The sequence below is a fragment of the Kosakonia radicincitans DSM 16656 genome, from assembly GCF_000280495.2.
Classification (GTDB): domain Bacteria; phylum Pseudomonadota; class Gammaproteobacteria; order Enterobacterales; family Enterobacteriaceae; genus Kosakonia; species Kosakonia radicincitans.
Genome location: NZ_CP018016.1, coordinates 1,778,835 through 2,009,520, shown reverse-complemented (window position 1 = coordinate 2,009,520; position 230,686 = coordinate 1,778,835). Strand labels below are relative to the sequence as shown.

General features: G+C 53.7%; 208 protein-coding genes, 2 tRNA genes, 3 pseudogenes, 2 riboswitches and 1 other annotated feature (2 of these 216 only partly in view). Of the genes and pseudogenes, 70 read left to right on the top strand and 143 right to left on the bottom strand.

Annotated elements, in window-relative coordinates; genetic code table 11:
* The 4 genes in view from Y71_RS09760 to Y71_RS09745 are tightly spaced (at most 58 nt apart) and all read left to right on the top strand, a layout consistent with a single transcriptional unit that may run on beyond the window.
* Nucleotides 1-962 carry the 3' portion of an acetyl-CoA carboxylase biotin carboxylase subunit gene (locus Y71_RS09760; protein WP_007371385.1) on the top strand. The gene continues 439 nt to the left of window position 1, outside the view, so the window shows 962 of its 1,401 coding nt (coding positions 440-1,401); its start codon lies off the left edge, out of view; it ends in the stop codon at nt 960-962.
* On the top strand, nt 952-1,842 hold the full coding sequence (locus tag Y71_RS09755) for a 5-oxoprolinase subunit B family protein (RefSeq protein WP_007371384.1): 891 nt from the start codon (nt 952-954) through the stop codon (nt 1,840-1,842). The genes Y71_RS09760 and Y71_RS09755 overlap by 11 nt, the downstream gene beginning before the upstream one ends.
* Nucleotides 1,823-2,803 (top strand): 5-oxoprolinase subunit C family protein, encoded by a 981-nt coding sequence (locus Y71_RS09750; RefSeq protein ID WP_007371383.1) that lies wholly within the window; start codon nt 1,823-1,825, stop codon nt 2,801-2,803. The genes Y71_RS09755 and Y71_RS09750 overlap by 20 nt, the downstream gene beginning before the upstream one ends.
* A 58-nt stretch (nt 2,804-2,861) precedes the next feature.
* A complete protein-coding gene (locus Y71_RS09745; protein ID WP_007371382.1) occupies nt 2,862-4,205 on the top strand; it encodes a purine-cytosine permease family protein in 1,344 nt (447 codons plus the stop codon).
* A gap of 249 nt (nt 4,206-4,454) precedes the next feature.
* On the opposite strand, the gene Y71_RS09740 is transcribed toward Y71_RS09745, so the two are convergent.
* The gene (locus Y71_RS09740) at nt 4,455-5,675 is read right to left on the bottom strand and encodes a glycosyltransferase family protein (RefSeq protein WP_007371381.1); all 1,221 of its coding nucleotides are present in this window, start codon (nt 5,673-5,675) and stop codon (nt 4,455-4,457) included.
* A complete protein-coding gene (locus tag Y71_RS09735) occupies nt 5,672-6,496 on the bottom strand; it encodes a mannosyl-3-phosphoglycerate phosphatase-related protein (RefSeq protein WP_007371380.1) in 825 nt (274 codons plus the stop codon). Before Y71_RS09735 ends, Y71_RS09740 begins: the two co-directional genes overlap by 4 nt.
* A gap of 1,286 nt (nt 6,497-7,782) precedes the next feature.
* On the opposite strand from Y71_RS09735, the gene Y71_RS09730 reads away from it, so the two are divergent.
* The 5 genes and pseudogenes from Y71_RS09730 to Y71_RS09710 all read left to right on the top strand — a co-directional run bounded on the left by Y71_RS09730 (nt 7,783) and on the right by Y71_RS09710 (nt 13,191).
* Nucleotides 7,783-7,971 carry a YjfB family protein gene (locus Y71_RS09730; protein ID WP_007371378.1) on the top strand — a complete coding sequence of 63 codons (189 nt, stop codon included), beginning with the start codon at nt 7,783-7,785 and terminating at the stop codon, nt 7,969-7,971.
* A gap of 158 nt (nt 7,972-8,129) precedes the next feature.
* A pseudogene (gene acuR / locus Y71_RS09725) lies at nt 8,130-8,806 on the top strand (acrylate utilization transcriptional regulator AcuR).
* A gap of 30 nt (nt 8,807-8,836) precedes the next feature.
* Nucleotides 8,837-9,814, top strand: a complete 978-nt coding sequence (acuI, locus tag Y71_RS09720) for an acrylyl-CoA reductase (NADPH) (protein ID WP_007371376.1) — start codon at nt 8,837-8,839, stop codon at nt 9,812-9,814.
* Between the two features lie 130 nt (nt 9,815-9,944).
* Nucleotides 9,945-11,399 (top strand): AMP nucleosidase, encoded by a 1,455-nt coding sequence (locus tag Y71_RS09715; protein WP_035890079.1) that lies wholly within the window; start codon nt 9,945-9,947, stop codon nt 11,397-11,399.
* A gap of 16 nt (nt 11,400-11,415) precedes the next feature.
* Nucleotides 11,416-13,191 carry an aminopeptidase P family protein gene (locus Y71_RS09710; RefSeq protein ID WP_007371374.1) on the top strand — a complete coding sequence of 592 codons (1,776 nt, stop codon included), beginning with the start codon at nt 11,416-11,418 and terminating at the stop codon, nt 13,189-13,191.
* Nucleotides 13,192-13,345: 154 nt separating this feature from the next.
* Here Y71_RS09710 and Y71_RS09705 read toward each other — a convergent pair whose 3' ends face one another.
* Nucleotides 13,346-13,969: a TetR/AcrR family transcriptional regulator gene (locus tag Y71_RS09705; protein WP_007371373.1), complete on the bottom strand. Its 624-nt coding sequence runs from the start codon at nt 13,967-13,969 to the stop codon at nt 13,346-13,348.
* Between the two features lie 131 nt (nt 13,970-14,100).
* On the opposite strand from Y71_RS09705, the gene Y71_RS09700 reads away from it, so the two are divergent.
* From Y71_RS09700 to Y71_RS09680, 5 genes and pseudogenes are all read left to right on the top strand, one after another.
* Nucleotides 14,101-15,936 (top strand): FUSC family protein, encoded by a 1,836-nt coding sequence (locus tag Y71_RS09700; RefSeq protein WP_071531990.1) that lies wholly within the window; start codon nt 14,101-14,103, stop codon nt 15,934-15,936.
* Nucleotides 15,933-17,405 carry an aldehyde dehydrogenase family protein gene (locus Y71_RS09695; RefSeq protein WP_035942197.1) on the top strand — a complete coding sequence of 491 codons (1,473 nt, stop codon included), beginning with the start codon at nt 15,933-15,935 and terminating at the stop codon, nt 17,403-17,405. The genes Y71_RS09700 and Y71_RS09695 overlap by 4 nt, the downstream gene beginning before the upstream one ends.
* Before the next feature lie 119 nt (nt 17,406-17,524).
* Nucleotides 17,525-18,979: a carotenoid oxygenase family protein gene (locus Y71_RS09690; RefSeq protein ID WP_035942194.1), complete on the top strand. Its 1,455-nt coding sequence runs from the start codon at nt 17,525-17,527 to the stop codon at nt 18,977-18,979.
* A gap of 215 nt (nt 18,980-19,194) precedes the next feature.
* A pseudogene (locus Y71_RS29955) lies at nt 19,195-19,375 on the top strand (integrase core domain-containing protein); the annotation flags it as partial.
* Between the two features lie 442 nt (nt 19,376-19,817).
* Complete coding sequence (locus tag Y71_RS09680) at nt 19,818-21,788, top strand: TonB-dependent receptor domain-containing protein (RefSeq protein WP_081120731.1); 1,971 nt, start codon at nt 19,818-19,820, stop codon at nt 21,786-21,788.
* A 41-nt stretch (nt 21,789-21,829) separates the two neighbouring features.
* On the opposite strand, the gene Y71_RS09675 is transcribed toward Y71_RS09680, so the two are convergent.
* On the bottom strand, nt 21,830-22,645 hold the full coding sequence (locus Y71_RS09675) for an AraC family transcriptional regulator (protein ID WP_007371364.1): 816 nt from the start codon (nt 22,643-22,645) through the stop codon (nt 21,830-21,832).
* A 371-nt stretch (nt 22,646-23,016) separates the two neighbouring features.
* Between Y71_RS09675 and Y71_RS09670 the strand changes: the two genes are divergently transcribed.
* Nucleotides 23,017-23,913: a helix-turn-helix domain-containing protein gene (locus tag Y71_RS09670; RefSeq protein WP_007371363.1), complete on the top strand. Its 897-nt coding sequence runs from the start codon at nt 23,017-23,019 to the stop codon at nt 23,911-23,913.
* Nucleotides 23,914-24,007: 94 nt separating this feature from the next.
* Here the strand turns inward: Y71_RS09670 and Y71_RS30990 are convergent, their stop codons facing one another.
* From Y71_RS30990 to Y71_RS30985, 5 genes are all read right to left on the bottom strand, one after another.
* Nucleotides 24,008-24,196, bottom strand: coding sequence for a hypothetical protein (locus Y71_RS30990; RefSeq protein ID WP_354000864.1), 189 nt, complete (start codon nt 24,194-24,196; stop codon nt 24,008-24,010).
* Between the two features lie 119 nt (nt 24,197-24,315).
* Nucleotides 24,316-24,741, bottom strand: a complete 426-nt coding sequence (locus Y71_RS09660; protein ID WP_051644088.1) for a hypothetical protein — start codon at nt 24,739-24,741, stop codon at nt 24,316-24,318.
* 306 nt (nt 24,742-25,047) lie between these two features.
* A tRNA-Asn gene (locus Y71_RS09655) sits at nt 25,048-25,123 on the bottom strand.
* An 81-nt stretch (nt 25,124-25,204) separates the two neighbouring features.
* A complete protein-coding gene (locus tag Y71_RS09650; protein WP_236946465.1) occupies nt 25,205-26,656 on the bottom strand; it encodes an EmmdR/YeeO family multidrug/toxin efflux MATE transporter in 1,452 nt (483 codons plus the stop codon).
* A gap of 90 nt (nt 26,657-26,746) precedes the next feature.
* Complete coding sequence (locus Y71_RS30985) at nt 26,747-26,839, bottom strand: DUF5951 family protein (RefSeq protein WP_222104920.1); 93 nt, start codon at nt 26,837-26,839, stop codon at nt 26,747-26,749.
* A 5-nt stretch (nt 26,840-26,844) separates the two neighbouring features.
* Between Y71_RS30985 and Y71_RS09645 the strand changes: the two genes are divergently transcribed.
* Nucleotides 26,845-26,920: transfer RNA gene (locus tag Y71_RS09645), tRNA-Asn, on the top strand.
* 149 nt (nt 26,921-27,069) lie between these two features.
* Nucleotides 27,070-27,402: a gamma-glutamylcyclotransferase family protein gene (locus Y71_RS09640; protein ID WP_007371360.1), complete on the top strand. Its 333-nt coding sequence runs from the start codon at nt 27,070-27,072 to the stop codon at nt 27,400-27,402.
* Nucleotides 27,403-27,620: 218 nt separating this feature from the next.
* On the opposite strand, the gene Y71_RS09635 is transcribed toward Y71_RS09640, so the two are convergent.
* Nucleotides 27,621-28,400 (bottom strand): alpha/beta fold hydrolase, encoded by a 780-nt coding sequence (locus Y71_RS09635; protein ID WP_007371359.1) that lies wholly within the window; start codon nt 28,398-28,400, stop codon nt 27,621-27,623.
* 109 nt (nt 28,401-28,509) lie between these two features.
* Between Y71_RS09635 and Y71_RS09630 the strand changes: the two genes are divergently transcribed.
* Entirely contained in the window at nt 28,510-29,418 is a 909-nt protein-coding gene (locus tag Y71_RS09630) for a LysR family transcriptional regulator (RefSeq protein WP_007371358.1), read from the top strand.
* An 86-nt stretch (nt 29,419-29,504) separates the two neighbouring features.
* Entirely contained in the window at nt 29,505-30,623 is a 1,119-nt protein-coding gene (locus Y71_RS09625; RefSeq protein WP_007371357.1) for a lysozyme inhibitor LprI family protein, read from the top strand.
* A 78-nt stretch (nt 30,624-30,701) separates the two neighbouring features.
* On the opposite strand, the gene Y71_RS09620 is transcribed toward Y71_RS09625, so the two are convergent.
* From Y71_RS09620 to Y71_RS09585, 8 genes are all read right to left on the bottom strand, one after another.
* On the bottom strand, nt 30,702-31,310 hold the full coding sequence (locus Y71_RS09620; protein ID WP_007371356.1) for an ANTAR domain-containing response regulator: 609 nt from the start codon (nt 31,308-31,310) through the stop codon (nt 30,702-30,704).
* Nucleotides 31,307-32,464: a transporter substrate-binding domain-containing protein gene (locus tag Y71_RS09615; protein WP_007371355.1), complete on the bottom strand. Its 1,158-nt coding sequence runs from the start codon at nt 32,462-32,464 to the stop codon at nt 31,307-31,309. Before Y71_RS09615 ends, Y71_RS09620 begins: the two co-directional genes overlap by 4 nt.
* A gap of 43 nt (nt 32,465-32,507) precedes the next feature.
* Nucleotides 32,508-34,214 carry a nitrilase-related carbon-nitrogen hydrolase gene (locus tag Y71_RS09610; protein ID WP_007371354.1) on the bottom strand — a complete coding sequence of 569 codons (1,707 nt, stop codon included), beginning with the start codon at nt 34,212-34,214 and terminating at the stop codon, nt 32,508-32,510.
* Nucleotides 34,214-35,707, bottom strand: a complete 1,494-nt coding sequence (locus Y71_RS09605; RefSeq protein ID WP_007371353.1) for a purine-cytosine permease family protein — start codon at nt 35,705-35,707, stop codon at nt 34,214-34,216. Before Y71_RS09605 ends, Y71_RS09610 begins: the two co-directional genes overlap by 1 nt.
* A gap of 335 nt (nt 35,708-36,042) precedes the next feature.
* The gene (locus tag Y71_RS09600; protein WP_007371351.1) at nt 36,043-36,441 is read right to left on the bottom strand and encodes a helix-turn-helix domain-containing protein; all 399 of its coding nucleotides are present in this window, start codon (nt 36,439-36,441) and stop codon (nt 36,043-36,045) included.
* Nucleotides 36,442-36,481: 40 nt separating this feature from the next.
* Nucleotides 36,482-37,345 carry an efflux RND transporter periplasmic adaptor subunit gene (locus Y71_RS09595; protein WP_007371350.1) on the bottom strand — a complete coding sequence of 288 codons (864 nt, stop codon included), beginning with the start codon at nt 37,343-37,345 and terminating at the stop codon, nt 36,482-36,484.
* Nucleotides 37,342-37,560 (bottom strand): DUF1656 domain-containing protein, encoded by a 219-nt coding sequence (locus Y71_RS09590; RefSeq protein ID WP_007371349.1) that lies wholly within the window; start codon nt 37,558-37,560, stop codon nt 37,342-37,344. The genes Y71_RS09595 and Y71_RS09590 overlap by 4 nt, the downstream gene beginning before the upstream one ends.
* Complete coding sequence (locus tag Y71_RS09585; RefSeq protein ID WP_035942190.1) at nt 37,550-39,613, bottom strand: FUSC family protein; 2,064 nt, start codon at nt 39,611-39,613, stop codon at nt 37,550-37,552. Before Y71_RS09585 ends, Y71_RS09590 begins: the two co-directional genes overlap by 11 nt.
* 76 nt (nt 39,614-39,689) lie before the next feature.
* On the opposite strand from Y71_RS09585, the gene Y71_RS09580 reads away from it, so the two are divergent.
* Complete coding sequence (locus tag Y71_RS09580) at nt 39,690-40,484, top strand: AraC family transcriptional regulator (RefSeq protein ID WP_007371347.1); 795 nt, start codon at nt 39,690-39,692, stop codon at nt 40,482-40,484.
* Nucleotides 40,485-40,556: 72 nt separating this feature from the next.
* On the opposite strand, the gene Y71_RS09575 is transcribed toward Y71_RS09580, so the two are convergent.
* Both Y71_RS09575 and Y71_RS09570 read right to left on the bottom strand, forming a co-directional pair.
* On the bottom strand, nt 40,557-40,859 hold the full coding sequence (locus Y71_RS09575; protein WP_007371346.1) for a putative quinol monooxygenase: 303 nt from the start codon (nt 40,857-40,859) through the stop codon (nt 40,557-40,559).
* A gap of 58 nt (nt 40,860-40,917) precedes the next feature.
* Nucleotides 40,918-41,934, bottom strand: coding sequence for an NADP-dependent oxidoreductase (locus Y71_RS09570; RefSeq protein ID WP_007371345.1), 1,017 nt, complete (start codon nt 41,932-41,934; stop codon nt 40,918-40,920).
* A 90-nt stretch (nt 41,935-42,024) separates the two neighbouring features.
* On the opposite strand from Y71_RS09570, the gene Y71_RS09565 reads away from it, so the two are divergent.
* Complete coding sequence (locus tag Y71_RS09565; RefSeq protein WP_035942189.1) at nt 42,025-42,927, top strand: LysR family transcriptional regulator; 903 nt, start codon at nt 42,025-42,027, stop codon at nt 42,925-42,927.
* A gap of 232 nt (nt 42,928-43,159) precedes the next feature.
* Here the strand turns inward: Y71_RS09565 and Y71_RS09560 are convergent, their stop codons facing one another.
* From Y71_RS09560 to fusA, 5 genes are all read right to left on the bottom strand, one after another.
* Complete coding sequence (locus Y71_RS09560; RefSeq protein ID WP_007371342.1) at nt 43,160-44,782, bottom strand: carbohydrate porin; 1,623 nt, start codon at nt 44,780-44,782, stop codon at nt 43,160-43,162.
* A 518-nt stretch (nt 44,783-45,300) separates the two neighbouring features.
* Nucleotides 45,301-46,326, bottom strand: coding sequence for an LLM class flavin-dependent oxidoreductase (locus tag Y71_RS09555; RefSeq protein ID WP_007371339.1), 1,026 nt, complete (start codon nt 46,324-46,326; stop codon nt 45,301-45,303).
* Nucleotides 46,327-46,477: 151 nt separating this feature from the next.
* Nucleotides 46,478-47,923 carry an efflux transporter outer membrane subunit gene (locus tag Y71_RS09550; RefSeq protein WP_007371338.1) on the bottom strand — a complete coding sequence of 482 codons (1,446 nt, stop codon included), beginning with the start codon at nt 47,921-47,923 and terminating at the stop codon, nt 46,478-46,480.
* A gap of 210 nt (nt 47,924-48,133) precedes the next feature.
* Nucleotides 48,134-49,078 carry a L,D-transpeptidase gene (gene ldtA, locus Y71_RS09545; RefSeq protein ID WP_007371337.1) on the bottom strand — a complete coding sequence of 315 codons (945 nt, stop codon included), beginning with the start codon at nt 49,076-49,078 and terminating at the stop codon, nt 48,134-48,136.
* A 183-nt stretch (nt 49,079-49,261) separates the two neighbouring features.
* Complete coding sequence (gene fusA, locus Y71_RS09540) at nt 49,262-51,364, bottom strand: elongation factor G (protein ID WP_007371336.1); 2,103 nt, start codon at nt 51,362-51,364, stop codon at nt 49,262-49,264.
* Nucleotides 51,365-51,585: 221 nt separating this feature from the next.
* Between fusA and Y71_RS09535 the strand changes: the two genes are divergently transcribed.
* Nucleotides 51,586-51,897, top strand: a complete 312-nt coding sequence (locus Y71_RS09535) for an ArsR/SmtB family transcription factor (RefSeq protein WP_007371335.1) — start codon at nt 51,586-51,588, stop codon at nt 51,895-51,897.
* A gap of 91 nt (nt 51,898-51,988) precedes the next feature.
* On the opposite strand, the gene cobT is transcribed toward Y71_RS09535, so the two are convergent.
* The 21 genes from cobT to Y71_RS30655 form a co-directional block, all read right to left on the bottom strand.
* Nucleotides 51,989-53,047 carry a nicotinate-nucleotide--dimethylbenzimidazole phosphoribosyltransferase gene (gene cobT / locus Y71_RS09530; protein ID WP_007371334.1) on the bottom strand — a complete coding sequence of 353 codons (1,059 nt, stop codon included), beginning with the start codon at nt 53,045-53,047 and terminating at the stop codon, nt 51,989-51,991.
* Nucleotides 53,048-53,074: 27 nt separating this feature from the next.
* Nucleotides 53,075-53,812, bottom strand: a complete 738-nt coding sequence (gene cobS / locus Y71_RS09525; RefSeq protein WP_007371333.1) for an adenosylcobinamide-GDP ribazoletransferase — start codon at nt 53,810-53,812, stop codon at nt 53,075-53,077.
* A complete protein-coding gene (cobU, locus tag Y71_RS09520) occupies nt 53,809-54,354 on the bottom strand; it encodes a bifunctional adenosylcobinamide kinase/adenosylcobinamide-phosphate guanylyltransferase (protein ID WP_007371332.1) in 546 nt (181 codons plus the stop codon). The genes cobS and cobU overlap by 4 nt, the downstream gene beginning before the upstream one ends.
* Entirely contained in the window at nt 54,348-55,871 is a 1,524-nt protein-coding gene (locus Y71_RS09515) for a cobyric acid synthase (RefSeq protein WP_007371331.1), read from the bottom strand. The genes cobU and Y71_RS09515 overlap by 7 nt, the downstream gene beginning before the upstream one ends.
* On the bottom strand, nt 55,868-56,683 hold the full coding sequence (locus Y71_RS09510) for an energy-coupling factor ABC transporter ATP-binding protein (RefSeq protein WP_007371330.1): 816 nt from the start codon (nt 56,681-56,683) through the stop codon (nt 55,868-55,870). The genes Y71_RS09515 and Y71_RS09510 overlap by 4 nt, the downstream gene beginning before the upstream one ends.
* A gap of 9 nt (nt 56,684-56,692) precedes the next feature.
* Complete coding sequence (locus Y71_RS09505; RefSeq protein WP_035942415.1) at nt 56,693-57,373, bottom strand: energy-coupling factor ABC transporter transmembrane protein; 681 nt, start codon at nt 57,371-57,373, stop codon at nt 56,693-56,695.
* Nucleotides 57,357-57,638, bottom strand: coding sequence for an energy-coupling factor ABC transporter substrate-binding protein (locus Y71_RS09500; protein WP_007371328.1), 282 nt, complete (start codon nt 57,636-57,638; stop codon nt 57,357-57,359). Before Y71_RS09500 ends, Y71_RS09505 begins: the two co-directional genes overlap by 17 nt.
* Before the next feature lies 1 nt (nt 57,639).
* Nucleotides 57,640-58,374: a cobalt ECF transporter S component CbiM gene (gene cbiM / locus Y71_RS09495; RefSeq protein ID WP_035942186.1), complete on the bottom strand. Its 735-nt coding sequence runs from the start codon at nt 58,372-58,374 to the stop codon at nt 57,640-57,642.
* The gene (locus Y71_RS09490) at nt 58,371-59,081 is read right to left on the bottom strand and encodes a cobalt-factor II C(20)-methyltransferase (RefSeq protein ID WP_007371326.1); all 711 of its coding nucleotides are present in this window, start codon (nt 59,079-59,081) and stop codon (nt 58,371-58,373) included. Before Y71_RS09490 ends, cbiM begins: the two co-directional genes overlap by 4 nt.
* On the bottom strand, nt 59,078-59,872 hold the full coding sequence (cbiK, locus tag Y71_RS09485; RefSeq protein ID WP_007371325.1) for a sirohydrochlorin cobaltochelatase: 795 nt from the start codon (nt 59,870-59,872) through the stop codon (nt 59,078-59,080). Before cbiK ends, Y71_RS09490 begins: the two co-directional genes overlap by 4 nt.
* Before the next feature lie 10 nt (nt 59,873-59,882).
* The gene (locus tag Y71_RS09480) at nt 59,883-60,665 is read right to left on the bottom strand and encodes a cobalt-precorrin-6A reductase (RefSeq protein WP_035942183.1); all 783 of its coding nucleotides are present in this window, start codon (nt 60,663-60,665) and stop codon (nt 59,883-59,885) included.
* Nucleotides 60,665-61,390 (bottom strand): precorrin-3B C(17)-methyltransferase, encoded by a 726-nt coding sequence (locus tag Y71_RS09475; RefSeq protein ID WP_007371323.1) that lies wholly within the window; start codon nt 61,388-61,390, stop codon nt 60,665-60,667. Before Y71_RS09475 ends, Y71_RS09480 begins: the two co-directional genes overlap by 1 nt.
* Nucleotides 61,390-62,445: a cobalt-precorrin 5A hydrolase gene (gene cbiG / locus Y71_RS09470; protein ID WP_007371322.1), complete on the bottom strand. Its 1,056-nt coding sequence runs from the start codon at nt 62,443-62,445 to the stop codon at nt 61,390-61,392. The genes Y71_RS09475 and cbiG overlap by 1 nt, the downstream gene beginning before the upstream one ends.
* Nucleotides 62,426-63,199, bottom strand: coding sequence for a cobalt-precorrin-4 methyltransferase (locus tag Y71_RS09465; RefSeq protein WP_007371321.1), 774 nt, complete (start codon nt 63,197-63,199; stop codon nt 62,426-62,428). Before Y71_RS09465 ends, cbiG begins: the two co-directional genes overlap by 20 nt.
* Nucleotides 63,192-63,761, bottom strand: coding sequence for a decarboxylating cobalt-precorrin-6B (C(15))-methyltransferase (locus Y71_RS09460; RefSeq protein WP_007371320.1), 570 nt, complete (start codon nt 63,759-63,761; stop codon nt 63,192-63,194). The genes Y71_RS09465 and Y71_RS09460 overlap by 8 nt, the downstream gene beginning before the upstream one ends.
* Nucleotides 63,751-64,356, bottom strand: coding sequence for a cobalt-precorrin-7 (C(5))-methyltransferase (locus Y71_RS09455; protein ID WP_007371319.1), 606 nt, complete (start codon nt 64,354-64,356; stop codon nt 63,751-63,753). Before Y71_RS09455 ends, Y71_RS09460 begins: the two co-directional genes overlap by 11 nt.
* Nucleotides 64,350-65,486, bottom strand: coding sequence for a cobalt-precorrin-5B (C(1))-methyltransferase CbiD (gene cbiD, locus Y71_RS09450; RefSeq protein WP_007371318.1), 1,137 nt, complete (start codon nt 65,484-65,486; stop codon nt 64,350-64,352). Before cbiD ends, Y71_RS09455 begins: the two co-directional genes overlap by 7 nt.
* Complete coding sequence (locus Y71_RS09445) at nt 65,483-66,115, bottom strand: cobalt-precorrin-8 methylmutase (RefSeq protein WP_007371317.1); 633 nt, start codon at nt 66,113-66,115, stop codon at nt 65,483-65,485. The genes cbiD and Y71_RS09445 overlap by 4 nt, the downstream gene beginning before the upstream one ends.
* An 11-nt stretch (nt 66,116-66,126) precedes the next feature.
* Nucleotides 66,127-67,083 (bottom strand): adenosylcobinamide-phosphate synthase CbiB, encoded by a 957-nt coding sequence (gene cbiB / locus Y71_RS09440; RefSeq protein WP_007371316.1) that lies wholly within the window; start codon nt 67,081-67,083, stop codon nt 66,127-66,129.
* The gene (locus tag Y71_RS09435; RefSeq protein WP_007371315.1) at nt 67,080-68,459 is read right to left on the bottom strand and encodes a cobyrinic acid a,c-diamide synthase CobB; all 1,380 of its coding nucleotides are present in this window, start codon (nt 68,457-68,459) and stop codon (nt 67,080-67,082) included. The genes cbiB and Y71_RS09435 overlap by 4 nt, the downstream gene beginning before the upstream one ends.
* 100 nt (nt 68,460-68,559) lie before the next feature.
* A riboswitch (cobalamin riboswitch) is annotated at nt 68,560-68,741 on the bottom strand.
* Nucleotides 68,742-68,945: 204 nt separating this feature from the next.
* The gene (locus Y71_RS30655; RefSeq protein WP_390883941.1) at nt 68,946-69,065 is read right to left on the bottom strand and encodes a helix-turn-helix transcriptional regulator; all 120 of its coding nucleotides are present in this window, start codon (nt 69,063-69,065) and stop codon (nt 68,946-68,948) included.
* Between the two features lie 61 nt (nt 69,066-69,126).
* Here Y71_RS30655 and Y71_RS09430 point away from each other — a divergent pair, with 61 nt between their 5' ends.
* Nucleotides 69,127-69,993, top strand: a complete 867-nt coding sequence (locus Y71_RS09430; protein WP_035942179.1) for a GHMP family kinase ATP-binding protein — start codon at nt 69,127-69,129, stop codon at nt 69,991-69,993.
* Between the two features lie 31 nt (nt 69,994-70,024).
* On the opposite strand, the gene Y71_RS09425 is transcribed toward Y71_RS09430, so the two are convergent.
* From Y71_RS09425 to dacD, 4 genes are all read right to left on the bottom strand, one after another.
* On the bottom strand, nt 70,025-70,360 hold the full coding sequence (locus Y71_RS09425; protein WP_007371313.1) for a DUF496 family protein: 336 nt from the start codon (nt 70,358-70,360) through the stop codon (nt 70,025-70,027).
* A gap of 166 nt (nt 70,361-70,526) precedes the next feature.
* On the bottom strand, nt 70,527-71,585 hold the full coding sequence (locus tag Y71_RS09420; protein ID WP_007371312.1) for an FUSC family protein: 1,059 nt from the start codon (nt 71,583-71,585) through the stop codon (nt 70,527-70,529).
* A 125-nt stretch (nt 71,586-71,710) separates the two neighbouring features.
* Nucleotides 71,711-72,184 carry a DNA gyrase inhibitor SbmC gene (sbmC, locus tag Y71_RS09415; RefSeq protein ID WP_007371311.1) on the bottom strand — a complete coding sequence of 158 codons (474 nt, stop codon included), beginning with the start codon at nt 72,182-72,184 and terminating at the stop codon, nt 71,711-71,713.
* A 121-nt stretch (nt 72,185-72,305) separates the two neighbouring features.
* A complete protein-coding gene (gene dacD, locus Y71_RS09410; RefSeq protein ID WP_007371310.1) occupies nt 72,306-73,466 on the bottom strand; it encodes a serine-type D-Ala-D-Ala carboxypeptidase DacD in 1,161 nt (386 codons plus the stop codon).
* Between the two features lie 210 nt (nt 73,467-73,676).
* Here dacD and sbcB point away from each other — a divergent pair, with 210 nt between their 5' ends.
* Nucleotides 73,677-75,101, top strand: coding sequence for an exodeoxyribonuclease I (gene sbcB / locus Y71_RS09405; protein WP_007371308.1), 1,425 nt, complete (start codon nt 73,677-73,679; stop codon nt 75,099-75,101).
* 77 nt (nt 75,102-75,178) lie between these two features.
* On the opposite strand, the gene Y71_RS09400 is transcribed toward sbcB, so the two are convergent.
* The 3 genes from Y71_RS09400 to Y71_RS09395 all read right to left on the bottom strand — a co-directional run bounded on the left by Y71_RS09400 (nt 75,179) and on the right by Y71_RS09395 (nt 77,699).
* Entirely contained in the window at nt 75,179-76,537 is a 1,359-nt protein-coding gene (locus Y71_RS09400; protein WP_007371307.1) for an APC family permease, read from the bottom strand.
* Nucleotides 76,527-76,589: a membrane protein YoeI gene (gene yoeI, locus Y71_RS31165; protein ID WP_488197362.1), complete on the bottom strand. Its 63-nt coding sequence runs from the start codon at nt 76,587-76,589 to the stop codon at nt 76,527-76,529. Before yoeI ends, Y71_RS09400 begins: the two co-directional genes overlap by 11 nt.
* Before the next feature lie 285 nt (nt 76,590-76,874).
* A complete protein-coding gene (locus Y71_RS09395) occupies nt 76,875-77,699 on the bottom strand; it encodes an SDR family oxidoreductase (RefSeq protein ID WP_007371306.1) in 825 nt (274 codons plus the stop codon).
* 177 nt (nt 77,700-77,876) lie between these two features.
* Between Y71_RS09395 and hisL the strand changes: the two genes are divergently transcribed.
* From hisL to hisIE, 9 genes are all read left to right on the top strand, one after another.
* Entirely contained in the window at nt 77,877-77,927 is a 51-nt protein-coding gene (gene hisL, locus Y71_RS29945; protein WP_001364200.1) for a his operon leader peptide, read from the top strand.
* Nucleotides 77,903-78,025: a sequence feature (His leader region), on the top strand. Its footprint overlaps the gene before it by 25 nt.
* A 34-nt stretch (nt 78,026-78,059) precedes the next feature.
* Nucleotides 78,060-78,959, top strand: coding sequence for an ATP phosphoribosyltransferase (hisG, locus tag Y71_RS09390; RefSeq protein WP_007371305.1), 900 nt, complete (start codon nt 78,060-78,062; stop codon nt 78,957-78,959).
* A 4-nt stretch (nt 78,960-78,963) separates the two neighbouring features.
* A complete protein-coding gene (gene hisD, locus Y71_RS09385; RefSeq protein ID WP_007371304.1) occupies nt 78,964-80,268 on the top strand; it encodes a histidinol dehydrogenase in 1,305 nt (434 codons plus the stop codon).
* The gene (gene hisC, locus Y71_RS09380) at nt 80,265-81,326 is read left to right on the top strand and encodes a histidinol-phosphate transaminase (protein ID WP_007371303.1); all 1,062 of its coding nucleotides are present in this window, start codon (nt 80,265-80,267) and stop codon (nt 81,324-81,326) included. The genes hisD and hisC overlap by 4 nt, the downstream gene beginning before the upstream one ends.
* Nucleotides 81,323-82,390 carry a bifunctional histidinol-phosphatase/imidazoleglycerol-phosphate dehydratase HisB gene (hisB, locus tag Y71_RS09375; protein WP_007371302.1) on the top strand — a complete coding sequence of 356 codons (1,068 nt, stop codon included), beginning with the start codon at nt 81,323-81,325 and terminating at the stop codon, nt 82,388-82,390. The genes hisC and hisB overlap by 4 nt, the downstream gene beginning before the upstream one ends.
* The gene (hisH, locus tag Y71_RS09370) at nt 82,390-82,980 is read left to right on the top strand and encodes an imidazole glycerol phosphate synthase subunit HisH (RefSeq protein ID WP_007371301.1); all 591 of its coding nucleotides are present in this window, start codon (nt 82,390-82,392) and stop codon (nt 82,978-82,980) included. Before hisB ends, hisH begins: the two co-directional genes overlap by 1 nt.
* The gene (gene hisA / locus Y71_RS09365; protein WP_007371300.1) at nt 82,980-83,717 is read left to right on the top strand and encodes a 1-(5-phosphoribosyl)-5-[(5-phosphoribosylamino)methylideneamino]imidazole-4-carboxamide isomerase; all 738 of its coding nucleotides are present in this window, start codon (nt 82,980-82,982) and stop codon (nt 83,715-83,717) included. Before hisH ends, hisA begins: the two co-directional genes overlap by 1 nt.
* Nucleotides 83,699-84,475 (top strand): imidazole glycerol phosphate synthase subunit HisF, encoded by a 777-nt coding sequence (gene hisF / locus Y71_RS09360; RefSeq protein WP_007371299.1) that lies wholly within the window; start codon nt 83,699-83,701, stop codon nt 84,473-84,475. The genes hisA and hisF overlap by 19 nt, the downstream gene beginning before the upstream one ends.
* Nucleotides 84,469-85,080, top strand: coding sequence for a bifunctional phosphoribosyl-AMP cyclohydrolase/phosphoribosyl-ATP diphosphatase HisIE (gene hisIE / locus Y71_RS09355; protein ID WP_007371298.1), 612 nt, complete (start codon nt 84,469-84,471; stop codon nt 85,078-85,080). Before hisF ends, hisIE begins: the two co-directional genes overlap by 7 nt.
* 35 nt (nt 85,081-85,115) lie before the next feature.
* On the opposite strand, the gene wzzB is transcribed toward hisIE, so the two are convergent.
* The gene (gene wzzB / locus Y71_RS09350) at nt 85,116-86,099 is read right to left on the bottom strand and encodes an LPS O-antigen chain length determinant protein WzzB (RefSeq protein WP_007371297.1); all 984 of its coding nucleotides are present in this window, start codon (nt 86,097-86,099) and stop codon (nt 85,116-85,118) included.
* Between the two features lie 202 nt (nt 86,100-86,301).
* Between wzzB and Y71_RS09345 the strand changes: the two genes are divergently transcribed.
* Nucleotides 86,302-87,306, top strand: coding sequence for an NAD-dependent epimerase (locus Y71_RS09345; RefSeq protein ID WP_007371296.1), 1,005 nt, complete (start codon nt 86,302-86,304; stop codon nt 87,304-87,306).
* A gap of 37 nt (nt 87,307-87,343) precedes the next feature.
* Here Y71_RS09345 and ugd read toward each other — a convergent pair whose 3' ends face one another.
* The 42 genes from ugd to Y71_RS09135 all read right to left on the bottom strand — a co-directional run bounded on the left by ugd (nt 87,344) and on the right by Y71_RS09135 (nt 134,789).
* Nucleotides 87,344-88,510 carry a UDP-glucose 6-dehydrogenase gene (gene ugd / locus Y71_RS09340; RefSeq protein WP_007371295.1) on the bottom strand — a complete coding sequence of 389 codons (1,167 nt, stop codon included), beginning with the start codon at nt 88,508-88,510 and terminating at the stop codon, nt 87,344-87,346.
* A 265-nt stretch (nt 88,511-88,775) separates the two neighbouring features.
* The gene (gene gnd, locus Y71_RS09335) at nt 88,776-90,182 is read right to left on the bottom strand and encodes an NADP-dependent phosphogluconate dehydrogenase (protein WP_007371293.1); all 1,407 of its coding nucleotides are present in this window, start codon (nt 90,180-90,182) and stop codon (nt 88,776-88,778) included.
* Nucleotides 90,183-90,316: 134 nt separating this feature from the next.
* Nucleotides 90,317-91,753, bottom strand: a complete 1,437-nt coding sequence (locus Y71_RS09330; protein WP_035888715.1) for an undecaprenyl-phosphate galactose phosphotransferase — start codon at nt 91,751-91,753, stop codon at nt 90,317-90,319.
* 47 nt (nt 91,754-91,800) lie between these two features.
* Nucleotides 91,801-93,228 carry a phosphomannomutase gene (locus tag Y71_RS09325; protein WP_007371291.1) on the bottom strand — a complete coding sequence of 476 codons (1,428 nt, stop codon included), beginning with the start codon at nt 93,226-93,228 and terminating at the stop codon, nt 91,801-91,803.
* Between the two features lies 1 nt (nt 93,229).
* Nucleotides 93,230-94,654 (bottom strand): mannose-1-phosphate guanylyltransferase/mannose-6-phosphate isomerase, encoded by a 1,425-nt coding sequence (locus Y71_RS09320; RefSeq protein ID WP_035888717.1) that lies wholly within the window; start codon nt 94,652-94,654, stop codon nt 93,230-93,232.
* Between the two features lie 13 nt (nt 94,655-94,667).
* A complete protein-coding gene (locus tag Y71_RS09315) occupies nt 94,668-95,825 on the bottom strand; it encodes a glycosyltransferase family 4 protein (RefSeq protein ID WP_007371289.1) in 1,158 nt (385 codons plus the stop codon).
* Nucleotide 95,826: 1 nt separating this feature from the next.
* The gene (locus Y71_RS09310; protein WP_007371288.1) at nt 95,827-96,816 is read right to left on the bottom strand and encodes a glycosyltransferase family 4 protein; all 990 of its coding nucleotides are present in this window, start codon (nt 96,814-96,816) and stop codon (nt 95,827-95,829) included.
* Complete coding sequence (locus tag Y71_RS09305) at nt 96,794-97,972, bottom strand: O-antigen ligase family protein (protein WP_236946455.1); 1,179 nt, start codon at nt 97,970-97,972, stop codon at nt 96,794-96,796. Before Y71_RS09305 ends, Y71_RS09310 begins: the two co-directional genes overlap by 23 nt.
* Nucleotides 97,973-98,105: 133 nt before the next feature.
* Entirely contained in the window at nt 98,106-99,143 is a 1,038-nt protein-coding gene (locus Y71_RS09300) for a glycosyltransferase family 2 protein (RefSeq protein WP_007371285.1), read from the bottom strand.
* 8 nt (nt 99,144-99,151) lie between these two features.
* Nucleotides 99,152-99,748 (bottom strand): acyltransferase, encoded by a 597-nt coding sequence (locus Y71_RS09295; protein WP_007371284.1) that lies wholly within the window; start codon nt 99,746-99,748, stop codon nt 99,152-99,154.
* A 57-nt stretch (nt 99,749-99,805) separates the two neighbouring features.
* Complete coding sequence (locus tag Y71_RS09290) at nt 99,806-100,762, bottom strand: glycosyltransferase family 2 protein (protein WP_007371283.1); 957 nt, start codon at nt 100,760-100,762, stop codon at nt 99,806-99,808.
* Nucleotides 100,719-102,104, bottom strand: a complete 1,386-nt coding sequence (locus Y71_RS09285) for an MATE family efflux transporter (RefSeq protein ID WP_007371282.1) — start codon at nt 102,102-102,104, stop codon at nt 100,719-100,721. The genes Y71_RS09290 and Y71_RS09285 overlap by 44 nt, the downstream gene beginning before the upstream one ends.
* Nucleotides 102,101-102,979: an NAD-dependent epimerase/dehydratase family protein gene (locus tag Y71_RS09280; RefSeq protein ID WP_007371281.1), complete on the bottom strand. Its 879-nt coding sequence runs from the start codon at nt 102,977-102,979 to the stop codon at nt 102,101-102,103. Before Y71_RS09280 ends, Y71_RS09285 begins: the two co-directional genes overlap by 4 nt.
* A gap of 21 nt (nt 102,980-103,000) precedes the next feature.
* Nucleotides 103,001-104,314, bottom strand: a complete 1,314-nt coding sequence (gene rfbH, locus Y71_RS09275) for a lipopolysaccharide biosynthesis protein RfbH (protein WP_007371280.1) — start codon at nt 104,312-104,314, stop codon at nt 103,001-103,003.
* A 21-nt stretch (nt 104,315-104,335) separates the two neighbouring features.
* Entirely contained in the window at nt 104,336-105,415 is a 1,080-nt protein-coding gene (gene rfbG / locus Y71_RS09270) for a CDP-glucose 4,6-dehydratase (protein ID WP_007371279.1), read from the bottom strand.
* A 3-nt stretch (nt 105,416-105,418) separates the two neighbouring features.
* Nucleotides 105,419-106,192: a glucose-1-phosphate cytidylyltransferase gene (gene rfbF, locus Y71_RS09265; protein WP_007371278.1), complete on the bottom strand. Its 774-nt coding sequence runs from the start codon at nt 106,190-106,192 to the stop codon at nt 105,419-105,421.
* 16 nt (nt 106,193-106,208) lie between these two features.
* Nucleotides 106,209-107,183, bottom strand: coding sequence for an FAD-binding oxidoreductase (locus tag Y71_RS09260; protein ID WP_007371277.1), 975 nt, complete (start codon nt 107,181-107,183; stop codon nt 106,209-106,211).
* 6 nt (nt 107,184-107,189) lie between these two features.
* Entirely contained in the window at nt 107,190-107,738 is a 549-nt protein-coding gene (rfbC, locus tag Y71_RS09255) for a dTDP-4-dehydrorhamnose 3,5-epimerase (protein ID WP_007371276.1), read from the bottom strand.
* A gap of 2 nt (nt 107,739-107,740) precedes the next feature.
* A complete protein-coding gene (gene rfbA / locus Y71_RS09250; protein WP_007371275.1) occupies nt 107,741-108,619 on the bottom strand; it encodes a glucose-1-phosphate thymidylyltransferase RfbA in 879 nt (292 codons plus the stop codon).
* Nucleotides 108,620-108,667: 48 nt separating this feature from the next.
* Nucleotides 108,668-109,567 carry a dTDP-4-dehydrorhamnose reductase gene (gene rfbD / locus Y71_RS09245; RefSeq protein WP_007371274.1) on the bottom strand — a complete coding sequence of 300 codons (900 nt, stop codon included), beginning with the start codon at nt 109,565-109,567 and terminating at the stop codon, nt 108,668-108,670.
* A gap of 2 nt (nt 109,568-109,569) precedes the next feature.
* Nucleotides 109,570-110,652 (bottom strand): dTDP-glucose 4,6-dehydratase, encoded by a 1,083-nt coding sequence (gene rfbB / locus Y71_RS09240; RefSeq protein ID WP_007371273.1) that lies wholly within the window; start codon nt 110,650-110,652, stop codon nt 109,570-109,572.
* Nucleotides 110,653-111,051: 399 nt separating this feature from the next.
* Nucleotides 111,052-111,945, bottom strand: coding sequence for a GalU regulator GalF (galF, locus tag Y71_RS09235; RefSeq protein WP_007371272.1), 894 nt, complete (start codon nt 111,943-111,945; stop codon nt 111,052-111,054).
* A gap of 186 nt (nt 111,946-112,131) precedes the next feature.
* Nucleotides 112,132-113,547, bottom strand: a complete 1,416-nt coding sequence (gene wcaM / locus Y71_RS09230; RefSeq protein WP_007371271.1) for a colanic acid biosynthesis protein WcaM — start codon at nt 113,545-113,547, stop codon at nt 112,132-112,134.
* Between the two features lie 11 nt (nt 113,548-113,558).
* Nucleotides 113,559-114,779 (bottom strand): colanic acid biosynthesis glycosyltransferase WcaL, encoded by a 1,221-nt coding sequence (gene wcaL, locus Y71_RS09225; protein WP_007371270.1) that lies wholly within the window; start codon nt 114,777-114,779, stop codon nt 113,559-113,561.
* Nucleotides 114,776-116,056 (bottom strand): colanic acid biosynthesis pyruvyl transferase WcaK, encoded by a 1,281-nt coding sequence (gene wcaK, locus Y71_RS09220; protein WP_007371269.1) that lies wholly within the window; start codon nt 116,054-116,056, stop codon nt 114,776-114,778. Before wcaK ends, wcaL begins: the two co-directional genes overlap by 4 nt.
* Nucleotides 116,057-116,088: 32 nt before the next feature.
* A complete protein-coding gene (gene wzxC / locus Y71_RS09215) occupies nt 116,089-117,567 on the bottom strand; it encodes a colanic acid undecaprenyl disphosphate flippase WzxC (protein WP_007371268.1) in 1,479 nt (492 codons plus the stop codon).
* A 10-nt stretch (nt 117,568-117,577) separates the two neighbouring features.
* Nucleotides 117,578-118,972, bottom strand: coding sequence for an undecaprenyl-phosphate glucose phosphotransferase (gene wcaJ, locus Y71_RS09210; protein WP_007371267.1), 1,395 nt, complete (start codon nt 118,970-118,972; stop codon nt 117,578-117,580).
* 58 nt (nt 118,973-119,030) lie between these two features.
* Entirely contained in the window at nt 119,031-120,401 is a 1,371-nt protein-coding gene (gene cpsG, locus Y71_RS09205; protein WP_007371266.1) for a colanic acid biosynthesis phosphomannomutase CpsG, read from the bottom strand.
* 109 nt (nt 120,402-120,510) lie between these two features.
* On the bottom strand, nt 120,511-121,947 hold the full coding sequence (cpsB, locus tag Y71_RS09200; protein WP_007371265.1) for a mannose-1-phosphate guanyltransferase: 1,437 nt from the start codon (nt 121,945-121,947) through the stop codon (nt 120,511-120,513).
* Nucleotides 121,944-123,251: a colanic acid biosynthesis fucosyltransferase WcaI gene (gene wcaI / locus Y71_RS09195; RefSeq protein WP_007371264.1), complete on the bottom strand. Its 1,308-nt coding sequence runs from the start codon at nt 123,249-123,251 to the stop codon at nt 121,944-121,946. Before wcaI ends, cpsB begins: the two co-directional genes overlap by 4 nt.
* Entirely contained in the window at nt 123,248-123,721 is a 474-nt protein-coding gene (locus Y71_RS09190) for a GDP-mannose mannosyl hydrolase (RefSeq protein ID WP_007371263.1), read from the bottom strand. Before Y71_RS09190 ends, wcaI begins: the two co-directional genes overlap by 4 nt.
* 2 nt (nt 123,722-123,723) lie before the next feature.
* A complete protein-coding gene (gene fcl, locus Y71_RS09185) occupies nt 123,724-124,689 on the bottom strand; it encodes a GDP-L-fucose synthase (RefSeq protein WP_007371262.1) in 966 nt (321 codons plus the stop codon).
* A gap of 2 nt (nt 124,690-124,691) precedes the next feature.
* Nucleotides 124,692-125,813, bottom strand: coding sequence for a GDP-mannose 4,6-dehydratase (gene gmd / locus Y71_RS09180; protein ID WP_007371261.1), 1,122 nt, complete (start codon nt 125,811-125,813; stop codon nt 124,692-124,694).
* A gap of 25 nt (nt 125,814-125,838) precedes the next feature.
* Complete coding sequence (gene wcaF / locus Y71_RS09175; RefSeq protein WP_007371260.1) at nt 125,839-126,393, bottom strand: colanic acid biosynthesis acetyltransferase WcaF; 555 nt, start codon at nt 126,391-126,393, stop codon at nt 125,839-125,841.
* A 22-nt stretch (nt 126,394-126,415) separates the two neighbouring features.
* Nucleotides 126,416-127,162, bottom strand: a complete 747-nt coding sequence (gene wcaE / locus Y71_RS09170; RefSeq protein WP_007371259.1) for a colanic acid biosynthesis glycosyltransferase WcaE — start codon at nt 127,160-127,162, stop codon at nt 126,416-126,418.
* A 13-nt stretch (nt 127,163-127,175) separates the two neighbouring features.
* A complete protein-coding gene (gene wcaD, locus Y71_RS09165; RefSeq protein ID WP_007371258.1) occupies nt 127,176-128,396 on the bottom strand; it encodes a colanic acid polymerase WcaD in 1,221 nt (406 codons plus the stop codon).
* The gene (gene wcaC / locus Y71_RS09160; RefSeq protein WP_007371257.1) at nt 128,371-129,588 is read right to left on the bottom strand and encodes a colanic acid biosynthesis glycosyltransferase WcaC; all 1,218 of its coding nucleotides are present in this window, start codon (nt 129,586-129,588) and stop codon (nt 128,371-128,373) included. The genes wcaD and wcaC overlap by 26 nt, the downstream gene beginning before the upstream one ends.
* Nucleotides 129,585-130,076 (bottom strand): colanic acid biosynthesis acetyltransferase WcaB, encoded by a 492-nt coding sequence (gene wcaB / locus Y71_RS09155; protein WP_007371256.1) that lies wholly within the window; start codon nt 130,074-130,076, stop codon nt 129,585-129,587. The genes wcaC and wcaB overlap by 4 nt, the downstream gene beginning before the upstream one ends.
* Nucleotides 130,076-130,921, bottom strand: a complete 846-nt coding sequence (gene wcaA, locus Y71_RS09150) for a colanic acid biosynthesis glycosyltransferase WcaA (protein ID WP_007371255.1) — start codon at nt 130,919-130,921, stop codon at nt 130,076-130,078. The genes wcaB and wcaA overlap by 1 nt, the downstream gene beginning before the upstream one ends.
* 105 nt (nt 130,922-131,026) lie before the next feature.
* Nucleotides 131,027-133,195, bottom strand: a complete 2,169-nt coding sequence (wzc, locus tag Y71_RS09145) for a tyrosine-protein kinase Wzc (RefSeq protein ID WP_007371254.1) — start codon at nt 133,193-133,195, stop codon at nt 131,027-131,029.
* A gap of 2 nt (nt 133,196-133,197) precedes the next feature.
* Nucleotides 133,198-133,641 carry a low molecular weight protein-tyrosine-phosphatase Wzb gene (gene wzb / locus Y71_RS09140; protein WP_007371253.1) on the bottom strand — a complete coding sequence of 148 codons (444 nt, stop codon included), beginning with the start codon at nt 133,639-133,641 and terminating at the stop codon, nt 133,198-133,200.
* 2 nt (nt 133,642-133,643) lie between these two features.
* A complete protein-coding gene (locus tag Y71_RS09135; protein ID WP_035888731.1) occupies nt 133,644-134,789 on the bottom strand; it encodes a polysaccharide export protein in 1,146 nt (381 codons plus the stop codon).
* A 689-nt stretch (nt 134,790-135,478) separates the two neighbouring features.
* On the opposite strand from Y71_RS09135, the gene Y71_RS09130 reads away from it, so the two are divergent.
* On the top strand, nt 135,479-137,062 hold the full coding sequence (locus Y71_RS09130; RefSeq protein WP_007371250.1) for a TerC family protein: 1,584 nt from the start codon (nt 135,479-135,481) through the stop codon (nt 137,060-137,062).
* 4 nt (nt 137,063-137,066) lie between these two features.
* Here Y71_RS09130 and Y71_RS09125 read toward each other — a convergent pair whose 3' ends face one another.
* A complete protein-coding gene (locus Y71_RS09125; protein ID WP_007371249.1) occupies nt 137,067-137,822 on the bottom strand; it encodes a DeoR/GlpR family DNA-binding transcription regulator in 756 nt (251 codons plus the stop codon).
* 84 nt (nt 137,823-137,906) lie between these two features.
* On the opposite strand from Y71_RS09125, the gene Y71_RS09120 reads away from it, so the two are divergent.
* Nucleotides 137,907-138,491, top strand: a complete 585-nt coding sequence (locus Y71_RS09120; RefSeq protein ID WP_007371248.1) for an NUDIX domain-containing protein — start codon at nt 137,907-137,909, stop codon at nt 138,489-138,491.
* A 42-nt stretch (nt 138,492-138,533) separates the two neighbouring features.
* On the opposite strand, the gene asmA is transcribed toward Y71_RS09120, so the two are convergent.
* The 3 genes from asmA to udk all read right to left on the bottom strand — a co-directional run bounded on the left by asmA (nt 138,534) and on the right by udk (nt 141,709).
* A complete protein-coding gene (gene asmA / locus Y71_RS09115; RefSeq protein WP_007371247.1) occupies nt 138,534-140,381 on the bottom strand; it encodes an outer membrane assembly protein AsmA in 1,848 nt (615 codons plus the stop codon).
* 21 nt (nt 140,382-140,402) lie between these two features.
* Nucleotides 140,403-140,984: a dCTP deaminase gene (dcd, locus tag Y71_RS09110; RefSeq protein WP_007371246.1), complete on the bottom strand. Its 582-nt coding sequence runs from the start codon at nt 140,982-140,984 to the stop codon at nt 140,403-140,405.
* An 83-nt stretch (nt 140,985-141,067) separates the two neighbouring features.
* On the bottom strand, nt 141,068-141,709 hold the full coding sequence (gene udk, locus Y71_RS09105; protein WP_007371245.1) for a uridine kinase: 642 nt from the start codon (nt 141,707-141,709) through the stop codon (nt 141,068-141,070).
* A gap of 353 nt (nt 141,710-142,062) precedes the next feature.
* Between udk and Y71_RS09100 the strand changes: the two genes are divergently transcribed.
* Nucleotides 142,063-145,392: a diguanylate cyclase gene (locus Y71_RS09100; RefSeq protein ID WP_007371243.1), complete on the top strand. Its 3,330-nt coding sequence runs from the start codon at nt 142,063-142,065 to the stop codon at nt 145,390-145,392.
* 52 nt (nt 145,393-145,444) lie between these two features.
* Here the strand turns inward: Y71_RS09100 and alkA are convergent, their stop codons facing one another.
* A complete protein-coding gene (alkA, locus tag Y71_RS09095) occupies nt 145,445-146,287 on the bottom strand; it encodes a DNA-3-methyladenine glycosylase 2 (protein WP_007371242.1) in 843 nt (280 codons plus the stop codon).
* Nucleotides 146,288-146,418: 131 nt separating this feature from the next.
* Here alkA and yegD point away from each other — a divergent pair, with 131 nt between their 5' ends.
* The 7 genes from yegD (at nt 146,419) to baeR (ending at nt 159,092) form a co-directional block, all read left to right on the top strand.
* Nucleotides 146,419-147,771: a molecular chaperone gene (gene yegD / locus Y71_RS09085; RefSeq protein WP_007371241.1), complete on the top strand. Its 1,353-nt coding sequence runs from the start codon at nt 146,419-146,421 to the stop codon at nt 147,769-147,771.
* A gap of 183 nt (nt 147,772-147,954) precedes the next feature.
* A complete protein-coding gene (locus Y71_RS09080) occupies nt 147,955-149,187 on the top strand; it encodes an MdtA/MuxA family multidrug efflux RND transporter periplasmic adaptor subunit (RefSeq protein WP_035888742.1) in 1,233 nt (410 codons plus the stop codon).
* On the top strand, nt 149,187-152,309 hold the full coding sequence (locus Y71_RS09075; protein ID WP_007371238.1) for an MdtB/MuxB family multidrug efflux RND transporter permease subunit: 3,123 nt from the start codon (nt 149,187-149,189) through the stop codon (nt 152,307-152,309). The genes Y71_RS09080 and Y71_RS09075 overlap by 1 nt, the downstream gene beginning before the upstream one ends.
* On the top strand, nt 152,310-155,387 hold the full coding sequence (mdtC, locus tag Y71_RS09070; RefSeq protein WP_007371237.1) for a multidrug efflux RND transporter permease subunit MdtC: 3,078 nt from the start codon (nt 152,310-152,312) through the stop codon (nt 155,385-155,387).
* A complete protein-coding gene (locus tag Y71_RS09065; protein WP_007371236.1) occupies nt 155,384-156,799 on the top strand; it encodes an MFS transporter in 1,416 nt (471 codons plus the stop codon). The genes mdtC and Y71_RS09065 overlap by 4 nt, the downstream gene beginning before the upstream one ends.
* Nucleotides 156,796-158,373: an envelope stress sensor histidine kinase BaeS gene (gene baeS, locus Y71_RS09060; protein WP_007371235.1), complete on the top strand. Its 1,578-nt coding sequence runs from the start codon at nt 156,796-156,798 to the stop codon at nt 158,371-158,373. The genes Y71_RS09065 and baeS overlap by 4 nt, the downstream gene beginning before the upstream one ends.
* Nucleotides 158,370-159,092 (top strand): envelope stress response regulator BaeR, encoded by a 723-nt coding sequence (gene baeR, locus Y71_RS09055; RefSeq protein WP_007371234.1) that lies wholly within the window; start codon nt 158,370-158,372, stop codon nt 159,090-159,092. Before baeS ends, baeR begins: the two co-directional genes overlap by 4 nt.
* 29 nt (nt 159,093-159,121) lie before the next feature.
* On the opposite strand, the gene Y71_RS09050 is transcribed toward baeR, so the two are convergent.
* The gene (locus tag Y71_RS09050) at nt 159,122-159,583 is read right to left on the bottom strand and encodes a helix-turn-helix domain-containing protein (protein ID WP_007371233.1); all 462 of its coding nucleotides are present in this window, start codon (nt 159,581-159,583) and stop codon (nt 159,122-159,124) included.
* A gap of 206 nt (nt 159,584-159,789) precedes the next feature.
* Here Y71_RS09050 and Y71_RS09040 point away from each other — a divergent pair, with 206 nt between their 5' ends.
* The 3 genes from Y71_RS09040 to yegS all read left to right on the top strand — a co-directional run bounded on the left by Y71_RS09040 (nt 159,790) and on the right by yegS (nt 163,149).
* Nucleotides 159,790-160,521, top strand: coding sequence for a tetratricopeptide repeat protein (locus Y71_RS09040; RefSeq protein WP_007371232.1), 732 nt, complete (start codon nt 159,790-159,792; stop codon nt 160,519-160,521).
* A 116-nt stretch (nt 160,522-160,637) separates the two neighbouring features.
* Nucleotides 160,638-161,999, top strand: coding sequence for a prephenate-dependent tRNA uridine(34) hydroxylase TrhP (gene trhP / locus Y71_RS09035; protein ID WP_007371231.1), 1,362 nt, complete (start codon nt 160,638-160,640; stop codon nt 161,997-161,999).
* A 250-nt stretch (nt 162,000-162,249) separates the two neighbouring features.
* Nucleotides 162,250-163,149, top strand: coding sequence for a lipid kinase YegS (yegS, locus tag Y71_RS09030; protein ID WP_007371230.1), 900 nt, complete (start codon nt 162,250-162,252; stop codon nt 163,147-163,149).
* A 112-nt stretch (nt 163,150-163,261) separates the two neighbouring features.
* Here yegS and fbaB read toward each other — a convergent pair whose 3' ends face one another.
* From fbaB to thiM, 3 genes are all read right to left on the bottom strand, one after another.
* Nucleotides 163,262-164,314 (bottom strand): class I fructose-bisphosphate aldolase, encoded by a 1,053-nt coding sequence (gene fbaB / locus Y71_RS09025; protein WP_007371229.1) that lies wholly within the window; start codon nt 164,312-164,314, stop codon nt 163,262-163,264.
* A 150-nt stretch (nt 164,315-164,464) separates the two neighbouring features.
* Nucleotides 164,465-165,265, bottom strand: a complete 801-nt coding sequence (thiD, locus tag Y71_RS09020) for a bifunctional hydroxymethylpyrimidine kinase/phosphomethylpyrimidine kinase (RefSeq protein WP_007371228.1) — start codon at nt 165,263-165,265, stop codon at nt 164,465-164,467.
* Nucleotides 165,262-166,050, bottom strand: a complete 789-nt coding sequence (gene thiM, locus Y71_RS09015) for a hydroxyethylthiazole kinase (RefSeq protein ID WP_007371227.1) — start codon at nt 166,048-166,050, stop codon at nt 165,262-165,264. The genes thiD and thiM overlap by 4 nt, the downstream gene beginning before the upstream one ends.
* Nucleotides 166,051-166,087: 37 nt before the next feature.
* Nucleotides 166,088-166,184: riboswitch (TPP riboswitch) on the bottom strand.
* 282 nt (nt 166,185-166,466) lie between these two features.
* On the opposite strand from thiM, the gene Y71_RS09010 reads away from it, so the two are divergent.
* Together Y71_RS09010 and Y71_RS09005 are read left to right on the top strand one after the other, a co-directional pair.
* Nucleotides 166,467-166,844 (top strand): DUF2778 domain-containing protein, encoded by a 378-nt coding sequence (locus Y71_RS09010; protein WP_236946454.1) that lies wholly within the window; start codon nt 166,467-166,469, stop codon nt 166,842-166,844.
* Nucleotides 166,845-166,883: 39 nt separating this feature from the next.
* The gene (locus Y71_RS09005) at nt 166,884-167,144 is read left to right on the top strand and encodes a hypothetical protein (RefSeq protein WP_007371226.1); all 261 of its coding nucleotides are present in this window, start codon (nt 166,884-166,886) and stop codon (nt 167,142-167,144) included.
* Between the two features lie 81 nt (nt 167,145-167,225).
* On the opposite strand, the pseudogene Y71_RS29940 reads toward Y71_RS09005, so the two are convergent.
* Nucleotides 167,226-167,315, bottom strand: a pseudogene (locus Y71_RS29940) (IS200/IS605 family transposase); the annotation flags it as partial.
* A gap of 508 nt (nt 167,316-167,823) precedes the next feature.
* On the bottom strand, nt 167,824-169,362 hold the full coding sequence (locus Y71_RS09000; protein WP_007371225.1) for a methyl-accepting chemotaxis protein: 1,539 nt from the start codon (nt 169,360-169,362) through the stop codon (nt 167,824-167,826).
* Nucleotides 169,363-169,931: 569 nt separating this feature from the next.
* Between Y71_RS09000 and Y71_RS08995 the strand changes: the two genes are divergently transcribed.
* A complete protein-coding gene (locus tag Y71_RS08995) occupies nt 169,932-170,915 on the top strand; it encodes a radical SAM/SPASM domain-containing protein (RefSeq protein ID WP_007371224.1) in 984 nt (327 codons plus the stop codon).
* Between the two features lie 34 nt (nt 170,916-170,949).
* Nucleotides 170,950-171,783, top strand: a complete 834-nt coding sequence (locus Y71_RS08990) for a class I SAM-dependent methyltransferase (protein WP_107146741.1) — start codon at nt 170,950-170,952, stop codon at nt 171,781-171,783.
* A 54-nt stretch (nt 171,784-171,837) separates the two neighbouring features.
* Here Y71_RS08990 and Y71_RS08985 read toward each other — a convergent pair whose 3' ends face one another.
* Complete coding sequence (locus Y71_RS08985; protein WP_007371222.1) at nt 171,838-172,911, bottom strand: LacI family DNA-binding transcriptional regulator; 1,074 nt, start codon at nt 172,909-172,911, stop codon at nt 171,838-171,840.
* Between the two features lie 268 nt (nt 172,912-173,179).
* Between Y71_RS08985 and Y71_RS08980 the strand changes: the two genes are divergently transcribed.
* A complete protein-coding gene (locus Y71_RS08980; RefSeq protein WP_007371221.1) occupies nt 173,180-174,445 on the top strand; it encodes a maltoporin in 1,266 nt (421 codons plus the stop codon).
* A gap of 234 nt (nt 174,446-174,679) precedes the next feature.
* Here Y71_RS08980 and Y71_RS08975 read toward each other — a convergent pair whose 3' ends face one another.
* The 6 genes from Y71_RS08975 to Y71_RS08950 all read right to left on the bottom strand — a co-directional run bounded on the left by Y71_RS08975 (nt 174,680) and on the right by Y71_RS08950 (nt 181,818).
* Nucleotides 174,680-175,000 (bottom strand): PTS sugar transporter subunit IIB, encoded by a 321-nt coding sequence (locus Y71_RS08975; protein ID WP_007371220.1) that lies wholly within the window; start codon nt 174,998-175,000, stop codon nt 174,680-174,682.
* 66 nt (nt 175,001-175,066) lie between these two features.
* Entirely contained in the window at nt 175,067-177,124 is a 2,058-nt protein-coding gene (locus tag Y71_RS08970; protein WP_007371219.1) for a beta-galactosidase, read from the bottom strand.
* Nucleotides 177,125-177,155: 31 nt separating this feature from the next.
* Nucleotides 177,156-178,355: a glycoside hydrolase family 53 protein gene (locus tag Y71_RS08965; protein ID WP_007371218.1), complete on the bottom strand. Its 1,200-nt coding sequence runs from the start codon at nt 178,353-178,355 to the stop codon at nt 177,156-177,158.
* Nucleotides 178,356-178,359: 4 nt separating this feature from the next.
* The gene (locus Y71_RS08960; RefSeq protein WP_007371217.1) at nt 178,360-179,211 is read right to left on the bottom strand and encodes a sugar ABC transporter permease; all 852 of its coding nucleotides are present in this window, start codon (nt 179,209-179,211) and stop codon (nt 178,360-178,362) included.
* A gap of 10 nt (nt 179,212-179,221) precedes the next feature.
* On the bottom strand, nt 179,222-180,526 hold the full coding sequence (locus Y71_RS08955; protein WP_007371216.1) for a carbohydrate ABC transporter permease: 1,305 nt from the start codon (nt 180,524-180,526) through the stop codon (nt 179,222-179,224).
* A gap of 56 nt (nt 180,527-180,582) precedes the next feature.
* Complete coding sequence (locus tag Y71_RS08950) at nt 180,583-181,818, bottom strand: extracellular solute-binding protein (protein ID WP_007371215.1); 1,236 nt, start codon at nt 181,816-181,818, stop codon at nt 180,583-180,585.
* A gap of 353 nt (nt 181,819-182,171) precedes the next feature.
* Here Y71_RS08950 and Y71_RS08945 point away from each other — a divergent pair, with 353 nt between their 5' ends.
* From Y71_RS08945 to Y71_RS08930, 4 genes are all read left to right on the top strand, one after another.
* Nucleotides 182,172-183,281, top strand: coding sequence for an ABC transporter ATP-binding protein (locus Y71_RS08945; protein ID WP_007371213.1), 1,110 nt, complete (start codon nt 182,172-182,174; stop codon nt 183,279-183,281).
* 250 nt (nt 183,282-183,531) lie between these two features.
* Nucleotides 183,532-184,545 (top strand): zinc-binding alcohol dehydrogenase family protein, encoded by a 1,014-nt coding sequence (locus Y71_RS08940; RefSeq protein WP_007371212.1) that lies wholly within the window; start codon nt 183,532-183,534, stop codon nt 184,543-184,545.
* 200 nt (nt 184,546-184,745) lie between these two features.
* Entirely contained in the window at nt 184,746-185,081 is a 336-nt protein-coding gene (locus tag Y71_RS08935; protein ID WP_007371211.1) for an RcnB family protein, read from the top strand.
* A gap of 10 nt (nt 185,082-185,091) precedes the next feature.
* Nucleotides 185,092-185,517: a GNAT family N-acetyltransferase gene (locus Y71_RS08930; protein ID WP_007371210.1), complete on the top strand. Its 426-nt coding sequence runs from the start codon at nt 185,092-185,094 to the stop codon at nt 185,515-185,517.
* Between the two features lie 115 nt (nt 185,518-185,632).
* Here the strand turns inward: Y71_RS08930 and apbC are convergent, their stop codons facing one another.
* Nucleotides 185,633-186,742: an iron-sulfur cluster carrier protein ApbC gene (gene apbC / locus Y71_RS08925; RefSeq protein ID WP_007371209.1), complete on the bottom strand. Its 1,110-nt coding sequence runs from the start codon at nt 186,740-186,742 to the stop codon at nt 185,633-185,635.
* Between the two features lie 272 nt (nt 186,743-187,014).
* Here apbC and metG point away from each other — a divergent pair, with 272 nt between their 5' ends.
* Both metG and Y71_RS08915 read left to right on the top strand, forming a co-directional pair.
* Nucleotides 187,015-189,048 (top strand): methionine--tRNA ligase, encoded by a 2,034-nt coding sequence (metG, locus tag Y71_RS08920; protein ID WP_007371208.1) that lies wholly within the window; start codon nt 187,015-187,017, stop codon nt 189,046-189,048.
* A 69-nt stretch (nt 189,049-189,117) separates the two neighbouring features.
* Entirely contained in the window at nt 189,118-189,573 is a 456-nt protein-coding gene (locus tag Y71_RS08915; RefSeq protein WP_007371207.1) for a YehR family lipoprotein, read from the top strand.
* A gap of 127 nt (nt 189,574-189,700) precedes the next feature.
* On the opposite strand, the gene Y71_RS08910 is transcribed toward Y71_RS08915, so the two are convergent.
* The 3 genes from Y71_RS08910 to Y71_RS08900 are packed head-to-tail and all read right to left on the bottom strand — an operon-like array spanning nt 189,701 to nt 192,631.
* Nucleotides 189,701-190,177, bottom strand: coding sequence for a YehS family protein (locus tag Y71_RS08910; protein ID WP_007371206.1), 477 nt, complete (start codon nt 190,175-190,177; stop codon nt 189,701-189,703).
* 52 nt (nt 190,178-190,229) lie between these two features.
* On the bottom strand, nt 190,230-190,949 hold the full coding sequence (gene btsR / locus Y71_RS08905; RefSeq protein WP_007371205.1) for a two-component system response regulator BtsR: 720 nt from the start codon (nt 190,947-190,949) through the stop codon (nt 190,230-190,232).
* Nucleotides 190,943-192,631 carry a sensor histidine kinase gene (locus Y71_RS08900; protein ID WP_007371204.1) on the bottom strand — a complete coding sequence of 563 codons (1,689 nt, stop codon included), beginning with the start codon at nt 192,629-192,631 and terminating at the stop codon, nt 190,943-190,945. Before Y71_RS08900 ends, btsR begins: the two co-directional genes overlap by 7 nt.
* Nucleotides 192,632-192,851: 220 nt before the next feature.
* On the opposite strand from Y71_RS08900, the gene mlrA reads away from it, so the two are divergent.
* Together mlrA and Y71_RS08890 are read left to right on the top strand one after the other, a co-directional pair.
* Nucleotides 192,852-193,583 (top strand): HTH-type transcriptional regulator MlrA, encoded by a 732-nt coding sequence (gene mlrA, locus Y71_RS08895; protein WP_007371203.1) that lies wholly within the window; start codon nt 192,852-192,854, stop codon nt 193,581-193,583.
* Nucleotides 193,584-193,641: 58 nt separating this feature from the next.
* The gene (locus tag Y71_RS08890) at nt 193,642-193,755 is read left to right on the top strand and encodes a protein YohO (RefSeq protein ID WP_007371202.1); all 114 of its coding nucleotides are present in this window, start codon (nt 193,642-193,644) and stop codon (nt 193,753-193,755) included.
* Here Y71_RS08890 and Y71_RS08885 read toward each other — a convergent pair.
* The 5 genes from Y71_RS08885 to bglX form a co-directional block, all read right to left on the bottom strand.
* Nucleotides 193,730-194,467 carry an ABC transporter permease gene (locus Y71_RS08885; RefSeq protein ID WP_007371201.1) on the bottom strand — a complete coding sequence of 246 codons (738 nt, stop codon included), beginning with the start codon at nt 194,465-194,467 and terminating at the stop codon, nt 193,730-193,732. The two genes, Y71_RS08890 and Y71_RS08885, sit on opposite strands and share 26 nt — an antisense overlap.
* The gene (locus tag Y71_RS08880) at nt 194,451-195,398 is read right to left on the bottom strand and encodes an ABC transporter ATP-binding protein (protein ID WP_007371200.1); all 948 of its coding nucleotides are present in this window, start codon (nt 195,396-195,398) and stop codon (nt 194,451-194,453) included. Before Y71_RS08880 ends, Y71_RS08885 begins: the two co-directional genes overlap by 17 nt.
* Nucleotides 195,391-196,545, bottom strand: coding sequence for an ABC transporter permease (locus Y71_RS08875; RefSeq protein ID WP_035942170.1), 1,155 nt, complete (start codon nt 196,543-196,545; stop codon nt 195,391-195,393). The genes Y71_RS08880 and Y71_RS08875 overlap by 8 nt, the downstream gene beginning before the upstream one ends.
* An 8-nt stretch (nt 196,546-196,553) precedes the next feature.
* Nucleotides 196,554-197,471 carry a glycine betaine ABC transporter substrate-binding protein OsmF gene (osmF, locus tag Y71_RS08870; protein WP_007371198.1) on the bottom strand — a complete coding sequence of 306 codons (918 nt, stop codon included), beginning with the start codon at nt 197,469-197,471 and terminating at the stop codon, nt 196,554-196,556.
* Nucleotides 197,472-197,620: 149 nt separating this feature from the next.
* Nucleotides 197,621-199,918: a beta-glucosidase BglX gene (gene bglX, locus Y71_RS08865; RefSeq protein WP_035942411.1), complete on the bottom strand. Its 2,298-nt coding sequence runs from the start codon at nt 199,916-199,918 to the stop codon at nt 197,621-197,623.
* A 188-nt stretch (nt 199,919-200,106) separates the two neighbouring features.
* Between bglX and dld the strand changes: the two genes are divergently transcribed.
* Both dld and Y71_RS08855 read left to right on the top strand, forming a co-directional pair.
* The gene (gene dld, locus Y71_RS08860) at nt 200,107-201,855 is read left to right on the top strand and encodes a D-lactate dehydrogenase (protein ID WP_007371196.1); all 1,749 of its coding nucleotides are present in this window, start codon (nt 200,107-200,109) and stop codon (nt 201,853-201,855) included.
* Nucleotides 201,856-201,957: 102 nt separating this feature from the next.
* Nucleotides 201,958-202,512, top strand: coding sequence for a GNAT family N-acetyltransferase (locus tag Y71_RS08855; protein WP_007371195.1), 555 nt, complete (start codon nt 201,958-201,960; stop codon nt 202,510-202,512).
* Here the strand turns inward: Y71_RS08855 and pbpG are convergent, their stop codons facing one another.
* Nucleotides 202,513-203,460, bottom strand: a complete 948-nt coding sequence (gene pbpG, locus Y71_RS08850) for a D-alanyl-D-alanine endopeptidase (RefSeq protein WP_007371194.1) — start codon at nt 203,458-203,460, stop codon at nt 202,513-202,515.
* Nucleotides 203,461-203,629: 169 nt separating this feature from the next.
* Nucleotides 203,630-204,217: a Yip1 family protein gene (locus Y71_RS08845; RefSeq protein ID WP_007371193.1), complete on the bottom strand. Its 588-nt coding sequence runs from the start codon at nt 204,215-204,217 to the stop codon at nt 203,630-203,632.
* 169 nt (nt 204,218-204,386) lie between these two features.
* Between Y71_RS08845 and Y71_RS08840 the strand changes: the two genes are divergently transcribed.
* Nucleotides 204,387-204,971, top strand: a complete 585-nt coding sequence (locus tag Y71_RS08840; protein WP_007371192.1) for a DedA family protein — start codon at nt 204,387-204,389, stop codon at nt 204,969-204,971.
* Here the strand turns inward: Y71_RS08840 and Y71_RS08835 are convergent.
* Entirely contained in the window at nt 204,968-205,738 is a 771-nt protein-coding gene (locus Y71_RS08835; protein ID WP_007371191.1) for an SDR family oxidoreductase, read from the bottom strand. The two genes, Y71_RS08840 and Y71_RS08835, sit on opposite strands and share 4 nt — an antisense overlap.
* A 106-nt stretch (nt 205,739-205,844) precedes the next feature.
* On the opposite strand from Y71_RS08835, the gene yohP reads away from it, so the two are divergent.
* Nucleotides 205,845-205,928, top strand: a complete 84-nt coding sequence (gene yohP / locus Y71_RS31160) for a small membrane protein YohP (RefSeq protein WP_015572324.1) — start codon at nt 205,845-205,847, stop codon at nt 205,926-205,928.
* A 58-nt stretch (nt 205,929-205,986) separates the two neighbouring features.
* Here the strand turns inward: yohP and Y71_RS08830 are convergent, their stop codons facing one another.
* Nucleotides 205,987-206,943 (bottom strand): MBL fold metallo-hydrolase, encoded by a 957-nt coding sequence (locus tag Y71_RS08830; RefSeq protein ID WP_007371190.1) that lies wholly within the window; start codon nt 206,941-206,943, stop codon nt 205,987-205,989.
* 74 nt (nt 206,944-207,017) lie between these two features.
* On the opposite strand from Y71_RS08830, the gene Y71_RS08825 reads away from it, so the two are divergent.
* Nucleotides 207,018-207,932: a LysR family transcriptional regulator gene (locus Y71_RS08825; RefSeq protein WP_081120728.1), complete on the top strand. Its 915-nt coding sequence runs from the start codon at nt 207,018-207,020 to the stop codon at nt 207,930-207,932.
* A 31-nt stretch (nt 207,933-207,963) separates the two neighbouring features.
* Here Y71_RS08825 and Y71_RS08820 read toward each other — a convergent pair whose 3' ends face one another.
* The 6 genes from Y71_RS08820 to dusC form a co-directional block, all read right to left on the bottom strand.
* Nucleotides 207,964-209,355 carry a glycoside hydrolase family 1 protein gene (locus tag Y71_RS08820; protein ID WP_007371188.1) on the bottom strand — a complete coding sequence of 464 codons (1,392 nt, stop codon included), beginning with the start codon at nt 209,353-209,355 and terminating at the stop codon, nt 207,964-207,966.
* A 15-nt stretch (nt 209,356-209,370) separates the two neighbouring features.
* Nucleotides 209,371-211,227, bottom strand: a complete 1,857-nt coding sequence (gene bglF, locus Y71_RS08815; protein ID WP_007371187.1) for a PTS beta-glucoside transporter subunit IIABC — start codon at nt 211,225-211,227, stop codon at nt 209,371-209,373.
* 127 nt (nt 211,228-211,354) lie between these two features.
* Nucleotides 211,355-212,188 carry a transcriptional antiterminator BglG gene (gene bglG, locus Y71_RS08810; RefSeq protein WP_007371186.1) on the bottom strand — a complete coding sequence of 278 codons (834 nt, stop codon included), beginning with the start codon at nt 212,186-212,188 and terminating at the stop codon, nt 211,355-211,357.
* Nucleotides 212,189-212,346: 158 nt separating this feature from the next.
* Entirely contained in the window at nt 212,347-213,219 is an 873-nt protein-coding gene (gene surE, locus Y71_RS08805; protein WP_007371185.1) for a 5'/3'-nucleotidase SurE, read from the bottom strand.
* Between the two features lie 14 nt (nt 213,220-213,233).
* Nucleotides 213,234-214,535, bottom strand: coding sequence for an OprD family porin (locus tag Y71_RS08800; protein ID WP_007371184.1), 1,302 nt, complete (start codon nt 214,533-214,535; stop codon nt 213,234-213,236).
* Between the two features lie 320 nt (nt 214,536-214,855).
* On the bottom strand, nt 214,856-215,803 hold the full coding sequence (gene dusC, locus Y71_RS08795) for a tRNA dihydrouridine(16) synthase DusC (RefSeq protein WP_007371183.1): 948 nt from the start codon (nt 215,801-215,803) through the stop codon (nt 214,856-214,858).
* A 230-nt stretch (nt 215,804-216,033) separates the two neighbouring features.
* Here dusC and Y71_RS08790 point away from each other — a divergent pair, with 230 nt between their 5' ends.
* The 4 genes from Y71_RS08790 (at nt 216,034) to sanA (ending at nt 218,984) form a co-directional block, all read left to right on the top strand.
* Complete coding sequence (locus tag Y71_RS08790; RefSeq protein WP_007371182.1) at nt 216,034-216,432, top strand: CidA/LrgA family protein; 399 nt, start codon at nt 216,034-216,036, stop codon at nt 216,430-216,432.
* Nucleotides 216,429-217,124 (top strand): CidB/LrgB family autolysis modulator, encoded by a 696-nt coding sequence (locus Y71_RS08785; RefSeq protein ID WP_007371181.1) that lies wholly within the window; start codon nt 216,429-216,431, stop codon nt 217,122-217,124. The genes Y71_RS08790 and Y71_RS08785 overlap by 4 nt, the downstream gene beginning before the upstream one ends.
* A 130-nt stretch (nt 217,125-217,254) precedes the next feature.
* Entirely contained in the window at nt 217,255-218,139 is an 885-nt protein-coding gene (gene cdd, locus Y71_RS08780) for a cytidine deaminase (RefSeq protein WP_007371180.1), read from the top strand.
* A 125-nt stretch (nt 218,140-218,264) separates the two neighbouring features.
* The gene (gene sanA / locus Y71_RS08775) at nt 218,265-218,984 is read left to right on the top strand and encodes an outer membrane permeability protein SanA (protein WP_007371179.1); all 720 of its coding nucleotides are present in this window, start codon (nt 218,265-218,267) and stop codon (nt 218,982-218,984) included.
* 6 nt (nt 218,985-218,990) lie between these two features.
* Here the strand turns inward: sanA and Y71_RS08770 are convergent, their stop codons facing one another.
* The 9 genes from Y71_RS08770 to Y71_RS08730 form a co-directional block, all read right to left on the bottom strand.
* Nucleotides 218,991-219,416, bottom strand: a complete 426-nt coding sequence (locus Y71_RS08770) for a hypothetical protein (protein ID WP_007371178.1) — start codon at nt 219,414-219,416, stop codon at nt 218,991-218,993.
* Nucleotides 219,417-219,613: 197 nt separating this feature from the next.
* Complete coding sequence (locus Y71_RS08765; protein WP_007371177.1) at nt 219,614-219,841, bottom strand: hypothetical protein; 228 nt, start codon at nt 219,839-219,841, stop codon at nt 219,614-219,616.
* Nucleotides 219,842-220,029: 188 nt separating this feature from the next.
* Nucleotides 220,030-221,040 (bottom strand): galactose/methyl galactoside ABC transporter permease MglC, encoded by a 1,011-nt coding sequence (gene mglC / locus Y71_RS08760; protein WP_007371175.1) that lies wholly within the window; start codon nt 221,038-221,040, stop codon nt 220,030-220,032.
* A gap of 15 nt (nt 221,041-221,055) precedes the next feature.
* Nucleotides 221,056-222,576, bottom strand: coding sequence for a galactose/methyl galactoside ABC transporter ATP-binding protein MglA (gene mglA, locus Y71_RS08755; protein ID WP_007371174.1), 1,521 nt, complete (start codon nt 222,574-222,576; stop codon nt 221,056-221,058).
* Between the two features lie 84 nt (nt 222,577-222,660).
* Entirely contained in the window at nt 222,661-223,659 is a 999-nt protein-coding gene (gene mglB, locus Y71_RS08750; protein WP_007371173.1) for a galactose/glucose ABC transporter substrate-binding protein MglB, read from the bottom strand.
* Nucleotides 223,660-223,955: 296 nt separating this feature from the next.
* Nucleotides 223,956-224,981: an HTH-type transcriptional regulator GalS gene (gene galS, locus Y71_RS08745; RefSeq protein WP_007371172.1), complete on the bottom strand. Its 1,026-nt coding sequence runs from the start codon at nt 224,979-224,981 to the stop codon at nt 223,956-223,958.
* 155 nt (nt 224,982-225,136) lie between these two features.
* Nucleotides 225,137-226,297: a DUF418 domain-containing protein YeiB gene (gene yeiB / locus Y71_RS08740; protein WP_007371171.1), complete on the bottom strand. Its 1,161-nt coding sequence runs from the start codon at nt 226,295-226,297 to the stop codon at nt 225,137-225,139.
* 17 nt (nt 226,298-226,314) lie between these two features.
* Complete coding sequence (folE, locus tag Y71_RS08735) at nt 226,315-226,983, bottom strand: GTP cyclohydrolase I FolE (protein WP_007371170.1); 669 nt, start codon at nt 226,981-226,983, stop codon at nt 226,315-226,317.
* 125 nt (nt 226,984-227,108) lie between these two features.
* On the bottom strand, nt 227,109-228,236 hold the full coding sequence (locus tag Y71_RS08730) for a YbfB/YjiJ family MFS transporter (protein ID WP_007371169.1): 1,128 nt from the start codon (nt 228,234-228,236) through the stop codon (nt 227,109-227,111).
* 146 nt (nt 228,237-228,382) lie between these two features.
* Between Y71_RS08730 and fghA the strand changes: the two genes are divergently transcribed.
* Nucleotides 228,383-229,219, top strand: a complete 837-nt coding sequence (fghA, locus tag Y71_RS08725; RefSeq protein WP_007371168.1) for an S-formylglutathione hydrolase — start codon at nt 228,383-228,385, stop codon at nt 229,217-229,219.
* A 200-nt stretch (nt 229,220-229,419) separates the two neighbouring features.
* Here fghA and Y71_RS08720 read toward each other — a convergent pair whose 3' ends face one another.
* Nucleotides 229,420-230,686, bottom strand: partial view of an amino acid permease gene (locus Y71_RS08720; RefSeq protein WP_007371167.1) — the 3' portion only. 203 nt of this gene lie beyond the right edge of the window; the window shows 1,267 of its 1,470 coding nt (coding positions 204-1,470); the start codon falls outside the window, past its right edge; the stop codon is at nt 229,420-229,422.

Here is a 230,686-nt window from a genome sequence, read left to right as displayed (position 1 = left end):
AAGTTCGCGCCAGCCAGATCGGTTATCCCTGCCTGATTAAAGCCGCAGCCGGTGGCGGTGGTCGTGGTATTCGCGTGGTAGAAAATGATGAGGCGCTGGCGCGGGAATTCCCCGTTGCCCAGAGCGAATCGAAAGCCGCTTTTGGCTCAAGCGCAGTCTATCTCGAGCGTTTTATCGCCCGCGCCCGTCATGTTGAAGTGCAGATCCTCGGCGATGGCGAGCGGGTGATCCACCTGTTCGACCGCGAGTGCTCGTTACAGCGCCGTCGGCAGAAAATCTTTGAGGAAGCGCCCTCGCCTGCCCTGAGTCCTGCCCAGCGGGCCGCGCTCTGCGACAGCGCTGTGCAACTGGCGCGGCACCTACGCTACCGCGGAGCAGGCACGCTGGAATACCTGTTTGATGAAACGCGCGGCGAGTTCTGGTTCATTGAAATGAATACCCGTATCCAGGTGGAACACCCAGTAACCGAGATGGTAACGGGCATCGATCTGGTGCAGTGGATGTTACGCATTGCCAACGGTGAACCGCTAACGTTGGCGCAGTCGGATGTGCACCTGAGCGGCTGCGCTTGCGAAATGCGCATTAACGCCGAAGACCCCGACAAGAACTTCTTCCCTTGCCCTGGCCGGATAGACGCAGTGGTGTGGCCGGGTGGCGAAGGGATCCGTATCGACAGCCATGTCTTCAGCGGTTACAGCGTTCCCCCGTGGTATGACTCCTTGCTGGCGAAGGTAATTGCCTGGGGCCCCGATCGCGCCGACGCGCTGGCCCGCGCCCGCCAGGCACTCGGCGGGCTTGAACTGCGTGGCATCAAAACCACCGCCCCGCTGCATCAATGGCTGCTGCAACACCCGCAATTGCAGGCGGGAGAATTTACCACCACCACCCTTGAGCAGTGGCTGGCGGAGCGCGACAGTGCAGCCACGCCGCCGCTACAGGAGAGCCGTCGCTATGGCCAATAATCCGATTCGCTACTCGTTTGGCGGAGATGAGCATCTTTTTGCCGAAATTGACCAGTCAATGTCGTTAAATGCTTTTTTTCACGGCCTGACGCTGACGCGGGCACTGGAGGCATGCCAGCTCCCCGGAGTGCTGGATATTTGCCTGGCGAACGCCTCTTTCCAGGTACGCTTTAACCCGGACGTGCTGGCACCGCAAACGCTGCTCGACAAGCTGCAGGCGCTGGAAGCCGATAACGAAGGCGACACAACACTGGCGACACGCATTATTGAGGTGCCGGTGCTGTACAACGATCCGTGGACACACGAGACGTTAATGCGTTTTCGCGATCGCCATCAGGCACCGGAAGGCAGCGACCTCGACTATGCCGCACACATCAATGGTTATGCGGATAAAGACGACTTTATTGCCGCGCACAGCGGTACGCCGTGGTTCGTGTCGATGGTGGGTTTTGTCGCCGGATTGCCGTTTATGTACCAGATGGTCGGGCATGACAAACAGCTCCAGGTACCAAAATACCTGCGCCCGCGTACCGATACGCCCGGGTTATCCCTCGGTCATGGCGGCTGCTTCGGCTGTATCTACTCGGTGCGTGGCGCTGGCGGTTATCAGCTGTTTGGTATCACGCCAATGCCGATCTATGACCCGGCGCAACGTCTGCCGTATCTGCAAAGCGAAATGGTGTTCTTCAAAGCGGGCGACATTGTGCAGTTCCGCGCCATCGATCATCAGACTTATGACGACATCAGCGAACAGGTGAAAAAAGGCCTATTTTCCCCGCGCATTCGCGATGTGACATTTGTGCTTGCAGACTTTGTCGCCGATCCGCAGGGCTATCCTCAGTTGTTGAAAAGGGGGTTGTATGACCATCAATGTGATTAAGCCAGGCCTTGCCACCACGGTACAGGATGCAGGGCGTGAAGGCTATTACCACCTGGGCATTCCCCCCTCCGGCGCATTGGATCCGTATTCAATGCAGATGGCGAACCTGCTGGTGGGTAACGCAGCCGATGATGCGGTGCTGGAGATGACGCTGCTCGGCCCGGAGTTACATTTTTCCACCGATGCGCTGATCGCGGTGTGCGGCGCGGCGATGACGCCGATCGTTGACAATCAACCTGCTGCTACGCACAGCGCGCTGTATATCCGCGCCGGGCAACATCTGCGCTTTGCCCCGGCCCGCCAGGGATGCCGTGGCTATCTGGCGATTGCTGGCGGCCTTGATGTGCCGCGCGTCCTGGGAAGCCGCTCGACCTATACGCTGGGGGCGCTGGGGGGCTTTCAGGGGCGGCGACTGGCAGCGAGTGATGTGTTGAACGTGCATCCAGTGAACGCAGATCGCTTCCGCCGCGAAGGGAACACTGTTCCTGAGGCATTACTGCCGGTGCTGGAGAAATCCGTCACTTTGCGCCTGGTGCCGGGCCTCTATATCCACCGACTGACGGAAGCCGCGGTCGATACCTTCTTTGCCGACGACTGGTATGTCAGTACCGAAGCCGACCGCACGGGCTACCGTCTGAAAGGCGGGCAGCCGCTGGCGTTTAACCCACGGACACCACCGTTTGGCGCAGGCTCCGATCCCTCCAATATTGTCGATGCCTGCTACCCCATTGGTTCCGTTCAGGTACCAGGTGGGCTTGAGCCAATTGTCCTGCTGCGCGATGCAGTATCGGGCGGCGGCTATATGACGCTGGGGACCGTTATCAGCCCCGATCTGGCCATTCTTGGTCAGTTACAACCTAATCAACACGTCCGCTTTATGCCTGTGACGCTGGAAGAGGCGCTGGTTGCCCGCCGCCAGTCTCAACAGCGAATGGTGCAACTGGCGAACGTGTTGCGTTAACCCTGCCCGGGGCTTCGCCCCATGGCATCAATTTGATTGCGTGTTTCAGGAGGTTGCTATGGCTTCAGCTCCACAATCCCGCTCGGCGGAAAATGTTGGTCAGTCAGCGCTGCCGGAGCCGGCGCGCATGGGGAAATTCTCCCTCACCATGGCGTGGTGGGCGGTGTGCAGCGCCGTATTTTACATTGTGGTTGGCGCGTCTTTGGCACTGGCCTACGGGGCGATTAACGCCATTATCGGTATGGCGTTATCCGTTATTTCCTATGGTTTGATTAATGGCGTGATCAGTCGTTTTGCAATTCGCAGCGGCTTGTCTGTCGCCCAGTTCTCACGCCGCCTGTTCGGGCGGATGGGCGCATCGCTGGCGACGCTGATCTTCTTCTCTACGGCGATCTATTACGCCGTGTTCGAAGGCTCGGTGATCGCCTTCGCCCTCAACCACCTGTTCCCGGGTATGGTCTACTGGGCAGCGGCGGCACTGGTGGTGATATACAGCGTGCCGCTTATTTTCGGTAGCGTTCAGCACTGGCTGGATAAATTCAACGGTGTACTGCTGCCGTTTTACCTGGTGGGGTTGCTGGCGACGATCGTTGTTTCCGTGATGCATTACGGCTACCAGGCAAACTGGCTTGAGTATGGCCCGGCCAACCCTTCACGGTGGGGTTGGTGGAACTGCTTCACCTATTACATGGGCGTATGGGTATTGATGATGTACACCTTCGACTACGCCCGCTTTGGCCGTGAGGAAGACAGCCAGTATCACGCACGCTTTAACTTTGGTATGCCATTTTATCTGGTCACCTTTTTCCTGAATGGCGTAGCGGGAATTTACCTCGCCAGCAGTCTGCACGACGGTGGGGCGCTCAGCGAAACCGCCGTTGTAGTGGCGATATTAAATCTACTGGGCATTGCCGGGCTGGGGTTTGTCTGGGTGACACAGACACGGATCAACACTGCCAACTATTACCTGGCTACCGTCAATATGCAGGTCTTCTTCCACAGCTTGTTTAACCTCAAATTACCGAAGCTGGTCTGGGCCTGTGTGGTCGGTGTGGTGGTGTACATTCTGATGCTGGCGGATGTGTTCGCCTGGCTATTGCAGGCGCTGGCTTATCAGGGGGTATTTGTCGTGGCATGGGTAGGCGTGGCGCTGGCCGGGATTGCCCACAATGTACCGCACGACCATGAGCATGAGGCAATTAATCCGGTAGGCGTGGGCGCGTGGTTTATCAGCGTGGCGCTGGGGATTGTGCTGATGCAAGGGCCTGCGTCACTGGCCTCGTTCTCGGCGGTGGTAACCTTTGTCTCAGCCTGCGGTTTGTACACGCTGTTCAGCCAGTGGGCGCGGATAAGTGAAAATAAACTGCTCAAGCCCCGGCGCTCAGCCAGCGTCCGCCGCTGACAAGCACCGGAAAGCAGAAAAGCAAAAAGCTCGCTAAAAAGCGGGCTTTTTGCTTTTCTGCATTTATCAGTAATATCTCAGAACAGCCTTCCGGTCTGGCCAGCACTTCATCACGACAGCCTCAGGTCTATATTCCAGACGCTTGCCATATCAATAGCCCCACAAATAACGCCAGTTTTTTGTTCTTGCACCATCCAGCGAAACAGCAAAACCTGCTGCACTGGGATGGGCTATCGCTCATGTGGAAGATTAGACATTCCCTCTATTATCCTCTTCCACTGCCTGACTGATACGTTGCAGGATATCCGGAAAAGCGGACTGAACACGGCTCCAGCTGGGTATGAAGGGTTTCTCGTTCGGCCGTTTAATAAATGCCTCCCCTGCATCAAGGATTGCCTGGGTGAACATTTCCACCGCTGCCTCTTCAACATGCCGGTCAAAACTGAGGCCATTCATTATGGCTTCGTGGTTGTAGATCTCCATCATATCCAGCGCGTTGCGATAGTAGGTCGCTTTCAGCACGCGAAATGAATCACCGGTAAGGGGTACTCCCATGGTTGCCAGCTTGCGCAGCAGCGACTGCACAATGTCATTACTCATGCGTTTTAGCCCGCCGGTGCCATCTTCCTCCGCCAACGGCTGATGTTTGTGATCGTAATTATCGGTGATTTCGACCTGACAAGTCTGACGCGTGGTGTAGTTCCTGTAGATCTCTGATAACACGCCAATCTCTAATCCCCAGTCGCCGGGGATCCTGATGCCATTCAGCACGCGTGTGCGCATGGCGAACTCACCTGACAGCGGATAACGGAAACTGGTGAGATAGTCCAGGTATTCAGAATGGCCATACACTTTTTGCAGTGAACGCAAAAGTGGACCAACGAGCAAACGACCGACGCGCCCATTCAGTTTGCCGCCCTCAGCCCGGGCATAAAACCCCTTGCAAAACTCATACTGAAACGCCGGGTTGGCCAGCGGATACAGCAGGCGCGCCAGCATTCCGCGCTCGTAGGTGGTGATGTCGCAATCATGCAATGCTACACAGTGGGTGCGATCGGAAGCCAGCGTATAACCCGCACAGAACCAGACGTTGCGCCCTTTGCCTGGCTGTTCTGGCGCCAGGCCTTCTTTGCCCAGTTCGTCAGCCAGGCTCTTAAGGCGGGGACCGTCATTCCACAGAATGCGATGCCGCTGCGGTAGCCGGGAGAAAAACTCGCGCGCAAAGAGGAACTGCTGGCGATCGGCGCGATCAAGGCCAACCACAATTTCTTCCAGCCAGGGGACTTTCGCCAGCTCACTGACGATATTATCCATAGCCGGACCCTCCAGCTCTGAGAATAACGCAGGCAGAATCAACCCCATTTTTCGTTTTTGGGCAAAGCGAACCATCTCCTCTTCGAGGGATTCGACACTCCGGCGGGTAAGATTGTGAAAGTTAGTCAGTACACCATTCTGGTAAAAATCACTCATTGTTTATCCTCCGGTCTGGCACCCATTGCAGGGTTTAATAAAAAATAATCCAGCCCCTCACGCCAGCCTTCCGGGCCAGCAAGGGTGGTGTAATAAACGTGTTCTTCGTCAGCACGCGGCAAAACCACAGATTTTGTGCCTGTTCCCTTAATCACTACCGCATAATCGACGCGCGTCAGCATGGGGATATCGTTCGGGCCATCGCCTAACCCCATCGTAATCCGTGGTTTGCCCTCCTGCCGTTCAAGCTGTTGCTGCAACCAGACCAGCGCATGGCCTTTGTCACAACCTTCAGGCATAACATGCCAGAAACGTCCACCGCGGGTTAAGGCAAGCCCATACCCTGCCAGCGCAATACGGAAATCCTCGAGCCGTTGTTCATCATCTCGCCATAGCAGCACTTCCGATGCATCGCGCAGACGGCTCAGATGTGCCTCCGCCAGCGTCAGGCCCGTAGCGTCAGCGACATCCGCATCGCTTAGCTCATGAAAACCGGTAAAACAGAACCGGTGCCTGAGCGCTTCCAGATTCCGGCATAGCACACGGTACTCCTCGCCAGGGGTATCGGCTCCTGTCGCCTCCCCCGTCATCACGATACGGGCACCGTTTTCAGCAATAAACGGCGAACCCGCAATACCGAGCTGTTCCTGTAGCGGAACGATTTCTGCTGCGGTTTTGCTGGAACAGATGATTACCGGGATGCGAAATTGTTTCAGGCGTGCAAGCCACTGGCGGGCAGCATTCCAGTTGTAGTCATGATGATCCAGTAATGAGCCATCAAGGTCGCTTACAATCAGCAAGGAAGAATCAAGAGAGAGCATCATTACTCCTTCTGGCATACCCAGAGAAAACGAGTTAACGGTGCAATAAAAATCACCAATAAATGAGTTTTAAATCTTAGACCGATTATTATCATCGAATCATGAAAATAAATATTCAGTTACAATCGCTGCCATCGTTTTCCGACACAATTTAGTCCGCGACGCTCTCTTATGACTGTGTGGTCTTCTTATATTCCGGTGAGCTGACTCCCGGCAATGCTGGTCGGTTTTACAATACGGGCGGGAGGATAATGTGAATATCAACAACGACAAGCTCAATAATTACATCCCCGATAGGTATTGCGGAATAATATTTCATCCAGCAAGCAAATCCAGCGTGATTTATCCTGTAAAGTGCACGCTGCATACAATGTAAAATCACGCTGCCACTTAGGATAAGTCCTATTATTAAGCTTGCTCTGAAATCTTATGGAACTTTTTTATTTAACTCTCAGATGATAAGATTTTGCCGTTGCTATGGTATGGCATTAATTAATATAACTCATTTTATACGAAGGCGGTTCTTTATTAAACGAAAGTATAGTATGCGTATTAGCTGAAACACTATTTTTAATATAATAAAAACTTTTCCGCCTGCACCAGGGCGACCTGTCAGGGTGTAGATTTGTTGTCATGGATAACGCATATACGCGGTAGTTACGCCACCGTGAGAGTTTTTTATTTGTATCATGGTCTACATCGAAAAATGTGATTCTAATAAAGAATTTTAGAATATTTAATTTCTTAGCTACTTACTGGTAAAACCGCTCCCAGCCAGTGAAGCCAAATTGCAGCGATGTTTTCCTTTACCACCAGCTTCTGTTTCCTGGTAAATACTCTACCGCTATCAGATGGGGTGGGAATTGGAGACATAACAGTGATTCCTCGTTTTTTGTGCAAAGAAAATGGCGCGCTGAATATTCGCCTTATGGCCAGCAGCACCTTCTGCACAGCCGGAAAGATGCTGTGCCGTAGCGGAACAGATCACAGCGAGCGATGAAGGCGAAACGTTCGGCCAGTTGTCTCTGTTTCATTACGATCTGCCCGAAAAAATAACCATCCGGATTTCCTGCCTCAACGAAAAACCCCGTATTCAGACGACCCACGTCTGTTTATAAAAATGCTTCTTTTCACTGTTTCCCCAATTGTTTACGGAGAAAAAGGGGGGTTTGGCCTGCGTTATCCGCGCTCCGCCTAAAGATTCACCACCTGCTGCCGATAAATTCTGTGCAGTTATATTCACAACTGTTCTTTGGTTGTTTTTTCCACAACACAGGATGATCAACATGGACCCGATACAAATTGCCTCTCTGGCCAGCAGCCTGGACTCCTATCAGCTTGATAGCCAGGTCAGTACGCTGGTACTCAAAAAGGCGCTGGATGCTCAGCAGTCAATGGCTTCCGATATCATTCAGCAGATCCCGCAGTTACCATCCAACCCGGCAATTGGTCGTAATATCAATACCACGGCCTAATCCGGTCTACCCGCAGGCGCGAAAGGGAAGCCACTGCGCCAGTCGGTAAAATACCTCTGCAAGGCCCGTCATTGTGCGGGCCTTTTTCCTGCTCTTCGCTTGCTTAGCCTTCACAAACGGCGTAGCCTACAGCGAATTAAAACCAATCGGTCTAAATTATGAGTAGCGAAACGGCAGCGCGGGCAAAACCCCGTCGCGGACGGCCGCCAAAGGTAGAACGCGACTTCACGGATACCCGCCAGGAGCTGATTCGTTCTGGCCTCGAAGTGATCACCGAAACCGGCTATTTGTCGGCCGGCATTGATGCGGTGATCAAAAACATCGCCGTGCCAAAGGGCTCGTTCTACCACTGCTTTAAGAGCAAGCAGGAATTCGGTATGGCGGTGATCGACGCCTATGGCCGCTTTTTCGCACATAAACTCGACAAATTTTTACTCGATACGCAACTCGCCCCGCTGCAACGGATAGAGGCCTTCGTGCTGCATGCCGGTCAGGGGATGGCGAAATACGATTTCCGTCGCGGCTGCCTGGTCGGCAACCTGCTACAGGAAACACCGCTTTTACCGGAAGCCTTCCCCGAACGCCTGCAGGCGATCCTCCAGGAATGGGAAAGCCGCGTCGCACGCTGCCTGGACGAGGCAAAACTGCGCGACGAGCTGGCGACAGATGCACCGCCCAGCGAACTGGCGCGTCAGTTCTGGTCCGGCTGGGAAGGCGCAGTAATGCGCGCCAAACTGTTCCGCTCTGTGGAGCCCCTCAACCAGTTCTGGACGTTCTTCCGGCACAGTATTACAGCTAAATAACACCTGCACAGGACGGCAAAACTGCCGAATAATCAACGTTATCCGACGAGGAAAACGCAGTCATGAAAGCATTAGTTCTGGAACAGCTTGAGAATAAAACCCTAGCGGAAGTCAAAGACGTGGCGCTGCCTGCGCTGGCCGAGGGCGATGTCCGGGTCGATATTGACTGGTCCAGTCTCAACTACAAAGACGCGCTGGCCATCACCGGTAAAGGCAAAATCATTCGCCAGTTCCCGATGGTGCCAGGCATCGATTTTTCCGGCCGCGTCAGCGAAAGCCGCGACCCGCGTTTTGTACCGGGCCAGGCGGTCATTCTCACCGGCTGGGGCGTGGGTGAAAACCACTGGGGCGGCCTTGCGGCGCAGGCCTGCGTGAAAGGCGACTGGCTGGTGCCTCTGCCGGAAAGTTTAAGCGCGCGTCAGGCGATGATCATCGGTACCGCTGGTTTTACCGCCATGCTGTGCGTCATGGCATTGCAGGAAGCCGGGGTGAAACCGCAGGATGGTACGGTGCTCGTCACCGGCGCGAGCGGCGGCGTGGGCAGCACCGCCGTGGTACTGCTGAAAGCGCTGGGTTACACCGTGGCCGCCGTTACTGGCCGCGAATCGACCCACGATTTCCTGCGCCAGTTGGGTGCTGACGAGATCCTGCCACGCAGCGATTTCGAACAGACGCGTCCGCTGGAGAAACAACTGTGGGCCGGTGCGATCGATACCGTCGGCAGCCATGTGCTGGCAAAAGTGCTGGCGCAGACCAACTATGGCGGTTGCGTGGCGGCCTGCGGCCTGGCGGGCGGTTTCGATCTACCGACGACCGTGATGCCGTTTATCCTGCGCAACGTGCGTCTGCAAGGCGTGGATTCAGTCATGGTGCCGACGGCGCAACGTCCGGCAGTATGGGAAAATCTCGCCCGCATCCTGCCGCAGAGCTACTACCAGCAGGCGGCGACTGAAATCGCGCTGGAACAAGCCCCGGCAACCGCCGCCGATTTCCTGCAAAACAAAATCCAGGGCCGCACGCTGGTGAAAATCAGCGGCTAACCCCTTTCCCGGCGCGCACTGTTGCGCCGGGCGCTTCCCCCGTTTCCTCTGAATCCCTGTCCGCACGGCTTTTGTTTCACATTCCTGTGACATACTATCGGGAACCGCCGCAGAAGCAGACAAGGAGATAATGATGAATAAAGGTGCACACCTGACACCTGAGCAGGCGCTGGATCAACTGGAGGCGCTGTACGACCGCTCGGTCAACGCACTGCGCCACGCCATTGGCCGCTATATTGAAAACGGTGAACTCCCGGCGGCTGAAGCCCGCGCACAAGGGTTGTTCGTCTACCCATCGCTGTCGGTAAGCTGGAATGGCAGCGCAACAAAACCGCCAAAAACCCGCGCTTATGCCCGCTTCACCCACTCCGGCTGCTACACCACCACCGTCACCCGCCCTGCACTGTTTCGCGCCTATTTACTCGAACAATTAACATTACTGTGCCAGGACTACGGCGCGCAGATCGAAGTGGGTCTTTCAGCCCATGAGATCCCCTACCCGTATGTGATTGATGGTTCCGAGCTGACGCTGGATCGCTCGATGAGCGCCGGTCTGACGCGCCACTTCCCGACCACCGAGCTGGCGCAGATTGGCGATGAAACTGCTGATGGCCTGTTCCACCCGACCGAGCTGTATCCGCTGTCGCATTTTGATGCCCGCCGCGTGGATTTTTCGCTGGCGCGCCTGCGCCACTACACCGGCACGCCGGTCGAGCATTTCCAGCCGTTTGTGCTGTTCACCAACTACACCCGCTATGTGGATGAGTTTGTGCGCTGGGGCTGCAACCAAATCCTCGATCCAGAAAGCCCCTATGTTGCGCTCTCCTGCGCGGGCGGGCACTGGATCACCGCCGATACCGAAGCGCCGGAGCAGGCGATTTCCGATCTGGCATGGAAAAAACATCAGATGCCAGCCTGGCACCTGGTGACCGCAGACGGCCAGGGGATCACGCTGGTGAATATTGGCGTCGGGCCGTCAAACGCCAAAACCATCTGCGATCACCTCGCCGTGCTGCGCCCGGATGTCTGGCTGATGATTGGCCACTGTGGCGGATTGCGTGAAAGCCAGGAGATTGGCGATTACGTGCTGGCGCACGCTTATCTGCGCGACGACCATGTGTTGGATGCGGTACTGCCGCCGGATATCCCGATCCCGAGCATCGCCGAAGTACAGCGCGCATTGTACGACGCCACCAAAGCAGTGAGCGATATGCCAGGCGAAGAGGTCAAACAACGCCTGCGTACCGGTACTGTAGTGACCACCGACGATCGTAACTGGGAGCTGCGCTATTCCGCCTCGGCGCTGCGTTTTAACCTGAGCCGCGCCGTGGCGATTGATATGGAAAGCGCCACCATTGCCGCACAGGGTTACCGCTTCCGTGTGCCTTATGGCACGCTGCTGTGCGTGTCGGATAAACCGCTGCACGGCGAGATCAAACTGCCCGGCCAGGCAAACCGTTTTTATGAAGGGGCAATTTCCGAGCACCTGCAAATTGGTATTCGCGCGATTGACCTGCTGCGGGCGGAGGGCGATCGCCTGCACTCCCGTAAGCTGCGCACCTTCAACGAACCGCCGTTCAGATAAGAAAAAAGGACTCACTATGCAAACCCCAACACCGTTACAGGCGTTACGCGACCAGCTTGTCGCGCTGGAGCTTGACGGTATCATTGTGCCGCGCGCCGATGCGCATCAAAGCGAAGACTGCGCCCCGCACGATAATAAATTACAGTGGCTCACCGGTTTTACCGGCTCGGCCGGGCTGGCGCTGGTACTGCGCGATCGCGCGTTAATGTTTGTCGATGGTCGCTACCAGGTACAGGTACGCAGCGAAGTGGATCTGCATGCCTTTGAAATCCATCACCTGCACAACGAGCCGCTCGATCAGGTTCTTGCTTCGTTTCCTGCAGGAAGTCGCATCGGTTTCGAACCGCTGCTGATGGTCAACAGCCAGTTCACCGCTCTTGACGCCACGCATTGTGAACTGGTGGCGCTGACGCACGATCCGTTCGCTGCCATCTGGCGCGATCGCCCGGCAGCACCCTGCGGCGTGATCCGTGAAATGCCCGTCGCCATCAGTGGAGAAAGCAGTGCCGATAAACGCGCGCGTATTGCGCAAGTGCTGGCGGCGAAAGGGGCGGATTATCTCGCCATCACCCTGCCGGATAATATTGCCTGGCTGCTGAATATCCGCGGCTCCGACATTGCGATGAACCCGGTGGCGCACTCTTTTGCTCTGCTGAGCCGTGATGGCACGGTGGAGTGGTTTGTCGATCCGCGCAAAACAGCGGCTCTGTCTGCTGAACTGAAGGCCACGCTGACGCTGAACGATTTCGATGCCTTTCTGCCGCGCTGCCAGCAGATTGCGCCGGGCAAACGCATCCTGCTCGACGGTGATTTTGCCCCCGTCGCTCTGCGTTTTGCTATCGAACAACAGGGTGGTGAAGTGCTGTGGAGCGCGGATCCGATCACCTTTATCAAAGCGCATAAAAATCCGGTGGAGCTGGCGGGCTACCGTGAAAGCCACCAGCAGGATGGCGCGGCGTGGGTGAATTTTCTGGCGTGGCTGGCGCAGGAAGTTCCGGCGCGTGAAGCTGCGGGTAACCCGGTCACCGAACTGGAAGCTCAGCAGAAGCAACTGGAATTTCGCCAGCAGCAGGTCGGGTTTATCGAGCAGAGTTTCAGTACCATTTCGGCCTCTGCCAGCAACGCCGCCATGTGCCACTATCACAGCAGCGAAAAAACCAACAAAGCCATCACCCGCGCGAATTTTTACCTGAACGACTCCGGCGGTCAGTACCAGAACGGCACCACTGACGCCACGCGTACCCTGTCGTTTGGCCCGTTGGACGCGCAGCAGCGCCTGCACTACACCGCCGTGCTGAAAGGCTTTTTGTCGATGTTTACTCTGCAATTCCCTGCCGGAACGCACGGCCATCAGCTTGATGCCTTTGCCCGCCGCGCGCTCTGGGATCTGGGGCTGGATTTCGATCACGGCACCGGACACGGCGTCGGTCACCAGTTGCTGATCCACGAACAGCCGCAGCGCATTGCCAAAAAGGTCAACCCGTGGCCGCTCAGTGCCGGTAATATTATGACCATCGAACCGGGTTACTATCTGGCGGATCGCTACGGTATTCGTATCGAAAATCAGGTGGAAGTGGTGGAAAGCCAGCCCGGTTTCTGCCGCTTCGCGTCCCTGACGCTGATCCCCATCGATTTAAGCCAGGTGGAGTGGAGCCTGCTGAGCGAACAGGAGAAACAGTGGCTGGATGATTATCACCAGCAGGTGCGTGAAATACTGTTGCCGCGGGTCAACAGCAACGCCCGCGAGTGGCTGATTGCCGCCACCGCGCCGCTGCGCGTGCAGGCAAGTTAACTCATGGCGCCGGGGCAACCCGGTGCTGATGGTTGCTGAACGCTGAAAAGCAAAAAGCCTGCGCGTAAACAGGCTTTTTAAATTACCGCACGACAGCAGCTCGGGCAGTTGATCGCCGCGGCGTGTCATGGGAGATCGGGCTTTCCGTCTGGCCCTACCCCTTATGGCGGTGTGTCTGTGTCGCATCATACGCAGGCAGGAACGCCTCGATTGCGGCGTCAACCGCTTCCCGGCGGGTTTCTTCGGCAGGCTGCTGATCCAATCCCCACAACTGGCGTTCGACCAGGCCTGCCTCGCACAATGCCTTGAAATACAGTCCGGTTCGACGCAACTCGGCCTGGCGTAACAACCCGCGTTGCATCAGGTTGTCGAGCACGTTGCAGATCGAGATCAGTGTCTGGCGTGGGCCATTCTCGTAGAAAATGCGGCTCAACTGCGGGTAACGTCCAGCCTCACCGATGACTAAGCGGTTCAGGTTGATGACTTCTGGCCGAGTGACAAGGTTCAGATAGGCCATGCCCAGGCGCTGCAAGGTCGCTTGTAGTCCAGCCTCCTCCCTGGATGTTTCCAACGTTTCGATAACACCTTTCCCTGCCTCCGCAGCGAAAGCTCCGAACAATTCATCCTTGTTCGGGAAGTAGCTGTAAAGCGTGACTTTGGACGCGCCAGCCTCGGCGGCAATCGCTTCCATCGTTACTGTACCGAACCCATGTTCGATGAACAGTTTGCCCGCCGCCTGCACGAAGCTCAGGCGGCGGGCCTCAGTTTTCCTACGCATTTGCAGATCCTGTCTCAGTGGATTTTTAGGCAATGGTAGCCCAAAAATGAACGACATCGTACAAATATATTGACCGCACGACGCCTTGTGCTTAAATTGAACGAAGTCGTTCATTTATAGGTGTTACGATCGTGGTCAAACCCGCCCTCCATCTCCCCTCACCTCAAGAAAAGGCTCCCATCGCTTTGCTTGAGCCTCCTGTTGAAAAAAGGATCAATGGAGAGGAGCGTCCAGGGGAGAAGCCAGCACTCTTCTCGTTGCGAACCACCCTTGCCGCGCTGCTGGCACTGACCGTCGCCAACGCTCTGGGGATAGATCATCCCTGGTGGGCTGCGATGACGGTCTGGCTGGTCGCCCAGCCGACACGCGGCCTTCTGCTCGAACGGGCCTTTGCACGTATGGTCGGCTCTGCTGTCGGGGCAGCAACCGGCGCTGTGATCTTGCTTGAGCTGGGCGGGCAGCCCATCCCTTCGTTGTTCGCGCTCGCGCTCTGGCTGATGCTGTGTGCGGGACCTGGCAGCTTGTTTCGCCACTTCCGCAACTATGGCTTCGTGCTGGCTGGCTACACCGCCGCGATCGTTGTGCTGTTCGGCCTGGGCGATGGCATACACGATGGGCATATGGCGAGGGATCGCGTCATATGCACGATGCTTGGCATCGTTTGCTCTGCACTGGCGTCGATCTATGGCGTCCCGAAAGGGCGCAGCGAATATGTAGCCGAATGTGTGGATGGATTGATGCAGCGGTGCCTGGATCGGGTGGAACAGTACCTGCGGTATGGCAGCTCTTTCCCTTCGGCACAGACTCTCATTGCCAACATCGCGGCCCTGGAGCGCAGCGTGGACAACGACGCCGCAGGATCGCTGCGCGGACGCTGGAAGGCGTCTGAAGTACGGCAAATCTCTGGCCTGTTGCTGGAATTGATCGCGCTGACGCCCGAAGACGGGAACACACGGAACATTCCGGCATCCGGCAATGCATCCGTCCAAGAACGGGTCACTCATCTTTCCAGGTTTTGCCAACTTCTGACTGGCTCGCAGCTATCGGCTACACAGTCAAGTGTTGTGCCTCTGGCATCGGTGCTCGATGAACTGTCGGAGGTCTTGCACCAGCCCGGTACAGGATGGTCGCAGGCGGCATTTCGCGGTTTCGATCTGCGCTCAGCGTTACGGTCCGCCGCACGCCCCGTCATAGCGTTGATGCTTACCGCTGCGTTCTGGCGGTTCTCCGGCTGGCAGGCTGGTGCCATGATGGTAATGACGGCGACCCTCTTTGCATCGCTGTTTTCGGCGCATGAGCGAGGGAATGAAGCTCTGGTTCATGTCCTGATCGGTTCAACGATCGGTGCGCCTGTCGGCACCCTGGTCCATTTGTTCCTGTTGCCACAGGTTGAGGATTTCCGGGGCGTCCTGATCTGCTTAGCGCCTTTCCTGGCGCTGGGTGCCTGGCTGATGCGTCGTCCGTCCACAGCCAGGATGGCGATCGACATGAATATGACGTTCCTGCTGACTGCCCAGCCGGGGAGCCATTACCTGGGTGTCGCCGAAGCACTGAACCAGTTGGCCGCCATCGTCCTTGGCGTGCTGGCAGCCGCAGCTACATATTGGTTGTTCTTACCCTCCACGCCGGAGGTACATCGTCGCAAGCTCGCCCAGCGCATCGCGGCATTGGCCGAAGTGGCGAGCCGGGCACCGACCGCATCGGCGTTGATAAAAACTCATCGTGCTCAGCGCGTTGCGCTTACGCGATTGCTCTACTTCTGCAATCCGTCGGAAAGGATGTTTACCCTGGCCCAGGAGTGCCTGGTCAAGTCGCGCCTCTTGCTCGTCCAGCGCACGCGCGGCACCGATGCAAATTCGTCCATTGTTTCCCCAACCGTGACCGCAGGTGAAGCCCTTCGCCATGCGAGCGCCGAGTTGAACGCATGTGTTGCCTTCCCATCAACCGCAGACAGGAACTCCCTATGAATCAGACCCTCACCCCTACCGCATTCACCGGCCAATACATTGCGGGCCAATGGCGCTCTGGCAGTGCCGGGACTGTCCTGCAAGATCGCAATCCCTACGACCAGTCGATCCTGACCGAGATCGTCCTGGCGACGCGGGCGGACCTGGACAGTGCCTATGTCGCTGCCGCGAATATGCAATATGAATGGGCAAGGACACTGCCCTCAGAGCGTGCCGCCGTGTTTTACCGGGCCGTCGAAATCATCGACGCACGTCACGCCGAGATCGTCGATTGGCTGATCGCCGAGTCGGGCAGTACCCGGTTGAAGGCGGAAATGGAGTGGAGCTCGGTTCGGGCCGCGACCCTGGCCGCAGCTGCCATGCCCTATCGGATAGCAGGCAGCATTCTTCCTGTGGATGTGCCAGGCAAGGAGAGCCGGGTGTACCGCCGTCCGCTGGGTGTTGTCGGCGTGATTAGCCCCTGGAACTGGCCGTTGCACCTGTCCAATCGCTCGGTGGCGCCAGCGCTGGCCCTGGGCAACAGCGTCGTGCTCAAACCTGCGGAGGATACCCCGATCACCGGCGGTCTGCTGCTGGCAAGCATCTACGAGGAGGCGGGTCTGCCGCCGGGGGTGCTCAATGTTGTCATTGGTGAAATCAGCGAGATAGGCGACGCCTTCACTCTCCATCCAATCCCGAAATTCATCTCCTTTACCGGCTCGACCCGCGTGGGCCGTCGCATCGGGGAGTTGGCTGTTACAGGCCCAACGCTCAAGCGCGTCGGTCTGGAACTGGGTGGTAATGCGCCGTTCGTGGTGCTCGATGACGCGAATCTGGAACGTGCGGTGGACGCTGCAATCGTTGGCCGTTTCCTGCACCAGGGCCAAATCTGCATGAGCAGCAATCGCATCATCGTTGAAGCTGGAATCTACCCGCGATTCGTGGACGCCTTCGTTGAGCGAGCCCGCAACTTGAAGGTCGGCGATCCGAGGCAGGCTGATACGGTGATCGGCCCCTTGATTAACCAAAAGCAGCTCGATGGCGCCCTTGCGCGCCTGAAAGCAGCAAAAGACGCTGGCATCCGTCAGCTGCTGGGTGCGCCCCATGAAGGGTTGTTACTACCGCCTCAGGTCTTCGCCGACGTACCCAACGATTCGGATCTGGCGCAGACCGAACAGTTCGCGCCCATCGCGCCGCTGATCCGTGCCGTGCACGAGGAGGACGCGCTGCGTATTGCCAATGCCACCGAGTTCGGGCTTTCGAGCGCGGTGTTCACCAGCAACGAAGCCCGTGGCGTGCGCTTCGCGCAGGGGATCGACGCTGGCATGACCCACATTAACGACATTACCCCCAATGACGAGGCCAACGTGATGTTCGGCGGAGAAAAGAACAGCGGAATCGGCCGCTTCAACAGCGACTGGATCATCGCAGAACTCACCACCGACCACTGGGTCAGCGTGCAGCAAGAACCACGTACCTATCCGTTCTGAATGGTTCCATGGCGCAGTTGTCTTCCTCTGCACCATGGATAGCACCGAGGAAGACAACCCATCAATGTGGCGCTTGCGAGCGCAGTTTTGTAGGCAAGAAAACAACAGAGGTATTTGTCATGTGGACTAAAAAGAACCCTTTCCTGCGAGGTCCGTACGAGCCGCTCTACACCGAGTATAAGGTCAACGAACTGCATGTCGAGGGAAGTATCCCCAGGGAACTAAAAGGCACGTTGTACCGGGTTGCCAGCAACCAACAATTCGAGCCTCTCAATCCCGACAAATTCCATTGGTTCGATGGCGACGGCATGGTTCATGCGTTCCGGTTGGAGGATGGTAAAGCCAGCTACAGCAACCGGTTTGTCGAAACTGAAGGCCTCAAGGTCGAGCGCGGGGCGGGCAAGGCGCTCTACAACGGGATCATGGGTTATAGCAATACACCACAGCCACCGCTGCCAGAAGGTGCTCCCAGGATCAAAGCCACGGCAAATATCAACGTGATTCGGCTGGGCGATAAACTTCTCGCCATGCACGAGGTCGAGCATCACTATTGGGAATTAGACCCGGTGACGCTCGAAACGCTTGGCACGTTCAATTTCAATGGACAAGTCGAAGGCATGCTCACCGCCCATCCGCATTTCGATTTGGTGACGAAGGAATGGATCTTCTATGCCCTGGATAACGAAAATCACTTTGTAGAGTGCTTCTCGACCGACGTGGATGGCACTATCACGGCCAGACACCGTGTCCCCTTGTCGTTCACGCCGTGGAATCACGACGTCATTTTCACCAGGCAGCACTACATCTTCTTCTTCGGTCTGATCAGTTGGCGGCCATGGTCGGACGAGCTGATCCAGAAGGGGAAGAGCTCGTGGTTCGTCGCCCCTGACCAGGATCGCAATGCACGTATCCTGTTCGTCGATCGCAAGACTGGCGAAGCAATCTGGCTGCATCCGGAAAACTCGGAATACATGATCGGCCACTTCCTCAATGCTTATCAGGATGAGGAAGATACGATTATCGACGCCAGCACCACGCCGGTATCTAACGCGATTCTGCAGTTCAATCCTTCGGACTACTATCCGTTCCCTCTGGTAGACGGTCCATCGGCATTCGAGCAACCGCAGCTGTGGCGCTTTGTGATCAACCTCAGGCAGGGCACGGTAAGGCACCACCGGATCGGTGATTTCTCTGCCGAATTCGTACGCCCTAACGAGACCATCCTGGGCTCCCCCCACCGCTACGGTTATATGGCTGGCGTCCATGACCCGAAGCCTGAATCGCGCGGGTTCAACTGTCTGATCAAGCACGACTATCAGACCGGGACGACCGAGTTCCAGCACGTCACCCGCGAGCTCGACCTGGTTGTAGGAGAACCGATCTTCGTGCCGCATCCGGAGGCGAAGGAGGAAGACCACGGATGGATTCTCGCCGTGTGGTATCACCCGCTCAGGAATGCCAGCGAGTTGGTCATCCTCGATGCGACGGACTTTTCCGGTAAACCGGTGGCCCGCATCAAGCTGGACCACCATGTCCCGCTGGGATTCCACGGAAACTGGATCGCCGACCGATAACTGGCTGGCAACGAAGGGGCAGCAAAATCGCTGTCCCTTTGTGCTTCGTGAGAATCATGCTTCATCAAACTCAGGGCCATCAGATGAAAAGGAGCGTGCCCATGATTGCATACCTGGCTTCACTCGCAATCGGCCTGCGGGTCGGTGACCGGCTCCCCGTTGACTTGAAGAGGAAAACGCCCGCCTCAGAAGCTGCTCGCCGAAGCCATGCTGGATATCACCGCCGCTTTCACGATGAAAGCCTGAATGAGCATTGGTTCAGCGATATTGTTCACGCCAGGAATATCATTAATGACTCGCCCACATTCAGCACTGAATTATCAGACGCCGTCAGAGTTTGCGGTACAGTGGCGAAACGGGAAATTAGGCAGTAATAGAGCAGATATTACTAATTGATCGTTGTATCTGATACTGGGATCTGGTCATGGGATGAGTAAAAAAATAACCAATAAATTCCATGATATTTCTCGTCATAGCCTCACCATCAATGTTTATTAACAAATAATTATCATTGGTTTTTACATATGGAACGTAGTTTGTTTCAGTCATGATAGTTTTCCATTCAGCCATAATGGCGTGCAGAAATGAGCGCTCACATCCGGCCTTCCCACATAACATCATGATAAATATATAAATTTATTAATTAATCTCAAGTGAAGATAAAACTTCACCCTCTGCATGGCTGGAATAACGAATAATATGGCTGAAATTAATAATGCGGACGGTCTTCTGGCCCTTTAAATTACTATCTCTTAAATGCTTATGATTATCATTATCACATGTAGTGATTTTTCAAGGGCTCTTGGGTTTGAAAAAATAAAAAAATTGGGGAGATAGTATGAGGAAATACAGAATTTCACCTATTAGTATAAGTTTTATATTTCTGGTTACACCGCTTTCTTTTTTCGTTAACGCTACAGATAATGATAATACAATTATTGTCTCAGCAAATGCCAATGGACAAGCCAGTAGTACAGAACAAGCACCGGCATCAGTTACCTCAATTTCCCAAAATCAATTAGAAAAGAAACCGTATCGTGATATTGCGGATATGCTCCAGGGGATTCCAGGTGTTACGACAACCGTCGGTGGAGACCATAAAGAAATAAATATACGTGGTATGGGTTCTGCATATACGCTCTATCTGATCGACGGAATGAGAATTGACTCCAGAGATAGCAGTCGATTATTTGATGGTTCTGGTCAGATGAATGCCTGGATTCCTCCTGTTTCTGCTATTGATCATATAGAGGTTATTAGAGGGCCGATGTCATCGCTTTATGGTTCTGATGCCATTGGTGGCGTAATTAATATTATTACAAAGAAAAATGCAAAAAAATGGCAGGGTAGCATCGGAAGTAATTTGACTGTGCAGGAACATAGTGATTCCGGTGATATTTTTCAGAATGATTTTTTTGTTACAGGACCATTGGTAGATAATATCCTTTCAATGCAAGCCTATGGTAGTTATTCAAAGCGTGATGAAGACGAAATTTATAATGGATATCGCGGCAGCAAAAGAGAAAACGTGACAGGGAAAGTTACCTATACTCCTACCGATGAACAAGAGATTTCGCTCACTGCTAACCATACACAGCAGGATATTAGTCAGATGGTTGGAAAATCCATCAGTCCGGAGTGTACATATTACTCTGGCTGCCCTTCTGATTTTCGTAAAAAAGCAGAGGTAAATCGGTTCTCTGTCAATCATGTGGGCTACTGGGCTATTGGTAAGACTGACTCTTACATTCAGAGTGAAGATTACTCTATTAACTCACAAGATATTGATTTGAAGAATATTAATATGCGTTCTTCACTCTCCTCAAATATAGGGAGTCATATTCTTACGCTTGGTGGTGAGCTAAGCATTAAGAAATTACATGACGGTTATTCAAACCAGATTTCTGATTTAACGAATCTAAAACGGACAGAAAAATCTCTCTTTCTCGAAGATTCATGGATGACAACCGAAGACTTTACTCTGACAACCGGGGTAAGACTGGATCACGATAATCAATTTGGTGATCACTGGAGCCCACGTATGTATGGCGTGTGGAATGTAGCTTCGGACTGGACAGTAAAAGGAGGGGTAAGCAGTGGTTTTAAAGCCCCAGGAATCACTGAAACAGATCCACATTTTGGTTCAGTTTCCTATGCAGGTGATGTTTATGGTAATCCTAACCTTAAACCTGAAAAATCAATCACGCAGGAACTTGGTCTCTTATACAACAACGATGAGGGATTATCTGGTGGTGTGACATTATTTAATAATCAATTTAAAGATAAAATAACAACAACTGCGTGCCCGTCTACCCAATGCGATCCTGTTCCCAACCCATATGGGGCATATCCGCTAACATATGATAATGTAGGGAAAGCGGTTACGAGAGGGGTTGAGGCTGATCTTAATTTCCCTGTAAATGATAAAGTAACCGTTGAAAATAATTATACATATACATATTCACAACAAAAATCAGGTGAGTATAAAGGAAAACCGCTGACAAAACTTCCCAAACATCAGTTTACCAGCACGATAAATTATGTGTTAAATGAGTCGCTTAAAACCTGGCTGACAGTTAACTTCCGCGGAAAAGATAGTGATAATGTGGGTGGAACTGAGCAGGCAATATTACCAATCAGAGCCCCATCTTTTGCATTATTCGATTTTGGTACAGATTATAGTATGAATAAAAATATAGATGTCAAAGCTGGCATCTCGAACCTGTTGGATAAGAAAATCAGATATGATAATTACGGATATACTGAGGATGGAAGACGCTTCTGGGTTGCAGTAAACTACACCTTCTGATGGTGAAAATGGTGAAAGAGGGTTAATAACCCTCTTTTAAATTAAATTCTGAAAGAATTATTATTTCTAATGTTAGCATCCTGGAATTCCTTATAGTAGCTTAATGGTGGTTTGCCCAAAACTTTTTTGAACATAGTTACAAAACCACTGGTATTTTCATATCCTAAATCAAGAGCAATTGTGGTTATACTATCGCCCTGTGAAATCCTTTGGAGCGCAATGACAATGTGGAGTTGCTGTTTCCATCTGCCAAAGCTCATTCCCAGTTCCTGATGGACAAGTCGGGTAAAACTTCTTTCGCTCATATTAATTTTATTTGCCCAATCTTTGAGTTTTAAGTTATCCCCTGGATTTTTTATTAACATATTGGCTAAAGAATAGAGGCGAGATTCAGAAGGCATAGGAAGGCTCACATCCATTTTTGATGATATTTTTATCTGATCAACCAAAATATCAATAATTTTTTGCTCTGACGGTTTTATTAGTTCGTGATTAAACCCGGACGCATATATTATTAACTCACGTAAGAGTGGAGAGACAGATAACGTGCTACATTCGGAAGGTAATCCCTTAATTAAGCTGGTATCTATAAAAATACAATAACAATCTGTATTACCACTCCCTCTTGTCGAATGGAGGACATTAGTAGGTATCCATATTGCACATTGAGGCGGGATCAATCTGATACAGTTTTTCACTTCGCAAATCATCGTACCTTTGACTGAAAAAAGAAGCTGTGCTTCGGGATGTTTGTGTGGTTTCAATTCCCAGTCATCAGAGATACTCTCTGATTTCATTGAGAAGACAGGTAATAAAGGATTTATGAATTCTGAGGGTGTATGGTCTAACGTTCTCACTGGAATTGTCTCCACCAATGGGCACTGTCTGGAATACAGACATTATGCCATTTGTTTTAATATCGGGCCAGTACAAAAGGTGTTTTTATATTTTAAATCTTAACTAAATGAGATAGTACTTAATCACTGGAAAGTCTCTTGTTATTCATGTCAGATGCATCAGTATCATTTTGTATTTTTATTATGGAGATGATTTTTAAAATCTGTGCACGCTGTGCATTCTTACCTATATTTGGCCGAGAAAGATAAAGACCTGGCTTGATTATAAAGTTATTATTACTACCTCTAATATATGATGTGTGATTTTTTAGTCGTTATGTAACTCAAGCGTTAGTCTTGTCGGTATACATTTCTTTTTATGGTGAATATTTATGACTGATTTCTTCTATGATCTGCTTACCTGGATTGAAAATAATCTACACACCAATCTTAAAATAGAAAACATTTCAATTAAATCAGGTTACAGTAAATGGCATCTCCAGAGAATGTTTCATAAATATTTTGGAATAAGTCTTGGAAGATACATTCGAAACAGGAAAATTACGAATGCAGCCCTCCTTATAAAAATGAGTCAGCTCCCGATGGTAGAAATTTGTGTTGAAAGTGGTTTTAGTTCCCAGCAAACATTCGCTCGTTTTTTTAAGAAGTACTATGGCGTAACCCCTGGTTACTACCGTAAGACTCGATTTATATCCAGCTCTTTTTTTCAGAGAAACCTCGCCATGTCCTGGAACTTAACAGTTAAACATGAGAATATTATATTTGAGCATAATATTGTTTCTTCTATTCATGATAGAAGAAATGATTATAAAGAAGAAAAGCAAGAGTTTGTCCTTTCACAAAGAAATGAAAGCATTGAGTCTCTTTTCTATAAAAGACTAACTCGTTTCATTTTAGATTTATACGAAAAAAAATTCGTAATTTCTTCCTGCAGTGCATCCAACCATTTGACTATAACTGCTGAGTTCAAGAAAACGTTGTCAATAAAAGACCCTGTGATTTTTTTTACTGCCAGAGATGCTACGATCTCTTCGGTTGTTACATATAATGAATTTATAAGGTTTTATTATGAGGGGTACATATCTGATTTAGAAAAATTTATAAATTATGTATATTTTAATTATATGATAGAGAACAAAATAAAAAGAAGAGACTCTGATCCTGATCTTTTTTCTGGTTGTTTTTTTGAGAAAGAGAATAAAGGCAGTTTAAAAGGATATTATTACATCCCTTTACCAGATACGTGTCATTCAGATGATGATAAATAAATATTATTCTTTTCTTCTAAGACTTGCTCGTTTTTATATGAAAGTGATAATGATTGTAACCTACAAAGGCAGGCCAGAAGTAAGCCAAATATTTTCATTTCATCGTGTCAATTAATCTATATGTTAGACGTCCATTATATTCATTCCAGCGTCGTTCAAGAATTCCTGCAGTATAGAGATCTCTTGTGACTCGATAAATTACACTCAGCGCAATTTTATGACTTTCTTTCATGAGGGAATATATTTCGGTAACCTGGAGAAATTTATTCTTGTTATTTTCCATGACATTAATAACATATTGCCTTGGTACTGTTTGCCGCATGCGTTTTCTGGTTAACATCATTAATTTTCCTGTTCTTGTTCTTTCACATAAGGGGCGAATTTAGCTAAGGTGAAAATGCATTAATCTTGTTGTTTTATATTGTTAAGTAAATTATTGGCTTTGACTATTGCATTTTCCTTATCAGAAACGATTAGCATAGGATATCCCCAAAACTTTGAAAATGCTTTCGCAAAGCCTTTTAATATAATGCTTTGTTTGTTTTCTGGTACTATTTGAATTTGCGCGATTATATATTTTTTCACATTGGCTTTGTTTTTCTTAAGCCATAATGCCAATTTCATTTTTTCTTCTTTCGAATGTTCGTGTTGTTCTTCATCCTCAAATTCTGTCGCACTTATTATGACAAAAGGTATTTTCTTGCCTAAAATTTTTTCTAGCTGAATAAAACTGTTATCGTAAGCTTCGCTTTGAGAACTGCGATTCTCCATTTGGTCGACTTGTATCAGCCATACGAGAGGGAACTCCGATTCATCAATACGTAACATTTTTCTTGCCCTTTAGAAGTAAACCTAATGAGATAGATTATCATTTCCTTTATTTGTAATATTATAAATTCCAGCCATCATGTTACATGATCCGGCCTTATCAATTGAAAAAGACAGTACACGTTCTTGTGGGTACTGCACTGATTTCATTATGAGTATTTAGTGATTACTGATACAGACCGTGTGAATCAGAGGCTTTAAAAGGCTTACGAGATGGTTTGAAATTGCGGAGCAACTGTCTGCACGCGCGGCGCGCGGTAAACGCCAAAAAGCAAAAAGCCTGCTCGAAAGCAGGCTTCTTAAATATGGCTCCTCTGACTGGACTCGAACCAGTGACATACGGATTAACAGTCCGCCGTTCTACCGACTGAACTACAGAGGAATCGTGTGAACGGGGCGAATATTAACGACGCCCCTGACCCTTGTCAAAGCCTGATTTGCCTTTTTCGGCGCGTTTGCCGAATTATTCTCCAGGTTGTGCAGAAATGGCTCTTTTCTGCGGCTTTGGATACTTCCACAACCACCTGCCGCTCGCCATGCGCCAGTAGAAGAAAACGCCGCGTACCGCCCAGTCGAGGAACATCCCTAGCCAGACGCCAATCACGCCCATACCGAGCATGACCCCCAGCGTATACCCTGCCACCACCCGGCAACCCCACATTCCAAGCATGGAAACCCACATGGCGAAACGGGCGTCGCGCGCGCCTTTCAGGCCCGCAGGCAGCACCCATGATGCCGCCCAAATCGGCATAAACGCCGCATTAAGCCACAGAAGTACCTTAACCACCTCTTTTACGTCCTCTTCCCGGGTATAAAAGGAGGCAAACAGCCCGGCAAAAGGCGCAGTACCCCAGGCAATTGCTGTCAGCAACAGCGTCGAAAGCCAGAAGACATGGCGTAACTGGCGTTCTGCCTGGCCGATCTGACCTTTACCGAGGCGCTTACCGGTAATAATGGTAGACGCAGAGCCCAGCGCGTTCCCCGGCAGGTTAATCAGTGCAGCCACGGAGAAGGCAATAAAATTACCGGCGATGACGTTGGTACCCATACCCGCGACAAACATTTGCGTTAACAGCTTGCCGCCGTTAAACAGCACCGACTCGATACTGGCCGGAATGCCGATCCCCATCACTTCCCAGATAATAGAGAAGTTGAGTTTTTCGAAGTAGCTTTTCAGCGAGATCCGCAGCGCCGGATTAAAACCAATCATCAGCACCCAGATAATCGCCACCGCGCCAATATAGCGGGAAATAGTCAACCCCAGCCCTGCACCGGCAAACCCCATGCCTTTCCAGCCCCAAAGGCCATAAATCAGGATGCTGCTGATAATGATGTTGAGGATATTCATCCCGCCATTAATCAACAGCGGGATTTTGGTATTGCCCGCACCACGCAGCGCACCGCTGCCAATCAGGGCAATGGCCGCCGCCGGGTAGCTGATGACGGTGAGTTCAAGGTAGGTCAGCGCCAGCGCTTTAACTTCCGCCGTCGCCGCACCGGCGATAAAGTCGATGATTTGCGTGCCAAAGTAGTGGATCACCGCCGCCAGTACAATGGCAAACAACGTCATGATCACCAGCGACTGCCGCGTTGCCGCCCTCGCCCGCTCACCATCCAGTTTGCCGAGGCTGAAGGCCACGACCACCGTCGTCCCTAAATCAATGGCGGCAAAAAAAGACATCACCACCATATTGAAGCTGTCCGCCAGGCCGACGCCCGCCATCGCTTCTTTACCCAGCCAGCTCACCAGAAACGTGCTGAGCACACCCATCATCAAAACACAGGTGTTTTCCAGGAAGATCGGTACGGCAAGGGGGGTAATTTCTCGCCAGAATAATACACGGTAACTTTTACGTTTTCTGTACCAGGGCGTACGCATGACGGCCTGGCGTAAGGGAGTGACGAGGTTCAAAATGGTCCTTAGCCGCGAAAGGTGAAATCACATTTCAAATGATGAGGGAGAAACCCTGATCCTGCAAAGTATTTACACCGAAATCGGTGTTTATTAGATCAAATTGTCGATGGATTCAGCAGTCAGGTTGCCATCGCTAAAATGAGGTTTGACAAAAGATTTTTCGCCGCTAAGATAAGCCTCCACACGATTCCTCTGTAGTTCAGTCGGTAGAACGGCGGACTGTTAATCCGTATGTCACTGGTTCGAGTCCAGTCAGAGGAGCCATATTTAAGAAGCCTGCTTTCGAGCAGGCTTTTTGCTTTTTGGCGTTTACCGCGCACCGCGCGTGCAGACAGTTGCGAACCTCATCACAAAACCGTATTTTGAATACTCTTCGCCCGCTGGGTATTTATCGCCTTGATTGTTGAGGGAAAATGGAATCGTTATTTGTCTACGGCACGCTGCGTCCCGGCTGTTCTAATGCGCATATCCTGGAAAACATCGGCGGTGAATGGCTGCCGGGCCACGTCACCGGTACGTTTTACGCGCGTGGCTGGGGAGCCGCTGCCGATTTTCCAGGCATCGTACTGGATGAAAACGGCGCACAGGTGCACGGTTACCTGTTTCTGTCCGACAACCTTGCTGCGCACTGGCCGATGCTGGATGAATTTGAAGAGGGCTACGACCGCGTTTTAGTCGAGGTCACTACCGCTGAGGGCAAACGCGTCAGCGCGTGGATTTACCAGCTACTGCCACGAGCCGAATAGCCTGGTACCCGCACAGAGCCGTATCAGCGGCTCTGAACTATCCGGCGGGCTGAAAGACATCTCCCATTTTTACACCGCTATGCAGGAATGGGCAGCCGGATTTGACGCGCCGCCAGAGTGCCGTCAAATATACGCAACTCTACGGCGCGTTTGCGGGCAAAGAGATAACCGAAAACGCCGCTCAGGGGAAAGATATCTCGCCTGCCTGCGTTAAGGCTTCAGAGTGCATGCGTTATAAAATGCGCGATCCTCTCTGTAAGCGCTTGCGGCGCTTCGAGCGGCAGCAGATGCCCGGCGTCAGGGATGATATGCAACGTCGCCTGCGGGATGCGCGGCAAAAGCTCGGCTTCCAGCACCGGGCGGCGTTCCACCTTATCCCGCTCGCCCAAAATAACCATCGCGGGCACCTTAATTGCAGCGACATCTGCCGTAATATCTTCCGCCATCATCACGTCCGGCCAGGCTTTTTTCGCCTGCGGGCTGCCTTTCAGGCTGTCTTCAATCACCTGCTCCCGCTGTGCGGCGCTCAGTTCTTTCGCTGTCAGTACATTATCAATCACGTATCCGACCGATTCACGGGACGAATAAGCGCTGGTTAAAAGCGTGCGTTCTTGCGGTGAAAGGCGCATCGGCGAAGGGGGAGACGGCGCGACCAGGATCATCCCTGCAAGACCAGTCGGTTGGTGCGAGGCGATAAGCTGCGCAACCTTTCCGCCCATCGAATGCCCCACCAGAATATAGCGTTGCAGGTTAAGCGCATCGATGACCGCCTGCGCATCCGCCGCCAGTGTCGCCAGCTCATAGCCGCTTTCCGGTTTTGCCGATTCGCCCCAGCCGCGATGGTCGATGGCCATCGTCCGGTAGCGATCCGACAGTGCCCCGGCAACCGCATCCCAGGTTCGCGACGAACCGCCGTAATAGTGCAAAAAGACCAGCGCCAGCTCCCCGTTCCCTTGCTGCGTGACCTGAATGTGTGTGCCATTAACGTCAAGTTTCATTGCATAGCTCCTCTGTTTAACGAGTCAGCAGCGTAAACTCCATCACAGTATTTGATAATTCCCTGTAAAGTAGCGAGAGTCGATAATCTGAGTATTGAATGGTAAAGAAATGGATCGGTTAACCAGCCTTGCTGTTTTTGTTGCTGCCGTTGAAGAAGGCAGTTTTGCTGCCGCTGCGAGACGTTTTGGCGTGTCTCCGGCTATGGCGGGCAAACACGTCAGCGCGCTCGAAACCGAAGTGAATGCCCGGCTTCTGCAACGTTCAACACGGCGATTAAGTTTGACCGATGCCGGTCAAATCTATTACGAGCGCGGCAAACAGATCCTCGAAGCGTTTGAGGAGGCAAACCGCGAAGCGGGCGATACCCAGGCCACCGCACGTGGCACCTTGCGCGTTACCGTCCCGGTCACTTTCGGTGAGCTTCATGTCGCAAGCGTAGTGGCTCGCTATCTGGAAGATCACCCTGAGGTGAATGTGGAGGTGCTGCTGGAAGATCGTTATGTCGATCTGCTGGATGCGCGGGTGGATGTTGCCATCCGCATTGGCAGACTGAAATCGACACAGCTTGTCACGCGGCAACTGGCGCCCTGTCGCATGGTTATCTGCGCTTCACCTGGCTGGCTTTTGCGACACGGCACTCCGCAAACGCCGGAGGATTTGCGTAATGCTTCACGGCTGGCTTTTAGTAAAGCCGTCTCAGAAGGAAACTGGACGCTGTTTGATAAGCAAAAACACGCGCACGTGATTGATGGGCCATGCAGGCTGACGGCAAATAATCTGCAGTTACTGGTGGCGTCTGCGCTGGCCGGAACGGGGATTGTCTATGGGCCAACCTTTATGTTTGGCGATTATATCCGCCGCAAGGCCTTGATCCCGTTGCTGCCGGATTACACTGCCAGTGATTTAGTTATTCAGGCGGTTTATCCGAGCGCGCTGCGCATTCCAGTGAAAGTCCGCCATTTTGTCGATTACCTGGCGCAGGCTTTTGGCGACAATCCCCCCTGGGATCGCGCCTGATCCCCCTATTAACAGCAGGTATATTTCCCCTAAAGCTTTTGTCTTTCAGCCCGATAGAGATATTCAAACTTAACAAGGGCGAGATTATGAAGAAAACCATTCTGGCGGGCCTACTGTGCTGCATTTCGCAAATGGGCCACAGTGCTTCGTTTAATTGTGAGAAAGCCGCAGGTTTTGTCGAACTTACCATTTGCTCCACGCCCGCGCTCTCCGGGATGGACAGCCAGCTTAACGCGCTCTATAACCAGCTACTTCAGCAACAGCCGGAAAATAAAGCCCTGCTGCGCAAATCACAGTTGTCATGGCTGAAAGATATTCGCAATAAGGCGACGACCATTGAGTCTCTGCAAACTGCGTATCAGTCGCGCATTCAGGATCTGCAAACGCTGCTGGGTAACAAAACTGAACCCGTTCAGGCGAAACCCGATCCTGCGCCAGTTACCCCGCAGCCCGCACCGGTTGCCGCCAAATCAGAACTTGAATTGAAAGCTGAAGCGGGCGATATCGCTGCACAGGCCGAGTGGGGAATCGCGCTCAGCAAAGGCACTGCGCAGCAAAAAAGCGAAGCCATTCACTGGCTGGAATCCGCAGCGGCGCAAAAAAATCCGGCGGCCATGCAGCGGTTGGGTTTTCTCTATACCTACGGGAAAAGCGTTGCCCGGGATGTTGATAAAGGCGTGGCGTTAACCCGCGCAGCAGCCGAAGCCAATGATGCGAATGCGCAAATTGATTTGGGTTACAACTATGCCAACGGGATTGGCGTCGAAAAGGATTATCAGCAAGCGCTGGCGTGGTATGAAAAGGCAAAAGCCAATGGCAGCCCTTTAGCGGAGAGAAATATCGCGGCGATAAAATCCAATATGGAAGAAGAGGCCAAATACCGCAATGGCTATACCGCAATCGTGACGTGCGGCCCGGTTACCTCGCCGGGATACGTTGATAACTGCTTTAACGACAGCGACCTGAAAATCACCAAAGACAATATCACCACGCTTTATAACATGAGCAGCGGAAACTACCCCAGCGCTGCCGGCGAGGCATTTTCTGACGGATTACATATCAAACTGCCGGAAAACTTTAGCGTATTTGCGCAAAACAGCATGGATAACGATGTGTTAATGGTGAAGATTGTCAAAAATGACAGCGGTAAAGTGGTGTTTCAGGATCAAGCGTCAAAATACGGCGTGATTAACGTCAGAAATTAAGCGGAATAGTGAAAACCCGACACTCCGGCCTCTTCTTGAGGCCGTTTTTTTGCACAGCATCCTGCAAAACAGAGCACACTATTCCGCCAGCAGTGATTTCAACCGGTTGAGCCAGGACTCCGTGTCATTCAGCAACTCACAGCTGAGGTTTTCAATGGTCATGTGTTGCGCCATCGAGGCGCGGCGCAGCAAGCTGTAAGCATCGTCTTCCTCCAGCCGTAGCGCGTGCATAACCCGCAGTTGCGCGGAAAACAAAAACTTACGCGCTCGCAGCCGCTCCTCCTGCCGCCTGAGTTGCGCTTCGAGCTGGTTGATGTGCGCGGCATGATTAAGCGCCAGCGTAAAGGCGGTCATCACACCATCAAAACGTACCGGTTTACGCATATAGCTGTCGATCTTCTGCTCGGCAATCCACTGTAAACGCGATGGCGTTTCAATGGCGGTAAGCGCAATCTTTGGCAGCGCGGGCCAGGGGAGCAGGTTCGTGGGATGAAACAGGGTCGAGTTATCGCCGTCGAACACCAGCAACTGTTGCTCAGCCAGTTGGCTCTCATCAGGAAACGCCGCACAGAACAGGCCCTCTATCCCTATGCGGCTAAACTGTTGCGCCAGATGGTGGTTATCACGATCGGAACAGCCGATCACACACACTTTTAATCCGCGCATCTGCACGTTTTTTCGGCTCATGCGCTGCCTCCGCGATGCGTGAGGCTCGCGAGATCCACCCAGGCCAGCCAGGGATCGGGTTTCACCGCGGCATCAGCCTGCCAGAAACTCTCCAGCCTGCCGTTGTGACAGCGCGCCAGATGCGGGGTCAACCAGCAGTGATTATTGTCGGCGTCGAGGCGAATTCGCCCGGCTGGCGAATCCATTTCATCCTGCAATACCGCATTGCGCACGCCTTCAACGTCGGCATTGCCGTGGCGCGCAATGGCTCTTGCCAGTAAATGTCCGGCCAGCCAGGCACTTTCACTGTCCACTGACGGCGAAACATGCTCACCAAAGCGCTGGCGGTAGCTGCTCAGAAAACGCCGGTTGGCGGCGCTGTCAATCGACTGAAACCAGCTTGCAGAGACCAGATACCCCTCTAATGCCTCTGCGCCTATTAACTGCACTTCCGGCTCACACAGCGTCAGGCTCAGCTTCAGCACCTCGTTTAACCACGGGTGCTGCTGACAGGCCTGGTGCCAGGCGCGGTAAAAACTGTAGGCGCTTTTGCCGACCATGGTATTCAGGAGCACTTTCGGGCGGCAGGCGATAATATCAGCGATTAACGCATCCACATTTTCGTCGCCCAGCGGCAGTAATTTACTCTGCACCACGCAGCCGCCCGCAGGGATCACGGCCTCACGGGTGATGCGATCCATCTCCCAGGACCAGACATAGTTAGAGCCGATGTGATAGATCTCCGCCGCCTGCTGCTGTAACAGCCAGCTCAGCATCGGCAAGATATGCTGATTGGGCGTGGCGCCAAGATAAATCACGCTGTTGCTGCTCTCAAACCCTTCATAGCGCGCGGAGTGCCACAGCAGCGCATTTGCACCTTCGATCAACGGCAGAATGGTTTTACGCGCCGCGGACGTGTAGCAGCCGATCACATGACGCACGCCGTGGCGATAGAGCAAGTCGTGGCAATAGTCGTAGTAGAGATCCAGCGAACCCTGCGGATCGCGGATTATGGGAGCAAGGGTAAATTCATGGGCGGGATTGGCATTTATCTCCTCAATCGCCAGCAGAATGCCGTTGAGCATCTCGCGCCCGATAACCGCATAATCGCCTGAAACAGAATAGAGAATACCGACCGGAATAACGCGTTTAGGCAGCGGCTGGGTGGCAGACATAATGGCTCCTGAATCAACGCGGCCCGCAGGCCGCGTCTGTGGTTCATCGCGGTGGTTGAGCAACCAGCGCAGTGTAGTAATGCGGCTGACGCATCAGCACCAGGTCTTTACGTCTTACCACATGATCGGGGTAGGTGGTACCGGCTGAACCCGTGGAAATATCCAGCACCGCCAGCCCTTTCGCTCCTGTGGCTTTCGCTTCTTTACGCGGAAAGGCAAACGTATCCGGGCCGAATACTCCGCTCAGGCCAATGCTTTCTCCTTCAGCGGCTGGCCAGTTGGCAAAAGCCAGCCAGACATTATTCTCACCCGCGCGAACGCGCGGCAGCAGCCAGTGGTAAGGATCGGCACCGCGCGGAATCGGCCAGACATGGGGGATCGCCGTGCCCACGTGCGCCATTGGCGCAGGTGTATGAAGCTGCGCCGGGCACGCAATGATGTCGCAGCCTTCCAGCGCCAGAATCCGTGCGGCTTCCGGCACCAGCAGATCTTCGCCCAGCAAAATACCAACCCGCCCGCAGGGCAAATCGCAGGTCACCCACTGATTACCTGCGCAGGCCCATTGCCGATCCTGTTCGCTTACATGAATCTGCCGATAATGCGCACTCAACCCGCCACTGCTCACCAGCACCGCGCTGTTATAGCACTGCTCCCCTTCCCGCTCGGCGAACCCCGCAAGCAGCGCGATATCCAGTTCCATCGCCAGCGCGATCAGCGCCTGTACTGGCGCATCATCCAGCGTCAGCGCGTAGCGGCTACCGTCACCGCCAGTCAGCGCGCGTTCCGGCAATACCAGCAGTTCTGCGCCGCCCGATTTCGCCTGTTCGGCCCAGTGGCGAATCTGCGACAGATTGGCATCAACATCGTTTTGCGGACGAAACTGCGCCACCGCAATACGTGAATCTTTGCCGTCGGGCAGTGGATTACGCCCATATAAGCCAAAAAAGTCCTTTGGATTCCACTGGAAAGTGTTGGTCATCAAACGCTGATACAGCTCAGGCCGACGCTTATTCAGTTGTGGATTCTCCTCAGACAGGGGTAATTCAGCGCTGAGTACCCGATCGCCGCTGTCACAACTGGCCAGCAGATTCCCGTGGCTATCCACAATGCAGCTGCCGCCGCTGAACTGCACGCCCCGCTCCCAGCCCCAGCGGTTACTTTCGATCAGCGCGCAGCCGTTCTCCCAACCGCGCGTAAGCCAGTAAGGCGCAGGTGTGCGTTCAGCCAGCCAGTTGCTGATGTGGCAGATAATTTGCGCGCCGCCCAGCGCAACCAGCCGGGCGGTTTCAATAAAGTGAATATCCATACAGATCAACAGCGCGATATTGCCGATCTCCGTGTGAAAGACCTGATGTCCGCCATCGCCGTTAGCCGCCCATTTCGGCTCCGAGATATAAGGGTGCGTTTTACGGTGGACGCCAATCACCCCCTGCGGCCCGACCAGAACGGCGCTGTTATAGTAAAGGTCGGTCACCGGATCCCGCTCCGGCATGCCAAAGACCAAAAAGCAGTTAAACTCGCGCGCAACGGCAGCAAATGCCTGGCTGGTGGCTCCGTCCGCCGTTTCTACATAAGGGGCGACTTCCGCGCGATCCAGCCAACAATAGCCGGTGGTCGCCATTTCCGGCATAACGATTAAGCGCGCGCCATCACGCGCGGCCTGAGTTGCTAATGCCAGCAGACGCGTGACGTTCTCCTCTTTTCTGAACTGCGTTGGTTCAAACTGGATGGTTGCAACGTTGATGCGCATTATTCTGCCTCCTTGCTCAGTAACGGATTAAATACCGGTTTCGGCCCCTGATAAGCATCAGAAGGTTTCCAGTTGGTTTGCATGTCCTCAGGGAAGGTTTTGAAGTAATAGCTGCCGCGAGTGGCAACGCTGATAGCAACGTGCAGCACCGGGCCAACCAGCATGGCGATAAACGAGGCATACACCATCGGATACAGGCCCAGCACGCCAGCCGCGCCTATGGCAACCGCAACGCACAGCGCAATCACGCCGGACGGGTTCCACATACGCAGATACTCTTTGCGGAACTCCACAAAATCGGATGGCGCAAGGTGCAGCACTTTGCGGCAGATAAAGTAATCCGCAAGGATAATAAACACCCAGGTGTTGGTGAGAATGCCAGTAATGGAGAGGAAAGTGCCGGTATATTGCAAGATATTGCAGATGTAGAACACTACGCCAAGCAACCAGACCAGCAACATCCACCACTGACGTCCCGGACGATAGTTAAACGCCATATCCATAGTATTCGACAGTGCAATCGAACCCGAGTAGAGATTGAGCACGTTAATGCGGATCTGGGTAATCACCGCAAATAACACGCCGGTCAGACCAATAATCAGCGGGAAGACAAAGCCCGGATCGAGCGCCAGCGACCAGACATCTTCGCCCTGAATATGCGGCATCAGGGTGTAGGCCATAAACGCGCCAAACAGCATGACCACCACAATCGGGATCAGCATCCCCAGCATGATGGTGGCAGTGCCTTTATGGCTGATACCCGGACGGGCAAAACGACCGTAATCAGTAGCCATCAATCCCTGAAAGACAATTTGCCCGTTGGCCATATTCATCACCAGCCACAGCGCGTTACTGTCGATCTCCCCTTTTGGCTGCCAGCCGCTGAAGCTGACCGCCGGATAGTGGTGGGTTAATTGCCAGATACAAAAGCCAAACAGCACAATGAAAATGGGAACGCCCCAGGTTTGCAGAAACTGCATGGATGACATGCCTTTCCAGACAAACCAGATGGCGGCCAGCCCCATCAGCGCAAAGATGGCGATGCCGGTAAACGAGTTGACCGGCACGCCCGCATAGTTGGCGATAGCGTGAGACACGATGGTGCCTTCGAACAGGAAATAGAAGATGAAATTCACGGCGTAAATCAGCGATGTGAAGGCCGACCCCATATAGCCGAATCCCAGCCCGCGCGTCATCAGATTGAGTGAAAGTCCCTCTTTACTCGCCATCTTCATAATGCAGGAGCCAATTAAGGTGGCGAACACCACCATATAACCAATCGGCAGCAGCAACATGGGCCAGCCGACCTGATAGCTCATGTCCGCGCCAAGGCTGAACCAGAACATGGCGGTAGAGTTGCCGAGCAGTACCAGAATAATGGCCGGAATAGGCCAGCGATAGTGCGACGGCACGCGGCCGACTGCGTAATCCTCAACGGCTTCTGCTTCAGTGATATCTTGTGGACCCTGAAACCATGCTTTTAACTTGCTCATAGATTTACTCCAAAAAAAAGCCCCGCCGACAGCATTGCCGGCAGGGCTTCTTCGCCTGAAATCGATGTACTGGAGTGGCTAATCGCCACAAGCCGCTTGCCAGGCTACGGTGCCTGTTCCTGCCATGCAGGATGCGGTATCGTTAAGAAAGCAATTGATGTGCCAGCTTTTAAAAACCGCAGAAGGTGCAGGTAAACCGGCAGAATAGCGAGGCGAACACGCATTGTGTCAGTGCAGCGCGCACCATTCTGGTACAAAGGCGCGTCATTCCGGCAAGGCGTCCCGCTTTTTAAATAGATGTCCCCTAATCGCCAGCCGGAACGGCAACAGACGACTCACCTCGACGATGACGCGGGTGATGATTTCCGTGGTTTTACGTCGGTATGAAAATCATCGAAATGCTGACGAAAAAATGTCTTTCGGTATTTATGCGGCGGCAGTTGATATTTTTTGTGAAATGCCCGGGTTAATGATTGCTGAGAATCAAAGCCGTATTTCATGGCCAGACTGATTAATGATTCATTGGATGTAATCAGTTGTTCGGCAATTAAACTTAGCTTTCGATCGCGGATAAACTGGCCCAGATTCTGGCCCGTTTCCGCAAAAAACAGTCGCTGTAAGTGCCATTTTGAATAGCCGGACTTGGCTGCGACATCATCAATTTTCATTGGCGACTGAATATTGCGATTGATCCACGCAATTAAGTTGATGATAAGTTCTTTTCTGTGATTCATAGCGTTAAACCCAACGTGTGCACAATAGTGACCAGAAACGTTATGGCGTAATCAACACGCTCGCGGACAAACCAGCCACCAGATCAATTCCCGCCGGTAAGGTGTCGATATGAATGCGCACCGGAATACGCTGCGCGAGCCGCACCCAGCTAAATGTCGGTTCCACCTCCGGCAGACCAAGCCCGCCCGTCTCGTCATTACTGTCACCGATCCCGTGCCCGATACTTTCAACATGGCCGGTAATGGCAGGCTCAAACCCCATCAACGCTATCTGCGCACTGTTTCCCACACGAATATGGCGCAGTTTGGTCTCCTCGAAATAACCCACAACCCAGAAACTGTTCGCATCGACGATGGCCACTTTTGTTTCGCCAGCGGCAGCGTAGTCGCCAGCGCGAAGCCGCAGATGCGTAACATAGCCCGCAACCGGCGAGCGCACGGTGGCATGGGATAAATTAAGCTGAGCCAGTTCCAGCGCGGCCAGCGCGCCATGGTAGTTCGCCACCGCGACGCTCGCCGCACTGTCGGTTTGCTGCAAATCCTCGCTGGCGATCACGCCCTTGAGGCGGGAACGCCTTGTCGCCGCATCCTGGCGCATTAACATCTCATGGCGTTTAGCCTCGACGTCAGCCTGCGCGCTGGCCACCGCCAGCTTTAACCAGCGCGGATCGATCGTATAGAGCACATCGCCACGATTAACCCACTGATTATCTTTGACTTGCACACTGCTCACCGGCCCGGAAACCTCCGGCGCAATCTGCACCACATCCGCACGCACCCGGCCATCGCGGGTCCAGGGTATCTGCGCATAATGTTTCCACATCATAAAAGCCAGAAGTGTTGCCACCGCCACTGCGCTTAATGTCAGCGCATAGCGTCCAAACAGAGAGAGAAACGATTTCATGCGAATAACCACCCCAGCGCATTCAGCCCCTGGATAAGCAGGGAAAAGGTAACGATATAGATTGAGAAACCCATCAGCGGGCGATAAGGCAAACGCCGGTAAAGCCTGCTGAAAGAGAAAAGCGGCACACACAGCAAAGTAAAGACCAGGGCCAGAATCGCGACGATCAACAGGCCGGGGAAAAAGACACCGCCAATATTCATGTCATTGATCATCGGCCTGCTCCCTGTTCTGCTCCTGCAATGCGCAGTACAAATCAACCAGCCTGCCAACGAATTGCTGAGATTGTTGCTGCCCGGCAGGCAAACAGCGGCCAATCATTGCGGCAATACGCTGGCGCAAAATAGCGGCATCTGTCGCGTTGCCAGGCAGGTAAAACAGCTCATTGAGCGCTTTACCCGTATCGCCTCCCGCTGGCGAATAACCACGCCGCAAATGCATCACGCCGAGGCCAATCCGCAGATAGTGCAGCATCTGGTTAAGCGTCTGCGCGGGCGATTGCCTGCTACGCTGCAAGCGCGGAAGTAACAAGGCAGTCCTGTCGATCATTAAATTGGTCCAGTGTGTCTCGTCGGATTTAAACGCCCCTTTCACGCTGCGTCGTATATCGCGACGGCAACGCTTCAGCAGACGGTTTATCGCCGCATCTGCCTGCACGGTTTGCAGCAAGCTCATACCGATCACGGCAAAACCGGTCGCGGCAAATAAGGCGATGGCGGTGTTAACAGCCACGGCGAAGTCGCCGCTGTAGCGGGGACCCAACTCGCACAAAACAGGCAGTGTGAGGGTGATCCCCATGGCCATAAACGTGGTGGGCGGCCGTGCCTGGAGCGATCCGGCCAGCAGATAGGCTGGTGCAAACACCGCGACCAGCACACTGAATTCAGTGACGTGTGGAAGAAGGGCAAAGCTGTAGATCAGGCTTATCAATACGCCCCAGAAGGAGCCAATAATGTATTTCACAATATGCGGAGCCGGCGCGTCGAAACTGCCAAACAACGTGCAGCAGACGCCAAGGATAGACACTGCCGTGCCGCCATCAGGCCAGGCCGAGAAAATCCATACCAGGCAGCCGCTCATGATTATCACAAACGCCCCCAGCGCAGTGCGTGCAGCGGCAAGATGATCGCGATGAAAAACATAACCTTTCACCGGCTGGTCTTGCGCCAGCCCTGGCGCGGGTTTCGCGTGATGGATGGCCCCGGCAAGACGCTCGCATTGCTGTATGAGGAGGATCGCTTCTGTCAGATGACGGGCAAAGCTCGCTTGCACGGCATCCTGCAATGTCAGAGCGAGCTGATCCTGCTGCGCCGTTAACTGCTCGCTGCGTATTCTTAGCGCTTCTGCCGTAATTTTTCGTTCCCGCTCATCCTGACAGGCAAGCCAGTGCTGAACATCGCCCAGCAGTTTGTGCAGATCCTCCGGCATCGCCTCAATCATCTGCAGGCGATCGCGTAATTCGCAGATCACGATTAACAATCGGGCCAGCTTGTCATGCAGGGCATTTCTGGCGTGCCGGATCGGTACGGAGAGGGCAAAGTCATAGGGAATGTGGTGGCTGACGCCCTGAAGATACTGCAACGCCAGCGCCAAATGCAGGCTATTTGCAGCCTTATCGGATTTGCCTGCTAACGCGTCGGCAAGGGTCTGTCGCGCCGAGCGCAGCGTTTCCGATAATTTGCTGTTGAACAGCCCGGATATCCGTTTTGGCAGAAGATAGCGGTGAAGAAGCGCCGCGCAGAGGATGCCAATCATGATCTCCTGCACCCGAACGATGGCGGTGTCAAAAATCGCGCCGGGTTGCATTACCGCAGGAAAACCAATCAGGCTCGCGGTGTAACCGGCTAAAACAAAAGCGTAAGCGCGGGGTGTGCGTTCAAGCAGCGATAAGTAAAGGCAGAAGGTGATCCAGCCGGTAAGCACCACGCTGCACACGATCGGCATATTCACAAACGTGGGCACAATCAACACGGTCGCTGCGGCACCGATGACTGTTCCGGCCAGGCGATAAAGCGATCGGCTGAGTGAAGCGCCAACCGAGGTCTGCGAAACAATATAAACGGTAATGATTGCCCAGGAAGGCCTTTCAAGACCGATCGATAAGGCGATGTAATAAGCGAGCATGGCTGCTGCAAAGCTCTTGATGGCATACAGCAACGCATTGGCGTCATTTTGCAGCGTCAATGAAGCCATTACGACACCTGCACGGTGGAACACGTTGGAGATAGCCCGCCAAAAGCGGCAGTGACAGAAGTTTATTTTGTTCATGCCGGGATTATTACCGACTTGCACACTCGCTTAAATACTCTATTCTGTCAAAAAATCCCTAAATGTTGCCAATGCTATGAAGACCAGTGATGCCACGCAAGTGTTTGATCCTGACGCCACACCGTGCCCGGCCGTTGCGCGTCATCTCGAGTTCGTTGATTACGCCGCCGAAGTGCCCGTGCATACGCACCGCAAGGGGCAACTGATTATTGCGCTGTATGGTGCTGTTATCTGTCGCGCGGAAAATGATATCTGGATCGTGCCGCCGCACTGCGCTGTCTGGATCCCGGGCGGGGTCCCGCACAGTGCCAAAGCGACCTGGAACGCACATCTTAATTATTTGTTCATTGAACCCGGAGCCGTAGCACTCCCGGAGAAGTGTTGCACGCTGGCGATTTCGCAGTTGATTAAAGAATTAGTTGACCGTTTAACCCACGAGGGCGTTGATTACCCGGCAGATAGCCACGTTGCCAGGCTCACCCGGGTGACGCTCGACGAATTAGCCACCATGCCGCAGCAGAAACTGAGCCTGCCTGTCTCTTCGAATCCCAAAATACGTACCATGGCCGATACGCTGGTAAGCCAGCCGGAAGATCGCAGCACATTTAAAGAGTGGGCGAAACGGCTGGCGATAAGCGAACGTTCGCTGGCGCGCTTGATGCTGCGCGAGACGGGGCTGACCTTTGGGCGATGGCGCCAGCAACTCCATTTGATTATTGCGCTACAGGAGTTAGCCAGCGGCGTATCCGTGCAAAACGTGGCGGCTAAATTGGGGTACGAGTCCGTGAATGCGTTCATCACTATGTTCAGGAAAACGATGGGCAGCACGCCTGCCCACTATTTTGCCGAACGGAAACTAAGCTCACGCTAATGCAGATTTCGTGCGCGAAGCTGCCGGTAAAAACGGTGGCTGACGCGCCGATCATAATAAACGCAACCGGTATTACACATCCAACAGCCCCCTTTCATTAAAGGCGTCATATTTCAAAACCGCACCCGTCATTCGCCCTTCCCATTTGGTGATAAATGCCCGGGTGTGGGTTGCCGCAAGATGCGCCGTGAGCGCCTCCTGGTCTTGCCAGCGTTCAGATATCAGCACGCTGCCGGTCACAGGGTCATCTACTGCAGCATCATACGAGAGGTTGCCTTCACCTTTTCGCACGCGTTGAGCCAGTAATTTTATATCGGCCATAAAGTGCTGTAAGCACGCGGGCTCAATATGGATATGGCCGGAGACGATGAGCATAACGCTTTCCTTTTTCTGTCTTCCCCCGATCGCCATGCAGAACAAATCGGGGAAGTGATTAAGCGTTTGTCAGCACAATTTTGCCCTGAATACTTCCCTTCGCAGCACGCTGATGAGCAGCCGATGCCATGGCTAACGGCCAGGTACTATCAATGACCACCCGGATCACGCCTTCTTCCAGCAGACGGCCTGCTTCTGATAATTGCGCGCCACTGGAGCGGACTTGTGTTGATGACACCGTAATATCTTTTTTGGCGGCCTCACTCCATGCGGAAAAACCCAGAGGGTTTACCAGAAATAACGCACCGCCTGGCTTTATACAGCGCAGAAAGCGCTCCATATTTGCACCGCCAACCGCATCAAGCACCAGATCAACATTGCTTACTACGCTCTCTGGTGCTGTTTTGGTGTAATCGATAAACTCATCCGCCCCCAGATCGCGTAACAGCGCCTCATTGCGGGAAGAGGCCACAGCAATAACACGCGCTCCTTTCCAGTGGGCAATCTGCACCGCAAGGTGTCCCACGCCTCCCCCTGCACCATTGACCAGCACGGTCCGGTCTTTTAATGGAACGGCTTTATGAGGAAAAGCCTGGAAAGGATTCGGTGCGTCATGCCCCGTTTCGACAAGAAACTGCCAGGCCGTGAGGAGTGACATCGGCGCTCCCGCCGCCTGAATATGGTCAATTCCCCGTGGTTTTAATGCCAGTTCGGATGAAGGAACGCTGACATATTGCGCATAGCCGCCACTGCCTTCCATTAACTTTTGCGGAAAGCGCACCATTGAATAGACCTCATCACCCGTGCTGAACCCGGTCACATTTTTACCGACCGCAGCAACGACGCCTGATACGTCAGTCCCCAAAATGAGCGGAAATTCGGGCTCCGGCCACCATTCAGGCGGAAGCGCGCGATAACCGTCACGCAGATACCAGTCTGGCGGGTTAAGGCTGGCCGCCTGCACATGCACAAGAACCTCATCGCTGCCCACTAGCGGCCTGGGGGTCTCTTCATACAGCAGGTTTTCCGGCCCGCCAAACGCATGGAGTTGTACTGCTTTCATCATTTCAGTCATCACAATCTCGCTCTAAAAGTGCTCAGGTGTCAGAGCATATGACGAATATCAGGGATTGATAATGAGGCTGAATTTCGCTTTACTTATGCCATGAAGGAACAAATGGCTTTTGAAAGACTCACCGGTCTTATTGCATTCGCTCGTGCTGGCGCGCTGGGCAGCTATACTGCGGCTGCCAGGTCGCTTTCTGTTTCGCCTTCCGCCATCAGTAAGAGTATTCAGCGGCTGGAGAAACACCTTGGCATCACGCTGTTCACCCGAACGACGCGTTCGCTGGTTTTGACTGCCGAAGGCCGCGAACTGCACGAACGGGCGTTGCGGTTGTTACGGGATGCGGAGGAGATCGAACAGATAGCCAAACGCACGCGCGCAGAACCCGCTGGTACATTGCGCATCGCGGCGTCGTTACCCATTGGTATTCATTTAATTGCCCCTGTTCTTCCACAATTTTGCGCGCTTTACCCCAAAGTGAAGATTGACCTGCGCTTAAGCGACCACATGGTAAACCTTGTTGATGAGCATATTGATATTGCCATTCGAATGGGTGAGCTTGCGGATTCCAGCCTCCTGTCGCGTCACCTCCCGACCTATCAGATGGGTTGTTATGCCTCGCCTGAATATTTAGCCCGTTGCGCTCCTCCGGAACATCCCAATGGCTTAATCGGGCATCAAACGATTAATCTGCGTTACCAGAATACGGGGCAACTTTTTCGCTGGCCGTTCCGTATCGGAGAGCGGGAAATTGAGATGGTGCCTTCGTCAGCGGTCATTGTTGATGCGAGCGAAGCCGTCATTGCCGCAATTGCCGCCGGGGCTGGAATAGGCATGGCCGCGAACTTTATGGTGGCTTCCCTGGTGAGGGATAAAAAGTTAGTGCCCGTACTGGCAGATTTTGCGGTAGAGCGAGGCAATATTTCGGCTGTCTGGCATGAAAGCCGTCGTTCTAATCCTGCGGTACGCGCCTTTCTCGATCATATGCTTAAACATGTTTAAATGACCGCAAGCCGGTTATTGCTGATTATAGCTGGCGCATCTTCAGGGCCATGCTTTAAGCCAGCAAACAGACCAGGCGGAATAGTCTGGCTCCCGTTCGCTCCGGGAAATACCGAAACGTATTTCTGCACGCCGTAAAAGATGAGCTGGAATGCCATACCCGCCGAGCCCATATATCGCGCGGCCGATAATAAAAGAGCCTGCTGTACGCAGGCTCTGAATTTTTAAGTTATTACCACCACACTTCCGCCTGGACGCCGACGGTGAACTGATCGCTTTTCGCATCGGCAAATTCAAACTGGCTGATGCCATTATCGTTCACCTTCAGATACGTCCCATAGAAACGAATTTCCGGGCGTGAGGTCAACAGGCTGGTATCCACTTTCAGCGCATGATAGAGCGTAGTTTTATAACCGGATTCATGATACTCATTGCCGCCGGTTTTATTTTTCTGATCGAACCAGGCAAGTTCCACGCCAGTTTGATTAAAGTTATCCCAGATATACGCCGGGCGAACCACCGCACGAACGGAATTAAAATCAGTATGCGCACCGGTGTTGTAGTCGTAAATATCATTACCGTGCGCATAGACCAGCGCATGCGCCATAATCACATCCGGACGTAAATAATTCTCGCCCTGAGAAATCATGCGGAAGGCTTTGCCGTAACTATGCTCGCCATAATACTGATCGTTATAACCGTACGTTGGGTTAGAATCCGAAATTAACGCAAAGCCGCTGGCGATGGAATTATCCGCTCCCTGGAGCGTTAATTCGTTAAACCCGCCGTCGTTAAACTTATGCCGCAGAATTAAACCGCCATGCCAGGCATCTTTGACGCTGTAATAGCTGCCGTTATCTTCATTTTTATGGTTGCTGTCGGTTTCATTCGGCATCGCATAACGCGCAAATACTTCCAGCGTGGCTTTCTCCCACAGCGGAATATCTTTATAGCGCACCTCTGCGCTGTTGGCGTTAACCTGCTGCGTATTGCCCGAGGTCGCATAATCGACCGCGTGGGCATTAACATCTTCGCGTGTGACGGCCACATTCAGCTTGCCGGGGCCAAGCTGCCAGTTCTCGATGCCGAGACCAGAACCGGCGTTCGTGCGATGGCTTTTCCAGTCCAGCATCTGAATTTCATACACCGGCAGGTTATGTTTACCGACCCAAAAATCCGCTTCCGGCGCAAACGGCAGGAACCCTTTGGTCGTCAGATAGATATCCGAGAATTGCAGGAGATTTTCCGAGGTACTGTCAAACCAGCCCGCGCTATATTGCTGGCCAACGTTGCCATCCAGCATGACCACGGCTTTCGCCACCTTGCCGCTGGCATCGTAGACTTTCTGCGACAATTGCAGGTCAAACCAGGCGCTGTTTTCCTGGCCGAACCGCCCCAGGGAACCAATGGCGTAAGACTTCGGCGCGCCGCGCGTTCCGGTCGACCAGCCGGAGCGGAAGTAGCCGGTATAACTGAAGCCGAGATCGTTTTTCACATATTTACTGATGTCCGCCAGCGTCACCTCTTGTGCCGGTGTCGCGCCGGTAACCGCTGCAGAATGCACTGGCGTAGCGTCACCAGGCGCAGATGTTGCCGCATGCGTTTTATCGGCGGGTTTATTACTGGCGACAGCGTTCGTTCCACGGGCAGGATCCGGCTGCCTGTCGAACCGGGTTTTATATTGCCGCAGCTCTTGCTTCGTGGCCTGTAATTCCTGTTGGTTTTCCGCCAGTGCTTTTTCCAGTAATTCCAGACGCTGTTCAACAGAGAGTTTTGCAGCGTCGGCGCTGGCGGAAACCAGCGCAGAGGATATTAATAGAGCAATCCATTTCAGTTGATGCTTTTTATTTATCATCTTTTTGTTCCTGTTATCCCTGGTAATAAATGGGTTGATTAACATGAGCTGGGTAGATATTCAGGCAATACAACTCCGCCTGATGAACTGAATCGACATCAGGTAATTAATTATCTGTACCAGTAAAATGAACGACTGGTTATTTGCCGCAAATAGTGTATGGCTGGAATCATTCATTGCGGAAACAAGAGCCGCCCATGAAATATCCCGCAACGACTATCAGGGTATTTCATGCTTCACCTGAACTGACAGGCCATTGGTATTTTTACGTGTTCATCCCTCCTGAGGAAAATCCGATATCATTTCAAAACTCCAAAAAAAAACCTGAATCATTTTTCCAGGCAGTCAATGCTCAGAAAAACGATTCAGGTTTTGCCCGTATTGGTCAGAGAATAATACGGTAGCAATCCAGTTTGTCCTGCGACAGGATACTGGCTTTTAATTCACTGACAAGCGACGAATCACTCCGTCGCGTTATTTTGTGAACTCACGCAATATTTCACGCCTGTTTTTTCATATTAATCGCGCCAGCCCATAGCCGGGGCCACATGTTTAAGAATTGATTCGATAACATGCGCGTTGTAATCAACGCCCAACTGATTCGGCACGGTCAACAATAGGGTATCGGCTTCGGCAATCGCCTCGTCCTGTTTCAGCATTTCAACCAGTTTTTCCGGCTCTGCCGCGTAGCTACGGCCAAAGATCGCGCGGGTTTTCTCATCAAGGAAACCCACCTGGTCCTGATCGTTGCGGCTGCTGCCGAAATAAGCGCGGTCGCGATCGTCCATCAACGCAAAAATGCTGCGGCTAACGGAAACGCGCGGCGTACGCTGGTGCCCCGCTTCCGCCCAGGCCGCACGATACGCGCGGATCTGCTGCGCCTGCTGAATGTGGAACGGCTCGCCGGTTTCATCATTTTTCAGCGTCGAGCTTTGCAAATTCATCCCCAGTTTTGCAGCCCAGGCAGCGGTTGCATTTGAACCTGCCCCCCACCAGATACGCTCGCGCAAGCCTGCAGAATAGGGTTCCAGACGTAAAAGCCCCGGCGGATTCGGAAACATCGGCTGCGGATTTGGCGTAGCGAACTCTTCTCCCTTCAGGATCTCCAGCAGCGTTTCGGTGCGATGACGCGCCATGTCGGCCTCGCTTTCGCCTTCGGCAGGTTGATAACCGAAATAGCGCCAGCCATCAATCACCTGCTCCGGTGAACCCCGGCTGATCCCCAGTTGCAGGCGACCGCCGGAAATGAGATCCGCCGCGCCTGCGTCTTCGGCCATATAGAGCGGGTTTTCATAGCGCATATCAATGACACCGGTGCCGATCTCGATATTGCGGGTTTTGGCACCGATGGCTGCCAGCAGCGGGAAAGGAGAACTGAGCTGACGGGCGAAATGGTGGACACGGAAATAGGCGCCGTCCGCACCCAGCTCTTCAGCGGCAACCGCCAGATCAATGGATTGCAACAGCGCATCAGCGGCTGAGCGAGTGGCGGATTGTGCTGAAGGCGTCCAGTGACCAAAGGTCAAAAATCCGATCTTTTTCATGGCTTCGGGGGTCCTTTTAGGAAAAACGCGGCAGGCGGAATATATTTAGGTCGCATACCGATATATACCCCGCTTATCCTGCCTTTGACTCCCCTACTCTACGCACTATCCGATACAAATAAATATCATTTATTTAACATTAAGCATCAAATTAATTGATGGCCTTTGCGGGCTGGGTAATTAACCCACCGCCAAGCTGTTCAATCAGTAAAATATTCTGGTCCATCATGTCGGCTTGCAACTGTGCAACGCTGCGATCTGACGCCAGCAGTTGATCCTGTAATGAGAGGACGTCCAGCCACGGACGCAATCCGGCTTTAAATTGGGCGGAAACGTCATCCCACGCACTGTGCGCGAGTTTATCGGCATCTTCCGTTTGTACAATCTGCTGCTCCAACGATTTCAGATTCACAATAGAAGTGCTGATATCGCCCAGTGATGAAATCAGCAGGCTGTTATAGTGAGCGACCGCCAGATCCCACTCTGCGTTGCTGCCCGCCAAATCCGCCCGCCGTTTCCCGCCGTCGAAAATCGGCAGCGAAAGCGTCGGCCCGACATTGAAAAACCGACTCGGCGCGCCGACAAACGCATCGCCGAGAAGATTGCGCGTCCCGGCTTCGGCAACGAGGTTGATATTGGGGTAGAACTCGGTTTTCGTGGCTTTTATCTGTTTTTCCGCCGCTTCAACGCGCCAGCGCGCGGCAACCACATCCGGCCTGCGCCCGACTAACTCAGCCGGAATCGTCGACGGCAGCGTCGTTTGCATTGCCGGATTGCTCTCTGACGGTTTCAGATGGTGCCAATAATCCGGTCCCTTACCGACCAGCGTGGATAACTTAATTCCCGCTGCGGTGACATTTTCCTGCGCCTGTAATAATGCGGTCTGCGCATCTTTATCGTTAGCCATTGCCTGTTTATATTGATATTCCGGTGAAATACCACCGTGATAAAACTGACGCTGGATATCGCTTATTTTTGCCAGACGTTCGGCATTAGCGGCCGCTATTTTTTCTAATTTCCAGTCGACATTTAAATTATTCCATGCGCGGGCAATATTGGCCGATAAACTGAGCGCGGCAGCTTGTTTATCCAGCTCCGCCGCTTTGGCATTGCCTAACGCCGCCTGCCAGGCCGCTTTCTTACCGCCCCATAAATCCAGCGTGTAGCTGGTGCTGAGCGAGGCGGTGCGCAGCGTGCTGTAAGTTTTACCCACCAGCAAAGGATCATCAACGCGCGCGACGCGGGAACGGGTAATGCTGGTATCCATATTAATATCAGGTAGTTGCTCTGCTCTGGCGCTGACTACCGTGGCATTGGCCTGATCCGCACGGGCGTTCGCTTCCTGCAAGCTGGGGCTGGACGCGAGTCCGTCGCGGATCAGCACATCAAGTTGCGGATCGTTAAAACGCTGCCACCAGTTGCCTTTGGGCCAGTTTGCCGGGCTTAACGTGACCTGCGACAGGGTATTTTTCGCCGCCAGCGAATCCGGGTTTAACATTTTGTTGTGAGTGTGAAGCCCCTCAGATGTGGCGCAACTGGTTAATACCAGAGAAGCCAGTAAGGTCATGGCTTGTTTATTTACTGCCGGAATTCTCATTACTTTATTGCCTTGGGCCGGAACACGAATACAGGACAGGAAGGAGTATCCTACCGTCCGGCCGCAGCGTTTTATATTGACATTCCGTGCGTTGAAATAAAACGAAATAACAAAATCATTATTCAACAAAAATAAAAACATAAATAACCCACAATTACTTCACTTTGTGGATTTTATTTTTCAGGATATTTCAATACTAAAATCGCGCCGCTACAGGCGCTGTTTATCAATCTGCCCGGTCTGAATACTGATATTCACCGGCATCCCTGAACGGCGTTCAAGCTCGGCTGATGCCCGGCTGGCATTAACCTCATCGCCTTTCATCAGCGCATGCAGTACCGGCGTGGCCGGGAGCGGAACTTTATTGCTGGATTCAAATTCCGTGCGATTGCGCGAGAGCGGTTCGTGAACCTCCAGCCAGCGGCTGCCGTCTGGCTCGGTGGTCATTTTCACCGGTTGATCGATAACCTGCACGCGCGTCCCGACCGGAACGTTATCAAACAGATATTTGATATCTGCATTACGCAGGCGAATACAGCCCTGGCTGACGCGTAAACCAATACCGAAGTTGGCATTAGTACCGTGAATGGCATACAGCTTGCCGATATAGATGGCATACAGCCCCATCGGGTTATCCGGCCCGGCGGGCACAAAAGCGGGCAAGGTTTTCCCCTCTGCAGCATAGGCTTTACGGGTGTTTGGCGTCGGCGTCCAGGTCGGCCCTTCTTGTTTACGTTCCACTGCGGTAACCCAGTTGCGCGGCGTTTCGCGCCCCGCCTGACCAATGCCAATCGGCATGATCTCCACCGTGTTGCTCTCTTTCGGGTAATAGTAGAGGCGCATCTCCGCGACGTTGACAACAATGCCTTCACGTACCGTATCGGGCAAGATGATCTGCTGCGGAATAATCAGCTGCGAACCCGCTTTCGGCAAGAACGGATCAGCATCGGGGTTCGCTTCCAGCAAATTGCTCAACCCTTGCCCGTATTTCGCGGCAAAGGCTTCCAGCGGCAACGTATTGCCCTGCTCGATAGTGATGGTTTGCGGGCTTCCCACCAGCCGGCTGCCCTCGGGCGGCAAAGGGTAGCTGACCGCCAGCGCAGCGCGGGTGGAGATCAGGGCAAGCAGGCAGCAAAGCAGTTTTACACGGCGCATGGCAGCATTCCTTAAAAACGGCGAAGACAGGATAAGCATAGCCCGCTTTGTGCATTTTCTGCTTTTTTACAGCACGTTATGACGCAGCGATAAAACGAGCGCGACCGGTTTATCGTGCGTAGCGAATACTGTACGGGCAATAAAAAACCCCGCCGCAGCGGGGTTTGGGGTCAGAATATCATGTCAGGCTTTGGCGCGGCTGGCGATGATCTCATCCGCCACATTGCGCGGCGCTTCCGCGTAGTGGTGGAACTCCATGCTGTAGGTTGCACGCCCCTGCGACATGGATCGCAGCGTGGTGGAGTAACCGAACATCTCGGCCAGCGGCACGTCAGCGCGGATAATCTGGCTGCCGAAGCGCTCTTCCATGCCCTGCACCATACCGCGACGGGAAGAGAGATCGCCCATAATGTTACCGGCGTACTCTTCCGGCGTTTCCACTTCCACATGCATCACCGGCTCCAGAATAGCCGGATCCGCTTTGCGCGCGCCCTCTTTGAAACCAAAGATGGCCGCCATGCGGAACGCCATTTCCGACGAGTCGACATCGTGGTAGGAACCGAAGGTCAGCGTCGCTTTCACATCCACCACCGGATAACCGGCCAGCACACCGCTGTTCATGGCTTCGCGCAGCCCTTTCTCCACGGATGGAATATACTCGCGCGGCACCACGCCGCCTTTGGTGGCGTCTTCAAAGACAAAGCCGCTACCCGGCTCCAGCGGTTCGAGCGTCAGCACCACGTGGCCATACTGCCCTTTACCACCGGACTGGCGAACAAACTTGCCTTCAATGTCTTTCACCGTTTTACGCAGCGTTTCACGGTAAGTCACCTGCGGGCGACCGATGTTCGCTTCCACGCCGAATTCGCGTTTCATACGGTCGACGATAATCTCCAGATGCAGTTCGCCCATACCGGAAATGATCGTCTGGCCGGACTCTTCATCCGTGTGCAGACGGAATGACGGGTCTTCAGAGGCCAGCCGTTGCAGCGCGATACCCATTTTTTCCTGGTCCGCTTTGGTTTTCGGCTCGATAGCCAGCGAAATCACCGGCTCCGGGAATTCCATACGTTCCAACGTGATCACCGCATCCGGGTCACTTAAGGTATCGCCAGTGGTGACATCTTTCAGCCCGACACAGGCTGCGATATCGCCCGCGCGCAGTTCATCCACTTCATGACGATCGTTGGCATGCATCTGCACGATACGCCCGATACGCTCTTTCTTACCCTTAACCGGGTTGTAGACCGCATCGCCTTTTTTCAGCACGCCGGAATAGACGCGGATAAAAGTGAGCTGGCCGACATACGGGTCAGTCATCAGTTTAAACGCCAGCGCCGAGAACGGTTCGTCATCGCTCGGGTGACGTTCCGCCGGTTGGCCTTTTTCATCCACGCCCTGAATGGCAGGAATATCCAGCGGCGACGGCATCAGTTCGACAACCGCATCAAGCATGCGCTGCACTCCTTTGTTTTTAAAGGCGCTGCCGCACAGCATCGGCTGGATCTCACCGGCGATCGTACGTTTGCGCAGACCGGCAATAATGTCGGCTTCGTCCAGCGAACCGGTTTCCAGATATTTATCCATCAGCTCTTCGCTGGCTTCCGCCGCCGCAGAGACCATTTTTTCACGCCACTCCAGCGCGGTTGCCTGTAATTCTTCCGGCACTGGCGCGTAGCTGAAAACCATACCCTGCGTGGCGTCATCCCAGATGATTTCACGCATTTTGATCAAATCCACTACGCCGGTGAAATGCTCTTCAGCGCCAATCGGGATGACGATCGGCACCGGATTGGCTTTCAGACGATCGATCATCATCTGCACCACGCGGAAGAAATCCGCACCGGGGCGGTCCATCTTGTTGACGAAAGCCAGACGCGGCACGTGATATTTGTTGGCCTGGCGCCAGACGGTTTCCGATTGCGGCTGCACACCGCCTACCGAGTCATACACCATCACTGCGCCGTCGAGCACGCGCATGGAACGTTCCACTTCAATGGTGAAATCCACGTGCCCGGGGGTGTCGATAATGTTGATGCGGTGCGGCTCATAACTTCTGTCCATTCCGGGCCAGAAGCAGCTCACTGCAGCGGAAGTAATGGTGATCCCGCGCTCCTGCTCCTGCGCCATCCAGTCGGTTGTTGCCGCGCCATCGTGTACTTCCCCCAGCTTGTGGCTCATCCCGGTGTAAAACAGGATGCGCTCGGTGGTAGTGGTTTTACCGGCATCGATATGCGCGGAGATACCGATGTTGCGATAACGTTCGAGGGGGATGGGTCGGGGCATGATGCGTCCTTAGTCATTTGACTATCAGTTCACGGCCGGAATTGGCCGCAGTTCATTGGCATGTATCATAGTACAACTGTACGAGTATATTCGAACTATTTTTGCTATTATTACGATTGGTTGGGCCACGATTGAGGTCGTGGCTTTAAAAATCGAGTTTGCGTATAGTACCGGCCCGGCCGCGACGTTCTTACACCAGGCCATCGCCACACAGGAATATTATGATCGCTAACCACCCAGAACGTGAGCAATTCCGCCTGGAAAATGTGCTCTTCGCCCTCGGCAACCCGCTGCGCCTGGCGATGATCAAACGGCTCGCCGATGGGGCTGAACTGAGCTGTAATACGTTGCGGCCGCAGGATGTGGCGAAATCGACCATGACGCATCACTGGCGCGTACTGCGCGACAGCGGCGTGGTCTGGCAGCGCCCGCAGGGGCGGGAAAATATGATTTCGCTGCGCCGGGAAGATCTGGACGCCTGCTTCCCGGGGCTGCTGGATACGCTGTTGCAGGTGATGCAACAGGAAGGGTGAGTTGCCGGATAGCGGCTTCGCCTTATCCGGCCTACGGTAAGCGAACCCGCTTCACAGGACGGATAAGCGCTTCGCGCCATCCGGCAAAATTCTATTTCGTTTCCGGTAATACGATATTGCTCGCCGCCAGCGTGCCCATCTTGTTGTAAATCGCGCAGGCAGCATCCACCAGTTGCATCGCCAGCGCCGCACCACTGCCTTCCCCCAGTCGCATGCCCATATTGAAATAGGGCTCCAGGCCTAAATGTTCGAGCGCAATGCGCGCACCTTTTTCGGCTGAGAGATGCGACGGGATCAGATACGGCTTCACCTGCGGCGCGATACGGCAGGCGGCCAGCGCCGAGGCGTAAGAGAGGAAACCATCGAGCACCACCGGCAAACCGCAGGTTGCCGCGCCGAGGATCACCCCGGTCATGCCAAGCAGATCATAACCGCCCACTTTCGCCAGCACATCAAGGCCATCGGCAACATCCGGCTGGTTCACTGCAATGGCTCTGCGCACCACCTGCGCTTTATGCCCGAGCAGCGTTTCCGGCAGATTGGCGCCAATACCCACCACCGATTCCGGCTCTTCACCGGTCAGCACGCTGACAATCGCTGCGGCTGGCGTGGTGTTGGCCATCCCCAGTTCGCCGACGCCAAACAGCGTCACGCCCTGCGCTGCCAGCTCGCGGGTATAGCGCATCGTTTCCAGCAGCAGTTCCTGCGCCTGACTGCGGCTCATCGCCGGGCCGCTGGCGATATTCCCGCTGCCGCGCGCTACCTTCATATTGACGAGGCCCGGGATCGGATCGGCATCAATACCGACGTCCAGTACGTGCACTTTTGCTCCAGCTTGCGCCGCCAGCACACAAACACCCGTGGTGCCTTGCGTCATGTTCGCCGCCTGAATTGCGGTCACCACCTGCGGTGAAATCGCCACGCCTTCATGCCAGACACCGTGATCGGCGCACATCACCACAATCGCTTTTTCAGCGATCTGCGGCGTACCATTCAGCCCCGGCATACCGGCCAGTTGTACCGCTAATACTTCCAGTCGCCCCAGGCTGCCTGGCGGCTTCAGTAAACCATCCAGATGAACCCGGGCCTGCGCCATCGCCACGTCATCGGGTACCGGAATGCTTGCCAGTAATGTCGTTAATGTCTGCATGCTGTTTCTCATTATGTTGTGGGCTGTTTATAACAGCGCCAGAAGAAAAATCAGTTCGCCAAGCTCAATGGCGGCGCCGAGCGTATCGCCGGTCTGCCCGCCAAGCGTGCGCTTCAACATCTGCCCGAGCAGAAATACCGCCGCCAGAGTCACCAGCAGCGCCACGATCCCTTTCGCGCCCAGCAGCCCAAGCGTGACCAGCGCGGTAATGATGAGCGTGACTGACGTATCGCGCCCCGACACTTTGCCGATAAACAGATTGCCGAGCCCCTCTTCGCGGGCGTAGCGATGACCGAACATCAGTAGCACCGCGCAGCCGCGCCCGGCGGCACAGGCCGCCGCCAGCGCCGCGATCATCGGCGCGTCACGCAGTTGCAGTTCGCTAAGAGTGAGGATTTTCGCTGCCAGCACAAACACCAGCGCCAGACCGCCATGCGTGCCGAGACGGCTGTCGCGCATGATCTCCAGCATCCGCTCACGCCGCCGGGCGGAAAAAACGCCGTCGCAGGTATCGGCAAGGCCATCAAGATGAAACCCGCCGGTCAGCAACGCCAGCGCCAGCACGCAGAACAGCGCCGCCAGCGGTGCGCCGCACCACGGCTGCAATATCACCAGTACGCCGCCGCTAATAGCGCCCAGCAGTACGCCGACGAGGGGAAAAGTGACAATCCCGCGCACATAATCGGCGACATCCAGCCCCTGCACCCAGCGCTCCGGCATCGGCAGACGGCTGATAAATGACAGCGTGGCGAAGAACAGTTTCATTTGATTTTGACTCCTATCCCGGACACCACCAGCCAGACGTGATCCGCCGCCTGCGCCAGCCGCTGATTGACACGCCCGGCAATATCGCGGAAATGCCGCGCGAGGCGGTTTTCCGGCACAATCCCCATCCCCACTTCATTGGTGACCAGCACCACCGGCGACGGGCAGGCCGCGCAGGCGGCTATCAGCGCCTCAATTTCCTGCTGCACCTGCGTTTCCAGCGCGGCGTAATCCCACTGTTCCGGGTCACTCTCGCCGCCAAAGGCAAACAGCAGATTGGTCGTCAGCGTAGTGATGCACTCCAGCAGCACGGCTTCGCGGCTATCGTTGTCGGGAGTAATGATTTCTGCCAGCTGCTGCCAGCGCTCTTCGGTACGCCAGTGGGCCGGACGGCTCGCCCGGTGGTGCGCAATACGTGCCGCCATCTCCTGATCAAAGATCTGCGAAGTGGCGATATAGAGTACGCGGCTGGCGTCTGCAACCAGCGACTCGGCGTGGCGGCTCTTGCCGCTGCGCGCCCCGCCGGTAACAAGGGTTAACATGTTTGCTCCTGATGTTGCTGCATAATCTGGTAGATACGATCGATATCGACATGCTTGCGCATGGCGTCGGCGAGGATATCAAACTGCTGCGCTTTATAATCGGCATAATTTACGGCGATATCGAGCGGCCCCAATCCTTTACGCTCGCGCAGGCCATTCAGCAACGTGCGGGTAAACGCATCGCTGTCAAACAGGCCGTGCAGATAAGTGCCAAACACCAGACCGTCATCGCTGACCGCACCATCCGCCACGCGCTGACCGTTTTTCTCTAACCACAGCGCCGGACGACAACCGCTTTGCAACGTTGTTTCGCCCATATGAATCTCATATCCGCGCAGCGCCAGCCCGGCGCAGTTCGCCAGCCAGCCGGGCAGCGTCTCCTGCAAACGGGCCTCAACAAGCGTGGTGGTTTTATCCTGTGCGAAATGGGTCACGGTATTGAGCAACCCCAGCCCCGGCTGCGTACCCAGCCCGGATTCCACCTCATCGACGATCGTCTCGCCGAGCATCTGATAACCACCGCAAACGCCGATCGTCGGAACGCCCGCGCGATGCCTGGCAAGCACCGATTTCGCCAGCCCGCTTTCGCGCAGCCAGTTCAGATCGCCAAGGGTGTTTTTACTGCCCGGTAAAATCACCAGATCCGCGTCCTGCAAGGCATCGGGCGAGCGCACGTAGTGCACGCGCACATCCGGCTGCGCGGCCAGCGCGTTAAAATCGGTGAAGTTGGAAATATGCGGAAACTGCACCACCGCAATATCCAACGCCCGCTCGGCGGTGTTCAGGTATTTGCCACGTTGCAGCGCCACGCCATCTTCATCTTCGAGATCGACCTCCAGCCACGGCATCACACCGATAACCGGAACGCCCGTCAGTTCTTCAATCTGTTTTATGCCCGGCGTCAGTAGCACGACGTCACCGCGAAATTTATTGATGATCACCCCTTTTACTCGCCAGCGTTCATGCGGCTGGAGCAGCGCCAGCGTGCCGTAAATGGCCGCAAAAACGCCGCCGCGATCGATATCCGCCACCAGGATAACCGGGCAGGCTGCCATCTCCGCCATGCCCATATTGACGATATCCCGATCGCGCAGGTTGATCTCCGCCGGGCTGCCTGCCCCTTCCAGCACCAGCGCCTCGTATTCCTGCGCCAGGCTTTGCCAGACGCGCATAATTTGAGCACGCAGATGGGGTTTGTAGTCGTGATAGCTGACGGCATCCATGTCGGTCGCCACCTTGCCCATCAACACCACCTGCGCTTTACGGTCGCTGGTGGGTTTAAGCAACACCGGGTTCATACGCACATCCGGCACGATACCCGCCGCTTCCGCCTGGAATATTTGCGCGCGCCCCATCTCCTGGCCATCCGGCGTGATACCGGAATTGAGCGCCATATTCTGCGATTTAAAGGGGGCGGTTTTCAGCCCATCCTGATAAAAAATGCGGCACAGCCCGGCCACCAGCACGCTTTTACCTACATCTGAGGCGGTGCCCTGCAACATAATTGCCAGCGTCATGACGCCTCCTTAACCCGCATCGCCCGCATGCGGGCATAAAATTCATCTTCACTTTTACACAGCGGCAAACCCAGCTCGCTGTGCAGTTTTACCAGCCACGGCTGCGTCAGACCGGCTTTCTCAACCAGCGCGCGGCGGGCAAACACCTCGCCGGGCGTTCCCTGCGTCAGGCATTCGCCGTGATGCAGCACATAGACTGCATCACAAATTTCATAAATCAAATCAATATCGTGGCTGGAGATCACCACATGATTCCCCTGCGCGACAATACGGCGGATGATCGCGATCATCTGCGCGCGCCCGGCGGGATCAAGACCCGCTGTGGGCTCATCCAGCAGCAGATATTTTGCCTGCATCACCAGCGCGCCAGCGATAGCGACACGCTTTTTCTGCCCGTGACTCAGGCACTGGATTGGCTGCTGACGGAAGGAGTGCGCATCCACAAGCGTCAGGGCGTCATCGACGCGGCGCGCGATCTCCGCTTCCTCCACGCCAATGTTGCGCAGGCTAAAGACGATGTCGCTGTCGATATCGGTATAGAAGATCTGCTGATCGGGATCCTGAAATACAGTAGTCACCTGCTGGCGCAGCGCCAGCAGCCCGCGCTTGCTGTAATCGAGCGGTTTTCCCTGCCACAGCACCGCCCCTTTTTGCGGGCGCAGGATACCACTCAGGTTCATAAACAGCGTCGATTTACCGCAGCCGTTCGCGCCGATCAGCCCGGTCACCGGCTGGCGGGAAAAATCGAGCGTCAGCCCTTGCAGCGTCGGCGCATCCTGGTAGCTGAACCACAGATTTTCACATGCCAGCATGCCTTGTCCCTACAGGTGAAAATCACCCTGATAAAGTTTGATATCCAGCGTGGTCACCAGCGCTTTGTAGCGCAACAGCACGCGGGTAAATAACAGGCTCACCAGCATCGCCAACGAACGGTAGCTCAGCGGCAAGGTACGATAACCAAAGCGCAGTGTTTGCGCACGATGAAGCGCCGCCGCCTCTTCGAGCAGAATAAAAATAAAGCGCCAGGTGAGCAGGATCTGTTCGGTCAGCAATCGCGGCACGCGCCCGCGTTTGAGCAAGACAATCAGTTGCGGAAAGGTCAGATTGAGCACCAGCCAGAAGGTTGCCGCCAGCGCGGCGAGACTGCGCCATAACGTGCTGTTGGCTGATGCCAGCCCCTGCGGCGTTACGCCGATCCAGACGCTGCCCAGATGCACGCCATACAATAACGGCTGCGGCTCACGCGTCACGCTGAACAGAATTGTCACCACACCAACCAGCAAAAAGCCCATCGGCAGAGCCATCCAGCGCAGCCAGCGCCAGAGCGAGACGCGCAGCAGCCAGCAGGTGAACATCGCCAGCGCTACCAGCAACACTCCCTGCCCGAACGGCGGCAGAGAAAAGGCCAGCACCATCATCAATAACCAGAACAGGAATTTACGCTCCGGCGCCACGTGAAACCAGCGGCTCTGGTAGCTCAGCCGATCAAGACCGTTTGCGATCACGCTGCCTGCCTTTCATATAACCGAGGATATAGAAAATGACCGCTGTGCCAATCGAGCCTTGCAGGGTAAAAAGCAGGCTTTCAATTTCGCCGCTTGCTGGCGCATACAGCGGCTGGAACCACGGCTGGTAATGGGGCGCAATCGCCAGGATCTGGCTTTCCGCCTGGTTGTCGGAACCATTATATTCACCGCCGTGATTGATAAAGAACGGCAGCACCATCAGGGCGATCACCATCGCCAGCAGAATCAGGGTCTTTTTCATCTTAATGCCCCCTTACGGAGATCAACTGTCGTTTGGTGAGCTGATCGTAAATCATCACCGTCAACAACCCTTCCGCGATGGCAATCGGAATTTGCGTCAGGCAAAAGATGCCCATAAATTTCACGATCGAGCCAGTTGCCCCAGTTTGTGGATCCGGGAATGCCACGCCCAGTTGCAGCGAGGTAATGAAGTAGGTCGCCAGATCTGCCAGCATGGCGCAGAGAAACACCGCCACATCGCGGCGGAAACCCGCCCGGTAGGCCAGTTTCCACACCACATAGCCGACAACAGGGCCAATGACCGCCATCGACATGCCGTTGGCGCCAAGCGTGGTCAGCCCGCCGTGCGCCAGCAACAGCGCCTGAAACAGCAGCACAATCGCGCCAAGAATCGCCACCACGCCGGGGCCAAACAAAATTACCGCCAGCCCGACGCCGGTCGGGTGCGAGCAGCTGCCGGTCACCGACGGGATCTTCAGCGCCGACAGGACAAAAATAAACGCACCGCACAGCGCCAGCAGTACCTTCTGGTTGGTATCGTCTGCCACAATGCGGCGCAGACACACCAGCCCGTACCACAGGCACGGCAGGAACAGCACCCACCACGCCAGCGCCCACATCGGCGGCAGAAACCCCTCCATAATGTGCATGGCGAAGGCCTCCTGCGGCACCACCATCAGCAGCAGCGCCGCGGCAAGCCCGCTGCAGGACAACTGTTTCAGTTGTTGCGTTTTCATCTTCTCTCCCACTGTTTATTCACCAGAATGGTCGAAAAATAGGGCAGCGGCTGGTCATCGCGAACCTCGCTAAGCTGCCGCCAGCACTGCTCGCCGGGCAGGGTGGCTTCCGCCATCATCAGGGCGTGCTCCAGCAGCTCCGCTTGCGCCAGCAACGCTTTGATACGGGCAAAACGGCCATAGACTTTCATCAGTACCAGGCTGTCGTATTGCTGTAACGCCTGGCGGATTTCATCTTCCGGCGCGGTGCAGGACACCACGCCCAGCGACTGTTGCTCCATCGCCAGTGGCACCTGCGCACGCGCGGCAATGGCGGCAAACGACGTGACGCCTGGTACAATCTCCAGCCACTGCGGCTGGCCAAGCCGTTGCAGCAGGAATACCCAGGTGCTGAACAGCATCGCATCGCCGAGGGTAATAAACCCCACCTGTTTACCGGCCCGCACTTCCGCTGCCAGCGCGGCGGCGACCTCGTCCCACACCGCTTCTTTTTCTGCGCTGTCAGCGCTCATTGGAAAGTGGCAGCAGCGTACTTCGGTCTGCGCGCCGAGGTACTCGCGCACAATGGAAAGCGCCAGGCTGTCGCCGCCTTTGCGCCCGGCCGGGGCATACAGCACATCGAGCTTTCCAAGAATGCGCGCGCCGCGCACGGTGATCAGATCGGTAGCACCTGGACCGGTGCTCAGCGCGTAAAGTTTACCGCTCATGCTGCGGCCTCCATCACTTGCGCCAGCGCCTGATGCAGATGCTGGACAAACATCGCACGCACATCGGCATTCTCGCCTAAGCCCTGTAACCACGGCGTCGCGGCAATACCGACGCGCTCAAACTGCGTCTTCCACGAATCATCGTCATCGGACGCCATGTCGTTGATCGCATGGTCGCCCGCCACCAGCATCAGCGGCATCAGGTGCACCGCTTTCACCCCTTCATGACGCAGGCCGTCGATCAGCAGATCGATTTCCGGGTAACTCTCCACCGCGCCAACACGCGCCGGAAAACGGTACGCCGCCATCATATGGTCGAGGCAGGCGTAAGCGGCAAAAGCGTGATGGCTGGCGCCGTGACCCATAAACACCACGCGCTCATCGGCCGCGACCTGCGGCATCTGCCGGGAGAGCGCCTGCATCAGATGCAGATAATCGTCGTGGCTGTTGAGCAGCGGCGCGCCAATCACCAGCCGTTTGAACAGCGAGCGCAGTGTCTGGACTTCACGAACGATTTTTTCGTATTCGTCGCCGTTGATAATGTGCAGCGACTGGATCGCCACGTCCTGATACCCCTGCTCCGCCAGCTTTTGCAGCGCCTCCAGCGGCGTGTCGATATGCAGGTTGTCGCGCTGTTTGAGCTTGCGAATGATCATCCCGGAGGTAAAAGCGCGAAACAGCGCACGATCCGGGCAGCTTGCCGCCAGATCGCGCTCGCAGGCGACGATGTTCTTTTCACAGGTGTCGCGATAGCTGGTGCCAAAGCTCACCACCAGAAGGGCTTTCTTCATTCTGTTCTCCTCACTGTGCCGCCAGCCAGCGTTGCAAGCGTCCGGCAAAGTCATCCTGACTGTTGAGTAACTCATCGCCCACGACCAGCGGTTGCGGCCGGGCAATCACAATGCACGGGATGCCAGCATCCAGCGCAGGCTGTACTTTTTCCAGATAACCGCCTTCCGCGCCGGAGGCTTTGGTGATCATCACTTCAACGCGGTACTGGCGATAAAACGCGGCGTTAAATTCAGCGTTAAACGGGCCGCACAGCGCGAAGACCTCCCCCACGCCAAAACCCAGTTCTGCGCACTGCGCCAGCACATCCGCCACGGGCAGCACCCGTGCCAGCAGCGTTTTCCCCGGCAATCCGTCGCGCCAGCGCGCCAGATCTTTGCTGCCGGTGGTCAGCAAGATACGCTCACCCAGATTACGGGCTTTGTCGCAGGCTTCCTCCAGTGTGGCGACGTTGAACAGCAGCGGATGTTGCAGCTCCGGCAGTTGCTCCGGGCGCTGATAACGGCTCAGCAACACCTGCGCCGCGTTGCAGGCGTAGGCAATATTGCGGCTGACCACGTCGGCGTAGGGGTGCGAAGCATCGATCACCCAGCGCGTATCGTTCTGTTTGAGCCAGCTAACCATCTCGCCCAGCTCCAGCCGTCCGCAGCGCACCTGACCGCGAATGTTGCCCGCCAGCTGCGCGCCGGTCGGCGTGGCGACCGACAGCGTGTAACGCACTCCGGCTTCATCCAGTTGCTGGCAAATCAGCCGCGCATCGCTGGTACCGCCAATCACCAGCACCTCGCCTGCCATCACAGGGTGTAGCCTCGCGGAGTGATCATCAGACCGTTTTGCACATAGGTGGCGCGGTTACCGACAATCACCAGGCTGGTCATATCAACGGGTGCAAAATCCATCTCGCCGAGCGTGGTCAGCCATTTTTCCTCTTTTTTGCGCCCGGCAGATTTCACCACGCCCACCGGCGTGTTGGCGCTTTTGCTGGCCGCCAGCAGTTCGAATGCCCGCGCCAGATGCCCTTCGCGGCCCCGGCTTCGCGGGTTGTAGAAGCAGATAACGAAATCCGCCTCGCCGGCTGCGATAATGCGTTTTTCGATAACCGGCCACGGCGTCATCAGGTCGCTCAGGCTGATATGGCAGAAGTCGTGCATCAACGGCGCGCCCAGCAGTGCAGCGGCGGCGATACTGGCGGTCATCCCCGGCACCAGCCGCACTTCCACATCCAGCTGTTGCTTGTTGACCAGTTCGAGTACCAGCCCGGCCATGCCATAGATCCCGGCGTCACCGCTGCTGACCAGCGCCACGTTATGCCCGGCCTGCGCCAGCTCAATCGCCGCCTGGCAGCGCTCAATCTCTTTGCACATACCGGTTTTGATCACCTGCTTATCGCCGGTGAAGGCTTTAACAAGGTGCGTGTAGGTTTTGTAGCCCACCACAATTTCCGCTGCCTGTAGCGCTTCGATGGCCTCCATGGTCATCATTGCCTGTGAGCCGGGGCCAATCCCGATTACCGTTAACATCAGTGCGAAACTCCCAAAGTAATTGTCACGCCCTGCTCCCGCAGGGTCTCACCGACCAGTTGCCCCTGGCTCATCAGCCAGGCTGCCGGCCCGGAAACACTCCCCACGCCCGCGGTCTGCCGGACAAAGTCCGAGGCCGGAAAGCGATGCTCGTGCTCACGCAGCGCCTGCGCGGTAAAAATTTCAAACGGCACCCGCAGGCTCTCCGCCAGTTGCAGTAACCCTTTCTCATCCTGCTTTAAGCTGATGCTGCCAATCGCCCGCAGCGCCAGCGGATCGAAGGCCTGCGCCTGCAACTGGCGTTGCAGTAACGCCGACAGCAAGGCAAAAGGCGTATCGCGCCGACAGCCAATGCCCGCGACCACGCGCTTTGGCACCAGCTTGAACACCGGCACGGGCAGCGCAGGCAGTTGCGCCCGGAGGGAGACGCAGACCAGCCCGTCCAGTTCCGGCAGAGCGTCAAGGCACGTGACGGGGATAAAACCTCGCGTATCACAGCTTGCCACTTCCTCACGCAGCGCCTCTTCACACCACAGGCCGATGCGTTTACCGCTGACCAGCATGTGGTTGATGGTCTTTACCGCCGCGCGAAAATCGTCCATCCGCGCATCAAGCTGACAGGCCAGCGTGTCCAGCGCCGCCAGTTCGTTTACATCGGTCGCCGTGGTAATCACCGGATCGGCATCCAGTACGCCCGCCAGATAACGCGTCAGCGCGTTTCCGCCGCCGTAGTGGCCGGAAAGCAGACTGATCGCATGCTGGCCGCGTTCATCAATGACGATCACCGCCGGATCGAGAAATTTGTCGTTGACCAGCGGAGCAATCGCCCGAACGGCAATGCCCGTTGCGCCAATAAACACCACTGCCGGGTAGTGGCAAAAGGCCTCGCGCAAGGTCTGCGCAAAGCTGCCTGCAAAAGGCTGAAAGCCGTCGGTGAGCAGCTTCTCGCTGGTAAAACAGGTCATCGGCAGCACCGCTTTCAGACGGTTCGCCAGTGCCACGCCACCCGGCGTCAGGCAGAACAGCGCAATCGATTCAGGCTTTACGGTATTCATGGCTGAAATCCGCCGCATACAGCCGCGAGTAGTGGTACTCCTCGCCAAGAAATGCGCCAACGAGGATCAGCGCGGTTTTACGGATGCCAGCTTCACGCACTTTGTCGCCGATATCCGCCAGCGTGCCGCGTACCGTCTGGCTCTGTGGCCATGTGGCTTTGTAGATCACCGCCACCGGCGTGGTCTGCGGATAGCCGCCTTCGATTAAGCGCTCCGCCACGCGATGGATGCGCTGCACGGAAAGGTAGATAGCCATCGACGTCTGATGGCTGGCGAAGGATTCAAGCTGCTCGCGCTCCGGCACCGGCGTACGCCCTTCCAGGCGGGTAATGATCAGACTCTGCGACACTTCCGGTACGGTGTACTCAACGCCCAATTCTGCCGCCGCGCCGAGAAACGCGCTGACGCCCGGCACGACCTGCCAGCGGATGCCGCGCCGGGTCAGTTCTTCACCCTGCTCGCGCACCGAGCCGTAAAGCGAAACATCGCCGGTTTGCAGACGCACCACGACTTTCCCGGCTTTCACTCCGGCTTCCATCAGGTCGATAATTTGCTCAAGATGCAGTTCGGCGCTGTCATGACATGCCGCGCCAGCCGGGCAATATTCCAACAGCTCGGTGTTGATGAGCGATCCGGCGTAAATCACCACCTGAGCCTGTTGCAACAGCCGGTAGCCTTTCAGGGTGATCAGTTCACGATCGCCCGGCCCGGCGCCGACAAACCAGACCGTTTGTGCATCAGCGTTATCAGGCATGCTGCTTCTCCTTTTCGCAGGAAATCAAAAAGACAGGGTTATTCGCTTTGAAGTAATGACCGCTGCCCAGCCCGGTGAGCAGGGAGACCTGGATTTGCTGGCAATCCAGCCCGGCAACCCGGCGGGTGCGCAGGTGTGAGAGCGCGCTGTTAAGGTTCTCCTGCAAAATAAAGGTCATCACCAGCCGTCCTCCGGGGTGAAGCTGCGCCAGCGACCAGTCAATCAGTTGCGCCAGGTTGCCGCCGCTGCCGCCGATAAACACCGCATCGGCAAGCCGCTCGACAAACAGCGGCGCTGCGCCGGTGACGATGGCAATGTTGCGACAGCCAAAGTGCAGGCAGTTATCTTCCAGCAGGCCCAGCGCCGCCGGGTTACGCTCGATGGCGGTGACCTGCAAGCCCGGGTGCGCCAGCGCCGCTTCAATGCTGACGCTGCCGGTACCCGCGCCGATATCGATCAGGTGCTGCGCGCGATGCAACTCCAGCTTCGACAGCGCCAGCGCACGCACCGCCTCTTTGGTCATCGGCACCTTTTCACTACGGATAAACAGCTCATCTTTCATTGAGGATCACCACCACATTCATTGCATATTCGGCCTGTACTTCCGCCGGACGCAGCCGGTGGATGCGCTCATCGTCCAGCCCTAAGTTTTCCCCGATCACCAGCCAGCACTTTTCTGCGCCGCGCGCCAGCAATGCCTCTGCAATCGCTTTTGGTCCGCACTTTGCGTCAGTGACCATCGCCACTTTGTGGGCGCGGGCTAACGCGTCGAAATCCACTGCCCGCCCGTGGCTGCTGGTGAGCCAGATGTCATTCATATCGATACCCGTGCGCGCGCAGAGATATTGCACGGCGCTGATGCCGGGAATAATGCGCAACTGCCCGATACCGAAATGCGCCACCAGCCGGGTGCCGATGCCGTAAAACAGCGGATCGCCGGAAGCCAGCACCACCACGCGCCGCTGCTGTTGCTGCTCAAGCCACGTCAGCAGGCCGGGGATGTCAGCATCCAGTACGCGAACTTCACCGCGAAAATCGGCAAACTGCGCCAGGTGGCGTTTGCCGCCGACCAGCACGTCGGCCTGCGCCACGGCCTCCAGCGCCTGCGGCGTCATCAGCGCGAGGTTACCCGGCCCCATGCCGGCAATGGTCAACATTTCAGATCTCCGGCAATCTCTTCAACCGGGCGATTCGCGCCCAGCACTTTGTTATCAAAAGAGAACAGCACCGCATCACACTGCGGCGGGTTTTGCGTGAAACGCAGCATCTGCGCGATGCGCAGGCAGATCCGCTGCGCCAGATGCGTGTAAAGATGGCTGAACCCGGCAGCATCGATGTACTCCATTGCCGCTTCGGTGGTGTCGCAGTCGCTGACCTTCAGCAGCAGATCATGTGGCGCGCCGAGCAGCGCCAGGTGTGCGACCAGCGTCTCCATCCGCGCATCCGCGATATGGCTATGGGTATGAAAAATACCGGCGGCGATTTTCACCAGCTTGCCGGGATGGCCGACCAGCACGATCTGCCGGTAGCCCAGACGCACCGCCTCTTCAATCATGTAGCCAACGAAGTTGCTCATCGTCACGACCAGCTCGCCGGAGACGCCAAGCTGCTCACGCACGAAGCGTTCGCCGTGGTTGCCCGGGACGAGGATCACCCGTTCCATTCCGCCCGCGCGTTTTAGCTCCAGCTCCAGCGACAGCGAGCGTTTCCAGCTCTCTTCCGACATTGGCGTCACGATACCGGTGGTACCGATAATCGAAATACCGCCAAGAATGCCGAGCCTGCCGTTGTAGGTTTTCTTCGCCCGCTCTTCGCCTTCCGGGGCGAAAATTTCCACCTGCGCGCCGCGCGTGGGGCCAATCACTTCGCGGACAGCGGCTTCGATGGTCTGGCGCGGCGTGCGGTTGATCGCCGCTTCCCCCACAGCGAGGCCAATACCTTTGCGGGTGACGGTGCCCACGCCTTCACCGCCGCGCAGAACAATCTGGTCATCCTCGGTGAGCGTGACGCGGGCAAAGATCAGCATGCCGTGGGTGGCATCCACATCGTCGCCGCCGTCTTTGCGAATGGCGGCAATCGCCTGCTGACCTTCAATATGCGGCGATTCCACATTCAGATGCAGGGTGACGCCGGAGGGGGTGACAATCGAGACCTGGTGAATAATGTGCTGGCGCAGCACCATCAACGCCGCGACTTTTGCCGCTGCGGTGGCGCAGGAACCGGTGGTATAGCCTTTGCGCAGGGCTTTACCGTTGTGCCACACCGGGTCGTCGAAGGCCTGGCTCATTGCGCCGCCTGCAAGTGATAGAGCAGCGCATTAATAATCGCCGCCGCCACATTGCTGCCGCCCTTGCGACCCTGCGCGGCAATGGCGGGCAAACCGCTCTCTACCAGCGCCTCTTTCGATTCCGCAGCGCCAACAAAACCGACTGGCACACCGACCACGCCGCTGACCGGCACCTTGTGTTCCAGCAGGCGGAACAACGCCGTGGGCGCATTGCCGAAAACAAAGATTTTCTCTTCTGCTTCCGTCAGCGCCAGATCGACCGCCGCCATCGAACGGGTGATCCCCTCCTCTTTGGCTTTACGCACCACGCGCGGATCGGAGATGTAGCAACGCACTTCGCCGCCGAACTCCGCCAGCAGCCGCTTATTAATGCCGGAAAGCGCCATTGTGGTGTCGGTATAAAGGGTGCAGCCTTGCGTTATCGCCCCGCACAGACGTTGCAGCGCATCACTGGAAAACCACAGAATATCGAGCCAGTCGAAATCAGCGGTGGTGTGGATGACCCGTTTGATTACCGCTTCATGCAGCGGGCTGGCAAAACGAAAATCGGGGCGGGTTTGCTGGATAATCTCGCCGATAATGACAAAACTTTTGGCTTCAATAGCCTGCGGTTGCTGCAAATAATCCATCGTCTTCATCCTTATGCGCCCACGAGGGCAAGGTGTATCAGCGCAAACAGTGCCAGCGCCAGCGTGGCGGCAAGCCACATCATGCGAATGGTACGGGGAATGTCATCCGGCGTGATGGCGCGGAGCTCATCGCCAATCCACGGTTTTTCGACTCGCTGGCCGAAATAGTCATTTGGCCCGCCAAGCCGCACGCCAAGCGCCCCGGCCACGGTACCTTCCGGCCAGGCGCAGTTGGGGCTGCTGTGGTTGCGCCGATCGCGAAAACCGATACGCAGCGCATTGCCCGCATCATTACCTGCGAGCCATGCCGCCATACTGAGTAACGGCCAACTCAGACGCGCCGGGATAAAGTTGGCGACATCATCCAGCCGCGCGCTGACCATGCCGATCGCGCGGTATTTTTCATGCTTGTAGCCCACCATCGAATCCAGGGTATTGACCGCTTTGTAGGCCATTGCCAGCGGCGCGCCACCGAGCAGTAAAAAGAACAGCGGCGCGATAACACCATCGACAGTGTTTTCCGCGACGGTTTCCACTACCGCGCGGGTGATTTGCGGCGGCTGGAGCTGCGCGGTATCACGACCGACAATCCACGACAGCTTTTCGCGGCTTTCGGCAAGCGAACAGAAGCGCAGCGCCTGCTCCACTTCCCGCGCCATATCCGCAAGACAACGCGTGGCAAGCAGGGTGTAAATCATCCACACCTCCACGCACCAGCCGAACCACGGATGGATTGCCTGCGCTAGCGCGAGCACGCCCCAGGCAACGCTCCAGGTGATGCCCACTACCAACAGCCACATCACCCCGCCGCCGATGCGCAGCGCGGTATCGCTGCGGCACACTCGGCGGACGGCGCTTTGTACCAGGTTAATCAACGCGCCGATCCAGCGTACCGGATGCGGCCAGTGCGGCGGGTCGCCAAGTAAGCGATCGAGCAGAAATGCGACACACCAGGCCAGCAACGTCATGACGCGCTCCTTGCGGCAGCAAACCAGTGTTCCAGTATCGTTGGACGCTGGGCGAAATGCAGATGTAAATAGCTGGCAAAGGTGTTGCCCACCTGCCAGCCGCCCTGCCAGCGCTTCAGCACTTCGCCATCGCGCGTTTTATGGCACGCCAGCACGGCATCGCCGCGCGGGGTGAAATCGGAATAGTGAAACTCGTGGCCGCGCAGGGTTTCCCCTTCGGCAGCAAGTAAGGTCTGCTGCGTTGCGCGGGCTTCGCAGTAACCAAAGCGGGTGAGCTTACTGCCCATCCGGCTGTAACCGGGGATGGCACCGACCATCGGCCACTCATCACCTGCGGCATCCAGCAACGTATCGCCGAGATACATCAGGCCGCCGCACTCGGCATAGATCGCCACACCACGCCGGTGCGCAGCGAGAATGGCATCCCGCATCGGCTGGTTTGCCGACAGCACGCGCGCGTGTAGCTCCGGGTAGCCGCCGCCCAGCCACAGCATCTGGCATGCGGGCAACTCATGGTCATGCAGCGGGCTAAAACGCACGATGCGTACGCCGGTGTGTTCAAGCAGTTGCAGATTATCGGCGTAGTAAAAGTTGAAGGCTTCGTCGTCGGCCAGCGCCAGCGTCAGCCCTGCGCCCGCCTCTGGCGCGGGCATGGCAGGAAGCTCACCCTGCGGCAGCGTGGTGGTCTTGCTCAGAGCAAGTAAGCGGTCAATATCAAGGGTCTGTTCCAGGCGTGCGGCAAACTCCTGCCATGGCTGCGCGTCGACGACCGACTCACGGGAAGTGACCAGACCAAGATGACGTTCCGGCAGCGCCACGCCGGGATCAACAGGAACATATCCCAGCACCGGCAAGTCACAGTAATGCTCAATGGCGTGTTTCAACAGTTGAAAATGGCTGTCGCTGTTTACCCGATTGACGATCGCTCCGGCAATGCGCAACTGCGGGTCAAAGTGCTGAAAACCCATCACCGTGGCGGCAATGGAGGTGGATACGGCTTTGCCATCAACCAGCAGGATCACCGGAAGCGCAAGCTGTTTTGCCAGCGCCGCACTGCTGCAATAGTTAGGGTCGGTGCCGTAGCCATCGTAAAGCCCCATTACGCCCTCAATGACGGCGACATCGGCAGCGGTGAAATGTTGGCGAAACAGCGCATTTAACGCAGACGGCGGCAGCATAAAGCTGTCGAGATTGCGGGAAGCCACGCCGGTAACGGCGCTATGCCAGGCGGTGTCGAGGTAGTCCGGCCCCACTTTGAAGGGTTGCACGAGTAAACCACGACGTTGCAGCACGGTGAGCAGCCCGAGCGTGACGGTGGTTTTCCCACAGCCGCTGCCGGTTCCGGCAAGAATAAAGGCGCTGCGTCTGTCTGACATTCCTGTAACCCCGTAGCGGGCAGGAAGAACGGAGCCAGGACGCGTGTTGACCCGGTCTTTCGACCGCACGCTACTGAGCAACCCACTTCCCACCGAAGTTGTTGATAATGTCCATCAGGCCGGTCTTCTGGCTTAGCGTCATCCTCACCCGCCCTTCCCGATCTTACGATCAGTGGCGATTACGGGGTCGTCAGCATTACAGCAGCGGGGGCTGCGGGGGATTTACACCCCCTTCCCAGCCGCAAAATACAGTTGCGGCAAACCTGATAGATTTTTAATCACGGTACGTCATTATTACCCTGATTTTTCCCTGTACGAACTATATCGCAGCAGGGAAATAAAAACGGATTCAGTTTATCTTTGAGCAAATAATAATTTGTTGCGCTATGACAATTTATTGCTCACCCTTTTCATCCCCCCCGGCATATTAAGGCTTCAGAAAGTTCTCAAGCACATACGGAATAACAAAATATTGCTAACGGAAATTTAATCGCCCTTATAATTTGCATTATTTCGCAGACGAAATGCCTGCGGAGTCAGTTGACAGATCTGGCGAAAAACTTTGCAGAAATAGCGGGTCTGCGAGAAATCTACATTGCGCGAAATTCTGGCGTTCGCCGGGTCGAAGTGACACTATCCTGGCTTTGATTGTGAAGGGAGTTACAGCGTGGCGTTGGCACACTTTCCCGCATCGTGCGGTGAAATAATCCAGGGCTGGATCCTGGGAGGTGAAAAACTGGTCTCCTGTCCGGTGGACTGGTACAGCAGTGTCGAAGTCACATACGGCAAACCTCGGTTGGATGAACGACCACTGATGCGTCGTATGGTTAACCAACTCCTGGCGCACTGGCAGCTACCAGCCACACTGACGCATGCATTACGCATCGAGTGCTGCTCTACCATTCCACTGGCCAAAGGCATGGCCAGCAGCACCGCGGATATTGCCGCCGCCGCCGTGGCAACGGCCCGTCATCTTGAGCAACCGCTGGATGAGAAAACACTGGCGCAACTGTGCGTGGCGCTGGAACCGACCGACAGCACGATCTTTTCGCGCCTGACGCTGTTCGATCACAATACCGCTGCAACGCAGATTACCTGCGGCGGTTTGCCGGAGTGCGACGTGCTGCTGCTTGAAAGTCCGCTAACCCTGACCACTGCCGCTTATCATCGTCTGCCACGCCAGCAGGCACTGCTGGAAAATGCCCATACTCTGGATAATGCATGGCGCCTGTTGCAGCAAGCCTGCGAGGAAAATGATGCCGCGCGGCTGGGAGAAGCGGCGACGTTAAGCGCAATTGCCAGCCAGACGCTGCTGCCAAAACCGGCGTTTCCCGCCCTGCTCGATCTGGTGGAACGTTGCGATCTGTATGGACTGAATGTTGCCCACAGCGGAAGTGTGGTCGGGCTGCTGCTTGATAGTCAGCGCCATGATGTGGAAAGCGTTCGTCGGGAGTTGAAAGAGACCGGGTTGACGGCGCACTGGCCGCAAAACTATCTGCTGAAAATGGTGGCAGGAGGCGTGCTGGAAGGGTGAGAGGCGCACCTCTCACCGCTCGCTGGAGGCGTTATTCCGCTTTTGGCTCAATCGGCTTCAGTTCGCCCATAGTTTTGAGTTTTTTGGAGATTTCGCGGCGCTCTTTCGACAGTTCAGCATTTTTGATGATGTAATCGTCCACGCGATCTTCGTAGTCAGTCTTCATGCTGGCGATAATGCCCTGAATCGCTTCTACGCTCATACCCGGTTTAATGTAGTCGCTCAGGTTGTCCAGCAGCAGCACGCGCTTCTGGTTATCACGGATCTTCTTCTCCACGTCCTGGATTTCACGCTGCAATTTATTTTTGCGGCGGAACAGACGCACAAACTCCAGAACATCCTGGAATGAAGGCTTACTAGTTTCCATTTTTACACCCCTGATAATGTGAGATTCGGATTCGTTAAAGCAACCACCTTAGAGGCAAACCTACCCAATGTGGTCGCATAAGACAATGGTTTTTCCTGTCGGCTATCATAACCGCAAATGTAGCTGAATCGAAACAACCCATCAGCGGTATGTGGTTACCTGACTGTTATTTGCGCAACGCCCGACAGATCAAATGTGACAGTAGCTCCAGTTGACGGGCCAGCTCCATGCTCAGCCAGACGTAACCGTGAATCGAGGTTTCAGCCAGTGCATCGCCTTTATGTTCGCCGCTCAACTGGCGCAACTCCGCCACAATTTCACTGAGTTTTTCCGTGTTGGCCAGAATCGGCTGCGGGTTGCCTTCATACAGCGCATGCGCAATGGTCAGCAGTGTTTGCTGAGTCATCTGCTGAGTATCCCGCAGCGTATGCGCATTGATCATCACAAAATGACTGGTACGTGAGCTCCAGTGAGCATTGATTTGCAGCTCCAGCATGCAGACCATATTGCGGCTGACGGTCTGGATGGCTTCGAAAATCGCCTTTTGCAGATGTGTCTCTTTGCAGGCTGGCGCGATCAGACCGCGCATCTTCACCACATCGTTGAGGATTTTTTGCAGATGTTTTTCCAGCCGCGGCCGTTCGACCAGGTTACGGGAGAAACCCGCCTGATAAACGCGATTGAAGGCAGTGACGTAGTTGGCCATCTGAATACGCCAGTGCAAAAATGCCCGCTGCGGCCAGATCCCGGTAAACAGCATCGCCAGCAGCGAACCGATAATCACATCGCCGCTGCGCCACAGCGCGGTATGCATATCACCTGGCGGCGCGCCAACCACCACAGATAGCGTAATACCAATGAGCAGCGCCTGGTAAGGCTTTTTGCCCAGCGCCAGCCAGCCACAGAGAAACATCGCCACCGCGCACCACAGCAGCATCACGGGCAGCGAGAGCAGCTCCAGTTTTAATGCCACCAGACCCAGCGCCGCACCCAAAATTGTGCCGCCAATGCGTTCAAATGCGCGCGGAACCACGTTTCCCCAAAAGGAGATCGGCCCCATCAGAACCACCAGCGTGATCAGTGGCCAGGTTCCCTCCGGCACCTCCAGCAGACGGATCAGCAAAAAGGTCAGAATAAAAGCCAGCGCAATACGCACACCGTGTACGACACGATAATGGCGGTAAAGACGAATCTCGAAAGGACTGAGTGATTTGTCGCGACGCACAGTCGCTTCTCCCGATTGAACCGACAAAGGCGCAATTGTAGGATTTTTCGGACTCAGATAGCACCCTCTGCGATAAAAAAAGAGGCGACAGCGCTTCCTGTTACCTCTTCCGGTTAATTTATCGCTTACAGATTTTTCGGCTCAACCGGGATATGCATGTCGATTTCCCAGTAACCATCCTGCTGTGCATCGTTCAGGTAGACTTCAAAGCAGGGACCCGCAGCAATTTGCACAGATTGGTCGCTAAGCAGTTCATCAAAAAAGAGATCCCAGCACGCTTCGAACTCTTCGTTGTACACCCTCGCCTGCGCCACGGCATACTGGCCGCCGGGAATGTCGGTGAGGATCACCCCTTCGCTATTTGCCGGGATTTGAAAATCAGGATCGACGGTGATGGCAACGTCAGCGCGCAGCTTTTCCGGCGGCACTTCGTCAGGGTTATCGTAATAAGCGCACACCCACTCCAGCGGTGCGATCTTATTGCTGTCGACCCACATCATTAGCTGTTTAAAACCCTGCTTCACCGTCACATTCCAGGGCCCGACCAGATGGAACCCGGCGATACGACGTTTTTCCAGTTGCCTCACGTTGTAGCTCATGTTGACTCCCTTACCGTTACTGTTTGTTTATACAGTATAGCGTTCCGACGATCGCCTGGCATGTCGGAGTCATCAATTATGCGAGCAGACTCGCATCACCGCCACTCTGCCCGCACGCGCGTTACCCTTTGTGATGCAACCAGTCGCTCAGACGCGAGAACAAGCCGCCTTTGCCGACACTTTCCAGCGTGACCAGCGGCCAGTGAGCGATCAGTTGGTCGCGATCGTAGAGTTGAATCTCCCCTACTTGCTGATGCGCAGCCAGCGGCGCATCCAGCTCTTTACTGCTCAGCACATACTTCGCTTTGACGTTCTGCACTTCTGCTTTTGGCAGCACCAGCCAGTGATCCTGATCCGTACCAACCGCAATCTGCTCTTTATCGCCATACCACACGCGCTCGCTGCCGACTTTTTTGCCGTTACGCAAAATTTCGACGGTATCGAAGTTTTGTTGTCCCCAGTGCAGTAATTTGCGCGCCTGATCTTCACGGCCTTTCGGACTGTCCGCACCCATAACCACCGCAATCAGTCGGCGCTGACCATCGACGCTGGAGGCGATCAGGTTAAAACCCGCACCTGAAGTGTGACCGGTTTTCAGCCCGTCGACGTTGAGGGTTTTGTCCCACAATAGCCCGTTACGGTTTTGCTGGGTGATGCCGTTCCACGTCAGGCTTTTTTCGCTATACATGTGGTAGAAATCCGGCTCGCCGTGAATGATGGCGCGGGACAGCACCGCCAGATCGTAGGCCGAACTGTGCTGCCCTGGCGCATCCAGCCCGTGGACAGTTTCGAAGTGGGTGTCGCGCAGATTCAGCTTCTGCACATAATCATTCATCATGGTGACAAACTGCGGCTGGCCGCCCGCAACATGATCGGCCAGCGCCACGCAGGCATCGTTACCCGAATCGACAATCAGACCACGGCTCAGATCGCGCACGGTCAGACGGTCGCCTGGTTTCAGGAACATCAGCGATGAACCGTCAAAAACCGGGTTTCCTTTCGCCCACGCATCCTTCCCCACCGTCACCACATCATCCGCGCTGATACGATGGCTGTCGATCGCCCGATCCACTACATAGCCGGTCATCAGTTTGGTCAAACTCGCCGGATTACGCTGCTGATGCTCGTTGCCCGCAGTTAAGATTTGCCCGGTGGTGTAATCCATCAATACCCAGGAGCCAGCCTGAATAGCTGGCGGCTGTGGGGCAAAAGGTAAGTCGTCGGCCTGGGCGTTATGTACGCAAATCGCCAGCAAAGAAGCAGCAAACAAACGGCGTTTCAATGAAATATCCTCAATAGCAGCTAAAATCGCTGTCCTTTTTACGGAACTTCGCGTGTCGTTACCTGGTTAAATTGCAAAAAAATGTGACACAGATCAGTTTTAACGCGCTGTTTTTGCGAGGTTCTGCGGAACAGTGACGGGTTTTCCTTCGGTACACAGGGTGGGATGGTTTACCATAAGCAACATATTTACTGACAGGATGAGCAACTGGTGTCTGATTCCGCCGCAACGCCCACTTTTCTCTTTCACGATTATGAGACTTTCGGTACCAGCCCGGCGTTGGATCGCCCGGCGCAGTTCGCCGCGCTGCGTACTGATGCCGATTTTAATGTCATCGGCGAGCCGGAAGTTTTCTACTGTAAACCGGCAGATGATTACCTGCCGCAGCCCGAAGCAGTGCTGATCACCGGTATCACGCCGCAGATTGCGCGCGCCAAAGGCGAGAACGAGGCCGCGTTCGCCCGGCGTATTCACGATCTCTTTACCGTACCGAAAACCTGCGTACTCGGTTACAACAATGTGCGTTTTGACGACGAAGTCACGCGCAATATCTTTTATCGCAACTTTTACGATCCGTACGCCTGGAGCTGGCAGAACAACAACTCGCGCTGGGATCTGCTGGATGTGATGCGCGCCTGCTACGCCCTGCGCCCGGACGGTATCAACTGGCCGGAGAACGACGACGGCCTGCCGAGTTTTCGCCTTGAACATCTGACGAAAGCCAACGGTATCGAACACAGTAATGCCCACGATGCGATGGCCGATGTGTACGCCACCATTGCAATGGCGCAACTGGTTAAAGCAAAACAGCCAAAGCTGTTTGACTATCTCTATAGCCATCGCAACAAGCAGAAACTGGCGGCGCTGATCGATGTTCCGCAAATGAAGCCGCTGGTGCACGTTTCCGGCATGTTCGGCGCGTGGCGTGGCAATACCAGTTGGGTTGCGCCGCTGGCCTGGCACCCGGAGAACCGCAACGCGGTGATTATGGTGGATCTCGCGGGTGATATGTCGCCACTGCTGGAACTGGATGCCGATGCCCTGCGCGAGCGTCTGTATACGCCAAAAGCGGATCTCGGTGAGAGCGCGGCGGTGCCGGTGAAGCTGGTACATCTGAATAAATGCCCGGTGCTGGCGCAGGCCAATACGCTGCGCCAGCAGGATGCAGAGCGGCTGGGCATTAACCGCCAGCAGTGTCTTGATAACCTGCAGATTCTGCGTGACAACCCGCAGGTGCGGGAAAAAGTGCTGGCCATTTTTGCCGAGGCAGAACCCTTCGTGCCGTCAGAGAATGTTGATGCGCAGATCTACAACGGCTTTTTCAGCGATGCCGATCGCGCAGCGATGAAAATCCTGCTCGAAACCGAGCCGCGTAACCTGCCCGCTCTCGATATTACCTTTGCCGACGGGCGCATTGAAAAGCTGCTGTTTAACTACCGGGCGCGCAACTTCCCCGGCACGCTGGATGAAAACGAGCAACAACGCTGGTTGCAGCATCGCCGTAACGTCTTTACGCCGGAGTATTTGCAACAGTACGCCGAACAGATCCAGGCGCTGTTCCAGCAACACGACGGTAATAGTGAAAAGCAGGCTCTACTGAAGGCGCTGTGGCAGTACGCGGAAGAGATTGTCTGAGCACGAGTAGCCTGACCTTGAAGCATAAAAAAACCGGAGGCCTTGACCTCCGGTTTTTTGTCTCTGCGTAAAGCGATTTACGCGATGTCTTCGTACTGCGGCACCGGGTTGCGGAAGCTGCGGGTAACACAGGCCAGATAAACCAAGCCGATTGCGCCCCAGATGAGACCCAGAATCATTGAGCTCTGCTCAAGGTTGATCCACAGCGCCCCCACCGTCAGCGCACCGCATACCGGCAGAACCAGGTAGTTGAAGTGATCTTTCAGCGTTTTATTGCGTTTTTCACGGATCCAGAACTGCGAGATCACCGACAGATTCACAAAAGTGAATGCCACCAGCGCACCAAAGTTAATCAGCGCCGTTGCCGTGACCAGATCGAATTTAATCGCCAGCAGTGCAATCGCGCCGACCAGCAGAACGTTCCACGCTGGGGTACGCCATTTCGGATGTACATAGCCGAAGAAACGGGACGGGAACACGCCGTCGCGGCCCATTACGTACATCAGACGGGACACGCCCGCATGCGCGGCCATACCGGAAGCCAGAACGGTAACGCTGGAGAAGATCAGCACGCCCCACTGGAAGGTCTTACCGGCAACGTACAGCATGATTTCCGGCTGTGAAGCATCCGGATCTTTAAAGCGGGAGATATCCGGGAAGTAGAGTTGCAGGAAGTAAGATGCCGCAATAAACACTACGCCGCCAATCAGCGCGGTGAGGAAGATAGCACGCGGGATCACGCGTTCAGCATCTTTGGTCTCTTCAGACAGCGAGGAGATACCGTCAAAACCAAGGAACGAGAAACACAGGATGGTTGCGCCAGTGATCATCGGCACAACGTGCGCACCTTCAGACCAGAATGGACGGGAACTGACCAGCGTGCCCGCGCCTTCACCATGTGAAACGCCGTAAATGATCAGACCGACGATGACCGCGACGATGCCCATTTGCAGGATCACGATCAGGGTGTTGAAGTTCGCCACGGTCTTGATGCTGCGCAGGTTAGAGATGGTCATAAAAGCCACCAGAGCGACCACGAAGAGCCACGACGGTACGGACGGCACCAGCGCTTCGAAGTAAATTTTCGCCAGCAGGATGTTGATCATCGGCATGAACAGATAGTCCAGCAGCGATGACCAGCCGACCATAAAGCCGACAGCCGGAGAAATAGATTTCTGTGCGTAAGTGTACGCAGAGCCTGCGGACGGGAAGCGGCGCACCAGCTTACCGTAGCTCAACGCAGTAAAGAGGATGGCGACCAGCGCAAACGCATAAGCGGTTGCGACGTGACCATCGGTCAGGCCGGAGACGATACCGAATGTATCGAACAGCGTCATCGGCTGCATATAGGCAAGGCCCATCATTACAACCGGAATTAACGTAAGCGTCTTACGTAATTCCACGCGAGAGGTTTTTGGAGTAACGTTATGCGACATGGCTATCCCCCAGAACGGTGTATACCGCCGCAAAAGCAAAAAATTGCCCCATTTGTGTTCTTTCCTCAGCGACAACGACTGTCGGTTTTTAAATGTGTATCTATCCGGTACGAAGCCCGGCCTCTTTTATTGAATGACGTTTTTGCCCGCAAAAAAAATAACCGACGGATTAAGGTCGGTTACTCTCTATTTTTGCAGCGGCACATTTTGCACCAGATTGAGGCGCGATGACAATACAGTGCAAGCCAACTCACTGCATTGGTGCAATCAAACGACTGATTTTCAAGCGTTTGGCGAACTATTAATCATACGAATAGCATTTTTTGCACAAAAATCGTCACGACAACGGCATATTAAACGGATCGGGGTAGAGATATTCGAAGCCCAGCTCATTACAAATCCGGCTGCCATCAATCACTTTGCCCTTATCCTGAGACGTTGATTCGAGGAAATGCGGCGGCGCCAGTCCAAGCTGACGTGCCATCTGCGGATAAAAGCTTTCCCGAGAGGGATGAGACGGCGCGCAGAGATTGTAGATGTGCCCACCTTTGGGTGCCTGTAACAGCAGCGTAATAGCCGCAATAACATCTTCCAGATGCACCAGATTAACGCCATGCTGGCCGTCAGGCGCGGTTTTTCCGGCGAGGAATCGCCCCGGGTGACGCGCAGGCCCGACAAGCCCCGCCAGGCGCAGAATATCAACGGAAGTCCCCGGCAAATTGTGCAGCCAGTCTTCCAGTTCTTTCAGTACCCGCCCGCTGGGCGTCACCGGCTCGCGCGGCGTGCTCTCTTTCACGATGCCCGTTGCATCGCCATAGACAGATGTCGAACTGGTAAAGATGATGCGAGGAATACGATACGCCAGCGCGCTGTCGACGATTTCCTGCGTCGCCTGCAAATAGAACTCTTCGCCAGGCCCACTGCGCCGCGCGGGAAGCGTGATCACCAGTGCATCGACATTCATCAGCGCGTCGAGATCGTCCGTATCACATACCAGTTCCGGTTCGAGATTCAGCAAATAACTTTCGATACCGCACATGCGCGCGGCTTCCACGCCATCGGGGCGGGTTTTGCTGCCGGTCACCTGCCAGCCCCGCGCCATTAACGATAATGCCAGCGGCATGCCCAGCCATCCTAACCCGACAATTGCGACCTTTTTCATGCTTCCTCCCCTTCCTTTCCGGCACCTGACTCTTCAAGGCTACGCCAGCCAGCGACAACTGACAATTCATACAATGTATATGAAATGAATGAATGATTAAAAAAAGCCCTTGCGTTTGTCAGCTAAAGTGGTTTAGGTTAATCAACATTATGTGAATAAGCATTCATTGAGAATTTTATGACCCGCGTTCAATTTAAACACCACCATCATCACCATCATCCTGACTAGTCTTTCAGGCGATGTGTGCTGGAAGACGTTTGGATCTTCCAGTGGTGCATGAACGCAGAGAAAGCCCCCGGAAGATCTTCTTCCGGGGGCTTTTTTTTGAACCAAATTCAGCAGGATAAAGAGGACAACAGAATGTTAGATAATACGCGTTTACGCATAGCTATTCAGAAATCCGGCCGCCTGAGCGATGACTCTCGCGAACTTCTGGCCCGTTGCGGCATTAAGATCAACCTGCACACGCAGCGTCTGATCGCACTGGCGGAAAATATGCCGATCGATATTCTGCGCGTACGCGATGACGACATTCCGGGGCTTATCATGGACGGCGTCGTCGACCTGGGCATCATTGGCGAGAACGTGCTGGAAGAAGAGTTGCTGACTCGCCGCGCGCAGGGCGAAGATCCGCGTTACTTCACCCTGCGCCGTCTCGATTTCGGCGGTTGCCGCCTGTCGCTGGCCACGCCGGTGGATGAGTCCTGGGATGGCCCGGCAGCGCTGGATGGTAAACGCATCGCCACCTCTTACCCGCACCTGCTGAAACGCTATCTGGATCAGAAAGGCGTCTCTTTCAAATCCTGTCTGCTGAACGGTTCTGTTGAAGTTGCACCGCGCGCCGGTCTGGCCGACGCGATTTGCGACCTGGTATCAACCGGCGCCACGCTGGAAGCTAACGGTCTGCGCGAAGTTGAAGTGATTTACCGCTCGAAGGCGTGCCTTATCCAGCGCGACGGCGAGATGAGCGACGCCAAACAGCAACTGATCGATAAATTGCTGACCCGTATTCAGGGCGTTATTCAGGCCCGCGAATCGAAATACATCATGATGCACGCGCCAAGCGAGCGTCTGGAAGAAGTTGTCGCTCTGCTGCCGGGCGCTGAACGCCCGACCATTCTGCCGCTGGCGGGTGACCAGCAGCGCGTGGCGATGCACATGGTGAGCAGCGAAACCCTGTTCTGGGAAACGATGGAAAAACTGAAAGCGCTGGGCGCCAGCTCCATCCTGGTTCTGCCGATTGAGAAGATGATGGAGTAAGGCCATGAGTTTCAATACCGTAATTGACTGGAACAGTTGTAGCGAACAACAGCAACGCGACCTGCTGATGCGCCCGGCTATCTCAGCCTCGGAGAGCATTACCCGCACGGTAGTGGAAATCCTTGATAATGTCCGCGCGCGCGGCGATAACGCGCTGCGCGAATACAGTGCCAAATTCGACAAAACGCAGGTTGATGCGCTGAAGGTCACCGCTGACGAAATCCGCGAGGCCAGCGCCCGACTGAGTGACGAACTCAAGCAAGCGATGGCCGTGGCGGTGAAAAATATCGACACCTTCCACAATGCACAAAAATTGTCGACCGTGGATGTGGAAACGCTGCCTGGGGTGCGCTGCCAGCAGGTGACCCGCCCTATCGCCTCCGTCGGCCTCTATATTCCCGGCGGTTCGGCTCCGCTGTTCTCCACGGTGCTGATGCTGGCGACGCCAGCACGTATCGCCGGATGCCAGAAAGTGGTGCTCTGCTCGCCGCCGCCGATTGCCGATGAAATTCTCTATGCCGCGCAGCTGTGCGGCGTGCAGGAGATCTTTAAAGTCGGCGGCGCGCAGGCCATTGCGGCGCTGGCTTTCGGTACGGAATCCGTACCGAAAGTTGACAAGATCTTCGGGCCGGGCAACGCCTTTGTTACCGAAGCCAAACGCCAGGTGAGCCAGCGTCTCGATGGCGCGGCCATTGATATGCCGGCAGGCCCTTCCGAAGTGCTGGTGATTGCCGACAGCGGCGCAACGCCGGATTTCGTGGCCTCCGATCTGCTGTCTCAGGCGGAACACGGCCCCGACTCTCAGGTGATCCTGCTGACGCCGGACAGCAGCATGGCTTCCCGCGTTGCCGACGCCGTTGCGCGTCAACTGGCGGATCTGCCGCGCGCGGAAACCGCTCGCCAGGCGCTCTCTGCCAGCCGCCTGATTGTGGCGCGCGATCTGGCGCAGTGCGTGGCGATTTCCAATCTCTACGGCCCGGAGCACCTGATTATTCAGACCCGTGACGCCCGTTCGCTTGTCGATGGCATCACCAGCGCCGGTTCGGTGTTCCTCGGCGACTGGTCGCCAGAATCGGCTGGCGATTATGCTTCCGGCACCAACCACGTTCTGCCGACCTATGGCTATACCGCAACCTGCTCCAGCCTGGGGCTGGCAGATTTCCAGAAACGCATGACAGTGCAGGAACTTTCGCGCGACGGTTTTGCGCGGCTTGCCAGCACCATCGAAACGCTGGCGGCGGCTGAACGTCTGACCGCCCACAAAAACGCCGTCACCCTGCGCGTCAAGGCGCTGAAGGAGCAAGCATGAGCATTGAAGAACTGGCGCGTAAAAACGTACGCGAACTGACGCCTTACCAGTCTGCCCGCCGCCTGGGCGGCAAAGGGGATGTCTGGCTGAACGCCAACGAGTTCCCGACAGCGGTGCAATATGAACTTACGCAACAGACGCTGAACCGCTATCCGGAGTGCCAGCCGAAAGCGGTTATCGAAAATTATGCGCAGTATGCCGGGGTGAAACCGGAGCAGGTGCTGGTCAGCCGTGGCGCAGATGAAGGCATCGAACTGCTGATCCGCGCCTTCTGCGAACCAGGCCAGGATGCGGTTCTGTTCTGCCCGCCGACTTACGGCATGTACAGCGTCAGCGCCGAAACGCTGGGTGTCGAGTACCGAACCGTGCAGGCGCTGGCAGACTGGCAGCTCGATTTACCGGCTATCGCCGACAAACTGGACGGCGTGAAAGTGGTCTATGTTTGCAGCCCGAACAACCCGACCGGACAGATTATTAAGCCGCAAGATATGCGCGTCTTGCTGGAAATGACGCGCGGTAAAGCCCTTGTGGTAGCCGATGAAGCCTATATTGAATTCTGCCCGCAGGCGACGCTGGCCGGTTGGCTAGCAGAATATCCGCATCTGGTGGTGCTGCGCACGCTGTCGAAAGCCTTTGCGCTGGCGGGTCTGCGCTGTGGTTTCACGCTTGCCAATGAAGAGGTGATTGCCCTGCTGCTGAAAGTGATCGCCCCTTACCCGCTCTCCACGCCGGTGGCCGACATCGCCGCGCAGGCGCTCAGCCCGCTAGGCATTGTGGCCATGCGTGAACGTGTGGCACAGATCCTCGCGGAACGCCAGTATCTGGTTAGCGCATTAAAGAATATTCCGTGCGTTGAGCAGGTGTTCGACTCGGAAACGAACTATATTCTCGTGCGCCTGACAGCCTCCAGTGCGGTGTTTAAATCTTTGTGGGATCAGGGCATTATCCTGAGAGACCAGAACAAACAACCTTCTTTAAGCGGCTGCCTGCGTATCACCATCGGCACCCGCGCAGAGAGCCAGCGCGTCATCGACGCCTTACGTGCGGAGCAAGTATGAGCCAGAAGTACCTGTTTATTGACCGTGACGGAACATTGATTTCCGAGCCGCCAAGTGACTTTCAGGTCGACAGATTCGACAAACTGGCCTTTGAGCCAGAGGTGATCCCGGTGCTACTGAAGCTGCAAAAAGCGGGCTACCAGCTGGTGATGATCACCAATCAGGATGGTCTGGGCACCAGCAGCTTCCCACAGGCCGATTTCGATGGTCCGCATAACCTGATGATGCAGATCTTCACCTCGCAAGGGGTGAATTTTGAAGAGGTGCTGATCTGCCCGCATTTCCCTGACGATGGCTGTGACTGCCGCAAACCGAAGGTGAAAATGGTGGAGCGCTGGCTGGCAGAACAGGCGCTGGATCGCGCCAACAGCTATGTGATTGGCGACCGCGCAACCGATATCGAACTGGCGGACAACATGGGGATCGGCGGTCTGCGCTATCACCGCGAGACGCTGAACTGGGCGATGATCGGTGAGCAACTGACGCGCCGCGATCGTTATGCTCACGTCGAACGCACCACTAAAGAGACGCAGATTGATGTCAAAGTGTGGCTGGATCGCGAAGGCGGCAGCAAAATTCACACTGGCGTCGGTTTCTTCGATCACATGCTGGATCAGATCGCCACCCACGGCGGTTTCCGCATGGAGATCACCGTTAAAGGCGATCTCTATATTGACGATCACCACACGGTGGAAGATACCGGCCTGGCGCTGGGCGAAGCGCTGAAACTGGCGCTGGGCGACAAGCGCGGCATCAACCGTTTTGGCTTTGTACTGCCAATGGATGAGTGTCTGGCACGCTGCGCCATGGATATCTCTGGCCGTCCGCACCTGGAATATAAAGCCGAGTTCACCTATCAGCGCGTGGGTGATTTGAGCACCGAAATGGTCGAGCACTTCTTCCGTTCGCTCTCCTACACCATGGCGCTGACTCTGCATCTGAAGACCAAAGGCAAAAACGACCATCACCGTGTGGAAAGCCTGTTTAAAGCCTTCGGCCGCACGTTGCGTCAGGCAATTCGCGTGGAAGGCGATACCCTTCCCTCCTCAAAAGGAGTGCTGTAATGAATGTGGTGATCCTTGATACCGGCTGCGCCAACCTGAATTCGGTGAAATCCGCCATCGCCCGTCACGGTTATGAACCGCTGGTGAGCCGCGACCCGGATGTGGTGCTGCGCGCCGACAAACTGTTTCTTCCCGGCGTTGGTACCGCGCAGGCGGCGATGGACCAATTGCGCGAACGCGAACTTATCGATCTGGTGAAAGCCTGTACCCAACCGGTGCTCGGCATCTGTCTTGGCATGCAGTTGCTGGGCCGTTTTAGCGAGGAGAATAAGGGCGTCGATTTATTGGGTATCATCGACCAGGATGTGCCGAAAATGAAAGATGTCGGCCTGCCGCTGCCGCATATGGGCTGGAACCAGGTCTATCCGAAAGCGGGCAACCGCCTGTTCCAGGGCATTGACGATGGCGCGTACTTCTACTTTGTTCACAGCTATGCGATGCCGGTCAATGAGAACACCATTGCCCAGTGCCAGTACGGTGAAGCGTTCACCGCCGCCGTGCAAAAAGATAACTTTTATGGCGTGCAGTTTCACCCGGAACGCTCGGGGCGCGCGGGTGCGCAACTGTTGAAAAACTTCCTGGAGATGTGATGATTATTCCCGCTTTAGATTTAATCGACGGCACGGTGGTGCGTCTCCATCAGGGCGATTATGCGCAGCAGCGTGACTACGGCAACGATCCGCTACCGCGTTTGCAGGATTATGCTGCACAAGGTGCCGAAGTTCTGCACCTGGTGGATTTAACCGGGGCGAAAGATCCGGCTAAGCGCCAGATCCCGCTGCTGAAAACGCTGGTCGCCGGAGTGAATGTTCCGGTGCAGGTCGGCGGCGGTGTGCGCAGCGAAGAAGATGTTGCGGCCCTGCTTGACGCGGGCATGGCGCGGGTGGTGATTGGTTCTACCGCCGTCAAATCCCCGGAAGTAGTAAAAGGCTGGTTCACCCGGTTTGGTGCGGACCGACTGGTGCTGGCGCTGGATGTGCGTATTGATAAACAGGGTACGAAACAGGTGGCCATCAGCGGCTGGCAGGAGAACTCCGGCGTTACGCTGGAGACGCTGGTGGAAACCTACCTCGCTGTGGGCCTGAAACATGTGCTGTGCACGGATATTTCCCGCGACGGTACGCTGGCCGGTTCCAATGTTTCGCTGTACGAAGAGATTTGCGCGCGCTGGCCGCAGGTGGCGTTCCAGTCTTCAGGCGGTATTGGCGATATAAATGATATTGCCGCCCTGCGCGGTACCGGTGTACGCGGCGTGATTGTCGGACGTGCGCTGCTGGAAGGTAAATTCACTGTGAAGGAGGCCATTCAATGCTGGCAAAACGGATAATCCCTTGTCTCGACGTGCGTGATGGTCAGGTGGTGAAAGGCGTGCAGTTTCGCAATCACGAAATTATTGGCGATATTGTTCCGCTGGCGAAACGCTATGCCGAAGAAGGTGCAGACGAGCTGGTGTTTTATGACATCACCGCCTCCAGCGATGGTCGTGTTGTGGATAAAAGTTGGGTTGCGCGCGTCGCGGAAGTGATTGATATCCCCTTCTGCGTGGCAGGCGGTATTAAATCTGCCGATGATGCCGCAAAAATTCTCTCATTCGGTGCGGATAAAATCTCCATCAACTCTCCGGCGCTGGCCGCTCCTGAGTTGATCACCCGACTGGCTGACCGCTTTGGCGTGCAGTGTATTGTGGTAGGTATTGATACCTGGTTTGATGCCGCTACCGGTAAATACCACGTAAACCAGTATACCGGCGATGAAAGCCGTACCCGTGTGACAAAATGGGAAACGCTGGACTGGGTGCAGGAAGTGCAGAAGCGTGGCGCCGGGGAAATCGTGCTGAATATGATGAACCAGGATGGCGTGCGCAACGGTTACGATCTTGAGCAGTTGAAAAAAGTGCGTGCGGTGTGCCATGTTCCGCTGATTGCTTCCGGCGGTGCAGGCACCATGGAACACTTTCTGGAAGCGTTCCGCGATGCGGATGTTGACGGTGCGCTGGCCGCTTCTGTCTTCCACAAACAGATTATTAATATTGGTGAATTAAAAACGTACCTGGCAGGCCAGGGCGTGGAGATTAGGGTATGTTAACAGAGCAACAACTGGCCCAACTGGACTGGGAAAAAACCGACGGACTGCTGCCCGCCGTGGTGCAACATGCGGTTTCCGGCGAAGTGCTGATGCTGGGTTATATGAATAAAGAGGCGCTGGCGAAGACGCTGGAAAGCGGTAAAGTGACCTTTTTCTCCCGCACCAAAGGGCGTTTGTGGACCAAAGGGGAAACCTCTGGCCACTTCCTTAATCTGGTTAATATTGCCCCGGACTGTGACAACGATACCCTGCTGGTGCTGGTGAACCCGATCGGGCCAACCTGCCACACCGGCACCTCAAGCTGCTTTGGCGATAATAGCCATCAGTGGTTGTTCCTGTATCAACTTGAAGAGCTGCTGGCATCGCGTAAAACCGCCGATCCGGCAAGTTCCTATACAGCCAGACTGTATGCCAGCGGCACCAAGCGTATCGCGCAAAAAGTCGGGGAAGAAGGTGTGGAAACAGCGCTGGCCGCGACCGTACACGACCGCGAAGAGCTGACGAATGAAGCCTCTGACCTGATGTATCACCTGCTGGTGCTGTTGCAGGATCAGCAACTGGATCTGACCACCGTGATTGAGAACCTGCGCAAGCGGCATCAGTAAGGCGTAAAAAAACCGGGCAACGCCCGGTTTTTTATTTACGCGTTTGACTGATGATTCCTGAAGGCGTTACGCACCAGTACGTAGCCTGAACCAATAATAACTCCCAGTAAAACCGCCAGTATCAGTGTCAAGGCGCGCTTAGGGCTGTCACGATGGATCGATAGCGTGGGTTTCATAACATAGCGATAACCGTGAACACTTTCCGGTTTCACCTTAATTGTCTGAATATTCAAAAGGTTTTGACGAACCTTGTAATAATCATCGGAGAATAGCAAAGGGCGGGATGATTCATTTTTGATCATTGATTCCAGCGCTGAGCTCCCAAGCAAGAACAACGTATCCTGCGACACGTTTTGCGCCTGCCGCACCTGCGGAGACTGCACTTCTGCCTCTTTTGCAACAGAAAGCGCCTGCGCAATCTGTTTAATGCGCAGATCTTTTTGTTCCTGCGCCACTTTTTCCTGCGCTGCGAGTGTTTCAACCAAATCGGCTGAACGGGATTTGATGCTGGTGTTTAAATCATCGATCAGCTCTTTGGCGATCTGTTGATCTACTTTTTCAATATATTGCGCCAGTTTTTGCTGAGCTTCTCTGGCCGTCGGGCCCTGATAGGTAAGTTTGAGAGGTAGCGGTTGCCCCTGCACCGCAGGGTCAATGGTCAGTTTCTCGGGTTTTTCCTGGTTATACAGTGTTTCAGCTAAAGCAGAAAAAGCAGAATTAAAACGCCCAATTACAAGCTGCTGAATGTCAGCAATCTCGTACTTGCCATCATTGTTCAGCACACTCATTGCGTTTGTATAGCTGGCAATCTGCCCGGCATCAGGCGAACTGATAACAGCGACGGAAGTCCATTTCTCCTTGGCAACGCTTAAATAAGCGACAGCAATAACCAGACACAACAGAACAAATAATCCAACGAGCCATTTTCCACGCCAGATTTGCAAGAAAAGGTCAATTAAATCAACATTTTCCTGATTATTGCCTCGGCTGGCTGGGAAGCCATTTTTTTCGTACGTCATAGCAACCTTAAATGAGAAGCGCATAAGAGAAATAGTATAGAGCGCGAGTTTAACCATTCATGCTTTTTTTTCTATAGGATTACATGTAAATGTGTTTTGCTGTTTATTATTTCACCTTATTCTGATGTCTATAACTTATAGCGATTAGCCTGTCAGCATCATACAATATGCGAATTGTATTAGATGTCATAAAGGATGAGAGATGAAATTTCTGGTTACCGGCGCGGCCGGCTTTATCGGCTTCCACGTCAGCGAGCGCCTTTTGCAGGCAGGCCACCAGGTTGTAGGGATTGATAATCTCAATGATTATTACGATGTGAGTCTGAAACAGGCGCGCCTGGATCTGCTGGCCTCGCCCGGCTTCAGCTTCCACAAGATTGACCTCGCCGACCGTGAGAATATGGCGCAGTTGTTTGCGACGGAGAAATTCGACCGGGTGATCCATCTGGCGGCGCAGGCTGGCGTACGCTATTCGCTGGAAAATCCGCATGTTTATGCCGAATCAAATCTCATTGGGCATCTGAACGTACTGGAAGGTTGCCGCCACAATAAAGTACAGCACTTGCTCTATGCCTCCTCCAGTTCTGTTTATGGCCTGAACCGTAAAATGCCGTTCTCCACAGATGATTCCGTTGATCATCCGGTTTCGCTGTATGCGGCAACCAAAAAAGCTAACGAGTTGATGTCCCACACCTACTCTCACCTGTACGGATTACCGACTACCGGTTTGCGTTTCTTCACCGTTTATGGCCCGTGGGGCCGCCCGGACATGGCGCTGTTTAAATTCACCAAAGCGATGCTGGAAGGCAAAAGCATCGACGTTTATAACTACGGCAAGATGAAGCGCGACTTCACCTATATCGACGATATCGTTGAAGCGATTGTCCGTATGCAGGAGGTCATTCCGCAGGCCAATCCGGCCTGGACGGTTGAAACCGGCACGCCAGCCAGCAGCTCTGCGCCTTACCACGTCTATAACATCGGCAATAGCTCACCGGTGGAGTTGATGGATTACATTACGGCGCTGGAAGAGGCGCTGGGCATTGAAGCACAGAAAAACATGCTGCCGATTCAACCGGGCGATGTGCTGGAGACCAGCGCAGATACTCAACCACTGTACGAAACGATCGGTTTCAAACCGCAAACCTCGGTTAAAGAAGGGGTGAAACGCTTTGTTGAGTGGTACAGAGACTTTTATAAGGTATAAAAAAACGGCCCTTATGGGCCGTTTTCATTTTTCGTCTTTAGTCGTTACCGAATAAATCACGGGTATAGACTTTATCCGCAACATCAGACAGTTCTTCCGCCATACGGTTGGAGATAATCACGTCAGCTTCCTGCTTAAACGCCTCCAGGTCGCGCACTACGCGGGAATGGAAGAATTCATCCTCCTGCATCACCGGTTCATAAATGATAACCTGCACGCCCTTCGCTTTAATGCGTTTCATGATGCCCTGAATGGACGACGCGCGGAAGTTATCGGAACCGCTCTTCATGATCAGGCGGTAAACGCCGACCACTTTCGGTTTACGCGAAAGAATGGAATCGGCGATAAAGTCTTTACGCGTGCGGTTAGCATCAACGATGGCCGAAATAATGTTGTTCGGCACTGACTGGTAATTTGCCAGCAGCTGTTTGGTGTCTTTCGGCAGACAGTAGCCGCCGTAACCAAATGACGGGTTGTTGTAGTGGTTGCCGATGCGCGGATCGAGACAAACGCCTTCAATAATCTGGCGGCTGTTCAGCCCCAGGCTTTCCGCGTAGCTGTCCAGCTCGTTGAAGTAAGCAACACGCATCGCCAGATAGGTGTTGGCGAACAGTTTGATCGCTTCGGCTTCCGTAGAGTCGGTAAACAGCACGCGAATATCTTTTTTAATCGCCCCTTCCTGCAACAGCGCGGCAAAACGCTCAGCACGTTCAGAACGCTCGCCGATGACGATACGTGACGGATGCAGGTTATCGTACAGCGCTTTCCCTTCACGCAGGAATTCTGGTGAGAAAATGATGTTATCCACGCCGAATTTTTCGCGGATCGACTGGGTAAAGCCCACCGGAATGGTGGATTTGATAATCATCACCGCCTGCGGGTTAATTTCCAGCACATCGCGGATCACCGATTCCACGCTGCTGGTATTGAAGTAGTTGGTTTTCGGGTCGTAATCCGTTGGGGTGGCGATAATCACAAAGTCGGCGCCGCGATAGGCTTCCTGCTTGTCCGTGGTGGCACGGAAATTCAGTGGCTTATTCTGCAAATACTCCTGGATTTCCTTATCAACGATGGGAGAAATCTTCTGGTTAAGCATATCAACTTTGGATTGCACGATATCCAGCGCGACGACCTCATGGTTCTGCGCGATCAGAATCCCGTTTGATAGCCCAACGTAACCTGTTCCGGAGATTGTTATTTTCATTCGATAAGCAACTTTTGTGAGTGTATGAAACCGGAGATGACGAGCCTGTCGCCACCCACTTAATATCAATAACTGTTGGGGTTTTTACCTCTTCTGTTGAGGGGCTGTCAAGGCGACAACCAACCTGTAACAGCGGCGTTGATGCGAAGTTTAATGTCGAAATGTCAACAAATTAAAGACGAGTGCCCTGAAAAGCCGCACTACGGCCGAAAAAAAACCCGGTTACACTAACCGGGCTTACATTCATCAAACGAATGATTTCAGATTAATCCAGCCACTCGGTGTGGAAGACGCCATCTTTGTCAGTACGTTTATAGGTATGCGCACCAAAGTAGTCGCGCTGGGCCTGGATCAGGTTCGCTGGCAGCACGGCAGAACGGTAGCTGTCGTAATAGGCCACTGCGGCAGAGAAAGTAGGTACCGGAATACCGTTCTGCACAGCGTAAGCCACGACATCACGCAGCGCCTGCTGGTAATCATCAGCAATTTTCTTGAAATACGGTGCCAGCAACAGGTTGGCGATTGCCGGTGTTTCTGCGTAAGCGTCAGTGATTTTCTGCAGGAACTGCGCACGAATGATGCAGCCCGCGCGGAAAATCTTCGCGATTTCACCGTAGTTCAGATCCCAGTTGTGCTCGTCAGAAGCGGCACGCAGCTGCGAGAAGCCCTGAGCGTAAGAGACGATTTTACCCAGATAGAGCGCGCGGCGCACTTTCTCGATAAATTCCGCTTTATCGCCAGCCGGTTTGGCTTGCGGGCCGGAAAGCACTTTAGACGCCGCAACACGTTGCTCTTTCAGCGAGGAGATGTAGCGCGCGAAAACGGATTCGGTGATCAGCGACAGCGGCTCGCCGAGATCCAGGGAGCTCTGGCTGGTCCATTTACCGGTACCTTTGTTTGCCGCTTCATCCAGGATCACATCGACCAGGTATTTACCCTCTTCATCTTTCTTGGTGAAGATATCTTTGGTGATGTCGATCAGGTAGCTGCTCAGCTCGCCGGCATTCCACTCGCTGAAGGTTTTCGCCAGCTCTTCGTTAGAGAGGTTCAGACCACCTTTCAGCAGCGCGTAAGCTTCCGCGATCAACTGCATGTCACCGTATTCGATGCCGTTGTGCACCATTTTCACGTAGTGACCCGCACCATCCGGACCGATGTAAGTAACGCACGGCTCGCCATCTTCAGCCACAGCAGCGATTTTCGTCAGGATCGGCGCAACCAGTTCATACGCTTCTTTCTGACCGCCAGGCATGATTGACGGGCCTTTCAACGCGCCCTCTTCACCGCCGGAAACACCGGTACCGATGAAGTTAAAACCTTCGGCAGAAAGTTCGCGGTTACGACGGATGGTGTCCTGGAAGAAGGTGTTACCGCCATCAATGATGATGTCGCCTTTATCCAGGTACGGTTTCAGGGATTCAATCGCCTTGTCAGTACCCTCGCCGGCTTTCACCATCAGCAGGATGCGGCGCGGGGTTTCCAGGGATTCGACAAATTCTTGCACGGTGTAGTAAGGAACCAGCTTTTTGCCCGGGTTTTCGGCAATCACTTCTTCGGTTTTTTCGCGGGAGCGGTTGAACACGGAAACGGTGTAGCCACGGCTCTCAATGTTGAGCGCAAGGTTGCGCCCCATCACTGCCATACCCACAACGCCGATTTGTTGCTTGGACATTACATACTCCTGTCAGGTTAGAGCACCCGGCCGGTCTGTCTTCGACCGGGATAAGTAAAAACAATGTTAACTCAGGAACTCATCGAGCTGGTAGCAATAGATGCCACCACAAACATTTGGATGGTCTGAAAGCGCTAATAAGCACCATCCCGACGAAGAACGACCTTTACTGTCTTAAAAAGAATGGCGATATCATTCCACAAGGACCAGTTTTTTACATACCATGAATCAAAATAAACACGTGTTTCGTAATCAACGTCGTTACGACCGCTGACTTGCCATAAACCGGTCATTCCAGGTTTTGCCATCAGATAGTAGTCAACGTCCAGTTCGTAACGTTCTAATTCCTCAGTTACAATCGGCCGCGGTCCGACCAGGCTCATTTCTCCTTTCAGGACATTAAAGAGCTGTGGTAGCTCATCAAGGCTGGTTTTACGGATAAAATGACCAACACGGGTGATTCGCGGATCGTTTTTAAGTTTAAAATCTTTTTCCCATTCCTCACGCGCTTGCGGGTCCGAATCCAGCAAATTCTGTAAGACTTCTTGTGAATTCATTACCATAGAGCGGAATTTATAGCATGGGAATAACTTACCGTGACGCCCAACACGCTGGTGCCCATAGATTGCAGGCCCCCCATCACGCGTAACTTTGTACCACAGATATAAAAGGAGCGGCGATGCGACAATAAGGATGATCAATGTACAGACAATGTCAAAAGTACGTTTCAGGAAACGCGATGTACGTTTTGCAAGGTTATTATTGATACGCAGCAACATCACTTCGTGGCTGAAAATAAAAGACATATCCGTATTGTAAAGCGGTAGCCCTCTCAGTGAAGGAATAACAGTAACAGAGCGACATTGGTGTTTGGATAGTTCCCTTAACCAACCCAGTGTTTTGTCGATTTCATCCACATCAAAAGCAATAATAAAATGAATATGCTTAATATCGGCGCTCTGCCAGATATCATTCGCATCTTTTATTATTGGGCAATCCAAAAGATGAGTTTCGGAGCTTTCCTCGTCAAAAAAAGCGCACACCTCAAAGCCCAACATTTCCTCACTCTGCAGAGCGTAATAGGCTTCACGGGCATTTTTGCCGCTGCCCAAAATGATGGTTTTCTTTCTCCAGATGCCAAATTTATTGAGCAGAAATTTTGTAGAAAAGCGGAAAAACGGGACAAGAAAAAGCGCCAGACTCCAGCAAAAAACCCAAACAAAACGAGAGAATTGCCATTTCGTAAACGCGATTAATGCCAGATCAAAAATGGCGAATATCACGATAGTGCGCAATATTTCTTTTAATTCATACCAGAAAGGCTTCCGGTAAGAGTAATGTCGGAGCCTGATCAAAAACCAGGCAACGCAGGTTAACGATAAAATAAAGTGCGAAACAATACGGAACTGAAATTGCTCCTTTGGAATAAAGCGCTGTAGGTCATCAAAAAGAAAATAAACCAGAGCGAGAGAAAAAACTAATGAAAGATTGAAAAATATAAAGTCTGACAGCGCAAGAAAAAACTGGCACAAGAAAGGCTTGTAATTATTCCGCACATCCTTAAGCTCCATGTTTTCTCACCATGCTCTTTGAATGAAAAATTGGTATATATTCATCATCAGAACTTTTCCTTAATTGCAGTAAGTGTCATTCTGACCAATTCATCAGCTTTATCTGAAGTTGTGGACTCAGCATAGCAGCGAAGCTCTGGTGCGTTGCCGGACGGACGCAGATGAATAATATCAAGATTATCCAGTCGCAATCTCACACCGTCCGTCATATCCATTCCTGCCACGCTCATGTTATGGAACCCGAAATCTTTAATAACGGAATTCGCATCTGCAACTACTTTTGCCAGCAGAGCTGTGCTGCGGCTTGCAGCAAACTCCTGAAGCCGGTCTGAAGAAGTGTAACGTGCAGGCAGTGCTTGTACTTGTGCACTGATTTTTTTCTGCTGGCTGGAAACCAGCAGCGTCACCGCTGGTAGTAAGGCATCACGCGTAGGTAGTGCTTTGAGCGTACGCCCATACTTATGAATATTACTGGCCAGCATATAACCGCCATTCGCTTCGAAACCAGCGACATTTTCGAATTTATTAAGCAACGATTCCAACGCAGCAATAACATACGGCGAACCAATTTTCGTTAGAACTACCTCAGGAATTAATCCACTTGCCGCGATAATGCTATTACAGCTTACTGGTACAGCTGCAGCAGTGACACCAAGGTGAGCAGAACATAGCAGCCCAAGGATATCGCCTCGCAGCCATTGTCCGTTTTCGTCACTTAGCAAAGGACGATCCCCATCTCCATCCGTTGAAAAGACAGCGTCAAGATCAAACTCACGCAACCATTCCTTTGCGCGCTGCCGATCTTCCGCCGAAACCGCTTCTGTATCGATAGGAACAAACGAATCACTGCGTCCTAAACTGACAACATCGGCTCCAAGTGTAGAGAAAATCTGGGGATAAATATCTCTGCCAGCACTTGAGTGCTCATAGATGCCAATTCGCAAACCGGTTAATGCATTTTTTGGGAAAAAGGAAGTATAGCGTTCGACATATTTTTCGCTGGCGACCGGGCAAACATTCAATGCCGGAAGCATTACGGGCATGCTGAATGGTATCTCTTCCGCCAGTATCGCCACTTCGTCAGCTTTAGTGATTTCGCCGTTTGGATGATAGAATTTTAAACCATTCCGATCGAAAGGAATGTGACTCCCCGTGATCATTATTGCCGGAATTTTCTCTTCAAGGGCATAGTAAGCCAAGCCTGGTGTGGGTATGACCCCACAATACAACGGCTTAAATCCCATAAATGCAATAACCGCTGCACACGCCCTTGCCATATCATAGCTACTGGGGCGATTGTCAATTCCGATGGCAACAGTGTTGAAAGAGTAATTAGCAGCACTAACCTTCAGAAAATTAGCAGTAAAAGCACCACAAACTTCTGGACAGAAATCTGTTACCAAACCTCTGGCACCACTGGTACCAAAATTGATATTTGAATTTTTAATTACGACATTGCTTAAATAATCTGACATTCTATTTCTTCTCTGAAACAAAATTTCCAACACGAATAATATCGTCTTCGCTTAAATTCTTTCCTGACTGAATTTCTATTATTTCCAGGGGAATTAAGCCAGGATTTGCCAGTACATGGGTTACACCTGCTGGAATAAATGTTGACTGATTTTCTTCAACATAATATTCGCGATCGTTAAGGATGACTTTTGCCCGTCCGGAAACGACAGTCCAGTGCTCAGCCCTGTGATGGTGGATCTGCGCGGTCAGCTGTTTCTCAGGACGAACTACGACTTTGCGGACCAAATATTCCTGTCCCTGTACAAGAGTACGGACGCTTCCCCATGGACGAAAGATTTCACGATGATCGCGATGCTCCGTACGACGCGCCGATTTCAAATGCTCTACGACTTTTTTGACGTTCTGTACGTGGTTTTTATCAGCAATCAAGATGGCATCGCAGGTCTGTACTACCACAGTATTTTGTAAACCGAGGGTAGCGACTAAAGCATCTTCGGCATGCACATAGGTGTCACGACAATCAAACTGAACGACATCACCGCGTTGAACGTTTCCATCCTCATCTTTTTGCGAGATATCCCAGAGTGATGACCACGAACCGACATCTGACCAACCTGCATCCATTGGAACGACGATAGCGTGTTCAGTATGCTCCATGACAGCATAGTCAATCGATTCAGCAGGGCATTGCGAAAAGGCTTGCTCATCGATACGAACAAAATCCAGGTCGCGATCGGTATGCTTCACGGCAGCTTCACAGCATGCATAAATATCTGGTCTATATCGTTTTAACTCATCAAGATAGCTTTTTGCTTTAAACATAAACATGCCGCTATTCCAGTAATACTCACCGCTGGAAATATAGTTGCAAGCGACATCATAGTCAGGTTTTTCCACAAACTCGGCCACAACAAAAGCATCATTACCCTGAGCCTGACCACGGCGAATATAGCCATAGCCCGTTTCAGGATGAGAAGGAACAATACCAAATGTCACTAATTTATCTTGCTCAGCGTGAGGGACCGCGTGCATCACTGAAGAGACAAAAGCGCCCTCATTCTGGATAATATGATCAGCGGCAAGCACAAGCATTATCGGCTCAACATCTTTATCAATATTTTTTAAAATAGTGAATGCAGCTAATGCTATCGCAGGTGCGGTATTCCGACCTACTGGTTCCAGAATAATATTGTCTGCAAGTTTATCAATAGTGCGTAACTGCTCTGCGACCAAAAACCTGTGTTCATTATTGCATATGACAACCGGCGAATAAGTCTTTAATTCTTTCAGCCGTTGCACAGTATGCTGCAACATGGTCATGTTGCCCTCAACTTCCAGGAATTGTTTTGGATACATTTCTCGTGAAAGCGGCCATAAACGACTACCACTGCCACCAGCCATGATCACAGGCATTATCTTGTTCATATCATTACCAATATTAACGAATTATCTGTCGAGAATTGCAAAACTCGGTCCATTTTGAGTCGACATAAATATTAAATTCACGCTCGAATCTTTCTTGCGAAAATCGTTCAGCGTTCTTTCGGCACGATTCAGGGGTGAACAGGCCTATGTTATTTTCGAAGACTTGAATGGCATCAATAATAGATTTCGAAGTTTGTTGCGAAAAAAATACGCCTGTTGGCTCGTTGCAACCCATGGGAATCACCGTCTCCAGCGCACCACCTTTACCGAAAGCAATAACAGGAGTTCCACATGCCTGCGCTTCTACCGGAATGATGCCGAAATCTTCTTCTGCTGCGAAAACGAAGGCTTTGGCTTTTTCCATATGTTGCTTAAGAACGTCGAAGGGTTGATATCCCATAATTGTCACATTCGAAGCTGCACTTTTTTTAATTTTTTCAAACTCAGGACCATCACCAATAACAATAAGCTTTTTATCAGGCATTGCATTGAAAGCTTCAACAATCAGGCCAATACGCTTATACGGCACCATCCGTGAAGCAGTTAAGTAAAAATCTGACTTTTCAGTTCCGACTTTAAATTTTTCAACCGCGACAGGTGGATATATGACATCTGCGTCTCGCCCATACACCTTTTTAATTCTGCGGGCAATGTACTGAGAGTTTGCCACAAAATGATCGACACCATTTGCAGTACGGCAATCCCAGATACGCATTTTGTGCAAAACCCATTTTGCCAGCCACCCCTTCAGCCCATTATTCAATCCTGATTCACGTAGATATTGATGCTGTAAATCCCAGGCATAGCGTATCGGTGAATGGACATAACTTATATGTAACTGATCCGGACCTGTAATCACGCCTTTCGCTACCGCATGCGCACTTGAAATAACGATATCAGCAGCGGAAACATCGAGTTGCTCAATAGCCAAGGGCATCAATGGCAAGTATTTTTGATAAAGCCTTTTAGCTTTCGGCAGCTTTTGAATAAATGTGGTTGTTGCTATTTTCCCATGGAAAAAAGAGCGCTGTTCATCGGTTAAAAAATCAACCACAGAGAATAGCTCAGCATCTGGATAAACGTTAAGAATCGCGGCAGAAACTTGTTCTGAACCAGCGTATGAAAGTAGCCACTCATGAACAAGTGAAATCTTCGTTTCCGTAATATTCATCTTATATCTCTTCAAAGACTTTAGAAATTTTTCTGGCCACTTCTTCCCAACTGAACAATTTAGCCTGCGCAAAACCTTTATCAATCATCATGGCTCGAGTTTCTGTGTTATTCACGATTTCATTTATTGCAGCCGTAATTTGTTCGACGGATTCAGGATCCACTAACAGTGCTGCATCACCTGCAACTTCAGGTAAAGAGGTAACAGTTGATGTTACAACAGGCACACCGCAAGCCATCGCCTCAATCACTGGCAAGCCAAACCCCTCATACAGCGATGGGAAAATAAGCGCAAGTGAACCGCGGTATAAACCAGGCAAGTCATCTTCCAATATAAAACCTGTAAAAATAACCCGTTCCTTACATCCGACTTCGTCAATAAGTGCTAAAAGTTCGTTAGTGGGTTTACCGGTTAGAACTAATTTAATTGTCGGATCGATATCAGACCGGGCAAACGAATGAATAATTCTTTTTTCATTTTTATGTGTTTTACGGTTACTAACGCACAACAAATATTCATAACCCGGTTTATAGGGAGTGACACTGGCGTTAAAATTTTTGGAAACCCCGTTCCCAACATTAATTATTTTATCTTTAGCAACACCAGACCATTCAGCGATACGATTGCGGGAGAAATCAGAAACGGTAAATATGTATTCAGCGCGACGACAGCCATGTTTTATGACATATTCATAAAAAAAATCTTTTGTTCGCGATGCATTATCATCAATGTCAATATGATTTAAATCATGAATGGTAAAAATATAGTTACAGGCACAAAACAAGGGTGGAATATATCCGGGAAAGAAAATCACATCTTTTTTATTTACTGATAATGATTTAAATGCCGTAACAATTGTTGCTAATGGCGATGCACAATTTTTATAGAACTCCCGGCTATCTATTTTTTTTAAATAGTGTGTCAACTCAAAGGTAAAACGGCCAATCCCCCCTTTACCCAGCCAACTACTATCCATTATGATTTTTTTCATAATATCCTTTATGTAATTTTAACCCAGGCAATAAAGCCAGAACACACCAAAAGAACAGCGAGAACGTGGATGAAGATGGCGCCGAACTCAGTGCTGAAGCAATAAAATACGCCATTGCCATAACCATATAAGGACGCAGCGGATGGATTTTTTCACTAACCAATTGCCGGGAGAATCCATAAATAAATTGAGTGCTAATATATATCAGGTTTAGTATCAATCCCAGGATACCCGTCTCTAAGGCCATCCAAAAAAAATAATTGTCCGTATTAATACGCTTATCATCCTGCGCGATCAAATTACCTGATCCTTGAGTACCCAGACCAACCCCCATCGGATTATCTGCCAGATATGCCATCGATTTTGCTGCCATATCAAAACGCCCCTGAGTAGATCCTTTCGACGTAGCAGATGAATCCGTAAACCTGCCGACAAGGAGATCAGTATATTTATCCAGATAATCAGTTTGGAGGGCAATAACCGGAATCATTAAGATACACAGCATAAAAGCCGTTTTTATCAATGTGCGATTTGTTACGAAATAGGCGAAATAGATCAAAAATACAATAAGTATTGCCCCCCTCGTTAACGTCATGCACACGGCAACTGACATTATGATGCTCAAAATCAGCATTCGCTTGCGCATGATTCTTTGGGCGTAACACTCCATACACAGAAAAATACCTATTGCCAGCGTATAGCCAAAATTTAAGGCATCACTAAATCCTCCGGTCGCTCGGATTGTATCATCGTAACTATCTATGAGTCTGAATTGTTCTCCCGCATAGTGAGAGTCATATCCTAACAGCTTAATGAATTCACCATGCATGAATACATCGATGATGGCTATCAGAGCACAGATTGTCAGCGTATATACACTAAACCGGCTAAGTTTATAGACATTGACATCACTTTTCTCTCTTCGCGTCAGCATCGCTACACAGATAAATATTGAAGGGAATAGAATATAGCTTCGAGCCCCCATTATTGCTTGTATTTTGTCTGGTGAATAAACAATTAAAACTAAGACCAGCGCAGCAAGTGAAAGCCAGGTAAATAAGAGAAAAACCTTGAACATATCCAGTTTTTCCCTTACCAAAAAAACGCGACTCAATATTATTGCTATCAACACAAAGCTAATAATATCCCTTAACATAGCCCCTGGAGGGAAAGGTAAAATATTATTAAACCAGGAACTCAGGTATGGCGATATCAGGTTAACTGCAAGCAGTAACGATATGAGATTTGTGTACATAATCTACCAAAAGTTGTCTATTCCCATCATAAAATCAAATGCCAAGCCTTGGCGTTCCGCCGTTTCGCTTCCTAATGAATTTGATCATGGCATCATATCCATCACGTTTCAAAACATATCCCAGCAGAGAATGAGCATAAAAAAGAGGCTCATTATTGAAGCCAATACTTCGGAATTTATTAATCATCTTCAAATAAGATGAGAAAGGAAGTGACAATTGGTCGCGGATATAGGGATAAAAATAATTCGCAATGTCATGTTTGATAGCATTGTATACGCCCGAAATTTTGCTGACTTCTTCAATATGTCTGGCAATCAATAAAAGCCCCTCGACCATATGAATTCGCCCTTCCGGTTTGTAACCGCCAGGTACAAATACTCCCTTTTCGGTCCCTGCGTTACCAAAATCTGGTGCTTCGGTATCACGGGAAAGTGTCATAATATCGCTAAAATAATAACCTTTTCCCTGCGTCAACAACATGCCAGCCAAATACATCTGATAGTACAAACGGCCATCAAATTTATCACAAGCGACAGATCTGGCTTTGGCAGCATCAACCACAAAACCAGAAATTACACCTACTCTACGGAAGAAGAATTTAATTGCATCTAATCCTGGTTCAAATAATTGGTCGTGCCCCAGATGCTTAACAACATCGCATAACTCATTAGGATCTTCCTTAAACCAGCCATAAGCGCGAGTTGCAAGAACAACATCAGGGTTAGCTTTTAACGTCGTAACAATTTTTTCCAGGGCATTAACGTTGAGGAGATCATCGTTGCCCATGATCAGACAATACTTGCCGGTAGTCACTTCAAAGCAATGTCTTAAGTTGCGATCATACCCTAGATTTTCTTCATTCAATACAACTTTGAGGTTTGTCAGGTTATGCTTATCGCGATATGCAACTGCGATTGCATTAATTTCCTCACGTTGTGGCGACACATCCTCACATATAATCACCTCAAAATCATCGTGGTCTTTGACATAACTCTGATTATAGATGCTATCTAATAACGGTTCTAAAAATTCAGCGCGATTATAAGAGGGAATACATATACTAATAAACATATTATCCTTCATAAGGTTTTGATAATTTTTGCAGGAATACCACCAATTAGAGATGGCTGTGTTACTTTGAGGTTTCTCACAACAGAGTTTGCCGCAATAATACAGCCCTCGCCAATCTCGCTCCCCCCCAGAATTACTGCATTATCACCGATCCAGCAATTATCACTTATTATAATCTCACCGAAATCACCAAGGGGTCGGTTTGCTGGCGCGTCATTCTGATAGCTTTTCCCTTTATATTCACCGTGACTATGATCACCAATATAAACCTTACTGCCAATCAGCACGCCTTTGCCTATTTTAATTTTATATGCGCAAGAAATATGCACAAAATCACTCATTGCAACATTTTCACCAATAAGCAAAACGGGGCTAAAATCGTTATTACCATAACGATATACTGTTTCCACCCAACAATTATCCCCCACACGGATATTATTAATTTTTTTGATCGTGGGAACGCCATACGGTTTAATATATAACTTAAAATTTTTACCTATAGAAGAAAATGAATGACCATAGATCAGAGTAAAAATTAACGCTTTGATTTTTTTTCTGACTCTTTGCTGTTTAAGAAAACAACTAACGATTATACTTCGCAACATGATCTATCTACTCACTTTATAAATTTCCACACCGGAAAGTCAGTATGATATTACTACTTAATGAAGAGTCTTTTTTAAAGATTTTCTAAAGTTAATAACCCAGAATGAAAATCCCGGATTGCGGTACAAAAATCGCAAAACAACCTTATATATCGTCAGATCATAGAAGGCTGCATCCGCATCTGCCAGGTAATTTGAAACTGTAAACGCGCTAGTTTTTTTATCATTATGAAGGAAGTTAAGCAAAAACTTGGCTGCTGACTTTCTCAAACTCTGGCTAATTAAGTGCTTTCGGGGATAAAACAAATCGACAATCGATGCCAGATTTTTGCCAAAAACAGTAAAGAGCCCGTATCCGCCAGAATTATCAGACGTAGATTGGATTAAATTATTATTAATATAACCAAAACATTTCCCTGATTTTACCAGAGGAAGCTGCCAGAACAAATGCAACAAATAGGTACCAGAAACAAAGGAAACACGACTTTGTTCAGCAAGTCTGGAGTAATTATGTTTATTGCAAATCATTCCTGAAATAAAAGTAAACATTACACCAACGCGATTGATAAACTCAGCGCCATTGTTATATTCATCAAAACTGATGACATCTTGTTTATCACTGATTATCTCATCACTTGAATTAACATAAATCAGATCGTAACTATTTTCTTTTCCCAATATTGTTAAGACTACGCTTAATGCGTTTGGTCGTAACACATCGTCATCACCAATCATCCAAAAATATCGGCCATTAGCAAGGCTAAAGCATTTTTCAAAGTTACCATCCATGCCAATATTCTCGTCATTTCTAACATACCGAATATCGTTATTGATGGCTAAATATTTATTGCATATTTCTTCAGTATTATCAGTAGAGTGATTATCACAAATAACAATCTCAATGCTATTTGAAAACTCACCTGCCTGTAATAGAAGGCTTGATAGCAACTTATCAAGATAGGTGGCCCGATTATAAGTTGGAATTGCTATTGTCAGCAATGAACTGTTTTTCATAGTTTTCTTTAAACTTTATATAAATATAGAATGACTGTGGCACAAAATATACCCAGATGAGGATGCAATAACTTATTATATAGAAACTTTCCAACTTAAAATAAGCTATGATCAACATACCTGTCGTCGTTAATATAGCCATTACTACCGAGGCCCATGTCATTTTTTCAGTTTTATGCACACGAATATATGTTGCCATACATGCGACGATATGATTGCCAATTATAGCTAAAGCAAGAAAACAGAATTGTGATGGTTCAAAAAAGCGTTGTGTAAATTTCAGTCCTAAGTGACCGAAAATAATTAAACAGATCAGAGCACCGATTAAACATATACCAATGAATAATGTTGACTGGATGAGCGATGTTTTATATGAGTGATTTAATTCATTTCTTTTACCACCGGCAATATATCCGCCCCATCGCGCATATTTTGTTGATATCCATGCCAGACCGGTTGCCATAATCATGTTACACAGCGTCAATGACATCCCTAATTTTCCGGCATAGACTGCTCCAAGAAATTTAAACGAGATAGGTGTCATTGTAAAAAAAATAAAGTATCCAGCCATCCAACTTAACGCTATACGCCATTGCATCGGCAAAATCTCTTTTACCCAAGAGATCCTGTGCACATTATTATTTTTATCACGTCCAGATAACAATGCATCTTTAATGATGTTTTTGAAATATTTCCTGCTGAATGCAAAAAACACAATACAGCCTGAAAGAGCGGATGCTGCTGTCGCGTATAATCCAATGCCTGAAACAATAAACACAACAGCAAAAGTAGCAGTAATGAGGGACTGAATTGCACGCATCTTATTGACATGTGCAACCAGACCACTTCCTTCAGCAATAGAGGTAATAGATATAAAAAGAAGGTTTAAAGCAGTGGCTATAACAAGGACGGCCCATGCCGATATCCAGTCAACGCCTTGATTAGCTTCTGACAAGAAAAATTTGAGCCCTAGTGGTCCAATAAGACAAACAATGAGTAAAGAAACTGCGCAGTACCACTTTATTGATAATCTGACCAGGGATAAATACCGCTGTCTGTTCTTTTCTTCACCGGAAAGAGAATGACTACCTATATCATACTTCAAACCTACCATTTCATGGCTGGCAAATTGAGTAATGACAGTTGACAACCCCAACTCAAATATAATTTGCAAAGCAACCACAGAACTAAAAGTATAGTAATAGCCCTGGACTTGTTCACTCATGAAATAAGGTATAAGCAATATTATTGCTAAACCGGAAAGAATTGATGAAACCTTACCAAGTAACACATAGAAAATTGCGTCATCAATACCAATTTTTTGAAGAATTTTTTTTATCATCGCTTAATACTGCCCAGCATCTTTTCGACGCCACGTCTCAAATCGTATGTTGCTGTCCAACCAATATCCATCAACGCGCTTATATTAGCCTTCGAATCCATTATTTCATCATGTCGAAGCGGGATCGCACCGTAGTCAATACTGGTATTACTGGGTAGCTGTCTTTTTATTTCTTCGATAATTTCTTTTAACGGGCTTGACACCCCAGTCCCAACCTCAAATTCAGTATATTTTCTTTTTGCTTCACATTTAATTACAGCAATATAGGCATCAACGACATCATCAATATAAACAAAATCTCTTTTCTGCAACCCAGTTGTACACTTAATTGCATGATCATTCTGTTGCAGTGACCTTATAATGAAAGGAATGAATTTATTTTCACCATCCCCTTCACCATAGACATGCTCAAGTCGCATATTGAAAAAAGAAAGTTCATTTTCCGCACAGAATATTTCAGCCAATTCATTTAATTGTCGCTTAGAAATAATATACGACTTCATATAGTTATATGTTTTTTCATACTTACCAAAAAATGAATCTGTTGAAATAAATTTTTTAATACCGACAACTGCGGCTAACTCCATTAACTGAAGAGGAAGTAAAACATTACAAGCCAGCACAGGAGATAGCCCATCCTGAACATTTCGACCATATTCAGTGGCAAGATGAATAATTGCATCAACAGTATCTAACTCTGCTGATCTCATTTTTAATTCATCATATGTTAGCCATGTGACCTTGCCACATGTTGTTCTGTCGCTATTCGGGCGTTTTATTGCAAAAACCTCATAACCAATGGCCAGTAAACGCTCTAAAAGTTTTGCACCAATGAAACCACTGGCACCGGTTAATATGATCTTTCTATTTTGCATAAAACGCCCGTAACTTAACGATTAGAAATTCAGACCAAAGAACTCTTCAAATTTGGAAACGACATAATCCAAATGTTCTTTTGTCAGGCCTGGATAAATACCGATCCAGAAAGTCTGATTCATAATGCGGTCAGTATTGGTTAACTCACCAACAACACGATATTTCACATTTGCAAAATATGGCTGGCGGGTAAGGTTACCGGCAAACAATAAGCGGGTACCGATTTTTGCGTCATCAAGGAATTTCACCAGGTCAACGCGCGTAACGCCGCTGGTTTCTTTGAGTGTAATCGGGAAACCAAACCATGATGGATCCGATTTTTCAGTAGCTTCCGGTAATTCCAGGAACTCAGCACAAGACTGAAGACCTTGCTTGAGATATGCAAAGTTCTCTTTACGCAGACGAACGAATTCATCAATACGCTCCAACTGCGCCAGGCCACACGCTGCCTGCATATCGGTAATTTTGAGGTTATAACCCAGATGAGAATAGGTATATTTGTGATCGTAGCCGAACGGCAGCGAACCCAACTGATGACCGAAACGCTTGCCGCAGGTGTTATCACAGCCCGGTGCACAGTAGCAATCACGGCCCCAGTCACGGAAAGACTCAATCAGCTTTTTCAGTTCAGCAGATTTGGTGAACACCGCGCCACCCTCACCCATCGTAATATGGTGAGCAGGATAGAAACTTACGGTGCCGATATCACCAAAAGTACCGACCATTTTGCCGTCATAAGTCGTACCAAGAGCATCGCAGCAGTCTTCAATCAGCCACAGATTATATTTATCGGCAATACGGCGAACTTCCGTCAGATCGAAGGCATTACCCAGCGTATGGGCAATCATAATAGCTTTGGTTTTATCTGATACTGCAGCTTCAATCAGTTTCGAATCGACGTTATAAGTCGGAATATCAACATCGATAAATACCGGAATTAAACCATTCTGGATCGTCGGGTTAACGGTAGTCGGGAACCCCGCAGCAACTGTAATCACTTCATCACCCGGTTTGAGGGCGCGGTCACCCAGTTTTGGCGACGTCAATGCAGTTAATGCCAGCAGGTTTGCTGAAGAGCCTGAAGTGGTGGTCAGAACATGCGGGACACCAATAAACTCACCCAGTTTTTTTTCAAAAGCATCGTTAAAACGGCCCGTAGTTAACCAGCCATCCAGCGATGCTTCTACCATCAATTGAAGCTCTTTTGCGCCAATCACTTTGCCAGAAGGCGGTACGACACTGCTGCCAGCAACAAACGGCTTTGGACTTAACGCTTCGTCAGCATATTGGGCAACTAGTTGAGAGATTTGCTCACGCAGGTTATTTGCGCTCATTGCTTTTTTCCTGTTAGTCAATTATTTCAAAGAGGTGTTCATGTATTCGCTGATTTCATTCCGTGAACGAGCAAGCATATCTTCACCAGCAATCCATGCTTTATGCCATTTCACAATACGCTCCAGCGTTTCAACTAAATTCCAGCGCGGCTGCCACCCCAGACGCATACGCGCTTTGGAGCAATCGAGTTTCAAATAGTGAGCTTCGTGTGGATGCTCATTACCGTCTAACAGCCACGCTGCATCGTCTCCCCAAATTTTCACCATGGTTTCGACGATAAACTGCACGGGCATTGCATCATCTTCGCGTGGTCCAAAGTTCCAGCCCTCAGCGAAAGCAGGGCCTTCCTCATACAATCGCTGAGCGATAGCGATGTAACCAGAGAGAGGTTCAAGCACATGCTGCCACGGGCGAATAGCGTGTGGGTTGCGGATAATAACAGTTTGGTTGTTCTCAAAGGAACGCAGGATATCCGGAATCAAACGATCTTTCGCCCAGTCACCACCGCCAATCACGTTACCTGCACGCACGGAAGCGAGAGCTACTCCGTGTTTTGCATAGTCTTTTTCATTAAAAAATGAGTTTCTGTAGGCAGAGGCTACTAGCTCAGCGCATCCTTTACTGTTTGAGTAAGGATCGTAACCCCCCATTGCCTCATGCTCACGATATCCCCAGACCCATTCGCGGTTTTCGTAGCATTTGTCACTGGTAATGTTGACGATCGCCTTTACGCCACCCACGCGTTTAACCGCTTCCAGTAAATGGACTGTGCCCATTACATTGGTCGAATAGGTCTCGATAGGCTCATCGTAGGAGAGTCTGACCAGCGGCTGCGCGGCCATATGAAAGACGATTTCAGGCCTGAACGCGCTGATTGCCGCATGTAACTGATCGAAGTTACGAATATCGCCAATCGTGGAATCAATCAGATCGTCGACAGCCGCGCTTTCATATAAAGAAGGCTCGGTAGGAGGATTCAGCGAATACCCCTTCAGCACCGCACCCATCGATTGCAGCCAGAGCGTCAACCATGAGCCTTTAAAACCTGTATGACCGGTGATAAAGACTCGTTTACCTTTCCAGAATGATGCGTCAATCATCTTTTACTCCCACGTTTTCCAGGGAGCATTCCCTTTTTCCCAAAGGCCTTCCAGATAAGTTTTATCACGAAGGGTATCCATCGGCTGCCAGAAACCAGGATGCTCAAACGCCATTAACTCGCCCTGTTCAGCCAAACGCATCAGCGGTTCCTGTTCCCACGTCGTCGCATCGTTTTCGATCAGATCGATAACTGACGGGTGCAGGACAAAGAACCCACCATTGATCATCGCACCATCGCCTTTCGGTTTTTCTTTGAACGAGCGAACCTGGCGATTCTGAATATCCAGCGCACCAAAACGGCCTGGCGGAAAAGTAGCGGTCAGCGTGGCTTTTTTGCCATGTTTACGATGGAAATCGATCGTCGCGCTAATATCCAAATCAGATACGCCATCACCGTAAGTAAACAGAAAAGCCTCGTCATCTTTCACATACTCACGTACGCGTTTCAGGCGTCCGCCAGTCATTGAGGCTTCGCCCGTATCAACGAGTGTAACGTTCCAGGGTTCTACACGCTTCTGATGAACTTCCATACGATTTTCAGCCATATGAAAAGTCACATCAGACATATGCAGAAAATAGTTGGCGAAATACTCTTTAATGACATATCCCTTGTACCCGCAGCAAATAACAAAATCACGGATACCGTGAGCGGAATACATTTTCATGATATGCCATAAAATCGGTTTACCACCGATTTCAACCATGGGTTTTGGTTTTAATACGGTCTCTTCACTTAAACGTGTACCCAACCCACCGGCTAAAATAACGGCTTTCATCTCTTTATCCTCTGTCTTATTTTGATACGGTAAACGCGTCCGCATAAAAGTGTTTAGCCGGTAATCCCAATGTCATCAGATCTTTTCGGCTCGCGTCGATCATCACAGGTGAACCACAAGCATAAACATCGAAATCCGCTAAGTTTTCGAAGTCTTCCACGACCGCATTGTGAACAAAACCCTTACGTCCTTGCCAGTTGCTTTCTTCACCTGAGACCACAGGAATAAAATGGATATCAGGATTCGCATCAGCCCATTGCTGAGGTAAAGACGAATAGAAATGCGTTGAATGCTGCATTCCCCAATAGATATAGATCTTCCGTTGCGTATTTTCGGCAATCAGCGATTCAACCATCGCTTTTACCGGAGCGAACCCCGTCCCTCCGGCGATAAATATTACCGGGCGCTCATTGTTACGGATGAAGAATGTTCCGCACGGTCCTTCAATTCGCATCAATGTATTTGCCGCAAGCCCGCCGAAAATTAACTGGCTCATTTGTCCATCAGGCACATTGCGAATATGCAATTCAATGCCTTCTTTTTCATTGGCATTAGCAATTGAGTAACTGCGCGTTACACCTTGATACTGCAAATTAATATACTGACCCGGTAAGTAGTTAATCTGCGCCGTCGGCGGGAAACGCAGCAGCAACTTGATTACGTCCGCAGAAACATTTTCAGCGCTAACCACTTTACATGGGGTGATTTTTTTAACCTGCCCGGCAAGCTCAGGATAATACGTTGCCTGTAGCGATATATCACCCTGGGGACGGCAACTACATGTCAGGATATTATTTCCTGCAGTAATAACCTGGCCCTCGGCATCGATCACTTCCCCGGCCATCAGTCCGGCTTCGCAAATACCACAACTGCCGTTTTTACAGCTGTGTTCAAGGTGGATACCTGAATCAAGGGCAGAATCAAGCAGCGTTTTCCCGCTGTCGCCTTCAAAGGCAATATCAGCAGGGAATATTTTAATTACATGTGACACGGACAGTTACTCGAAAAATTTCGCTGAGGTAAATGAAGGCGCCACCGCATCTTTGCCGGAGAGCTCAGGCTCTACGGCTAGCGGCCACGCGATATTCAATTCCGGATCGTTCCAGATGATACTACTTTCCGACTGCGGGCAGTAATAATTGGTGGCTTTATAAACAAATTCAGCGCTATCGCTTAACACGACAAATCCATGTGCAAAACCTTCAGGGATCCACAACTGACGCTTATTTTCCGCGGATAAATGTACGCCGACCCACTGCCCAAATGTCGGTGAGCTTTTGCGAACATCTACCGCAACATCAAAAACTTCCCCTGCTACAGCACGCACCAGTTTTCCCTGAGCATGGGGATCTAACTGATAATGCAGACCACGTAAAACCCCTTTTTTGGATTTGGAGTGATTGTCCTGCACGAATTGTACTTTACGCCCAACCGCCTCTTCAAACTGACGCTGGCTGAAGCTTTCAAAGAAAAAGCCGCGATCATCGCCAAAAACCTTTGGCTCAAAAATTAATACATCAGGGATCGCAGTCTCAACGATTTTCATTTTTAGTGACCTTTAACCATTCTTAGCAGATATTGACCGTAAGCATTTTTTTTCAGCGGCTCAGCCAATTTTTTAACCTGCTCTGCATCAATGAAATTCTTGCGGTAAGCAATCTCTTCAGGACAAGAAACTTTAAGCCCCTGCCGTGCTTCAATGGTCTGAATAAAATTACTGGCTTCAATCAAACTCTGGTGGGTACCGGTATCCAGCCACGCATAACCACGCCCCATCATCGCTACGGACAAACGGCCCTGCTCCATGTAAAGGCGATTGATATCGGTAATCTCTAATTCACCGCGAGCCGAAGGCTTCAGACTTTTCGCCAGCGCAACCACATCATTATCGTAAAAATAGAGACCGGTCACCGCATAATTACTTTTCGGTTCCAGCGGCTTCTCTTCCAGGCTGACAGCAGTACCTTCGCTATCAAACTCGACGACACCGTAGCGTTCAGGATCGGTAACATGATAGGCAAAAACAGTCGCGCCGCTTTCCTGGTTGACCGCTGTATCCATCAGTTTCGGCAAATCATGGCCATAGAAAATATTGTCGCCCAGCACCAGTGCGCAAGGATCGTTACCAATAAATTCTTCACCGAGGATAAATGCCTGCGCCAACCCGTCCGGGCTTGGCTGAACTTTATAATGCAGGGTTAATCCCCACTGGCTTCCATCACCAAGCAACTGTTCAAAACGGGGGAGATCCTGCGGCGTGCTGATGATCAGAATATCGCGAATCCCGGCCAGCATCAGTGTGGACAGGGGATAATAAATCATTGGCTTATCGTAAATCGGCAACAGTTGTTTGCTCACTGCCATTGTTACCGGATACAAGCGGGTTCCCGAACCGCCCGCCAGTATGATTCCTTTACGTGTTTTCATTTCGTATTCCCGCGCAAAAAATACCTGCCCAGAGGCATTTTCAAGAAGTTAATTTGACGTTGCAGCAAAGAGCTCAGCAAGCATACGTTTTACGCCGTTCTCCCATGGAGGCAGAACAAGACCGAATTCACGCTGGAATTTTTCTGTGTTGAGGCGCGAATTACCAGGGCGCTTCGCTGGAGTCGGATAAGCTTCTGTAGCAATCGGGTTAGCTTTATTAAGCGCCAGTGTTAAACCCGCTTTCCTCGCCTCGTCAAACACCATTTGCGCAAAGGCGTACCAGGTTGTGGTTCCCGCAGCAACCAGATGGTAAAGCCCGGCGACCTCCGGTTTACTCATTGCAGTACGAATCGCATGCGCCGTACAGTCGGCCAGTAATTCAGCACCGGTTGGTGCACCATACTGATCATCGATAATGGAGAGCTCTTCGCGGTCTTTCGCCAGTTTAAGCATTGTTTTGGCAAAGTTATTTCCTTTGCTGGCGTAGACCCAACTGGTACGGAAAATAAGATGATGAGGGCAATGTTGCTGGACGGCCTTTTCCCCTGCCAGCTTAGTCTCACCATAGACATTCAGCGGCGCGGGAGCATCCGTTTCACACCAGGGTTTGTCACCGGTGCCAGGAAAAACATAATCCGTCGAATAGTGCACCAGCCAGCCGCCAATCGCGCCAACTTCACGCGCAATGGCCTCGACACTGGTTGCATTCAGCAGTTGCGCAAACTCACGCTCTGATTCAGCTTTATCCACGGCAGTGTGCGCAGCGGCATTCACCACCACATCAGGGCGAATACGGCGAACGGTTTCAGCCACCTCGTTCGGTTTACTGAAATCACCACAATACTCAGCAGAGTGAACGTCAACAGCAACCACCTTGCCAAGGGGCGCCAGCGCACGTTGCAGCTCCCAACCTACCTGCCCCGTTTTACCGAATAACAAAATATTCATGATTAACGCTTCTCGTAGTTCTGTTCGATCCAGCTTTTGTACGCGCCGCTTTTAACGTTCTCAACCCAATTCTGATTATCGAGGTACCACTGCACTGTCTTACGGATGCCCGACTCAAAGGTTTCCTGCGGTTTCCAGCCCAGTTCGCGACTGATTTTCTCAGCGTCGATGGCGTACCGCCTGTCGTGGCCAGGACGATCGGTAACATAGGTGATTTGATCGCGGTAAGAACCGGTTTTCGGCACGATCTCATCAAGCAAATCACAGATTGTATAGACAACATCGAGGTTCTGTTTTTCGTTATGGCCGCCAATGTTGTAAGTTTCACCGCCAACACCCTGAGTAACCACGGTATAGAGGGCACGGGCGTGATCTTCAACGTACAACCAGTCGCGGATTTGATCGCCTTTGCCATAGATTGGCAACGGTTTGCCTTCAAGCGCATTGAGAATAACCAGCGGGATCAATTTTTCCGGGAAGTGGTAAGGACCGTAGTTATTGGAACAGTTGGTGACAATGGTAGGCATACCATAGGTACGTAACCAGGCGCGAACCAGATGATCGCTGGAGGCTTTTGACGCGGAGTAAGGGCTGCTCGGCGCATAGGCCGTTTTTTCAGTAAACAGCGGTAACGGCTGACCTTGCGGCTGCTCATCAGGATGTGGCAAATCACCGTAAACTTCATCTGTCGAGATATGATGAAAACGGAATGCTTTTTTTGCCGCATCTGCCAGCGAGGACCAATACGCACGAACAGCTTCCAGCAATACGTAGGTGCCTACAATATTGGTTTCAATGAAGGCCGCAGGCCCGGTGATAGAACGGTCAACATGGCTTTCCGCAGCCAGGTGCATTACCGCATCCGGCTTGTGCTCATCCAGGATACGCGCCATTTCTGCTGCATTGCAAATATCCGCATGCTCAAAAAAATAACGCTCGCTATCCGAGACGTCTGTAAGTGATTGAAGATTTCCTGCATAGGTCAATTTATCGACATTAACCACAGAATCTTGCGTGTTATTAATGATATGACGAACCACTGCAGAGCCAATAAAGCCTGCGCCACCGGTAACCAATATTTTCACGAGAATTATCCGTACTTGCTATGCAATATTTTGAACTATATGAACGGGCGAAAGAGAGAAGCCAAATAATTTCAGGCACGCTACCGCCCCAGGCTCTTCAGCTACCTGTTAACTGATTGAAACTATCTTCTATTTCTGTCGTTAACATGTTTCGTTAACGTAATTTCTGTTTTGCCATCAGGCACAAAATGCTAAGCGGCTATTCTCTACCGAAACAGGCACTGAAACAAGGGAAAATCTTAGTTCTGGTCGTACAATAATCCCGCAAAAACACGCTTTTACTTATTGATTTAATAGTAAAATAAATAAAGGCAGTAAGAATAACCTGAGAATGAAACACCTCATAGCGACTCTTTACTGCCTTATAAACTAGCGTTGCAACTGCAACGTTTTAATTGCTTATTGTGTAAGTAATTTCTTAATACTATCGCGGAACTTCTGACCTTCTTTCAGGTTGCGTAAGCCATACTGCACAAAAGCCTGCATATAGCCCATTTTCTTACCGCAGTCGTAGCTCTCGCCGGTCATCAGCATTGCATCAACAGACTGTTTTTCCGCCAGTTTGGCAATCGCATCGGTCAACTGGATACGGCCCCAGGCGCCCGGTTCGGTTTTCTCCAGCTCAGGCCAGATATCCGCAGAAAGCACATAGCGCCCTACGGCCATCAGGTCAGAATCCAGCGTTTGCGGCTGATCCGGTTTTTCGATGAACTGAACGATACGGCTAATCTTGCCTTCAGTATCCAGCGGCTCTTTAGTCTGAATCACGGAGTATTCAGAGAGATCGCCTTTCATGCGTTTTGCCAGTACCTGGCTGCGACCCGTTTCCGTGAAACGCGCCACCATGGCGGCAAGGTTGTAGCGCAGCGGATCCGCAGTGGCGTTGTCCAGAACGATATCCGGCAGGACCACCACGAACGGGTTGTCGCCAATAATCGGATGCGCACAGAGGATAGAGTGACCCAGACCCAGCGGCTGCGCCTGACGCACGTTCATGATCGTTACGCCCGGCGGACAAATAGACTGTACTTCCGCCAGCAGCTGGCGCTTAACACGCTGCTCCAGCAGCGCTTCCAGCTCATATGAGGTGTCGAAGTGGTTCTCCACTGCGTTTTTAGACGAGTGAGTAACCAGAACGATTTCTTTGATCCCTGCAGCAACAACTTCATCGACGATATACTGAATCATCGGCTTGTCGACAATCGGCAGCATCTCTTTTGGAATGGCCTTCGTGGCAGGAAGCATATGCATTCCCAGCCCTGCTACCGGAATAACTGCTTTCAAATTAACCATTATTTCTATCCACCTATAATAATTGGACGAAGTATAAACCTTTAACCTGGTTTCGCCAGCAAGTTAGCGATGAGGATCGGTAAAAAGTCTTATGTTGTGTTATGACTGTCCAGATCAGGCCAACGATGTAATCCTAACCCCCCGGTTAAATCACCAGGATTTATCGCAAAAGCCCGTAATAACGGGTTATAACCGCTTCGCCGGTAGTCGGAAGTTCAAATTATCAACATTCACCACATGCTGATCGACCCTGTCGATATCCACCGAGCTTTGCCCGTTTTCGTTAACTGCGTGAATATTCGCCAGGGACAACAGCGTGTCCTGCCTGGCCATAAAGCGTCCGCGCACATCTTTGCGCATGTCAAAATTGAGTTTCAACGCCGGGCCATTAGCTGCATCTTGCATTACATTGATATTGCGTAAGAAAAGATGTTGCGGCTTGTTATGCAACTCGAGTGTCGCATGCTGCATTTTTAGATTAGTGATCGCCACAAACGACGTGGCATTACCGGACGATATCTGGATACCACGCAGTTTATATTTGCTACCGCTGTTATCCTGCTGAATATCGTTCAGTTTAAAGTTCTGCGGAATGGATAAATAATTCCCCTTGATCACGCCATAACCAATCAACATTCCGGCACTATTGACCATACTGACATTATCAATAACAAAATTATCGCAGCCGTAAATAGCGATCGTGGCATTATCCAGGCCCGCCTTTTTGCTGAAATCGGGAGTGATATTTTCGGCTTTAACGTTGCGGATAATGAAATGTTTGCCGTTCTCGACGTGTACCAGTTGGCGGCAATTACTGCCGGTAATATTGGCCACGACGAAATTTTTAACCGCCTGATCTTCCGGGTAATTATTGTCGTAGGTACTGCCCGCCAGCCCGATACCGATTCCCCAGTTAATCTGGCCGTTGGTGCAATCGATATTTTTGATGACATGGTCGGAAATCAGGATATTGCGATCGTTAATTGCCACGTTCCATTCGATGGCATCGCCCTGCAAATCGCTGAAACGGCTATTCGTGATGCGCGCGCCATCCAGTTGATTATGGTAACCCTGGCGCAGGATACCGTAGTTAGCCTTGCTGACAGTGATGTTATCTATCAGTAAGTTACGCATCGTGCCGGTATTTTTGCCACCAATATAAATCTGCATGATCGGGCCGTAGCCACTCATGCTGACGCCCTGGATGACACAGTTGGAACCGCGCACATCCAGCGTAATGTTATACAAGCTTCCGCCTTTCTCGCCGATAACGCGGCTACCATCCTGCAACACAAATCGTCCGCGCCCACTGCTCTTTAGCGTACCGCGTATCAAAAGCGTTTTACCCGGCGGGATAAAGATCCCGGTATTGATATTTTCACACACCAGGCCGGCGGGAATTTCTACCGTTTGCCCCTCGTTAAAGGCTTTATTTAACGCAGCGGGCCAGTCGTTGTGATCATAATCACTGATATTGACGGAACCCTTGCCCCCCAGCGCACGCGCGGCTGGCGAATGCAGTAACGGAAGCGCTGCCAGTGCAGAGCTGGCAGCGAGAAAAGTGCGGCGTGAGAGCGGTGTTGATGCTTTTTTTGCGGTCATAAAACCTCGATTCAAAGCGCCTGCAACAGGCTGGCAAGCTGCTGATTGATGATCTTTTGATTAAAGTCGGCTTCGACTTTTTCCCGCGCACGCGTCACCACCGGCGCTAAATCCTGGCCCTGCATCGAGCCAAACGCGGCAAGCCGCTGCGCCAGCGCCTGAGCATCGTTTTCCGGCACCAGCCAGCCAGATTTCCCGGCTTCAATCAGCTCCGGAATGCCGCTGTGCACCGTCGAAACCACCGGAATGCCCACGGCCATCGCTTCCATCAGGGCAACGGGTATCCCTTCCATATCGCCATCCGCGCCCGTCACCGAAGGTAACAGGAAAACATCCGCTTCATCGAGCATGGCCTTGACTTCATGGCTCGGTTTGAAGCCCGGCATCTCGATCACATCTTCCAGTTGGAACTGTTCGATCAACGTACGCAAACGGCGTTCCCACGGACCGATACCCAGAATGCGATATTTGAAATCGACGCCGCGTTCCTTCAGCAGGCGGCAGGCTTCAATCGCCACATGCAGCCCTTTTTTCTCGGTAAGACGCGCCACTGAGATAATTTGCAGCGGAGTGCCCGGCGTTCTAACCGGGCGCAGGCTAAAGCGCGCCATATCGACGCCCATACGCGAAACCGCGATTTTTTTCTCCGGGCATCCCATCTTTTTCAGTCTTCCCGCCCACAGTTCGCTGATCGGCAGCATCAAATCCCCGCGCTGGAACAGTTGCTGATACTCCGGCGTGTAGTGGTTCAGCACATCGCGATGGGAAATATCGATGCCATGGAAAACCGTGGCAATTTTGCCCTTCAGCACCCCAAGTTCACGCAGTTTTGCCGCCGTAACGCCTGCCGGGCCAAAGTGAGCAATAAAAATATCCGCCTTGAAGGTACGTGGCGCGAGGGCGCAAATCGCCGGCAGGATCAGGTTACGCGCCTCGTTACCATAGCGGCTGATATTCAGCGCTTTCCAGGTTGCTGATTTCCACATCCCGCGCGCCATTGCCTGCGCACGGTAACCCAGCTTCGCCATACGTCCTTCCGGTTCCGACAGCAACCAGCGGGTTTTCTCCGCCAGTCGGTATTCAGTGTACGCCGCATGGGTATTGTTCATATCGCCCTTTTGCAGAGCGATGATTTCCACCTCAAACCCCATATTGATAAACGCAACAATCTGGTTGAGGACAAAGGTTTCGGAAGATAATGGAAACTTCAGCAAAAAGAAGCTGACTTTCATTTCACCTCCTGTACGCGATCAAGCACCGATTTCACCATCTTCATGCCCTGTTCGCGTTCAGCCGCAACCGCTGTTGCCAGACGCTGGTTAATTGCAGGTAACTGACCCAGCGAATCGGCGACCATCGCCGCCAGCGAACCGTCCAGCAAGTGACGAATATCGACCGCCATTTCCGGCATGCCCAGTTGCTGCATGATGCCCGCCGATTTGTGTTCGTAGTTGATGGCAATCGCCGGGGTACCAAAGTTCATTGAGATGATCGCCGAGTGCAGACGCGTGCCGACAGTCAAATCGCAGGCGGCCAGCAATTTTCCCATCTCCAGATCGTTGAGTTCATCCATCACCACATGGTATTGCGACGGATCGTTAACGTACTGGCCCAGGTTGAGCGCCACCATGCGGTCATCTTTGTTGTAGCTGTCGATACCGGTACAGGTGGAAAGCGCAATCACCTGGTAGCCCGCATCGATAATGCGGTTGACCACTCCGGCAAATGCCTGTTCGTAGGCCTGCTGCGTGGTATTCAATCGCTTGTCGAACGGTGCCAGTTCGCGCAGGGTAATGGCGACGGTTTTCTGTTTTGCTGCCAGGTTCAGCCAGTGCTGCACCGCATAGCTGGCAACAAAATCGTGCTGATGGTGATCCACCAGCCAGGCGGTATCCACGCCCTGCTCCACTTTCGCTGTAGTGATATTGCTCTGCTTCATCAGATTCAGGCTGACGGTTTCACGTAAGATCAGCGCATCACAGTGACCGAAAACATAATTCGCCAGTTGGTTGAAAGCTTCATTCTGGAACGGGCCAACGCTGTGACCAATCATATAAAGCGGCTTTTTCGCCATGAAGGTGCAGAGCGCATGTTCAAATTGCGGCACGCCATAGAGATCGACAAAGAACGAACCGCCGACCTGAATAATCGCGTCATAATCGTTAAGCCTGCGGACAAAATCGGTAAAGCCCTGGGCGATGGCGATATTGCGCAGCTTGCCGGTGTCCGTCACGCGTGAAAGCAGAACCTGGTGCTGATAGCGACGGCGTAGCACTTTCTTCACCCGCCCCATCAGACCGGCGGCGTTATTGTGCTCTTTCATCTGGCTGTAGAGCGGATCGCCCATCACCGGACGGTTTAATAACCATGATGAACTCACCGGATAGCGACTCATCACGTCAACGTCTGCATCAGGATTAATCAGGGCAATCGCATCCAGCAATCCGCGTAAAATTGCGCTGTCACCACGGTTTCCGCAGGTATGATTGCCAAGGATCAATAATTTCATAACGACCTCATGAAGGGGTTCAATAACGTTTCTTATCCTGCGCGAAGCAGCGTTTTAAGTTTCTCGTTGCGGCAAAACTGGCGCTTCATCTCCACCACCAGCGCGTTGCGCGAGACAATCAGCATCACCGCGAAAGCCAGTACGCCTGCCGCGACCTGTACTGCCAGCATGGCGGCCAGCGGCATATGCCCGTTCAGCGCCAGCCCAAGGCCATAGCTCACGACCAGCGTCGGCAGCGATAAGTAGAACGGCAACCACAGGCTGAGGATGTACTGACGATAGCTGGAACCGAGCACCGGTTTGATCATCACGAAGTAGCTCAACACGGTGTTGATGATTTGCACCAGCAGGAAACCCAGCGTTACGCCCAGCGCACCGGCCAGATGGCCGCCGATAATAATGGCGGGAATAAAGAGAAACGTTTTGAAAACATTGAATTTAAAACTGATATCCACCCGCGCTTTCGCCATCAGCAGCGAACCGATAGGGTTACCGACCGCGCGCAGCAGGCCAACAATACAGAGCAATTGCAGGATCGGGATAATGCTGTTCCACTTGTCGCCAAAGACCAGCGGCACAAAATTGTTCGACACCACCATCAGCCCCAGCAGGATGGGGAAGTTGATGATCCCCACCACCGACAGCAGCTTGTAGAAGTTAACACGCAGCTTCTCCGTGTCGTCCTGAATTTTGGCGAACGCCGGGAACAGTACGCGGGTAATAATCGGGTTGAGCTTCATCGGCGGCACCACCGCCACGTTGTACGCCAGGTTGTATCCCCCGGCGACGCTGGCGCCGAGGATACGCGCCAGCACTAACGTGGAGAGGTTGGTGTTGACATAGTTAATGATGCTGTCAGCCGTCAGCCATGCGCCAAAGCGCAGATTTGAACTGACCGACGCAAGGGAGAAATGCAAGCCAGGGCGATAGATCTTGCGGCCAAAATAGCCGAACAGCAGCGTACGAACGGCGCTGTTGACCAGATAACCGAGGATGGCTGTCATCGCCAGCGGCCAGTAAAAGGCGCTGATCACCGTAAAGCAGAAGCCCGCCAGTACCGACACGGTTTCAATCGCGCCAATCTTATTGAACTCCAGCTCTTTCTGCATCAGCGCGCGGAACTGCTGACCGTGCGGGATCACCACAAAGGCGAACGACAGGGTTTTGATCAGCGGCGCCAGATCCGGGTTGTGCAAGACGCTGGCAATGACGTTGCTCAGCGAGAAAACCAGCAGACAAACCACAATCCCCAGCCCAACGTTCAGCCAGTACAGGGTGGTGAGTTCCAGATGGCTTATCTCTTTGCGCTGAATAATGGAGTTAGCAATACCAAAATCCGACAGCGTATCCGCCAGCGCGATAATCACCAGTGAGACGGTCAACAGACCGAACTGGTGATTATCGATAATGCGCGCCAGCACCGTCATCTGCACCAGCCCCAGGCCGATGATGGTTAAAGTGGCCATCGCTGACCACTTTGCACCGCTGATGGTTTTTTCTCTCAGGCTCATGACCTTTCCTTTAATACGCCGCTTTATTAATAAAGCCTTTAAAGATGGTCAGAAAAACGATTTTGATATCGAACCACAGACTCCACTCGCGGATGTACTCCAGGTCGAACTCAACGCGTTTTTCCATTTTTTCCAGCGTGTCGGTTTCGCCGCGCCAGCCGTTAATCTGCGCCCAGCCGGTAATGCCTGGTTTCACTTTATGACGCAGCATGTAACCCTCAATCAGCGAACGGTACTGCTCGTTGTGCGCCACCGCATGCGGGCGTGGGCCAACGATAGACATGCCGCCGAGCAGCACATTAATGAACTGCGGCAGTTCGTCGAGCGAGGTACGGCGCAGGAAGCTCCCCACTTTGGTTACACGCGGATCGTTCTGCGTTGCCTGGGTCACCACTTTGTCGTTTTCCATCACCCTCATGGAACGGAATTTCCAGACTTTGATTGGCTTACCGTCCATGCCATAACGGGTCTGACGGAAGATAATCGGGCCGGGAGAGCTGAGTTTTACCGCCACCGCAATCGCCAGCAGAACCGGAGAGATCAGCAGTAAAATCATTGACGAGAGTACAATGTCTTCAAGGCGTTTCAGAATGCGGTTCACGCCGGAAAGCGGTGTTTCGTACAGCGGAACTACCGGCACACCATTCATCTCTTCAATCCGCGAATGCAGAATATTGAAGGTGAAGACATCCGGGATCAGGATCACTGAACAGGTGGTGTCTGCCAACTGACGCACCAGCTTTTTGATGCTGGCCGCATCATTCATCGACATCGCGATATAGACGTTGTGAATTTTCCCCGCTTTCGCATCGTCAACCAGCTGGTCGAGATTACCCGCCCAGCCGGTGGTGATGCCGCCCGGTTGCGGATCGTGGTACACCCCCACCACATCGAATCCCAACCAGGGTTCATTGCGAAAACCTTCCAGCAACGCCTGGCCCATCGGCATATCCCCCGCCACCGCAACGCGGCGCGTGTTATAGCCCAGGTTCCGCAGCCAGCCTGCGCCAAAGCGGATCACCGCGCGGCTCAGCATCAGCCCCATACTGGTTAACAAATACCAGGGGAGATAAATCATGAAGGTGTTATCGAAATCGTTGTTGAACGAGAGCAGCCCCGCGCTGAAAATCAGGCTGAGCGTCCAGTTCTGCAACAGTAGGGTCAGTTCAGTCGTAATTTTTACCCCTCGCCAGGAGCGATAAAAATCGGTCATTCCGCCAATCATCTGGAAGACAACCAGGGAGAGCAGAGCCATCAGCAGATGCATGTAGAAAAAGGGCAACGCATTCAATTTGCACACCAGCCACAGCCCACCGAACATAATGGTGATGTCAGAGAATCGCTGCACGATTGAGATTAACGATGCATTCGTTTTGGCCCGGTCGCGCTTTTTTAGATGAGTCATCGTTTTACCTGCCTGTATGTTGACTCTCCCCACGTCCGGGGGAGAGCAACGCCGAGATTTACTGATTCAACAGCGCCAGAATTTCCTGCGTTCGTGCCTCCATCAGTGACACATCGCGACGCGACTCAACGTTCAGTCGCACTACCGGCTCGGTATTGGATGAACGGAGGTTAAAGCGCCACTCAGGGAAGGCGATGCTGATGCCGTCGGTGCGATCGATCTCCAGCGCGCCGGGCGTAAAATGCTGCTCAACACGCTGGATAGCCGTGACCGGATCGGCAAGCTTGCTGTTGATTTCACCACTCGCCGGGAACGCCAGCATTCGATCGCTGACCAGCTCGGCGAGGGTTTTACCTTTCAGGCACAGCAGCTCAGTGACCAGCAGCCACGGGATCATGCCGCTGTCGCAATAGGCGAAATCGCGGAAGTAGTGGTGCGCGCTCATCTCGCCGCCATAGATGGCATCTTCGTTACGCATACGTTCTTTAATAAATGCGTGCCCGGTTTTTGACATCACCGGCGTGCCGCCCGCGCGCGTCACCACATCCACCGTATTCCAGGAGAGACGCGGGTCGTGGATGATTTTGGCGCCAGGGTGTTTTTCGAGGAACGCTTCCGCCAGCAAACCAACGATGTAGTAGCCTTCAATAAAGCGCCCTTCACCATCGAACAAGAAGCAGCGGTCGAAATCGCCGTCAAAGGCGATCCCCATGTCGGCGTGATGTTCCAGCACCGCATTGCGGGTATCCGCGCGACACTCCGGCAGTAGCGGGTTAGGAATACCGTGCGGGAAAGTGCCGTCCGGTTCGTTATGCACTTTGATAAAGGTCACCGGCACGTTCAGCGCTTTGAAGCGGGCTTCAATGGCATCCACTACCGGACCTGCCGCGCCGTTACCGGAGTTGATCACCAGTTTCAATGGCTTAAGGTTAGCCGGATTGATATAGCCCAGCAGATGATCGATATAGGCATCGCGCAGGTTAATCTGCTCATAGCTGCCGCGTTTTTCCGCATCCACCGGCGGAAAGTCGTTGGCTTCCGCCAGACGCTGCACATCGCGCAGCCCGGTATCGCCGCTGATCGGACGTGCGCCTTTGCGCACCAGCTTCATACCGTTATAGTCCATCGGGTTGTGGCTGGCAGTCACTTCGATGCCGCCATCCACGCCGAGATGGAACGTGGCAAAATAGATCTCTTCGGTACCGGAAAGACCGATATCCAGCACGTTGACGCCCGCATCCTGCAGCCCTTTCGCCAGCGCCAGTTTCAACGATTCGCTGGTCTGACGCACATCGCCGCCCAGCACAATCGTTTGCGGCTTCAGGTATTCACCGTAGGCGCGGCCGATACGCCATGCGATATCTTCATTCAGTTCTTCGCCCAGCTTTCCACGGATATCGTAAGCTTTAAAACAGGTTAATTTTTCCATCATTACCTCTTCTTAAGGCAACAGTCAGCCTTGACCGTAAAATGGCCATTTGTTATTGATTCGTTTGTTTTTTCTGCCGGACGGGCAACACCGCGTCCGGCACTGGCTTTTAAACTCGCCCGTAGCGATCCGCAAAGCGCACGATGTCGTCTTCTTCCAGGTACGAACCCGAACGAACTTCAATCAGATCGAGCGGAATTTTCCCCGGGTTTTCCAGACAGTGATGCGCGCCAAGCGGGATATAGATCGATTCATTCTCACCGAGTAATTTCACTTCATCATTGATGGTCACTTTCGCCGTTCCCGCCACCACTACCCAGTGCTCCGCACGGTGATGATGCATCTGTACGGAGAGCCCCTCGCCCGGCTTCACGGTAATGCGTTTCACTTGATAGCGATCGCCGGTATCGATGGAGTCATATTTGCCCCATGGGCGGTAAACTTCACGGTGGATATGATGCTCGTGACGCCCGTCGGCTTTGATTTTCTCCACCACTTTTTTCACATCCTGTACCTGATTGCGATCGGCAATCAGCACCGCATCTTTGGTCTGAACCACCACCAGATCTTTCACGCCGACGGTCGTGACCAGCCCGGACTCCGCATACACGTAGCTGTTTTGGGTGTTATGGCTGATGACGTCGCCGTGATGGACGTTTCCCTCCGGTGTGTGCTGGCTGATTTCCCACAGCGAAGACCAGGAACCGACATCGCTCCAGCCTGCATCCATCGGCACGACCACCGCATCCGCCGTGCGTTCCATTACCGCATAGTCAATCGACTCTTCCGGGCAGGCGAGGAACGCCTCTTCATCAACGCGGACAAAATCCATATCCGGATCAGCGGCCTGCATCGCCTGTTCGCAGGCGCGCAAAATGTCCGGACGATATTTATTCAGCTCTTCAAGGAAACGACCGGCACGGAACAGGAACATACCGCTGTTCCAGTAATATTCGCCGCTGGCAACGTAACCCTGTGCCGTTTCCAGGTTCGGTTTTTCAACGAACTGCGCCACCTCAAAGGCAACGGAATCGGCCTGCCCGGCACTGACACCGCCGCGGCGGATATAGCCATAGCCCGTTTCCGGCAGATCCGGCACGATGCCGAAGGTCACCAGTTTGCCACTCTGCGCATAAGGAATAGCGTCGCGAACCGAGGCGCGAAACGCCTCTTCGTTCTGAATGACATGGTCGGCCGCCAGCACCAGCATCAGCGGATCGCTGTCCGGGTTGTGGCGTTTTATCGCCAGCGCCGCCAGCGCAATCGCCGGAGCGGTATTACGGCCAGCCGGTTCGAGAATGATGTTCTCGGTCAGCTTGTGCAGTTGACGCAGTTGCTCGGCGACAATAAAGCGATGTTGTTCATTACAAATCACCACCGGGCTTTCACACTCGACACCATTCAGGCGACAGACGGTGGTCTGCAACATGGTGAGATCGCCCTTCAGGCAGAGAAACTGTTTAGGGTAAAGCACGCGGGACAACGGCCACAGACGGCTTCCGGAGCCTCCGGCCATCACTACCGGATAGAGTTGTGTTTGACTCATGATTTATCCCCATTCCCGTCAAAATTCAGGCGGCCTTCGTGCTGCGCGCTTTCGCGGGCGCGTACGGGCTTCACGGAACTTTCCGGGCTGATATCAGCAATAAACTGGTTTAATACGCTCTCTTTTTCGAGCGTGCGTTCGGCATATTCACGTGCCACCGTGTTGTTTTTGGGCAGCGCCAGCGCGCGCTCAATGCCCCAGGTCAGCGCCTCGACCGATTCCGGCTCCACGCAGACCGCAATGCCTGGCTCTGCCAGACAGAGTTGCCCGAGCTCAGTGCTCTCTTCAGCAGTGATTACCGCATTACCGCCCACCGCCAGAATGTTGGTCAGCTTGGACGGCAATACCGCATCGGCCGCACCACGTTTCTGAATAACCAGATGGCAATCGCCCATTTTCAGCAGCGCCGGCAGCGCATCGTACGGCTGCAACGGGAAGAAGATGACGTTGTTCAGGCCGCGTTCACTAACCTGTTTTTCCAGCCGCGCCTTCCCCCCGCCCTGACCGACAATGACAAACAGCCATGGATGGGTGTGTAACTGCGCAGCGGCTTCAATGACGTTTTCCAGCCCCTGCTTCTCGCCGATGTTGCCGGAGTAAAGAATGATTTTTTTGTCATCCGGCAGACCGAGATTGCGGCGCAGTTCCGTGACATCGGCATCGCTGACATCGCGAAACCGCGCCACTTCCGACCAGTTCGGGAAGAAGATGATTTTGTCGGCCTCCACCCCTTTCTCGCGCGCTTTGTTCATCATTGAGCGAGAGATGGTGGAGACGTTATCGACGTTATGCAGATTGCTGCGTTCAAACGCGGTCGCCAGCTTCGCCACGCGGCCGCTTTTACCTTTACCCGCCATTCCCAGACCGAGCATGGCGTCCACTTCATAATCCTGAATATGCAGCACGGTTTTTGCGCCGCTCAGTTTGGCCAGCAGGCGCATCCCCGGCGTGCAAAACAACGTTGGCACCACGCCGATAATGCGGTCCGGTTTCCAGCTACGCTGCGCCATCAGCGGGAAAAAGCTGCTGAGGGCAAAGCTGCCCAGATGCAGTAAACGCTTCAGGGTCGATGGCTGTTTTGGCACATACAGCGGGCAGCGCCACACCGTGGCGGCACCCTGCTCTTTACGCCAGCGCCAGGCGCTGTAGTGCTCGCCGACTTTCCATTCCGGATAGTAAGGCGGCGCTGTGATCACGCGCACTTCATGGCCCTGACGGGCCATCCATTCCACCATTTCGCCGGTGTACTTACCGATCCCGGTAAGCTCCGGCGAATAGTTGATGCCATAGACCAGGATCTTCATAAGCCCGGTACTCCCTGTGCGTCGAGGAAATAGGCGCGGCTGTTGTCATGCACCAGCGGGTCGGCAATCAGCGACTCCGGCGTCCCCCAGCGATAGTCATTGTGCTGATCCGGCGGCAGTGCGAGCGTTTGCTCGTCCACGCGCAGGCGGAAACCCAGCACAATGTAGTGGGTGGAAAAATCGCTACCGGAGAAATTATCGTCATAGAAGTGCTGCCAGACGCCGTAAAACTCGCCTGCAGACATCGGCAGGCGCAGCCCCAGTTCCGCCAGGGTCAGCCGCTCGAAAGCGGCCGCCAGCGGTTCGTCCTTTTGCACGCGTCCGCCCGGCACAAACCAGTATCCCTGGGCCGGACGGTTAGTGCGCTTGCCGAGCAAAAACTCGCCGCGTGAGTTTTCCACGATCAAATCGATGGAAATCAGCGGAGTGGAGCGCACCACCGTGGCAAAATCTTCCTGACTCAAAAACATGCCTACCCCCGGAACCGGTGCTGGTTTTCAAGGAACCACTGGTAGGTGCTTGCAAGCCCTGCTTCCAGTGAGATCTCGTGATACCAGCCAAGCTGATGCAGACGCGTCACATCCAGCAATTTACGCGGCGTACCGTCCGGCTTGGTGGCGTCAAACACCACGCGGCCTTTGTAGCCGACAACGCTGGCAACTGTCTGCGCCAGTTCGCGAATCGTGCAATCCACACCAGTACCAACGTTGATATGCGACAGCATCGGTTCGGTGTTCTCTTGCCACACTTCGCGCGCCAGCTCCTGAACATGGATGCTGGCTGCCGCCATATCGTCCACGTGCAGGAATTCACGCATCGGCGTGCCGCTTCCCCACACCACCACGTCCGGCGTGTTCTCCTGCGTCGCCTCGTGGAAGCGGCGCAGCAGCGCCGGGATCACGTGCGAATTGCTCGGGTGGAAGTTATCGTGCGGACCATACAGGTTCGTCGGCATTACCGAGCGGTAGTCGCGGTCATACTGGCGATTGTAGGACTCGCACAGTTTGATACCGGCGATCTTGGCAATCGCGTACGGCTCGTTGGTCGGCTCCAGCGTCCCCTGCAACAGCTCACTTTCCGCGATCGGTTGGTGTGCCAGTTTCGGGTAGATACAGGACGAACCGAGGAACAACAGCTTGTTCACGTCATGCTTATGCGCTGAGTGAATGATGTTGCTCTCAATCATCATGTTTTCGTAGATGAAGTCCGCCGGGTAGGTATTGTTCGCCACAATACCGCCCACTTTTGCCGCCGCCAGGTAAACCTGGTCGATACGGTTGCTGGCGAAAAAAGCATCGACAGCAGCGGAATCCAGCAGGTTCAGCTCTTCACGGGAGCGCAGTACCAGTTCAACATCCGCACGTTGTTCGAGCTGGCGAACAATGGCTGATCCCACCATCCCGCGATGGCCAGCCACGAAAATACGTTGTTTGGTCATGCTTAAGACTCCAGCGCGATGGCAACCTCGTAACCGTGGGCTTTAAGCAGTGAGTGTTTTTTCGCTGCTTCCAGATCTTTCGCCACCATCTCGGAGACCATCTCCTGCAGCGTGGTTTCCGGTTTCCAGCCCAGTTTTTCGTGTGCTTTGGTCGGATCGCCCAGCAGGGTTTCCACTTCCGCAGGACGGAAGTAGCGCGGGTCAACGGCGACGATTACATCACCCGGTTTCACGCCCGGTGCATCATGGCCGGTCACGGAAACCACAATACCCTTCTCTTCTACGCCCGTGCCTTCAAAGCGCAGTTTGATACCCAGTTGCGCTGCTGCCATTTCGACGAACTGACGCACGGAGTACTGCACGCCGGTGGCGATAACGAAGTCTTCCGGTTTTTCCTGTTGCAGCATCATCCACTGCATTCTCACGTAGTCTTTCGCATGGCCCCAGTCACGCAGGGAATCCATGTTGCCGAGGTACAGGCAGGATTCCAGACCCTGAGCAATGTTGGCGATCGCACGGGTGATTTTACGGGTTACGAAGGTTTCGCCGCGACGCGGAGATTCGTGGTTGAACAGAATGCCGTTGCAGGCATACATGCCATAAGATTCACGGTAGTTCACGGTGATCCAGTAGGCGTAAAGTTTGGCAACGGCATACGGAGAACGCGGGTAGAACGGCGTGGTCTCTTTCTGCGGAATTTCCTGCACCAGACCATACAGTTCAGAGGTTGATGCCTGGTAGAAACGGGTTTTCTTCTCAAGGCCGAGGAAGCGAATCGCTTCCAGCAGACGCAGCGTACCCATCGCATCCACGTCGGCGGTGTATTCCGGGGATTCAAACGAAACGGCCACATGGCTCATTGCGCCCAGGTTGTAGACTTCATCCGGTTGAACTTCCTGCAGGATACGGGTCAGGTTGGACGTATCCGTCAGGTCGCCGTAGTGCAGATGGAACTTCGGATTGCAGGTGTGCGGATCCTGATAGATGTGATCCACACGCTCGGTATTGAATGAGGAAGCACGGCGTTTAATACCATGAACTTCATAGCCTTTTTCCAGAAGCAGTTCTGCCAGATAAGAGCCATCTTGCCCGGTTACGCCGGTGATGAGAGCGACTTTAGACATAATTTATTTTCCTCAATAGTCCCTGTTAGGGAGTTACCTTTTCAACGCGTTCGCGCGTCACCACTGCGGGATTGCCACGGCAAATTGCATTTGCCGGAAGCGATTTAAAAACACTGCTGCGCGCACCGACTACCGTCCCGTCGCCGATGGAGACGCCTGGCGCGACAAAGACATCCGTCGCCAGCCAGCACTTCTCACCAATCACGATTGGCGTCGCGTTAATATCGAAATGCGCGCTCTGATAATCGTGACTGCCGGTGCACAAATAACATTTCTGTGAAACCACGGAATTTGCGCCGATGGTGATATCGCCAAGGGTGTACAACACCGCGTCATCACCAACCCAACTGTAATCGCCTAATGTTAATTTCCACGGGTAGGTAATCTTTACCGATGGGCGAATAACCACGCCCTTACCAACCTTTGCGCCAAATAAACGCAAGAGGAATGCACGCCAGCGATACAGCACCTGTGGAGACCAGGCAAATAATGTCGCCTGTACCGCCCACCACAGTTGAACCTTAATAGCATTGCCGCCCCGAAAGCCTTTCGGCACGGAGAATCCTTGTAAATCCTGCATCTTTTTTCCCTATATTTGAGCGTTATGCTTTGTTATATAAGGCCTTTGCTTTGCCAGTCGTCCGCAGGCGCAATATATATGACAATTGCGCCCAAAAACCCGGGACTCGTAATATCGTACGCTGAACTTTGCGGGCATCCTGGCACAATTCAACGTTATTAGAGGTAGATACGCCGCCCATTGAAAATTCAGATACCAGCCCTTTCAAACGTTTGAAAGGAAAACCGGCTTTAAACATTCTGGCCGCTAATGCGTAATCGGAAGAGACTTTAAATTGCAGATCGTAGGGGTATGTTTTCAGACCATTTACCGGGAAAAATATAGCCTGATGGCTGGCCGGTAAGCTGTGGTAAATATACCAGCCATGTTTGGCGCTACGGCGTAATTTGTTGCCGTCGCCAAAATCCAGCAGCGCATCGCCAATATACATGGCGTTCTCGTTTTCTTCATCTAACTGGCGAACAACATCCACAATTTCCTCATGGAAAATATCGCCGGAATTCAAAAACAATGCATAGCGTCCCGTCGCCATGTCAATGCCTTTATTCATGGCATCATAGATGCCTTTGTCACGCTCGCTGATAAAACGTAAATTGTATTGTCCGTTGAGATTTTTCAGAAATTCCGCAGTACCATCCTGCGAGCCGCCGTCAACGACAATCCATTCGAATTCGATATTCTGCGCTTTCGCCAGGTGAGCCAGAGACTGCCAGGTCTTCATCACACCTTCATAATTGCGAAACGCGACAGTAATAACACTTAGCAGCATATGACCCACCTTTTCATGAATTCACGATATTCAGCGCTTTACGCAGAATAAACGGACAAACAATTAAAAACGCATATTCCGGGCTAAAAATTGACCCCGTAAAAAACAACGATATAGGCGTAAACAGGTAAAGCTGTACGCGAAAATTCTGATTATTGCCAAAGGCATTTACCATCATTTTCCCGACTTTGAACAAATACCAGCCTGTCAACAACACTGCGAACCACGAGAAATAAATGATCAGCAGATACAACCCATTGTCTATTGTTTTCCCGACATCTGCACCGTTAAAGATTCCGAATGATGCGACATATTCATAAAGTGAGCCAAATCTTACTACCCCATCAATATTGGTCAGTGAATATCCCACCATCACCAGCGGACCGATAATACGATAATAAGAAGAAGAACCTTCCGTACCTAAATCGCCGAGTCGTTCTGCAATATAGGGGAAAGCGAAAACCACACCGACAATAAACACTGCAAGAGAAATAATTGCCAGTGGTAACTTTTTACGAATCGCCTCTTTGTTCAGATACTGGAATGCCCACTCCAGCAAATAAAACAGGATAAAAGTCATTACCCCAGAGAACGATCCCGAAAGTACTATCCCTGCCAAAATCATAGCATCGGTCTTCGGCGTTTTGATACCAAACTGTTTGATACTGAGCCAAATTGAGATTAATGCCAGAGCGAAGAATGCCGGTTCGAAATATAACGCGGTAGTACGCTTACCGCCGAACTTGATAAAATTCAGCACGTAACTGTTGCTGTAGATGAGGTATTTAGAAATACCCTCCATCAAACTACTCCCACCGGTGAGAATAATCTGAGCCATCTCCATCGCCGCAAGCATCACCACCATTGCCACAACCACATAGAAGAATCGCAAAATCTTGCGGTAATTATGCGGTGATATGGTTTTAAAGCGGATGCTCCACACCATGCCAACAATGATCACAATGTAAACAAACAGCATGGTTGAAGTGACATATTTGCTGGCATCCAGCGATTTACCAAAAATAAAGTTAAACAGCGTTAACCCGGCTCCGGCCCCCAGTGCAATCATCAACTTTTTCAGATTGATTTTGTCGAGATAGAGCAGCAACAGTAGCGGCAAAAACGTCACGATCGTGATCGGGAAACTTTCACCGAGCTGCATGATTTTCACGTTAACCAGCAGGTAAATCACCGGCAGCAGCAGGTAACTACAGACTCTGATAGAACGAGACATATTCCTCCAGCATCTGTTGTCCACTGTAGGCCTGGCGGCTGCGCGCGCGAAATGCGTCGAGGCTTTCGCCAAACACCGCCTGGGCAATTTCTGCTTTACGGCACTGCACCAGCGGCAGCACCTCCTGTTCGGCAAAAGTTTTACCGCCGGATTTCTGCAACACTTCCCGCGCCGCATCGCTGTGCGTGGCGATCACCGGCACGCCAATGGAGAGCGCTTCGCAGAGGATCAGCGGGTAGTTATCCACCCTGGAAGAGAAGACCAGTGCATCCATCTGATTGAGTTCGCTCATCAATTGGCGCTTATCTGTAAGAAAGCCGTGGTTGACAACGTTTTGCCCCTCAAACGGAGAAAACTTGCCAAAGGTGTGCAACTCCACGCGGTCACCCAGCGCCATGATGTCGCGCACCAGTTGCTGATTGGTTTTACCGTCGTAGCGCAGGTCATGGGCAACCACGGCGATTTTCGGTTTTCCTTCGGTGGCTTTTACCGGCGCAAGTTCAGCCAGAATCGCCTCGGTCGCAACATCAATACCGTTATTAATAATGTTGCAGCGCCCTGCGCCATAGAGGCTGTTAAAAGCGTCCGCCACATGCTGGCTGGGGGAGATAAACTGGCAGCCCAGCGCCAGCATATTGTTAAACAACTGGCGCTTGCGGTTGACCAGTTGATGCGCACGATCCACCTTCACCGGCGGATAGTTGCTCAGTGTCGGGCATTTGCGGCAATTCTCTTTCCAGCCTTCGCAGCCATCGGTAAAGGCGCAGCGCCCGGTTACGCTCCAGTGATCATGCAGCGTCCAGACCAGCGTGACGTCAGGTTTGTGCGCTTTCACTTTCTGGCAGAACGCCACCAAATCATCAAGGTTCAGCCAGTAGCTGTGCATTACATGAAAGTGCAGCACCACCGGCCCTTGCGTGCGGGTGACGGTGCGATAAAGGTTATTCAAATTGCCAAAAACGTCGCGGTTAAACAGGCGGAACAGCGCGAGATTAGCAACGGAAGTCAGACGCGGCGTCTGCTTGTAAACCTGCGGATAGTTATCGTGACTGACACTTTTTTTCCCGCCTTTGCCGTAGCCATAAATAAAACGTGATTGCATACCCTTTTGCAGCGCGCGCTGGTGTAAATCCAGCGCCACGCCCGCAGCGCCGCCTTCGGCAAGGCGGACATTGAACTGTAAAATATTCATTTGATCACCTTCACGCGCGCTTTCTCGCCCACCACCAGCGCGTTATCGGGGATGCTGTCGAGTACGACGCTTCCCGCGCCGATAGTGACATTGTTGCCAATCGTAATGTCGCCAATGATCACCACATTCGCGCCCAGCTCGACATTGTTGCCAATCACCGGGCAGGCCAGATTATCGGCACCGCGATTACCGATGGTAACGGCGTGGCGAATCGTGAAATCATCACCCGCGACCACATTTTTATTGATCACCACCGCATAACCGTGATGGATAGTAAAACGGCGCCCGATGGTCGCAGCAGCCTGGATTTCGTAGCCAAACAGACACTCGGTGACAAAGCGATAGAGCAGGATCGCGGGCGCAGCCCACAGGTTATTGATGACGTGTTTTTTGCGCCACACGGAGCAAAAGTGGGCAATACGGTAAGCCGCAACCATGCAGCAAGGGCGCAAGCTCCAGTGGTTTGCGCGAAAATCTTCCAGTCGCATTATTTCCCCCGCAGCCCGTCAGCCAGTCGTTTACCGTTACGCAGCGAGAATAACGTCAGCAGCGTGCGCCAGGTCATGCGCTTATTGCGGATCTGATACAACGTAAATAACTGATATTTTTTACTGGCGCGATCGAACTTGTTTTTATGCTTCCGATAAAAGTGGAAGTAGCCAGAGAATTTCTTCGGCGACGAGGTGATTTGCATTTCGCCGTGATTAACGTGCAGAATCTGCGTGGCTTCTTCAATCTTCCACGGTTCGCCATACTCATCCACCATGCGCAGGAAAATATCGTAATCCTGAGCCGCTTTCAGTTGCGTATCGAACAAGCTCTCTTTGAAGCGCCAGGCCCAGGTAAAGACCTGGTTGCCGACGATGTTGCGCTTCCAGAACAGCTTGCGCGAGAACGGCGATTTCGGATACAGCGGCAGACTGGTGGGCTGCGCATAAACCTCGCCCTGGCAGAGATAATCATTGGCATAGAGAAACGCGCGGGTGTTGAGCAGATGTTTGTGCGCCAGAAAAACTGACAGTCGGTTCGGCGTCCATTCATCGTCGTCATCAATCCCGGTAATGTACTGCCCCTGCGCCTGTAAAATCGCCTGGTTACGTACCGCGCAGGCACCCGAGTTATAGGGGTTGCGCGTATAACTCACGCGTGAATCACCCAGCTCCTCAACAAACTGTTGCAGTTGTTCATACGCGTCGGAACAGTCGTCCACAACGATCATTTCCCAGTGCGGGTAATCCTGGCGCAGCACCGATTTAATGGCGCGGATCGCCAGCTGTTGCCGGTTCCAGGTTGGCATATAGATAGAAATTAATGGGTTTGCTGTTGTGCTCATGATGCGATCCCTAATGCGTTCAACATGCCACGTTCGCCCCCACGTCTGCTCTCCCCCCGGGCGGAGGGAGAGCAGTTCGTGCTAAAGATTGAAGTGAGGGACTGGTTATTTCGAATCGGACTTGTATTCGTATTCGTAGTAGCCGTAATCCTGATAGCCCGTCGCGCGGCGGAAAATCGAGTTCAGGATCACGCCTTTAACCTCAATACCGTTCTGTTCGAAGCGGCTCAGGCTGGTCTGGATCTCTTTCAGCGTATTCACGGCGTAGCGAGCCACCATCAGCGTAGTGCCGGCATGACGACCGACAATCGCCGCATCTGTAACCGCCAGAATTGGCGGGGTGTCGATCAGCACCAGGTCATAGTGACTGCTGGCCCATTTCACCAGTTGCGTAAAACGTTCGCTCATCAACAGTTCGGACGGATTCGGCGGCACCTGCCCGCGCGGAACCAGATCGAAATTGCTGATGGAGGTTGGTTTGGCGCAATTCTCAACCGAACCTTTTCCGGCCAGCACATCGGACAAACCGTTAATGTTGTCGGTGCCCAGCAGTTCGTGGGTGTAGCCTTTGCGCATGTCACAGTCGATGAGCAGCACACGTTTGTTCGTCTGGCTGATCACCGCTGCGAGGTTGGCGCAGACAAAGGTTTTACCGATGGAGGGGCTGACCCCGGTCATCATCAACACATTATTAGTGGACTGCATCATGGCGAAGTGCAGGCTGGTACGCAGACTGCGCACGGCTTCAATCGCCAGATCCGTCGGGTTACCCACCGCCAGCAACTGGCTCTGCTTGTAGCGCTTCACGCCCTTAACGGTTTTGACGCTATCACGCGCTTTCTGCCATTCGGAAAGCGGGATGCTGGCATACACGCTGATGCCGTGCTCTTCAAGGATCTGCGGGCTTTCCACACCGCGATTGAACAACGAGCGCAGCAGAACGCCAACCACAGAGACAATCAGGCCAAGAATAATGCTGCCGAGAATGATCAACGCTTTCTTCGGCTTCAGCACGCCAGGCTGAGTGATCGCCGGGTCAACAATACGCACATCGCCCACGGTACTGGCCTGGGTAATACGCAGTTCCTGCTGTTTATTCAGCAGTTGCATATAGACCTGCTGGCCGGATTCCACATCACGCGTCAGGCGAACAATTTCCTGTTGCGTTTGCGGCATCGCGGTAATGCGGTTGTTCAGCTTCGCTTTTTCATCTTCCAACGCTTTACGTTTTTCCAGCAGCGTGCGGTATGCCGGGTGAACTTTGGTATACAACTTGGAGATTTCCGCTTCACGGAAAGTCAGTTCGTTCAACTGCGAGTCGATGTTGACCATCGAATCGAGCACAGATTTGGCTTCCAGCGGCAGATCGACAGAGTCTTTGGTCTGGCGATAGGTGTTGAGCTTATCTTCTGCGATATCCAGATTGTGGCGCACTTCCGGCAGCTGTTTATCGAGGAATACCAGGCTCTTCGCTGCTTCCTCGGATTTACGCTCGATATTTTGCTCAAGGTAATTACGGGTAATGCTGTTCAAAATAGCGCGGATCTGATCGCGATCTTCACCGGTATACGTCAGGCTGAGCACACCGGTATCTTTACCGTTTTCCACTACCGTCAGGTTATTTTGCAGGTTGTTAATCATCCCCAGCGTGGAGAATTTAGTGACGGTAAACTCGGAGTCATTCGAGGCAAGAATGTCGCTCACCATCATGGTCACGCCCTGCTTGCTCAACAACTTGCCAACTTCGCCACGCGCCTCAAAACCGCCATCGCTGGTTAACTGATACTGTTTTGGGCTCAGCACTTTCAGCGTAAAGGTTTGCTGATTCATCCCGGCAGGCAACGTAAAGGTGGTGACTTTCACCGTCTCGTTCTGCCTCCCCATCAGCCGCTCCCAGCCGGTACCGAACAGCGGAAAGGTGTTTTTCACTACGGAGATGTCGAGATCCAGATCCTCAACGGTTTTGCCCAGCACCATACGCGACTGGATAAGCTGGATTTCCGCATCTGACGCCGGTGGCTTATTCGCCAGGGCGCTGCTGATATCCTGCACCAGTGAACTGCCGGTGTTTTGTTCGATTTGCACCAGTGAATCGGCGCTGTAAATGGGTGTCGCAAACAGGCAGTAGACAACCGCGATCAGTGCAAACACCGAGGTGATGCCCAGTACCCACCAGCGAGCTTCAATGATAGTGCCGAGCAAACGGCCAATATCGATTTCGTCATTGCCCACCACCGGGGCAGCAGAATGCGAATGGTGTGTTTTCTCTGTCATTATTATCCCTGCTGAGCTTGCAATGCCTGCGCCCACTGGCGGGCAGACTGGTCAAGTAAGGTGTAAACGGCTTCAAAAGCTTCACGACTTTTACGATACGGGTCGGGAATTTCTCGTTCGTTATCCCAGTGGCCAAATAACATGACCTTGCCGCGCATCTCCGGGGCAATCTCACACAGGCTGGCGATGTGGCGTTTTTCCATGACCAGAATCAGGTCATATTCACGACACATGGCACCGGAAACCTGCCGCGCGCGATGTCCCTCCAGAGAAAGTTGATTGTCTGCCGCTACGCTCACCGCGTTAGCATCCGCGCCACGTCCGACCAGCGCGCCCAGCCCTGCCGATGCCACTGTTAATCCGGGCTGGTATTTTTTCAGCAGTCGTTCTGCTGTTGGGGAACGACAAATGTTCCCCACACAAACCACCAGAATTTTGTTGAACATAGTCATTGCAAGTTTTGGATATCGTTGGCCGTGTTGGTCATGTAGCGAACGCCACTGATTGTCGGCAGCAACTGGTTGATAAGACGATTCCAGCGCGCCACCGGCGCAGTCGTGACGTACACCACGTCATACGGCTGGAGTCGGAAATTCGTCGCCATCACCAGAGAGGTGGCGTCCGACATATCAAGCTGGTAGATATTGGCAATCTTGCCGCTGCGATCGCTCTCGCCGCCTTTCAACGGACGGATAACGAAGATGCCGCTGGCGTTGGAGGTCGTCAGGTCGATACCTTCGGCCTGGCCAAGCGCTTCCGTCAGCGTCATGCCGCTGAAGTCCATTTTGAGCGTGCTCTGTTTTTTCACTTCGCCCATCACGAACACTTTCAGATCGTCATTACGCGGTACAAAGAGGATATCGCCTGGATAAAGCAGGCGGTTCTGGCTGAGGTCGCCATTCTGCATCAGCGCCTGGAGCGAAATGCGCTGCTCTTTTCCCTGATGTGTCAGCACTACGTTGCGCCAGTCGGCGTTGTCGGTCAGCCCGCCCGCCGCGTTGATAGCGTCCAGCACGGTAAGCGGCACGTTGGTGATCGCCTGCTGGCCGGACTTGGCGACCTGGCCGGAGATGTAGGCTTTTTGTGAGCGGAATGCGGCGATATTAACGTCCACCTGCGGGTCAGCAATGTACGTCGCTAAACGGCTGGTAATATCACTGCGGATCTCGGCGAGGGTTTTCCCCACCACCTGTACTTTCCCGACATAGGGATAAAACATGGTGCCATCAGGCTGTACCCAGTTGCCTGTGTCGCTGGAACTACGATATTGGCCCGCTGGCGTGGTTAATTCCGGGTGATCCCAGACGGTGACATTCAATACATCCCCTGGCCCTACACGATACTGGTAAGCCGCAATTTCGTTGTCGAGCGACATATTTGGTTGAGCGACATTAACGCGCGGGCGCAATTGTTCAATCAGACGTGGTGTTAAAGGATAAACATTCACCATGCGGTCTAAATCAAAGTCTGCATCCTGCTGTTTAATCACATCCTTTCCCATCGTAGTCATATTGCTACCGGGGAAAACAGTGCAGCCACTCATCATGCTTATGGACACCAATAATGGCATCAATTTCATTTTAGATTTCATCATTGATTAATTATCACTTTGGCAGAGTAATTATCCTGTGCGATTTATATAAGCGCTCAAGTTGTACACAGAATCAGAATGCAGTTAATTACGAAAGAATATAACTGGCATCAATCCTAAAAAGCGTTTATTCAACCACATGCGGTTACAGAATAATCCAGGCTGATTGACATACCCACAGGCACGCTACCGCCCCTGGCTTTCAGTTACCAATTCACTGAACATCTCTAACTCATTGATAGTTATCCCTTACAGGCCTTAAGGTTGCAATGTACCGCAGACCAGAAAAAATACGGCAGGAATCGAATTTGTAACGAATAACGATGACGAAAATAACATCGTTAGTATATTTGAGTGATGCAGGAAGAATTGTTGCAGCTAAGCGAATAGCAGGCAAGGCACCAGCCCTGATAAACATATTTTTAAGAATAAGTTTAAGAACAAACTTTTCGAATTTTAAGACTAACCGTATATTGACAAACTTTGTATATGGAATTACTTATGCGAAATATCCTAATTTGCTAATTTTTCCCTTATAATTAATCACAGTAACAATAAGGAAATTGAATTTATACGTATTGCTCATAACCAATAAATTAAGAATAATCGCAGGCTGGCATTGCAATTTCATCCAGCTTTATCCATGATCGCACTGTGACAATTGTCATATCACAGAAGGTGTTACGTTTACGATGGAATGGATTGCCGATCCATCAATCTGGGCCGGGTTGGTCACGCTGGTCGTGATCGAGCTGGTACTCGGTATTGATAACCTGGTTTTTATTGCGATTCTTGCGGAAAAATTGCCGGCGGCGCAGCGCGATCGCGCCCGTATTACCGGGCTGCTGCTGGCGATGTTGATGCGATTGCTTTTACTGGCCTCAATCTCCTGGCTGGTGACACTCACTAATCCTCTGTTTACGGTGCGCGGCTTAAGCTTCAGCGCGCGCGATCTGATTATGCTGCTCGGCGGCCTGTTCCTGCTGTTTAAAGCGACGGTGGAACTTAATGAGCGCCTTGAAGGCAAAGACAGCGACAATCCAACGCAGCGACGTGGCGCGAAATTCTGGGCTGTGGTCACCCAGATCGTGGTGCTGGATGCGGTCTTCTCGCTCGACTCGGTGATCACTGCCGTCGGCATGGTTGACCACCTGGCCGTCATGATGGCCGCCGTGGTGATTGCCATTTCCCTGATGCTGCTGGCCAGTAAATCGCTGACGCGCTTCGTCAACAGCCACCCGACAATTGTTATTCTCTGTCTCAGTTTCCTGCTGATGATCGGTTTTAGCCTGGTGGCGGATGGTTTTGGTTTCCATATTCCGAAAGGTTATCTGTACGCCGCAATTGGCTTCTCGGTGATGATTGAAGCGCTGAACCAGTTGGCTATCTTTAATCGCCGCCGTTTTCTGTTCGCCAACCAGACGCTACGCCAGCGCACGACAGAAACGGTGATGCGCCTGCTCAGCGGGCGGAAAGAGGATGCTGAACTGGATGCCGATACCGCCTCGATGCTGCACGACAGTGACGACAACCAGATCTTTAATCCGCAGGAGCGGCGCATGATTGAGCGGGTGCTGAACCTCAATCAGCGCTCGGTCAGCAGCATCATGACGTCGCGCCACGATATTGAGCATATCGATCTCAGCGCGCCGGAAGCAGAGATCCGCGCCCTGCTGGATAAAAACCAGCATACGCGCGTGGTGGTTACGGGCGGCGATACTGAAGAGGATTTGCTTGGCGTTGTTCATGTGCTCGATCTGCTGCAACAATCTCTGCGCGGCGAACCGCTGGATCTCAAGGCGCTAATCCGTCAGCCGCTGGTGTTCCCGGAAGCGCTGCCGCTGTTGCAGGCGCTGGAGCAGTTCCGCAATGCCCGCACCCACTTCGCTTTCGTGGTCGATGAGTTTGGTTCCGTGGAAGGCATTGTCACTCTCAGCGATGTGATGGAAACCATCGCCGGGAATCTGCCAAACGAAGTGGAAGAGATCGATGCCCGCCATGATATTCAGAAAAACAGCGATGGCAGCTGGACGGCCAATGGTCATATGCCGCTGGAGGATCTGGTGCAGTACATCGCAATACCGCTGGATGAGAAGCGTGACTACCACACCATTGCCGGCCTGCTGATGGAGTACCTGCAGCGGATCCCCAAACCCGGTGAAGAGGTGCAGGTAGGCGATGTTCTGCTGAAAACCCTGGAAGTTGAGAGCCACCGCGTGCAGAAAGTGCAAATTATTCCGCTGACGCGTGACGAAGATCCGGACTACGAAGTGTAAAGGGCTACGCTTTAACCACCGTCACCCCACGGTGGTTAAACGGGGCCAGCAGGCGATCGTCCGTCTGCGCGTCCACCACCAGCGTGTTGATAAGCGAGATATCGCCAATCACCCATGGCGATGCGCTGTTCAGTTTCTCCGGCGAGGCCAGAACTACAGTCTCTGCCGCCCTGTCGGCCAGCGCGCGCTTGATACGCGACTCCTCAAAATCCCCGGTGCTGAGACCGGCGTCCACATGTACGCCGGTCACGCCCATAAAAAAGAGGTCGGCGCGTATCCGGCTGATAGATTCCAGCGCGCCTGCGCCAACGTTGACGATCGAATGTTTGTAGAGATGGCCACCGATCATCACCACTTCAATCAGCGGATGCTGTGCCAGCCCAACGGCGATACTGGGGCTGTGTGTTACCACGGTAATGCGTAAATCCTGTGGGAAATGCGTAATCAGTTCAGAGGTCGTCGTACCGCCATCAATCATAACAACCTGCCCTGCTGAGACGAGCTGCGCGCCTTTCTGCGCGATACGCCGCTTGGCGTCAGACTGCAAATGTTGCCGCTCGGCAAATGTCACCGTAGCGGCGGAAGATGGCAGTGCGCCGCCGTGCACACGCTGTAACAAACCCTCAGCCGCCAGCTCACGCAGATCCCGCCGCACGGTATCTTCCGAGACGCCAAATCGTTCGCTGAGTTCCTTCGACAGCACCTGCCCTTCTTCAGCAAGCTGGTTGAGGATCAATTGCTTACGTTGTGGGGTTAGCATCGCGTTGCTCCTGCTTGCACGAAAAACCTTGATAATGCACGAATGTGCACGTTATGCTGCTATCTTACCTGCACAGGAGCTGATATGTCATCTGAAAATGCACAAATACGCATTATTGCGTCGATGCCTCTCGCTGAAGATTGGGGAAAACTGACCAAATACACCTTTGATTATCGCCGTCATGACGGTGAATGGCAGCGCCAGACCCGCGAGGTGTATGACCGGGGCAACGGCGCGGTGATCCTGCTGTATAACCGCCGCAAGCGGAGCGTGATCCTCACCCGACAGTTTCGTTTACCGCTTTTCGTCAACCAGCATCACGGTTTTTTGCTGGAAGCGGCTGCTGGCCTGCTGGATGAGCTTGAGCCTGAGGAGCGCATTCGTCACGAAGCGGAAGAAGAGACCGGCTACCGGCTGGAACAGGTACAGAAAGTGTTTGTGGCGTGGATGAGCCCCGGCTCCGTCAGCGAAAAACTGCACTTTTTTATTGCTGAATACGATGACAGCAAACGCACCGGAAGCGGTGGCGGCGTAATCGAAGAGGGAGAGGATATTGAAGTGGTGGAGATGGATTTTGCCACCGCGCTGGCGGCAATCCGTACGGGCGATATTGCCGACGGCAAAACCATTATGCTACTGCAACATCTGGCGCTGGAAGGCATTTTATAGCCCTGCAGCGCCGTTGCTTATCCGGCCGAACTGGCCGGATAGTTACATCTTATCAAGCAGCTTTTTCAGGTCTTTGCTGTTTTGCGAATCTTTATTACGCTCAGCCCAGTCGTTGAGACGACGTTTGGCTTCATCCTGCAAATGTTTACGCAACACCTGGTCCACTTGCAGGCTATAGTTGAGCGCCTGCCATTTACCGTAAACGCGCAGTGGGATCGGCGTCGCTTTCAGGAAGTCGATCAGCGCGCTATCACCTTCCCATCCTTCCAGAACCCGGACATTGAAGCGCGTATCGGTCTGCTCCTGCACCAGATCCATCTTGCCTTCCCCGGTGAGCGCCAGCAGCGCGGAGCTACCCTGCATATCGCTGAAGGTCATCTGCCCGTTATCCAGCGACAACTCTGCGCTGAAATTATCCAGCCGGGTGGCACTGTCGAAATTATCTTTCGCATGCACATCGCTGCTGCGAGCCACCGCCTGTTGTACCAGTTGCTGGAAGTTAAGCCCTTCCATGCGGCTGTTTTTCAGATCGACGTGTGCACTCCCCTGCCAGTCGCGGCGGAAAGATTCTGCATCGATATCCGGGCCGCTGAAATCGCCCGCCATGGTCAGGCTGCCGGTCAGCGCAATCGGGTAGTTAAACGCTTTCAGGATATTACCAATCTCAATGCTCTCCAGCCGTGGCTGGAACTCGGCGCGAGGTTGCTTGCCGCGCACGTCCAGCGTGCCGGGCAATGAGATTTGCCCGTTCCCCATTTTGCCCTGCAACGTCGGGATAGCCAGCAAACCGGCATTATTGTTGAGCTGACCGCTGACATCGGCAAACTGCATACCGCGCCAGCGTACGTTTTTCGCAGTGATGCCGATTTGCGCCGTAAAATCGCGCAGTTCGTTGTACTGCGGCGTATCCGCCCCGCTGGAAATCACCGGGCGCGGCAGGCGATTTTGTTCCTGTCCCTGTGGCATCACGCCGTCGCCGTTCAGCGTCCCTTCCGGCGGCAGCAAGTTATCCAGATTGAGATTGTCGAACTGCACATCGACTGCCCAGACTGGCTGCGTACCAAACGTTACGCTCCCCTTACCGGTAAAGGCGCTGTCATTCGCGCTCAGGGTGACATCATTCAGCGTCAGTCGCTGTGCCGCGCTTTGCCACTGCGCTTGCAATGTGCCCGCCCCGCTGATGCCCTTCGGCGGCGTATCGCCCCCCTGAAGTTGCCACTGCAATTTATCAATAGCGGCGCTGACATTACGCGGATAATCGCGTGCATCTATTTTCGCGCTGAATGAAAGCGTCAGGTCGCGCTGATTGCGGTTAACCCGCCCGGAGAAATCCAGCGTCGCCTGATATTGCGCATCCTGCTCCATTTGCAGACGAATATCGCGTACCGTCACCGGTTCATCGTTGGCGCGCTGGAAAACCAGCAGGCTATCCGCAACCTGTAAGCGGGCAATATCCCATGACCAGCCGCGATCCGATTCCACCTGCGGCAGTGAGTTGCCATGAGGCGCCACTGGCGCATTTTTTTCCGGTGCCGCTTCACTTTGCGGAGTGAGCTGAATCACCGCGCCCTTCAGCATCACTTGTTTCACCTGTAACTGGTGCGACAGCAACGGCAACAGGTTGACATCAAGACGCATATTATCGGCTTTCACCACCGGCATTTCCGCGCCGGGGGCCGTCAACGTGACGCGGCCAGAGAGGATGCTAAGCTGCGGCCAGACGTGCCAGCGCAGCGGGCCATCAAGCTGTAGCTGATAGCCGCTTCGCGCCTCGACCTGACGCACCATGTAAGCGCGGAAATCGTTCGGATTGACCAGTAACACTAATGCCGAAAGGCCGGCAACCAGCACGACCAGCAAAATCATCAGTGTTGTTAACGCTCTTCTCATCACATCCTCAATGGAGATCAGTCAGTCTTTATCAATGCGGCTGGCGACCGCGCCTTGCTGATCGCGATACTTCGCATCTTCACGTCGGTTATAAGGACGATCGGCCGGCCCGGAGAGCGGCTCAAAGCTCAGGGCGCCAATCAGCATGCCCGGTCGCAGCGCCAGCGGCAGCTTGCCTGAATTATAGAACTCCAGCACGATACAGCCCGACCAGCCGGGATCGATGCGGTGCGCGGTTACGTGCACCATCAAACCCAGACGCGCAAGTGAAGAGCGCCCGTCCAGCCAGCCGACCAGATCGGCAGGCAAGGTAACGGATTCATAAGTCACCGCCAGCGCCAGTTCACCCGGATGCAGGAAAAACGCCTCGCCTTCATCAAGCACAATCTCGTCGCTCATTACCCGGTCAAGCGCCGCGCTGACTTCATGCTTCGGGCCGCTGAGATCGATAAATGCCGCCGTATGTCCGCTGAAAGTGCGGAATTTATTGCCGAGGCGGACATCCACCGTCGCCCCGTTAATCCGTTCTACCGGCGGACGCGGGTTAATAGCAAGCCGACCGTCATTCAGCCAGGCTTCAATATCGCGGTCACAAAGACGCATGGCGCATTCTCCTTAATAGTGCGACACGCCCCTGAGAAGATCAGGGGCCGGACTTAACACTCAGTGCTATAGCCTAACATGTATTATTCAAAAAACTGGCTGATTTTGGCTTTCAGGATATCGATGGCGATGCGGTTTTTACCGCCGCGCGGCACGATGATGTCGGCGTATTGCTTGGAGGGTTCAATAAATTGCAGGAACATCGGACGCACGGTTTTCTGATATTGCGCCATGACCGAGTCCATTGAACGGCCACGCTCGTTAACGTCGCGCTTGATGCGGCGCATCAGGCAGATATCCAGCGGCGTATCAACAAAAATGGAGAAATTCATCTCATCGCGCAGGCGTGAATCAGTCAGTAACAGGATCCCTTCCAGGATGATCACTTTTTTCGCTTCAATGCGGATAGTTTCTTTGGTGCGAGTATGTTCCACATAGCTGTACACCGGTAACTCAATAGCTTCGCCGCGCTTGAGAGACTGCAAATGCTGGAATAACAGACTATGATCCATTGCACTGGGGTGGTCATAGTTGGTTTTTACACGCTCTTCCATCGATAGATGGCTTTGATCTTTGTAGTAGCTATCTTCTGGAATAACGCCAATGTGTTCATCACCCACCTGCTCGCGCAGTTCACGATACAGCGTGCTGGCGATAAGACTTTTACCTGAAGCAGATGCGCCGGCGATGCCGATGATGACGCACTGATGAGACTGATCAGTCATAAATTTAGCGACCTGATTAACCTGGATGTAAAGGAAGGACGACGCCGAAGCGTCAAACGCGGCAATTATAGGGATTTCACCGTCGTGATACCAGCCGAATCCTTAGCGGAAACAGGGACGGTAAAAAGCCGCTCGCTTTTGCCCGTCTGGCTGACCAGCCATAAATTAAAACGCTCAAAATTAACCCGGCAGATGTGTTTTTATTACTGACTAAGTAATTAATAACATTATGGTGTCAAATTATGAGCGCCCGGCATAGGAATTGTAAATTGTTTGTACTAGCATAATCCAAAATTCAAATTTCACTCTCCGGACGCGGTTCCGGACGTCACAGGGTTGCGGATAAAGCGGTAATGAAGAAACAACACCAGCGCGTTTTGGTTACCACCCCACATCCTGGGTTGCGGCTTGTCAGTTTAGGGCTGCTCTCTTTCATCTTTACGCTCTTCTCGCTGGAGCTTATCCGTTTTGGCACTGTTATCGCACCGCTGTGGTTTCCCACCGCCATCATTATGGTGGGATTTTACCGCCACGCAGGGCGGATGTGGCCGGGCATCGCGCTGGTCTGCGTGCTGGGCAATGTCGCTGCGACAATCATGCTCTTATCGGCCAACGCAGTCGATCTACGCTATACCGCCGTCAATGTTATTGAGGCCGCGATAGGCGCGGTGCTACTGCGCAAACTGTTGCCCTGGTATAACCCGCTGCAAAACCTCGGCGACTGGCTGCGTCTGGCGGTCGGCAGCGCGATTATCCCGCCGCTGGTCGGCGGCGTGCTGGTTTGTTTGCTGGTGCCCGGCGACAATATTCTGCGTACTTTTCTGGTCTGGGTGCTGTCGGAATCCATCGGCGCGCTGGCGTTGGTGCCGCTCGGCCTGCTGTTTAAACCGCATTACCTGCTGCGTCACCGTAGACCTCAGTTGCTGCTGGAAACACTCGTTACGCTCGCTGTCACGCTCGGGCTAAGCTGGCTGGCGCTGCACTACCTGCCGTGGCCGTTTACTGCGGTCATTGTACTGCTGATGTGGAGCGCCGTGCGTCTGCCGCGGGTTGAAGCCTTTCTCGTCTTTCTGATTACCATCATGATGGTCTCGCTGATGATTGCAGATGATCCCTCTCTCATCACCATGCCGAAAAACAACGTGATGATGAACGCACCGTGGCTGCCGTTTCTGATGATCCTGCTGCCGGTGAACGTCATGACGATGGTGATGTACGCCTTTCGCGCCGAGCGCAAACACATCATCGAAAGCGAAGAGCGCTTTCGAAATGCGATGGAGTATTCCGCCATCGGGATGGCGCTGGTGAGCACCGAAGGACAGTGGTTACAGGCCAACAAAGCGTTATGTCAGTTTCTGGGCTACAGCCAGGAGGAACTGCAGCAGATGACCTTCCAGCAGCTCACCTGCCCGGAAGATTTAAACAGCGATCTGGAACAGCTTGAGCAATTGGTGCGCGGCGACATCTCCACTTACTCCATGGAAAAGCGCTATTACACGCGCAGCGGCGAACTGGTGTGGGCGCTGATGGCAGTTTCCGTTGTGCGCCATACGGATGGCACCCCGCTCTACTTTATCGCCCAGGTCGAAGACATTAACGATCTGAAGCAGACCGAGTGGGTTAACAAGCGCCTGATGGAGCGTATCACGCTGGCGAACGAAGCGGGCGGGATTGGCATCTGGGAGTGGGAGCTTGAGCCGGACATTATCAGTTGGGATAAGCGCATGTTCGAGATGTACGAAGTGCCGCCCCACACGAAACCGACATGGCAATTGTGGTACGAGCGCGTGCTGCCGGAAGACAGGCCGGAAACCGAACGCATTATCCGCGACGGGCTGGCGGCGCGCATGGCCTTCAAACTGGAGTTCCGCATTAGCGTCAAAGGCGGTATTCGCCATATTCGCGCGCTGGCAAACCGCGTGCTGAACAAGCATGGCGAAGTCGAACGCCTGCTCGGCGTCAATATGGATATGACGGAAGTTAAGCAGTTGAATGACGCGCTGTTCCAGGAAAAAGAGCGCCTGCACATTACGCTGGATTCCATCGGCGAAGCGGTGCTTTGTACCGATGTGGATATGAACGTCACTTTTATGAATCCGGTGGCGGAAAAAATGAGCGGCTGGGCGCAGGAACAGGCTATCGGCCAGCCGTTGCTGACAGTGCTGCGCATTACGTTTGGTGATAATGGTCCGGTGATGGAAAACATCCACAGTGGTGATATGTCACGTTCGGCCATTGAACAGGATGTGGTACTGCACTGCCGCACCGGCGGCAGCTTCGACATTCACTACAGCGTAACGCCGCTCAGCACGCTGGATGGGCAACATATCGGCTCTGTGCTGGTGATCCAGGACGTAACGGAATCCCGCAAAATGCTGCGGCAACTGAGCTACAGCGCTTCCCACGATGCGCTGACCCATCTGGCGAACCGGGTCAGTTTTGAAAACCATCTCAAACGCCTGCTGCTGACAGTACAGGAATTCCACCAGCGTCATGCGCTGGTGTTTATCGATCTTGACCGCTTTAAAGCCGTCAACGATACAGCCGGGCACGCGGCGGGGGATGCCCTGCTGCGCGAGATCGCGTCGCTGATGCTCAGCATGTTGCGTTCGACCGATATTCTTGCCCGCCTTGGCGGCGATGAATTCGGTTTACTGCTGCCGGACTGTAATGTCGAGAGCGCGCGGTATATTTCCGGGCGTATTGTTGAAGCCATCAATGACTACCACTTTATGTGGGAAGGCCGTTTGCACCGCATCGGCGCCAGCGCCGGAATTTCGCTGATTGATGAAACTAACTATCAGGCTTCAGAAGTGATGTCGCAGGCGGATATCGCCTGTTATGCCTCCAAAAATAATGGGCGCGGGATCGTGACCGTGTACGAACCGCAGCAAGGCCAGATGCAGCATGATCGCAGCATCATGTCGCTGGATGAACAGTGGCATATGATCAAAGACAATCATCTGCTGCTGATTGCCCGCGGCGTAGCGTCGCCGCGCGTACCGGAGGCCTGCAACTTCTGGCTACTCTCCCTGCGCTTGTGGACCAGCGAAGGCGAAGTGATGGAGGAGCACGCTTTCCGTTCCGGCCTTAGCGAACCAGAGCTGATCCGCGCGCTCGACCGCCGCGTATTCCATGAGTTTTTCCGTAACCACGCTACTGCCGTTGCGGGTAAAGGGCTCGGCGTTGCCCTGCCGCTTTCCGTGGCCGGGCTCTCCAGCACAACGCTGGTGAATGAACTGCTCGAACTGCTGGAAAGCGGCCCGCTATCCGCCCGGCTGTTGCATCTGGTGGTACATGCCGATGCGCTGATGCGTGAAGATAACACCCTGCTCGACAATCTGAAGCGGCTGCGCCAGGCGGGTTGCCGCATTATTCTCAGCCGTATCGGGCACGATCTGGATATTTTTAACCGCCTGAGTCCGAATATGGTCGATTACCTGATGCTCGATCCGGAACTGGTTACCAACGTTCACGGTAATCTGATGGACGAGATGATGGTGACCATTATTCAGGGCCACGCCCAGCGCCTTGGCATGAAGAGCATTGCCGGGCCGACCAATCAGCCGCTGATGATGGATACCCTTTCCGGCGTCGGCATCGATATGATTTATGGCGATATTATTTCGCAGGCTCAGCCGCTGGATTTGATGCTGAATACCAGTTATTTCGCTATCAACTGACAAACAGGGTGGCGCCTTATCCGGACGGAAAATGCATTAAAACCACAAGGCATCACACTTCAGGCCCCCACCCCGCCGTATACCAGATATGCAACAGTGCATAGGAGCGCCACGGCTGCCAGCGTTCGGCGTAGCGCCTCGTCTGCGCGGGCGTCATCCCGGCAAAACGCTGCTTGATCAGATAATCGTCGGGTAGAAAAATATCTTTCGCCTGCCAGCCGCGCAGGGCAAAGTAGCTGGCGGTCCAGCGGCCGATGCCGGGGAAAGTTTGCAAGGCTTTCACCCCCTGCTCCACATCCACCGGTGCCGTCAGCGGCAGCAAACCGTCGCAGGCTGCCTGTGCCAGATATATCAGCGATTCAGCGCGTTTGCGCGGCATGCCGAGCGTTTGTAAATCCCCGACTTGCGCCGCAGAGAGCTGCTGCGGAGTGGGAAAACAGATAAAACCGCGCTCATCCAGCACATCGCCATAACGCTGCGCAACCTTTGCCGTCAGCTTTGCCGCCATCGCCACGCTGACTAACTGGCCTAAAATCGCCCGCACGCCCTGCTCAAATGGATCAACACATCCCGGCAGGCGCAACCCCGGTCGCGCAGCGCCCAACGTCCCCAGCGCCGCGGTCACCTCCTGCGGATTGCAGTCAAGATCAAACAGACAGCGAATCCGTTGCAGGCACAGTTCCGCAATCGGCTGCAAACCTTCACTGAGCGTGACCCTCAGTGTCGCGCTCGCCTCATCCGGTTCGGCAATAATCAACCCGCGATGCTCGCCAGCGGCAAAGGAGCGCACATAGCGTGTCGCATCAATCTCTTCAACACCCGCCACGGCGCGATCGCCTAAAAATCCCAACATCCAGGCCCAGTCATAGGGCGGCTGCCAGCGCAGTTCGTACATAGTTGCTCCTCTTTTCTGCTAACAGCATAAACGGCATCGGAATTTTCCGCCTTGCTTTCATATTCCGGTTGTCGCCCGCGCCGCATTCGGCTAAAGTCGCCCCCCTTCTTCACTGGCATGGGGATAAACACGTGTTTGTAGGCTTTGACTACGGGACAGCAAACTGCTCGATTGCAGTAATGCGCGATGGCGCGCCACACCTGCTGACCATGGAAAATAACAGTACGCTGCTGCCATCTATGCTCTGCGCGCCAACGCGCGAAGCCGTCAGCGAATGGCTCTATCGTCACCATCAGGTTCCGGCTACGGGGAGCGAAACCCAGGCGCTACTGCGCCGGGCAGTGAGCTTTAACCGTGAGGAAGATATTGAGGTCAACGCCGCCAGCGTACAATTTGGCCTCGCCTCGCTGCGTCAGTATGTGAGCGATCCGGAAGAGGTTTACTTCGTTAAATCGCCGAAATCCTTCCTCGGCGCCAGCGGCCTGAAACCGCAGCAGATCGCCCTGTTTGAGGATCTGGTCTGCGCCATGATGCTGCACATTCGCCAGCAGGCCGAAACGCAACTGCCGGAAAGCATCAACCAGGCGGTCATTGGCCGACCGATCAACTTCCAGGGGCTCGGCGGCGATGATGCTAACGCCCAGGCACAGGGGATCCTTGAGCGCGCGGCGAAACGCGCCGGTTTCCGTGATGTGGTGTTCCAGTATGAACCGGTAGCAGCAGGGCTCGATTTTGAAGCCACACTAAGCGAAGAGAAACGCGTGCTGGTGGTGGATATTGGCGGCGGAACAACAGACTGCTCCATTCTGCTGATGGGCCCACAGTGGCGCGCCAGACAGGATCGTGCAGCCAGCCTACTCGGCCACAGCGGTTGCCGCGTTGGCGGTAACGATCTGGATATCGCACTGGCGTTTAAAAGCCTGATGCCTCTGCTTGGTATGGGCGGCCAGACGGAAAAAGGCATCGCCCTGCCAATTCTGCCGTGGTGGAACGCGGTGGCGATCAACGATGTGCCGGCGCAAGCCGAATTTTACAGCGCCGCCAATGGCCGTCTGCTCAACGATCTGCTGCGCGACGCCCGCGACGCGGAAAAAGTGGCCCTGCTGCTGAAAGTGTGGCGGCAGCGTCTGAGCTACCGGCTGGTGCGCAGCGCCGAAGAGAGCAAAATAGCGCTCTCGGAAGAAGCGCATGTCACCGCGCCGCTGCCGTTTATCAGCGACGATCTTGCCACTGCCATCACCCAGGAGGGTCTGGAAGCGGCGCTCAATCAGCCGTTACAGCGCATTATTGAGCAGGTGCAGTTGGCGCTGGAAAACAGCAACGAAACGCCGGAAGTAATCTACCTGACCGGCGGGAGCGCCCGCTCGCCCATCATCAAGAAAGCGCTGGCGGAAACGCTGCCGGGGATTCCGATTGCGGGCGGCGATGATTTTGGCTCTGTCACCGCCGGGCTTGCCCGCTGGGCGCAGGTTCTGTTTCGCTAATATTTTGCCGGATGATCGCCATCCGGCATGATTTTCTTCTCCATATTACCCCTAACGCAAATTTCCATCCCCGCTCGACGTTTCTAAACAGTGTTTCATATTTCCTCCATTTTTCTGCGTTAAGGCCTCACTAAACTAGTATTATTTTGGTCATGGTTTTTTCAGGACGAGATACATATAACGATGAAACGCAGTTTCACTTTTCGCCGCACGCTTGTTGCGGTCGTGGTTATCGCAGCGGCAGGTGCCGCGTGGTACCACTTTAGCCATCAAGAGGCTACTTCTTCTTCCGCCACCGGGCACACGCAACGTCAGGCTGGCAGCGGTCGCCACGGCATGCGCGGCGGCGCGTTACCGCCGGTACAGGCTGCCACAGCGACCCGCGAATCCGTTCCACGTTATCTCTCAGGTCTCGGTACGATTACGGCAACCAATACCGTGACCGTCCGCAGCCGTGTTTCCGGCCAACTGATGGCGCTCCACTTCCAGGAAGGGCAACAGGTTAAGGCCGGCGATCTGCTGGCTGAAATCGACCCCAGCGAATTTAAAGTGGCACTGGCGCAGGCACAGGGGCAACTGGCAAAAGATAAAGCCACGCTGGCGAATGCGCGCCGCGATCTGGCCCGCTATCAGCAACTGGCGAAAACCAGTCTCGTCTCCCGTCAGGATCTCGATACCCAGCAGGCGCTGGTAACGGAATCTGAAGGCACCGTCAAAGCCGATGAAGCTTCGGTCGCCAGCGCCCAGTTGCAGCTGGACTGGAGCCGCATCACGGCACCCATCTCCGGGCGCGTTGGCTTAAAGCAGGTGGATATTGGTAACCAAATCAGCAGCAGCGACACCACCGGTATTGTGGTGCTGACGCAAACCCACCCGATTGACCTCGTTTTTACCCTGCCGGAAAGCGAAATCGCCACCGTGGTGCAGGCGCAAAAAGCAGGCCAACCGCTGGTAGTGGAAGCCTGGGATCGCACGAACAAACAGAAACTGAGCAGCGGTTCGCTGCTCAGTCTTGATAACCAGATCGATGCCACCACCGGCACCATCAAACTGAAAGCACGCTTTAATAACCAGGACGACGCGCTGTTCCCCAACCAGTTCGTCAATGCGCGCATGCTGGTCGCCACGCAACAAGATGCCGTTGTGATCCCTGCCGCTGCGCTGCAAATGGGTAATGAAGGCAACTTTGTCTGGGTGGTGAATGAGAATAACCAGGTCAGCAAACATATCGTTACGCCGGGTATTCAGGACAGCCAGAAAGTGGTGATTGCCGCCGGGCTGTCGGCGGGCGATCGCGTAGTGACGGACGGTATCGACCGTCTGACCGAAGGGGCCAAAGTGGAAGTGGTGGATGCGCAAAGCGCCCAGCAGATGCCCACAAAACGTGAGCATCCGGCGAAAGGAGCGCACTCCTGATGCAGTTGCTACCGCCAGGCCGGACGGGAGGTCCTTCCCGTCTGTTTATCTTACGCCCGGTCGCCACCACCTTATTGATGGTGGCGATTCTGCTTGCCGGGGTCATCGGCTACCGTTTTCTTCCCGTCTCTGCGCTGCCGGAAGTGGATTACCCCACCATTCAAGTAGTCACCCTTTACCCCGGAGCCAGCCCGGATGTGGTGACGTCGGCGATAACCGCGCCGCTCGAACGGCAATTTGGCCAGATGTCGGGCTTAAAACAGATGTCGTCGCAAAGCTCCGGCGGCGCATCGGTGGTGACGTTGCAGTTCCAGCTCACGCTGCCGTTGGATGTTGCCGAGCAGGAAGTGCAGGCGGCAATGAACGCGGCCAACAGCTTGCTCCCTTCCGATCTGCCTAACCCGCCGGTTTACAGCAAAGTTAACCCGGCCGATCCGCCGATCATGACGCTGGCAGTCACCTCTTCCGCCATGCCGATGACGCAGGTGGAAGATATGGTCGAAACGCGCGTCGCGCAGAAAATTTCGCAGGTTTCCGGCGTTGGTCTGGTCACGCTTTCCGGCGGCCAGCGCCCGGCAGTGCGCGTCAAACTTAACGCACAGGCCATCGCCGCGCTGGGGTTGACCAGCGAAACCATTCGTACCGCCATCGACAATGCCAACGTTAACTCGGCAAAAGGGAGCCTCGATGGCCCAACGCGCGCCGTCACGCTCTCGGCCAACGATCAGATGCAGTCCGCCGAAGAGTACCGCCAGTTGATTGTCGCTTACCAGAACGGTGCGCCCATTCGCCTGGGCGATGTGGCAACCGTGGAACAGGGCGCAGAAAATAGCTGGCTTGGCGCATGGGCGAATAAGCAACAGGCTATTGTGATGAACGTCCAGCGTCAGCCGGGCGCCAACATTATTGATACCGCCGACAGCATTCGTACTCTGCTGCCGCAGTTAACGGAGAGCCTGCCGAAATCGGTCACGGTGAAAGTGCTCTCCGATCGCACCAACAACATCCGCGCCTCGGTCAGCGACACCCAGTTCGAACTGATGCTGGCTATCGCGCTGGTGGTGATGATTATCTATCTGTTTCTGCGCAATATTCCGGCCACTATCATCCCTGGCGTGGCCGTGCCGCTGTCGCTTATCGGCACCTTTGCGGTGATGGTGTTTCTCGATTTCTCTATCAATAACCTGACGCTGATGGCGCTGACCATCGCCACCGGCTTTGTGGTGGATGACGCGATTGTGGTGATTGAGAACATCTCGCGCTATATCGAAAAAGGGGAAAAACCGCTGGCGGCGGCGCTGAAAGGCGCAGGCGAGATCGGCTTTACCATTATCTCCCTCACCTTCTCGCTGATTGCCGTGCTGATCCCGCTGCTGTTTATGGGCGATATTGTCGGGCGCCTGTTCCGCGAGTTCGCCGTCACGCTGGCGGTGGCCATTCTTATCTCGGCTATCGTTTCACTGACACTGACGCCGATGATGTGCGCGCGCATGCTGAGCGCTGAATCCCTGCGCAAGCAGAACCGTTTTTCCCGCGCCTCGGAGCGTTTTTTTGAGCGCGTGATTGCCGGGTATGGCCACCTGCTGGCGAAAGTGCTCAACCACCCGTGGCTGACGCTCAGCGTGGCGATAGGCACGCTGTTGCTGTCGGTGGCGCTGTGGGTTTTCATCCCGAAAGGCTTCTTCCCGGTACAGGACAACGGCATCATTCAGGGCACGCTCCAGGCGCCGCAGTCGGCGTCGTTTGCCAGCATGGCGCAGCGCCAGCGGCAGGTTGCCGACGTTATCCTGCAGGATCCGGCGGTTGAAAGCCTGACCTCGTTTGTTGGCGTCGATGGTACCAACCCGTCGCTGAACAGCGCGCGTCTGCAAATCAACCTTAAGCCGCTGGATGAGCGCGACGACCGCGTACAGACAGTGATTGCGCGCCTGCAACAGGCGGCGGCAAAAGTGCCCGGCGTGGCGCTCTATCTGCAACCGACGCAGGATCTGACCATCGACACCACGGTCAGCCGCACCCAGTACCAGTTTACCTTGCAGGCAAACTCGCTGGAGGCGCTGAGCACCTGGGTGCCGCAACTGATCGCTAAACTGGAAGCGCTGCCGCAACTTGCTGATGTCAGCAGCGACTGGCAGGACAAAGGGCTGGTGGCCAGGATCAACGTTGACCGCAACACCGCCAGCCGTCTTGGTATCACCATGTCGGATGTTGATAACGCGCTGTATAACGCCTTCGGCCAGCGGCTGATCTCCACCATCTATACCCAGTCAAACCAGTATCGTGTGGTGCTGGAACACGACACCACGCAAACGCCGGGGCTGGCAGCGCTGGAGAATATCCGCCTGGCCAGCAGCGGCGGCGGCGTAGTGCCGTTATCCTCGATTGCCAAAGTGGAACAACGCTTTGCGCCGCTGAGTATTAACCACCTCGATCAATTCCCCTCCACCACCATCTCTTTTAACGTGGCGAGCGGCTATTCGCTGGGCGATGCGGTTCAGGCGATCACCGACAGCGAAAAAACCCTCAATTTCCCGACGGATATCCGCACCCAGTTCCAGGGCAGCACGCTGGCGTTCCAGTCTGCACTTGGCAGCACGGTCTGGCTGATCGTCGCAGCAGTGGTGGCAATGTATATCGTGCTCGGCGTGCTATATGAGAGTTTTATTCACCCGGTCACTATTCTCTCGACGTTGCCGACCGCGGGCGTTGGCGCGCTGCTGGCGCTGATGATTTCCGGCAGTGAGCTGGATGTGATTGCCATTATCGGCATCATTCTGCTGATTGGTATCGTCAAGAAAAATGCCATCATGATGATCGACTTCGCTCTCGCCGCCGAACGCGAAGAGGGGATGGCGCCGCGCGACGCGATTTTCCAGGCCTGCCTGCTGCGTTTTCGCCCGATCCTGATGACCACGCTGGCGGCCCTGCTCGGTGCGCTGCCGCTGATGCTCAGCACTGGCGTGGGCGCAGAGCTGCGCCGCCCGCTGGGTATCGGCATGGTGGGAGGCTTGCTGGTCAGCCAGGTGCTGACGCTGTTTACCACACCGGTGATTTATCTGCTGTTCGACCGCCTGTCGCTGGCCGTAAAACAGCGCTTCCCGCGCCGTGAAGAGGAGGCGTAAGTGAAGTTTTTCGCCCTCTTCATTTACCGCCCGGTGGCGACGATTTTGATTTCGCTGGCGATAACGCTGTGCGGCATCCTCGGCTTCCGGCTGTTGCCGGTGGCCCCGCTGCCGCAGGTCGATTTTCCGGTGATCATGGTCAGCGCCTCGCTACCTGGCGCCTCGCCGGAGACGATGGCGTCGTCGGTCGCTACGCCGCTGGAACGCTCGCTGGGGCGGATTGCCGGGGTCAGCGAGATGACCTCTTCCAGCTCGCTGGGCAGTACGCGCATCATTTTAGAGTTTAATTTTGACCGCAATATCAACGGTGCCGCGCGCGATGTGCAGGCGGCGATCAACGCGGCGCAAAGCCTGCTGCCAAGCGGTATGCCGAGCCGTCCGACCTACCGCAAAGCGAACCCGTCGGACGCGCCGATCATGATCCTGACGCTGACCTCGGATACCTATTCGCAGGGCCAGTTATACGATTTTGCCTCGACGCAGCTGGCACAAACCATCTCACAGATCGACGGCGTCGGCGATGTGGATGTCGGCGGAAGTTCGCTGCCCGCGGTGCGCGTCGATCTCAATCCGCAGGCGCTGTTTAATCAGGGCGTGTCACTCGATGCCGTGCGTACCGCCATCAGCAGCGCCAACGTCCGTCGTCCGCAGGGCGCTGTGGATGACGGAGCTCAACGCTGGCAAATACAAACGAATGATGAGCTGAAAACGGCGGCCGAATACCAGCCGTTGATCATTCATTACAACAACGGCGCGGCAGTACGTTTAAGCGATGTCGCCACGGTCAGCGACTCGGTGCAGGATGTGCGCAACGCCGGGATGACCAACGCAAAGCCGGCGATTTTGCTGATGATCCGCAAACTACCGGAAGCCAATATTATTCAGACGGTGGACAGCATCCGCGCCCGCCTGCCGGAATTACAGAAAACCATTCCTGCCGCTATCGATCTGCAAATCGCCCAGGATCGTTCGCCAACCATTCGCGCCTCGCTGGCGGAAGTGGAGCAGACACTGGTGATCTCGGTGGCGCTGGTGATCCTGGTGGTGTTCCTGTTTTTGCGTTCCGGCCGCGCGACGCTTATTCCGGCTGTCGCCGTACCGGTTTCGCTGATTGGCACCTTTGCCGCTATGTACCTGTGCGGTTTCAGCCTGAATAACCTGTCGCTGATGGCGCTGACCATCGCCACCGGCTTTGTCGTTGACGATGCCATTGTGGTGCTGGAAAACATCTCCCGCCATCTTGAAGCGGGCGTAAAACCGTTACAGGCGGCATTGCAGGGGACGCGGGAAGTCGGTTTTACCGTGCTGTCGATGAGCCTGTCGCTGGTAGCGGTGTTCCTGCCGCTGCTGCTGATGGCCGGCCTGCCGGGCAGGCTATTGCGCGAGTTTGCCGTCACGTTGTCGGTGGCGATTGGCATCTCGCTGGTCATTTCACTGACGCTGACGCCGATGATGTGCGGCTGGCTGCTGAAGCGCCATAAACCGCGCGAACGCACGCGGGAAAGAGGCGTTGGCCGTTTGCTGATTGCGCTCCAGCAGCAGTACGCCCGTTCGTTGAAATGGGTGCTGAATCACGCCCGGCTGGTGGGTCTGGTGCTGCTTGGCACCATCGCATTGAATGTCTGGCTCTATATCTCCATTCCGAAAACCTTCTTCCCGGAGCAGGACACCGGCGTGCTGATGGGCGGCATTCAGGCGGATCAGAGCATCTCCTTCCAGGCGATGCGCGGTAAGTTGCAGGATTTTATGAAAATCATCCGTGACGACCCGGCGGTGGATAATGTCACCGGTTTTACCGGCGGCTCGCGCGTGAACAGCGGCATGATGTTTATCACCCTCAAATCCCGACATATTCGTAATGAAACGGCGCAGCAGGTGATTGACCGGTTACGCGTTAAACTGGCGAAAGAGCCTGGTGCAAGCCTGTTTTTGATGGCCGTACAGGATATTCGCGTCGGCGGGCGGCAGGCCAATGCCAGCTACCAGTTCGCCCTGCTGTCGGACGATCTCAGCGCCCTGCGCGAATGGGAGCCGAAGATCCGTAAAGCGCTGGCGGCGCTGCCGCAACTGGCGGACGTCAACTCAGACCAGCAGGACAACGGCGCGGAGATGAACCTGGTTTACGATCGCGAAACGATGTCGCGGCTGGGCATCAGTGTTGAAGCGGCCAACAGCCTGCTGAATAACGCCTTTGGTCAGCGGCAGATCTCCACTATTTATCAACCGCTTAACCAGTACAAAGTGGTGATGGAAGTTGATCCCCGCTATACCCAGGACGTGAGCGCGCTGGACAAGATGTATGTGATCAACAGCGAAGGCCAGTCGATTCCGCTCTCTTACTTTGCCCACTGGCAACCGGCGAATGCGCCGCTGTCGGTGAACCATCAGGGGCTGTCGGCGGCGTCGACCATCGCCTTTAACCTGCCGACAGGCACGTCGCTGTCGGAAGCCAGCGACGCCATCGATCGTGCGATGACGCAACTTGGCGTCCCTTCGAGCGTGCGCGGCAGCTTCGCCGGTACAGCACAAGTATTCCAGGAGACGATGAATTCACAGGTGATCCTGATCCTGGCAGCGATTGCCACGGTCTATATCGTGCTGGGGATCCTCTACGAGAGCTACGTCCACCCGCTGACCATTCTCTCCACGCTGCCCTCGGCGGGCGTCGGCGCACTGCTGGCGCTGGAACTGTTTGGCGCGCCCTTTAGCCTGATCGCACTGATTGGCATCATGTTGCTGATCGGGATAGTGAAGAAGAATGCCATAATGATGGTCGACTTCGCCCTAGAAGCCCAGCGCAAGGGCAGCCTGAGCGCAGAAGAGGCCATCTTCCAGGCCTGTTTGCTGCGTTTTCGTCCGATCATGATGACCACCCTGGCGGCGCTGTTTGGCGCGCTGCCGCTGGTCATTTCCGGCGGCGATGGCTCCGAACTGCGCCAGCCGCTGGGGATCACTATCGTCGGCGGCCTGGTGATGAGCCAGCTTCTTACCCTGTATACAACGCCGGTGGTCTATCTCTTCTTTGACCGCCTGCGTATGCGTTTTAGCCAGAAAGAGAGAGAGCCTGTTAGTGAATGAATGAACTCCCCAAAAACATCCGCTGGCAACTATGGATTGTCGCCTTTGGCTTTTTTATGCAGTCGCTGGATACCACTATTGTGAATACCGCCCTCCCCTCGATGGCGCGAAGCCTGGGGGAGAGCCCGCTGCATATGCACATGGTGGTGGTCTCCTATGTATTGACCGTGGCGGTGATGCTGCCAGCCAGCGGCTGGCTGGCGGATCGGGTCGGCGTGCGCAATATCTTTTTCATCGCCATTGTGCTGTTCACCACCGGTTCGCTATTTTGCGCGCAGGCCTCAACCCTTGACCAACTGGTGATGGCGCGGGTTTTACAGGGTGTCGGCGGGGCAATGATGGTGCCGGTAGGCAGGCTGACGGTGATGAAAATTGTCCCGCGTGACCAATATATGGCGGCGATGACCTTCGTCACTCTGCCGGGGCAAATCGGCCCGCTGCTCGGCCCGGCGCTCGGCGGGGTTCTGGTGGAATATGCGTCGTGGCACTGGATCTTCCTGATTAACCTGCCGGTCGGCATTATCGGCGCGATCGCCACACTGAGCCTGATGCCGAACTATAAACTGCAAACCCGTCGTTTTGACATGGCGGGTTTTGCGTTGCTGGCCTGCGGTATGGCGACGCTGACGCTGGCGCTCGACGGTAGCCGCGGGCTGGGGCTTTCGACCGTCCAGCTTGGCGCGCTGGTGACGGTGGGCGCAGCGGCGACGCTATTTTATCTGCTGCACGCCAGAGGCAACGACAGCGCGTTGTTCAACCTGCGGCTGTTCCGCACGCCTTCGTTTTCATTGGGGCTGGCCGGGAGCTTCGCCGGGCGTATCGGCAGTGGCATGCTTCCGTTTATGACGCCGGTGTTTTTGCAGATTGGCCTTGGCTTTTCACCGTTCCACGCCGGGCTGATGATGATCCCGATGGTGCTGGGCAGTATGGGCATGAAGCGGATTGTCGTGCAGCTGGTTAACCGTTTTGGTTATCGCCGCGCGCTGGTCTGTTCCACCCTTGGCCTGGCGCTGGTAAGCCTGCTGTTTATGACCACCGCCCTGCTCGGCTGGTACTATCTGCTGCCGGTGGTGCTGTTCTGTCAGGGAATGATTAACTCGATGCGCTTCTCTTCAATGAACACCCTGACGCTGAAAGATCTGCCCGATGAACTGGCCAGCGGAGGCAACAGCCTGCTGTCGATGATCATGCAGTTGTCGATGAGTATCGGCGTTACCGTCGCCGGTTTGCTGCTTGGCCTGTTCGGCCAGCAACATCTTTCAGCAGATAGCGGCGTGGCGCACCATGTTTTCCTTTACGCTTATCTCAGTATGGCGGTGATTATTTCATTACCGGCGTTGATCTTCGCCCGCGTCCCGCATGACGCCAGCCAGAACGTCGTGATTGCCCGTCGCAACAGGAGAGAATCATGAAATTCTGGCGGCCGGGTATTACGGCCAAACTTTTTCTGGCCATTTTGACCACCTGCATCGTACTGCTGATCATCATGCACTGGGCGGTGCGAATCAGCTTTGAGCGCGGGTTTATCGACTATATTAAGCGCGGCAACGAGCAGCGCCTGCAACTGTTGAGCGACACGCTGGCCGAGCAGTACGCCCAGCACGGCGACTGGCAATTTCTGCGCAATAACGACCGGATGATTTTCCAGATCCTGCGATCTTTCGAACGCGATAACGACCATGAAGATGATCACGCTGGTATGCCGGAACGCGGCATGCAGCGGGATCGCGCAATGAGCAACAATGGTAGCGCAGATCGTGGAATGGCAGCGGACAACCAGGGAGCGGCTCGGGGCATGGGGCCAGACAATAACGCCGAATCCGATCGCGGGATGGAAAACGATGATCCACCTCCTGGCCCACCTGGTCCGCCGCCACCGCGCGGCTGGCGCACGGTGTTCTGGGTTGTCGATCAGAACAACAATGTGCTGGTCGGCCCGCGCGGCACGGTGCCGGACGAAGGCAACCGCCGGGCGATTGTAGTGAACCAGAAAACGGTGGGCTGGGTGATTGCCTCCCCGGTTGAACGGTTAACGCGCAATACCGACATCAATTTTGACCGTCAACAGCGCCGTACCAGTTGGTTGATTGTCTGCCTTGCTACGCTGCTGGCGGCGCTGGCCACCTTCCCGCTGGCGCGCGGCCTGCTGGCACCGGTGAAACGGCTGGTCGAGGGGACGCACAAACTGGCCTCCGGGGATTTCTCGACGCGCGTCACGACGGACAGCCAGGATGAACTGGGCAGGCTGGCACGCGACTTTAACCTGCTGGCCAGTACGCTGGAGAAAAACCAGCAAATGCGTCGCGATTTTATGGCTGATATCTCCCACGAACTGCGCACGCCGCTGGCGGTACTGCGCGGCGAGCTGGAGGCGATTCAGGACGGCGTACGCAAATTTACGCCGGAGTCGGTACTGTCGCTACAGGCAGAGGTCGGCACGCTCACCAAGCTGGTGAACGATTTACATCAGTTGTCGATGTCCGACGAGGGCGCGCTGGCCTACCAGCGCACGCCGGTGGATGTGGTGACGTTGCTGGAGATTGCGGCTGGCGCGTTTCATGAACGTTTTATCAGCCGAAACCTGAACTTGTCGCTGGATTTGCAGTCCACCAGTGGCAGAGTATTTGGCGATCCCGATCGCCTGATGCAGCTGTTTAATAATCTGCTGGAAAACAGCCTGCGCTATACGGATGGCGGCGGACAAACGCAAATTCAGTCCACCACCCGCGACGGCAAACTGATCCTGCGCTTTGCCGACAGCGCGCCGGGCGTTACCGACGAGCAGCTTACGCGCCTGTTTGAGCGTTTCTACCGCACGGAAGGATCGCGCAACCGCGCCAGCGGCGGCTCCGGCCTGGGGCTGGCAATCTGTTTGAATATTGTGGAGGCCCACGGTGGCGCTATCCACGCCGGGCACTCGCCATTTGGCGGGGTTACCATTACAGTTGAATTACCGCTTGAAGGCGAACAATCGAGAGAAGTATGACTGAGCTACCCATTGATGAAAACACGCCGCGTATTCTGATCGTGGAAGATGAGCCGAAGCTGGGACAGTTGCTGATCGATTATCTGCGGGCGGCCAGCTACGCGCCGACGCTGATTAACCACGGCGATCAGGTGCTGGGATATGTCCGCCAGACGCCGCCGGATTTGATCCTGCTCGATCTGATGCTGCCCGGCACCGATGGTCTGACCCTGTGCCGGGAGATCCGTCGCTTCTCCAATGTGCCGGTGATTATGGTGACGGCAAAAATTGAGGAGATCGATCGTCTGCTGGGGCTGGAAATTGGCGCCGACGACTACATCTGCAAACCCTACAGCCCGCGCGAAGTGGTGGCGCGAGTCAAAACCATTCTGCGCCGCTGCAAGCCGCAACGCGAATTGCAGGCGCTGGATGCGGAAAGCCCGCTGATTGTTGATGAAGGGCGTTTCCAGGCAAGCTGGCACAACAAACTGCTGGATCTCACCCCGGCTGAGTTCCGCCTGCTGAAAACCCTCTCCAGCGAGCCGGGTAAGGTCTTCTCCCGCGAACAACTGCTCAACCATCTTTATGATGACTACCGCGTGGTGACCGACCGCACTATCGATAGCCATATCAAAAACCTGCGCCGTAAACTGGAAGCGCTGGATGAGGAACAATCCTTTATCCGCGCAGTTTATGGCGTCGGCTACCGCTGGGAAGCCGACGCCTGCAAACTGGCGTAACGCTGTCGGGCTTCACGCCCGACGGTGTTTTATTTACGCAACAGCCGCTGTAAACGCTGTTTGCGCCAGCGGGCGATCGGCTCAGCGAAGACAAAGAGCCGCAATCCCCGCACCAGCAGCAATCCGCCCCAAATCGCTACCACCCACAGTGACCACAGCGGTTCTGGCGCGGTACTGCGATTAAGGAAATAGAGCAGCGCGCAGACAATGACGGCGGTGATAAGCGATCGCCAGAAGCGGCTTTCGGCATCGAGCTTTTCCCGCGCAGCAGTAATGCGCTGATCCAGCGCCTCTTCCCCCGCTTCCGCCTGCCCGGATAACTCAGTGACACTGACGCCAAACACCGCCGCTAACGCACTCAGCGTCTCCAGCGAAGGTTGATCGCCACTTTCAATTCGCTGCACCGTTCTGACGCTCAACGCGGCCATCTCTGCAAGCTGCTCCTGCGACCAGGCGCGGGCCAGACGGAACGCTTTCACTTTATTGCTCATGATATTTCTCCACAGGAAACCGGCTTGCAGTGTCGCTGAACCACGCGGACAGCAACACGATCGTTACCCGACAGCAACACGACACCGCCCCGACAGCGCCCTGACAAGGCCCAGCGCCGAGTATAAACCGGTCGTGAACAATGCTGTAATCCTCTGTATCATGGCGGGCGGCTTCAGACGTATCAAAACAATAATAAAGGAGAAGGATGGTGAGGAAATATGACTATGGCGTACTAATGCTGCTGTTGGCTGCGTTCAGTTGCCAGGCGGAAATAACCGACGAAGAAATGGCCGCCGACTGCGCGAAGATCCCTGGTTATGCAAAACAGGGCGAGCTGTTTTACAAAGCGAAAAACTATCCCAAAGCCCGGGAAGCGTTCGAACAACAAGTGGCATGGCAGGAGCAGTGCGACGCCAACGTTCAGCAGTTTGATGAAGACAAGCTGGCGACTGCGTATAACAACGTGGCGCTCACCTGGATTCGCGAAGGTGAATATCGTAAAGCGCAGGCCTGGCTGGCTATCTATCCGGACAATAAAAAATCGGCCTATAACCTATCGCTGATTAAGGACAAACTCGACGCGCTGCCAAAACCCACCTCTCCCTCCGGTGAATACTGGCAGTACGCCGGGCGAGGCAACTTTCAAACCTTTATTCTCAAGCCGCGGGGCGGCGATAGCTGGCAGGCGGACTGGGAAGGCGCTTATTTTGGGTTGATGGCGATGTACTCGGGCCCCAATTTAGGCGAGTTCTCAGAAAAAGTAACGCTGAAAGAGGGCAAAGGCGCGGTGGTGATTAAAGATTTTGGCATGCAATGCACTATCTCCCTGGCGCTTTCACCGGATGGTCTGAAGCTCGATGCCCGCACCGACAATGCTGAAAACTGCGGTTTCGGCCATAACGTCAGCGCCGACGGCACTTATCTGCGCGTGAACTAACGCGCAGGTTTACTCCCCTGGCGCGCGGCGCTACAATTCCCGCCCTAAATTTAGGGGAACTCCCCCGCCGCCTCACCTGGTGAGGCGATCTGACCTGTCATCAGAACGAGAAAATCATGTTTAAACCGGAACTCCTGTCCCCGGCGGGAACGCTGAAAAATATGCGTTACGCCTTCGCTTACGGCGCGGACGCCGTTTACGCTGGCCAGCCGCGCTACTCGCTGCGAGTACGCAATAACGAATTCAACCACGAAAACCTGCAAATCGGCATCAATGAAGCCCACGCGCAGGGCAAAAAATTCTACGTAGTGGTGAATATCGCGCCGCATAACGCCAAGCTGAAAACGTTCATCCGCGATCTGAAACCGGTGGTGGAGATGGGGCCGGATGCGCTGATTATGTCCGATCCGGGGCTTATCATGATGGTGCGCGAAAACTTCCCGCAGATGCCGATTCACCTCTCCGTGCAGGCGAACGCGGTCAACTGGGCAACGGTGAAATTCTGGCAGCAGATGGGGCTGACGCGTGTGATCCTCTCCCGCGAGCTGTCGCTGGAAGAGATCGCCGAAATTCGCAGCCAGGTGCCGGAAATGGAGATCGAAATCTTCGTGCACGGCGCACTGTGCATGGCTTATTCCGGCCGTTGCCTGCTTTCAGGCTATATCAACAAGCGCGATCCGAACCAGGGCACCTGCACTAACGCCTGCCGCTGGGAATATAACGTGCAGGAAGGCAAAGAAGACGCTATCGGCAATATCGTACATGTTCACGAACCGATTCCGGTGCAGAACATCGAACCCACGCTGGGCGTCGGCGCGCCGACCGATAAAGTCTTTATGATTGAGGAAGCGCAGCGTCCAGGCGAGTACATGACCGCCTTCGAGGATGAGCACGGCACCTACATCATGAACTCGAAAGATCTGCGCGCAATTGCCCACGTTGAGCGCCTGACGCAGATGGGCGTGCACTCGCTGAAAATTGAAGGCCGTACCAAATCGTTCTACTACTGCGCCCGTACCGCGCAGGTTTACCGCAAAGCGATCGACGATGCCGCCGCGGGTAAACCGTTCGACACTTCGCTGCTGGAAACGCTGGAAGGGCTGGCGCATCGCGGTTACACCGAAGGTTTCCTGCGCCGCCACACGCACGATGATTACCAGAACTATGACTATGGCTACTCAGTTTCCGAGCGCCAGCAGTTTGTCGGCGAATTCACCGGCGAGCGTAAAGGCAATCTGGCAGCCGTCGCGGTGAAAAATAAGTTTTCGGTCGGCGACAGCCTGGAGCTGATGACGCCGCAGGGCAACGTCAACTTTACGCTTGAGCAGATGGAAAACGCCAAAGGCGAAGCGATGCCGGTAGCACCAGGCGATGGTTATACTGTCTGGTTGCCGGTTCCGCAGGATATGGCGCTGGAATATGCGCTTCTGATGCGCAATTTCACCGGACAGTCGACGCGTAATCCTCACGCGAAGTAATTTAGCAGGGTTATTTTTACGGCTGGAAAAATCTTAGAATCGGATCACATACCTCCCCGGTCGTTATGGGTATTATCCATCTCGCTGAAAAACATAACCCATAAATGCTAGCTGTACCAGGAACCACCTCCTTAGCCTGCGTAATCTCCCTTACGCAGGCTGATTTTTTTAACTCTTTTTTCCGCTTTTTTTACCCCCTCCCCGCTCGTGAGATACACTTTCCTCATTGCATGCAATAAGGACGAGAAATATGGGCAAAATTCCTGGAAGCTTATTGATCCTCAACGGTAAAAGCGCTGGCGACGAAACGCTGCGCACAGCTATCGCGTTGCTGCGTGACGAAGGCATGGATATTCAGGTGCGCGTCACCTGGGAAAAAGGCGATGCCGGGCGCTACGTTAAGGAAGCGCAGCAGCTTGGCGTGGATACGGTGATCGCTGGCGGTGGCGATGGCACCATCAACGAAGTGGCAACAGCGCTGGTGAACTGCACGGGTGATAATATTCCGGCGCTCGGTATTTTGCCGCTCGGCACCGCCAATGATTTTGCCACCAGCGCGGGGATCCCCGAGACGCTGGAGAAAGCGTTACAGCTGGCCATCGTGGGTAAAGCGGTGGCTATCGATATCGCCCGCGTCAACGATAAAACCTGTTTTATCAATATGGCAACTGGTGGTTTTGGTACCCGCATCACCACGGAAACACCGGAAAAACTAAAGGCCGCGCTGGGCGGGGTTTCTTATCTGATCCACGGGCTGCTGCGGCTGGATAAGCTGAAAGCCGACCGCTGCGAAATTCGCGGTGAGGATTTCCAGTGGCAGGGTGATGCGCTGGTGATTGGCATTGGTAACGGCCGCCAGGCGGGCGGCGGACAACAGCTTTGCCCGCAGGCGCTGATTAACGATGGCCTATTGCATCTGCGTATTTTTACCGGCGAAGAGCTGTTACCGGCGCTGTTAACCACCCTGACGCAGCCGGACGATAATCCGCATATTATTGACGGAAAATCGGCGTGGTTTGAGATCAGCGCTCCGCATGAAATTACCTTTAACCTCGACGGTGAACCGCTGAGCGGCGAGCATTTCCGCATTGAAGTGCTGCCCAACGCGTTGCAGTGCCGGTTACCGCCGGATTGCCCGTTATTGCGCTGACCCACTTAAAAATGCCTTTCCCTGCCCTCGTCAGCGGGAGGGTTTAATCGAAATAATTGACTGATTCATAAGAAAATCTCCTCCCCGAAATGGAGAGGAGATAACGGAAAAGTTATGCGATGGTCACTTTCTGATCAAGATAGACATCCTGCACGGCGTTAATCAGTTTCACGCCGTCAGCCATGGTTTTCTTGAACGCTTTACGGCCAAGGATCAACCCCATGCCACCCGCGCGTTTATTGATAACCGCCGTACGGACAGCATCGGCCAGATCGGTGTCCCCACCAGCAGCGCCACCGGAGTTAATAAGCCCCGCGCGCCCCATGTAGCAGTTCGCCAGTTGGTAACGCACCAGATCGATCGGGTTATCGCTGGTCAGTTTGCTGTAGACGCGTTCATCGGTATAACCGAAGTTAACCGCCTTATAGCCGCCGTTATTTTCCGCCATTTTCTGCTTCACGATGTCCGCGCCGATAGTGGCGGCAATGTGATTCGCCTGGCCGGTCAAATCCGCCGAAACATGGTAATCCACGCCATCTTTCTTGAAAGCAGAGTTGCGCAGGTAGGCCCACAGCACGGTCACCAGCCCCAGCTCATGCGCGCGTTCAAAGGCGGCAGAGATCTCTTCAATCTGGCGACGGGATTCCAGCGATCCAAAATAGATGGTCGCGCCAACGGCCACTGCGCCCATATTGAATGCCTGCTCAACGCTGGCATACAGCGTCTGGTCATATTCCGTCGGGTAGCTGAGGGTTTCATTGTGGTTGAGTTTGACGAGGAAGGGAATGCGGTGCGCGTAGCGGCGGGAAACAGAGGCCAGCACACCGTAGGTAGAGGCAACACAGTTACACCCGGCTTCAATCGCCAGCTCCACGATATTCTTCGGATCAAAATAGAGCGGATTCGCTGCAAAGGATGCGCCCGCCGAGTGCTCAATCCCCTGGTCAACCGGCAGAATGGACAGATACCCGGTTCCCGCCAGCCGCCCGTGGTTATACAGCGTCTGCATGTTACGCAGTACCGCAGGCGGACGGTTGTTATCGACCATCACGCGATCCACATAATCGCCGCCCGGCAAATAGAGTTGGTCAGCGGGGATGGTCATACAGCGGTGTTGCAGAAGGCTGTCGGCGTCTTTGCCGAGTAACTGCACAATATCAGTCATAGCTATGCTCCCGTAAGCTTCGCGCAAAGCGAATTGGATTATCCCGACCTGCCTTACGGCAGGCAGAAATAAGCCTGGTACTCATGGGCGAGATTTTCCACCGCTGCCTTTTTTTTCAGCATTATCTGCTGGCACGTTTCGGATCCTGGTTTACCACCACTGATAGAAATGGTGAACCGGCCCGTTTCCGCTACCGACTTCCAGCGAATCCGCCTGCATCAGCGCGGCCGTCAGCCACTGTTTGGCTTCCGCGACCGTCGACACCCAGTCGTTGTGGCGCGGGCGCAGCGCAGCCAGCGCGGCGGAGAGCGTGCAGCCTGTGCCGTGGGTATTTTTCGTCGCCACTCGCGGTGCGGTAAAGCGTAGCGCGCCATCACGAGTGAAGAGCCAGTCCGGGCTTTCGGCGTCATCCAGATGACCGCCTTTCATCAGCACCGCCTCGCAGCCGAGTGCCAGCAGCGCTTCTCCCTGCGCATGCATCTCCTGCTCGGTGCGGGCATGTGGCGCGTCAAGCAGCGCCGCGGCCTCAGGCAGATTGGGCGTAATAAGTGAAACCTGCGGCAGTAAATGCTGACGCAGCGCCGACACGGCGGAGGGTGACAGCAGCGGATCGCCGCTCTTGGCGAGCATTACCGTATCCAGCACCACATTGCGCACCTGATAGCGGCGCAGGCGCTCCGCCACCGCTTCAACAATATCGGTTTCCGCCAGCATGCCGATTTTGGTGGTGTCGATACGCACATCGCTGAGTACCGAGTCGAGTTGCGCGGCGACAAAATCCGGTTCGATACGGTACACCGACTGCACGCCGCGGGTGTTTTGCGCCACCAGCGCGGTGATCACCGAGCAGCCGTAAGCGCCAAGCGCCGAGAAGGTTTTTAAATCTGCCTGAATTCCCGCGCCACCGCTGGGATCGGTACCGGCGATGGTCAATGCATTGATTCGCCTCATAACGAACCCTCCCCGCCGAGCGCGTAGAGCGCGTCGAGAAACGCGGGCGTAAAGCTGCCCGGCCCGTTGCTGTTCGCGACCGCCAGGCTACCCGCCAGCCCGAACCAGGCGCAGGCGGTGGCCACATTCACCAGGCGATCGCCTTGCAGCGCACAACTGGCGGCCACCACGGCGGATAACGCGCAACCTGTGCCGACAACCCGCGTCATCAGCACATCGCCCCCGGTGACCATCAGTGTACGACGGCCATCAGTGACATAGTCCACTTCGCCGGTAACGGCCACCACAGCGCCGGTTTGCCGCGCCAGCGCCTGCGCTGCGGGCAACGCATTGCTGGTGGTATCGGTGGTATCCACGCCGCGCCCGCCTGCGCTCACTCCCGCGAGTGCCAGAATTTCGGAGGCATTGCCGCGGATCGCCGCCGGATGCAGGGCAAGCAGTTGCTGGCAAAATTGCGTACGGAAAGTGAGCGCGCCGACGGCCACAGGATCGAGCGTCCAGGGTTTACCTGCCGCATTTGCGCTTTCGGCAGCCGCCAGCATCGCATCGGCCCGCTCGCGGGTTAAGGTACCAACGTTAATCAACAGCGCATCGGCAATCGCACTGAATTGCTGCGCCTCGTCACGATCAATCACCATGGCCGGTGACGCACCAAGCGCCAGTAGCACATTGGCGGTAAAGGTTTGTACAACATCGTTGGTCATACAGTGAACAAGCGGGGAATGGCGGCGGAATTGCTGTAAGGCATGTGCGGTTTGCGCACGATCGAGCAGGTCAGGTTGCATGGTTTCGCTCCTGCCAGGCCGTGGAAGAAGTGATAGCCCGACAGGCATCTGACTTCCCTACGCTGGCATTATCCAGATCAGGTATTACGGGTATTTCTCAGCCTTCACAAAGAAGGGCACCCCGAGTCATTTAAAACAAATTCAACTACTTGCGATTAATGCTCTCATTAATCCCTGTTCAGGATCATGCCAGCGGGAAGACAAAGACACAACCCTTAAAAATGCGCTGTGTCCCAACTTGTGTCCCCAAATGTGTCCCAAATTCAGAGGGTAAGGCTGGCTGGTTGGTTAAATCGGCGGTAACATAACCCGCAAATCTACAGGGAGTTTTATGTTATGCAGATTTGCAGGATGGACTACAACGACGTATCGGGAGACGGCTTAAACTTCATGTTTACGGTGTCGGAACGTTTCCAGTGTTTTCGGGGATAGCACCAGTAACCAACATCGCAGAGTGTGCATTTATACGAAATGCGGCTTTGCCTGTAGGCACTTACTGGATCGTTGATGCCCCGTCCGGGAGTATTGCCAACCAGGTAGAGCGATTTGTTAAGGATTTCAGGAATGGAACAAATCACGAGGAGTGGTTTGGATTGTTCAATGCCTCCATAATGAGTGATCACGTTTTCGTTAATGGCGTTGACAGAGGATCTTTCCGGCTTCACCCGTTGCGCCCAAATGGCGAGGGGGAGTCGTGGGGATGTATAACTTTCTATAACATTCCTGATTTCCAGTTAGTCAGAACCTCGTTACTTGCACGTAAAAAAGTTCGAGTGCCGGGGGAAAAGGATTAATGGCATATGGACGTATAGACGTAACAGGGCGGACTGATTATGCGTCATGCAAATTTAATAATTAACACACTGATCGGTCTTCTCTGCCTTGTGGCTTCATTCTTTATCGTGCTGTTCCCTCTGGGCGGGTTGGTCGAGTATTTGTCTCAAATCAGTAATAATTTTCTGAACCGCACCGGGTTGGGATTTGCTGATGGCGAAGCTGATCCATCGTTTCTATGGGTGCTGTTCCTACTCATGCTCGTTGTTACTGCACTGTTGATGTTCATTATTCAGAAAGTACGGCGAAAATATCAGTAGCCAAACATAAGTAAAAGACCACCTTCTTAGAAGGTGGCTTTTGAGAATGCCCCCTGTAAGGGGGCTATTGTCACTTTCCGCTTATTGCTCTAGCAATTCCATTTGCTGTTCATGTATTTGTTCCGTTTTCTCCTGATGCCTCACATATCGTCTGATAATTTCCTCGTTCACACGCAGGCCGCTACTTTTTAACGTACAGCCTACGGTAAATTTAAGCGCGCCAGACTGGCCCCGAACCTAAAAAGGCGGGGCTTTTTTCATTTTTGAACATTATTCGGGTACACAACGGCGGAAAATCCCGTCGTTACTGACGTGGGTATCTTACAGATCGGGTAATACAGGTATTTCTCAGCCTTCACAAGGAAGGGCACCCCGAATCAGTTGAATCTGATTCAACTGATTGCGATTAGCAGCCGTTAATCGCCACTCAGCGATAATGCCAGCGGAGATCAAAGACACAACCCCCGGACGAATTCCCCAGGGCCAATCCCGGGCGTCACGTTAATCAATGCCGGTTTCGGGCAGCGAATACGGCCATGTGGACCGAGAAAGTTTAAAGCATATAACAAGCCTGCAAGTACAAATCCGGATTGTTTGATCGTTATCCGGCCGGTTGCTGAAGAAATCACCCTGCCACAAAAAGAGAGGCAGGCCGAAGCCTGCCTGTCACCGTTTGTCATCAGTTAAGTTTGAAGACAGCCACAGCCTGTTTAAGTAATTGCGACTGCTCTTTCAGCGAATGTGCCGCGGCAGAGGCTTCCTCAACAAGTGCGGCGTTCTGCTGGGTAACGGAATCCATTTGCGCGACAGCAATATTGATCTGCTCAATACCGCGGCTTTGCTCATTGGTGGAGAGATCAATCTCCGACATCAGTTCGGACACCTGTTTAACGGAAGCGATAATGCGCTTCATGCTTTCGCCCGCTCGCTCCACCCTTTCGCTGCCAAGCTGAACCTGAGTGCCGGACTGCTCAATCAACTCCTTAATCTCTTTCGCAGCAACCGACGAGCGTTGTGCCAGATTACGGACTTCGCTGGCGACAACGGCAAAACCGCGTCCCTGCTCTCCGGCGCGGGCTGCCTCAACGGCCGCGTTAAGCGCCAGGATATTAGTCTGGAAAGCAATGTCTTCAATCAGGCCGATAATTGTATCGATTTTGCCTGAGCTGCTTTCGATTTCCTTCATTGAAAGCACCGCTTCTTCAACGATGGTGTTGCCCTCTTGCGCAGAGTTGCGCATGTTGCTGGCAAGTTGGTTAGCCTGGTGCGTGTTTTCTGAGGTGTGTTTCACCGTGGAAGTCAGTTGTTCCATACTGGCAGCCGTTTCGCCAAGGGAAGCGGCCTGCGACTCTGTTCGCGCCGAGAGATCCGTATTTCCTGCGGCAATTTCTTCGGCGGCATGAGCCACGCTTTCGCTTGAATGACGAACCTGCGCAATGATGTCCACCAGCGAAAGACGCATCTGCTCCAGCGAGCTGAGCAACGTCCCGATTTCATCTTTCGAGCGCGAGATCACCGGGCTATGCAGTTCTCCGGCAGCCATCTGCTGACAGTGAAGCCGCGCAGCGTCAAGAGGAGAAAGAACGCGCCGCCGTATCAGGATAAACATGGCGATGATAATCAGCGTAAACAGCAGAGCGAAGATAACGATAGTGACCACACTGTTGGTAAAGCGGCTCTGCGCATCATTGTTAAGGCGCTGCGCGTTTTTCTCGCGAAACGCCAGCAAATTATCCAGCGTGATTTCGAACTGACGATCGAGTACCGGAATTGTATCGCTGACCAGTTGATTAAAGCGCGCGCTGTCATTACGGTTCGCGGCATCCATCAACGGTTTCAGACCATCATTGACATAAACATGCCAGGCATTGTTATAGGGAACGGAAAACTGTTCTTCACCGGCAATATGTGAAGCCGCCTGATAGGCGTCAAAAGCAGCAGAAGCTTTCTGCATCACTTCTTGCGCTTTCTCAAGTGATGCCCGGGCTTTCTCGCTATCGCCAAGGCTGGAGTTAATCATCGCTTCCATCAGCCTGACCCGCAATGTACGGCTGTGGTTGATCGGATCGATCACGGATAACACCACGCGAATTTCTTTGTTCACGCTATCCAGTGACTGGTTGCTGCGCGTAAGTGACCAAAGGTTAGAGGTAGAACTGATGAGGAAGATACAGAGTAAGAGACTGAAAATAAGAAAAGAAAACCGTCGTAATGACATATTTTTACCCTTGTATAAGATAACGACACAACCATCGGCCCCACAAAAAGCGGTGCGGCCTGCGACAATTATCGGCACAAGAGCGTGAATATTTAGGTTAAGGCTAAGAAGATAATTACGAATAACGCTGACGCAAAACTATTGTCGTGAGCGAGGAGAAGAGATCTCTTAAGTAACGCCTTGCTGGTATTCAAAAAAGAGGCCTCACGCCAAAACCGCTCAACCTGAAGCCCGCCGGTTCTATTCCTGACTTCCCTGATTTAACGGGCGTCGCCCCTTGTCACTAAGCGCAGAAAAGGCTTATGAACACACGTTTGTTACATCCTTAGCCTCTGCAGCCCCAACGCTAAACTGTCTGCAGCCTAATACAAGCGAATCACGCCCACGCGTCCCTTAAAGGAAATTAATTATCAGGCTGCGGGCTCAGGTTTTCAGTCAGCTGGCCGATATCATTACACGGCGTCTGGTAGCTCATCGGCATGATGCGGCAATAGATCCATGAATATCAATGCATTACAAAACTCAAAGCACGGGTTCTACCCACATGCGGTTGCGGCAGGAGAATGTACATGAATTATTTTGAGCAGATCAGCTTTGCATCAGATGAGAGCATCAAGAACCTGCTGGACAGCCGACGCAGCGCGACGCTGACCGCGGAGCAGAAACAGATCATGTTTAAGCGCCACGTGGAAATCATCAATCTGGAGCTGTCGTATAACTGCAACCGTAAGTGCGATTACTGCCCGGTGAGCTTCTCTAACCGCCAGGCGCTTCAGCGTTATATGGATACGACTACACTGGAGAAGATCTGCGCCGAACTGGCATCGATCCGCTACGAAAACCGCATCTCTCTGAACCTTTATAACGAACCGCTGCTGGATTTAGATCTGGAGCGCAAAATCACCCTCATCAAAGAGGCGCTGCCCTATAGCCACATCGCCTTTAACAGCAACGGTGATTTCCTCGATATCGAGCGTCTGAGTACGCTCTCTGACAGCGGGTTAAACAATATCTGCGTCACGCTGCATCCCTCTTCCAATGTGACACAAACCCCTGCAGCGATCCGCCGCCGGGTAACCAAACTGCTGGATAAGCTGGAGTGCGGCGATAAGTACCCGGATTTCAGCATCGACGACGTAGTTAATTCGACGTCGATTTTATTCCGTCATCGCGGCGTGCAAATCAAGATCCAGTGGCCGGACTGGCGCAAATATGGCACCAACCGCGCGGGCGTGCTGACCGAGCATGCCGCGTCGGCAACCATTCGCACCAGCCCCTGCGTCAAACCGTTTCGCGAATTCACCATCTTTTACGATGGTACAGTGCAGCCGTGCTGTGAGAGCTTTTTAGATGACAAGACCAACCTCGCACCGGCGGGCAACGTGGCGACATCATCCATCTTTGATATTTACGCGTCAAAAACCCTCAGCGGTTTCCGCCGCGGGCTGTTTGATTTTGGGCTGAAGCAAGGTATTTGCGCCTCCTGCGCGGTTGCGGATTACACGCCCCAGCAAGACGACGCCGAGCGTAAACGTATTTTGCAGTCATTGTGAATAAGCGCCTAACCGCACTCAGGTGATAATGAAAATGAACAACGTAGAACAATTTATTTTAGCGGAAGCAGATTATTTCCATCCGATGCTGGAACGCGCACAGCAGTCCACGCTGGAGCAGAGAGAAAACTGGCGTCGCGAAACCATTCGTGAGCGTCAGGAACGTATGTCATTAGAGGTCTTCGACCTGTTGCAGGGCACCGTGAAATACGGCCCGTTCAAAGGATTACATCTCGATCGCGACACCTGGTGGGGAAAACTCGATCTCGGCTCCCAGTGCCTGGGGCTGTACGAAAAAGAGATCCTGAATCTGATCGAGGCAACAGAAGCTGGCCGCTTCTCAACTTTTATCGACATTGGTGCTGCGGATGGCTACTACGCCATCGGTATGCTGGTTTCCGGCAAGATTGGCAAGACCATCTGCTTTGAGCAAACGGAAAAAGGCCGCGCCGTCATTGCGGAAAACTGGAAAAAGAACCACTCGGTCGGCGAGCTGACCATCCTCGGTGAAGCCAATGCTGCCAGTTTTGCCAGCCTGCGCGCGCAAGATCTGGATAACGCGCTGGTGCTGATCGACATCGAAGGCTTCGAGTTTGAACTGCTGACCGATGAGGTATTAAACCTGCTGAAATCCTGCACGGTGATCATCGAGATTCACCACTGGATGGACGATTTCCTTGCCAAATACAATGCTTTTCTGCGCAACGCCGCGCACTATTTCGACATTGAAACCGTGCAACGCGTTGAACGCGAAACCAGCAATCTGCCTGAACTGCGCGACTTTACCGATGACAACCGCCTGTTGCTCACTTCTGAACGCCGCCCTGGCATGATGCGTTTTCTGAAACTGACGCCAAAAGCGCAGTAATCGCTGTAAACCGAAGCGCTACCGGCACAATGCCGATGGCGCTTCGTATATCTCTTACTTCCACAGCTTATGCGCAATAGCCTGCAACTGCTGGGAGATCTCCTGCAAATTGGTCCCCTGCTCCTGCAACGCGCCGGTTGAATGGCGCACGATAAGTTTTGCAGGCAGCACCGACGAGCTGCGCGCCGCATCGCCATGACCGCTGTCGAGCAGACGACGCACCGCTTCTTTGCCCTGCAAATCGAGATCCAGCGAAACGGTGGTCAGCGACGGATGGAAAAACGAACTTTCATAAGTGCCGTCGTAACCCACCACCGATTTCTCGCCGGGAATGGCAATCTGATGTTGATGGAAGGCGCTCAATACGCCCAGCGCCATCTGATCGTTGCCTACCAGCACGGCGGTGAAATTCGGCGTTTCGCGCAGCATCTGTAATGCGCCAGCGTAACCGCTCTGTGCATCCCAGTTACCATGAAACACCGTTACCGGTTTCAACCCATAGCCGCTGAGCGTATCGATCCAGCTTTTCAGCCGCAGATTCGCCGACACCGACGATTCCGGCCCGGCCAGCAGCGCGATCTCGCGGTGGCCCAGTTCATACAGATGCTTAACACTGGCGCGGGTACCGTCCGCCGGGTTAAACGAAACGTTAAACACGGAACTGTACGGATCGACATCGAGAAACAAGCAGACGATGTCATCGTTGTCAGAGGCGATATGCTGGGCCTCTTCGGTTTCCAGCGGCACGTTAATGATCACTTTATCGACCAGCTGTGACTTCAGTTCATTGATGGCGGACTGGATATCTTGATTGACGTTCTCATCGATCATCGAAATCAAGACCTGGTAGCCATCAAGGTTGGCGTAGCGTTTCACCGCCGCCGCCACCTGCGAAGGGGCATGCAGCGCCAGCGAAGTGGTCACCAGGCCGATAGTCTGACTCTGCTTTCCCACTAATTGCTGCGCCAGCCGGTTCGGTACGTAACGCAATAACTCTATGGATTTCTCCACTTTTAAACGCGTGGCTTCGGATACATTGGCAGATTTGTTGAGTACCCTGGACACGGTCTGGTAGGAGACACCCGCATGGCGGGCTACGTCTTCCAGCGTTGCACTTTTAGACTTCATGGTCCGGTTCCTTATGTTGTTATGCGCCAAGTGTAACAGGGGCTTCCTAAAAAAACGCTCACCACACATTCTCCCGCTTCAATTTCGCAAAATAAGTATCACGCTCACAATACCCAACATTGTGAAGAAATTCGCTATTGGTAACAAAAAAGGCTGATTTATTTGCAGTTAATCACACATTCACAATCGTTAGTTTGCCTGTTTTTACATTTAGGCATTTTATGACATCGTTTATGTGAACGTAATACAAAACAATAAGAGGAATGATATGAACACTACGCTACGCACTCTCACTCTTGCGTTAGCCGCTGCGCTGACTTCACCTTCACTGCTGGCTGCGACATCTGTACCGATCGACTTTCATGGCTACCTGCGCGGCGGCGTAGGCGTGTCCGGCGATGGCGGGCAGGTTGAGTGGCAAAAGAACAAGCTGGGCCGCCTGGGTAACGAATCCGATACCTACGGCGAACTGGAACTGGGCTCGGAAGTGTATAAAAAAGACGAGGTGAGTTTTTACCTCGACAGCATGGTGAGCATGGTTTCCGACGGCTCTAACGACAACGAAACCACTATTGGCGACGACGCTCAGTTCGGCCTGCGCCAGTTGAATCTGCAAATCAAAGGGCTTATTCCCAACGATCCCAACGCCGTAATCTGGGGCGGTAAACGTTACTACCAGCGCCACGATCTGCACATTATTGATACCAAATACTGGAACATCTCCGGTTCCGGCGCCGGGATTGAAAACTACACCTTCGGCCCTGGGGCGGTCTCGGTAGCCTGGATCCGTGGCGACGCCAACGATGTTGATTACCGCGTCGATAATGATAACGACGTCAACATCAACTATATCGACGTTCGCTATGCGGGCTGGAAACCGTGGTCAGGCGCGTGGACAGAGTTCGGCATCGACTACGCTATGCCAAATCCGACCAAAAAACAGAAAGAGTACGGCGGATTATACGAAGTGGATGACGGCGTGATGGTGACCGGCGAAATCAGCCAGGATATGTTTGGCGGCTATAACAAACTGGTGCTGCAATACGCCAACAAAGGGCTGGCGCAGAACATGGTGTCGCAGGGCGGCGGCTGGTACGACATGTGGCACTATGTGAACGACGCCAGCGGTTACCGCGTGATTAACACCGGCCTGATTCCGCTTACCGAGAAGTTCTCACTGAACCACGTGCTGACCTACGGTTCAGCCAACGACATTACGGAATATACCGACAAAACCAGCCTGGTTTCACTGGTTGGCCGCGCACAGTATCAGCTCACCAATTATGTACGTCTGATTGGTGAAGTCGGCGGTTTCTACCAGAAAGACGACTATAAAAACGGCACCCACTACAAACAGAGCGGCGAAAAATACACCTTCGCTGTAGGTCTGGCGGATGGCCCGGAATTTATGTCACGGCCTGAATTGCGCGTATTCGCTTCGTATTTAAATGATTCGGAAGATGGAAAATCATTTGAAGACGGCACTAAAAATAATACGTGGAACTTTGGCGTACAGGTGGAAGCCTGGTGGTAAATAAACTTTATCCTTCACGTTATCACTTTATTGGCAGCATCTGTTTACTCCGCTCACTTATTTGAGCAGGAACAGGTTTGTCGCCACGATATAACGCGAATGATTTTGTATATTAATTTATTGCCCTCGTTATTTATCTCCAAGAACTGCCAGGCCATTGCCTGACAGAATTTATATTGACATTGCTTTTCTGTTAGTTATTTCGGGATACCCTCACGGGTATCCCTTTTTTATTTATGCGCGGGAGGAGAAATGTTCATCGAGTAATTTACGCAGCGCATCTGACTGTTTACCAAATATGGCATGCACCTGCTGACCGAGAATAATCACCCCCAACGCGCCTTCATTTTGCAACGCCTGCGAATCCACAATGGCCAGATCTTTCACCGTCACACGCAAACGGGTCAGACAGGCATCAACATTTTCAATGTTCTCCGCACCGCCAAATGCCTGCGCCAGCCGCTGGATCAGTTGCAGCTCAGCATCGCTGATGGGCGCTGCCGCGGTATTTTTCGGTTCGGAGAAGTAGTGCAGGAAGGATTTAAGACTCACCATCATCGGCTCCTGATTTTCGACAGATAAAAAAAAACCTGCCCGAATGGGCAGGCACATTACGTCGGCTTATGCCTGGCGGCTAACAACGCGACAATCCCACGGTGTCAGCACCAGCGAGCCGCTGACGGTCGCGGCCGACAGACAATCCTGGTAGCCTGGCGGCAGCGTAATCGTCTGTTGCTGAGCGCTGAAGTTCTGGATAAAGACAAACGTGGTTTCGCCGTCGGTACGCGCGGTAGCCACCACGCCCGGCGGGAAATCCTGCTCAACGGCGCGCGGCAGCGCCAGTTCGTCAATAATGCTGGCAAAGAAATCGCGCTGGAAGGCCAGATCGTTGCGCGAAGCGACGTGCCACGCCTTACCTTTGCCGAACTGATTGACCGTTACCGCCGGGCGCCCGGCGTAGAAATCATCCCGGTAAGTGGCCAGTGGTTTGGCGCTCTCGGCATGGATCAGTTCGCACAAATGACGCGCCTGATACGGCCCCTGTAACCCGGCCTCGTTGCCCGCCAGCCCCTGCACCAGATTGCGTTCATTGTCATCCAGGCAGTCGATCTCCTCCGCCCAGATACCCACCAGTTTGCGCAGCGGACCAGGGAAGCCGCCGAGATAGCAGAGATCGCTTTCGTTCACCACACCGGTCCAGTAAGAGGTGACCAGATGCCCGCCCGCCGCGACAAACGCTTCGGCGCGTTCGGCAAAGCCCTCACGTACCATATAGAGCATGGGCGCGATCACCAGTTGATAACGGCTCAGATCCGCGTCGGCGTTAATGACATCCACCGCGATGCCCTTTTCCCAGAACGGGCGATAGTGTTCATTAACCGTTTTTTCGTACTCCATCCCCTTATTGCGCGGGCCTTCGGCATCATCCAGCGCCCAGCGGTTTTGCTGGTCGAAAATGATCGCCACGCGCGCGTCAGTGCGACAGCCCATTACCGGCGTGAGTTTTGCCAGCATCTCGCCCAGCGTACACACTTCGCGCCCGACGCGGGTATCCAGGTGGCCAACATGGTCGATTACCGCGCCATGGAACTTCTCAACCGAGCCGCGACTTTTCCGCCACTGGAAGTACTGCACCGAATCCGCGCCGTGCGCCACCGCCTGTAATGACGACAGAATATGCATTCCCGGCTTTTTCACTTTGCTGGTCGGCTGCCAGTTAGTGACGCTCGGTGTGGATTCCATCAGCACAAACGGCTTGCCGCCTTTCAGCGTGCGCATCATGTCGTGATACATCGCGGTGTAGCAGGCGAGCTGCGTTTCGTCTTTGTCCCGGTGCCACATCGGATAGCTGTCCCAGGAGATAAAGTCGAGCGCTGGCGCGAGTTGCCAGTAGTCGTAATCGTAGAAATACTCCATAAAGTTGGTAGTCACCGGAAGCTGCGCATTCGCGGCTTTCAATGGCGCGATTTCATGGCGGCAGAAATCGGCGACCTGCGCGGTATTAAAGCGCCGCCAGTCGAGATTCAGACCGTGGATCGACACTTCGCCCTGCGGCGACGGCGACTGAATTTGCGACCAGTCGCTGTAAGTGTGGCTCCAGAAATCGCTCCACCAGGCGTGATTGAGGTTTTCCAGCGTCTGGTAACGGGCTTGCAGCCAGTCGCGGAATTTTTGCTGACACAAATCGCAGTGGCATTCTCCGCCGTACTCGTTGGAAATATGCCAGCCGAGTACCGCCGGATGCTGCGCATAGCGCTCAGCCAGCAGCGTATTGATTTTCAGCGTTTTTTCCCGGTAGATCGGCGATGTCATGCAGTGATTGTGCCGCCCGCCGTGCAGCGCCGGCACGCGATCGCGCCCGACGCGCAGCACTTGCGGATATTTCTGCGACATCCAGGCGGGCCGTGCGCCGCTCGGCGTAGCGAGGAAAATATGAATTCCCGCTGCATATAATTTTTCAATCACCGAATCGAGCCAAGCGAAATTAAACTCACCTTCCCGCGGCTCCAGTTTCGACCAGCTAAATATCCCGATCGACATGACATTGCAATTTGCCTGCTTCATCATGGCAATATCGTCATCAATAATACCGGGATAATTCTCCCATTGTTCCGGGTTATAGTCCGCGCCATGCAATAGCGATACAACCTTCGGGCTTAAAGGCGCAAATTTATTCATATTAAACGTCCTGAAATTTACAACACCAGAGTTAATTAAAGACTTTCACTGAGGGCAGCACTTTCCCCTGACAATCAAACAGCGCCTGATTTTCCCGCGCGTTGCCTTCTTTCCACTTATCGTTGATATAATTCATTCCCGCCTGCGTCGCCCAGGTATTTCCCGGCACGGCAATCCAGGTTGGCTCCCAATAAAAAATACCTTTACCGCGATGGCCCTGAACATTAATCACGGACTGAATTAAATCGTGGATATAGTCATATTGCCCTTGCACGGTGCCAGGGTAGCCGCCCGCTTTCTCTTCTTTCTCCTGGAAGCTGTTTTCCGCGTTATCGCAGTTAGCCAGCGTATAGCCGTAAGCCGCTTCCACCACAATCACATCTTTGTTGTAGCGCTTGCTGATGTCGTCCATATTGGCCTGCAACGCGCTTATCGGCCCGTTCCAGTAGGTATACATCGACAGGCCAATCACATCGAACGGCACATTGCGTTTGGTGATTTCATCAAACCACCAGCGGAAGGTATCGTTTTTGGTGCCCTCCGCCAGGTGCAGCATGATCTCCACCTGTTCGCCGTTTTTCAGGTTCTCCTTCAGCCCGTCAATCGCTGAGGTGAGCAGCCCCGCCAGCCGGTCGAATTCTCCGCCGCCCTGCCCCCAGCTTTTGCCTTCCGGCCACAGTATGCCGGAGTTAATTTCATTGCCGATTTGCACCATATCCGGCAGCACGCCCTCCTGCTTAAAGCGGGCGATGGTGTCGCGGGTATAGTCGTGGATCGCCGTTTTTAGCTGCGCATAATCCATTTTTTCCCAGGCTTTCGGTTTGAACTGTTTGCCGGGATCGGTCCAGAAATCGCTGTAGTGAAAATCGAGCAGCAGCTTCATGCCCTGCGCTTTCGCCCGTTTTGCCAGCGCCAGCGTGGTCGCCAGATCGTTATCGCCGCCGCCGTAAGCCTGGCCCTGCGCGTCTTTCGGATCGACCCACAAACGCAGGCGCACATAGTTAACGCCGTTAGCTTTCAGGATGGCGAGCGCATCCTGTTGCTGATTTTTGTCGTTATAAAATTTCGCCCCGTGCTTTTCGGCATCCAACAGCGTGGAGATATCAGCCCCTTTAATAAAGTCGGCGGGCATGCCGCTGAACGGGCGCGTCTTTAACGCGTCGGCGGCAAACGTGCTGGCGGACAAACTACAGAGACAAACAGCAAGCAGAGCGGGTGTAAATCTTTTCATGTGGTTATCCTTTGGTGCTGCCGGAGGTCAGGCCGGAGACGAAGTATTTTTGTAAGGCAAGGTAGAGAATGGCCACCGGCACGGCGATCAATACCGCGCCCGCCGCATAGGTGGTGTAACTGGCACCCATTTTTTGCGCTACCAGGTTGTAGAGGCCAATCGGCAGCGTGTATTTGTCCGGGGTGCGCAAAATGGTGCTGGAGAGGATGAAATCCCCCAGCGGCCCGGTGAAGGAGAACAACGCCACTACCGCCACAATCGGCTTCGACAGCGGCATGATGATCTCGATAAAGATGCGGAAGTTGCTGGCGCCGTCCATGCGCGCAGATTCATCCAGATCGCGCGGGATGGCATCGAGGTAGCCTTTCATCAGGTAAGTGTTCATCGGGATCATCCCGGCCACGTAGATTAGCACCAGCGCCATATGGCTGTTGATCAAACCCAGCAGCTGCGACAGCACGAAGATGGCGATCAGCGCGGAAAACTGCGGGATCATCTGCAACAGCAAAAACAGCATCAGGCCATTCTGCCGCCCCTTAAAACGGAAGCGCGAAAAGGCGTAGGCGGTAAAGCTGACGCTGATTAAGGTCAGCACCATCGTCAGCAGGCTGATCTTCATTGAATTCCAGTACCAGGTCAGGTAGTTCACCTGACCGTTAAACAGATCGGCATAGTGCTGGAATGAGAGGTTCTCCGGAATGATCGAGGTGCTGAGCAGGCTGTTACCGGCGTTCAGCGACGCGCCGACCGTCCAGACCAGCGGGTAGATAATGATCAGCGATACCAGCGCGATAACCAGCCAGGAGAGCGACAGGCGGATCCACTTCTCGCGGCGGATACTTTGTGATTTAGCCATTTTTCTTCCCTTATGCCATGTCGTCGTTTTTAAAAGATTTGGTCGCGCGGAACTGCCACAACGCCAGGCCGACGACAAAAATCGACAGCAAAATGGTGATGGTCGCCGCAATCGCGTACTGCGAAGAGGACATCGTCAGTTTGTAAATCCACGACACCAGGATATCGGTGCCGCCAGCGTTCGCGCCCGCCACCGCCGGACCGCCGTTGTTAAACAGGTAGATGATGTTGAAGTTATTAAAATTGAAGGTGTACTGAGTGATGATGATCGGCGCGATTGAGTAGAGCACCAGCGGCAGCGTAATAGTGCGCAGCCGGGTCCAGGTGCTGGCGCCATCCATCTTCGCCGCTTCGTACAGATCGTCCGGAATCGCCTGCAACACCCCGGTGGTCATGGCAAAGACAAACGGGAAGCCGAGCCAGGTTTGCATCATGATCAGCGCGGTTTTCGTCCAGAACGGATCGGTCAGCCACGCTTTCGGCGCAATACCGAAGAAAGCCAGAATGGCGTTGTTAATCACGCCAAATGAGTCGTTAAACATTCCGGCGAAGACCAGAATGGTGACAAAGCCCGGCACCGCCCACGGCAAAATAAAAATGGTGCGTACCAGCGGCTTGAAGCGCAGATCTTTCTGGTTCACCAGGATCGCCAGCAGCACACCAACGGTGCATTGCAACGTGGTCGCCAGCAGCGTCCAGACCACCGTCCACTGCAACACATCGAGGAAGGTCGAACGCCAGATCGACAGGGTAAAGATATTGACGAAATTCTTTAATCCCACCCAGTCCACCAGTTTGGCGGGCGGCGTGTGATAGAGGTTGTAGTTGGTGAAAGCAATAGAGAAGCCGAACAGGATCGGGAAAATCACCACAAACACCAGCAGGATGAAGCCGGGCGTGATCATCAGATAAGGAAAACCGTCGCTGAGCAGCAGTTGATACTGCTTGCGCACGCTGTTCAGCGGCTTACCTTCGTCGCGCTTTTTGCCGTTGATCCATGCATCGCGTAGCGACAGATACCAGACCATCAGGCCAAAGGCGATGATCAGCAGGCTGATGATCCCTTCTGCCAGCAAAAAGATCGAGTTATCGCGCGGTACTTCTTCGCCGAGGGTATATAACCCCCAGATCCCCTCGCGCAAAAAATCATAAAAAATGCCGGTAAAACTGCTCAGCAGGACAAGGAAGATAAGGCCTTTTAGCCACTGGCGATGATAAAACTGACCAAAGCCCGGCACAATGGCCAGCAGCAGCCCGCACCACGCATGACGCCCTGCTTGCGTTTTGGCAAAATTCTCGCTGGGACTGATAATCACGTACGACTCCTTTTCGACAACGGGAGGTTGCCCTCCCGTTCTGCTACAACAAGCGGTTACTGGTTACTGGCCTGCATGGCTTCAACTTGCATGTGGATCTGTTTGGTCGCGGCATCGAGCGCGGCCTGCGGTTCCTGCTTGCCGGTCAGGCTCAGTTCCAGTGCGGCATTTGCCGGTCCCCAGACTTCGCCCATCTCAGGAATGCCCGGCATTGCCGTCGCGCGCGCAGCCTGTACCGCCACTGCGCTGGCCTTTTCGTCATTTTTAATGACCGGATCGTCAATCATTGCTTTCTGCGCCGGGATCTCGCGGGTGGCGATATAGCGCGTTTTCACGTACTGCGGCTGGTTGATAAATTCGATAAATTGCTGCGCCAGTTGCTTGTCTTTACTCCAGGTGGAGACGACATAGCCTTTCACGCCGAGGAAGGAGCTCATCGGTTTGCCGTCCGGCAAGTTTGGCAGCGGCACCACGCCGTAATTAATGCCAGCGGCTTCATAGGGCTGGAAAGCCCACGGGCCGTTAATCACCGCCGCGGCTTTTTTCTCGGTAAACAGCGAATCGATAGCATTCAGCCCGTTATCACCGAGGATCCCCGACGGAAACACCCCTTCGCTGTAGAATTTTTTCAGGAAGGTGACCGCTTCTACCGCGCCCGGTTTATTCAGGCCGATATCCTGCGGGTTATAGCCGCCTTTGTCGTTTTTGCCGAACAGGTAACCGCCCATTGGGCCGATAGCGCCCCAGCTGTAATAGATTTGGTCAAATTTCGCGAGCAGACCATATTTGTTCTGCTCGCGCTGTTTTTTCGAGTACTCAAGCCACTCCGGCAGGCTTTGCAGCGGCTTGTCGAGCAGATCTTTGTTGTAAATCAGCACCAGCGTTTCTACCGCTTTCGGTACGCCATACAGAGTGTTATCCAGACGAAAAGCGTTGATGGAGGCCGGGGTAAAGGCGTCAACCTTTTCTTTGTCCAGATTCAGGGGGGTCAGCAGCCCTTGCACAACCGCGCCACCCAACTGATCATTGGGGATAACCAGCACATCCGGCCCGATGCCAGCCGGGCCATCAAGGCGTAATTTTTCCAGTTGCTGTGCGTAGGGCATCTCCTGCACGTTCACTTTAACGTCGTACTTTTGCTCAAAATCTTTGACGGCATCCTGGATACCGACGGACTTTTTGATGTCTTCCCAGACGTTAAGCTGCTTTGTCGCCGCGTGCGCCGACAGGCTAATAAGCTGGCCGGCAGCCAGTGCAGAGAGGATCAGTGCGGTAAGTGTTCTCTTTTTCATTATCACCCTCATGTCAAGGTATAACATTTTAGTGGTTTTTATGGTGCAACATCCGATGAGACAGCTTAAAAATCACCTGATATCACTGGGCTTAAAACGCATTCACGCGCCTTATCTAATTTGTTATACGCTACGCTTGAGCGATGAATAAAACGAGAATTAACTGTCAGTTGTGTGACAGATGCAACAGAAATGGAAATTCGATATAGGGCGCTAAATCACTGGAAGTTATAGTCTGAGCATGAATTTTCGCGGTTGAGCAGACCTGTCGCCTGATTGTTATACGTAAAACAAAAACATCCGACAACGCGCTTATCGCAGCACATAACGGCTACTAATTTCGGGGAACGTTGATGTCCAATATACGACTGAGGAATGTCACCAAACGGTTTGGCGACACGGTGACGCTGAACAATGTGAATCTGTCGATTGAAGACGGCGAGTTTGCCGTATTTGTCGGCCCCTCCGGCTGCGGGAAATCGACCATGCTGCGCATGATTGCGGGACTGGAAGAGGTCAGCGAAGGGGAAGTATTGATTGGCGATGAGGTGATGAATGATGTCGCGCCCGCACATCGCGGCGTCTCGATGGTGTTCCAGTCTTATGCGCTCTATCCGCATATGACCGTGGCGGAAAATATGGGCTACGGCCTGAAAGTGAACAAAGTGCCGAAGGAGGAGATCCGCCGCCAGGTGGAGATGGTCGCCAAAACCTTACAGCTCAGCCACCTGCTGGACAGAAAACCGAAACAGCTCTCCGGCGGTCAGCGCCAGCGCGTGGCGATTGGTCGCGCTATTGTGCGTAACCCGCGTGTGTTTATGTTTGATGAACCGCTCTCCAACCTTGATGCCGAACTGCGCGTTGAGATGCGCCTGCATATTGCTCGTCTGCATCAGGAGCTGAAAACCACCATGGTGTATGTCACGCATGACCAGGTGGAAGCGATGACGCTGGCCGATAAAATCGTGGTGATGAATTACGGCAATGTCGAGCAGATGGGCTCGCCGATGGAGCTCTATTACAACCCGAAAAATAAGTTTGTCGCCGGATTTATCGGCTCACCGAAGATGAACTTCCTGCCGGCGACGGTGAAAGCGTGGCAGCCAGGCGAGCTTACCGTCACCCTTGCGCAGGGGCATCCGTTAACGCTGGCGATCACGACTTCGCGCCTTGAGCCGGGGGCTGCGGTGACGCTGGGGATCCGCCCGGAGCACCTCTCCACCGATGTCACACGCGGTACGCAGCTGGAGTTTCAGTGCGAAGTGGTAGAGCGGCTCGGCAACAATACTTATCTTTTCGGCCAGTGCTATGGCCACGACAACATTAAAATCCTGCTGCCCGGCGATGTGCATTTCCGCCCGTGGCAGAAAATCACCCTCGCCTTTGATAGCCCGCACTGCATGATTTTCGATGACCAGGATCTGCGCGTCAGCGCCGATATTCCGGTGCCGGACGTCGATTAAGGTCTATCGCCGGATAGCGGCTAACGCCTTATCCGGCCTATGGGATCTCATCACCTGCAATATCAATTCCCCCAGCCCAACCCTTTTGCCGCCTGCACAATGCTGCCCGTTGAGTGGGTGAGAACTCTCCGTCGGAGGATTTTCACTGCCCGAGGATAAGTGCTTCCCGATTCTGATGGTTTCTCATATCAATCAGCCTGACTACCATTAATCACACCCCCAATCACCTCTCTTACTTAACGGAGCACATATGAAAGCAATCGCCATTACCCGCGCTGCGCAGGGTAACAGTAACCTGGATTTCCTCAGTGATATTGAGCTGCCGCAACCGCAGGCCAGCGGCCACGATCTGCTGGTCGAAGTGAAAGCCGTATCCGTCAACCCGGTTGATACCAAAGTTCGTGCCGGATTTAATGCCGATACCCCGCGCGTACTGGGCTGGGACGCCGTTGGCGTGGTCAAAGCTGTTGGTCAAGCAGTAACGCTGTTTCAGCCAGGTGATGAAGTGTGGTATGCGGGCGCGTTGACCCGTCCGGGCAGCAATAGCGAATATCAACTGGTCGATGAGCGCATTGTGGCGCACAAACCGAAAACGCTGGATAACGCCCAGGCAGCGGCGCTGCCGCTGACCGCCATCACCGCATGGGAAATGCTGTTTGACCGGCTTGGCATCAACGAGAACGGCAACGAAGGCGACGTGTTGCTGATCGTTGGCGCAGCGGGCGGCGTAGGTTCCATCATGACGCAACTGGCGCGTAAACTGACCCGCCTGACGGTTATCGGCACCGCATCGCGCCCTGCCAGCCAGCAGTGGGTGAAAGAACTGGGTGCGCATCATGTGATTGATCACAGCAAACCGCTGACCGAAGAGCTGGCGCGAATTGGTATTGCGCAGGTGACGCACGTCGCCAGCCTGAACAATACCCAGGAGCACTATCAGCAGCTGATTAATGCGCTGCAACCGCAGGGTAAGCTGGCACTGATTGACGATCCGGAAAGCCTGGATGCGTTGCCGCTGAAGGTGAAAAGCATCTCTCTGCACTGGGAATTTATGTTTACCCGTTCGATGTTCACCACCCGCGATATTATCGAGCAACACAATCTGCTCACCCGCGTGGCGCAGTTGATTGATCAGGGCGTGCTGAAAACCACGCTCGGCGAGCACTTCGGCACCATTAATGCCGCGAATTTACGTAAAGCGCATGCACTGCTGGAAAGCCAGCGCGCCGTCGGCAAGATTGTGCTGGAAGGGTTTGCTGGCTGATCGGTCAGCCAGGATTATTCCCAAACGTTACAAGCGGATAGCGAAAATCGCTCTCCGCCTGTACAGCTATGACCTGGGTTTGCTTACACTTTTTACCAAAGCGTTATTTTTTCCCGGTTGCTCAGCACCGCATTAACGGCAATGATGGCGTGCTACATAAGCAACTGCGTGAAATGTAAAAAGAACAACCTGGAGAAACAATGAGTAAAACGAAAATGATGCTTCTGGGCGCGCTGTTGGTCGCCGCCTCCTCGGCGTTTGCGGCTCCGCAGACGGCCACACCGGGGGCGACCGGCACGCAATCGTATGAAATTAAGGACTTTGTTGCCGACTTTACTAAATTTAATATCGGCGATACCGTACCAGAAATGTACCGTAGCGAAGAGTACAACATCAAACAGTGGCAGTTGCGTAACCTGCCTGCACCAGAAGCCGGTAGCCACTGGACCTACATGGGCGGCAACTACGTGCTGATCACCGACGCTGAAGGCAAAATTCTCAAAGCCTATAACGGCGACATTTTCTACCATCGTTAAGGGAGCGCCTGTGATTATCCGCCGCTGGCAGGAGAGTGACAGGCCGTTTCTGCGTACGCTGTTTTTACACGCCCGCAGAGCTGGCTGGAGCTGGCTCGATGGGCGTGACTGGCAACTGGAAGACTTTGATGCCGCCACCCTCGATGAAGTGATTTGGGTCGCTGAAGAGGAGGGTCACCGGCTCGGTTTCGCCTCGGTGTACGAAAACGACAACTTCCTGCATAACTTGTTTGTTGACCCGGCCTTTCAGGGCAAAGGGGTCGGCAGCGCACTTCTCAAACATGTACAGACCACGTTTACCGGCACCGGTGCGCTGAAATGCTTGTTGCAGAATAAGGCCGCGCTGGCGTTTTATGAGCGCCACGGCTGGCGGCCAGAAGCGCAGGGCGTGTCACCGGAAGGGGATTACGTGCTGATGCACTATGTGAAACAGTAAAATTGGTGAAGCAGTAAAATTGCAGGCCGGAATGCGGGATTACCCCATCCGGCCTGCTCTCTCTTCGAACCTGCGACGTCGCCATCTTCAGATCCGCATCGCCACCATGCGGGTTTTACACCGCGCGGAAAGCGATATCGCCAGGAATAACTTCGCCCTGCCAGTAAAGCTGCGCGGCAACACGATCCGCAAGATTGCGGTAGATAGCCGTAAATTCACTGTCCGGGCGGCTGACCACCGTCGGTGTGCCCTTATCCAGATCTTCACGCAGTGTAATGTGCAGCGGTAACTGACCAAGCAGTTGGGTGTGATACTGTTCCGCCAGTTTCTCTGCGCCGCCGGTGCCGAAAATCGGCTCGTGGTGACCGCAGTTGCTGCAAATGTGCATGCTCATGTTCTCGACGATCCCCAGAACCGGCACTTCCACTTTCTCAAACATCACGATGCCTTTTTTGGCGTCGATCAGCGCAATGTCCTGCGGCGTGGTAACCACCACTGCGCCGGTAACCGGAATGTTCTGCGCCAGCGTTAACTGGATATCCCCGGTGCCTGGCGGCATATCCAGCACCAGATAATCAAGATCCGGCCACATCGATTCCTGCAACAGTTGCAGCAACGCTTTGCTGGCCATCGGGCCGCGCCACACCATGGCGTTATCGTCGGTGACCAGATAACCGATGGAGTTGGTCGCCAGGCCATGCGCCATGATCGGCGCCATATGCGTTCCGTCCGGCGAGGTTGGGCGCTCATGTTCTGCGCCCAGCATCAGCGGAATAGACGGGCCGTAGATGTCCGCATCCAGAATACCGACTTTTGCCCCTTCCGCCGCCAGCGCCAGCGCCAGGTTTACCGCCGTGGAGGACTTCCCTACCCCGCCTTTGCCGGAGCTGACCGCAATGATATTTTTCACGCCGTTGACGCCAGGCTGATTCTTCACGCGTTTCAGGGTGGCGATGTTGTGCGACAGCTTCCAGTCGATGGCGCGCGCTTCGGTAATGCGCAGCAGCTCCGCGCTGCACTGCGCTTTTAACTCTTCAAACGCGGTACGCCAGACGAACGGCATCACCAGTTCGATATGCAGGGTGCCATCCAGCCACGCAACATGGTGCACGGCTTTTAACGCCGTGAGGTTATGCTTCAGGGTTGGGTGCTGAAAATTGGCCAATGTTCCCGAAACTATGGCGCGCAAAGCTTCCGGGGATTTGGCCGGGGATTGCGAACTCATCCCGACTCCTTTGTAGTTGTTCTGAAGAAACGACATTGTAGCGGCCAAGTTTACCGCACAGGTAATAATTATCCATTTACGGATTCATGCCGTTAACACATAGCGTAATTATTGCGCATATTGGCTCATGTGGTTTAAAACGCTCCTGATAGCGTCGTTCAATTATTCCCATATCTGCATATATGGTCTAAAACGCCTCGATCGCGTAGCGCGCTAATTCCCCTTTTGGTACTATCGATACCCCTTTTTCTCAAGAAGATGTAATGCCTACTATGACTCAAGTCGCGAAGAAAATTCTGGTAACGTGCGCACTGCCGTACGCCAACGGCTCTATCCACCTCGGCCATATGCTGGAGCACATCCAGGCTGATGTCTGGGTCCGTTACCAGCGAATGCGCGGCCACGAGGTGAACTTCATTTGCGCGGACGATGCCCACGGCACGCCGATCATGCTGAAAGCGCAGCAGCTGGGGATCACCCCGGAGCAGATGATCACCGAAATGAGTCAGGAACATCAGACTGATTTTGCTGGCTTTAACATCAGCTACGACAACTACCACTCCACGCACAGCGACGAGAACCGCGAGCTGTCGGAGCTTATTTACACGCGCCTGAAAGAGAACGGTTTTATTAAGAACCGCACTATCTCTCAGCTCTACGATCCGGAAAAAGGCATGTTCCTGCCGGACCGTTTTGTGAAAGGCACCTGCCCGAAATGTAAATCGCCGGATCAGTACGGCGATAACTGCGAAGTGTGCGGCGCGACCTACAGCCCGACCGAGCTGATCGAGCCGAAATCAGTGGTATCCGGCGCGACGCCGGTAATGCGTGATTCCGAACACTTCTTCTTCGATCTGCCTTCCTTCAGCGAAATGTTACAGGCATGGACCCGCAGCGGCGCGCTGCAGGAGCAGGTGGCCAACAAAATGCAGGAGTGGTTCGAATCCGGGCTGCAACAGTGGGATATCTCCCGCGATGCGCCGTACTTCGGCTTCGAAATCCCGGGCGCGCCGGGCAAATATTTCTATGTCTGGCTGGATGCTCCGATCGGCTACATGGGCTCGTTCAAAAACCTGTGCGACAAACGCGGCGATACCACCAGCTTCGACGCATACTGGAAGAAAGATTCCGACGCCGAGCTGTATCACTTTATCGGTAAAGATATCGTCTACTTCCACAGCCTGTTCTGGCCTGCGATGCTGGAAGGCAGCAATTTCCGTAAGCCGACCAACCTGTTTGTTCACGGCTATGTGACGGTGAACGGCGCGAAGATGTCCAAATCGCGTGGCACCTTCATTAAAGCCAGCACCTGGCTGAACCATTTTGATGCCGACAGCCTGCGCTACTACTACGCGGCGAAGCTCTCTTCGCGCATTGATGATATCGACCTTAACCTGGAAGACTTTATCCAGCGCGTGAACGCCGACATCGTCAACAAAGTGGTGAATCTGGCCTCCCGTAACGCGGGCTTTATCGCCAAACGCTTTGACGGCGTGCTGGCGGCAGAGCTGGCGGATCCGGCGCTGTACCAGACCTTTATCGACGCGGCAGCCAGCATTGGTGAAGCGTGGGAAAACCGCGAATTCAGCAAAGCGGTACGCGAAATCATGGCGCTGGCCGATGTGGCTAACCGCTATGTTGATGAGCAGGCGCCGTGGGTGGTGGCAAAACAGGAAGACCGCGATGCCGATCTGCAGGCCATCTGCTCAATGGGCATCAACCTGTTCCGCGTTCTGCTGACATACCTGAAACCGGTTCTGCCATCGCTCTCTGAGCGCGCGGAAGCGTTCCTCAACACCACGCTGGAGTGGGATGCCATCAACCAGCCGCTGCTCGGCCATAAAGTGAATACCTTCAAAGCGTTGTACAACCGCATTGAGATGAAACAGGTGGAAGCGCTGGTTGAAGCGTCGAAAGAAGAAGTGAAAGCGGCTGCCGCACCGGTGATCGGCGAACTGGCCGACAATCCGATTCAGGAAACCATCAGCTTTGATGATTTCGCCAAAGTCGATCTGCGCGTGGCGCTGATTGAGAACGCGGAATTCGTTGAAGGCTCTGACAAGCTGCTGCGCCTGACGCTGGATCTGGACGGCGAGAAACGCAATGTCTTCTCCGGCATTCGTTCTGCCTACCCGGACCCGAGCGCGCTGATTGGCCGTCTGACGGTGATGGTGGCAAACCTTGCGCCGCGTAAAATGCGCTTCGGCATCTCCGAAGGGATGGTGATGGCCGCAGGCCCTGGCGGCAAGGACATCTTCCTGCTCAGCCCGGACAGCGGTGCGAAAGCTGGCCAACAGGTCAAATAACAATAAAGGCGCTGATATCAGCGCCTTTTTTCTATACTGATACCAGTTTATGGAAACAGGGGAATCACCGTGAATATCCGTCATCTTTTTGCCGCCCTTTTCGCCTTTACCCTGCTCTTCAGCCTGAGCGGCTGCGGGGAGAAAGAGCAGAGTAAAACCTTTAGCTGGTCGGCACCAGGAACCGAACTGACGCTGACCTATTACTACAAAGACGACAAAGTGCTGCGCCAGACGGCGAAAAATAAGATCGACTACAGCGCCATTGGCGCGAGCAACAAAGAGGAAGCGATGAAAGTCCTCGGGCCGATCAGCCAGAAATACCAGAGCGTCAAAGGGATCAAAGAGAGCGTTGATTACCAGCAAACCTATGCGCAGGAGACGCTGGATGTAGATTACAGCGCGGTGAATTTCGCCGATCTGAACGCATTACAGGGCACGGCGTTTACCGGCACGGTGCAGGATGGTATCAGTATGCAGAAGTCGGAAGCGCTGTTGAAAGCGAAGGGCTTTAAAGAGGTTCAGTAATTCGTCATCTTGCCCGGTGGCGCTACGCTTACCGGGCCAGTGAAGGTCGTAAGCCGGATAACGCAACGCCGCCATCGGGCAGTTTTTCACAACGCTCAGGCGACATAGCCTGATGGCGCTTCGCTTATCAGGCCTGCGCTTTCGGCTTTTGCACCTTGCTGGCTAAGCCACGCAGGAAATAGCGCAGAAACTGGTCGCCGCACTCGCGGAAGTTTTTATGTTCCGGCGCGCGCATCATGGCGGTGATTTCCGGCATCGACACACGGAACTGCTGCGCGGTGAGGATCGCCAGAATATCGTCGGTCTTTAACGAAAAGGCGATACGCAATTTTTTCAGCACAATGTTGTTATTCAGTTTGCGCTCGACCACCAGCGGCGGCGCGCTGTCATCTTTGCCGCGTTTTTCGTAAATCAGCCCATTGAGAAAAGCGGATAACACAATATCCGGACACGGCTTATACCCTGCCTCATCCTCTTTACGCAGCCACGGAGCAATCTGTTCGGCGGTGACCACCGTATCCGCCAGTGCAAGAATGCGCACCAGCGCGTTATTGTCCACTTGCAGTGTGTAACGCAGGCTGCGCAGGATATCGTTATTAAGCATCTCTTTCCCCAAAATGATAAACCAGCGCGCAGTGTAGGCATCGCACAGGAATTTACAACCCCAGCGCCTCTTTTAAATTCTTCAGATAGCGGCGGCTGACCGGCACCGTCAGCCCGTCACGCAGCAATAGCTCCGCCTGGCCGTTATCTTCAAGGCGAATCTCTTTCAGGTGCGCCATATTCACCAGATACTGACGATGGCAGCGAACCAGCGGCGTGCGGCTCTCCAGCGTACGCAACGTCAGCTCAGTAAAGCCCTCTTTGCCCTCCTGGCTGGTGACATAAACGCCGCTCATCCGGCTGCTGACAAACGCCACCTCATCCATCTGCAACAGCCAGATACGGCTGTGCCCGGTACAGGGAATAAATTTCAGCGCTTCCTGATTCTCCGGCAGCACCGACACATCCTGCACACCGCGCTCCTGGCGCAGGCGCGTCAACGTTTTCTCCAGACGACGTGCCTCAATAGGTTTAAGCAGGTAGTCGAACGCATGTTCCTCAAACGCCTGCACCGCATACTCATCAAAAGCGGTAAGAAACACCACATAAGGGCGATTGCCGGGATCAAGCATGCCGACCATCTCAAGCCCGCTGATGCGCGGCATCTGAATATCAAGAAACAGCACGTCGGGGTGCAGCTTGTGCACCGCGCCAATCGCTTCCACGGCATTGCCGCACTCGCCAACAATCTCGATGTCGCTCTCTTCCTGAAGCAGAATACGCAGGTTTTCCCGGGCCAGCGGTTCATCATCAACAATCAGCACTTTTAACATGCCTGTTCCTCCAGCGGGAGTCTTAAGGTAATGCGGGTAAACAGATCCGGTTCGCAGGCAATGCTGATACCGCAGTCGTTACCGAAGCGGGCGCGCAACCGCTTATCCACCAGGCTCATCCCCAGCCCGCTGGCATCGTTTTTCGGTTGATACAGACCCGCATTATCCTCAACCGCCAGCACCAGATGTTCCCCGTCCTGGCTGGCGTTGATGGAAATCTCGCCGACGCCGAGCAGCTGCGATGTACCATGCTTGATGGCATTTTCGACAATCGGTTGCAGCGTAAATGCCGGCAACTGCAAATGCGACAGCGCCTCCGGCACGTGTAACTGCACATGCAACCGCGACTGGAAGCGCGCTTTTTCGATTTGCAGGTAGGCATTCACATGTTCAATTTCATCCGCCAGCGTAACGATCTCTGACGGACGCTTTAAGTTTTTGCGAAAGAAGGTCGAGAGGTATTGCACCAGCAACCCGGCCTGGTCGCTGTCGCGGCGGATCACCGCTTTCAACGTATTCAGCGCATTGAACAGGAAATGTGGGTTCACCTGCGCATGCAGGAGTTTAATTTCCGACTGAGTCAGCAGCGCCTTCTGCCGTTCGTACTGCCCGGCGAGAATTTGCGCCGACAGCAGTTGCGCGATCCCTTCGCCCAGCGTGCGGTTGATGGAGCTGAACAGGCGGTTTTTCGCCTCGTATAACTTAATGGTGCCCACCACGCGCTGGTTTTCGCCGCGTAGCGGAATAACTAATGTCGAACCTAATTTGCACTGCGGATGCAACGAGCAGCGATACGGCACTTCGTTACCGTCAGCGTACACCACTTCGCCGGTTTCGATGGCGCGCTGCGTCCAGACCGAAGAGATCGGCCGTCCCGGTAAGTGGTGATCGTCGCCAATGCCGGTAAACGCCAGCAGCTTGTCGCGATCGGTAATGGCCACCGCACCAATCTCCAGCTCTTTATAGAGCACCTGCGCCACCTTCATGCTGTTTTCTTCGTTAAAACCCTGGCGCAAAATCCCTTCGGTGGAGGCGGCCACTTTCAGCGCGGTGGCGGAAAACGCCGAGGTGTACTTCTCGAACATGGCGCGTTTATCGAGCAGGATACGCATAAACAGCGCGGCGCCGACGGTATTGGTGACCATCATCGGCGCGGCAATGCTCTGCACCAGATGCAGGGCACTGTCGAACGGCCGGGCAATCAGCAGAATAATCAGCATCTGCGTCAGCTCCGCCACACAAGTGATTGCCCCGGCGGTGAGCGGGCTAAAGACCCGATCGGTACGCCCGCGCTTAATCAACGCACTGTGAACCAGGCCGCCAAGCAGCCCTTCGACAATGGTGGAGATCATACAGCTCAGCGCCGTCATGCCGCCCATCGAGTAACGGTGCAGGCCGCCGGTTAATCCGACCAGACCGCCCACCAGCGGGCCGCCGAGCAGGCCGCCCATGACCGCGCCAATCGCCCGGGTATTCGCAATAGAGTCTTCGATGTGCAGCCCGAAATAAGTGCCAAGAATGCAGAAAATAGAGAAGGTGACATAGCACAATAATTTATGCGGCAGACGGACGGTAACCTGCATTAGCGGGATAAACAGGCGCGTCTTACTCATCAACCAGGCGATAACCAGAAACACGCACATCTGTTGTAGCAGCAACAGCACCAGATTGAATTCGTACATACCGGCAAATACCACATCAACTAAAGCGCGTAACATACATGGAGTCGCCGTACGTTTCTTTGAAGCGCTGCAAAAAAACGCTAAATCGTGCTCTGTATCACAAAGTCTTGCCAGATGATTCACCTTTCACCTGCCGTCCGGGCAATTTTTCGCCAATTTCTCTTCATACGACCGCCAGAGGCTACAGTTAAAGTGGGAGCCAGTAAGCAAAGGTGAAACTATGGCGCTTTACACAATTGGTGAAGTGGCGTTGTTATGCGATGTCAATCCCGTCACGCTGCGAGCCTGGCAGCGACGTTACGGGTTATTGAAACCTCAACGCACGGATGGCGGCCATCGACTCTTTACCGAATCGGACATTGATCGCATTCGGGAAATTAAAAGCTGGATAAGTAATGGTGTTCAGGTCAGCAAAGTGCAGACCCTGCTTTCCAGCGAACCTGACGAGGTTCGCGACGGCTGGCGGGAGCAGCAAGAGACCGCGCTGCGCTACCTGCAACAGGGCAATCAGCAGCAGTTGCACCAGTGGCTCAAAGAGCACGAACGCGACTACCCGGCCAGTACGCTGACCAGCAATTTGATCATGCCTTTACGCCACCGCCTGCAAAACCCGCAGCCCGCTCTGCAAGCGATGCTCAGCCTGCTCGATGGCATATTGATTACTCATATTTCCGGCTCTCTGGCGCTGGCGCGCAAAAAGAGCGGCCAGGACGCGCTGGTGATCGGCTGGAATATTCACGACACCCCCCGTTTATGGCTGGAAGGCTGGATAGCAAGCCAGCAAGGATGGCGGGTAGATGTGCTGGCACATTCGTTAACCCATCTGCGCCCGGAGATGTTCGACGGCCAGACGCTGCTGGTGTGGTGCGGAGAAAGCCCGACAACAGCGCAACTGCATCAGTTGCTGACATGGCAGGAAAACGGCCACCGCGTTGCGCTTCTCGGTATTTAATGTTTTATCAACAACCCGGCTCCCTTTATACTACTTGCCTTAACAAAAGGAACGACATATGAAGGCTGGTAAAATTATCGTCATCGCGGTTTTTCTGCTGATGGCCATCGGCGGCATCAGCGGCGTGATGCTCGCAGGTTATTCGTTTATTGTGCGTGGCGGTGCTGGCTAAGCCAGCGCGTCAACCGCTCAAATGCCTGGTCGACAATAATCGCGGCCAGCGCCACCAGAATTGCTCCCTGAATAACATAAGCCGTATTAAAACCGCTCAGCCCGATGATAATCGGCGTACCGAGCGTGCTCGCGCCCACCGTTGAGGCAATCGCCGCCGTGCCGATATTGATGATCACCGAGGTGCGCACACCGGCAATGATCACCGGCGCCGCCAGCGGCAGCTCCACTTTCACCAACCGCTGCCACGCGCTCATTCCCATGCCCTGCGCCACGCTTTGTACGCTCTCTGGCACGGCGGCGATCCCGGCCAGCGTTCCCTGTAAAATCGGCAAAATACCGTACAATACCAGCGCAATCACCGCCGGCTCTTTACCAAACCCCATGACCGGCACGGCAATCGCCAGCACCGCCACCGGCGGAAAAGTTTGCCCGACGGCGGCGATGGTTTCCGCCAGCGGACGAAACTCACGCCCGGCCGGGCGGGTCACCACAATGCCAACACCGATACCCAGCACAATGGCAATCGCGCTGGAAATGCCCACCAGCGCAAAATGCGCTGCGGCCAGCGACACAAAGCTCTCCTGCAGATAGACCGGGCGCGGCAGTTGCGGAAACAGTGTGCTGAATAACGCAGCGCTGTGCGGCAGCCACAGCAATAGCGCCACAAACAGCGCGATCAACCATAACAGGGGATCACGCAGAAGCCTCACCACTGGCCTCCACGCGCAATAAATCACGGAAATGCAGACTGCCGCAGGGCTGGCCGCTGTCATCATGCACCGGCAGGATCTCGCACTGTTGGGCGACAAACGCCGACAACGCTTCGCGCAGCGTCATCTCCGCCCGCAGCGGTTCTCCCTCATAAACCGGTTCACGGCGCAGATAGCCTTTCACCTGGCGCAGCGACAACAGACGCACGCCCAGCTCGCTACGACCGAAAAATTCACGGACAAAATCGTTGTGCGGCGCGGTCAGCAGCGCCAGCGGTGTCCCCTGCTGCACCACTTTGCCCTTATCCATCAACACCAGGTGATCTGCCAGCTGTAGCGCCTCATCAATATCGTGCGTCACCAGTACAATGGTGCGCCCAAGCAGGCGGTGAATGCGCACCATCTCCTGCTGCAATGCCGCGCGGGTGACCGGATCCAGCGCACCGAAAGGTTCATCCATCAACAGCACTTCCGGATCGGCCGCCAGCGCGCGAGCCACTCCGACCCGCTGCTGTTGCCCGCCGGAAAGCTGATGCGGGAAACGGTCGCGCAGGGAAACATCCAGCCCCAGCAGCGCCATCAGTTCATCCACCCGTGCCTCGCGCTGGCCGCGCGACCACTTTTGCAGTTGCAGCACGGTGGCGATGTTCTGCGCCACCGTCCAGTGCGGGAACAACCCAATCGACTGTATGGCATACCCCATGCGGCGGCGCAGCTCCAGCACCGGAAGCTGGCGAATATCCTCACCGGCAAAATAAATCGCGCCTTCATCATGCTCGATCAGCCGGTTGATCATCTTCAGCGTGGTCGATTTTCCGGAACCTGAGGTGCCAATCAGTACCGAAAAAGCTCCCGTTTTGACATGCAGATCGAGATGGCTGACGGCCTGCTGTCCGGCAAAGGTTTTGCTGACATTTTTAAATTCAATCATGTTGTTTTACCTTCAGCAGCGCGAGGCTTAAACCAAACAGCGCATCCACGACAACGGCCAGCGCAATAACCGGGATCACACCAAGCAGCACTAAATCCAGCGCGCTGCTCAGTAGCCCCTGGAAGACCAACGAACCGAAGCCGCCTGCGCCGATCAGCGCCGCGATCACCGCCATGCCGACCGTCTGCACCGCCACAACGCGCAAACTGCGTAGCAGCAGCGGCAGCGCCAGCGGAATGCGTACCTGCCAGAAACGCTGGCGCGCGCTCATGCCCATCGCCTCGGCACTCTCCAGCACCTCCTGCGGCACCTGGTTAAGCCCGGCGACCACGCCGCGCACCAGCGGCAACAAGGCATACAAAATAAGGGCAATCAGCGCGGGCGTCATGCCGGTTCCGGCAATGCCGAAACGGCTCAGAACCGGGAAGTGCAGCACCAGCCCGGCCAACGGCGCAATCAGCAGGCCGAACAGCCCGACAGAAGGAATGGTCTGGATGATATTGAGCACCGTGAAAACCGGCCCCTGGCGTGTCGGATGGCGGTAGCACCATAAACCGATGGCAAATCCCACCCCCAGCGCGGGGATGAGCGTACCGAAAAGCAGCGTCAGATGCTGCGCCAGCGCATCATTAAACACTTCCTGGCGGTTGCGGTATTCATGCAGCAATGAGAGATCGTCCAGCTCGCCGCTGAGCAGTAAGAACAGCGGCAGACACCAGATTTGCGCATTGAGCAGCCAGCGCCAGACCGGATGGCTGGCAAGGCGGCGAATGGCGTCGCTACAGGCCAGCAGCGCCAACGCCAGCCACAGCCACAACCCGCTTCCCGGCGAGGTTCGCGCCAGCGCGCTGCCCGACTGCGCCAGTTCCGTCGCCGCCCTGCCCGCGCTCCATACCAAAAGGCAAAACAGCGCTTCGGCCAGCAGCAGCGTACCGATTTGCGCCCCGCGCCCTGGCACAAAACTGAGTATCAGCAGCAGACAGGGCGCCAGCAGCCAGAACGCCGGAAACAGCTGCCACAACACACGACTTTCGCCTGAGACCAGCCGGTTTGGCGCATAGTTAACAAACGGTAGCCAGGCTGCCAGCAGCCCGACGACCATCAACAGCAGCAGCACACGATTATGGCAACGTCGCGAATCCTCCATAACAGCGCTTATTTCACCAGCCCTTTTTCTTTCAGGTAATCGGCTGCCACTTTTTTCGCATCCAGCCCTTCAACGGCAATGCTGGCGTTCAGTTTTTGCAGCGTTTTTTCATCCAGGCTGGCGAAGACCGGTTTCAGCCACGCATCCAGTTGCGGATACGCTTTTAACACCGCTTCACGCACTACCGGCGTGGGCGCATAGATCGGTTGCACGCCTTTCGGATCGCTCAGTGTTTGCAGCCCCAACGCCGCAACCGGGCCATCCGTACCGTAAGCCATCGCCGCATTCACGCCGGAAGTTTGCTGCGCGGCAGCTTTAATGGTCACCGCCGTATCGCCGCCAGCCAGCGACAGCAGTTGATCCTGTTTCAGTGTAAAGTCGTACGCTTTCTCAAAGGCCGGTAACGCATCGGTGCGTTCGATAAACTCCGCCGATGCCGCCAGTTTGAATTCACCGCCCTCTTTCAGATAACGGCTCAGATCGGCTAAGGATGTGAGCTTATTTTTCTGCGCCAGATCCTGACGCACGGCAATCGTCCACGTGTTATTCGCCGGTGCGGGCGTCAGCCAGACCAGCTTATTCTGTTCGGCATCGAGTTTTTTCACTTTCTCGTAGCCCTGCTGCGCGTTTTTCCATGCGGGATCGCTTTCATCTTTAAAGAAAAATGCGCCGTTACCGGTGTATTCGGGGTAGATATCCAGCTCGCCGGAGGTAATCGCCCCGCGCACCACCGGCGTGGTGCCAAGCTGCACTTTATTGACTGTTTTTACGCCATGGCTTTCCAGAACCTGCAAGATGATATTGCCCAGCAGCGCCCCTTCGGTATCAATTTTGGATCCCACTTTTACCGGTTCCGCTGCCTGCAACGGCAGGCTCGTGGCAGCCACCAGCAGCAGTGAGCACGCAATCTTATGGGTGATTGTCATTGTACTTCCCTCATTTTTTACCGCCTTTTTCAGCAGCTTGAGAAAAAAGCGTAGCCGAAAAATAGCGGCTTTGTCGCGTGAAAGCCCTAAACGATAAAGGAATAAGGTATAGCGGAAAAAATCAGGCCGGTTGCCCGGCCTGGGAAGGATTAGCGCAGTTCGAACTCGCCCTGATTGACGCGTGCGGAATCAACACCGATAAAGACGTTGAATTTGCCCGGCTCCGCAGCATATTTCATCTGCTGGTTCCAGAATTTCAGCGCATTCACATCGATCGGGAAGCTGACGGTTTTGGTTTCGCCCGGTTGCAGGTTCACCTTGTCAAAGCCGCGCAGCTGTTTCACCGGACGGCTCATCGACGCGGTGACATCCTGCAAATACATCTGGATCACCGTTTCACCCGCGCGCTTACCGGTGTTGGTCACCTCCACGCTGGCGGTCACTTTGCCAGTACTCGTCATCGACGGCGCGGACATTTTCACCTCAGAGACTTTGAAAGTGGTGTAGCTAAGGCCGTAACCGAACGGATAGAGCGGCCCGTTCGCTTCATCAAAGTAACGGGAAGTGTATTTGTTCGGCTTGTCGGCATTGTACGGACGGCCGGTATTCAAATGGCTGTAGTAAACCGGGATCTGCCCCACCGAGCGCGGGAAGGACATCGGCAACTTGCCGGACGGGTTGTAATCGCCAAACAGAATATCGGCGATGGCGTTACCGCCTTCCGTCCCGGCGAACCAGGTTTCGAGGATCGCATCAGCCTGCTGATCCTCTTTCACCAGCGCCAGCGGGCGACCATTCATCAGCACCAGCACCAGCGGTTTACCGGTCGCTTTCAGCGCGGCAATCAGATCGCGCTGGCTTTGCGGAATAGTGATGTCAGTACGGCTGGACGCTTCGTGCGCCATCCCCTGCGCTTCACCCACCACAGCTACCACCACGTCGGATTTCTTCGCCGCCGCCACCGCTTCATCAATCATCTCTTGCGGCGAACGCGGATCGACCACCACCGCCGGTTCATACAGATTGAGGAAGTTAACGATGTCTTTGTCGTTGGTGATGTTCGCCCCTTTGGCGTACAGCACGTTGCCTTTACCGGCCAGCGCATTGCGGATGCCGGTCAGCACGGTAACAGACTGATCGGCCACACCCGCCGCAGACCAGCTTCCCATTGAGTCACGCTTGCTGTCGGCCAGCGGCCCAACCACCGCCACGGTGTCGGTTTTTTTCAGCGGCAGGGTTTCAAGGCGGTTTTTCAGCAGCACCATACTTTCGCGCGCCACTTGACGCGCTTCTTTGCGATGCAGACGGCTTTCCGCATTGGTATCTTGCGGATCGCTCTCTTTCGGGCCGAGATGGCTGTACGGATCGTTAAACAAGCCCATGTCGTACTTCACGTTCAGCACATGACGCGTGGCATCGTCCAGCTCCTCCATCGTCACCTTGCCGGATTTCACCAGCCCCGGCAGATACTTGCTGTAGTACTCGTCGCTCATGCTCATGTTGATGCCGGACTTCAGCGCCACACGCACCGCATCTTCCGGATCGGCAGCCGTGCCGTGTTTGATAAGTTCCTTGATCGCACCGTGATCGGAAATGGTGATGCCTTTGAAGTGCCACTGATCGCGCAGCAGATCTTTTAACAGCCAGGAATCCGACGAAGCGGGCGTGCCGTTCAGCGAGTTAAGCGCCACCATCACGCCGCCGCTACCGGCATCGAGCGCCGCTTTATACGGCGGCATATAGTCGTTAAACAGACGCTGCGGGCTCATATCGACGGTGTTGTACTCTTTACCGCCTTCCACCGCGCCATACGCGGCAAAGTGTTTAACGCTGGTCATCACTGAGTAGCGATCCGCCGGGCTTTTGCCCTGCATCGCTTCGACCATCGTGCGCCCCATTTCAGAAGTCAGGAAGGTGTCTTCACCAAACCCTTCCGACACGCGGCCCCAGCGCGGATCGCGGGAAACATCCACCATGGGTGCCCAGGTCATATTCAGGCCGTCATCGGCGGCTTCATAAGCAGAAATGCGCCCTACAGTGCGCACCGCGTCAAGGTTAAAACTGGAGGCCAGGCCAAGGCTAATCGGGAAGACGGTACGCTGGCCGTGAACCACATCATAAGCGAAAAAGAGAGGAATTTTCAGGCGGCTAAGCTGCATCGCCTGATCCTGCATCGCGCGGATATCCGGGCGGGTAACGGTGTTAAAAATCGCCCCCACTTGGCTCTTTTTAATCATCTCGCGGATAGCTTCCTTCGGGTTATCCGGGCCAACACTGATAAGACGCAACTGGCCAATTTTTTCATCAACTGTCATCTTTTTGAGCAACTCAGTGACAAATGCATCCCTTGCTTCAGGCGTCAGCGGATGGTTGCCAATCAACTCCTCAGCCAGCGCGGGTTGCAGCGCGAGGCTCACAGCGACACCTACAGAACATAGCCATTTCATGTCGTATTTACTCTCTTGTATTTCACCCATAACCGCGGAACGGACCGCGAAAAAAACGCAGTGTGCCATAATCCTGGCATGTCTTGCAGAGTTGGGCTCTGATTTTTCTGCGAATTCACTCCCCCGTCAGGTTTAGCAGGACTACTATTACAGGCACAAAAATGCTGACTCACCACAAGGAGTGGAATATGTCATTCGCAACTTCAAACGAGAACCGCACTTTTTTACACGAACTGAAACGGCTGGTCGGCGCATCTCACCTGTTGACCGATCCCGCTAAAACCGCCCGCTACCGTAAAGGCTTTCGCTCCGGCCACGGCGATGCGCTGGCGGTGGTGTTTCCCGGAACGTTAGTGGAGCTATGGCGCGTGCTGCATGCCTGCGTCAACGCCGACAAAATCATCCTGATGCAGGCGGCGAATACTGGCCTGACCGAAGGCTCAACGCCCAGCGGCAATGATTATGATCGCGATATCGTGATTATCAGTACCCTGCGGCTCGACAAGCTGCACCTGCTGGATAACGGCGAGCAGGTGCTGGCGTATCCTGGCACCACGCTCTACTCGCTGGAAAAGGCGCTTAAACCGCTGGGCCGCGAGCCGCACTCGGTGATTGGCTCCTCCTGCATTGGCGCCTCGGTGATTGGCGGGATCTGCAATAACTCCGGTGGTTCACTGGTGCAGCGCGGCCCGGCCTATACCGAGATGTCGCTGTTCGCCCGTATCGATGAGCAGGGCAAATTGCAGTTAGTTAACCATCTGGGCATTGATTTGGGCGAAACGCCGGAGCAGATCCTCAGCGCGCTGGATGACGAGCGCATCAAAGCGGATAACGTGCGCCACGATCAGCGTCACGGTCACGATCATGATTACATCACCCGCGTGCGCGACGTCGAAGCCGATACTCCGGCGCGCTACAACGCCGATCCGGATCGGCTGTTTGAATCTTCCGGCTGTGCGGGCAAACTCGCGGTTTTTGCTGTACGTCTGGATACTTTCCCGGCGGAAAAACAGCAACAAGTATTCTATATCGGCACCAACCAGACCGCCGTATTAACGGAGATCCGCCGCCACATTCTGGCGAACTTCGCCCATCTGCCGGTGGCGGGCGAATATATGCACCGCGATATTTACGACATCGCCGAACGCTACGGTAAAGACACCTTCCTGATGATCGACAAGCTCGGCACCGACAAAATGCCGCTGTTCTTTACCCTGAAGGGACGCACCGAAGCGGTGCTGGATAAAGCGCCGCTGTTCAAGCCGCACTTTATTGACCGTTCACTGCAAAAAATCAGCGCCGTCTTCCCGTCTCATCTGCCGCCGCGCATGAAAACGTGGCGTGATAAGTATGAGCATCATCTGCTGTTGAAAATGTCAGGCGATGGGATCGCAGAAGCGCAAAACTGGCTGACGGACTATTTTGCCAGCGCCGAAGGCGACTTTTTCGTCTGTACGCCGGAGGAAGGGAGCAAAGCCTTTTTACATCGCTTTGCCGCCGCCGGTGCGGCGATCCGCTATCAGGCGGTACATGCTGATGAAGTGGAAGATATTCTGGCGCTCGACATCGCCCTGAGGCGCAACGATACCGAATGGTTTGAGCATCTGCCGCCAGAAATCGACAACCAACTGGTGCACAAACTCTACTACGGCCACTTTATGTGCCACGTTTTCCACCAGGATTATATCGTCAAGAAAGGCGTCGACGCCCATGCGCTGAAAGAGCAAATGCTTGAACTGCTGCGCCAGCGCGGCGCGCAATACCCTGCCGAACATAACGTGGGTCACCTGTATGAAGCCGCAGAAACGCTAAAACAGTTTTATCGGGAAAATGATCCGACAAACAGCATGAATCCCGGTATCGGAAAAACCACTAAGCGTAAATTCTGGCAAGAGGAATTAACGACAGATAATCACGCTGATGTGGTGATAAAATAGCCACAATACAGGCTGTATTGTGTGCTCCTTTCGTAATAGAGTAGCGAAAAACGCCAGAGAAACGTTTCTCTGGCTCCCCGCTTTGAAGGAGCACACCTTTCCATGTCTGCTGTCGATATTCTCTCCGGCCCTGCTGTCGTGGTGCGCGACGCCATACCTGACGATGTGCACGCCATTGCCTCGCTGTACGCCTGGCACGTGCTGCATGGTCGCGCCTCCTTCGAAGAAGTTCCCCCGACGATTGACGAAATGCGTGCTCGCATGAGCAAAATCACCAGCGATGGCCTGCCGTGGATGGTTGCGCTGTATCACGGCATTATCGTTGGTTACTGCTACGCCGGTTTCTATCGCCCGCGTCAGGCTTATCGCTATACGCTGGAAGAGTCGATTTACGTCGATGCCAGCATGACCGGTCGCGGTATCGGTTCAACGCTGATGAGCGCCCTGATTGCACGCTGTGAAGAGGGGCCGTGGCGGCAACTGATTGCGGTGGTTGGCGATGGCAATAATAATTCCGGCTCCCTGCGGCTGCATAAAAAGCACGGCTTTGAGATTGTCGGGCAACTACGTAGCGTCGGCTACAAGAAAGGGGACTGGCGGGATACGCTGATTATGCAGCGTCCACTCAACGACGGTGACTGGACGCTGCCGGAGTAATTAATCGTTCTGAGCGGTTTGCTCGCCTGCTGCGCTGTTATTCTGCGTCATCTGCGCCGCTTTCTGGCGCTTATAACTCAGCGCCGCCGCCGGAACCGGCTGCACTTTCCCGGTTTCAATCCAGGTACGTAAACGGCTGGCATCGGCAAAGTGCGTAAATTTGCCGAATGCATCCATCACCACCAGCGCCACCGGCTTGTTATTAATCACCGTGCGCATCACCAGGCAGTGCCCTGCCGCATTGGTAAAGCCGGTTTTGGTCAACTGGATATTCCAGTTATCGCGGTAGACCAGATGGTTGGTATTGCGAAACGGCAGCGTATAGGCCGGATTGCTGAAGGTCGCCATCTCTTCGCGCGTGGTGCTCAATTGCCCAATCAATGGATACTGTTTGGTGGCAATCAGCAGCTTGGTCAGATCGCGTGCGGTAGAAACGTTGTGAATCGACAGCCCGGTCGGTTCAACATAATGCGTATTGGTCATGCCCAGCGCTTTGGCTTTGGCATTCATCGCGGCGATAAACGCGTTGTAACCGCCCGGATAGTGATGCGCAAGGCTTGCGGCCGCGCGGTTTTCCGACGACATCAGCGCCAGCAGCAGCATGTTTTTACGGCTGATTTCGCTGTTCAGACGCACGCGGGAGTAGATCCCTTTCATTTCCGGCGTCTGGCTGATATCGACGTTGAGTTTCTCATCCAGCGGCAAATGGGCATCCAGCACTACCATCGCGGTCATCAACTTGGTGATGGAGGCGATAGGACGCACCAGATCCGGGTGACTGGAGTAGATCACCTGATTGGTTTGCAGATCGACAATCATCGCGCTACCTGAGGCAATTTCAGGTTGTGCGGCAGTGGTCGCGGCAGTGGTTTTCGCGACAGCAAACGGCGCCACGGGCGCAGCCAGCAATAAAGCCAGGCTTAATAAAGAGACTCGAAATTTCTGCATGGTGAGACTTCTGAAAATTATTCACGCACGTTGTTACGCACACCGCTTTCATTAATCAGGAAAATAATGAGGCTGGCCTGCGCATAATAGCCGCCATGCAGGGTTGTCGCCACAGAAGAATCATTGCTGAAGATTGCATTGCTGGCATTTACGCCAGCAATGCATTTTATCAGAACAGGCGGTAGCCGTAGCCCCAGAGGATCACCGTCAGCGCCAGCAGCACTTCCAGCACCAGCACGCCAATCGCCAGCGTGGAACTGGAGAAACTCAGCCCCTCTTCTTTATTGATATTCAGGAAGGTTGGAATACCGACATAGAGCAGATAACCGGTATAGAACAGTGCGACGGTACCCACCAGCGCGCACAGCCATACCAGCGGATAGAGCGCCACAATACCGCTCAGGAACAGCGGCGTCGCAACATATCCGGCAAATACCATACAGCGCGCCAGCCCGGGACGATTCGGATAGCTTCGCGCCATCCACCAGATGACGCGGCCCATCACGGCAACCCCTGCCAGCATCAGCGCATAAAACAGTACCGCCATGTAGAAGCCGGTAAACAACGACAGCCTGACGACATTCTCCTCACCGAAGTTCCAGCCAATTTGCGTGGTACCGATAAACGCACAAATAACCGGTACCGCCGCCATAACCAGCACGTGGTGAGTGTAGTGATGCGAAACCGTTTCGTCTTCGCTTTTGATCACCTTCATTTCACGATCGGGATGGGAAAACAGTCCCCAGACATGGTTCATAACGCCCCCTTGCTGACAGCCCGAATAACGACACTGTAAGTATAATTCACTCTTGCGATTATTTTTTGCACAGCCGTAAAAATAGCGCTGCCGCACAACGTATCCTTCCGACAAGAACCCTCAGTCGGGTGTATGCTTATAAGCGTTTTACCGGGAGGGCTTCTTTTTAATGGATATCAATAATCTGATTAGCCAGTATGGCTACGCCGCGCTGGTTATTGGCAGTATTGCTGAAGGTGAGACCATTACGCTGCTTGGCGGAGTTGCAGCGCATCAGGGGTTATTACGCTTCCCGCTGGTGGTTATCTCCGTGGCACTGGGCGGCATGATTGGCGACCAGTTGCTTTATCTGCTCGGTCGCCGCTACGGCATGAAAATACTGCGCCGTTTCTCACGCCATCGCGACAAAATCCATCAGGCGCAAACGCTGATCCGCCGCCATCCATATCTGTTTGTGATTGGTTCGCGCTTTATGTACGGCTTTCGCATCGTTGGCCCATTGCTGATTGGCACCAGCCATCTGCGTCCGAAAATCTTTCTGCCGCTGAATATTCTTGGCGCGATTGTCTGGGCGTTACTGTTCACCACGCTGGGCTATGTTGGCGGGGAAGTGATTGGCCCGTGGCTGCATCAGTTCGATCAGCATGTAAAACGCTGGATTTGGCTGGTCATCGCTATCGCACTGGTGGTTTGTCTGCGCTGGTGGTTCCGGCGCCGTCGTAAAAAGCGCCAGAACAGCACAAAGCACGATTAAGCTTTAGGTTTGAACTGCGGGTTAGCGAGCATAAATCCGCCGTCGATAATAAACGACTGCCCTGTGGTATAACTGGCGTGCGCTGAACAGAGCCAGGCCACCATGCTGGCTATCTCTTTGGTGGTACCGGGCCGGGCCAGCGGAATATTCGGCATCGAACTGGGTTTAGCATCATCATCGCTCATGTTATTCATCGGCGTGGCTATCGCGCCGGGCGCGACCGCATTGACGAGAATGTTGTGTTCAACCAGTTCCAGCGCCATCGACTGGGTTAATCCGCCCAGCGCATGTTTCGCCGCGGTATAGGCGCTCGCTTCCGGCAGCGGCGTATGTTCATGTACCGAGGTGATGTTAATGATGCGTCCGCCCTGACCCTGTGCCACCATTTGCCGCGCGGCAATTTGCGCGCAGAGAAACGCGCCGTCAACATCGACGGTAAAAATGCTGCGCCAGTCTTCGAACGTCACCTCCAGGAAAGGCGCTTTGCTCATTGCGCCGGCATTATTGACCAGCGCATCGATACGTCCGAAACGGGAAATCAGCGTTTGTATCACCTGTGCGCCTTCCGGCAACTGGCTAAGATCAAGCTGGATGGTTTCGGCCCTTCGCCCGAAAGCCTCCACCTGCCGTGCCGTCTCTTGCGCACCCTTTTCATCCGAATGCCAGGTAATACCAATATCGAAGCCCTGCTCTGCCAGCATCAGCGCGCATTGCTTGCCGATACCGGAATCTGCCGCAGTGACCACAGCAACGTTGGTAACAGACATCGTTCGCCCTCCGGTGATTGCAAACCATTAAGTATAGAAAAAAGGCAAAAATGCAGCAGATTATCTAAGCTTTGTACTTCCGTATGCATGAAGGACGTTAAAAATGTTGAAGATTTTACTTTGGGTGATCCTGATTATCTTTCTGATTGGTCTGCTGGTGGTGACAGGTGTGTTTAAGATGATTTTTTAATGCTGAGCGCGTGGCGGCTGCACTTCACCCAACCTGAAGTGCAGCACCATCCGTCAGGTTAGTTCCCCTGCGCGCTGTAGTTAATCGGCACCCAGCGGTAGCCTTTATCGGCTTTTATCACTTTGCCAATGCCAGGAAACGCAATATGCGCGGCGGCTATCCAGTCCCCCTCACGGGCCACCTGCGCCAGCACTTTCTGGCGCGTGGCAACGGCCTGCTGCTGGTTGACATCAAAATGAATCGCCACGTCAGGGTCCGGTAGCTGCACCGGATGCGCATGGATAATGTCTCCCCACAACATCAGCGTCTTACCGCCGTGAGTGACACGATAGATCACGCTGCCCGGCGTATGCCCCGGCGCAGGCACCGCATCAATACCGGGAATGATTTCCGTCGGTGCGCGGAAGGTACTGAGTTTACCGGCATCAATCACCGGACGCAGCGAGCGTTCGGACTCAGCAAAGGTGTGGCGTTGGCTCTCTTCAACCTCTTTCAGATGCGCCGGGTTGAGCCAGAAATCCACGTCGCGCTGATCGACCCGCACCGTGGCATTGCGAAACACCAGCTTGCCGTCGCGCTGCACACCGCCAGAGTGATCGGCATGAATGTGAGTCAGCAACACCATATCAATTGCATCCGGATCGATGCCCGCCGCCCGCAGGTTATCCAGGAGATGACCGCCCGCATCGCCAAACAGCGGCCCGGCCCCCGTATCGACCAGAATCAACTGCTTACCGGTATTAATGACAAAGGCGTTGATCGACGTTTCGGCGTGAACCGTCAGGTTGGCTTTCGCCATCTGCGATTGCAGCGTTGCGGGGGAAATATGCGTGAGCAGCTTGTCAAACGGCACGGCGACCGTGCCATCGGAAACGGCGGTGATTTGCCAGTCACCCATCGCCATCCGGTAATATCCCGGCGCCTGCGCCTGATGCGTACTGGGCGGCTGCGCTGCATGAGTGCTGAAGATCATCGTTGCGCCCACCAGCGCCATCAGCAAAGGATAATGTTTCATCACTTTTCTCCTGTTGTTTTCGTTGCAACAGTATCCCGCCAGCGATACTATCACTCCAATTGATTGGAGCGATAATGACTATCAAAGAGAATGATTTCCGTAAAATCGATCTGAACCTGCTGATCGCCTTTGCCGTCCTGTTTCGCGAACAGAGCGTCTCTGCTGCGGCGGATAAGCTGCATCTGGGCCAGCCCGCAGTGAGCGGCGTGCTGTCGCGTCTGCGCACGCTGTTTGACGATCCGCTGTTTATTCGCAGTGGCCATCGCATGCAGCCCACCGCCCGCGCGGAAGAGCTGCACAGCGAGCTGCTACCGCTGCTGGAGCAGTTGCAAAGCGCGCTGTTTCAGCAGGCGGCGTTTGATGCGAAAACCGTGAATGTCACGCTGACGCTCGGTATGGCTGACTGGGTAGAAATGTGGCTGATGCCACGTCTGATCCCGGCGCTTCAACAGGCGGCTCCTGGCATGCGCCTGAACGTGGTGGCCAGCGATCCTTTCAGCGATGCCACGCGGCTCGAAGGCGGCGAGATGGATATGGCGATCAGCGTTGCCACCGCCGGGCCGCGCTGGCTTGAACGTGAAGTGCTGACCACCATGTCATATGTCACGCTCTGGCACCCGCAACAACTGACGCTCAGCGCGCCGCTGGATATCGATACGTTTGCCGCTCAGCCCCATTTGATGGTCAGCTACCGCGAGGCAACCAGCAGTCATTTCGATACGCTGCTGGCAAAAACCGGACGCCAACGCCGCGTGCATTACACCACGCCGCATTTTGCCGCCCTGCCCGGTCTGCTGGAAACAATGCCAGCGCTGGCGACCGTACCCGCCGGGCTGGCAACGGAGTGGCAGAGAACGCGCGGTTTGCTGGCAAGCCCGCTGCCGCTGGATGCAGAACCGGTCGAAGTGGCGTTACTGTGGCACCAGCGCCACAGCAGCGACCCGGCGGTAATGTGGCTGAAAGAGTTTATCCGTCATCTGATTGGGTAAAAAAACGGGCCCTTCAGCGGGCCCGTTTGCATTACTTCAGGCTTGCGCCGTTGCTGGCAATCACATCGCGATACCAGTAAAAACTCTTCTTGCGGCTGCGTGCCAGCGTGCCATTGCCGTTATCATCGCGGTCCACATAGATAAAACCGTAACGCTTGGAAATCTCGGCTTTCGATGCGCTGACTAAGTCAATCGGCCCCCAGCTTGTGTAACCCATCACCTCGACGCCGTCGTCAATCGCTTCGCGCACCTGCACCAGATGGTCGTTCAGATAGGTAATGCGGTAGTCGTCGTTGATACTGCCATCGGCTTCCACCTTATCCTTCGCGCCCAGACCGTTCTCGACGATAAACAGCGGCTTTTGCCAGCGATCCCACAGCATATTCAGCAGCGTACGCAGGCCAACCGGATCGATCTGCCAGCCCCACTCTGAGCTGGCCAGATGCGGATTTTGCACCATGCTGAGAATATTGCCGCGCGCCTGCTGATTCAGCGCGTCGTCGGTGGTTACGCAGCCGGTCATGTAGTAGCTGAATGAGATAAAATCGACGGTGGATTTCAGCGCTTCGCGATCGGCATCAGTGATCTCAACGTGGATACCGTTATCACGGAAATAACGCAGCATATAGCCCGGATACGCGCCACGGCACTGCACATCGCCAAAGAACTGCCAGCTACGATTCTCTTGCAACGCTTCGAACACGTCATCCGGCTTGCAGGTTAGCGGATACATTAGCCCACCCAGCAGCATATTGCCGATCTGGCCGTCCGGGATAATCTCATGGCAGGCCTTCACGGCCAGCGCGCTCGCCACCAGTTGATGGTGAATTGCCTGATAAACCGCCTCCTTACTGCTGTTCTCTGGCAGCCCGACACCGGTCATTGGCGCGTGCAATGACATGTTGATCTCATTGAAAGTCAGCCACAATTTCACCTTCTCCTTGTAGCGGCTGAACACGGTGCGTGCATAACGCTCGAAGAAGCCAATGGTCTGTCGGCTGCCCCAGCCGCCATACTGTTTCACCAGCCCCCACGGCATCTCATAGTGGGATAAGGTGACCAGCGGCGTAATGTCGTATTTCGCCAGTTCATCAAACAGCTTGTCGTAGTAGGCAAGGCCCGCTTCATTCGGCGTGGTTTCGTCACCGTTCGGGAAAATACGCGTCCAGGCAATCGACACGCGCAGACAGCTAAACCCCATCTCCGCAAACAGCGCGATATCCTCCGGATAGCGGTGGTAAAAATCGATGGCGACATCTTTCAGCGCACTATCTCCCGCCACGCGTTCAACCACATCGCCAAACACGCCTTTTGGCTGGACATCCGATGTTGAAAGGCCTTTTCCACCTTCCAGATACGCACCTTCAACCTGATTCGCAGCAATCGCGCCGCCCCATAAGAACGATTTCGGAAATGCTTTCATCACTTTCTCCTTTGATTAACCAGCGACCGCAAGCAGTGGCATTCCGGCCTGTACTGAGGTTGCAGCCACGGTACGCACACCACCGGTGCTGTCGCTGTTACTGATAATAATCGGCGTGGCGAGATCGTAGCCGGCGGCGAGGATCGCTGCGCGATCGAACTCCAGCAGCAGATCGCCCACGTTCACTCTGTCACCCACCTGAACATGCGCAGTGAAAGGCCCGCTTCCCAGCTTGACGGTGTCGATACCGACGTGGATCAACACTTCAACGCCGCTATCGCTGAGCAGCCCGATCGCATGTTTGGTAGCAAACAGCGATGCCACTTCTCCGGCAAACGGCGCCACCACGCGCCCGTCCTGCGGAATGATCGCCACGCCTTGCCCCAGTAAACCGCTGGCGAACGTGGCATCCGGCACCTGTTCCAGCGCCAGAACTGTACCGCTCATTGGCGCCAGAACCGTATTCTCCACAGGCATTGCCGCGCCGTCTGGCTCTGCGGCGAGCGGAGCTTTTGGCAATCCGGCAAAAAAAGTCAGCACGCCGGATAAGAGCAGCGCTACGACGCTACCGATAATGCCGCCCCACAGCGTTGCATCGACACCACCCGGCGGGATCATCTGCGCCAGCGTAAAGATGTTGGCGAAACCAAAGGAATAGGCATGGCTACCGCTAAAGCCGACAATGCCTCCACCGATGGCTCCCGCCACGCAACCAAAAATAAACGGACGGCGCAGCGGTAGCGTTAAACCGTACACGGCCGGTTCCGTGATGCCGAAAATCCCGGCGGCGATGGATGAACCCGCCAGCATCTTCTGACGCGCATCGCGGGTACGCAGAAAGATACCCATTGTTGCGCCAACCTGACCGAACACTGCTGGCAGCAGGATCGGCAGCATGGTGTCCTGCCCCAAGACAGCAATGTTGTTGATCATCAACGGTACCAGCCCCCAGTGCAGACCAAAAATCACGCAGACCTGCCACAGCGCGCCCAGCGACGCTCCGGCCAGCCAGGGGGCCAGCGTATAGATTGTCTGATAGCCATGTGCCAGCATCTGGCTCAGCCAGGTTGCGACCGGACCAATAATCAGGAACGTTAACGGGACGGTGACGGCGATGCAGATCAGCGGCGCAAAGAAATTTTTTACCGACGCATGCAGGAAGCGATTGCCCTGTTTTTCCAGCCAGCAACTGACCCAGGCGGCAAGAATAATTGGGATCACGGAACCGCTGTAATTGAGGAACGTCACCGGGATGCCTAGGAAAGATTCGCTGGCCGCACCGGCCGCCTGGCTGGCATTGAAGGCCGCGATCATCAGCGGGTGCGTCAGCGCGCCGCCAATCACCATGGTGACAAAAGGACTGCCGCCGAATTTTTTCCCGGCGGTGTAGCCCAGCACCAGCGGTAAGAAGAAAAAGAGCGCGTCGCTGGCGGCAAACCAGATTTTATAGGTGCCGCTGTCGGTGGTGAGCCAGCCACAGACAATCGCCAGCGCCAACAGTCCTTTGAGGATCCCGGATGCGGCAAGAATGCCGATAAACGGGGTAAAAATGCCGGAAACAATATCAATCAATCGCCCCAGAAGATTGCCTTTATCTTCTGGCGCCGCCGCTGGCGTTTCATCCGTTAATCCTGCCTCCTGGCGCACGGCATGCCACACTGCGTTCACATGGTTGCCAATCACAACCTGAAACTGGCCGCCGCTCTCCACCACCATAATCACACCGGGGTTGGTTTTTAAACCTTCGGCGTCCGCTTTCTGGATGTCTTTGAGTTTGAAGCGCAACCGGGTAGCACAGTGTACCAGGCTGCTGATGTTCTCCTTCCCACCGACGTGGCTGAGGATCGCTTTCGCCAACTCTTGATATTCCATGTTGAATTCCCTTGCATCTGTCGCCCGAAGGCGGTGACTGAGTAAAAAAAAACCTGAGCCAGCGCCTCACGGAGCCAGTCTCAGGTTTTGCCTGCGCAATGCAGTAACAATCCTTTTGCGTCTTGTTTTAACGCTTTTCTTTTCTCACCCGTTCAATATGAATGGCGAGGAACATAATTTCTTCGTTCGTTAGCTGACGCTGATAGCGGTTTACCAGATGGCGAGCGATTTTTTCCGCGCACTGCCATGCCAGTTGATAATTCTCTTTCACCGCCTGATGCAGAGAAAGATCGTCATCCGCTACCACCGTACGGTTCAGCAAGCGCTGTGAGAAAAATTTCAGATGCGTCACAAAGCGATGATAGCTCAGCGACTCTTCATCGTATTCCAGCGTTAACTGATACTTCACGATGTGCAAAATTTCCTGCATCACCTGGGTGATATGCATCACTTCCGGCATTTCGCTGTTCAGTTGCGCCGTCACCAGATGCAGGGCGATAAACCCGGCCTCATCTTCCGGCAACTCAACATTGAGGCGTTTAGCAAGTATCGCCCGCGCCTGCTGGCCCAGCGCAAACTCTTTCGGATAGAGATGCTTGATCTCCCACAACAATACGTTGCGCACCACTGCGCCTTTTTTTTGCCGCTCAAGTGCAAAATAACAGTGGTCGGTCAGCGTAATGTAGAGACTGTCCTGCAACTTGCCGAGCTGGCTGCGGGCCAGTTCGATGATGCGATCGCAGGCGGTCATCACTTCCAGCGGGATCTGGCTGAGCAGTTCGCTGAGACGGCGCACCAGCTCATCGCTTTGCAGAGCAAACACCTTCTCAATGCAGCGCTCATCCAGTTCATCGCCGGGGCGTTTCTGGAACGCCAGCCCCCGGCCCATGACAACCTGTTCGCGCTGCTGCTCATCCAGCACTACCACAACATTATTGTTTAATATTTTGGCGATTTTCATTCCGGCCCCGGAAACAAAAAAACCTGACCTCCGGCAGTTGCCGGACAATCAGGTTTCGCCTGCCTAAGCAGTAACAATCCAGGTGCCGACTCTACCAGTTTCCCGACGATGAAAAACACGCCGGGAGATTAAAATTGTGATCTTGCTCGCGCGATGCCTTAACGGAAAATCGCCTGATACGATGATTCATACTGCGGCGCGTTCCATTCACCATCAAAAATCGTCAGCGTGATGTAACCGCGATTTAACCAGCCGGTATCCGTATCCGCTTCGCTCGGCGTCAGCACTTTCTCACTCATTACCTGTTTTGCCCGCCCGTCCTCAAGTAACACATAGTTGTGTTGCGGCAGAGGAAAACGCTCATTGCCAATATACTTTTCACCTTTCACGGCACTTTTCGCCAGCGGCGGGTAGTTAATGCTCACCCCGGTGCCAGCGGGCAACAGCGGCTTGCCAGGCTGCCATTTAGCGTGGAGTTTATCGACCCGCGACACCACATCATCAACAGCGTCCGGCCAGTATTTATGCGTGCTTGGCCAGCCCGACCTCATCTCTTCAGCAGTCAGTAAATAGCCAATGCTGGCGGCAATGGCCGGGTAGCCATAGCGTACCGCGCGCGCCGCTGCGCCGACGGTGCCGGAATTGAGCTGCGCAACACCGGTATTCGGCCCGTCATTGACGCCGGAAATTACCAGATCCGGCGGGTTATCCTTCAGCACGCCGAGCAGGCCAAAATCCACGGCATCCGCCGGGGTTCCGGGGAAGCAGTAACGCTTCTCCGCCACCTTTTTAACGTCGAAGATCTTGTTCGGTTTGAAGGTGATCGCCGAACCGATGCCGCTCTGATTCGTCGCCGGCGCCACCATCCAGACGTCATACCCTTTCGCCGCCAGCTTCTGCTGCAGCGAAAGCGTACCCACAGAATCACAACCATCATCATTGACCAGCAAAATACGCATGGCGCGTTCCGCCGCCTGGACGCCGGGCGCTGCCAGCGCCGTTACCAACAACACCATCACTGTTTTTTTCATGGCTAAACTCCTTTTTAATTAAACAGACCAAATTTGTATTCCACGGAAACCGCGCCACCGATGCCTTTTGAGCGATGAAAAGTGCGTTTATCTTCGGTGAGCCACGGTTTTCCATTGTTCAGTTTCCAGCCGTAGCTGGGACCTATTCCGGCAAACAGCGAAAAACCTTCGAGGCGTTTCGGCGTCCAGGCGAAATATCCGCCGTACTCCCATTCAGTTAATGCGGTATTTTGATAATTGATGTTGTAACCGTAATTACCATACAGGCCGACGGTAAATTCCGGCGAGAAGGCATATTTGCCGTAGAGATAAAACATTTGTTCGCCATCATTGACATAATCATTTCCTTCACCGTCCGCCGGACTATTAAATGCGCCCCGGGTATTTTTCCCCAGATGCCAATAAAAACTCCCTAAACCATTATTTAGCGGCGCTTTGGTTTTTGACCAGCCGATACCCGATTCCATATGGTGATATTGATAACCCACCAGCGTAAAAAGATGCCGGGCGCTATGGCTAAAACCTCGTGCGCCTTCCCATTTATCAAGCCCACGATTGTAATACCAGGCGCCGCGTAATAAGAGATTTTGCCGTTCGGCAACCGGTATTGAAAATTGCGCTTCTATGCCATGGCGTAAAAGGTAATTATCACTTTCGCCCGTCATCCAGCTTATTCGTGTATTTTTCGACGGGCTCCAGATGATTTCTCCCGTTGCAATATGATCGATCGGTTTATTACTGGCGAGGGTATAGAAACGGTGCTTTTCCGGCTCATCGCGTTCCGAAAAACGCGTCACCCAGGCGCCGCGCGCCGAAATCGCGCCCCAGCCGCTTTCCATGCTGATGCCCTGCCAGCTGCTCGGTGCCGCGCGGCTGCGCGTTACGTTCAGCGCGCCAAATTTATAAAGCTGCCGCCAGCCCGCATATAGCCGCGCGTACGCCGCTTCATCGCCCCACTTAAGCTTTGCGTAGAGTTGCCCTATTTTATTGAAACCTTCCGCATGACCATGATTGTCTCGCAGCAGGTCGCGCCCGGCGAATGACGCGTTCGCCGAGAGTTTCGCCACGCTGTACCAGGAGGCGTCAATGCCCAGCAGATCGCCATACCAGCCGCTTTGATAATCCAGATGCGCCGCCTGCGCCCAGGCACTCTGATCGCCCACGCCGAGCAACGCCATCTGATCGCCGGTGTTAAACATCCAGATGTTTTTTAGCGTGAGATCGAGTTGGCTATCGGTAAGAAAAGGCGTGGCACCAACAGGCGCTGTGCAGACGGAAATAAAAACCAGAGGGAGTGATAATTTAAAAGGTGCCATAATATGCATTCCATTATTATATTACTGGCCACTGAATAGCTATCGAACCGGTGTCGATATCGGTGACAAATGAATAGATTAATTAAAAAGAGTAATTTAGTCGTTCAATTAACACGCCAGATAAAAACAAAAAACCTAAATTCGGAATTCGCCATAACGAACCCTGTAAATTTAGGTTTTGCCTGTATAACAGTAACAATCCTGACGTTGTGCAAACAGAAATAGCACTCTGCTTTTAAATAATCCAGCGGCTATTTTATGAATAAAGAAAAAACGTGATTCAGCTAACGCAGAAATCGAGTGCTGGCGTAATTATTACATTATTCTGGATTCAGCTTAACACGTGAAATTGCCACCGCTATCTCTTCCGACGTTTTATAGGTACGAATTTCAGCGAATAAATCACTGGCTTCATTATATTCTTTGCGCAAATAACCCAGCCACTGTTTAATACGCGCCACATGATACAAACCGGTATCGCCCTGCTTTTCCAGCCGCGAATATTTCGCCAGCAGCGCCACCACATCAGGCCACGGCATGCGTGGTTCGTTGTATTTCACCACCCGGCTCAGATTTGGCACATTCAGCGCGCCGCGACCGATCATCACCGCATCGCAGCCGGTGGCTGCCATACAATCCTGGGCGCTTTGCCAGTCCCAGATCTCGCCGTTGGCAATCACCGGGATCGATAACCGCTGCCGGATCTCCCCAATGGCCTGCCAGTTAATACACTCTGCTTTATAACCGTCTTCTTTGGTGCGCCCGTGTACCGCCAGTTCCGTCGCGCCCGCCTGCTGTACCGCATCGGCAATCTCAAACTGCCGGGCGGAGCTATCCCAGCCGAGACGCACTTTAACAGTAACGGGTAAATGCGACGGCACTGCCTCGCGCATCGCTTTCGCGCCGCGATAAATCAGCTCAGGATCTTTCAGTAACGTTGCGCCGCCGCCGCTGCCATTGACCAGTTTAGATGGACAGCCGCAATTCAGATCAACGCCCCATGAACCGAGTTCCACCGCCCGCGCGGCATTTTCCGCCAGCCATTGCGGGTATTGCCCCAGCAGTTGAACACGTACCAGCGTGCCGGAAGCGGTGCGGCTTTGCCGCTGCAACTCCGGGCAGATTTTATGGAATGATTTTACCGGCAGCAGTTGATCGACCACGCGCAAAAACTCGGTAATGCACAGATCGTAATCGTTAACCTCGGTCAGCAGCTCGCGCACCAGCGAATCGAGCACACCTTCCATCGGCGCCAGTAATACACGCATAGACCACCCCGGGAAAAAATGAGGCGACATAGTAGCGCCTCCGTTGCAGCGAGGAAAGTGCCTTTATTACGCGGGAAAACTACACTGAGCGAGGTTCACACGGCAAATCTTGTAAGAATGCCTGACGTTCACAAATGGAATGTTTGGTATGCTCATAATTCATGATGTGATCAGTAGCACGTTTTAAGCTTTAATTGTATGATGAATGCGTTTCAGCAAGGGCTTTCACCATGAGTAAATCATTGAATATTATCTGGCAATATCTTCGTGCTTTCGTGCTTATCTATGCCTGTCTTTATGCAGGTATCTGGCTCTCTTCGCTACTGCCAATCACGATTCCTGGCAGCATTATTGGCATGCTGATTATGTTTGTGCTGCTGGCGCTGCAAATCCTTCCGGCGAAGTGGGTCAATCCTGGCTGCTTCCTGCTAATCCGCTATATGGCGCTGCTGTTCGTCCCGATTGGCGTGGGGGTGATGCAGTATTACGACCTGCTGCGGGCGCAGTTCGGGCCGATTATTGTTTCCTGTGCCGTCAGCACGGTAATTGTCTTTTTGGTGGTGAGCTGGAGTACGCATCTGGTACACGGCGAACGCAAAGTAGCAGGACAAAAAGGTAGCAAAGAATGATGACGTATATCTGGTGGTCGTTGCCCCTGACGCTGGTGGTCTTTTTTGCCGCGCGTAAGCTGGCCGCACGTTTCAAAATGCCGTTGCTGAATCCACTGCTGGTGGCAATGATCGTGATTATCCCCATTCTCTTAATCACCGGCATCCCCTACGATCACTATTTTCAGGGCAGCAAAGTTCTGAACGATCTGCTGCAACCGGCAGTAGTCGCGCTGGCTTTTCCGCTCTATGAACAGCTACACCAGATCCGCGCGCGCTGGAAATCGATCATCACCATCTGTTTTGTCGGCAGCGTGGTTGCAATGACCAGCGGCGCCGTTATTGCTTTATTGATGGGCGCGACACCGCAAATCGCTGCATCGGTATTACCGAAATCGGTCACCACTCCTATTGCGATGGCCGTAGGCGGCAGCATTGGCGGTATTCCGGCAATCAGCGCCGTTTGCGTGATTTTTGTCGGTGTGCTGGGCGCGGTATTCGGTCATACCCTGCTGAATGCAATGCATATTCATACCAAATCCGCCCGTGGGCTGGCGATGGGAACCGCGTCACATGCGCTGGGCACCGCGCGCTGCGCAGAGCTGGATTACCAGGAAGGAGCGTTCAGCTCCCTGGCGCTGGTTATTTGCGGGATCATTACCTCCCTGGTCGCGCCATTTTTGTTCCCAATCATTCTGGCTGTCGTCGGTTAAAATTTGCGATACTTCGCGCATTTATCGCTGGTGGTTACATAAGTTGCAATGGCAGTGTGATTTTAATCACACATAAGGGTAATTCCGCCCCGTAAACTACGATTCCAATACACTGCTATGAGGCACTGCTATGCATCCACGTTTTCACACTGCTTTTTCCGGGCTTACGGAGAACCTGCAAACCGCGCTGGCACCGCTGCTGGCTGATGCGCACTTCCCCGCGATGTTGAGCGCAGAGCAGGTGGCAACATTGCAACGTGCCAGCGGTCTGAATGAAGACGCGCTGGCGTTTGCGCTGCTGCCGCTGGCCGCAGCATGCGCCCGTACCGATCTCTCTCATTTCAATGTTGGTGCCATCGCGCGCGGTATCAGCGGTACGTGGTATTTCGGCGCGAATATGGAGTTTGCTGGCAGCACCCTGCAACAATCTGTGCACGCCGAGCAAAGCGCCATCAGCCATGCCTGGCTACGCGGTGAAAAATCCCTCTCCGCCGTGACGGTGAACTACACGCCGTGTGGTCACTGTCGTCAATTTATGAATGAGCTCAACAGCGGGCTGGATCTGCATATTCATCTGCCGGGTCGCGCGCCGCATACGCTGGGTCATTACCTGCCGGATGCGTTTGGTCCGAAAGATCTGGAGATCAAAACGCTGCTGATGGATAACGCCGATCACGGTTTCCTGCCGGACGGCGATGAACTGGCGCAGGCGGCAATTAACGCAGCGAATCAGAGCCACGCGCCGTATACCAACTCCCCTGCCGGCGTGGCCATTTTGTGTCGTGACGGGCAGATTTTCAGCGGTCGTTATGCCGAAAATGCTGCCTTCAACCCGTCGCTGCCGCCGTTACAAAGCGCGCTGAACCTGCTGAGCCTTAACGGTTATGATTACGCCGATATTGAACGGGCCGTGCTGGCAGAACGTGCTGATGCGCCACTAACCCAGTGGGATGCCACCGCCGCCACGCTGCGCACCATTGGCTGTCATCAGATAGAACGCCTGCAACTCGCCTGATCTCCTCACACTGCGGGCAAAACCCGCAGTGATGAAAAAGCCCGCAGTTGAGCTTCTGTTTCTTGCGCTTGCCAGACGGGTAAAGTAGCCTGAGTTAAATTTCACTCCTGTACTGAGTCTGCTGCATGCTAAAGCGTTTTTTCTACAGCCTGTTAGTCCTGATCGGCTTACTGCTGTTAACTGCGCTTGGCCTTGATCGCTGGATGAGCTGGAAAACCGCCCCCTATATTTATGACGATTTGCAGGATCTCCCCTGGCGTCAGGTTGGCGTGGTGCTTGGAACGGCAAAATATTACCGCACCGGCGTCATCAATCAGTATTACCGCTACCGGATTCAGGGCGCATTGAACGCCTACAACAGCGGCAAGGTCAACTACCTGCTGCTGAGCGGCGATAATGCGCTGCAAAGCTACAACGAACCGGTCACTATGCGTAAAGATTTGATTGCCGCAGGCGTCGATCCGGCAGACATCGTGCTCGACTATGCCGGTTTCCGCACGCTGGACTCCATTGTCCGCACGCGTAAGGTCTTCGACACTAACGATTTCATCATTATTACGCAGCGCTTCCACTGTGAGCGCGCACTGTTTATCGCGCAGCATATGGGGATTCAGGCGCAATGTTATGCCGTGCCTTCACCAAAAGATATGTGGAGCGTGCGGGTGCGCGAGTTTGGCGCCCGGCTGGGCACCATCGCCGATCTCTATCTCTTCAAACGCGAGCCGCGCTTCCTCGGCCCGCTGGTGCCGATTCCATCAATGCAGGAGGTTCCCGACGATGCGCAGGGCTATCCGGCAGTCACCGCCGGGCAGTTGATGGAATTGCAGAAGAAAGCGAAAAACTGAGCGCGTTTAATTCACTGATGTGTTGCGGGTCGTATTTTTCACCGGACGGATCAGTGTAAAACGACGCGCGAGAAAATCGCGGTGGTCAATAGTGGTCTGCGCCATGCGATCCAGCGTCCATAATCCGTTCAGCGCGTTGAATGGTAAAATCACCTCCCCTTCAGGCGTATCAACCAGATATTCACCGGTCTTCAGATAACCCACACTGCATACGATTCGCGCCGGTGGACTATTTTTTAAACGGAATTCTATTTTGCGAAACCCCGTTGGCACAATACAAAAATAGAAGAACGGTAACGCGGTAATTTTAATATCACCAGGGGTGGCAATAATATCGCCATCGCGCAATAACTCTACGCCTTTTAAATAGAAACTGGTCTGGTGATTTTTTTCGTACGGTAAACTATCAACTTTAAAATACACAAAATTCATAAGCGCCCCTGAGCTGCGTATACAACTTTCACAGATTCATTCCTTTAAGCGTAAATAGCCATGCAGATGAAGGCATTCAGAATTGACTTAATTATTATACGGAGGGGAATAAGCGGTTGTGTAATTTGGGAAATAATGGTCTGCCATCCCGATGATATGTTTAGTAAGACACCGCAGATGGCAGTTGAATAACACTATCAGGCCACTTTGTCCTCGCACTGATGTAAACAACGTTCCAGGTCGTAAATCAGGCTTCTGACCTGCTCGGGGGATAAATCAAAGAACTGCGAATCAAACACCGATGCGCCCGGCCCGGCTGGCGATGTGCTGTAGCCAAACTTCATCACCACGCCGTGCGCGTTATCTACTGCCCCAACCTGCCAGCCAGTGACGGGGAATGCGGGAAATACACCTGCGCTGTTCATCTCAATCTCCTTATAAACGCTGTGTCTTAATTCAGCGTAGCATTGAAATGAAAAATTTAACAAGTCAGTTGTCATGAAGTTTTTTTGTGGTCATCAGGCGCTATTTTCAGTAAGAAAAATCTATAACACGGTGAAAAAAGGCAAAAAAAAGCCCGCTACGGGAAGCGGGCTTGATAAGCATATCTGAATTATTTCTTACGTGCGTATTTTAATGAGTCCAGCGCTACGGCGAAAATGATGATTCCGCCCTTGATAATATACTGCCAGTACGGGTTGATACCGATATAGGTCAGGCCGTAGTTGATAACGGTGAAGATAATAACACCCGTTACCACACCGATAACCGTACCCACGCCGCCGCTGAAGGAGACGCCGCCCACCACGCACGCGGCGATCGCATCCAGCTCATACATGAAGCCGAGGTTGTTGGTCGCGGAACCGATACGACCGGCTTCCAGCATCCCACCGAACGCGTAGAACACACCGGAAAGGGCATAAATCATCAGCAGGTTCAGCGCAACGTTAACGCCCGAGACTTTCGCCGCTTCCGGGTTACCGCCGATGGCGAAAATATTTTTGCCAAAGCGGGTTTTATTCCACAGAACCCAGACAAAGGCGACAGCAATCAACGCATAGAAGGTGATGTACGACAGACGGAAGCTGCCCAGCGCGACAAAGCCCTGCGTAAAGGTCGAGAAGCCGCTGTCGAAGCCAGAAATGGGCGACGCGCCAACGAAGTCGTAGTACAGGGAGTTGATACCGTAAACGATGATCATCGTACCGAGCGTGGTAATAAACGGCGTCACGTTAAGGTACGCAATCACGATACCGTTCACCAGACCAATCACCGCGCCGATTGCGCAGACAATCAGAATCACCACCGGAATCGGCATGGTCGCCATATCCGGGAAGACTTTGTTGACGTTTTCCATCGACTGCAACAAGGTTGCCGCCACCACCGCGGCAAGCCCAACCTGGCGCCCTGCGGAAAGGTCAGTACCCTGAGTAACGATTAAGCCCGCCACACCCAGCGCAATAATAATACGCACTGAAGATTGGGTCAGAATATTACTTAAGTTCAGCAGACTTAAGAAAGTGGGATCCTGAAAAATGATAATGGCCAGTAACACTAAAAGAACAACGTAAATACCGCCGTCTTTCAGATAAGTGAGAAAAGTTTTCTTATTTAACGCACTCATGAGGAGCCCCTGATCTTAAAGGTGCAAAGACGCAAGACGGAGAATTTCGTTTTGCGTTGTCGTTTTAGTATCAACAATCCCGGAGACGAGGCCATTGCTCATTACCAGAATACGGTCAGTGATGCCTAACAACTCAGGCATTTCAGAGGAAATAATAATAATCCCCTTATTTTTCTTGGCCAGTTCGGCAATCAGTTGGTAGATTTCAAATTTCGCACCAACATCAATACCGCGGGTCGGCTCATCGAGCATTAAAATTTCCGGCTGAGTTAATAACCAGCGGCCAATAATAACCTTCTGCTGGTTACCACCGGATAACGAACCAATTTGTGTGCGGTGTCCTGGCGTTTTCACACGCATCGAGTCGATAACCCACTGGGTATCACTCTTCATGCGGCTATTATCCAGTAAGCCAACTTTGTTTTTATAGTTTTGAATATTAGAAATCAATGAGTTAAAACCGATATCAAGGTAAGCATAAATACCGGTAGAACGGCGCTCTTCGGTCACCAGCGCGAAGCCATTATTAATCGCTTCATTGGCGTTGTGATTATTAATCGGTTTGCCATGCAGCTTAATGGTCCCGGATGATTTCTCGCGAATGCCGAATAGGGTTTCAACAATGTCGGTACGTTTCGCCCCTACCAGCCCGGCAATGCCGAGAATTTCCCCTTTGCGCAAATCAAAGCTGATATCGCGAATGGAGGGCTGGCGCAACGAGGTCAGATTACGCACTTCAAGAATGGTTTCCCCTGGTGTGTTCTGTTTATCCGGGAAGCGCTGGTTCAGAGAACGTCCGACCATCATGGCGATGATCTTATCCATATCCAGCCCTTCCAGCGGCTGAGTGGCAATCCACTGGCCATCGCGCAGGACGGTTATTTCATCACACAACTGAAATATCTCTTCCATTTTATGGGAGATATAAACAATACCGCAGCCGCGTTCTTTCAGCTTGCGGATAATTTTAAAAAGATGATTGACTTCTTTTTCAGTCAGAGACGAAGTTGGTTCATCCATAATAACGATTTTGGCGTTATAGGAGAATGCTTTCGCAATTTCAATCATCTGCATTTGTGAAACAGACAATGTTCCCACACGCGCCCGTGGATCAATATCAATATCCAGCTCATCAAAAATGGCTTTGGTATCGCGGTACATTTTTTCCTGATCGACAAACATACCTTTGGTCGGGTAACGACCCAGCCACATATTGTCCATCACGGAACGTTGCAGCACCAGGTTAAGTTCCTGGTGAACCATCGAAATACCATTTTCCAGCGCTTCTTTCGCGGAATGGAAATCGATCTCTTGTCCCTGAAAAAGAATGCTACCGGAATCTTTTTGATAGATCCCAAAAAGACATTTTAATAATGTTGATTTACCTGCGCCGTTTTCACCCATTAATGCATGAATGGAATGTGGACGGACTTTTAAATTGACATTATCGAGTGCCTTTACGCCTGGAAAAGACTTGTTGATATTGCTCATTTCCAACAAGAATTCACCTGACGACTGAGTATTATTGCTGACCATAATTATACCTTGTTGGCCTGGCATATCGTATTATTAATGGGCGTATTAATTAATACGCCCAATGAGAACATGCTTACTTAAATATTATTTACCGGCAATTTCAGCCAGGTTGTCTTTATCTACACCAACGTAAGGGATACGAACAATTTTATTGTCGATTTTCCAGTTGGTGCCATCAGCGGCGCCTTTACCTTCAGCGAGGTTTTTCGCCAGATCAAAGCTTGCTTTCGCCTGGTTGTTGGCATCGTTCAGCACCGTACCGGCCATCGCACCGGATTTCACCAGCGCCAGTGCTTCTGGCAGCGCATCGACGCCGAAGACCGGGATGGAGGACTTGTTGTGTGCTTTCAGTGCTTCAACTGCGCCCATTGCCATCGCATCGTTGTTAGCGATAACCACTTCAATTTTGTTTGCATTCGGGCCGGAGAGCCAGGCGTCCATTTTATCTTTCGCCTGAGCGGTATCCCACATTGCGGTATCCAGCGCCAGCTGCTGCGTTTTGATACCTTTGTCGTTCAGCTCTTTGATAACGTACGTGGTACGCGCTTCCGCATCCGGATGGCCCGGTTCACCTTTCAGCAGTACGTACTGGATTTGACCGTCTTTGTTCAGGTCCCATGCCGGGTTAGCGGCCCAATGTTTCGCAATCAGGTCGCCCTGAATCACGCCGGATTCTTTAGAGTCAGTCCCCACATAGTAGGCTTTGTCGTAGCTATCCAGCGCTTTACGGGAAGGCTCTTTGTTGAAGAAAACAACCGGAACGTTCTGGCCGCGCGCTTTTTCAATTACCGTGCCCGCTGCCGCCGGGTCAACCAGGTTGATGGCCAGCGCTTTCACGCCCTTCGCCAGCAGAACGTCGATCTGATCATTCTGTTTTGACTGGTCGTTCTGGGAGTCGTTCATCAGCAACTGAACATCCGGCGCTGCTTTGGCATCTTTCTCAATTGCTTTACGCACAACAGACATGAAGTTGTCGTCATACTTATAAATGGTCACACCAATTCGGGTATCGGCTGCGTGTGCGGCTGCGCCAAAAAGCATGCTTGCCATAACAGCAGAAAGGGTCAACACCTTCTTATTCATGGTATCTCCGGTTTTTTTATATGCAGGGTAGTTCTTATGAATAATGCTCGGCAGGCCGGAATGTTACTAAAACGTTACGGTCGACCGAAGTTCACTCTAAAAAATTCCACTCGTCCGTGTTCGGTAACGCTCCAGAAGTTCGATTTCTTCGATGTATCAAAGCAATTACCCGTAGTTAAAGTGAATAATCACCGTTACATCGTGTTTCAGCTTCTAAGACGCTGACATCATAGTCAGCGCGTTGTTAAGATACTGTGAATTTACTCACAGATTGAAAACGGTTACATCACCCGATGTTATAAGTTAGTGATCGGTGCCACAGTTTGCCGGGCGGCAACAGAGTGGCGGCGCACCAGCGTAGGCATAAAGCAGTGCGACGCCTGCAGATCCAGCTTCCCTGCGGCTCCCAGCAGCGCCAGCTCAGTAGCAAGGCGCGCCATTGACGCCACCGGATAGCGCACAGTCGTCAGTTGCGGATCGGTGTAACGGGCGATGGGAATATCATCGAAGCCAATCAATGATAAATGCTGCGGCACCGCAATGCCGTTATCTTTCAGCGCCGTCAACGCCCCTGCTGCCATGCTGTCGTTGTAGGCAAAGACAGCGGTGAGTTGCAGATTGCGACCAAGCAGCTCAACCATTGCCGCTTCCCCGCCCTGCATATCCGGCGAACCAGTGCCAACCCAGCTATCCGGCGCCACAATCCCCTGCTCTTCCAGCGCACGGAACCAGCCGTCACGGCGCAGATCGTTGTCTTCAATATGGTGACTGGACGCCAGATAGCCGATGCGCTGATGACCATTATTCAGCAACATGCGGGTTGCCATTACCGCCCCGCTGACGTTATCAAGGCAGACGCAGCGGTGGGCATATCCTGGTACTAACCGGTTGATCAGCACCATGCCCGGAACCTGCTCCATAAAGCCTGCCAGCTCCTCATCGCTCAACGCTTTCGAGTGAACAATCAGGGCGTTACAGCGCTGGCGGATCAGCACTTCGATAGAGTGGCGCTCCTTTTCGGCTTCATGGTAACTGTTGCCGATCAGCACATATTTATCGTGCTGCTGCGCGACGGTATCCACCGCTTTGACCAGCGCGCCGAAGAAGGCATCCGAGACATCCATCACCACCACGCCGATGGTATCGCTCACCTGCGTGGCCAGCGCCTGCGCGTTGGCATTCGGGCGGTAACCAAGCTGGGCGACCGTTTTCATCACCGTCTCACGCGTATCCTGGCTTACCAGCGCGCTATTATTCAGCACGCGGGAAACCGTCGCGACGGAGACGCCCGCATGACGGGCAACGTCACGAATGGTGATCATTTTCACCCACCTTTTCTGGATTGCGGCTGTTCACACTCACCCCCTGGGTTAAGTAAGGAGGCTATTCTGGCAGTCGGTGCGGGAACGCTACGTGAGTGACTTCACATGAATGGAAACGGTTACATCCATTTTGTTAATGATTGTGATCGGGATCGTTATCTGGATGTGCGTTCTAATGATGTCCCTGAAGCACGAGCGGTTAATTGCCGCCACAACCACTCCAGGGGCCCCTGGCGGAAATGTTTAAGCCAGAATACGGAGAAGAGGATGTTGACCGCCCATACCACCGGCACAAACGCCAGCAGTTGCAAACGGTTAAACTTCATAAACAGACCAAGATGATTAAACAGCGTGGTGCAGATCAGGGTTTGCAGCAGATAGTTACTCAGCGCCATTCTGCCAACGCAGGCAATCGCGCTCACCAGTTTACTGCCGCAGATTTGCGGCCAGAACCCCCACGCCAGCGCGGCATAGCCAATCGCCTGCATCGGGCCGCCAAGTTCTCGCGGCGCCTGTAAAAAGAAAGCGCACCAACGGTAGGACCAGCCAAGCTGCCACTGCGCAACAATGGACGGAATGTTGATCAACATACCAAGCCCAATCAGCAGTGCGCCAACGCGCCGGTAGTGACGAAGAGTGAACTGCCCTCTCAGCCAGCCGCTACGCATCAGAGCCGCCCCCAGCAGCATCATGCCGGCCAGTTGCCAGCCGTATTGCGCCCCCAGCGCCAGCAGCGTATTCGACAGCATATCCGCGCGGTTACTGAGCGCCTCCGTAAAGCTGCCGCTGGTTTTCCACCACATTTCATACTGCACATTGGCGGCATCCGGCAGCCAGGAGCGGTTAGGCGTACTGCCCGAAATGGCACCCAGCAACAGCAGTACGGCGATACCAATCAGATACAGCACCACGCCGGTATTGAACATCGTCTTCACGCTGTGCGCGTCGCGGATCATCCGCCAGGCAATCAGCCCTACTAGCCCGTAGGCCAGCAGAATATCGCCATCCCAGAAAAAGAGGCCATGTAGAAACCCGAGAATAACCAGAAGCGTCAGGCGCGACTGGATCCAGCGTTTACCGCGCGGCAGCAACATTTGCAGCCCTGCGCCGAACAGAATGGCGAACAGCGAGAGAAATTTCACCTGAGCGAACAGATCGAGCAGCGCCCATGTCCAGGCATCGCGCTGCGTGATGTCGCCATACCAGGCGGGATTCAGGTAGGCCGCCTTCGGCAAACCGAAGGCGGTAATATTCAGCAGCAGAATACCAAGAATGGCGATGCCACGAACAAAATCCAGCGTGACATTTCTCTCCATGTCTGGCTCCCGGCGAATCAGTTGCTGTGGCGTACGGCGCGCAGGAACTCCTGGCGGGTATTCTGGCTGGACTTAAACAGCCCGCCGAGCGAGGTGGTGGTAGTGGCACTGGTGGCATCACGAATGCCGCGTGCTTTAACGCAATAATGCACAGCATCAATGGATACTGCGACATTGTTGGTACCCAGCAGCGTTTGCAGCGCCGTCAGGATCTGCTGCGTTAAACGCTCCTGCACCTGCGGGCGCTGGGCGAAAAACTGCACGATACGGTTGATTTTCGACAGACCAATGACCGACTCTTTCGGAATGTAGGCCACCGTCGCTTTGCCATCGATAGTCACAAAATGGTGCTCGCAGGTGCTGGTCAGCGTGATATCACGCACCGTCACCATTTCATCCACCTTCATTTTGTTCTCAATGACAGTGATTTTCGGGAAATTGGCGTAATCGAGGCCGGAGAAAATTTCATCGACATACATTTTGGCGATGCGATGCGGCGTTTCCATCAGGCTGTCATCATTCAGATCGAGATTAAGTAGCTGCATAATCTCGGTCATATGCCCGGAAATAAGACGCTTACGGGTTTCGTTATCCATTTCGCGCACCGGGGGGCGCAGCGGTGTTTCCAGGCCGCGGGCGACCAGAGCCTCGTGAACGAGCGCCGCTTCTTTACTGAGTGATGACATATTATTTTTTCTCCTGCAGGTGTGGCATGCTTCGCCAGTTACGGCGAAGTGAGCGAACATTGTGCGTGAGGTCGCGCACATAATCCAGCCCTGGTCGTGATAATTATAGAAATCGTTATTGCCTTTCAGGCGCTACGTTTCCATACCAGTACGCCGCCGATCAGCAGCGCAATCGCCGCCACACCGAGCGCTGGTTCAAGGCGATGCGTCAGCCAGGTGGAGAGCGCCGACGTCATCGGGCCAACCAGTTGCCCCACGGCATAGCCGGTGGTCAGCAGTCCGGCCATATAACGTGTGTGATCGGGTGCAAGCTCTCGCCCATACAATAACGAAAGCTGTACCGCGCAGAGAAACCCGCCGCCGACCAGTAACGCACCGCACACCAGCCCGCTCATGCCAGGCAGCAACCAGGCGGCCAGCACGCCAGCGCCCTGCAACCACAGCACGATCGCCAGCCGTTGGTGGCTGTGTCCCACATGACGCAGCAGGATACCGAGCGCAATCCCCACCACCGCGGCCGCACCGAATACCGGCCAGACAAACTGCGCGAAAAGGCTGCCGGGAAAACGCAGCGCAGCCATTTGCGACAGAAACGTCGCGGGAAGAATATAACCGAATCCGGCAAGGCTGTAGCTCCACACCAGCCGTTTCAGATTTGCCGTCAGTTGCAGCGGCTGCGGTTGTGTTCCGACACGGTGCCACTCGCCAGGGCGCGGCAGATAGCGGGCGATCAGCGCCACCAGCAGCAATGCCAGTACGCCATACACCTGCCAGGCGGAAGCCGCACTTAAGCCTTTCGCCTGAATCGCCACCGCCAGCAGGCCGCTGATGGCAATCCCCGCGCCGGGGCCGGCAAACACTGCCGCGCTCAATCCCGGCTTACCAGCATGCGCCAGCCGCTCATTACTCCAGGCAGCGATCAACACCATCGCCCAGCCGCTCATCGCGCCAATCACCAGCCGTAACACACCGTGAACCAGCACGTTATCCGCTATAGCAGAGAGAAACGTCAGCGCAACCGCGCCGCAGATACCAAGCCACAGGCGCAGCTCGATATGCCGCTGGGCGCGCATCGCATCCCAGGCGCCAAGCAGATAACCAAGGTAGTTAATGGCGGCAACCAGCCCGGCGCTGGTCAGCGTGAGCTGCCCGTCGCGGATCATCAACGGCACCTGCGGGGTAAACGCAAAGCGGCCAATCCCCATCGCCACCACCAGCACAATAAAGCCGCAGAACGCTACTCGCTGCGCCATCGCCTCTCCAAATGTTAATAATAAGTTGTATTTATGATGCAACAGGTTAAATGGAGGCGAAAGTGAAAGTTACTCAGCTAAGGGAATAATCTGTATGATACCAGGATGTTACTTATTTTTAACCATGAATACCTGAGGAGCCCCGCATGGAAATGCTCGAAGAGCACCGCTGTTTCGAAGGCTGGCAACAGCGCTGGCGTCACGACTCCGCCGTACTCAACTGTTCAATGACCTTTAGCATCTTTTTACCACCGCCGCGCAGTGTAACGCCGCCGCCGGTGCTGTTCTGGCTCTCCGGCCTGACCTGTAATGATGAAAACTTCACCACCAAAGCGGGCGCACAGCGTGTCGCGGCAGAACTGGGAATTGTGCTGGTGATGCCGGATACCAGCCCGCGCGGCGATGCAGTGCCCGACGTTGACGGCTACGATCTGGGCAAAGGCGCAGGCTTCTACCTCAATGCCACGCAACAACCGTGGGCAGCGCACTACCGGATGTATGATTATCTGCGTGACGAGTTACCGGCGCTGATCCAGGCGGAATTTAACGTCGGCCCGCGTTGCGCCATTAGCGGCCATTCAATGGGCGGCCATGGCGCATTGATAATGGCGCTGAAAAATCCGGGGCGTTATACCAGCGTGTCAGCGTTTGCGCCGATTGTTAATCCGTTGCAGGTACCGTGGGGACAGAAAGCGTTCACGGCGTATCTGGGCGATGATGCCGCGTTGTGGCGTGAGTGGGATAGCTGCGCGCTGATGCTGGAAAGCACAGAGGCCGATGCGATCCCGACGCTTATCGATCAGGGCGATAACGATCAGTTCCTTGCCGATCAACTGCAACCGGCACGGCTGGCGGAAGTGGCGCGGCAGAAAAGCTGGCCGCTGACGCTGCGTATCCAGTCCGGTTACGATCACAGCTACTTCTTTATTGCCTCCTTTATTGAAGATCATCTGCGCTTCCATGCCCAGCATTTGCTGAAATAACGGCAACCCCGGCGCTAACTGCTGTCGGGGCTTTTCCTGTCAGAAACGGTAATCGACGGCAATAAAGTCGCGGAGACCATCTTTGAGATTTTGTACCAGCTTGTGTTGCAGATCTTCTTGCTTAACCACGCTGACACTGGCGGGCGAGAACTTTTGACAGGCAAAAAAAAGCCCTCATAACGAGGGCTAAAAGAGTGAATTTATTTGCTAAGGCGTTCCGGGAACTCCATTTCACTATAGCGTACGAAACGGGTGCCTTTGGTCCATTTGTAACCAAGCCAAATCACCAGGAACAGCGGGATACCAATATAAGTAGCCGCAACCGCGCCCCAGTCGATGGAGTCGGCGAGAAACGCCTGATAATTCTGCCCGAGGGTGATGATCAGACAGAGCACGAAGGCAAAGATCGGCCCAAGTGGGAAGAAGCCGGAACGGTATGGCAGATCATTCAGCGAGTGCCCCTGCGCTACGTAACCGCGACGGAAGCGGTAATGGCTGATCGCGATACCGAGCCAGGCGATAAAGCCGGTCATCCCGGAGGTGTTCAGCAGCCACAGGTAAACGGTCTGATTGCCGAACATCGAGGTCAGGAAGCACAGCCCGGCGATCACCGTAGTGGCATACAGCGCGTTACGCGGCACGCCGCCCTTCGACAGTTTGGCGAAAATACGCGGCGCTTTGCCGTCGCAAGCCAGGGTATAAAGCATACGCGTAGAAGCGTACATACCGGAGTTACCCGCAGAAAGCACCGCCGTCAGGATCACCGCATTCATTACCGCCGCCGCAGAGAGCAAACCAGCATGTTCGAACACCAGCGTGAACGGGCTGACGCTGATGTCTTTTACATCATTACGCAGCAGGCTGGGATCGGTATATGGAATGATCAGGCTGATAATCAGGATGGCAAATACATAGAACAGCAGAATACGCCAGAACACCTGGCGCACCGCGCGCGGAATGTTTTTCTCAGGATTTTCAGATTCGCCCGCCGCAATACCAATCAGTTCGGTGCCCTGGAAGGAGAAGCCGACAATCATCGCCACGCCAATCATCGCCGAAAAACCACCGGCAAATGGCGCATCGCCAATCGTCCAGTTGCTCCAGCCCGCCGGTTTATCGCCCTGGAAGATACCGACGATCATCATCACGCCAACCACGATAAAGATAATGACCGTGGCGACTTTGATCAGCGAGAACCAGTATTCAGCTTCACCAAAGCCTTTTACTGAGATGTAGTTAAGCAGGAAGATCACCGCCAGGAACAGCGCACTCCAGATCCAGCCAGGCGTATCCGGGAACCACCAGGTCATCACCAGTTGCGAGGCCACAAGGTCAACGGCAATGGTGACCGCCCAGTTGTACCAGTAGTTCCAGCCCAGCGCGAAGCCAAAGCCTTCTTCAACGTATTTTTGACCATAAGTGGAGAATGAACCCGAAACTGGCATATAAGCGGCGAGTTCGCCGAGG

Bases quoted from the DNA above. Each gene is read 5' to 3' on its own strand.
- Y71_RS09455 (WP_007371319.1), bottom strand. From the start codon at position 64,356: ATGTTGACCATTGCCGGCATGGGGCCGGGTAACCTCGCGCTGATGACG.
- galS (WP_007371172.1), bottom strand. From the start codon at position 224,981: ATGATCACCATTCGTGACGTTGCCCGTCATGCGGGCGTCTCCGTCGCG.
- fusA (WP_007371336.1), bottom strand. From the start codon at position 51,364: ATGCCCCGACCCATCCCCCTCGAACGTTATCGCAACATCGGTATCTCC.
- Y71_RS09460 (WP_007371320.1), bottom strand. From the start codon at position 63,761: ATGAAAGATGAGCTGTTTATCCGTAGTGAAAAGGTGCCGATGACCAAA.
- Y71_RS09575 (WP_007371346.1), bottom strand. From the start codon at position 40,859: ATGCTCATCGTCTCCGGCCATATCCATATTGAGCCCGCGTGCTTACAG.
- Y71_RS09445 (WP_007371317.1), bottom strand. From the start codon at position 66,115: ATGGATTATTTGCAGCAACCGCAGGCTATTGAAGCCAAAAGTTTTGTC.
- wzxC (WP_007371268.1), bottom strand. From the start codon at position 117,567: ATGAGCCTGAGAGAAAAAACCATCAGCGGTGCAAAGTGGTCAGCGATG.
- bglX (WP_035942411.1), bottom strand. From the start codon at position 199,918: ATGAAATGGCTATGTTCTGTAGGTGTCGCTGTGAGCCTCGCGCTGCAA.
- Y71_RS08950 (WP_007371215.1), bottom strand. From the start codon at position 181,818: ATGAAAAAGAGAACACTTACCGCACTGATCCTCTCTGCACTGGCTGCC.
- Y71_RS08820 (WP_007371188.1), bottom strand. From the start codon at position 209,355: ATGAAAGCATTTCCGAAATCGTTCTTATGGGGCGGCGCGATTGCTGCG.
- udk (WP_007371245.1), bottom strand. From the start codon at position 141,709: ATGACTGATCAGTCTCATCAGTGCGTCATCATCGGCATCGCCGGCGCA.
- rfbF (WP_007371278.1), bottom strand. From the start codon at position 106,192: ATGAAAGCCGTTATTTTAGCCGGTGGGTTGGGTACACGTTTAAGTGAA.
- cobU (WP_007371332.1), bottom strand. From the start codon at position 54,354: ATGTTAACCCTTGTTACCGGCGGGGCGCGCAGCGGCAAGAGCCGCCAC.
- Y71_RS08995 (WP_007371224.1), top strand. From the start codon at position 169,932: ATGAATTATTTTGAGCAGATCAGCTTTGCATCAGATGAGAGCATCAAG.
- Y71_RS09500 (WP_007371328.1), bottom strand. From the start codon at position 57,638: ATGAAAAAGACCCTGATTCTGCTGGCGATGGTGATCGCCCTGATGGTG.
- fghA (WP_007371168.1), top strand. From the start codon at position 228,383: ATGGAAATGCTCGAAGAGCACCGCTGTTTCGAAGGCTGGCAACAGCGC.
- baeS (WP_007371235.1), top strand. From the start codon at position 156,796: ATGAAATTCTGGCGGCCGGGTATTACGGCCAAACTTTTTCTGGCCATT.
- trhP (WP_007371231.1), top strand. From the start codon at position 160,638: ATGTTTAAACCGGAACTCCTGTCCCCGGCGGGAACGCTGAAAAATATG.
- Y71_RS09555 (WP_007371339.1), bottom strand. From the start codon at position 46,326: ATGAAAAAGATCGGATTTTTGACCTTTGGTCACTGGACGCCTTCAGCA.
- Y71_RS09075 (WP_007371238.1), top strand. From the start codon at position 149,187: ATGCAGTTGCTACCGCCAGGCCGGACGGGAGGTCCTTCCCGTCTGTTT.
- Y71_RS30990 (WP_354000864.1), bottom strand. From the start codon at position 24,196: ATGGAAAATAACAAGAATAAATTTCTCCAGGTTACCGAAATATATTCC.
- Y71_RS09670 (WP_007371363.1), top strand. From the start codon at position 23,017: ATGACTGATTTCTTCTATGATCTGCTTACCTGGATTGAAAATAATCTA.
- Y71_RS09345 (WP_007371296.1), top strand. From the start codon at position 86,302: ATGAAATTTCTGGTTACCGGCGCGGCCGGCTTTATCGGCTTCCACGTC.
- cobS (WP_007371333.1), bottom strand. From the start codon at position 53,812: ATGAAACTGTTCTTCGCCACGCTGTCATTTATCAGCCGTCTGCCGATG.
- hisB (WP_007371302.1), top strand. From the start codon at position 81,323: ATGAGCCAGAAGTACCTGTTTATTGACCGTGACGGAACATTGATTTCC.
- wcaK (WP_007371269.1), bottom strand. From the start codon at position 116,056: ATGAAATTATTGATCCTTGGCAATCATACCTGCGGAAACCGTGGTGAC.
- Y71_RS08770 (WP_007371178.1), bottom strand. From the start codon at position 219,416: ATGAATTTTGTGTATTTTAAAGTTGATAGTTTACCGTACGAAAAAAAT.
- cobT (WP_007371334.1), bottom strand. From the start codon at position 53,047: ATGCAGACATTAACGACATTACTGGCAAGCATTCCGGTACCCGATGAC.
- Y71_RS08825 (WP_081120728.1), top strand. From the start codon at position 207,018: ATGACTATCAAAGAGAATGATTTCCGTAAAATCGATCTGAACCTGCTG.
- wcaC (WP_007371257.1), bottom strand. From the start codon at position 129,588: ATGAATATTTTACAGTTCAATGTCCGCCTTGCCGAAGGCGGCGCTGCG.
- gnd (WP_007371293.1), bottom strand. From the start codon at position 90,182: ATGTCCAAGCAACAAATCGGCGTTGTGGGTATGGCAGTGATGGGGCGC.
- Y71_RS09475 (WP_007371323.1), bottom strand. From the start codon at position 61,390: ATGTTAACGGTAATCGGGATTGGCCCCGGCTCACAGGCAATGATGACC.
- cbiB (WP_007371316.1), bottom strand. From the start codon at position 67,083: ATGACGTTGCTGGCCTGGTGTGTCGCATTTCTGCTCGATCGCTTACTT.
- dld (WP_007371196.1), top strand. From the start codon at position 200,107: ATGTCATTCGCAACTTCAAACGAGAACCGCACTTTTTTACACGAACTG.
- Y71_RS09480 (WP_035942183.1), bottom strand. From the start codon at position 60,665: ATGGCAGGCGAGGTGCTGGTGATTGGCGGTACCAGCGATGCGCGGCTG.
- wcaM (WP_007371271.1), bottom strand. From the start codon at position 113,547: ATGACCGCAAAAAAAGCATCAACACCGCTCTCACGCCGCACTTTTCTC.
- Y71_RS09465 (WP_007371321.1), bottom strand. From the start codon at position 63,199: ATGCCTGATAACGCTGATGCACAAACGGTCTGGTTTGTCGGCGCCGGG.
- rfbD (WP_007371274.1), bottom strand. From the start codon at position 109,567: ATGAATATTTTGTTATTCGGTAAAACGGGGCAGGTAGGTTGGGAGCTG.
- Y71_RS09580 (WP_007371347.1), top strand. From the start codon at position 39,690: ATGAAGACCAGTGATGCCACGCAAGTGTTTGATCCTGACGCCACACCG.
- wcaE (WP_007371259.1), bottom strand. From the start codon at position 127,162: ATGCTGCTAAGTGTTATTACTGTCGCGTTTCGCAATTATGAAGGTGTG.
- fcl (WP_007371262.1), bottom strand. From the start codon at position 124,689: ATGACCAAACAACGTATTTTCGTGGCTGGCCATCGCGGGATGGTGGGA.
- Y71_RS09310 (WP_007371288.1), bottom strand. From the start codon at position 96,816: ATGAAAAAAATCATAATGGATAGTAGTTGGCTGGGTAAAGGGGGGATT.
- wzzB (WP_007371297.1), bottom strand. From the start codon at position 86,099: ATGACGTACGAAAAAAATGGCTTCCCAGCCAGCCGAGGCAATAATCAG.
- Y71_RS09735 (WP_007371380.1), bottom strand. From the start codon at position 6,496: ATGCTCTCTCTTGATTCTTCCTTGCTGATTGTAAGCGACCTTGATGGC.
- Y71_RS09730 (WP_007371378.1), top strand. From the start codon at position 7,783: ATGGACCCGATACAAATTGCCTCTCTGGCCAGCAGCCTGGACTCCTAT.
- Y71_RS09490 (WP_007371326.1), bottom strand. From the start codon at position 59,081: ATGAGCGGTAAACTTTACGCGCTGAGCACCGGTCCAGGTGCTACCGAT.
- Y71_RS09305 (WP_236946455.1), bottom strand. From the start codon at position 97,972: ATGTTAAGGGATATTATTAGCTTTGTGTTGATAGCAATAATATTGAGT.
- dcd (WP_007371246.1), bottom strand. From the start codon at position 140,984: ATGCGTCTTTGTGACCGCGATATTGAAGCCTGGCTGAATGACGGTCGG.
- bglF (WP_007371187.1), bottom strand. From the start codon at position 211,227: ATGGAATATCAAGAGTTGGCGAAAGCGATCCTCAGCCACGTCGGTGGG.
- Y71_RS08935 (WP_007371211.1), top strand. From the start codon at position 184,746: ATGAGTAAAACGAAAATGATGCTTCTGGGCGCGCTGTTGGTCGCCGCC.
- metG (WP_007371208.1), top strand. From the start codon at position 187,015: ATGACTCAAGTCGCGAAGAAAATTCTGGTAACGTGCGCACTGCCGTAC.
- bglG (WP_007371186.1), bottom strand. From the start codon at position 212,188: ATGAAAATCGCCAAAATATTAAACAATAATGTTGTGGTAGTGCTGGAT.
- Y71_RS09605 (WP_007371353.1), bottom strand. From the start codon at position 35,707: ATGAGCAAGTTAAAAGCATGGTTTCAGGGTCCACAAGATATCACTGAA.
- Y71_RS09050 (WP_007371233.1), bottom strand. From the start codon at position 159,583: ATGAGCAATAAAGTGAAAGCGTTCCGTCTGGCCCGCGCCTGGTCGCAG.
- Y71_RS08960 (WP_007371217.1), bottom strand. From the start codon at position 179,211: ATGGCTAAATCACAAAGTATCCGCCGCGAGAAGTGGATCCGCCTGTCG.
- cpsB (WP_007371265.1), bottom strand. From the start codon at position 121,947: ATGAGTCAAACACAACTCTATCCGGTAGTGATGGCCGGAGGCTCCGGA.
- Y71_RS08945 (WP_007371213.1), top strand. From the start codon at position 182,172: ATGTCCAATATACGACTGAGGAATGTCACCAAACGGTTTGGCGACACG.
- Y71_RS09630 (WP_007371358.1), top strand. From the start codon at position 28,510: ATGGATCGGTTAACCAGCCTTGCTGTTTTTGTTGCTGCCGTTGAAGAA.
- baeR (WP_007371234.1), top strand. From the start codon at position 158,370: ATGACTGAGCTACCCATTGATGAAAACACGCCGCGTATTCTGATCGTG.
- rfbC (WP_007371276.1), bottom strand. From the start codon at position 107,738: ATGAAAATCGTTGAGACTGCGATCCCTGATGTATTAATTTTTGAGCCA.
- Y71_RS09125 (WP_007371249.1), bottom strand. From the start codon at position 137,822: ATGCTAACCCCACAACGTAAGCAATTGATCCTCAACCAGCTTGCTGAA.
- Y71_RS08910 (WP_007371206.1), bottom strand. From the start codon at position 190,177: ATGCTTAATAACGATATCCTGCGCAGCCTGCGTTACACACTGCAAGTG.
- galF (WP_007371272.1), bottom strand. From the start codon at position 111,945: ATGGTTAATTTGAAAGCAGTTATTCCGGTAGCAGGGCTGGGAATGCAT.
- Y71_RS08890 (WP_007371202.1), top strand. From the start codon at position 193,642: ATGAAGGCTGGTAAAATTATCGTCATCGCGGTTTTTCTGCTGATGGCC.
- ugd (WP_007371295.1), bottom strand. From the start codon at position 88,510: ATGAAAATAACAATCTCCGGAACAGGTTACGTTGGGCTATCAAACGGG.
- wcaL (WP_007371270.1), bottom strand. From the start codon at position 114,779: ATGAAAGTCAGCTTCTTTTTGCTGAAGTTTCCATTATCTTCCGAAACC.
- yeiB (WP_007371171.1), bottom strand. From the start codon at position 226,297: ATGGAGAGAAATGTCACGCTGGATTTTGTTCGTGGCATCGCCATTCTT.
- osmF (WP_007371198.1), bottom strand. From the start codon at position 197,471: ATGACAATCACCCATAAGATTGCGTGCTCACTGCTGCTGGTGGCTGCC.
- Y71_RS09660 (WP_051644088.1), bottom strand. From the start codon at position 24,741: ATGTTACGTATTGATGAATCGGAGTTCCCTCTCGTATGGCTGATACAA.
- Y71_RS09395 (WP_007371306.1), bottom strand. From the start codon at position 77,699: ATGAAAAAGGTCGCAATTGTCGGGTTAGGATGGCTGGGCATGCCGCTG.
- Y71_RS09300 (WP_007371285.1), bottom strand. From the start codon at position 99,143: ATGTTTATTAGTATATGTATTCCCTCTTATAATCGCGCTGAATTTTTA.
- Y71_RS09750 (WP_007371383.1), top strand. From the start codon at position 1,823: ATGACCATCAATGTGATTAAGCCAGGCCTTGCCACCACGGTACAGGAT.
- hisIE (WP_007371298.1), top strand. From the start codon at position 84,469: ATGTTAACAGAGCAACAACTGGCCCAACTGGACTGGGAAAAAACCGAC.
- hisG (WP_007371305.1), top strand. From the start codon at position 78,060: ATGTTAGATAATACGCGTTTACGCATAGCTATTCAGAAATCCGGCCGC.
- wcaF (WP_007371260.1), bottom strand. From the start codon at position 126,393: ATGCAGGATTTACAAGGATTCTCCGTGCCGAAAGGCTTTCGGGGCGGC.
- sanA (WP_007371179.1), top strand. From the start codon at position 218,265: ATGCTAAAGCGTTTTTTCTACAGCCTGTTAGTCCTGATCGGCTTACTG.
- Y71_RS09710 (WP_007371374.1), top strand. From the start codon at position 11,416: ATGCAAACCCCAACACCGTTACAGGCGTTACGCGACCAGCTTGTCGCG.
- wzc (WP_007371254.1), bottom strand. From the start codon at position 133,195: ATGACAGAGAAAACACACCATTCGCATTCTGCTGCCCCGGTGGTGGGC.
- hisH (WP_007371301.1), top strand. From the start codon at position 82,390: ATGAATGTGGTGATCCTTGATACCGGCTGCGCCAACCTGAATTCGGTG.
- Y71_RS09400 (WP_007371307.1), bottom strand. From the start codon at position 76,537: ATGTCGCATAACGTTACTCCAAAAACCTCTCGCGTGGAATTACGTAAG.
- Y71_RS09065 (WP_007371236.1), top strand. From the start codon at position 155,384: ATGAATGAACTCCCCAAAAACATCCGCTGGCAACTATGGATTGTCGCC.
- rfbG (WP_007371279.1), bottom strand. From the start codon at position 105,415: ATGATTGACGCATCATTCTGGAAAGGTAAACGAGTCTTTATCACCGGT.
- cbiD (WP_007371318.1), bottom strand. From the start codon at position 65,486: ATGAGCCAGGCCTTCGACGACCCGGTGTGGCACAACGGTAAAGCCCTG.
- hisF (WP_007371299.1), top strand. From the start codon at position 83,699: ATGCTGGCAAAACGGATAATCCCTTGTCTCGACGTGCGTGATGGTCAG.
- Y71_RS09705 (WP_007371373.1), bottom strand. From the start codon at position 13,969: ATGCGTAGGAAAACTGAGGCCCGCCGCCTGAGCTTCGTGCAGGCGGCG.
- folE (WP_007371170.1), bottom strand. From the start codon at position 226,983: ATGTCATCACTCAGTAAAGAAGCGGCGCTCGTTCACGAGGCTCTGGTC.
- Y71_RS08845 (WP_007371193.1), bottom strand. From the start codon at position 204,217: ATGAACCATGTCTGGGGACTGTTTTCCCATCCCGATCGTGAAATGAAG.
- hisC (WP_007371303.1), top strand. From the start codon at position 80,265: ATGAGCATTGAAGAACTGGCGCGTAAAAACGTACGCGAACTGACGCCT.
- thiM (WP_007371227.1), bottom strand. From the start codon at position 166,050: ATGCAACCTGACCTGCTCGATCGTGCGCAAACCGCACATGCCTTACAG.
- mglB (WP_007371173.1), bottom strand. From the start codon at position 223,659: ATGAATAAGAAGGTGTTGACCCTTTCTGCTGTTATGGCAAGCATGCTT.
- Y71_RS09680 (WP_081120731.1), top strand. From the start codon at position 19,818: ATGAGGAAATACAGAATTTCACCTATTAGTATAAGTTTTATATTTCTG.
- Y71_RS09080 (WP_035888742.1), top strand. From the start codon at position 147,955: ATGAAACGCAGTTTCACTTTTCGCCGCACGCTTGTTGCGGTCGTGGTT.
- Y71_RS09190 (WP_007371263.1), bottom strand. From the start codon at position 123,721: ATGTTTTTGAGTCAGGAAGATTTTGCCACGGTGGTGCGCTCCACTCCG.
- Y71_RS09325 (WP_007371291.1), bottom strand. From the start codon at position 93,228: ATGTCAGATTATTTAAGCAATGTCGTAATTAAAAATTCAAATATCAAT.
- Y71_RS09695 (WP_035942197.1), top strand. From the start codon at position 15,933: ATGAATCAGACCCTCACCCCTACCGCATTCACCGGCCAATACATTGCG.
- Y71_RS09280 (WP_007371281.1), bottom strand. From the start codon at position 102,979: ATGCAAAATAGAAAGATCATATTAACCGGTGCCAGTGGTTTCATTGGT.
- Y71_RS08830 (WP_007371190.1), bottom strand. From the start codon at position 206,943: ATGAAACATTATCCTTTGCTGATGGCGCTGGTGGGCGCAACGATGATC.
- Y71_RS09565 (WP_035942189.1), top strand. From the start codon at position 42,025: ATGAAGGAACAAATGGCTTTTGAAAGACTCACCGGTCTTATTGCATTC.
- Y71_RS08765 (WP_007371177.1), bottom strand. From the start codon at position 219,841: ATGAACAGCGCAGGTGTATTTCCCGCATTCCCCGTCACTGGCTGGCAG.
- Y71_RS09745 (WP_007371382.1), top strand. From the start codon at position 2,862: ATGGCTTCAGCTCCACAATCCCGCTCGGCGGAAAATGTTGGTCAGTCA.
- sbmC (WP_007371311.1), bottom strand. From the start codon at position 72,184: ATGAGCTACAACGTGAGGCAACTGGAAAAACGTCGTATCGCCGGGTTC.
- Y71_RS08975 (WP_007371220.1), bottom strand. From the start codon at position 175,000: ATGGTGAGTCTTAAATCCTTCCTGCACTACTTCTCCGAACCGAAAAAT.
- wcaJ (WP_007371267.1), bottom strand. From the start codon at position 118,972: ATGACTCATCTAAAAAAGCGCGACCGGGCCAAAACGAATGCATCGTTA.
- Y71_RS09615 (WP_007371355.1), bottom strand. From the start codon at position 32,464: ATGTCTGCCACCCAGCCGCTGCCTAAACGCGTTATTCCGGTCGGTATT.
- Y71_RS09595 (WP_007371350.1), bottom strand. From the start codon at position 37,345: ATGAAATCGTTTCTCTCTCTGTTTGGACGCTATGCGCTGACATTAAGC.
- Y71_RS09535 (WP_007371335.1), top strand. From the start codon at position 51,586: ATGATCGCTAACCACCCAGAACGTGAGCAATTCCGCCTGGAAAATGTG.
- Y71_RS09320 (WP_035888717.1), bottom strand. From the start codon at position 94,654: ATGAACAAGATAATGCCTGTGATCATGGCTGGTGGCAGTGGTAGTCGT.
- Y71_RS09330 (WP_035888715.1), bottom strand. From the start codon at position 91,753: ATGGAGCTTAAGGATGTGCGGAATAATTACAAGCCTTTCTTGTGCCAG.
- Y71_RS09625 (WP_007371357.1), top strand. From the start codon at position 29,505: ATGAAGAAAACCATTCTGGCGGGCCTACTGTGCTGCATTTCGCAAATG.
- surE (WP_007371185.1), bottom strand. From the start codon at position 213,219: ATGAAAAAAACAGTGATGGTGTTGTTGGTAACGGCGCTGGCAGCGCCC.
- Y71_RS09620 (WP_007371356.1), bottom strand. From the start codon at position 31,310: ATGAGCCGAAAAAACGTGCAGATGCGCGGATTAAAAGTGTGTGTGATC.
- Y71_RS09590 (WP_007371349.1), bottom strand. From the start codon at position 37,560: ATGATCAATGACATGAATATTGGCGGTGTCTTTTTCCCCGGCCTGTTG.
- Y71_RS09600 (WP_007371351.1), bottom strand. From the start codon at position 36,441: ATGAATCACAGAAAAGAACTTATCATCAACTTAATTGCGTGGATCAAT.
- Y71_RS08800 (WP_007371184.1), bottom strand. From the start codon at position 214,535: ATGGCACCTTTTAAATTATCACTCCCTCTGGTTTTTATTTCCGTCTGC.
- Y71_RS09510 (WP_007371330.1), bottom strand. From the start codon at position 56,683: ATGCTGGCATGTGAAAATCTGTGGTTCAGCTACCAGGATGCGCCGACG.
- Y71_RS09740 (WP_007371381.1), bottom strand. From the start codon at position 5,675: ATGAGTGATTTTTACCAGAATGGTGTACTGACTAACTTTCACAATCTT.
- wcaD (WP_007371258.1), bottom strand. From the start codon at position 128,396: ATGTCTCGTTCTATCAGAGTCTGTAGTTACCTGCTGCTGCCGGTGATT.
- Y71_RS08980 (WP_007371221.1), top strand. From the start codon at position 173,180: ATGAACACTACGCTACGCACTCTCACTCTTGCGTTAGCCGCTGCGCTG.
- mlrA (WP_007371203.1), top strand. From the start codon at position 192,852: ATGGCGCTTTACACAATTGGTGAAGTGGCGTTGTTATGCGATGTCAAT.
- fbaB (WP_007371229.1), bottom strand. From the start codon at position 164,314: ATGACTGATATTGTGCAGTTACTCGGCAAAGACGCCGACAGCCTTCTG.
- asmA (WP_007371247.1), bottom strand. From the start codon at position 140,381: ATGAGAAGAGCGTTAACAACACTGATGATTTTGCTGGTCGTGCTGGTT.
- pbpG (WP_007371194.1), bottom strand. From the start codon at position 203,460: ATGCAGAAATTTCGAGTCTCTTTATTAAGCCTGGCTTTATTGCTGGCT.
- Y71_RS08965 (WP_007371218.1), bottom strand. From the start codon at position 178,355: ATGAAAAGATTTACACCCGCTCTGCTTGCTGTTTGTCTCTGTAGTTTG.
- Y71_RS09000 (WP_007371225.1), bottom strand. From the start codon at position 169,362: ATGTCATTACGACGGTTTTCTTTTCTTATTTTCAGTCTCTTACTCTGT.
- hisD (WP_007371304.1), top strand. From the start codon at position 78,964: ATGAGTTTCAATACCGTAATTGACTGGAACAGTTGTAGCGAACAACAG.
- hisA (WP_007371300.1), top strand. From the start codon at position 82,980: ATGATTATTCCCGCTTTAGATTTAATCGACGGCACGGTGGTGCGTCTC.
- Y71_RS09755 (WP_007371384.1), top strand. From the start codon at position 952: ATGGCCAATAATCCGATTCGCTACTCGTTTGGCGGAGATGAGCATCTT.
- cpsG (WP_007371266.1), bottom strand. From the start codon at position 120,401: ATGGAAAAATTAACCTGTTTTAAAGCTTACGATATCCGTGGAAAGCTG.
- wcaA (WP_007371255.1), bottom strand. From the start codon at position 130,921: ATGAGCACAACAGCAAACCCATTAATTTCTATCTATATGCCAACCTGG.
- dusC (WP_007371183.1), bottom strand. From the start codon at position 215,803: ATGCGTGTATTACTGGCGCCGATGGAAGGTGTGCTCGATTCGCTGGTG.
- Y71_RS09285 (WP_007371282.1), bottom strand. From the start codon at position 102,104: ATGATAAAAAAAATTCTTCAAAAAATTGGTATTGATGACGCAATTTTC.
- Y71_RS09425 (WP_007371313.1), bottom strand. From the start codon at position 70,360: ATGGAAACTAGTAAGCCTTCATTCCAGGATGTTCTGGAGTTTGTGCGT.
- rfbH (WP_007371280.1), bottom strand. From the start codon at position 104,314: ATGAGCGCAAATAACCTGCGTGAGCAAATCTCTCAACTAGTTGCCCAA.
- Y71_RS09295 (WP_007371284.1), bottom strand. From the start codon at position 99,748: ATGTTGCGAAGTATAATCGTTAGTTGTTTTCTTAAACAGCAAAGAGTC.
- Y71_RS09135 (WP_035888731.1), bottom strand. From the start codon at position 134,789: ATGATGAAATCTAAAATGAAATTGATGCCATTATTGGTGTCCATAAGC.
- rfbA (WP_007371275.1), bottom strand. From the start codon at position 108,619: ATGAAAACACGTAAAGGAATCATACTGGCGGGCGGTTCGGGAACCCGC.
- Y71_RS09515 (WP_007371331.1), bottom strand. From the start codon at position 55,871: ATGACGCTGGCAATTATGTTGCAGGGCACCGCCTCAGATGTAGGTAAA.
- Y71_RS08840 (WP_007371192.1), top strand. From the start codon at position 204,387: ATGGATATCAATAATCTGATTAGCCAGTATGGCTACGCCGCGCTGGTT.
- Y71_RS09550 (WP_007371338.1), bottom strand. From the start codon at position 47,923: ATGAGAATTCCGGCAGTAAATAAACAAGCCATGACCTTACTGGCTTCT.
- Y71_RS09005 (WP_007371226.1), top strand. From the start codon at position 166,884: ATGCGTCATGCAAATTTAATAATTAACACACTGATCGGTCTTCTCTGC.
- Y71_RS08785 (WP_007371181.1), top strand. From the start codon at position 216,429: ATGATGACGTATATCTGGTGGTCGTTGCCCCTGACGCTGGTGGTCTTT.
- yegS (WP_007371230.1), top strand. From the start codon at position 162,250: ATGGGCAAAATTCCTGGAAGCTTATTGATCCTCAACGGTAAAAGCGCT.
- Y71_RS08990 (WP_107146741.1), top strand. From the start codon at position 170,950: ATGAACAACGTAGAACAATTTATTTTAGCGGAAGCAGATTATTTCCAT.
- mglA (WP_007371174.1), bottom strand. From the start codon at position 222,576: ATGGTCAGCAATAATACTCAGTCGTCAGGTGAATTCTTGTTGGAAATG.
- Y71_RS09560 (WP_007371342.1), bottom strand. From the start codon at position 44,782: ATGATAAATAAAAAGCATCAACTGAAATGGATTGCTCTATTAATATCC.
- acuI (WP_007371376.1), top strand. From the start codon at position 8,837: ATGAAAGCATTAGTTCTGGAACAGCTTGAGAATAAAACCCTAGCGGAA.
- Y71_RS09610 (WP_007371354.1), bottom strand. From the start codon at position 34,214: ATGCGCATCAACGTTGCAACCATCCAGTTTGAACCAACGCAGTTCAGA.
- Y71_RS08880 (WP_007371200.1), bottom strand. From the start codon at position 195,398: ATGATTGAATTTAAAAATGTCAGCAAAACCTTTGCCGGACAGCAGGCC.
- Y71_RS09635 (WP_007371359.1), bottom strand. From the start codon at position 28,400: ATGAAACTTGACGTTAATGGCACACACATTCAGGTCACGCAGCAAGGG.
- ldtA (WP_007371337.1), bottom strand. From the start codon at position 49,078: ATGCGCCGTGTAAAACTGCTTTGCTGCCTGCTTGCCCTGATCTCCACC.
- Y71_RS08985 (WP_007371222.1), bottom strand. From the start codon at position 172,911: ATGAAGTCTAAAAGTGCAACGCTGGAAGACGTAGCCCGCCATGCGGGT.
- apbC (WP_007371209.1), bottom strand. From the start codon at position 186,742: ATGAGTTCGCAATCCCCGGCCAAATCCCCGGAAGCTTTGCGCGCCATA.
- Y71_RS09585 (WP_035942190.1), bottom strand. From the start codon at position 39,613: ATGAACAAAATAAACTTCTGTCACTGCCGCTTTTGGCGGGCTATCTCC.
- alkA (WP_007371242.1), bottom strand. From the start codon at position 146,287: ATGTACGAACTGCGCTGGCAGCCGCCCTATGACTGGGCCTGGATGTTG.
- cdd (WP_007371180.1), top strand. From the start codon at position 217,255: ATGCATCCACGTTTTCACACTGCTTTTTCCGGGCTTACGGAGAACCTG.
- Y71_RS08855 (WP_007371195.1), top strand. From the start codon at position 201,958: ATGTCTGCTGTCGATATTCTCTCCGGCCCTGCTGTCGTGGTGCGCGAC.
- Y71_RS09130 (WP_007371250.1), top strand. From the start codon at position 135,479: ATGGAATGGATTGCCGATCCATCAATCTGGGCCGGGTTGGTCACGCTG.
- cbiK (WP_007371325.1), bottom strand. From the start codon at position 59,872: ATGAAGAAAGCCCTTCTGGTGGTGAGCTTTGGCACCAGCTATCGCGAC.
- Y71_RS08940 (WP_007371212.1), top strand. From the start codon at position 183,532: ATGAAAGCAATCGCCATTACCCGCGCTGCGCAGGGTAACAGTAACCTG.
- Y71_RS08790 (WP_007371182.1), top strand. From the start codon at position 216,034: ATGAGTAAATCATTGAATATTATCTGGCAATATCTTCGTGCTTTCGTG.
- Y71_RS09040 (WP_007371232.1), top strand. From the start codon at position 159,790: ATGGTGAGGAAATATGACTATGGCGTACTAATGCTGCTGTTGGCTGCG.
- gmd (WP_007371261.1), bottom strand. From the start codon at position 125,813: ATGTCTAAAGTCGCTCTCATCACCGGCGTAACCGGGCAAGATGGCTCT.
- Y71_RS09315 (WP_007371289.1), bottom strand. From the start codon at position 95,825: ATGAATATTACGGAAACGAAGATTTCACTTGTTCATGAGTGGCTACTT.
- cbiG (WP_007371322.1), bottom strand. From the start codon at position 62,445: ATGAATACCGTAAAGCCTGAATCGATTGCGCTGTTCTGCCTGACGCCG.
- Y71_RS09290 (WP_007371283.1), bottom strand. From the start codon at position 100,762: ATGAAAAACAGTTCATTGCTGACAATAGCAATTCCAACTTATAATCGG.
- wcaI (WP_007371264.1), bottom strand. From the start codon at position 123,251: ATGAAGATCCTGGTCTATGGCATCAACTATTCGCCGGAGCTTACCGGG.
- Y71_RS09100 (WP_007371243.1), top strand. From the start codon at position 142,063: ATGAAGAAACAACACCAGCGCGTTTTGGTTACCACCCCACATCCTGGG.
- cbiM (WP_035942186.1), bottom strand. From the start codon at position 58,374: ATGAAAACGCAACAACTGAAACAGTTGTCCTGCAGCGGGCTTGCCGCG.
- btsR (WP_007371205.1), bottom strand. From the start codon at position 190,949: ATGTTAAAAGTGCTGATTGTTGATGATGAACCGCTGGCCCGGGAAAAC.
- Y71_RS09435 (WP_007371315.1), bottom strand. From the start codon at position 68,459: ATGTCAGACAGACGCAGCGCCTTTATTCTTGCCGGAACCGGCAGCGGC.
- Y71_RS09640 (WP_007371360.1), top strand. From the start codon at position 27,070: ATGGAATCGTTATTTGTCTACGGCACGCTGCGTCCCGGCTGTTCTAAT.
- Y71_RS08835 (WP_007371191.1), bottom strand. From the start codon at position 205,738: ATGTCTGTTACCAACGTTGCTGTGGTCACTGCGGCAGATTCCGGTATC.
- Y71_RS09120 (WP_007371248.1), top strand. From the start codon at position 137,907: ATGTCATCTGAAAATGCACAAATACGCATTATTGCGTCGATGCCTCTC.
- mglC (WP_007371175.1), bottom strand. From the start codon at position 221,040: ATGAGTGCGTTAAATAAGAAAACTTTTCTCACTTATCTGAAAGACGGC.
- Y71_RS08875 (WP_035942170.1), bottom strand. From the start codon at position 196,545: ATGGAGGATTCGCGACGTTGCCATAATCGTGTGCTGCTGCTGTTGATG.
- Y71_RS08730 (WP_007371169.1), bottom strand. From the start codon at position 228,236: ATGGCGCAGCGAGTAGCGTTCTGCGGCTTTATTGTGCTGGTGGTGGCG.
- Y71_RS09570 (WP_007371345.1), bottom strand. From the start codon at position 41,934: ATGACTGAAATGATGAAAGCAGTACAACTCCATGCGTTTGGCGGGCCG.
- Y71_RS08900 (WP_007371204.1), bottom strand. From the start codon at position 192,631: ATGTACGAATTCAATCTGGTGCTGTTGCTGCTACAACAGATGTGCGTG.
- Y71_RS09715 (WP_035890079.1), top strand. From the start codon at position 9,945: ATGATGAATAAAGGTGCACACCTGACACCTGAGCAGGCGCTGGATCAA.
- Y71_RS09690 (WP_035942194.1), top strand. From the start codon at position 17,525: ATGTGGACTAAAAAGAACCCTTTCCTGCGAGGTCCGTACGAGCCGCTC.
- wzb (WP_007371253.1), bottom strand. From the start codon at position 133,641: ATGTTCAACAAAATTCTGGTGGTTTGTGTGGGGAACATTTGTCGTTCC.
- Y71_RS08970 (WP_007371219.1), bottom strand. From the start codon at position 177,124: ATGAATAAATTTGCGCCTTTAAGCCCGAAGGTTGTATCGCTATTGCAT.
- wcaB (WP_007371256.1), bottom strand. From the start codon at position 130,076: ATGCGACTGGAAGATTTTCGCGCAAACCACTGGAGCTTGCGCCCTTGC.
- thiD (WP_007371228.1), bottom strand. From the start codon at position 165,265: ATGAGGCGAATCAATGCATTGACCATCGCCGGTACCGATCCCAGCGGT.